The 230,686-nt window shown below is 63.6% G+C and carries 209 protein-coding genes, 1 tRNA gene, 4 pseudogenes and 1 riboswitch (1 of these 215 cut by a window edge); of the genes and pseudogenes, 104 read left to right on the forward strand and 110 right to left on the reverse strand.

Annotated features, from left to right (window positions below; all coding sequences use genetic code 11):
* The 6 genes in view from G5S35_RS24300 to G5S35_RS24325 are tightly spaced (at most 50 nt apart) and all read right to left on the reverse strand, a layout consistent with a single transcriptional unit that may run on beyond the window.
* A protein-coding gene (locus G5S35_RS24300; protein ID WP_183039797.1) for a pyridoxal phosphate-dependent aminotransferase crosses the window boundary here: on the reverse strand, positions 1–267 show its start. 963 nt of this gene lie to the left of the window's left edge; only the first 267 of its 1,230 coding nucleotides appear in the window; the start codon lies at positions 265–267; its stop codon lies beyond the left edge, outside the window.
* Between the two features lie 50 nt (positions 268–317).
* Positions 318–1,493 (reverse strand): M24 family metallopeptidase, encoded by a 1,176-nt coding sequence (locus G5S35_RS24305; protein WP_065059671.1) that lies wholly within the window; start codon positions 1,491–1,493, stop codon positions 318–320.
* Positions 1,494–1,513: 20 nt separating this feature from the next.
* Positions 1,514–2,644, reverse strand: a complete 1,131-nt coding sequence (locus tag G5S35_RS24310) for a mandelate racemase/muconate lactonizing enzyme family protein (RefSeq protein ID WP_202035022.1) — start codon at positions 2,642–2,644, stop codon at positions 1,514–1,516.
* On the reverse strand, positions 2,641–3,864 hold the full coding sequence (locus G5S35_RS24315; protein ID WP_197520326.1) for a M20 family metallopeptidase: 1,224 nt from the start codon (positions 3,862–3,864) through the stop codon (positions 2,641–2,643). Before G5S35_RS24315 ends, G5S35_RS24310 begins: the two co-directional genes overlap by 4 nt.
* Positions 3,865–3,878: 14 nt before the next feature.
* On the reverse strand, positions 3,879–4,628 hold the full coding sequence (locus tag G5S35_RS24320) for an amino acid ABC transporter ATP-binding protein (RefSeq protein WP_065059673.1): 750 nt from the start codon (positions 4,626–4,628) through the stop codon (positions 3,879–3,881).
* Between the two features lie 10 nt (positions 4,629–4,638).
* The gene (locus G5S35_RS24325; protein WP_065059674.1) at positions 4,639–5,361 is read right to left on the reverse strand and encodes an amino acid ABC transporter permease; all 723 of its coding nucleotides are present in this window, start codon (positions 5,359–5,361) and stop codon (positions 4,639–4,641) included.
* Between the two features lie 195 nt (positions 5,362–5,556).
* Here G5S35_RS24325 and G5S35_RS24330 point away from each other — a divergent pair, with 195 nt between their 5' ends.
* The 3 genes from G5S35_RS24330 (at position 5,557) to G5S35_RS24340 (ending at position 9,291) form a co-directional block, all read left to right on the forward strand.
* Positions 5,557–6,498 carry a GntR family transcriptional regulator gene (locus tag G5S35_RS24330; protein ID WP_065059675.1) on the forward strand — a complete coding sequence of 314 codons (942 nt, stop codon included), beginning with the start codon at positions 5,557–5,559 and terminating at the stop codon, positions 6,496–6,498.
* 266 nt (positions 6,499–6,764) lie between these two features.
* Positions 6,765–7,859, forward strand: a complete 1,095-nt coding sequence (gene serC / locus G5S35_RS24335; RefSeq protein ID WP_074985248.1) for a 3-phosphoserine/phosphohydroxythreonine transaminase — start codon at positions 6,765–6,767, stop codon at positions 7,857–7,859.
* A complete protein-coding gene (locus G5S35_RS24340; RefSeq protein WP_183039798.1) occupies positions 7,852–9,291 on the forward strand; it encodes a tetratricopeptide repeat protein in 1,440 nt (479 codons plus the stop codon). The genes serC and G5S35_RS24340 overlap by 8 nt, the downstream gene beginning before the upstream one ends.
* Positions 9,292–9,316: 25 nt before the next feature.
* Here the strand turns inward: G5S35_RS24340 and G5S35_RS24345 are convergent, their stop codons facing one another.
* The 11 genes from G5S35_RS24345 to G5S35_RS24395 all read right to left on the reverse strand — a co-directional run bounded on the left by G5S35_RS24345 (position 9,317) and on the right by G5S35_RS24395 (position 19,362).
* Positions 9,317–9,628, reverse strand: a complete 312-nt coding sequence (locus G5S35_RS24345) for a hypothetical protein (RefSeq protein ID WP_065059678.1) — start codon at positions 9,626–9,628, stop codon at positions 9,317–9,319.
* Between the two features lie 61 nt (positions 9,629–9,689).
* Positions 9,690–11,183 carry an alginate export family protein gene (locus G5S35_RS24350; protein ID WP_183039799.1) on the reverse strand — a complete coding sequence of 498 codons (1,494 nt, stop codon included), beginning with the start codon at positions 11,181–11,183 and terminating at the stop codon, positions 9,690–9,692.
* Positions 11,184–11,188: 5 nt separating this feature from the next.
* Positions 11,189–12,142 carry a VOC family protein gene (locus G5S35_RS24355; RefSeq protein ID WP_074985251.1) on the reverse strand — a complete coding sequence of 318 codons (954 nt, stop codon included), beginning with the start codon at positions 12,140–12,142 and terminating at the stop codon, positions 11,189–11,191.
* A gap of 43 nt (positions 12,143–12,185) precedes the next feature.
* On the reverse strand, positions 12,186–12,917 hold the full coding sequence (locus G5S35_RS24360; protein WP_074985252.1) for a YoaK family protein: 732 nt from the start codon (positions 12,915–12,917) through the stop codon (positions 12,186–12,188).
* Positions 12,899–13,156 carry a DUF1427 family protein gene (locus G5S35_RS24365; protein ID WP_065059682.1) on the reverse strand — a complete coding sequence of 86 codons (258 nt, stop codon included), beginning with the start codon at positions 13,154–13,156 and terminating at the stop codon, positions 12,899–12,901. The genes G5S35_RS24360 and G5S35_RS24365 overlap by 19 nt, the downstream gene beginning before the upstream one ends.
* A gap of 38 nt (positions 13,157–13,194) precedes the next feature.
* On the reverse strand, positions 13,195–13,911 hold the full coding sequence (locus tag G5S35_RS24370; RefSeq protein WP_074985254.1) for an HD domain-containing protein: 717 nt from the start codon (positions 13,909–13,911) through the stop codon (positions 13,195–13,197).
* A 53-nt stretch (positions 13,912–13,964) separates the two neighbouring features.
* The gene (locus tag G5S35_RS24375) at positions 13,965–14,369 is read right to left on the reverse strand and encodes a DoxX family protein (RefSeq protein WP_065059684.1); all 405 of its coding nucleotides are present in this window, start codon (positions 14,367–14,369) and stop codon (positions 13,965–13,967) included.
* 17 nt (positions 14,370–14,386) lie between these two features.
* Positions 14,387–16,288: an amidohydrolase gene (locus G5S35_RS24380; protein ID WP_110327678.1), complete on the reverse strand. Its 1,902-nt coding sequence runs from the start codon at positions 16,286–16,288 to the stop codon at positions 14,387–14,389.
* 129 nt (positions 16,289–16,417) lie between these two features.
* Positions 16,418–17,053, reverse strand: coding sequence for a hydrolase (locus G5S35_RS24385; RefSeq protein ID WP_065059686.1), 636 nt, complete (start codon positions 17,051–17,053; stop codon positions 16,418–16,420).
* A gap of 105 nt (positions 17,054–17,158) precedes the next feature.
* Positions 17,159–18,151 carry an alpha/beta fold hydrolase gene (locus tag G5S35_RS24390; RefSeq protein WP_074985257.1) on the reverse strand — a complete coding sequence of 331 codons (993 nt, stop codon included), beginning with the start codon at positions 18,149–18,151 and terminating at the stop codon, positions 17,159–17,161.
* 299 nt (positions 18,152–18,450) lie between these two features.
* Positions 18,451–19,362: a LysR family transcriptional regulator gene (locus G5S35_RS24395; protein WP_065059688.1), complete on the reverse strand. Its 912-nt coding sequence runs from the start codon at positions 19,360–19,362 to the stop codon at positions 18,451–18,453.
* 153 nt (positions 19,363–19,515) lie between these two features.
* Between G5S35_RS24395 and G5S35_RS24400 the strand changes: the two genes are divergently transcribed.
* A complete protein-coding gene (locus G5S35_RS24400) occupies positions 19,516–20,730 on the forward strand; it encodes an MFS transporter (RefSeq protein ID WP_183039800.1) in 1,215 nt (404 codons plus the stop codon).
* A 36-nt stretch (positions 20,731–20,766) separates the two neighbouring features.
* Here G5S35_RS24400 and G5S35_RS24405 read toward each other — a convergent pair whose 3' ends face one another.
* Positions 20,767–23,703 (reverse strand): winged helix-turn-helix domain-containing protein, encoded by a 2,937-nt coding sequence (locus tag G5S35_RS24405; protein WP_065059839.1) that lies wholly within the window; start codon positions 23,701–23,703, stop codon positions 20,767–20,769.
* A 181-nt stretch (positions 23,704–23,884) separates the two neighbouring features.
* On the opposite strand from G5S35_RS24405, the gene G5S35_RS24410 reads away from it, so the two are divergent.
* Together G5S35_RS24410 and G5S35_RS24415 are read left to right on the forward strand one after the other, a co-directional pair.
* Positions 23,885–24,307: a hypothetical protein gene (locus G5S35_RS24410; RefSeq protein ID WP_183039801.1), complete on the forward strand. Its 423-nt coding sequence runs from the start codon at positions 23,885–23,887 to the stop codon at positions 24,305–24,307.
* Positions 24,237–25,169 (forward strand): AraC family transcriptional regulator, encoded by a 933-nt coding sequence (locus tag G5S35_RS24415; protein WP_183039802.1) that lies wholly within the window; start codon positions 24,237–24,239, stop codon positions 25,167–25,169. Before G5S35_RS24410 ends, G5S35_RS24415 begins: the two co-directional genes overlap by 71 nt.
* Here G5S35_RS24415 and G5S35_RS24420 read toward each other — a convergent pair.
* From G5S35_RS24420 to G5S35_RS24430, 3 genes are read right to left on the reverse strand one after another with little or no spacing between them, the layout of a single operon-like run.
* The gene (locus G5S35_RS24420; RefSeq protein ID WP_074985262.1) at positions 25,166–26,701 is read right to left on the reverse strand and encodes an efflux transporter outer membrane subunit; all 1,536 of its coding nucleotides are present in this window, start codon (positions 26,699–26,701) and stop codon (positions 25,166–25,168) included. The two genes, G5S35_RS24415 and G5S35_RS24420, sit on opposite strands and share 4 nt — an antisense overlap.
* Positions 26,694–29,861, reverse strand: coding sequence for an efflux RND transporter permease subunit (locus tag G5S35_RS24425; protein WP_183039803.1), 3,168 nt, complete (start codon positions 29,859–29,861; stop codon positions 26,694–26,696). Before G5S35_RS24425 ends, G5S35_RS24420 begins: the two co-directional genes overlap by 8 nt.
* A gap of 13 nt (positions 29,862–29,874) precedes the next feature.
* Positions 29,875–31,086, reverse strand: a complete 1,212-nt coding sequence (locus G5S35_RS24430; protein ID WP_420874543.1) for an efflux RND transporter periplasmic adaptor subunit — start codon at positions 31,084–31,086, stop codon at positions 29,875–29,877.
* A gap of 394 nt (positions 31,087–31,480) precedes the next feature.
* Between G5S35_RS24430 and G5S35_RS24435 the strand changes: the two genes are divergently transcribed.
* Positions 31,481–32,197 (forward strand): TetR family transcriptional regulator, encoded by a 717-nt coding sequence (locus G5S35_RS24435; RefSeq protein WP_183039805.1) that lies wholly within the window; start codon positions 31,481–31,483, stop codon positions 32,195–32,197.
* On the opposite strand, the gene G5S35_RS24440 is transcribed toward G5S35_RS24435, so the two are convergent.
* From G5S35_RS24440 to G5S35_RS24450, 3 genes are all read right to left on the reverse strand, one after another.
* A complete protein-coding gene (locus G5S35_RS24440; RefSeq protein ID WP_183039806.1) occupies positions 32,176–33,492 on the reverse strand; it encodes an ATP-binding protein in 1,317 nt (438 codons plus the stop codon). The two genes, G5S35_RS24435 and G5S35_RS24440, sit on opposite strands and share 22 nt — an antisense overlap.
* Positions 33,467–34,207, reverse strand: coding sequence for a response regulator (locus G5S35_RS24445; RefSeq protein ID WP_074985268.1), 741 nt, complete (start codon positions 34,205–34,207; stop codon positions 33,467–33,469). The genes G5S35_RS24440 and G5S35_RS24445 overlap by 26 nt, the downstream gene beginning before the upstream one ends.
* 433 nt (positions 34,208–34,640) lie before the next feature.
* Positions 34,641–35,699 carry an alkene reductase gene (locus G5S35_RS24450; protein WP_183039807.1) on the reverse strand — a complete coding sequence of 353 codons (1,059 nt, stop codon included), beginning with the start codon at positions 35,697–35,699 and terminating at the stop codon, positions 34,641–34,643.
* A gap of 126 nt (positions 35,700–35,825) precedes the next feature.
* Between G5S35_RS24450 and G5S35_RS24455 the strand changes: the two genes are divergently transcribed.
* On the forward strand, positions 35,826–36,722 hold the full coding sequence (locus G5S35_RS24455; protein ID WP_065059842.1) for a LysR family transcriptional regulator: 897 nt from the start codon (positions 35,826–35,828) through the stop codon (positions 36,720–36,722).
* A 115-nt stretch (positions 36,723–36,837) separates the two neighbouring features.
* Here G5S35_RS24455 and G5S35_RS24460 read toward each other — a convergent pair whose 3' ends face one another.
* Positions 36,838–37,731 carry a LysR family transcriptional regulator gene (locus G5S35_RS24460; protein WP_065059695.1) on the reverse strand — a complete coding sequence of 298 codons (894 nt, stop codon included), beginning with the start codon at positions 37,729–37,731 and terminating at the stop codon, positions 36,838–36,840.
* Between the two features lie 127 nt (positions 37,732–37,858).
* On the opposite strand from G5S35_RS24460, the gene G5S35_RS24465 reads away from it, so the two are divergent.
* Both G5S35_RS24465 and G5S35_RS24470 read left to right on the forward strand, forming a co-directional pair.
* Positions 37,859–38,842 (forward strand): aldo/keto reductase, encoded by a 984-nt coding sequence (locus tag G5S35_RS24465; protein WP_183039808.1) that lies wholly within the window; start codon positions 37,859–37,861, stop codon positions 38,840–38,842.
* Between the two features lie 57 nt (positions 38,843–38,899).
* Positions 38,900–39,640, forward strand: a complete 741-nt coding sequence (locus tag G5S35_RS24470) for an SDR family oxidoreductase (RefSeq protein ID WP_183039809.1) — start codon at positions 38,900–38,902, stop codon at positions 39,638–39,640.
* A 23-nt stretch (positions 39,641–39,663) separates the two neighbouring features.
* Here the strand turns inward: G5S35_RS24470 and G5S35_RS24475 are convergent, their stop codons facing one another.
* From G5S35_RS24475 to G5S35_RS24485, 3 genes are all read right to left on the reverse strand, one after another.
* Positions 39,664–40,149 carry a hypothetical protein gene (locus G5S35_RS24475; protein ID WP_183039810.1) on the reverse strand — a complete coding sequence of 162 codons (486 nt, stop codon included), beginning with the start codon at positions 40,147–40,149 and terminating at the stop codon, positions 39,664–39,666.
* Positions 40,150–40,286: 137 nt separating this feature from the next.
* The gene (locus G5S35_RS24480) at positions 40,287–41,513 is read right to left on the reverse strand and encodes an MFS transporter (RefSeq protein WP_065059699.1); all 1,227 of its coding nucleotides are present in this window, start codon (positions 41,511–41,513) and stop codon (positions 40,287–40,289) included.
* Positions 41,514–41,786: 273 nt separating this feature from the next.
* Complete coding sequence (locus G5S35_RS24485) at positions 41,787–42,770, reverse strand: LysR family transcriptional regulator (protein ID WP_074985278.1); 984 nt, start codon at positions 42,768–42,770, stop codon at positions 41,787–41,789.
* A gap of 136 nt (positions 42,771–42,906) precedes the next feature.
* On the opposite strand from G5S35_RS24485, the gene G5S35_RS24490 reads away from it, so the two are divergent.
* A complete protein-coding gene (locus G5S35_RS24490; RefSeq protein ID WP_183039811.1) occupies positions 42,907–44,073 on the forward strand; it encodes a mandelate racemase/muconate lactonizing enzyme family protein in 1,167 nt (388 codons plus the stop codon).
* Between the two features lie 67 nt (positions 44,074–44,140).
* Here G5S35_RS24490 and tehA read toward each other — a convergent pair whose 3' ends face one another.
* From tehA to G5S35_RS24505, 3 genes are all read right to left on the reverse strand, one after another.
* Positions 44,141–45,148 carry a dicarboxylate transporter/tellurite-resistance protein TehA gene (tehA, locus tag G5S35_RS24495; protein WP_074985281.1) on the reverse strand — a complete coding sequence of 336 codons (1,008 nt, stop codon included), beginning with the start codon at positions 45,146–45,148 and terminating at the stop codon, positions 44,141–44,143.
* 151 nt (positions 45,149–45,299) lie between these two features.
* Positions 45,300–46,445, reverse strand: a complete 1,146-nt coding sequence (locus G5S35_RS24500; RefSeq protein ID WP_183039812.1) for an Ig-like domain-containing protein — start codon at positions 46,443–46,445, stop codon at positions 45,300–45,302.
* 236 nt (positions 46,446–46,681) lie between these two features.
* On the reverse strand, positions 46,682–47,584 hold the full coding sequence (locus tag G5S35_RS24505) for a LysR family transcriptional regulator (RefSeq protein ID WP_065059704.1): 903 nt from the start codon (positions 47,582–47,584) through the stop codon (positions 46,682–46,684).
* Positions 47,585–47,689: 105 nt separating this feature from the next.
* Between G5S35_RS24505 and G5S35_RS24510 the strand changes: the two genes are divergently transcribed.
* From G5S35_RS24510 to G5S35_RS24525, 4 genes are all read left to right on the forward strand, one after another.
* On the forward strand, positions 47,690–48,895 hold the full coding sequence (locus G5S35_RS24510) for an MFS transporter (RefSeq protein WP_110327689.1): 1,206 nt from the start codon (positions 47,690–47,692) through the stop codon (positions 48,893–48,895).
* A gap of 42 nt (positions 48,896–48,937) precedes the next feature.
* Complete coding sequence (dkgB, locus tag G5S35_RS24515; RefSeq protein ID WP_183039813.1) at positions 48,938–49,744, forward strand: 2,5-didehydrogluconate reductase DkgB; 807 nt, start codon at positions 48,938–48,940, stop codon at positions 49,742–49,744.
* An 80-nt stretch (positions 49,745–49,824) separates the two neighbouring features.
* Entirely contained in the window at positions 49,825–50,241 is a 417-nt protein-coding gene (locus tag G5S35_RS24520) for an SRPBCC family protein (RefSeq protein ID WP_074985289.1), read from the forward strand.
* A gap of 127 nt (positions 50,242–50,368) precedes the next feature.
* Complete coding sequence (locus tag G5S35_RS24525; RefSeq protein ID WP_065059707.1) at positions 50,369–50,587, forward strand: hypothetical protein; 219 nt, start codon at positions 50,369–50,371, stop codon at positions 50,585–50,587.
* A gap of 39 nt (positions 50,588–50,626) precedes the next feature.
* On the opposite strand, the gene G5S35_RS24530 is transcribed toward G5S35_RS24525, so the two are convergent.
* A complete protein-coding gene (locus G5S35_RS24530) occupies positions 50,627–51,970 on the reverse strand; it encodes a cation:proton antiporter domain-containing protein (RefSeq protein ID WP_074985291.1) in 1,344 nt (447 codons plus the stop codon).
* Between the two features lie 61 nt (positions 51,971–52,031).
* Positions 52,032–52,493, reverse strand: a complete 462-nt coding sequence (locus G5S35_RS24535) for a hypothetical protein (RefSeq protein WP_237181653.1) — start codon at positions 52,491–52,493, stop codon at positions 52,032–52,034.
* Between the two features lie 221 nt (positions 52,494–52,714).
* Between G5S35_RS24535 and G5S35_RS24540 the strand changes: the two genes are divergently transcribed.
* Positions 52,715–52,975 (forward strand): DUF1488 family protein, encoded by a 261-nt coding sequence (locus G5S35_RS24540; protein ID WP_065059709.1) that lies wholly within the window; start codon positions 52,715–52,717, stop codon positions 52,973–52,975.
* 72 nt (positions 52,976–53,047) lie between these two features.
* Here the strand turns inward: G5S35_RS24540 and G5S35_RS24545 are convergent, their stop codons facing one another.
* Positions 53,048–53,314 (reverse strand): DUF1488 family protein, encoded by a 267-nt coding sequence (locus G5S35_RS24545; RefSeq protein ID WP_065059710.1) that lies wholly within the window; start codon positions 53,312–53,314, stop codon positions 53,048–53,050.
* Between the two features lie 77 nt (positions 53,315–53,391).
* Positions 53,392–54,297 (reverse strand): LysR family transcriptional regulator, encoded by a 906-nt coding sequence (locus G5S35_RS24550; protein WP_183039814.1) that lies wholly within the window; start codon positions 54,295–54,297, stop codon positions 53,392–53,394.
* 266 nt (positions 54,298–54,563) lie between these two features.
* On the opposite strand from G5S35_RS24550, the pseudogene G5S35_RS24555 reads away from it, so the two are divergent.
* Positions 54,564–55,993: pseudogene (locus G5S35_RS24555) on the forward strand (MFS transporter).
* 123 nt (positions 55,994–56,116) lie between these two features.
* Entirely contained in the window at positions 56,117–57,802 is a 1,686-nt protein-coding gene (locus G5S35_RS24560) for a tannase/feruloyl esterase family alpha/beta hydrolase (protein ID WP_183039815.1), read from the forward strand.
* 50 nt (positions 57,803–57,852) lie between these two features.
* Here G5S35_RS24560 and G5S35_RS24565 read toward each other — a convergent pair whose 3' ends face one another.
* The 3 genes from G5S35_RS24565 to G5S35_RS24575 all read right to left on the reverse strand — a co-directional run bounded on the left by G5S35_RS24565 (position 57,853) and on the right by G5S35_RS24575 (position 61,305).
* Positions 57,853–58,242 carry a 2-oxoglutarate dehydrogenase gene (locus G5S35_RS24565; RefSeq protein WP_176081075.1) on the reverse strand — a complete coding sequence of 130 codons (390 nt, stop codon included), beginning with the start codon at positions 58,240–58,242 and terminating at the stop codon, positions 57,853–57,855.
* A 67-nt stretch (positions 58,243–58,309) separates the two neighbouring features.
* Complete coding sequence (locus G5S35_RS24570) at positions 58,310–60,139, reverse strand: S10 family serine carboxypeptidase-like protein (RefSeq protein ID WP_183039816.1); 1,830 nt, start codon at positions 60,137–60,139, stop codon at positions 58,310–58,312.
* Between the two features lie 377 nt (positions 60,140–60,516).
* Positions 60,517–61,305 carry a COG4705 family protein gene (locus tag G5S35_RS24575; RefSeq protein WP_065059715.1) on the reverse strand — a complete coding sequence of 263 codons (789 nt, stop codon included), beginning with the start codon at positions 61,303–61,305 and terminating at the stop codon, positions 60,517–60,519.
* 166 nt (positions 61,306–61,471) lie between these two features.
* Here G5S35_RS24575 and G5S35_RS24580 point away from each other — a divergent pair, with 166 nt between their 5' ends.
* The gene (locus G5S35_RS24580; protein ID WP_176081074.1) at positions 61,472–61,732 is read left to right on the forward strand and encodes a hypothetical protein; all 261 of its coding nucleotides are present in this window, start codon (positions 61,472–61,474) and stop codon (positions 61,730–61,732) included.
* Positions 61,733–61,825: 93 nt separating this feature from the next.
* Here the strand turns inward: G5S35_RS24580 and G5S35_RS24585 are convergent, their stop codons facing one another.
* Entirely contained in the window at positions 61,826–62,200 is a 375-nt protein-coding gene (locus tag G5S35_RS24585) for a TraR/DksA family transcriptional regulator (RefSeq protein ID WP_176081073.1), read from the reverse strand.
* 442 nt (positions 62,201–62,642) lie between these two features.
* Between G5S35_RS24585 and G5S35_RS24590 the strand changes: the two genes are divergently transcribed.
* From G5S35_RS24590 to G5S35_RS24600, 3 genes are all read left to right on the forward strand, one after another.
* Positions 62,643–63,560: a LysR family transcriptional regulator gene (locus G5S35_RS24590; protein WP_183040009.1), complete on the forward strand. Its 918-nt coding sequence runs from the start codon at positions 62,643–62,645 to the stop codon at positions 63,558–63,560.
* A 55-nt stretch (positions 63,561–63,615) separates the two neighbouring features.
* Positions 63,616–63,885, forward strand: coding sequence for a hypothetical protein (locus G5S35_RS24595; RefSeq protein WP_183039817.1), 270 nt, complete (start codon positions 63,616–63,618; stop codon positions 63,883–63,885).
* A 136-nt stretch (positions 63,886–64,021) separates the two neighbouring features.
* On the forward strand, positions 64,022–65,050 hold the full coding sequence (locus G5S35_RS24600) for a sensor domain-containing diguanylate cyclase (protein ID WP_231957531.1): 1,029 nt from the start codon (positions 64,022–64,024) through the stop codon (positions 65,048–65,050).
* Positions 65,051–65,064: 14 nt separating this feature from the next.
* On the opposite strand, the gene G5S35_RS24605 is transcribed toward G5S35_RS24600, so the two are convergent.
* A complete protein-coding gene (locus tag G5S35_RS24605; protein ID WP_065059719.1) occupies positions 65,065–66,489 on the reverse strand; it encodes an aminotransferase-like domain-containing protein in 1,425 nt (474 codons plus the stop codon).
* 202 nt (positions 66,490–66,691) lie between these two features.
* Between G5S35_RS24605 and G5S35_RS24610 the strand changes: the two genes are divergently transcribed.
* The 8 genes and pseudogenes from G5S35_RS24610 to moaD all read left to right on the forward strand — a co-directional run.
* Positions 66,692–69,019, forward strand: coding sequence for an FdhF/YdeP family oxidoreductase (locus tag G5S35_RS24610; RefSeq protein WP_074985306.1), 2,328 nt, complete (start codon positions 66,692–66,694; stop codon positions 69,017–69,019).
* 400 nt (positions 69,020–69,419) lie between these two features.
* Positions 69,420–71,699, forward strand: a complete 2,280-nt coding sequence (locus tag G5S35_RS24615) for an FdhF/YdeP family oxidoreductase (RefSeq protein ID WP_065059721.1) — start codon at positions 69,420–69,422, stop codon at positions 71,697–71,699.
* 88 nt (positions 71,700–71,787) lie between these two features.
* Entirely contained in the window at positions 71,788–73,176 is a 1,389-nt protein-coding gene (locus G5S35_RS24620; RefSeq protein ID WP_065059722.1) for a cytochrome ubiquinol oxidase subunit I, read from the forward strand.
* A 4-nt stretch (positions 73,177–73,180) separates the two neighbouring features.
* Complete coding sequence (cydB, locus tag G5S35_RS24625; protein ID WP_065059723.1) at positions 73,181–74,188, forward strand: cytochrome d ubiquinol oxidase subunit II; 1,008 nt, start codon at positions 73,181–73,183, stop codon at positions 74,186–74,188.
* Between the two features lie 93 nt (positions 74,189–74,281).
* Positions 74,282–75,193 carry a bestrophin family protein gene (locus G5S35_RS24630; protein ID WP_074985311.1) on the forward strand — a complete coding sequence of 304 codons (912 nt, stop codon included), beginning with the start codon at positions 74,282–74,284 and terminating at the stop codon, positions 75,191–75,193.
* Between the two features lie 171 nt (positions 75,194–75,364).
* Positions 75,365–76,468 carry a GTP 3',8-cyclase MoaA gene (gene moaA, locus G5S35_RS24635; protein ID WP_074985313.1) on the forward strand — a complete coding sequence of 368 codons (1,104 nt, stop codon included), beginning with the start codon at positions 75,365–75,367 and terminating at the stop codon, positions 76,466–76,468.
* A gap of 73 nt (positions 76,469–76,541) precedes the next feature.
* Positions 76,542–77,084, forward strand: a complete 543-nt coding sequence (locus tag G5S35_RS24640; RefSeq protein ID WP_080180754.1) for a molybdenum cofactor biosynthesis protein MoaE — start codon at positions 76,542–76,544, stop codon at positions 77,082–77,084.
* A 62-nt stretch (positions 77,085–77,146) separates the two neighbouring features.
* Positions 77,147–77,398 (forward strand): annotated as a pseudogene (moaD, locus tag G5S35_RS24645) (molybdopterin converting factor subunit 1); the annotation flags it as partial.
* A 75-nt stretch (positions 77,399–77,473) separates the two neighbouring features.
* Here the strand turns inward: moaD and G5S35_RS24650 are convergent.
* Positions 77,474–77,806: pseudogene (locus tag G5S35_RS24650) on the reverse strand (DUF3331 domain-containing protein); the annotation flags it as partial.
* Between the two features lie 513 nt (positions 77,807–78,319).
* Here G5S35_RS24650 and G5S35_RS24655 point away from each other — a divergent pair.
* From G5S35_RS24655 to G5S35_RS24700, 10 genes are all read left to right on the forward strand, one after another.
* Entirely contained in the window at positions 78,320–79,174 is an 855-nt protein-coding gene (locus G5S35_RS24655) for a transporter substrate-binding domain-containing protein (RefSeq protein WP_065059727.1), read from the forward strand.
* Positions 79,175–79,225: 51 nt separating this feature from the next.
* On the forward strand, positions 79,226–79,888 hold the full coding sequence (locus G5S35_RS24660; protein ID WP_065059728.1) for an amino acid ABC transporter permease: 663 nt from the start codon (positions 79,226–79,228) through the stop codon (positions 79,886–79,888).
* A 31-nt stretch (positions 79,889–79,919) separates the two neighbouring features.
* Positions 79,920–80,573 carry an amino acid ABC transporter permease gene (locus tag G5S35_RS24665; RefSeq protein WP_065059729.1) on the forward strand — a complete coding sequence of 218 codons (654 nt, stop codon included), beginning with the start codon at positions 79,920–79,922 and terminating at the stop codon, positions 80,571–80,573.
* Positions 80,570–81,397: an amino acid ABC transporter ATP-binding protein gene (locus G5S35_RS24670; protein ID WP_065059730.1), complete on the forward strand. Its 828-nt coding sequence runs from the start codon at positions 80,570–80,572 to the stop codon at positions 81,395–81,397. Before G5S35_RS24665 ends, G5S35_RS24670 begins: the two co-directional genes overlap by 4 nt.
* The gene (locus G5S35_RS24675) at positions 81,394–82,644 is read left to right on the forward strand and encodes a M20 family metallo-hydrolase (protein ID WP_183039818.1); all 1,251 of its coding nucleotides are present in this window, start codon (positions 81,394–81,396) and stop codon (positions 82,642–82,644) included. Before G5S35_RS24670 ends, G5S35_RS24675 begins: the two co-directional genes overlap by 4 nt.
* 40 nt (positions 82,645–82,684) lie before the next feature.
* A complete protein-coding gene (locus G5S35_RS24680) occupies positions 82,685–83,383 on the forward strand; it encodes a DUF1989 domain-containing protein (protein ID WP_110327700.1) in 699 nt (232 codons plus the stop codon).
* A 304-nt stretch (positions 83,384–83,687) separates the two neighbouring features.
* A complete protein-coding gene (locus G5S35_RS24685; RefSeq protein ID WP_065059849.1) occupies positions 83,688–84,215 on the forward strand; it encodes a helix-turn-helix domain-containing protein in 528 nt (175 codons plus the stop codon).
* Between the two features lie 12 nt (positions 84,216–84,227).
* Positions 84,228–85,199, forward strand: a complete 972-nt coding sequence (speB, locus tag G5S35_RS24690; RefSeq protein WP_074985321.1) for an agmatinase — start codon at positions 84,228–84,230, stop codon at positions 85,197–85,199.
* 429 nt (positions 85,200–85,628) lie between these two features.
* A complete protein-coding gene (locus G5S35_RS24695; RefSeq protein WP_065059734.1) occupies positions 85,629–86,780 on the forward strand; it encodes a porin in 1,152 nt (383 codons plus the stop codon).
* 150 nt (positions 86,781–86,930) lie between these two features.
* Entirely contained in the window at positions 86,931–88,334 is a 1,404-nt protein-coding gene (locus G5S35_RS24700; protein ID WP_183039819.1) for a DHA2 family efflux MFS transporter permease subunit, read from the forward strand.
* A 55-nt stretch (positions 88,335–88,389) separates the two neighbouring features.
* Here G5S35_RS24700 and G5S35_RS24705 read toward each other — a convergent pair whose 3' ends face one another.
* The 6 genes from G5S35_RS24705 to G5S35_RS24730 all read right to left on the reverse strand — a co-directional run bounded on the left by G5S35_RS24705 (position 88,390) and on the right by G5S35_RS24730 (position 95,204).
* Complete coding sequence (locus tag G5S35_RS24705; RefSeq protein WP_183039820.1) at positions 88,390–89,634, reverse strand: acyl-CoA dehydrogenase family protein; 1,245 nt, start codon at positions 89,632–89,634, stop codon at positions 88,390–88,392.
* 37 nt (positions 89,635–89,671) lie between these two features.
* Entirely contained in the window at positions 89,672–90,436 is a 765-nt protein-coding gene (locus G5S35_RS24710) for an SDR family oxidoreductase (RefSeq protein ID WP_065059737.1), read from the reverse strand.
* A 55-nt stretch (positions 90,437–90,491) separates the two neighbouring features.
* A complete protein-coding gene (locus G5S35_RS24715; protein ID WP_074985327.1) occupies positions 90,492–91,166 on the reverse strand; it encodes a histidine phosphatase family protein in 675 nt (224 codons plus the stop codon).
* Positions 91,167–91,287: 121 nt separating this feature from the next.
* Entirely contained in the window at positions 91,288–92,187 is a 900-nt protein-coding gene (locus G5S35_RS24720; protein ID WP_183039821.1) for a LysR family transcriptional regulator, read from the reverse strand.
* Positions 92,188–92,289: 102 nt separating this feature from the next.
* Positions 92,290–94,122, reverse strand: coding sequence for an SLC13 family permease (locus tag G5S35_RS24725; RefSeq protein ID WP_074985330.1), 1,833 nt, complete (start codon positions 94,120–94,122; stop codon positions 92,290–92,292).
* A 149-nt stretch (positions 94,123–94,271) separates the two neighbouring features.
* On the reverse strand, positions 94,272–95,204 hold the full coding sequence (locus G5S35_RS24730) for a LysR family transcriptional regulator (RefSeq protein ID WP_074985331.1): 933 nt from the start codon (positions 95,202–95,204) through the stop codon (positions 94,272–94,274).
* 145 nt (positions 95,205–95,349) lie between these two features.
* Here G5S35_RS24730 and G5S35_RS24735 point away from each other — a divergent pair, with 145 nt between their 5' ends.
* The 7 genes from G5S35_RS24735 (at position 95,350) to G5S35_RS24765 (ending at position 101,711) form a co-directional block, all read left to right on the forward strand.
* On the forward strand, positions 95,350–96,219 hold the full coding sequence (locus G5S35_RS24735; protein WP_183039822.1) for an NmrA family NAD(P)-binding protein: 870 nt from the start codon (positions 95,350–95,352) through the stop codon (positions 96,217–96,219).
* 256 nt (positions 96,220–96,475) lie between these two features.
* A complete protein-coding gene (gene pqqA / locus G5S35_RS24740; RefSeq protein WP_110327818.1) occupies positions 96,476–96,547 on the forward strand; it encodes a pyrroloquinoline quinone precursor peptide PqqA in 72 nt (23 codons plus the stop codon).
* Positions 96,548–96,640: 93 nt separating this feature from the next.
* Positions 96,641–97,552: a pyrroloquinoline quinone biosynthesis protein PqqB gene (gene pqqB, locus G5S35_RS24745; RefSeq protein WP_183039823.1), complete on the forward strand. Its 912-nt coding sequence runs from the start codon at positions 96,641–96,643 to the stop codon at positions 97,550–97,552.
* Between the two features lie 109 nt (positions 97,553–97,661).
* Positions 97,662–98,408, forward strand: a complete 747-nt coding sequence (gene pqqC / locus G5S35_RS24750; RefSeq protein WP_065059745.1) for a pyrroloquinoline-quinone synthase PqqC — start codon at positions 97,662–97,664, stop codon at positions 98,406–98,408.
* 13 nt (positions 98,409–98,421) lie between these two features.
* Positions 98,422–98,697, forward strand: a complete 276-nt coding sequence (gene pqqD, locus G5S35_RS24755; RefSeq protein ID WP_074985335.1) for a pyrroloquinoline quinone biosynthesis peptide chaperone PqqD — start codon at positions 98,422–98,424, stop codon at positions 98,695–98,697.
* Complete coding sequence (gene pqqE / locus G5S35_RS24760; protein ID WP_074985337.1) at positions 98,690–99,865, forward strand: pyrroloquinoline quinone biosynthesis protein PqqE; 1,176 nt, start codon at positions 98,690–98,692, stop codon at positions 99,863–99,865. The genes pqqD and pqqE overlap by 8 nt, the downstream gene beginning before the upstream one ends.
* A gap of 4 nt (positions 99,866–99,869) precedes the next feature.
* Entirely contained in the window at positions 99,870–101,711 is a 1,842-nt protein-coding gene (locus G5S35_RS24765; protein ID WP_237181657.1) for a S9 family peptidase, read from the forward strand.
* Between the two features lie 23 nt (positions 101,712–101,734).
* Here G5S35_RS24765 and G5S35_RS24770 read toward each other — a convergent pair whose 3' ends face one another.
* Together G5S35_RS24770 and G5S35_RS24775 are read right to left on the reverse strand one after the other, a co-directional pair.
* Positions 101,735–102,043, reverse strand: a complete 309-nt coding sequence (locus G5S35_RS24770; RefSeq protein ID WP_065059749.1) for a non-heme iron oxygenase ferredoxin subunit — start codon at positions 102,041–102,043, stop codon at positions 101,735–101,737.
* A gap of 41 nt (positions 102,044–102,084) precedes the next feature.
* A complete protein-coding gene (locus G5S35_RS24775; RefSeq protein WP_080180751.1) occupies positions 102,085–103,149 on the reverse strand; it encodes a fatty acid desaturase family protein in 1,065 nt (354 codons plus the stop codon).
* A 218-nt stretch (positions 103,150–103,367) separates the two neighbouring features.
* On the opposite strand from G5S35_RS24775, the gene G5S35_RS24780 reads away from it, so the two are divergent.
* From G5S35_RS24780 to G5S35_RS24815, 9 genes are all read left to right on the forward strand, one after another.
* Positions 103,368–104,444 carry a LacI family DNA-binding transcriptional regulator gene (locus G5S35_RS24780; RefSeq protein WP_183039825.1) on the forward strand — a complete coding sequence of 359 codons (1,077 nt, stop codon included), beginning with the start codon at positions 103,368–103,370 and terminating at the stop codon, positions 104,442–104,444.
* A 585-nt stretch (positions 104,445–105,029) separates the two neighbouring features.
* Positions 105,030–105,428, forward strand: a complete 399-nt coding sequence (locus G5S35_RS24785; protein ID WP_183039826.1) for a hypothetical protein — start codon at positions 105,030–105,032, stop codon at positions 105,426–105,428.
* 230 nt (positions 105,429–105,658) lie between these two features.
* Positions 105,659–106,846, forward strand: a complete 1,188-nt coding sequence (gene hpnI / locus G5S35_RS24790; RefSeq protein ID WP_420874551.1) for a bacteriohopanetetrol glucosamine biosynthesis glycosyltransferase HpnI — start codon at positions 105,659–105,661, stop codon at positions 106,844–106,846.
* A 58-nt stretch (positions 106,847–106,904) separates the two neighbouring features.
* On the forward strand, positions 106,905–107,960 hold the full coding sequence (locus tag G5S35_RS24795) for a lysylphosphatidylglycerol synthase domain-containing protein (protein WP_183040011.1): 1,056 nt from the start codon (positions 106,905–106,907) through the stop codon (positions 107,958–107,960).
* A 40-nt stretch (positions 107,961–108,000) separates the two neighbouring features.
* Positions 108,001–108,789: a metallophosphoesterase gene (locus G5S35_RS24800; RefSeq protein ID WP_183039827.1), complete on the forward strand. Its 789-nt coding sequence runs from the start codon at positions 108,001–108,003 to the stop codon at positions 108,787–108,789.
* 139 nt (positions 108,790–108,928) lie between these two features.
* Entirely contained in the window at positions 108,929–110,848 is a 1,920-nt protein-coding gene (locus G5S35_RS40325; RefSeq protein WP_420874544.1) for an efflux RND transporter permease subunit, read from the forward strand.
* Positions 110,779–112,206, forward strand: a complete 1,428-nt coding sequence (locus G5S35_RS40330; protein ID WP_420874545.1) for an efflux RND transporter permease subunit — start codon at positions 110,779–110,781, stop codon at positions 112,204–112,206. The genes G5S35_RS40325 and G5S35_RS40330 overlap by 70 nt, the downstream gene beginning before the upstream one ends.
* A 55-nt stretch (positions 112,207–112,261) precedes the next feature.
* Entirely contained in the window at positions 112,262–113,467 is a 1,206-nt protein-coding gene (locus tag G5S35_RS24810; protein WP_183039828.1) for an efflux RND transporter periplasmic adaptor subunit, read from the forward strand.
* Complete coding sequence (locus G5S35_RS24815; protein WP_074985350.1) at positions 113,464–114,903, forward strand: efflux transporter outer membrane subunit; 1,440 nt, start codon at positions 113,464–113,466, stop codon at positions 114,901–114,903. Before G5S35_RS24810 ends, G5S35_RS24815 begins: the two co-directional genes overlap by 4 nt.
* A gap of 16 nt (positions 114,904–114,919) precedes the next feature.
* Here the strand turns inward: G5S35_RS24815 and G5S35_RS24820 are convergent.
* The 3 genes and pseudogenes from G5S35_RS24820 to G5S35_RS24830 all read right to left on the reverse strand — a co-directional run bounded on the left by G5S35_RS24820 (position 114,920) and on the right by G5S35_RS24830 (position 117,591).
* Positions 114,920–116,394 (reverse strand): annotated as a pseudogene (locus tag G5S35_RS24820) (heavy metal sensor histidine kinase).
* Positions 116,394–117,071, reverse strand: coding sequence for a heavy metal response regulator transcription factor (locus G5S35_RS24825; RefSeq protein ID WP_110327715.1), 678 nt, complete (start codon positions 117,069–117,071; stop codon positions 116,394–116,396). Before G5S35_RS24825 ends, G5S35_RS24820 begins: the two are co-directional and overlap by 1 nt.
* Positions 117,072–117,234: 163 nt before the next feature.
* Positions 117,235–117,591 carry a DUF4148 domain-containing protein gene (locus tag G5S35_RS24830; protein ID WP_080180750.1) on the reverse strand — a complete coding sequence of 119 codons (357 nt, stop codon included), beginning with the start codon at positions 117,589–117,591 and terminating at the stop codon, positions 117,235–117,237.
* Between the two features lie 316 nt (positions 117,592–117,907).
* On the opposite strand from G5S35_RS24830, the gene G5S35_RS24835 reads away from it, so the two are divergent.
* From G5S35_RS24835 to G5S35_RS24860, 6 genes are all read left to right on the forward strand, one after another.
* Positions 117,908–118,234, forward strand: coding sequence for a hypothetical protein (locus G5S35_RS24835; RefSeq protein WP_065059851.1), 327 nt, complete (start codon positions 117,908–117,910; stop codon positions 118,232–118,234).
* 18 nt (positions 118,235–118,252) lie between these two features.
* Positions 118,253–118,672, forward strand: coding sequence for a MarR family winged helix-turn-helix transcriptional regulator (locus tag G5S35_RS24840; protein ID WP_065059760.1), 420 nt, complete (start codon positions 118,253–118,255; stop codon positions 118,670–118,672).
* 299 nt (positions 118,673–118,971) lie between these two features.
* Positions 118,972–120,282: a chloride channel protein gene (locus G5S35_RS24845; RefSeq protein WP_183039829.1), complete on the forward strand. Its 1,311-nt coding sequence runs from the start codon at positions 118,972–118,974 to the stop codon at positions 120,280–120,282.
* Positions 120,283–120,325: 43 nt separating this feature from the next.
* Positions 120,326–120,997 (forward strand): hypothetical protein, encoded by a 672-nt coding sequence (locus G5S35_RS24850; RefSeq protein WP_183039830.1) that lies wholly within the window; start codon positions 120,326–120,328, stop codon positions 120,995–120,997.
* 124 nt (positions 120,998–121,121) lie between these two features.
* Positions 121,122–121,571, forward strand: a complete 450-nt coding sequence (locus G5S35_RS24855) for a hypothetical protein (protein ID WP_183039831.1) — start codon at positions 121,122–121,124, stop codon at positions 121,569–121,571.
* 37 nt (positions 121,572–121,608) lie between these two features.
* Positions 121,609–122,619 carry a D-cysteine desulfhydrase family protein gene (locus tag G5S35_RS24860; protein ID WP_183039832.1) on the forward strand — a complete coding sequence of 337 codons (1,011 nt, stop codon included), beginning with the start codon at positions 121,609–121,611 and terminating at the stop codon, positions 122,617–122,619.
* Positions 122,620–122,645: 26 nt separating this feature from the next.
* On the opposite strand, the gene G5S35_RS24865 is transcribed toward G5S35_RS24860, so the two are convergent.
* From G5S35_RS24865 to G5S35_RS24895, 7 genes are all read right to left on the reverse strand, one after another.
* Positions 122,646–124,151, reverse strand: a complete 1,506-nt coding sequence (locus tag G5S35_RS24865; protein ID WP_183039833.1) for an MFS transporter — start codon at positions 124,149–124,151, stop codon at positions 122,646–122,648.
* 82 nt (positions 124,152–124,233) lie between these two features.
* The gene (locus G5S35_RS24870; protein WP_074985363.1) at positions 124,234–125,466 is read right to left on the reverse strand and encodes a type II toxin-antitoxin system HipA family toxin; all 1,233 of its coding nucleotides are present in this window, start codon (positions 125,464–125,466) and stop codon (positions 124,234–124,236) included.
* Positions 125,463–125,795 (reverse strand): helix-turn-helix transcriptional regulator, encoded by a 333-nt coding sequence (locus tag G5S35_RS24875; RefSeq protein WP_065059853.1) that lies wholly within the window; start codon positions 125,793–125,795, stop codon positions 125,463–125,465. Before G5S35_RS24875 ends, G5S35_RS24870 begins: the two co-directional genes overlap by 4 nt.
* A gap of 192 nt (positions 125,796–125,987) precedes the next feature.
* A complete protein-coding gene (locus G5S35_RS24880; protein WP_065059766.1) occupies positions 125,988–126,647 on the reverse strand; it encodes a glutathione S-transferase family protein in 660 nt (219 codons plus the stop codon).
* A 239-nt stretch (positions 126,648–126,886) separates the two neighbouring features.
* Positions 126,887–128,137, reverse strand: a complete 1,251-nt coding sequence (locus G5S35_RS24885; RefSeq protein ID WP_183039834.1) for an MFS transporter — start codon at positions 128,135–128,137, stop codon at positions 126,887–126,889.
* Between the two features lie 432 nt (positions 128,138–128,569).
* Positions 128,570–130,624, reverse strand: coding sequence for a TonB-dependent copper receptor (locus G5S35_RS24890; RefSeq protein ID WP_237181659.1), 2,055 nt, complete (start codon positions 130,622–130,624; stop codon positions 128,570–128,572).
* Positions 130,625–130,768: 144 nt separating this feature from the next.
* On the reverse strand, positions 130,769–131,137 hold the full coding sequence (locus G5S35_RS24895; RefSeq protein ID WP_183039836.1) for a DUF2946 domain-containing protein: 369 nt from the start codon (positions 131,135–131,137) through the stop codon (positions 130,769–130,771).
* Positions 131,138–131,144: 7 nt separating this feature from the next.
* Here G5S35_RS24895 and G5S35_RS24900 point away from each other — a divergent pair, with 7 nt between their 5' ends.
* Positions 131,145–131,537 carry a hypothetical protein gene (locus G5S35_RS24900; protein ID WP_183039837.1) on the forward strand — a complete coding sequence of 131 codons (393 nt, stop codon included), beginning with the start codon at positions 131,145–131,147 and terminating at the stop codon, positions 131,535–131,537.
* Between the two features lie 24 nt (positions 131,538–131,561).
* Here G5S35_RS24900 and G5S35_RS24905 read toward each other — a convergent pair.
* Positions 131,562–131,646: transfer RNA gene (locus tag G5S35_RS24905), tRNA-Leu, on the reverse strand.
* Positions 131,647–131,765: 119 nt separating this feature from the next.
* A complete protein-coding gene (locus tag G5S35_RS24910) occupies positions 131,766–132,401 on the reverse strand; it encodes a DUF4232 domain-containing protein (protein ID WP_183039838.1) in 636 nt (211 codons plus the stop codon).
* 117 nt (positions 132,402–132,518) lie between these two features.
* Here G5S35_RS24910 and G5S35_RS24915 point away from each other — a divergent pair, with 117 nt between their 5' ends.
* Together G5S35_RS24915 and G5S35_RS24920 are read left to right on the forward strand one after the other, a co-directional pair.
* The gene (locus G5S35_RS24915; protein ID WP_183039839.1) at positions 132,519–133,907 is read left to right on the forward strand and encodes a uracil-xanthine permease family protein; all 1,389 of its coding nucleotides are present in this window, start codon (positions 132,519–132,521) and stop codon (positions 133,905–133,907) included.
* Between the two features lie 163 nt (positions 133,908–134,070).
* Positions 134,071–134,388 carry a DUF4148 domain-containing protein gene (locus tag G5S35_RS24920; RefSeq protein ID WP_183039840.1) on the forward strand — a complete coding sequence of 106 codons (318 nt, stop codon included), beginning with the start codon at positions 134,071–134,073 and terminating at the stop codon, positions 134,386–134,388.
* Between the two features lie 31 nt (positions 134,389–134,419).
* On the opposite strand, the gene G5S35_RS24925 is transcribed toward G5S35_RS24920, so the two are convergent.
* Both G5S35_RS24925 and G5S35_RS24930 read right to left on the reverse strand, forming a co-directional pair.
* Positions 134,420–135,229 (reverse strand): transporter substrate-binding domain-containing protein, encoded by an 810-nt coding sequence (locus tag G5S35_RS24925; RefSeq protein ID WP_065059773.1) that lies wholly within the window; start codon positions 135,227–135,229, stop codon positions 134,420–134,422.
* 206 nt (positions 135,230–135,435) lie between these two features.
* On the reverse strand, positions 135,436–135,735 hold the full coding sequence (locus tag G5S35_RS24930; protein WP_183039841.1) for a hypothetical protein: 300 nt from the start codon (positions 135,733–135,735) through the stop codon (positions 135,436–135,438).
* Between the two features lie 389 nt (positions 135,736–136,124).
* On the opposite strand from G5S35_RS24930, the gene G5S35_RS24935 reads away from it, so the two are divergent.
* From G5S35_RS24935 to G5S35_RS24950, 4 genes are read left to right on the forward strand one after another with little or no spacing between them, the layout of a single operon-like run.
* Complete coding sequence (locus tag G5S35_RS24935; protein ID WP_183039842.1) at positions 136,125–138,281, forward strand: TonB-dependent receptor; 2,157 nt, start codon at positions 136,125–136,127, stop codon at positions 138,279–138,281.
* Positions 138,282–138,304: 23 nt separating this feature from the next.
* Complete coding sequence (locus G5S35_RS24940; RefSeq protein ID WP_183039843.1) at positions 138,305–138,967, forward strand: MotA/TolQ/ExbB proton channel family protein; 663 nt, start codon at positions 138,305–138,307, stop codon at positions 138,965–138,967.
* Complete coding sequence (locus tag G5S35_RS24945) at positions 138,964–139,368, forward strand: ExbD/TolR family protein (protein WP_065059777.1); 405 nt, start codon at positions 138,964–138,966, stop codon at positions 139,366–139,368. Before G5S35_RS24940 ends, G5S35_RS24945 begins: the two co-directional genes overlap by 4 nt.
* Positions 139,369–139,372: 4 nt before the next feature.
* Complete coding sequence (locus G5S35_RS24950) at positions 139,373–140,068, forward strand: TonB family protein (RefSeq protein WP_237181662.1); 696 nt, start codon at positions 139,373–139,375, stop codon at positions 140,066–140,068.
* A gap of 165 nt (positions 140,069–140,233) precedes the next feature.
* Here G5S35_RS24950 and G5S35_RS24955 read toward each other — a convergent pair whose 3' ends face one another.
* The 3 genes from G5S35_RS24955 to G5S35_RS24965 all read right to left on the reverse strand — a co-directional run bounded on the left by G5S35_RS24955 (position 140,234) and on the right by G5S35_RS24965 (position 141,782).
* Positions 140,234–140,509: a hypothetical protein gene (locus G5S35_RS24955; RefSeq protein WP_231957536.1), complete on the reverse strand. Its 276-nt coding sequence runs from the start codon at positions 140,507–140,509 to the stop codon at positions 140,234–140,236.
* 446 nt (positions 140,510–140,955) lie between these two features.
* Positions 140,956–141,192 (reverse strand): hypothetical protein, encoded by a 237-nt coding sequence (locus G5S35_RS39560; RefSeq protein WP_237181664.1) that lies wholly within the window; start codon positions 141,190–141,192, stop codon positions 140,956–140,958.
* A gap of 104 nt (positions 141,193–141,296) precedes the next feature.
* Positions 141,297–141,782 carry a hypothetical protein gene (locus tag G5S35_RS24965; RefSeq protein ID WP_074985469.1) on the reverse strand — a complete coding sequence of 162 codons (486 nt, stop codon included), beginning with the start codon at positions 141,780–141,782 and terminating at the stop codon, positions 141,297–141,299.
* A gap of 280 nt (positions 141,783–142,062) precedes the next feature.
* Positions 142,063–142,211, forward strand: a riboswitch (FMN riboswitch).
* Positions 142,212–142,286: 75 nt separating this feature from the next.
* Here G5S35_RS24965 and G5S35_RS24970 point away from each other — a divergent pair.
* Entirely contained in the window at positions 142,287–142,784 is a 498-nt protein-coding gene (locus tag G5S35_RS24970; RefSeq protein WP_065059782.1) for a 6,7-dimethyl-8-ribityllumazine synthase, read from the forward strand.
* Positions 142,785–142,845: 61 nt separating this feature from the next.
* Here G5S35_RS24970 and G5S35_RS24975 read toward each other — a convergent pair whose 3' ends face one another.
* The 9 genes from G5S35_RS24975 to G5S35_RS25015 all read right to left on the reverse strand — a co-directional run bounded on the left by G5S35_RS24975 (position 142,846) and on the right by G5S35_RS25015 (position 152,228).
* Complete coding sequence (locus G5S35_RS24975; RefSeq protein ID WP_065059783.1) at positions 142,846–143,640, reverse strand: glucose 1-dehydrogenase; 795 nt, start codon at positions 143,638–143,640, stop codon at positions 142,846–142,848.
* A gap of 25 nt (positions 143,641–143,665) precedes the next feature.
* The gene (locus G5S35_RS24980) at positions 143,666–145,135 is read right to left on the reverse strand and encodes an FGGY family carbohydrate kinase (RefSeq protein WP_074985471.1); all 1,470 of its coding nucleotides are present in this window, start codon (positions 145,133–145,135) and stop codon (positions 143,666–143,668) included.
* A 19-nt stretch (positions 145,136–145,154) separates the two neighbouring features.
* A complete protein-coding gene (locus G5S35_RS24985) occupies positions 145,155–146,237 on the reverse strand; it encodes an ABC transporter permease (protein WP_080180741.1) in 1,083 nt (360 codons plus the stop codon).
* Between the two features lie 19 nt (positions 146,238–146,256).
* Complete coding sequence (locus G5S35_RS24990) at positions 146,257–147,813, reverse strand: sugar ABC transporter ATP-binding protein (protein ID WP_080180740.1); 1,557 nt, start codon at positions 147,811–147,813, stop codon at positions 146,257–146,259.
* Positions 147,810–148,481 (reverse strand): DUF2291 family protein, encoded by a 672-nt coding sequence (locus G5S35_RS24995; RefSeq protein ID WP_065059786.1) that lies wholly within the window; start codon positions 148,479–148,481, stop codon positions 147,810–147,812. The genes G5S35_RS24990 and G5S35_RS24995 overlap by 4 nt, the downstream gene beginning before the upstream one ends.
* A 66-nt stretch (positions 148,482–148,547) precedes the next feature.
* Positions 148,548–149,495, reverse strand: a complete 948-nt coding sequence (locus tag G5S35_RS25000) for a D-ribose ABC transporter substrate-binding protein (protein WP_080180739.1) — start codon at positions 149,493–149,495, stop codon at positions 148,548–148,550.
* A gap of 76 nt (positions 149,496–149,571) precedes the next feature.
* Entirely contained in the window at positions 149,572–150,369 is a 798-nt protein-coding gene (locus tag G5S35_RS25005) for a GolD/DthD family dehydrogenase (protein WP_183039845.1), read from the reverse strand.
* Between the two features lie 70 nt (positions 150,370–150,439).
* Positions 150,440–151,381 (reverse strand): transketolase family protein, encoded by a 942-nt coding sequence (locus G5S35_RS25010; RefSeq protein ID WP_065059788.1) that lies wholly within the window; start codon positions 151,379–151,381, stop codon positions 150,440–150,442.
* Positions 151,374–152,228: a transketolase gene (locus G5S35_RS25015; RefSeq protein ID WP_074985479.1), complete on the reverse strand. Its 855-nt coding sequence runs from the start codon at positions 152,226–152,228 to the stop codon at positions 151,374–151,376. The genes G5S35_RS25010 and G5S35_RS25015 overlap by 8 nt, the downstream gene beginning before the upstream one ends.
* A 182-nt stretch (positions 152,229–152,410) precedes the next feature.
* On the opposite strand from G5S35_RS25015, the gene G5S35_RS25020 reads away from it, so the two are divergent.
* Positions 152,411–153,178, forward strand: coding sequence for a DeoR/GlpR family DNA-binding transcription regulator (locus G5S35_RS25020; RefSeq protein WP_074985481.1), 768 nt, complete (start codon positions 152,411–152,413; stop codon positions 153,176–153,178).
* Between the two features lie 108 nt (positions 153,179–153,286).
* A complete protein-coding gene (locus G5S35_RS25025; protein ID WP_237181666.1) occupies positions 153,287–154,159 on the forward strand; it encodes a CmcJ/NvfI family oxidoreductase in 873 nt (290 codons plus the stop codon).
* A 66-nt stretch (positions 154,160–154,225) separates the two neighbouring features.
* On the opposite strand, the gene G5S35_RS25030 is transcribed toward G5S35_RS25025, so the two are convergent.
* Together G5S35_RS25030 and G5S35_RS25035 are read right to left on the reverse strand one after the other, a co-directional pair.
* Positions 154,226–154,429 (reverse strand): hypothetical protein, encoded by a 204-nt coding sequence (locus tag G5S35_RS25030; protein WP_183039846.1) that lies wholly within the window; start codon positions 154,427–154,429, stop codon positions 154,226–154,228.
* Positions 154,430–154,554: 125 nt separating this feature from the next.
* Positions 154,555–155,898: an LLM class flavin-dependent oxidoreductase gene (locus tag G5S35_RS25035; protein WP_183039847.1), complete on the reverse strand. Its 1,344-nt coding sequence runs from the start codon at positions 155,896–155,898 to the stop codon at positions 154,555–154,557.
* A 269-nt stretch (positions 155,899–156,167) separates the two neighbouring features.
* Between G5S35_RS25035 and G5S35_RS25040 the strand changes: the two genes are divergently transcribed.
* The 5 genes from G5S35_RS25040 (at position 156,168) to G5S35_RS25060 (ending at position 161,346) form a co-directional block, all read left to right on the forward strand.
* A complete protein-coding gene (locus G5S35_RS25040) occupies positions 156,168–157,007 on the forward strand; it encodes a MetQ/NlpA family ABC transporter substrate-binding protein (protein ID WP_074985487.1) in 840 nt (279 codons plus the stop codon).
* 392 nt (positions 157,008–157,399) lie between these two features.
* The gene (locus tag G5S35_RS25045; protein WP_065059856.1) at positions 157,400–158,239 is read left to right on the forward strand and encodes an ABC transporter permease subunit; all 840 of its coding nucleotides are present in this window, start codon (positions 157,400–157,402) and stop codon (positions 158,237–158,239) included.
* Entirely contained in the window at positions 158,236–158,991 is a 756-nt protein-coding gene (locus G5S35_RS25050) for an ABC transporter ATP-binding protein (RefSeq protein ID WP_074985491.1), read from the forward strand. The genes G5S35_RS25045 and G5S35_RS25050 overlap by 4 nt, the downstream gene beginning before the upstream one ends.
* Positions 158,992–159,037: 46 nt before the next feature.
* The gene (locus tag G5S35_RS25055) at positions 159,038–160,060 is read left to right on the forward strand and encodes an NrtA/SsuA/CpmA family ABC transporter substrate-binding protein (protein ID WP_183039848.1); all 1,023 of its coding nucleotides are present in this window, start codon (positions 159,038–159,040) and stop codon (positions 160,058–160,060) included.
* Positions 160,061–160,104: 44 nt separating this feature from the next.
* A complete protein-coding gene (locus G5S35_RS25060) occupies positions 160,105–161,346 on the forward strand; it encodes an acyl-CoA dehydrogenase family protein (RefSeq protein ID WP_183039849.1) in 1,242 nt (413 codons plus the stop codon).
* A 40-nt stretch (positions 161,347–161,386) separates the two neighbouring features.
* Here the strand turns inward: G5S35_RS25060 and G5S35_RS25065 are convergent, their stop codons facing one another.
* The 4 genes from G5S35_RS25065 to G5S35_RS25080 all read right to left on the reverse strand — a co-directional run bounded on the left by G5S35_RS25065 (position 161,387) and on the right by G5S35_RS25080 (position 165,936).
* Entirely contained in the window at positions 161,387–162,724 is a 1,338-nt protein-coding gene (locus G5S35_RS25065) for an LLM class flavin-dependent oxidoreductase (protein ID WP_183039850.1), read from the reverse strand.
* A gap of 169 nt (positions 162,725–162,893) precedes the next feature.
* Positions 162,894–164,168 (reverse strand): Zn-dependent hydrolase, encoded by a 1,275-nt coding sequence (locus tag G5S35_RS25070; protein WP_183039851.1) that lies wholly within the window; start codon positions 164,166–164,168, stop codon positions 162,894–162,896.
* Positions 164,161–164,709 carry an L-2-amino-thiazoline-4-carboxylic acid hydrolase gene (locus G5S35_RS25075; protein ID WP_080180738.1) on the reverse strand — a complete coding sequence of 183 codons (549 nt, stop codon included), beginning with the start codon at positions 164,707–164,709 and terminating at the stop codon, positions 164,161–164,163. Before G5S35_RS25075 ends, G5S35_RS25070 begins: the two co-directional genes overlap by 8 nt.
* Positions 164,710–164,730: 21 nt before the next feature.
* Entirely contained in the window at positions 164,731–165,936 is a 1,206-nt protein-coding gene (locus G5S35_RS25080) for a branched-chain amino acid ABC transporter substrate-binding protein (protein ID WP_110327784.1), read from the reverse strand.
* 215 nt (positions 165,937–166,151) lie between these two features.
* Between G5S35_RS25080 and G5S35_RS25085 the strand changes: the two genes are divergently transcribed.
* Entirely contained in the window at positions 166,152–167,051 is a 900-nt protein-coding gene (locus G5S35_RS25085; RefSeq protein ID WP_065059801.1) for a LysR substrate-binding domain-containing protein, read from the forward strand.
* Here G5S35_RS25085 and G5S35_RS25090 read toward each other — a convergent pair.
* The 4 genes from G5S35_RS25090 to G5S35_RS25105 all read right to left on the reverse strand — a co-directional run bounded on the left by G5S35_RS25090 (position 167,048) and on the right by G5S35_RS25105 (position 171,494).
* Entirely contained in the window at positions 167,048–169,084 is a 2,037-nt protein-coding gene (locus G5S35_RS25090) for a polysaccharide lyase family protein (protein WP_183039852.1), read from the reverse strand. The genes G5S35_RS25085 and G5S35_RS25090 overlap by 4 nt on opposite strands.
* 32 nt (positions 169,085–169,116) lie before the next feature.
* The gene (locus G5S35_RS25095; protein ID WP_176081033.1) at positions 169,117–169,863 is read right to left on the reverse strand and encodes a DUF6250 domain-containing protein; all 747 of its coding nucleotides are present in this window, start codon (positions 169,861–169,863) and stop codon (positions 169,117–169,119) included.
* 108 nt (positions 169,864–169,971) lie between these two features.
* Positions 169,972–170,928 (reverse strand): FecR family protein, encoded by a 957-nt coding sequence (locus G5S35_RS25100; RefSeq protein WP_183039853.1) that lies wholly within the window; start codon positions 170,926–170,928, stop codon positions 169,972–169,974.
* 14 nt (positions 170,929–170,942) lie between these two features.
* Positions 170,943–171,494 (reverse strand): sigma-70 family RNA polymerase sigma factor, encoded by a 552-nt coding sequence (locus G5S35_RS25105; protein ID WP_080180735.1) that lies wholly within the window; start codon positions 171,492–171,494, stop codon positions 170,943–170,945.
* Between the two features lie 299 nt (positions 171,495–171,793).
* Between G5S35_RS25105 and G5S35_RS25110 the strand changes: the two genes are divergently transcribed.
* From G5S35_RS25110 to G5S35_RS25140, 7 genes are all read left to right on the forward strand, one after another.
* Entirely contained in the window at positions 171,794–174,415 is a 2,622-nt protein-coding gene (locus G5S35_RS25110; protein ID WP_183039854.1) for a TonB-dependent receptor, read from the forward strand.
* 7 nt (positions 174,416–174,422) lie between these two features.
* Complete coding sequence (locus tag G5S35_RS25115; protein ID WP_183039855.1) at positions 174,423–177,242, forward strand: exo-rhamnogalacturonan lyase family protein; 2,820 nt, start codon at positions 174,423–174,425, stop codon at positions 177,240–177,242.
* 214 nt (positions 177,243–177,456) lie between these two features.
* Positions 177,457–178,236 carry an amino acid ABC transporter substrate-binding protein gene (locus G5S35_RS25120; RefSeq protein ID WP_176081030.1) on the forward strand — a complete coding sequence of 260 codons (780 nt, stop codon included), beginning with the start codon at positions 177,457–177,459 and terminating at the stop codon, positions 178,234–178,236.
* A gap of 13 nt (positions 178,237–178,249) precedes the next feature.
* Positions 178,250–178,927 (forward strand): amino acid ABC transporter permease, encoded by a 678-nt coding sequence (locus tag G5S35_RS25125; RefSeq protein WP_065059807.1) that lies wholly within the window; start codon positions 178,250–178,252, stop codon positions 178,925–178,927.
* Entirely contained in the window at positions 178,927–179,685 is a 759-nt protein-coding gene (locus G5S35_RS25130; protein ID WP_074985508.1) for an amino acid ABC transporter ATP-binding protein, read from the forward strand. Before G5S35_RS25125 ends, G5S35_RS25130 begins: the two co-directional genes overlap by 1 nt.
* Before the next feature lie 207 nt (positions 179,686–179,892).
* Entirely contained in the window at positions 179,893–180,111 is a 219-nt protein-coding gene (locus tag G5S35_RS25135) for a porin family protein (protein ID WP_176081029.1), read from the forward strand.
* A gap of 129 nt (positions 180,112–180,240) precedes the next feature.
* The gene (locus G5S35_RS25140; protein WP_231957541.1) at positions 180,241–180,456 is read left to right on the forward strand and encodes a hypothetical protein; all 216 of its coding nucleotides are present in this window, start codon (positions 180,241–180,243) and stop codon (positions 180,454–180,456) included.
* Between the two features lie 107 nt (positions 180,457–180,563).
* On the opposite strand, the gene G5S35_RS25145 is transcribed toward G5S35_RS25140, so the two are convergent.
* The 3 genes from G5S35_RS25145 to G5S35_RS25155 form a co-directional block, all read right to left on the reverse strand.
* The gene (locus tag G5S35_RS25145) at positions 180,564–181,976 is read right to left on the reverse strand and encodes an MFS transporter (protein ID WP_074985519.1); all 1,413 of its coding nucleotides are present in this window, start codon (positions 181,974–181,976) and stop codon (positions 180,564–180,566) included.
* A gap of 94 nt (positions 181,977–182,070) precedes the next feature.
* The gene (locus G5S35_RS25150; RefSeq protein ID WP_408583301.1) at positions 182,071–183,075 is read right to left on the reverse strand and encodes a PDR/VanB family oxidoreductase; all 1,005 of its coding nucleotides are present in this window, start codon (positions 183,073–183,075) and stop codon (positions 182,071–182,073) included.
* 34 nt (positions 183,076–183,109) lie between these two features.
* Complete coding sequence (locus G5S35_RS25155) at positions 183,110–184,435, reverse strand: aromatic ring-hydroxylating oxygenase subunit alpha (protein WP_074985520.1); 1,326 nt, start codon at positions 184,433–184,435, stop codon at positions 183,110–183,112.
* 293 nt (positions 184,436–184,728) lie between these two features.
* Here G5S35_RS25155 and G5S35_RS25160 point away from each other — a divergent pair, with 293 nt between their 5' ends.
* From G5S35_RS25160 to G5S35_RS25170, 3 genes are all read left to right on the forward strand, one after another.
* On the forward strand, positions 184,729–185,850 hold the full coding sequence (locus G5S35_RS25160; protein ID WP_183039856.1) for an FAD-dependent monooxygenase: 1,122 nt from the start codon (positions 184,729–184,731) through the stop codon (positions 185,848–185,850).
* Between the two features lie 24 nt (positions 185,851–185,874).
* Positions 185,875–186,651, forward strand: coding sequence for an IclR family transcriptional regulator (locus tag G5S35_RS25165; RefSeq protein WP_065059813.1), 777 nt, complete (start codon positions 185,875–185,877; stop codon positions 186,649–186,651).
* Between the two features lie 350 nt (positions 186,652–187,001).
* Entirely contained in the window at positions 187,002–187,316 is a 315-nt protein-coding gene (locus G5S35_RS25170) for a helicase (RefSeq protein ID WP_065059814.1), read from the forward strand.
* A 47-nt stretch (positions 187,317–187,363) separates the two neighbouring features.
* Here the strand turns inward: G5S35_RS25170 and G5S35_RS25175 are convergent, their stop codons facing one another.
* From G5S35_RS25175 to G5S35_RS25185, 3 genes are all read right to left on the reverse strand, one after another.
* Positions 187,364–188,008 carry a hypothetical protein gene (locus G5S35_RS25175; RefSeq protein ID WP_074985524.1) on the reverse strand — a complete coding sequence of 215 codons (645 nt, stop codon included), beginning with the start codon at positions 188,006–188,008 and terminating at the stop codon, positions 187,364–187,366.
* 308 nt (positions 188,009–188,316) lie between these two features.
* Positions 188,317–188,688 (reverse strand): translation initiation factor Sui1, encoded by a 372-nt coding sequence (locus G5S35_RS25180; protein WP_074985577.1) that lies wholly within the window; start codon positions 188,686–188,688, stop codon positions 188,317–188,319.
* Positions 188,689–188,834: 146 nt separating this feature from the next.
* On the reverse strand, positions 188,835–190,043 hold the full coding sequence (locus G5S35_RS25185; protein WP_065059817.1) for an alpha/beta hydrolase family protein: 1,209 nt from the start codon (positions 190,041–190,043) through the stop codon (positions 188,835–188,837).
* Positions 190,044–190,549: 506 nt separating this feature from the next.
* Here G5S35_RS25185 and G5S35_RS25190 point away from each other — a divergent pair.
* The 5 genes from G5S35_RS25190 to G5S35_RS25210 all read left to right on the forward strand — a co-directional run bounded on the left by G5S35_RS25190 (position 190,550) and on the right by G5S35_RS25210 (position 195,621).
* Positions 190,550–191,977: an ABC transporter substrate-binding protein gene (locus G5S35_RS25190; RefSeq protein WP_183039857.1), complete on the forward strand. Its 1,428-nt coding sequence runs from the start codon at positions 190,550–190,552 to the stop codon at positions 191,975–191,977.
* Between the two features lie 50 nt (positions 191,978–192,027).
* Positions 192,028–192,891: an ABC transporter permease gene (locus tag G5S35_RS25195; protein ID WP_183039858.1), complete on the forward strand. Its 864-nt coding sequence runs from the start codon at positions 192,028–192,030 to the stop codon at positions 192,889–192,891.
* A gap of 44 nt (positions 192,892–192,935) precedes the next feature.
* Complete coding sequence (locus G5S35_RS25200; protein WP_183039859.1) at positions 192,936–193,709, forward strand: ABC transporter ATP-binding protein; 774 nt, start codon at positions 192,936–192,938, stop codon at positions 193,707–193,709.
* Positions 193,710–193,812: 103 nt separating this feature from the next.
* The gene (locus G5S35_RS25205) at positions 193,813–194,361 is read left to right on the forward strand and encodes an NADPH-dependent FMN reductase (RefSeq protein ID WP_183039860.1); all 549 of its coding nucleotides are present in this window, start codon (positions 193,813–193,815) and stop codon (positions 194,359–194,361) included.
* Between the two features lie 258 nt (positions 194,362–194,619).
* On the forward strand, positions 194,620–195,621 hold the full coding sequence (locus G5S35_RS25210) for a proline dehydrogenase family protein (protein WP_338048732.1): 1,002 nt from the start codon (positions 194,620–194,622) through the stop codon (positions 195,619–195,621).
* 140 nt (positions 195,622–195,761) lie between these two features.
* Here the strand turns inward: G5S35_RS25210 and G5S35_RS25215 are convergent, their stop codons facing one another.
* From G5S35_RS25215 to G5S35_RS25255, 9 genes are all read right to left on the reverse strand, one after another.
* Positions 195,762–198,164: a TonB-dependent siderophore receptor gene (locus G5S35_RS25215; RefSeq protein WP_161495591.1), complete on the reverse strand. Its 2,403-nt coding sequence runs from the start codon at positions 198,162–198,164 to the stop codon at positions 195,762–195,764.
* A 259-nt stretch (positions 198,165–198,423) separates the two neighbouring features.
* Positions 198,424–199,968, reverse strand: a complete 1,545-nt coding sequence (locus G5S35_RS25220; protein ID WP_161495590.1) for a methyl-accepting chemotaxis protein — start codon at positions 199,966–199,968, stop codon at positions 198,424–198,426.
* Between the two features lie 372 nt (positions 199,969–200,340).
* Positions 200,341–201,369 carry an aldo/keto reductase gene (locus G5S35_RS25225; RefSeq protein WP_074985535.1) on the reverse strand — a complete coding sequence of 343 codons (1,029 nt, stop codon included), beginning with the start codon at positions 201,367–201,369 and terminating at the stop codon, positions 200,341–200,343.
* 41 nt (positions 201,370–201,410) lie between these two features.
* Positions 201,411–202,406 carry an ABC transporter permease gene (locus G5S35_RS25230; protein ID WP_074985536.1) on the reverse strand — a complete coding sequence of 332 codons (996 nt, stop codon included), beginning with the start codon at positions 202,404–202,406 and terminating at the stop codon, positions 201,411–201,413.
* A 27-nt stretch (positions 202,407–202,433) separates the two neighbouring features.
* Positions 202,434–203,972, reverse strand: a complete 1,539-nt coding sequence (locus G5S35_RS25235; RefSeq protein ID WP_183039861.1) for a sugar ABC transporter ATP-binding protein — start codon at positions 203,970–203,972, stop codon at positions 202,434–202,436.
* A 9-nt stretch (positions 203,973–203,981) separates the two neighbouring features.
* Complete coding sequence (locus G5S35_RS25240; RefSeq protein WP_183039862.1) at positions 203,982–205,013, reverse strand: ABC transporter permease; 1,032 nt, start codon at positions 205,011–205,013, stop codon at positions 203,982–203,984.
* Between the two features lie 90 nt (positions 205,014–205,103).
* Entirely contained in the window at positions 205,104–206,156 is a 1,053-nt protein-coding gene (locus G5S35_RS25245) for a sugar ABC transporter substrate-binding protein (RefSeq protein ID WP_176081019.1), read from the reverse strand.
* Between the two features lie 232 nt (positions 206,157–206,388).
* Entirely contained in the window at positions 206,389–207,192 is an 804-nt protein-coding gene (locus tag G5S35_RS25250) for an aldo/keto reductase (protein WP_183039863.1), read from the reverse strand.
* Positions 207,193–207,247: 55 nt separating this feature from the next.
* Entirely contained in the window at positions 207,248–208,210 is a 963-nt protein-coding gene (locus G5S35_RS25255) for a sugar ABC transporter substrate-binding protein (RefSeq protein WP_065059828.1), read from the reverse strand.
* Between the two features lie 310 nt (positions 208,211–208,520).
* On the opposite strand from G5S35_RS25255, the gene G5S35_RS25260 reads away from it, so the two are divergent.
* Positions 208,521–209,312, forward strand: a complete 792-nt coding sequence (locus tag G5S35_RS25260) for an SDR family NAD(P)-dependent oxidoreductase (RefSeq protein ID WP_074985542.1) — start codon at positions 208,521–208,523, stop codon at positions 209,310–209,312.
* A 64-nt stretch (positions 209,313–209,376) separates the two neighbouring features.
* Here G5S35_RS25260 and G5S35_RS25265 read toward each other — a convergent pair whose 3' ends face one another.
* The 7 genes from G5S35_RS25265 to G5S35_RS25295 form a co-directional block, all read right to left on the reverse strand.
* A complete protein-coding gene (locus G5S35_RS25265; protein WP_183039864.1) occupies positions 209,377–210,309 on the reverse strand; it encodes an electron transfer flavoprotein subunit alpha/FixB family protein in 933 nt (310 codons plus the stop codon).
* Positions 210,310–210,323: 14 nt separating this feature from the next.
* Entirely contained in the window at positions 210,324–211,073 is a 750-nt protein-coding gene (locus G5S35_RS25270; protein WP_183040015.1) for an electron transfer flavoprotein subunit beta/FixA family protein, read from the reverse strand.
* Positions 211,074–211,143: 70 nt separating this feature from the next.
* Positions 211,144–212,001 (reverse strand): SIS domain-containing protein, encoded by an 858-nt coding sequence (locus tag G5S35_RS25275; protein WP_080180813.1) that lies wholly within the window; start codon positions 211,999–212,001, stop codon positions 211,144–211,146.
* A gap of 99 nt (positions 212,002–212,100) precedes the next feature.
* Complete coding sequence (locus G5S35_RS25280; protein ID WP_074982152.1) at positions 212,101–213,105, reverse strand: ABC transporter permease; 1,005 nt, start codon at positions 213,103–213,105, stop codon at positions 212,101–212,103.
* Positions 213,106–213,176: 71 nt separating this feature from the next.
* Positions 213,177–214,754 carry a sugar ABC transporter ATP-binding protein gene (locus tag G5S35_RS25285; protein WP_065060726.1) on the reverse strand — a complete coding sequence of 526 codons (1,578 nt, stop codon included), beginning with the start codon at positions 214,752–214,754 and terminating at the stop codon, positions 213,177–213,179.
* A gap of 80 nt (positions 214,755–214,834) precedes the next feature.
* Complete coding sequence (locus tag G5S35_RS25290; protein ID WP_231957583.1) at positions 214,835–215,812, reverse strand: sugar ABC transporter substrate-binding protein; 978 nt, start codon at positions 215,810–215,812, stop codon at positions 214,835–214,837.
* 54 nt (positions 215,813–215,866) lie between these two features.
* Positions 215,867–217,306 carry an FAD-binding oxidoreductase gene (locus G5S35_RS25295; protein WP_176081315.1) on the reverse strand — a complete coding sequence of 480 codons (1,440 nt, stop codon included), beginning with the start codon at positions 217,304–217,306 and terminating at the stop codon, positions 215,867–215,869.
* A 168-nt stretch (positions 217,307–217,474) separates the two neighbouring features.
* Here G5S35_RS25295 and G5S35_RS25300 point away from each other — a divergent pair, with 168 nt between their 5' ends.
* The 8 genes from G5S35_RS25300 to G5S35_RS25335 are packed head-to-tail and all read left to right on the forward strand — an operon-like array spanning position 217,475 to position 224,991.
* Positions 217,475–218,119, forward strand: a complete 645-nt coding sequence (locus G5S35_RS25300) for a glucose-6-phosphate isomerase (protein WP_065060728.1) — start codon at positions 217,475–217,477, stop codon at positions 218,117–218,119.
* Positions 218,116–219,087, forward strand: coding sequence for a shikimate dehydrogenase family protein (locus tag G5S35_RS25305; protein ID WP_183039865.1), 972 nt, complete (start codon positions 218,116–218,118; stop codon positions 219,085–219,087). The genes G5S35_RS25300 and G5S35_RS25305 overlap by 4 nt, the downstream gene beginning before the upstream one ends.
* Positions 219,088–219,130: 43 nt before the next feature.
* Positions 219,131–219,904 carry an SDR family NAD(P)-dependent oxidoreductase gene (locus tag G5S35_RS25310; protein WP_065060730.1) on the forward strand — a complete coding sequence of 258 codons (774 nt, stop codon included), beginning with the start codon at positions 219,131–219,133 and terminating at the stop codon, positions 219,902–219,904.
* Positions 219,905–219,918: 14 nt separating this feature from the next.
* Positions 219,919–220,845: an MBL fold metallo-hydrolase gene (locus G5S35_RS25315; RefSeq protein WP_202035025.1), complete on the forward strand. Its 927-nt coding sequence runs from the start codon at positions 219,919–219,921 to the stop codon at positions 220,843–220,845.
* 57 nt (positions 220,846–220,902) lie between these two features.
* Positions 220,903–222,435 carry a xylulokinase gene (locus G5S35_RS25320; protein WP_231957584.1) on the forward strand — a complete coding sequence of 511 codons (1,533 nt, stop codon included), beginning with the start codon at positions 220,903–220,905 and terminating at the stop codon, positions 222,433–222,435.
* Positions 222,432–223,124, forward strand: coding sequence for an HAD family hydrolase (locus G5S35_RS25325; protein ID WP_183039866.1), 693 nt, complete (start codon positions 222,432–222,434; stop codon positions 223,122–223,124). Before G5S35_RS25320 ends, G5S35_RS25325 begins: the two co-directional genes overlap by 4 nt.
* Positions 223,118–224,227 (forward strand): glycerol dehydrogenase, encoded by a 1,110-nt coding sequence (locus G5S35_RS25330; RefSeq protein ID WP_074982145.1) that lies wholly within the window; start codon positions 223,118–223,120, stop codon positions 224,225–224,227. The genes G5S35_RS25325 and G5S35_RS25330 overlap by 7 nt, the downstream gene beginning before the upstream one ends.
* Positions 224,224–224,991, forward strand: coding sequence for an SDR family NAD(P)-dependent oxidoreductase (locus G5S35_RS25335; protein WP_065060734.1), 768 nt, complete (start codon positions 224,224–224,226; stop codon positions 224,989–224,991). The genes G5S35_RS25330 and G5S35_RS25335 overlap by 4 nt, the downstream gene beginning before the upstream one ends.
* 22 nt (positions 224,992–225,013) lie before the next feature.
* On the opposite strand, the gene G5S35_RS25340 is transcribed toward G5S35_RS25335, so the two are convergent.
* Positions 225,014–226,594, reverse strand: a complete 1,581-nt coding sequence (locus G5S35_RS25340) for a methyl-accepting chemotaxis protein (RefSeq protein ID WP_183039867.1) — start codon at positions 226,592–226,594, stop codon at positions 225,014–225,016.
* A gap of 278 nt (positions 226,595–226,872) precedes the next feature.
* On the opposite strand from G5S35_RS25340, the gene G5S35_RS25345 reads away from it, so the two are divergent.
* A complete protein-coding gene (locus G5S35_RS25345; protein WP_156773767.1) occupies positions 226,873–227,373 on the forward strand; it encodes a hypothetical protein in 501 nt (166 codons plus the stop codon).
* Here the strand turns inward: G5S35_RS25345 and G5S35_RS25350 are convergent.
* Both G5S35_RS25350 and G5S35_RS25355 read right to left on the reverse strand, forming a co-directional pair.
* Positions 227,365–228,525, reverse strand: a complete 1,161-nt coding sequence (locus G5S35_RS25350; protein ID WP_183039868.1) for an SMP-30/gluconolactonase/LRE family protein — start codon at positions 228,523–228,525, stop codon at positions 227,365–227,367. The two genes, G5S35_RS25345 and G5S35_RS25350, sit on opposite strands and share 9 nt — an antisense overlap.
* Positions 228,522–229,061, reverse strand: coding sequence for a GlcG/HbpS family heme-binding protein (locus tag G5S35_RS25355; protein ID WP_197520337.1), 540 nt, complete (start codon positions 229,059–229,061; stop codon positions 228,522–228,524). Before G5S35_RS25355 ends, G5S35_RS25350 begins: the two co-directional genes overlap by 4 nt.
* Before the next feature lie 137 nt (positions 229,062–229,198).
* Between G5S35_RS25355 and G5S35_RS25360 the strand changes: the two genes are divergently transcribed.
* On the forward strand, positions 229,199–230,098 hold the full coding sequence (locus tag G5S35_RS25360; protein WP_074982142.1) for a LysR family transcriptional regulator: 900 nt from the start codon (positions 229,199–229,201) through the stop codon (positions 230,096–230,098).
* Positions 230,099–230,686 lie beyond the last annotated feature (588 nt).

A 230,686-nucleotide genomic window follows, 5' to 3' on the forward strand; every position in this document is an offset into this window, starting at 1 on the left:
CACGCCATTCTCGCGCTCGAACTTCTCGACGATCGCCGCGAGCAGTTCGCTCGTGCCCGCCACGGCGGTGTACTTCGTGTCGCCGCGCTCGATCGCTTCGATGCCCGCCCGCTTGATGTGCGCGGGCGTGTCGAAGTGCAATTCGCCTTCACCGAGATTGATGACGGACTTGCCGGCGGCGAGCAACTCGCGCACCTTGTCGGAAATCGCGGCCGTGGGCGAGGGGCGCACGCGGCTCATGCGCGGCGCCAGTTGGGAAAAAGACATAGACACCTCTTGATTCTTTGGACTGCGCGTTCGCACGCGTTCGGGCACGCTCAGGCGGCCACGCGCAGCAGCGGACGCGCGATATTGCCAAGTGCGCGATAGCCAGTTTCGGTCACGACCACGGTTTCGCTGACACCGACGGTGAACTCGCCGTAGATGCGCAGCGCGGGCGGAATATGGAACGTCATGCCCGGACGCAGCGGCGTCGTCACGCCCGTGTAGAGGCTCAGGATCGAGCCTTCGCCCCAATCCGGCGCGAACGAAATACCGACCGAATAGCCGGTGCGCTTCTTGAAGTTGTCGGTGTAACCCGCGCGGTCGATCACGGCCTGGCAAGCAAGGTGCGGCGCTTCGCACGGCGCACCCGGCACGATGGCGTCGAGCGCCGCCTGCAGCGCTTCCTGGCAGACCTTTTCCATATCGAGCGCTTCGGGACGCACGTCGCCGATCCACGCCGAACGCATCAGCGCCGCGTGATAGCGGTCGTGGCACGCGGCCATTTCGAGGAACGCGGGCGCGTTCGCTTCGAGCGCGCGACGACGCCACGTGCCGTGCGGCACGCCCGTGCGCGGACCGGCCGAGACGAGCGGCTCCATGCCGACGTATTCCGAACCGGCCGCGATCGCCGCGCCCATCATCGCCGCGACCAGCGTGTTTTCCGTGTTGCCCACATGCACCGCGTCGAGCCCCGCGCGCATGCCCGCATCGACATAGCTCGCGGCTTTTTCGAGCTTGGCGATTTCGGCGGGCGACTTCACCGCGCGCAATTGCTCGACTACGCCCGCCGCGTCGGCGATGGTGCCGAGCTTCGCGCCCAGCGCCTCGTAGACCGCGATCGGCAGGAACCAGCCGCGCTTGTCGATCGCCACGCGCTTGCCCGCCAGACCTTTCTGCTGGATCACGCGCACGAGCACGTCGACGGGATTGTCGCCGTCGCCATACACCTGCGCATCGGAAATAAAGGTATTGGCGATGAAGTTGAAATATTCGAGCTGACGGATCACGAACACCGGATCGCCCTCGACCGGCAGCACCAGCGCCTGGAAGGTGTAGTAGCCCGGCGTCTGCTGGCCCGTCAGATAGAAGATGTTTTCCGGGCCGGTGACGACCATCGCGTCGATCTGGTTGCGCGCGAGCAGCTCGCGGGCGCGCGCGACGCGATGCGCGTATTCGGCGGCCGTGAAGGCCGATTCGCTGCCCTGTGCGGGGCCGTGATTCGCTTGCATGCTGTCAGTCCTTGTGTCGTTCAAAGTGTCGTGGTGAGGGCGGCGTCGAAGCTCACGCCCAGTCCGTGCGGATCGGTGACGTTCACGCCGCCGTCGCGGTAGACGATGCCGCGCGCGGGGTCGTCGACGAGACCGTCCGCGCCGTAGAGTTCCGCCCAGCGCGGGCCGCACGCGCAGCACGCCTGGAGCGCGGCCGCCGTGGCGAGCGCGCCTTCGTTCATCTGGCCGATCATCAGCGCCACGCCCGCCGCCTGGAGCTTGCGCGCCGCGGCCACCGTCGCCGCGATGCCGCCGAGCTTGAGCAGCTTCAGATGCGCGGCGACCGGCAGGCCCGCGAGTGCGCAGAGCGCGTCGATATCGGCGGCCGATTGCAGGCTCTCGTCGAGCATCAGCGTGATCGGGCTGGCGCGCGCGACGTCGCGCAGCGCGTCCCAGTCGCCGGCTGCGATGGGCTGCTCGACGTAGTCCACGCCGCGCGCGGCGAGCGCCGCGAAACGCGTCGCGCAGTCTTCGGGACGCCACTGGCCGTTCGCGTCGACGGAGAGCGTGAGGCGCGCGCCGAAGCGCGAATGCAGCAGATCGATGCGGCGCAGGTCGTCGTCGAAATGGGCGACGCCCACGCGCAGCTTCAGGTCGCGAAAGCCGCGGTCGAGATACTGCGCGGCGCGCGCGAGCATGGCGTCGTCGCTGGACCAGAACAGCGTCTGGTTGGTGCGCCACGACGGCGCCTGCGCGCGCTGCGCCGCGCCGTACAACGCGGCCACGCTGATGCCGAGTTGACGCGCGCGCAGATCGTGCAAGGCGCTGTCGATCAACGTGCGCACCGGCGCACCGTAAGGCGCGATCAGCGCGCCGAGCGAGTCGAACAAGGCATGCGCGCCTTGGGACCAGTCGATTTGCTCGATCGCCTTGAGCGCTTCGTCGACGATCTGTTCCGCCGCGTAACCGTTGAGATACGCGCAATTGATGCGCACCTCGCCGGTGCCGCACTGCCCCGCTTCTTCGAGCCGCAGATAGAGCGCCTCGAGGCTCGCCACGCTGCCCGACGACGCGGTATGCAGCACGAGGCCGCCGCCGTAATGCAGCGCCGCGCGATGCAGGCTCGCGCGAATGCCCGCGGCGCGCGAAAGCGTCAGCGCCGCGTCGTTCATTGCTCCGCCTTGAGCATCTCGATCGCGACGTCGCGATAGATCAGGCTCGACGCGAGGAATTCGTCGATCGGCACGAACTCGTCGGGCTTGTGCGCGACTTCGAGCGTGCCCGGGCCGATCACCACGCCCGCCGCGCCCACGCTGCGGAAATGCACCAGATCGCAGCCGCCCTGGAAGCCGAACGGACCCGGCTCGCTGTTGCCGTGCGCGCGGCACGCGGCGAGGCTCGCCTGCACGATCTTCGAGTCGGCGGCGGTTTCGGTCGCGCCGCCCGTGGTCGGCTTGTATTCGAGCACTTCCGCGCGCACGCCGAACTGCTCGCGCGCCGTTTCCAGCAGTTGCTCGATTTCGCGCTTGACGTCCTCTTCGAGTTCGCCGGGCACCATGCGGCGGTCGAGCAGCAGATCGCACGCGCCGGGCACGACGTTGTCGGCGTGACCGCCGAGCGCGCGTGTGACCGTGAGACTCGCCGAACCGACGAGCGGATGGCAGCGGCAACGCACTTCGTTTTCGTGATGGCCTTCGACGAGCTTGAGCAGTTGCGCCGCGCGATAGATCGCGTTGTCGCCGAGATGCGGCGTGCCCGAATGCGCCGTCACGCCGTGCACGCGCACGAGCGGACGCAGGCTGCCCTTGTGCGCCGAGAAGGTTGCGTTCGAGGTCGGTTCGCCGACCACCACGAAGTCGACGTGCGGACGGCTCGCCGCGTAGAACTTCGCGCCTTCGCTGGCGATTTCCTCGTCGGCGGTGAACACGCCGAGCAGCGTGCCCGACCAGCGCGAGCGGTCGGCCGCGAGCATGCGCATGGCTTCGAGCATGGCGGCGAGCGGGCCCTTGGCGTCGCACGAACCACGTCCGTAGAGGCGGCCGTCGGCTTCGCGCAGCACGAACGGATCGGACTGCCAGCCGGTGCCGGCGGGCACCACGTCGAGGTGCGTGTTGAACGCGAAGGTCGGGCCCGGCCCGTTTTCGAGGCGCGCCATCACGTTGGCGCGGCCCGGCTTGTATTCGCTCAGCGACAGATCGAAGCCCGCTTCTTCGAGCAGACGATGCACGAGTTGCGCGGCCTCGATCTCGCGTCCCGGCGGGTTCTCGGTATTGATGCCGACGAGGGCGGCGAGATCGCGCTTCATGCGCGCGAGATCGGGTTGCATGGCGGGTTGCGTGGCGGATTGTGTAGCGGATGCGGCGGAAGACGGCGTGGAAAGAATCGCGGACATGCAGGGGGCTCCGGTCAATGCAGGATCTGGTCGAGAAAGCGGCGCGCGCGCTCGTGCGTCGTGCCGCTGAAAAACTGTTCGCTGGACTCGGTGAGAATCACCTCGCCCGCTTCCATGAAAACGATGCGGTCCGCCGCGCGGCGCGCGAAACCCATCTCGTGCGTGACGACGAGACTCGTCATGCCTTCGGCGCTCAGCTCGGCCATCACCTCGGTGACTTCGTTCACCATTTCGGGGTCGAGCGCCGAGGTCGGCTCGTCGTAGAGCATGACTTTCGGCTTCATCGCCAGCGCGCGCGCAATCGCCACGCGCTGCTGCTGGCCGCCGGAAAGCTGGTCGGGATAGTGATCGGCGCGTTCGCGCAGATGCACCTTGTTGAGCAGCGCGAGCGCGAGATCGTGCGCGTCGAGCCGCGAGACGCCCGCCACCGACATCGGCGCGAGCATGATGTTTTCGATCGCCGAAAGATGCGAGAACAGCTCGAAGTTCTGGAACACCATGCCGATCTGCTGGCGCACCTGATGCACGCGCTTGAGTTCGCGCGTGAGGTCGCGGCCTTCGAACAGGATGTTGCCGGCGTCGACGGATTCGAGCAGATTCACGCAGCGCAGCAGCGTCGATTTGCCCGAGCCCGACGGCCCGACGATCACGATGGTTTCCTTCGGCGCGACTTCGAGCGAGCAACTTTTGAGCACCTGGGTGCCGCCATAGCTCTTGTCGATGCGATGAATCTTGAGAAGCGGCGAAGCGGGTACGGTCGACATGAACAAGCCTTTAGCGGACGACGGGTTGCGAAACACCGAGCAGACGTTCGGCGAAGGACGTGCGGCGCACGGCGCTCTTGCGGCGACGGTTCAGCGCGCGCTCCATCCAGCCTTGCAGCAGCATGAACAGCGTCGTGAACGCGAGGTAATAGATGCCGGCGGCGCTCAGCGCCTCCAGATAGCGGAAGTTCGCGCTGGCCGCCTGATTGGCCACGAGCAGCAGTTCCTGCACGGCGATCACCGACACCAGCGCGCTGAGCTTGAGCATGCCGATCATCTGGTTGCCGATGGGCGGCAGCACCACACGCAGCGCCTGCGGCAGCACGATGTGGCGGAACACCTTCGCGCCGTTCATGCCGAGCGCGAAGCCCGCCGTGCGCTGGCCCTGCTTCACCGCATGCAGGCCCGAACGGAAGATCTCGGACATGAACGCGCCTTCGTTGAGCGAAAGCGCGAGCACGGCGCACACGAAGGCGCTGAAGCGGATGCCGAACGACGGCAGCACGTTGTAGATGAAGATGATCTGGAACAGCACCGGCGTGCCGCGGAACAGCCACAGATAGAGGAACGTGAAGGTGCGCGCGACACGGTTACGGCTGCCTTGCAGCAGCGCCAGCACGAGGCCGATCAGCATGCCGCACAGCAGGGAGACGACGGTAATCGCCAGCGTCATGGCCGCGCCGCGCACGAAATCGGCCGAGATGAGGTAGTCGAACAACAGGGATAGAGACATTCGCAAACTCCGTTCTTTACATCACGTTTGTTTCAATTGTCTCAATTTATACAAACGACAAAAACACGGGTCAAGCAATAAAAAAGCCCTCTTGCATGGTTTTTTTTGGCGAGCGAGGATGTTTGCGCCCTCTTTGTGGCACCCAGAATTTGTATTTTTTGTTATTCTTCCGCCATCGACTGGAGGAATGCGGAAATGATCAAGCGCCCGGGCAAAGCCGCCCATGTGCTGGCCAAACAGATCATCGACTTGATTCAGGAAGCGCACTTCGAGGTCGGGCATCATCTGCGCGAGCAGCAGCTCGCGGATCTGCTCGGCGTCTCGCGTACGCCCGTGCGCGCCGCGATGGCGCTGCTCGAATCGTTCGGCGTGATCGAGTCGCGCGAGAATCGCGGTTTCTTCCTCGCGAAGCCCGCCGACGGGCTGCATCGCATCGAACTCGAACTGCCCACTTCGGGCGACGAAGACCTCTACAACCGTCTCGTCACCGACCGGCTCGCGGGCACGCTGCCCGCCTCGCTCACGCAGACCGACATCTGCCAGCGTTACGGCGTCGACCGCATGACGATGACGCGCGCGCTCTCGCGGCTCTCGGAAGACGGGCTCATCGTGCGCAACAAGGGCCATGGCTGGAGCTTCCAGCCGTCGCTCGATTCGGCGCTCACGCTCAAGAGCAGCTACGACTTCCGTCTCACGATGGAACCGGCGGGCCTGATGCTCGCCACCTTCTCCGCCGACCGCTCGGCGCTGGAGCGCTGCAAGCGCGAGCATCTGTTTCTGCTTTCGCAACTGGGCGGCGAGAGCGTCACGCCGCGCCAGGTGTTCGACACCGACGCGAACTTTCACGAACTGCTCGCCGAGTACAGCGGCAACGTGTTCATGCATCAATCGATGCAGCAGCAGAATCGTTTGCGGCGTCTGCTGGAATTTCAGGGCTATGTGAACCGCAAGCGCATTCGCGAGTGGTGCAACGAGCACATCGAGATCATCGACGCGATTCTTGCGGGCGACATGGAAGTGGCCGCGTCGCGCATGCACGAGCATCTGCGCCACGCGTATCACACGACCGGCGCCGCCGATGCGAGCGTGAAACCCGCGACCAAAGCCGTGCGCGCGAAGAAGCCGGTGACGGCCTGAGCGGCGTCGTGTGTTGCGGATTTCGGGCGTGCCAGGACGTGCATGACGGTGCCTGAAATCCGCCGCTTACATTCCTTAATATTGCTGAAAGCATACGGAAATCTGCATCCGCGAAATTGGCGCGCGTTTGCCCCTTTGCTCCGCTCCTCATCGCACCTTCGGGCTTGTTAGTCTTGAGCGTCACTGAAACTGGCGTCTGACGCGCGTATTCGCGACTCCGCGGATCCACGCTTCGGCGCGCCGCCGCACAGACGCTCACACGCCCGATGAAGTCCAACGCTCTCAATTTTTCCGGCGGTCCCGGCGCGTTGCCGGCCGCCGTACTCGACGCCACGCAAACCGCCATCGCCGCGCTGCCGGAAACGGGGCTGTCCGTGCTCGGCATGAGTCATCGCTCGGACTGGTTCGAGCAGATCGTCGACGAAGCCGAGCGCAATCTGCGCGCCCTGCTCGGTTTGCCCGAGCGTTTCGCGGTGTCGTTTCTGCAAGGCGGCAGCAGCCTGTTGTTCGCGACGATTCCGCTGAACTTCGCCACGCGCGCCTTCGCTGCGCCCGATTACGTCAACTCCGGTTACTGGAGCAGCCGCGCGAGCGCCGAAGCCCAACGCGTGGGCCCGTGCCGCGTAGTGTGGGACGGCGCGCCGTCCGGCTTTCGCGAGTTGCCGTCGCTCGATCGGCTCGCCGTCGCGCCGAGCGCCGCGTATCTGCATTACGTGTCGAACGAAACCGTCGAGGGGCTGCAATTCGCCGCGCCCGACACGACGCCGCGTGTGCCGCTGATCGCCGATATGTCGTCGGACTTTCTGTCGCGTCCGTTCGACACGGGACGCTACGGCATGATCTACGCGCACGCGCAAAAGAATCTCGGCCCGGCGGGCGTAACCGTCGCCATGATCGACCGCGCATTGCTCGAGCGCATTCCCGAGGGCCTGCCGCAGATTCTCGACCTGCGCACGCAGATCGCGCATCGCTCGAACTACAACACGCCGCCCGTCTTCGCGATCTACGTGCTCACGCTGGTCACGCGCTGGCTTCGCGACACGATCGGCGGACTCGACGCGATGCAGCGCATCAACGCAACGAAATCGACGCGTCTTTACGACACGCTCGACGCGATGCGCGATGCCGTCGATGTGCATGCGCTCAAGCCGTGGCGCTCGCAGATGAACGCGGCCTTCACGTTCCGCGACGCGCGTCTCGACCGCGCGTTCCTCGACTTCGCGGACGAGCGCGGCATGGTGGGACTCGAAGGACATCGCTCGATCGGCGGGCTGCGCGCGTCGCTCTATAACGCGGTCACGCTCGAAGCCGTCGAGACGCTGTGCGACGCGCTGCGCGAATTCGGAGCACGTCATGGCTGACACACTCGTGGCAACGGAAGTGGATTCGATCGAAGCGGATTCGATTGAAACAATGTCGCGAGCGCTCGACGCCGCGCCGCTCGATCTCGGCTTGCATACGCGCATGCTCGCGGCCCTGCGCGCGGCTCACGACGTGGCGGGCAGCGCCGCGCACGAACTGGCGCTCGCCGCGTTCGGCATGCTCGGCGCGACGCACGGCGATCATTCCACGCATCAGCCCACCCTGCAGCCCACCCCGCAGCACGCGCTCGTGCTCTACAACATCGCGACCGTCTACGCGATGAACGGACGGCGCAAGGAAGCGATCCGCTGGTATCGGCTCGCGCTGGAGATCGATCCGGCGCTCGCCATCGCGCATCAGAATCTGGCCGCGACGCTCGACCGCGAAGGGCTCGCCGATGAAGCGCGCGTGCATCGCGAACGCGCGTACCGTCTGCAACGCGTCTTCGTCGATCGGGCGCTCGGCACGGAAACGCTGCGCGTGCTGATACTCGGCGTGGGTCACGGCACCGGCAACGTGCCGATCGACGCGCTGCTCGATGCGCAAACGACCACGCGCATCCGCTACGCGATCGATTGCGCCGGCGACGCCGAAGACGCGCAGTTGCCGCCGCATGACGTGGTGTTCAATGGTATCGGCGACGCCGATGTGGCCGCGCCGCTCGCCGCTCGCCTCGCGCGTTTCGCGGATTTCGCGGCGCGTCGCGAACGGCCGCTGCTCAATGCGCCGGACGCGATTGCGCGCACGCATCGTCATCGGCTGGGGGAATTACTCGACGGCGTGCCCGATGTGATCGTGCCGCGCTGCGTGCGTCTGGACGCACGTCCGTCAAACGAAGCCGCGCTCGCGGCGCAGCTCGCGCAGTCGCAACTGACGCTGCCGCTCCTGCTGCGCCCGCTCGCCGCGCACGGCGGCGAAGGCGTGACGCTGCACGCCTCGCTCGAATCGTTGTGGCGCGCGCTCGCCGATCTCGATGCGCCGTGCTATCTCACGGCCTTTCACGATTTCCGCGCCGCCGATGGGCATTACCGCAAATACCGCACGCTGTTTGTCGCGGGCGAGCCGCATCCGTACCATCTCGCGATTTCGCGTCACTGGATGGTCCACTACTTTTCCGCCGATATGGCGGGGAGCCCGTGGAAGCTCAACGAGGAACAGCACTTTCTGGCCGATCCGCGCGCGGCGCTCGGCACGCGCGCGCACGAAGCGATTCGCGCCATCGGCGCGCGGCTCGGGCTTGCTTACGGTGGCGTCGACTTCACGCTCACGGCCGATGGCCGCGTGCTCGTATTCGAAGCGAACGCGACCATGCTCGCGCACCGCGAAACGCCGCATGGCCCGTTCGCGCACAAGAACCGCTACGTGGAGCGGATCATCGACGCGTTCGGGCGCATGCTACGCGACGCGGGCGACGCGGGCGCCGCGCGTTGACGCCTGGCACGTCAACGAAACCGCGTCACCAGAACTGCGGCAACACGATCGCGTCCGTCTTCGGCGCGCTCTTGCGGCGGCGGTGCAGTTTCACCTGCGTCTGCGCGATGCCGCTCCACGCCTGCTCCGCGCGGCGCACGGCGCAATCGAACGATTCGTCCTCGACCGTGCAGCGGTTGTCGACCGTGATCTGCCAGCCGTGACGCGTGCGCGTGCAGCGCACGCGGTCGTCTTCCATCAGATCGGCGTACCAGCGCCAGACGCGCGCGTCGTCGGCGTTGGCGCGCGCGGCGGCGGACAGCCGCGCGACTTCGAGACTATGCGTCTGCGTGACCATATCGTTCCCCTGTCTTCATGACGCTCAGCGTCCTCATCGTCGAATCTTTGCCCGGCGGACTTCACCAGCCGAGCTTCGCTTCGACGCCCACATAATCGGCATTGCGCGCGCCCAACGCGCGGATCGAGCTGCCCACGTTGAAGTGCACGGCTTCGAGCGCGAGCGCCACGTTGTCGTTGACGATCCAGTCGGCGCGCACCTGCGCATACATGCCCGTGTAGCGATTGCCCTTGCCCGCCGTGCCCGGCACCGTCGCCATGCCCTGGCCGTAAACGGCGTCGGCAGTCGTTTCGCGCCACTGAAAACCGAGCGCGGTCAGCAGCGTGAGCTTCGGCGTGATCTTGAACGTCAGCGAAGGCTTTACGTGGATCAGGTTGCTATAGCCGGTGTAGCCCGCGAGCGTGAAGTAATAGCCGTTCGGAAACAGCGGATTGAAGGTGCCCACGCGGCCGTCGCCGGGATGGTGATCGCCGGATGCGCCGTCGATCTGCAAGCCCGCGCGCGGCGTGCCCGGCAGCGAAGCGAGCGTGTAGCCGCCGAGCGCGCCGAACGCCCACGCGCTCACGGTGTCCGCGCCCACGTGGCCGGTCTGGAACATCGTTTCCACGTCCCAGTCGAAGGGCGCGGATTTGCCCGCGTAGCGCGCGTCGAACACATCGCGCCGCTCGTTGCCGCTCGCGTCGATGAAACGCGCGTTATCGCGCTCGTAGCGCGACCAGTACGCCGAGAGATCGCCGGGACCGACGCTCGCACGCTCGACGCGCACGCCGTCGAAGGTCAGATGGCCGTTGGAGACATCGTCGAAATCCGAGTTGTCGCGATACTGCACCGGCTGCGTGAGATAGCCAATGAAGCGCCACTTGCCGATCTCGTAGTCGGCCCAGAGCGCGTCGAAGGCCTGGCGCACGTTCGGGCCGTCGCGCACGGACACGAAACGCTGCAAGTCGAACGCCATTTCCTGACGCCCCACGCGCGCCTTGAAGGTGCCGCCGCCCACGCCGTAGACGAACGCGACAAACGCCTGCTCGATATCGAGCGGATTTTTGTCGACGGGCGTGACCGAGTCCTTGCCGTACGGACGCGCGTCCTCGAGTTGAAAGAACGCCTGGACGTGCTCGCCGAAATGCGCATCGGCGTGTACTTCGACGCGCTGGATCAGCCAGCTGTCGGGCTTGTTCGCGCCGAGGCCGAACAGCGGCGTGTTGTTCAGTTCGAAGCGCTCACGCAGATTCGCGCCGAGCGAGAGATACCACGACGGGTCGCTCGACAGCGGCAGGTACTTGAGCGCATCGAGCGGCTTGCGCGGCACGCACGGATTCGCGAGCGCGCTCCAGTCTTCCTGCCAGCGGTTGAACGACGGAACCGGACGCTGCGCGTTGCAGGCCGCCGATGCCGACGTTGAAGCCGCCGCCGCAGCGGGCGCAGTCGAAGCCGCATCCGCTTGCGCATCCGCCGCATTCGCCGCGCCCGCCTGCAACCCGGCGAACGCGGCGCCCGCGAGCGCCGCGCGCCGCCATCCCTGCGCCTGGCGGCGCGATCGCTTGCTCGTGAGCATGCTGCTTACTTCGCGCGCTGATGCAGTTCGGCCACGTAGCCGCCGGGGAACTCGACCATCGCCGTGCGCCCTTCCACGTTCTGCGCGACGGGCACCAGCACCTTCACGCCGGCCGCCTGCGCCTTGGCGAGCGTGGCATCCAGATCGGGCACGTCGTAGCCGGTCGTTTCGCGGCCGTACGGGAACGGCAGCTTGCCGTCGGTCACGAACACGAGCATGTTGCCGAAGCCCGATTGCAGGCGCACGCGACGGATCGTTTCGCCCGGCTTGCCGATCTCGGCGCCGTCCGCGTGGTGGTTGTCGGAGACGATCTTGCCGTGCGAGAAGCGCAGGAAACGCTTGATGAAATTCTGCGCCTCGTACTTCGAAACATAGACGCGGTTGTCCGGCACGTACGCGAGCGGCGCGTACGACGGCGCCTTCGTGTGCCAATAGAGTTGCATCGTCAGGCCGCCCGGCCATTGAATGATGGCGTCCTTGCCGATCGGATCGTCGAACGATTCGACCAGCACGTCGGCGCCCGCTGCACGCGCGGCGCGCACGGCCGTGTCGATATCGGTGACCAGATAGCCGGTGCGTTCGTTGCCGAACGGGTACGGCACAGGCGTCTGGAACGCGAACACCGAGAGCATGCCCACCGGCGTCTGCACGTATTGCGAGGCGGTCTTGCTCGGCGTCGGCGTGACCGTGAAGACGGCGCGCGGCGAAGCCTTGCCGCCGAAGGTCGCGAGGAAGCTGTTCACGAACGCGTCGATGTCGTCGTTGGCGACGTAGACGTGCGTCGTGTCGTATTGCGGACCGACCGAAACCACCGGCAATTGCGCCGATTGCTTCGCTTGCGCGGATTGCGGATATTGCGCGTCGTCGGCGAAGGCGCTCGACGCGGGCAGCATGACGCCAAGCGCCGCAAGCGCGACGACGAGCGCGCGCACGGGTCGTTGAAAGGCGGAAAGATTCACGTAATGCTCCTGATGAAAAATCGAAACGATGAAACGTTGAAAATCAAGCGGCGGATCCGGCCGGTTCCTCGCGCCACGCCGACGCGGCCAGCATCGCCAACAACGCGAGCGGCACGACCAGCGCCCAGAACGAAGCCGTCAGCCAGCCCAGCGCGCCGCCGCCCGCGCCCAGCGCGAACGCGAGCACCGGCGGCAGCGTGCGGGCGAGCCGCTCGCGCGTGTCGGCGGGGTCCACGTGCGTGCGGCCCGGAAACAGCAGATCGAACACGTCGATCACGGCTTGCGTGACGTTGCCGGTCATGACCGTATTGGCGACCACGCTGCGCGACGCGAGCCGCGCATGCGCGTTCTGCACGCCCATCCCCGCCGCGCCGAGCAGGCCGCAGGCGATCGTGAGCGGCGCATCGGCATTCGTGATCGGCGCGGCCAGCACGCCCGCGATCATGAACGCGGCGAGCAATGCGATCTGCAAGGCGTACAGGCCGCCGGCGCGGGTGCCGTGCGCGGAATCGCGCAGCGCGTTGTCGAGCACGCGCGCCGCCACGATGCCCGCGATAAAGGCCGGAAACGCGAGCCACTTGATCAGCAGCCCGCTGCCCGCGCCCGCGAGGCCCGAGCCGATCAGAATGAAATTGCCCGTGACGTGCGCCGTAAACAGTCCGAACAGCGCGACGAAGCCGAGCGTATCGACATAGCCCGCGACGAACGCGAGCGCCACGTTTTCGCCGCGCAACGGCGCGAGCATGGCGGCGGGACTCAAGGCTCGTTGCTGCATGACGGTTGCGCCGCGGCGACGGTGGTGGTCGGGTTGACTTCCTGCGGCGCGGTCTGCGTCTGTGACTGCGCCACGGGCGGCTTCAACTGCGCCTGCACGAACGGAATCGCATGCTCGCCGATCACGATGCCCAGCAGGCCCACGAGCGCGATCAGCGGCGGCGCGGGCGACTGCACCCGCGAGAAGTAATAGAGGAAGCCGACCACGAGGCCCGCTCCCAGCGAAATCAGGTATGACATGTCTGCTTCTCCTTGCTGTGCTGCTGTAGCGGACCGCGTCAGGCGCGAGGCGCCGCGCGGGAATGCGGAGGCGTCCTGCCATCGGCTGCCTGCGCGCCCTGCCAGCGCGAGCCCAGAATCTGTCCGCAAAAATTCACGCGGCAATAGTCCGGATCGACGCGGTCGAGCACGTCCGCGCTCGCGGTGCCGAAGGTCGTGTGCGGCCGGTGCGCGACGCCGCGTCCAATCGCGCCGATGATCTCCTCCTCGAAGCCCTTGCCGCGCGGATACGCGGCCAGCACGCCCGAGCGCTCGCCGCCCGTGTAATCGTCGAACTGCGCAGCGACGAGGTCCGTGCGCACCGCGGCCGCGAGCATGTCCGCGAGCGGCGACACGCGCGCGGACACGCCCGGCGTGGTGTGCAGCGCGATCGCGAGCCATGCCTCGTCCTGATCGCGCGCGCTCGCGCCATAGTGATGCAACAGGCGGCGCGCCGCGTCGGCGCTGTCGAGTTCGTAGCGCGCCGTCGAATGCGCGTAGGCGGCGCTCAAACCCATGTTCGCGTACATCGAACTCACGTAGAGCGTGCCCTCGTCGCAAGCCACGCCGCCGCGCCGCGCGTTGAGCGCCGCGAACACGAACACGCGGCTCGCATGGCCGAGCAGCACCGGCGGCAGCGCCGCGTGCGCGCTCTCCGCCGCGGCGATCGCGACCGGCGTGCACGGAATGCGTACGCCCGCCACCTCTCCGCCTGCCCTCCATGACGCTGTTCCCATGCCCCGTTTTCCTGTGCGTTGTTGTGAGTGACGTCGATGACGCGCGCCGCCGGTCAAGCGCGATGCGTCTGCGCGGCGAGCGGTGCGCCAAGCCGGTAACGGCCCGGTCCGCCGATCGCCACGGTGCCGAACAGGATCAGCAGCATCCATGCGAACTGGCCTTGTTCGAGCGTCCAGTCCGGATGCACGAGGCCGAGCGCGACCACCGTGACGACGAGAATCGGCAGCGCGGCGAGCCGCGTGTAGATGCCGAGGATCATCAGCACCGGACAGACGACTTCGGCGAAGATTGCGAATCCAAGCGTAAAACCACTGCCCAGATGCAGCGGATCTTCGATCGCGCCCAGTTGTGCGTGCACGTGCAGCGCCTTCGGCAGACCGTGCACGAACAGCACGAGCAGACTCGCGGCCACGCGCAGGAACAGCAGCGCGGCGTCGGTAGTGTCGATGCGTTTCATGATGGCGCGCTCCCCGATCAGAACGCGAAGCAGCTACAGCCGAGCGCGCCCCAGAAACCGTTCTGGTCCGAAACCGGCGCGTTGCTGCGCCACGCGCGGCCGTGTGCGTGCTGGTGCACGCCGCACAGGTTCACGCAGGCGTCGCTGCACGATTGCGCAAGCGATGCCGCATTCGCCGCCGAATTCGACACCACCGGCCGATAGCGCGCATAACCGCCGAACTCCGCAACCGGCGACCACGACGGGCTGACCGGCAACGCGGGCGGCGCGAGCGTGTCGAACTCCGCATCGGCATACACCACGCGGCCATTCACCACGGTCAGCACCGAGGTCAGATGCTTGATCGCTTCTTCCTCGACCGTGAAGAAGTCGTCGCTGAGCACGGCGAAGTCGGCGTACTGGCCCGGTACGAGCGCGCCCTTCTTCGTCTCGTCGTTCGAGAACCACGCGCTGCCCACCGTGTAGCGACGCAGTGCTTCCATGCGGTCGAGACGGTCGCGCTGCGCGTACATCGGCGTGCCGCCCACGGTGCGACCGGAGGCCAGCCAGTAGAGCGACACGAACGGGTTGTAGCTCGCGACGCGCGTGGCGTCGGTGCCCGCGCCCACGGGCAGGCCCGCTTCGAGCATCTTGCGCACCGGCGGCGTTTGCGCGGCGGCTTCGGCGCCGTAACGCGCGATGAAATATTCGCCCTGAAACGCCATCCGATGCTGCACGGCAATGCCGCCGCCCAGCGCCGCGATACGCTCGATATTGCGCTCGGAAATCGTTTCGCAGTGGTCGAAGAACCAGCGCAGACCGTTGAACGGCGTGTCGGCGTTGACGCGCTCGAACACGTTCAGGAAGCGGTCGATCGATTCGTCGTAGGTCGCGTGCAGACGCCACGGCCAGCGGTTTTGCACCAGCAGGCGCACGACGTCTTCGAGTTCTTTCTCCATGCCTTCGGGCAGGTCCGGGCGCGGTTCGAGGAAGTCTTCGAAGTCGGCGGCCGAAAACACCAGCATTTCGCCCGCGCCGTTGACCTTGAGGAAGTCGTCGCCGTCGCCGGGACGCGTGGCCTTGACCCACTTCGCGAAGTCTTCCACCTCGCGCTTCGCGTTCTGCGTGAACAGGTTGTACGCGATGCGGATGCTCAGCTGATCGCGCCTGGCCAGCTCCATGATGACGGCGTAATCGTCGGGATAGGCCTGATAACCGCCGCCCGCGTCGATGGCGCTCGTCACGCCGAGCCGGTTCAGTTCGCGCATGAACTGGCGCGAGGAATTCATCTGGTCGTCGAGCGCGAGCTTCGGGCCCTTCGCCAGCGTGGCGTAGAGCAGGCCCGCGTTCGGACGCGCGATCAGCATGCCCGTCGGGTTGCCGCGCCGGTCGCGCTGAATCTCGCCGCCCGGCGGATTGGGCGTGTCGCGGTCGTAACCCACGGCGCGCAGCGCCGCCGCGTTGAGCAGCGCGCTGTCGTACAGGTGCAGGATGAAGACCGGCGTGTCGGGCGCGATCGCGTTGATCTCTTCGAGCGTCGGGCCGCGCTTCTCGGCGAACTGGAATTCGTTCCAGCCGCCCACCACGCGCACCCATTGCGGCGCGGGCGTGCGCGCGACCTGCTCGCGCAGCATGGCGAGCGCGTCGGCCAGCGACGGCACGCCGTCCCAGCGCAATTCCATATTGAAGTTCAGACCGCCGCGAATCACGTGCAGGTGCGAGTCGTTGAGACCCGGAATCACGGTGCGGCCGTTCAGGTCGATGCGGCGGGCGTCGTCGCGCGCCCATTGCATGACGTCGCGCTCGTTGCCGGACGCCACGACCTTGCCGTTCGACACGGCCAGTGCGGTGACGAACGAGCGGCGCTCGTCCTGGGTGGCAATCTTGCCGTTGTAGATCACCAGGTCGGCGACGCGGGCAGGTTGATCGGGTGCGCTCATCGACGCCCTCCTGTGTTCTCGATGCGGTTGATGTATTTGCTGCTGCGCGCGAAACCGGCCTTCAGGTTTTTTCAGGCGGCTTCGCGCGCGTCGTTCTGCGAGGCTCGCGACAACGCGAGCCCTTCAGCTTCAGCCCGCCTCGCTCGCGTGCTCGCCGAGGATCTGCTTGGCGTAACGCACGCCGATGCCGTACGCGCTGTGCGCCTTGAAGATGTCCATGCAGCCTTCGTAGGTCTCGCCGCGCGCCCAGTCGCGTTGCAGTTCGCACATGAACTGCAGCGAGTTCATCGGCACCGCGCCTGCCTGGACGATGCGCTGCACGGCGCGCTCGTGCGCTTCTTCCGTGATGTCGCCGCATGCGTCGGTCGGCACGTAGATCTCGAAGCCTTCGTTGAGCATCTGGATCGTCGGGAAGGTCACGCAGACTTCGGTCCACAGGCCGGCGATCACGATCTTCTTGCGGCCCGTGGCCTTGATCGCTTCACGGAAGCCCGCGTCTTCCCACGAATTCATCGACGTGCGGTCGATGGGCTTTTGCTGCGGAAACACCGCCTGCACTTCCGGCAGCAGATGGCCACTGAACGAGTCGGCGGCGATGGTCGTGAGGACCGTCGGCACCTTGAAGAGCTTCGCGGCCTTCGCGAGAATCTGCACGTTGTGCAGCACCGTGGTGCGCTCGTGCGAGTGCGTGCCGAAGAACATCTGCGGCTGGTGGTCGATCAGCGCGAGTGCGCAGGTGTCGGGGGTCAACAGTTCTTTTGCCATGAGAGGCTCCGTTTAAAGGTTGGGTCGGCGACGTTGAGATTAGGGCTCGCGCGTCGCCGCGTCCTTGTCGTTGCGCTGAAATATCCTGAATTCGATCAGGATCGCTTACGATTTCAGGAAGGCGAGCAGATCCGCGTTGACCTTGTCGACGTGCGTGCTGCACATGCCGTGCGGTGCGCCTTCGTAGATCTTCAGCGTGGCGTTCTTGACGATCCTGGCCGACAGCTTCGCCGAATCGTCGATCGGCACGATCTGGTCGTCGTCGCCGTGCAGGATCAGCGTCGGCACGCTGATCTTCTTCAGGTCGTCGGTGTAATCGACTTCCGAGAACTGCTTGATGCACTCGTACTGGCCTTTGATCGAACCAGCCATGCCCTGACGCCAGAATTCCTGAACGAGACCTTGCGAGACCTTCGCGTTCGGACGGTTGAAGCCGTAGAACGGCTGCGCCAGATCCAGATAGAACTGCGAGCGGTTCGCGGCCACGCCCGCGCGGATGTTGTCGAACACCTGCATCGGCAGGCCGTTCGGGTTGGTCGGCGACTTGACCATTTGCGGCGGCACCGCGCCGATCAGCACCGCCTTCGCCACGCGCTTTTCGCCGTGACGGCCGATGTAATGCGCGACTTCGCCGCCGCCCGTCGAATGACCCACGAGCATCGCGCCCTTCACGTCGAGTGCGTCGAGCACGGCGGCGAGGTCGTCGGCGTAGGTGTCCATGTCGTTGCCCTCGGACGGCTGACCCGAGCGGCCATGACCACGGCGGTCGTGCGCGATCACGCGATAGCCCTGGTTCACGAGGAACAGCATCTGCGCGTCCCACGCGTCGGCGCACAGCGGCCAGCCGTGCGAGAACACCACCGGCGTGCCCGTGCCCCAGTCCTTGAAGTAGATCTGCGTGCCGTCCTTCGCGCTCACGTAGCTGCCGCCGTGATGGTGGCCGGTGCCGTGCGCGTGGGGCGCGGCGCCTGCCGTCGTCGCCGCGTTCGCGGACAGGCTCGACATGGCGGCCATGGCGCCGGCCATGCCCGCGCTGGCCGAAAGCATCCGGCGACGCGAGGCCGAGGGAATGGTCGTGTCGATTTGCTGCGTGTTCATGCTGGATCTCCGTCGTTGCATCGCTGCGTGTGCAGCGGCGATGAGGTTGCGCGTGTGAATCAGGCGCAATGCGGCGGGCGAGAAGTCATGAAGTTGACGCCGCATGCGTGAGCGCAGATTACGGAGACGGTCCTGCAAAGTCCTTGGCGCGATCTGAAAAGTCCTGAATTCAGATGCGGATTGACTCGATCGCGGGCAACGGGCGAGCGGCATCGGCGGCCGGGGCGAGGCCGCGATGCATCGTCGAAGGGAAGAAGGAAATGAACGCCTGAACGATCGTGCGCGCGAGCGCGAGCGGATCAGCGCGGGTTCAGACGCGCTTCGAGAAAACGCAGCAGCGCGCGTACTTTGGTCGAATGACGCCGATTCGGCAGATATGCGGCGTGCACGACCACATCGCCGCCTTGCGGACTCACGTGCCAGCCTTCGAACGCGCGCACGAGCTGACCGGACGCGAGCGCGTCGTGCACGAGCCATGCGGGCAACAGCGCGAAACCGTGCCCCGCGTGCACGGCGGCGAGCAGCATGTCGATGCTGTCCGAGACGAGGCGGCCGCGCACGTTCACCGCCTCCTGCGTCTCGCCTTGCGTGAAGGTCCAGACCTGGCGCGCGCGATAGCCGCCGCCATAATTCACGCGCAGACAGTCGCGCCCGGCGAGATCGGCGGGCGCGTCCGGCATGCCTTCGCGCTTGATATAGGCGGCGCTCGCCACCACGATCCGCGCGTTATCGGCGAGCGTCTTCACGACGAGTTGCGGATTCGCTTCGGGCACGCCGATGCGCACCGCCAGATCGATGCGCTCCAGCGCGAGATCGACATAGCGGTCGGCGGCCACCACGTCGAGCGCCATGCGCGGATGTTCGCTGAGAAACGCGGCCAGATGCGGCGCGAGCACCACGCGGTTATAGGTGGACGGCACCGCGATGCGCAGCATGCCCGCCGGTTCCGCGCCGCTGTCGAGCACGCTTTCGTCGGCTTCCGCGAGATCGTCGAGCACTTTGGCGACCTGCTCGACATAGGCCGCGCCCGCATCGGTCAGGCTGACACGGCGCGGCGTGCGCGTGAGCAGCACCGCGCCGACGTCCTGTTCGAGCGCATCCATCAAACGCGTGACCGACGAGGTCGCCACGCCGAGACGTTGCGCCGCCTTGGCGAAACCGGCGGCGTCGGCCACTTCGAGCAGGGTCTTCAAGGCGAGTAGCTTGTCCATGGCGGGCATTATGCCAGCGCTGAAACGACCATGAGCGCTGACGACGCGAAGCCGTTGCGCGCCACGCAACGCGGGATTGCGCCGCCGCCCCATTCCGCCGCCGCGACGGCGCGCCTATGCTCGTCGCACCGATTCATCGTTCAAGGAACGCCCATGTCCACGCCTTCGCGCATGCACGGCGGCACGCCGCACGCCGTGCACCTCACTCAGGGACTCATCGCGCTGTTCGCATTCAGTTGCGGCGCGATCGTCGCGAATCTCTATTACGCGCAGCCGATCATCGAACTGATCGCGCCGTCGCTGCACATGACGGGCGGCGCCGCGAGCCTGATCGTCTCGCTCACGCAGATCGGCTATGCGCTCGGCCTGTTCTTCATCGTGCCGCTCGGCGATCTGCTCGAAAACCGCCGCCTGATGATCGTGACCGCGCTGGTGTCGATCGCGAGTCTCATCGCGGCCTCGCTCGCGCAGTCGGCGAGCGTGTTTCTGGCGATCTCGCTGCTGATCGGATTCAGTTCGGTGGCCGTGCAGATCCTGATTCCGCTCGCCGCGCATCTCGCGCCCGATCATGCGCGCGGACGCGTCGTCGGCACGATCATGGGCGGCTTGCTGCTCGGCATCCTGCTGTCACGGCCGCTGTCGAGCGTGCTCGCCGATCACTTCGGCTGGCGCACCGTGTTCGCAGGCGCGGCCATGCTGATGACGCTCGTGACCGCCGTGCTCGCGCTGACGATTCCGCGCCGTCAACCCGAGCATCGCGCGACGTACTTCGCCCTGCTCGGCTCGCTGATCACGCTCGTGCGCACGCTGCCGGTGCTGCGTCATCGTGCGCTCTATCAGGCGCTGATGTTCGCCTCGTTCAGTCTGTTCTGGACCGCCGTGCCGATCGAACTCACACGCCACTACGGCCTCTCGCAGACCGCCATCGCGCTGTTCGCGCTCGTCGGTGCGATTGGTGCGACCTCGGCGCCCGTCTCGGGACGACTCGCCGACGCCGGGCATTCCGTGCGCGCGACCGTGGTGGCGCTGATCGTCGGCACGCTGTCGTTCCTGCCCGCGCTCGTGCATCCGGCGTTCGGCGTGTTCGGGCTCGTGGTGACGGGCGTCGCGCTCGACTTTGCCGCGCAGATGAACATGGTGCTCGGCCAGCGCGAGATCTATGCGCTGCACGCGGCGAGCCGCAATCGCCTCAATGCGCTCTATATGACGAGCATTTTCGTGGGCGGCGCGTTCGGTTCCGCGCTTGCGGGCCCCTTGTACGAACGCGGTGGCTGGACGCTGGTCGCGTGCGTGGCATTGGTGTTTCCGCTCATCGCATGCGTGCATTTCCTGCTGATCGGCAAGCCGCACGCGGCGGCCCAGCGCTAGTTGCCTTGCAGAACCCCCGCGCCGCGCGCGCGGCGTTCACTGCGGCGCAAGCCGCTCTGTGCGCTGCGTGCGTGCCGATTGCAGCGTCTTCCTGAGCGCGGCAAGGCGCTGAAAATCAGGCGCATTCGACGTGCGATCCCACGCCGAATCCTCCAGACCGTCGATCAACGCTGTCGCGCGCGCCGTCTCGCCCTTGTCGAATTCGTACGTCGCGAGATCGAGCGTGGCGCGCAAGGCCCACAGCGGCGCGCCGTCGGCACGCGCCATCGAGATCGCCTCGTCGAGCAGACGCCGCCCCGCTTCCTCGCGCCGCGCCACGTCGTCCGGCGGCGTGCCGCGCTGCGCCGCGCGCCGCAATTCCAGCCAGCCGCGCGCGCGCTGCAACTCGGGCGCGAAGTAACGCTCGCCATTCGCCCGCGCACTCGCAAGCGCTTCGTCGAGCCGCGTGCGCGCTTCCTCGAAACGACCCGCGTGCGCGAGCGTCTGCGCGTGTAGCACGACGAACGGCGTGACCACGCGCCGGAAACCACGCGACGCAAGCCGCGGCAACGCGTTTTCCAGCCGTTCGAGCGCGACGTCCGCATGACCCGCGAGCATGTCGCGCTTCGCCGCCAGACACTCGGTGTAGTCGAGCCAGATCTCCAGCCGATGGCTGGCCGACTGCGAGCGCAGCAGCGCCAGATAGTTGGCGGCCAACTGCCGCTCGCCGCAATCGAGCGCGATCGGCACGGCCACGCAGGCCAGCACGTGACTCAGCGAGGGCTCCAGTGCATCGCCGTGAATCAGATCGAGCGTGCTTTCCACGAGCTGCATCGCTTTCGCGGGCTGGCATTGCAGCAGCGCGATGCGCGCGAGTGTGCCGCGCGCGTAGATCAGCGGATACACCGTGAGCCAGCCGCGCGACGGCGCCGTGGCGCCGAGCGTCGTGAAGGCTTCGACCGTGCGTTCGAGCCGTTCGCGCGCCTGGTCGTGTTCGCCGCAACAGTGCAGCGAAATAGCGAGTGTCTGTTCGGCCAGCCAGCGGCGCCACGGCGAATCGCAAGCGGCGCTCGCGTGCTGAAAACGCGTGGCGTAACGCAGCGACGTGTGAATGTCGCCGCTCGATTGCATGGTGTTCCAGAGACCCCAGAGCGCGTCGGCGGCAAATTCGGCGTCGTCGGCGGCGCGCGCAAGACGCAGCACGCGTTCCCACAGCGCGACGGCGCGGCCCATGTCATCGCCCACGTGCAGCAGCGAGGTCGCGTAGGCGGCGCACAGCTTCATTTCGCAGACGACATCGACGGAGCCCGCGGGTAGCGTGTCGAGCACCGCGAGCGCGCGTTGTGCGCGCTGGCAGCATTCCTGCACGCGCGAGGCGCTGAGCAAGGTGCCGACGAGCGCCCCCGCGAGCGCGACGCCGAGCACCTTGTCGCCGTCGTCGGAGAAGGCCCAGTCGTAGGCGCTGCGCGCGTCGTCGAGCGAGAGACGCGTGCTCACATCGGCGCCCTCGTGCTCCGTCTGCGCGACGAACGGCCCGCTCTCCTCGATGCGCTTGCGCATATAGCGCACGTGGCGCGTGGCGATGATCTGCGATTCGCCTTCGTCGCGCAGCTTTTCGAGCGCATAGGCGCGCGTGCTTTCGGTCAGCCGGTAGACCGCGATCGCGCCGCGAAACTCCACATTCAGCAGCGATTTGGTCGCGAGTTCGGAAAGACTCGACACGATCACCGCGATCGACATGCCGGGCTCGGCCGTCACCGCGCAGACCGCCTCGAAGGTGAACGCGCCCGCGAAGCAGCCTGAGCGGCGAAACAGAATGCGCGACGCGGCGTCGAGCAGCATGTAGCTCCACTCGAAGGTCGCGCGCAAGGTCTGATGGCGCGGCAAGGTCGAACGCAATCCGCCCGTCAGCAGATTGAGCCGGTCGTCGAGGCGCGACGCCACGCCTTCCACGCCGAGCGTGGCCACGCGCGCGGCGGCCAGTTCGATGGCGAGCGGCAGGCCTTCGAGGCGACGGCAGATTTCGGCGACGAGCGCGATGCTCGCCTCGTCGCGCGCGCAGTCGGGCGCGAGCGCGCGGGCGCGGCATAGAAACAGCGCGACCGCGGAATGCGCGAGGATCGCCTCGGTGGATGCGCCGTTGGCCGGCACCGCGAGCGGTTCGAGGCGCAGCACGGATTCGGCCCAGATGTGCAGCGGCTCGCGGCTCGTCACCAGCAGGCGCGCACCATGATGGCGCGCAACGAGGGTATCGACAAAACCGGCCACGACATCGATCACATGCTCGGCGTTATCGAGCACGAGCAGACAATTCGACGCTGCAACAGCCTCGCAGATCGCGTCCTCGCACGACACGCCCGGCTCGCCTTGCAGATCGAGCGCCTCCGCGAGCGCGGCGAACACGGTCTCGCGCGAACTGGCCTTGTTCAGTTCGACGAAGCACACGGCGCGGCCCTGGCGGCGCTGCATTTCGCGCGCGGCGTGACGCGCGAGACAGGTCTTGCCGATACCGCCCGCGCCGACGATCGTGGTCACCGGCACGTGCTCGAACTGCTCGACGATGCGTGCGATTTCGGTTTCGCGGCCGATCAGCGGCACGACGCGCAGCGACGCGAGCGAAGGCAGCGGCGCGGCCTCGCGCACTGCACCGCCTGCGTCCGCACCGGCCGTGCTCGACGCATTCGGCATGTTCGACGCCGTCGACTGGTTCGGCACGACCAGCACATAGCCGCGCCCCGCCACGGTCTTGATGAGGTCGCGTTCCGCGCCGAGCAGCTTGCGCAGCGCGGCCACGTGCACCTGCAGGCGGTTTTCCTCGACGATCGCGCCGGGCCACACGGCGTCCATGATCGCGTCCTTCGAGAGCATCGTATTGTTCGCGCGATACAGCACTTCGAGCACGTCGAACGCGCGCGCGCCAATGCGCATCACGAGTCCGTCGCGACGGATCTCGCGCTGCTCGAAACTGACCCGCAATGTGCCAATTTGGATCATGGTCATCTCCAGGACATATTTGCGTGCTCGCACGTGACCCGACACGCACCTGGTTGAACACCGTCATTCGAAACGCCATTGCCGCCCGGTTTCGAACCCAATATCGCGCCTCCTCTCATTGAACGTCGACTGCCCCCTCTATTTTCTGGGGCGAAGTGTAATGATTAGAAATAAAGCCGTCTTGAAGAATAATTCGCGGCATGCGAGGCGCAACGCGCCGCCGGAGCCGCTTGAAGCCGCCCGGGCGTCGAATTCCGGGCCCAGTGCGCCGGACGATTTTCAGCAGTTGCTGACTCCGGCGATTGTGCAAATCATTTCCGGATCGGGTCCAATCCGCAGCCAGACGGGCATTCAGCGATTCCGGAAGCGCCATTCACGCCGCATTGCAGTCGATAAGCACAAGGCATGGCACGCGTTGCCGCTATTTCTGACCGATGGTATAAATGTCACCTCGATTCTGTCGAACCGGTTACAGCGGTGTTTGATCCGCGCCGTTCAATTCATCCGGAGAATCCGGCACGAGGTCACCGTCCATGATTTCGCGAGCAATATCAGCGCCGGTCAAGGCCGCGCCCAAAGACAATCTGGGCTGTGTTGCCAGTAAATTGCGAGTCGATGTCCATGTCGACAACGGGGATATCGCGTTCTACCGCAAATGCATGGCGGAGCCGGACCTCGAACGCATTGCCATGCCGGCTAGCGAACGCGGATTTTTGACGGGTATTTCATTAGGCAATGCCCATCGCCGGAAGATATTCCGGGGGGCACGCGCTTTAGACCGGCATTTCGATACCGATTCGATCTATATCCGCGATTTTTCTGAAGATTATCAGGCGGATATGTATGGCAATTTCGATTTCGTGCTTGTCGAATTGTCACGCCCTTTTCTCGACCGGCTGGCCGACGAGCAGAATTTGCCCGCCATCAGCGGCCTGACCTGCGGCGCGCACCAGAAGGACGCGGTGCTCGGCCATCTGGCCCGCGCGCTCGCCGCGAATCTGGAACTCGCGGGCGACATCAACACGGTGTTCATCGAGCAGGTCGGTCTGGCGATCGGCTCGCACGTCGCGCGCCAGTATGGCGGCTTCAACGCCACGAACGAACGCGCCAAGGGCGCGCTCTCGGCGCTCAACGAAGCTCGTGCGAAAGAACTGCTGCTGGAGCGCACGCGCGACGGCGTGTCGATTGCCGACATCGCGCGCGAGTGCAATCTGTCGCGCGGCTACTTCATCCGCGCGTTTTCGAAATCGACGGGACGCACGCCGCATCAGTGGCTGCTCGAACAGCGCACCGAGCAGGCGCGCCGGCTCGTCGAACGCACGGCCATGACGCTCTCGGAGATCGCCGCGCAATGCGGTTTCGCCGATCAGAGTCACCTGAGCCGCGTGTTCCTCAAGCAGGTGGGCGTGTCGCCAGGCGCCTGGCGGCGGCACGCCCTGCGTGCCCCGGATGCTTCTGAGGGTTAACGTACCGCAGTCGCCGCGGATGCCGCCGACGCTGAAGACGCCGCGTTCGACGTTTCCATCGCCGTGCGATCCGAGTCGGCATTGCGCGGCGCGTCGCCGGTCTGCGCAATCCAGCCACCGCCCAGATACTGATACAGATCCACGAGATTCGTGAGTCGGCTCAGATTCGCGCTGATCAGCGATTGCTGCGCGGAATACAGATCGGTCTGCGCGCTCAGCACCGAGAGGTAGCTGTCCACGCCGTTGCGATAACGCAGATCGGACAGCGTGTAACGGCGCTGCTCGCTTTCGGTGTACGCGCGCAGATCGCTGATCTGCGTATCGTACGTGCCGCGCGCGGCGAGCCCGTCCGCCACTTCGCGGAACGCCGTCTGAATCGCCTTCTCGTACGCCGCCACGTCCTCGTCTTTTTCGAGCTTCGCCACGTCGAGGCTGGCCTTGTTCGCGCCGCCTTCGAAAATGGGCATCGTGATGGTCGGCCCGAAATCCCACGCAAGCTGGCCCGGCTTGAACAGCGAGCCGAGGCTCGCGCTCGCGTAACCGAACTGCCCCGTCAAACTGATGCTTGGAAAGAACGCCGCACGCGCCGCGCCGATGTTGGCGTTGGCGGCCTTGAGCGTTTCCTCGGCTTCGAGAATGTCGGGGCGACGCGTGAGCAGATCGCTGGGCAGGCCCGCCGGAATGTCGGCGAGCAGCGCCTGCGAATCGAGCGGCAGACCCTCGGGCAGATCGGCAGGCAACGGCGCGCCCACCAGCAACACGAGCGCGTTTTCCGCCTGCGCGCGCAGACGCACTTCGCTCTCGTAGTTCGCATGCGCCTGCTGCACCACGCCCGCCGCTTCACGCAGATCGAGTTCCGAACCGGTGCCGGTGTCGAATTCCGTCTTCGTCAGCTCGTACGATTTCTGCGCGGCGTCGAGCGTCTGCTTCGTGACCTTCATCGTGTCGTCGTAGGCGAGCATCGTCAGATACTGATCGGCGACTTCGGAGACCAACGTGATCTCCGCCGCCTTGCGCGCCTGCGCCGTCGACAGATAGGTGTGCAGCGCCTCGTTCGAGAGGCTGCGCACCTTGCCGAAGAAGTCGAGCTCCCACGACGCGCCCGCAGCCGCGTCGTAATCGCTCGCGACCGTCGCGCGGCCCACGTACGAGAGGTCGGCCGGCGTGCGGGTGCGCGTGCCGGTGCCGGTCACGGAGACCGTCGGCATCAGGTTGGCGCGCTCGATGCGGTACTGCGCGCGCGCCTGCGCAACCTTCAGCACGGAGACACGCAGATCGCGGTTGTTCTGCAGCGCCAGCTCGATGAGCCTCTGCAGGCGCGGGTCCTTGAAGAAGTCGCGCCAGCCGATGTCGGCGGCCGAATGACCCTGCGCGCTGCGCGCGTCGGCGCCCGGCTGGCTGTCGTAGGCCGGACCCGTGGGATAGGCCGCCGACACCGGCGCGGCGGGTTGCGTGTAGTGCGGCTCCAGCGTGCAGGCGGCGCTCAGGAACGCCGCCGCCACGCCGAGCGCGGTCAGCGAGAGCTTATTCATCGTGGCTCTCCTGCGTGCCGTGGGCCGCATCGGTGCCGCTCTGCGGGTTGTCTTCGGAGCGGCTGAATTTCGATCGAATGACCACATAGAACATCGGAATCATGAAAATGGCGAGGAACGTGGCCGTGAACATGCCGCCGATCACGCCGGTGCCGATCGCGTGCTGGCTCGCCGAGCCCGCGCCGTTGCTGATCGACAGCGGCAGCACGCCGAGCACGAAGGCCATCGACGTCATCAGGATCGGGCGCAGACGCAGACGCGCGGCTTCGATCGCCGCCGCCACCGCGGTCATGCCCTGCTGCTCCTGCAGTTCGCGCGCGAACTCGACGATCAGAATGGCGTTCTTCGCGGACAGACCCACGGTGGTCAACAGCCCCACCTGGAAGAACACGTCGTTTTCGAGGCCGCGTAGCGTCACCGCGAGCAGTGCGCCGATCACGCCAAGCGGCACCACCAGAATCACCGCGAACGGAATCGACCAGCTTTCATACAGCGCCGCGAGACACAGAAACACCACGATGATCGAAATCGCGTAGAGCAGCGGCGCCTGCGAGCCCGATTGCAGTTCCTGGAACGACAGACCCGTCCACGAATAGCCGATGCCCGCCGGCAGTTTCGCCGCCAGTTGCTCCATCGCGCTCATCGCCTGGCCGGTCGACTTGCCTGCCGCCGCCTGGCCCTGGATTTCGAGCGACGAAATGCCGTTGTAGCGTTCGAGCTTCGGCGAACCGAACGTCCACTTGCCCGTGGCGAACGAGGTGAACGGCACCATCGTGCCGCTCGTGCCGCGCACGTACCACTTGCCCAGATCGTCCGGGTTCATGCGGAACGGGCCGTCGGCCTGCACGTAGACGCGCTTGATCCGGCCGTCGGTGTCGAGGAAGTTGTTGATGTACTTCGAGCCCCACGCGATCGAGAACGTATCGTCGATGTCGGCGGCGGCGACACCCATCGCCTGAGCCTTCTCGCGATCGATATCGACCTTGTACTGCGGCGTATCGTTCAGGCCGTTCGGACGCACGAGCGCCAGCGACGGATCCTTCGCCGCCATGCCGAGCAGCTGATTGCGCGCGGCCATCAGCTTCTCGTGACCGAGCGATGCGTTGTCGGTCAGTTCGAAGTCGAAGCCCGACGCGGTGCCGAGTTCGGGAATCGACGGCGGATTGATCGGGATGATCATCGCGTCCTTGTCGCCCGCGAAGTGCGCGAACACGCGGCCCACCAGCGCCTGCACCTTCTCGTTCGACGCGCGGCGCTTGTCGAAGTCCTTCATCTGCACGAACACCATGCCGGAGTTCTGGCCGCGGCCCGCGAAGTTGAAGCCGTTCACCGTGAACACCGACTCGACGATATTCTTCTCGTCGGTCAGCAGATAGTCGGTGACCGCCTTGAGCGAGCGCGCCGTGATTTCCTGGGTCGAGCCCGCCGGCGTCTGCACCTGCACGTACATCGTGCCCTGATCTTCATCGGGCAGGAACGACTTCGGCAGACGCACGAACAGGAAGCCCACCGCGACGATCACGCCCAGATAGATCACGAACCAGCGCGACGAACGGCGGATCACATGCTGCACGCCGCTGTGATACTTGTCGCGGCTCTTGTCGAAGTTGCGGTTGAACCAGCCGAAGAAACCCGTCTTCGCTTCGTGATGGCCCTGCGGAATCGGCTTGAGGATGGTCGCGCACAAGGCGGGCGTGAGAATCAGCGCGCAGAGCACCGAGAGCACCATCGCGGCCACGATCGTCAGCGAGAACTGACGATAGATCGCGCCGACCGAGCCGCCCGAGAACGCCACCGGCACGAACACGGCCGAGAGCACGAGCGCCACGCCGACGAGTGCGCCGGTGATCTGGCCCATCGCCTTGCGCGTGGCTTCCTTCGGCGGCAAACCTTCTTCCGCCATCACGCGCTCGACGTTTTCGACCACCACGATCGCGTCGTCCACCAGCAGACCGATGGCGAGCACGAGCCCGAACATCGAGAGCGTGTTGATCGAGAAGCCCGCCGCCGACATCACCGCGAACGTGCCCAGCAGCACCACCGGCACGGCGATCGTCGGGATCAGCGTGGCGCGCAGATTCTGCAGGAACAGATACATCACGAGGAACACCAGCACGATGCCTTCGAGCAGCGTCTTGACCACTTCCTCGATCGACAGACGCACGAACGGCGTGGTGTCGTACGGATACTTCACGATGAGGCCGTGCGGGAAGTTCTTCGACAGTTCCGCGAGCTTCGCGCGCACCAGCTGCTCGGTTTGCAGCGCGTTCGCACCGGTCGCGAGCTGAATGCCGAAGCCCGCTGCGGGCGCGCCGTTGTACTTGGTGTCGAAGTTGTAGTTCTCGCCGCCCAGCTCGATGCGCGCCACGTCTTTCAGGCGCACCTGCGAACCATCCTGGTTCACCTTGAGCAGCACGTTGCCGAACTCCTCGGGCGTGCGAAGGAAGGACGCTTCCGTGATGGTCGCCTGCATCGCCTGGCCCTTCACGGACGGCGTGCCGCCGATCGAACCGGCCGCCACCTGCACGTTCTGGTTCGTGATGGCCGTTTCCACGTCCACCGGCGTCAGCGCGTACTGGTTGAGCTTGTCGGCGTTGAGCCACACGCGCATCGAGAACTGCGTGCCGAACAGCGTGACCGTGCCGACGCCGTCGACGCGGCTCAGCGGATCCTCGATGTGCGACGCCACGTAGTTCGAGAGGTCGTAGCGGTCCATGCTGCCGTCTTGCGAGACGAACGCCATCACCATCAGGAAGCTGTTGCTGGACTTCGTGACCTTGATGCCCGCTTCCTGCACGACGGTCGGCAGCACCGGCGTGGCGAGTTGCAGCTTGTTCTGCACCTGCACCTGCGCGATGTCGGGATTGGTGCCCGCCGCGAAGGTCAGCGTGATGGTGGCCGCGCCCGAATCGTCGGACGTCGACGACATGTACAGCAGATGGTCGAGACCGCTCATCTGCTGCTCGATCACCTGCGTCACGGTGTCTTCGACGGTCTTGGCCGATGCGCCCGCGTAGCTCGCGCTAATCTGGATGGAAGGCGGCGCGATGGTCGGATACTGCGCCACCGGCAAGGAAAAGATGGAGGCCACCCCCGCCATCATCAGGATGATCGCGATCACCCAGGCGAAGATGGGCCTGTCTATGAAAAATCGAGCCATTTAACGCGTCACCTCACACTGCGCCAGCGGACGCCGCTGCGGGCGAGGATGCCGAAGCCGAAGCCGCTGCCGCTGCCGAATCCGAAGCCGCGGCGTCGGCGGCGGCGGCCGTCGCCGAAACCGGCGTCGCGCCCTGATCGACGGCATGCACGGTCTGGCCCGGCTGCACCTTCATGCCGCCCGACACGACCACGCGATCGCCCACGTTGAGCCCCTTCTCGATGATCCAGTTGTTATCCGTCACGCCGCCCGTGGTGAGCTGGCGCAGTTCGATCTGGTCCTTCGCGTTGACGACGAGCGCCGTCGGGTTGCCCTTCTGGTCGTGCTGCACAGCGGCTTCGGGCAGCAGCACGGCCTGCTCGTTGAAGCCTTCGTCGATGCGCGCGCGCACGTACATGCCCGGCAGCAGCACGTCGTGCGGATTGTCGAAAGTCGCACGCACGGTGACCGAGCCGGTCGTCTGATCGACGGTCACGTCGGAGAATTCGAGGTGGCCCGTGCCCTTATAGGGCTGGCCGTCTTCGAGCACCAGTTGCACCTTCGCGGCGTGCGGGCCGGTCAGCGTGATCTTGCCGTCGGCGGCGGCGCGGCGCAGCTTCAGACCGTCGACGCTCGATTGCGTCAGGTCCACGTACACCGGATCCATCTGCTGCACGGTCGCGAGTTCGGTCGCGCCGCTCGACTGCACGTACGCGCCCGGCGTCACCGACGACTTGCCGATGCGGCCCGTGATCGGCGAATAGACGGTCGTGTAGCTCAGGTTGATCTTCGCGGTTTCCACGCTCGCGGCGTCGGCTTCGACGTCGGCTTGCGCTTCGTCCGTGGCGGCCACGGCGTTGTCGTAATCCTGCTTGCTGACCGCGTTGGCCGCGACCAGCACCTTGTAGCGATCGGATTGCGCCTTCGCGGCGACCAGCGTCGCGCGCGCCTTCGCGAGCGCGGCCTTGGCGTTGTCGAGCGTCGCCACATAGGGCGCCGGATCGATCTGATAGAGCAGCTGGCCGGCCTTCACCTCGCTGCCTTCGACGAAGGTGCGCTTGAGCAGGATGCCGGTGGCGCGCGCCTGCACTTCGGCGACGAGATGCGCGCTCACGCGGCCCGGCAGATCGACCGTCACGGGCACGGCAGTCGTCTGCACGCGCATCACGTTGACTTCCGGCGTGGCGGAGGCCGCTTGTTGCGGTTTATCGGAGCAGCCTGCGAGGCCGAGGGCGGCGCAGATCACCGCGCACTGCGCGGCGAGCGTACGGAGTGACGGCGTTCCCGGTGTGATGGCGTAGTTTCCTGAGTGTCTTGTCATATTCGCTAGAGGCGCGCCGGGCCCATGCCCGGCTGGCTTACCAATCCCTTAACCATTGCTTCACGCGGAATTTACGCAAACTGCAAGCGCGCCGGGTTACGCGAAAAACGCTCCGTAAGATTCACTAAGCAAACGCGGCGCGGGCGTTGATAAGATCGGCGCGAATTGATGTCCTACCCGGATGTCCTACCCGGATGTCCTACCCGGATGTCCTGCGCGGATGTCCTGCCCGCGCTCGCGCCGTTTCGTCGCGCCATCGGGTGTGAGGGCCGGATGCCATGACGGTGCGGGACGCACGGAATTTGAAGGGCCGATTGATATGAGAAGGACGAGGGAGCAATCGCTCGCGCAGCGCCAGACGCTGCTCGATTGCGCGGAGCAGATCTTCTACAGGAAGGGATTCGCGGCCGCCACGCTCGAGGAAATCGCCGGCAAGGCGGGCGTGACGCGCGGCGCGATCTACGTGCATTTCCGCAGCAAGGCCGCGATATTCGAGGCGCTGTTCGAGCGCCCCGACCTGTCGCTCGCGCCCTTCGATCTGCCCGCGCGGCCGGCGACGGCGCGGCCGATGGACTGGCTCGCGCAGGAGTTGCGCGCGCGCCTCAAGCGCATGCTCGGCAATCGCTCGGCGCGCCGTCTTTACGGCATCGCGCTCGCGGACGCCGAATCGGTCCGCCGCAACGCGCCGCTCGCCGCGCGCATGCAAAGCGCAGCCACGCACGCCGAAACCACCATCGCCGCCGTGCTCGACGACGCCGCGCATCTCGGCGAGATCGAGGGGCCGCTCGACGCGCTCGGGTCCGCGCGCTTCATCTATTCGGCGCTCACGGGTTTCTTCTGCCGCCAGCTATCGAGCGGCCAGCCCGCCGCCGACGATCTGCTCGTCGCGCGCGTGGTGGAAACGGTGTTGTGCTGCGTGCAGTTGAGCGTGTCCGATCACGTGCATCAACCGGCGGCGATGCGCGAGACACCGGCGCGCGTCAGTGGCGCGCCGACGTCGGCAGTCAGCGCCGATCAACCCGCCTTGCGCGGATAAGGAAAGCTCATCGTCACGACGAAGCCGCCGCGCGGATCGTTGGCGACATCCATCGCGCCGTCGTGATGACGCACGAGGCGGCGCACGATCGCGAGACCGAGGCCGCAATGCGCATCGCCGCCGCGCGCCGCGTCGAGCCGCACGAACGGACGCTGCACGCGATGCAGATCCGCTTCGGGCACGCCCGCACCGTGATCGCGCACGCGCAGCACGTAACGGCCATCGGCGAGCTTCGTCGACACTTCGACCGGCGGCTCGCCATACGTGAGCGCGTTTTCGATCAGGTTCGAGAGCATGCGGTCGAGATCGACGGCGGGCAGCATGAAGCCGTCGCCTGCGTGGAGCGCGAGCTTGACGAGTGCGCCGTCGTCAGCGTCTTCCGCTGCTGCCGTTGCGCCCGATTCGGCTGAATCGCCCGCGTGCGCGCCGTAATCGCGGCGGCAATGCGCGTCGACGCTCACGAACGCCGAATCGCTGACGTTCTCGCGCGCGAAGTCGAGAAACTGCGTGACGATGCGCGACATCGATTCCGTTTCGCGCAGGAACGCCGCGCGATCTTTCGGCGTGGCGAGCAGATCGGCGCGCAACTGCATGCGCGTGATGGGCGTGCGCAGATCGTGCGCGATGCCCGCGAGCATGACCGAGCGCTCGCGCTCGCTTTCGGCGAGTTCACTCACCATGTCGTTGAAATCGCTGACCAGTTCGCGCACTTCGTGCGGCCCCGCCTGCGCCACGCGATGCACGCCGCGCCCGATGCGATACTCGCGCGCCGCGCGCGCCAGTTCGCGCACGGGACGCTGCACCTGCCACGCGAAAATCACCGCCGTGACGATCGCGAACACGAGCGTGAGCGCCGAAAAACCCATGAAGCGGCTGAGCGGCGGCATGAAGCCCGGCATCACGATCCAGTATTTCGCGTCGCGCTGACGCACCCACACGCTGCTGGTGTCCGGCTCGACCACGACGTGACTGCCCTCGCCCAGACGCGGACGCAGACTCTCTTCGAGCGGACCATTCGTATCCGTGCACGGCGCGGGACAGCCCGCCTCGATCGCATGCGCCACACCGACGTAATGAATGCCGAGCGTGTCCGCGACGTGTTCGGCGAGCACCGGGTCGCGCTCGCGCACCTGCGCCGCTATCACGAGATTGTTGAGCGAGCGCTGCGCGTCGATCTTCGCGCGCTCCTTGTCGATCAGCAGTAGCGCCATCACATGCACCAGCACCACGAGGCCGACGATCATCAGCGAAAGGCGGCCGAACAGCGTGTCAAGCGGACGGAAGGGAAGCTTCATCGGCGTCATCGTCGGGAACGAACATATAGCCCACGCCGCGCATGGTTTGCAGGCGGCGCGGGTTGGACGGATCGACTTCGATCAGACGGCGCAGACGCCACACCGGCACGTCGATGCCGCGCTCGGTCACGGCCGCGCCCGGCCCGTGCAAGAGATCGAGCAGCTTCGCGCGCGAGAGTGTTTCCATCGGATGCTGCGCGAAGATTTCGAGCATCGCGTACTCGCTGCCCGTGAGCTTGACCGGCTCGCCGTCGCGCAGCAGCGTGCGCGTGGCGAAGTTCAATTCGAACGGACCGAAACGGCATGGCGCGCGGCGTTCGGGCGCACCGCGATCGGGCTCGCCCTGGCGGCGCAGCACGGCGCGAATGCGCGCGAGCAGTTCCTGCGGCATGAAGGGCTTGCCGAGATAGTCGTCGGCGCCGAGTTCGAGGCCGATCACGCGGTCGGCGCCATCGGCACGCGCGGTGAGCATGATGACCGGAATACGGTCGCCGCTCGCGCGCAACTGCTTGAGCGCCGTGAGGCCGTCGACGCCCGGCATCATCACGTCGAGCACGATGACCGAGGGACGCTCGCGTTCGAGGCGGCGTTCGAGCTGGGTGGCGTCGTGCAGCACCGAGAACGCGATGTTGCGCTGCTGGAAAAATTCGCGCAGGAGGTCGCGCAGCGATTCGTCATCGTCGACGAGCAGGACCTGGAACTCAGGATCGGACATCGTGGACGCCTCCGGGTGAAGCACAACAGTGGGCGGCGGAAGGATGGCGCTGGGTCACGGCGGGTCTTTGCAAATCAGGGTGTGGCGGTTCGAATGGCGAAATGGCGCGGTGCGGTGTCGAAGCGAATCGACACGCGGCGCATGGGGGTATTGTGCCTGCGTTGGCGGGGATGTGGCGGCGAGGGATGTTGCGGGGGATGAATGCGCGGCGGACCGTGTGATCCGCAACGGCCGGTTCGCAACGGCCTTTGCCTGAAGAATATCAGTCAGGCAAAAGGCCGCGCGAATTTCGCCTGCATCATGCAGCCGTCGCCTTCACAGGAAGTCACCAGCGGCTGGTCCGGCACGACCTTCATCGGCGTCGAATTCGCGGCGGCAGAACCGTTCCGCTTCCCGGCCTCACGGTTCTGCTCATTAACCTTGGCGCCTGCGCTCAGCCAAGCGTCGGATAGTCGGTATAGAACTGCGCCGTCCCGCCAAAGAAACCTTCGCGGCGCGGCTCGTTCATCGGCGCGTCGGTCTTGATGCGCTCGACGAAATCCGGATTCGCCAGCACCATCGCGCCGTACGATTCGAGATCGGCCACACCCGACGCCACGTCGGCGCCCACCTGCTCCCGCGCACGCCCCGCGCGGTTCACCATCAGCGTGCCGGTCCAGCGCGCGCGAATATCAGCGAGCAACGCCTCATCGCCCTGATGCGCGATGTGAAGATACGCGAGGCCCAGTTTGTCGAGCGCCGTCACCAGATAGCGGTACAACGCGGGACCTTGCTCGCCCTCGTCGATGCCCCACAGCGCCATGCCCGGCGACAGACGGATCGCCGTGCGGTCCGCGCCAATCTCCTTCGCGATGGCCGTCGCGACCTCGATCGCAAAGCGCGCGCGATTCTCGATCGAACCGCCGTATTCATCGGTCCGCACGTTCGCGCTCGGCGCGAGAAACTGCTGCACGAGATAGGCATTCGCGCCGTGAATCTCCACGCCGTCCGCGCCCGCTTCGATCGCACGGCGCGCCGCATGCGCGAAGTCGGCGACCGTGGCGCGGACTTCCTCGGTCGAAAGCGCGCGCGGCACCGGAATGTCCTGCATGCCCTTCGCCGTGAATATGCCGGAGCCCGGCGCGATGGCGGACGGCGCGACACCGGCGCGATGATGCGGCGTGTTATCCGGATGCGACATGCGCCCCGCGTGCATCAGCTGAATGAACAGGCGGCCGCCTTTCGCGTGCACCGCGTCCACGACCCGCTTCCAGCCGGCCACGTGCGCATCGGTGTAGATGCCCGGCGTGGTCAGATAGCCCTGGCCGTCGGCGCACGGCTGCGTGCCTTCGGTGACGATCAGGCCGACGCTCGCGCGCTGCGCATAGTAAGTCGCGGCGAGATCGCCCGGCGTGCCGTCGAACTGGGCGCGCGAACGCGTCATCGGCGCCATGACCAGGCGGTTGCGCAGCGCATGACGGCCGACGCGGACGGAATCGAACAATTGCTTCATGACCAGCTCCTCGAATGGGTTGAACGCAGACGGTTCGGACCTGCGATGGCGCCATCATCGGCTGCTTCATGAGGAAGATAAAGACGGCTAATCGGATATCATTGATCCACTCATGGAGCAATGAAGATGGACGATTACCTCAATGACATGGCCCTCTTCGTCGAGGTCGTAAAGGCCAAGGGCTTTCGCCACGCCGCCGACGCACTGGGCATCCCGAACTCCACGCTCTCGCGGCGCATCAGCGCGCTGGAGAAGCACATCGGGCTGCGGCTGCTGCATCGCACGACGCGCAAGATCGAGCTGACCGAAGCCGGGCAGATCTATTTTGAGCGCTGCAAGCGCATCGTCGACGAGGCGCGGCTCGCGCACGCCCAGCTCGGCACGCTGCTCGCACAGCCCAGCGGCACGCTGCGCGTCTCGCTGCCGGTGGATTTCGGCGTGACCTATCTCGCGCCGCTTGTCGTGGAGTTCGGCGAGCGATATCCGGGCATCGGTTTCGATCTCGATCTCACGCCGCGCCGCGTCGATCTCGTGAGCGAGCCGTTCGACGTGGCGATCCGTATCGGCGAATCGGAAAACTCGCAGTTGATCGCGCGTTTGCTGGCAACGCTCACGCCCTCGCTGTTTGCGTCGCCCGCGTATCTGAAACGTTCAGGCGTGCCGGAGAAACCCGCCGATCTCGAACGGCACGAATGTCTGACGATCCTGAAGGCTGCTTCATGGACGCTGCACGACGGTCAGCGCAAACGCGCGGTCACGGTGCCGGTCGGCGGACGCTATGCGCTCAACAGCGTGGGGATGATTCGCCGCCTCGCCACGCTCGATCGGGGCATCGTGCTGGTGCCGCGCGAAGTGGTCGCCGACGATCTCGCGATTGGCGCGCTGGTGCCCGTCATGCCGCAGTGGCACGGCACACCCACGCCGATCTACGCGATGACGGAAACACGCTTGCTGCCCGCGAAAACGCAGCGGTTTATCGAGTTCCTGCAAGCGCGACTGGCCGAGCAAACGCAGCGCGCCTGAACGCCGCATTCACGCTTGCTTGCAAGACGCGAAGATCACTTTGCACACTTCGGCGAGGTGTTGCGCGCGTGCATCCTCGGTCGTGATCACCGCCGCTGCGCGCCAGCCCATTCACCTACACCCCGCCCCGCAACGCATCGGCGACAACCGTAAACGCCGGTGTCGGCTGCCGTCGGCTCGGGTAATACAGATAGAAACCAGGAAACGGCGCGCACCAGTCGCTCAGCACGCGCAGCAGTTCGCCGCGCTCGATATGCGCCAGCACGCGCGCCTCGGGCACGCACGCGAGTCCCGCGCCCGCAAGCGCGGCGCGCACCGCCAGCGTCGCCGTATTGAAGATCAGCCGGCCTTCCACACGCACCTTGAGCGCGCGCCCGGCCTTTTCGAACTCCCACGCGTAGAGGCTCCCGGCGGTCGGCATGCGGATGTTCACGCAGTTATGCGCGGTCAGATCCTGCGGCGTTTTCGGCTTCGGATGGCGCGCGAAATACGCCGGCGTACCGACCACGGCCATCCGGATGTCCGGCCCGATGCGCACGGCGACCATATCGCGCGCGACCTGCTCGCCGAGCCGCACGCCCGCATCGAGCCGCTGCTCGACGATATCGGTCAGCCCGTTGTCGATCACAAGTTCGATCGTGATGTCCGGATACGCAGGCAGCAGCTTTTCGATGGCGGGCCACAGCAGCGATTCCGCCGCGTGCTCGCCCGCCGCGATGCGCACGATGCCCGCCGGTTTCTCGCGCAGCGCCGTCAACGCGGCCAGTTCGGCCTCGACTTCGTCCAGCCGCGGACCGACCGACTGGATCAGCCGTTCGCCCGCTTCGGTCGGCGAGACGTTGCGCGTCGTGCGCGCAAGCAGCCGCAAGCCCAGACGCGCCTCCAGATTGCGCACGGTCTGGCTCAGCGCCGACTGCGAGACGCCCAGTTGCGCGGCCGCTTTCGTGAAGCTGCCCTCGCGCGCCACGGCGAGAAATGCGGTGATATCGGCAAGATCGGAACGCGCCATGATTAATAAGCCCAGCTTCTAACTTCATCCCGATTCTAGCGCTTAATCGCAAGACGCCGCGCTGCTACATTGATCGTCGTGCCGCTGTCGGAGTCGCGACGGCAACTCAACGCATAAGGAGTCGACGATGAAAAAACGTATTCTCGGGAAGAGCGGGCTCGAAGTGTCCGCGATCGGTCTGGGCTGCATGGGCCTGAGCTACGGCTACGGCCCCGCCACCGACAAGGCCGACGCCATCAAGCTGATCCGCGCCGCGTTCGAGCGCGGCGTAACCTTCTTCGACACCGCCGAAGCCTACGCGCAAGGCGCGAACGAGGCATTGCTCGGCGAGGCGCTCGCGCCGGTTCGCGACGAGGTGGTGATCGCGACCAAATTCGGCTTCGAAGGCGGCGACGTGCAGAAAGGCGTCAACAGCAAGCCCGACAACATCCGCGCCGTGACCGACGCCGCGCTCAAGCGGCTGCGCACCGATCGCATCGATCTGCTGTATCAGCATCGCGTCGATCCGGACGTGCCGCTGGAAGACGTCGCGGGCGCGGTGAAGGAGCTGATCGCGCAAGGCAAGGTCAAGCATTTCGGCATGTCGGAAGCGGGCGCGCAGTCGATTCGCCGTGCCCATGCCGTGCAGCCGGTCGCGGCGCTGCAAAGCGAATATTCGCTGTGGTGGCGCGCGCCCGAGCAGGAGATTCTGCCGCTGCTCGACGAACTCGGCATTGGTTTCGTGCCGTTCAGTCCGCTCGGCAAAGGCTTTCTGACCGGCGCGATCGACGCGACGACGAGCTTCGACAAAACGGATTTCCGTAACGTCGTGCCGCGTTTTTCGGAGGAAAACCGCCGCGCCAATCAAGCGCTCGTCGATGTGCTCAAGCAGATCGCCACGGACCTGAACGCGACGCCCGCGCAAATCGCGCTCGCCTGGCTGCTCGCGCAAAAGCCGTGGGTCGCGCCGATTCCGGGCACGACCAAGATGCATCGAATGGAAGAAAACGTCGGCGCGGCGGCCATCGAATTGACCGCTGAAAATCTGCGCGACATTGAAACGGCGTTCGCGAACATCGCCGTGCAGGGCGACCGCTATCCGGCGCATTTGCAGGCGCGCGTCGGCAAGTAAGCGGCCGGGCGCGCGGCTGAGGATCGCCCGCGCCCGCCACCCGTTTAAAGGATCACTATGTCGGACAATATCGCAGGAAAAGTCATCGTCATCACAGGCGCGAGCAGCGGGCTCGGCGAAGCCGCCGTGCGCCGTCTCGCCGCCGCCGGCGCGAAGCTCGTGCTCGGCGCGCGGCGCGTCGATCGCCTCGTGGCGCTGGCCGCCGAAATCGGGTTGCCGGAGAACGCCGCCGTCGAAACCGATGTCACCGATGCGAGCCAGGTTCAGGCGCTCGTCGATCACGCAGTTGCCACGCATGGCCGTATCGACGTGTTGATCAACAACGCCGGTCTGATGCCGCATTCGCCGCTCGAACGCGGCAAAATCGCGGACTGGGATCGCATGATCGACGTGAACATCAAGGGCGTGCTGTACGGCATCGCCGCCGCGCTGCCGCCTATGACGCGGCAAAAGAGCGGTCATATCATCAACGTGTCGTCGGTCGCGGGGCACAAGGTCGGCAAGAACAACGCCGTGTATTGCGCGACGAAAACGGCGGTGCGCGTGCTCTCCGAAGGGCTGCGCCAGGAAGTGAAACCGCACAACATCCGCACGACGATCATCTCGCCGGGCGCGGTGCAATCGGAGTTGCCGCAGAGCGTGACGGAGGCCGATGTGGCGGCCGGGATCGCCGACTTCTACGAGAAGTTCGCGATTCCCGCCGACAGCTTCGCGCGCATGGTCGCCTTCGCGATCGAGCAGCCCGACGACGTCGACGTCAACGAGATCCTGTTCCGGCCGACGGCGCAGGAGGTCTGAAGCGTGGTGTAGCGCGGCGTGCCTCAGTGCACGACCATGCCGTTGTACTGCGCGTTGCCCGCGCCCGCCGCGATATTGATGCCGATATTGCCGCTGACGTTGGCGAGCGCGCCCGCGCCGAGTGCGGCCGTGCCGCTGCCCGTCATGTGCGCGGTGCCCTGCACGGTCTGCTGCGAGACGATTTCCGCGCGCGACGTGCCGACGAGCGCGATCTGATTGGCCTGCACATTGAACGCCCCGGCGACGAGGTTCACGCCCGCGTTGCCGGTCGCGCCGCGCAGCACGTCCGCGCCCACGGAGGCCGATTGCGCAGCGAGATCCGCGTTGCCTGCCGTGTTCTGCACCGCGGTGAGTTTCACCGGCGCGAAGACGGCGGCGCTGTCGTCGTCGCTCGATACGGAGACTGCGGAGATCGCGGACAGTGGCGTCGCGCTATCCGCGAACGCCGACGTCGCGCCCGCGCACGTGGCCGCACACAGCGTCGCGGCAATCAACAAACGTAGCTTCATCGGCGGCTCCCCGGCGTGGTCGAATGAGTGGGATAGCTGCGATATCGACCTTTACGGGCGCGCTTGAAGTGCGGGTTTTCCCTGAGCATCGAGGGCAAGCCTTCGGGCGGGATGACGCCCTGTTTTATTGCGCCAACTCACGCTGATTCAGCCCTTTTCACCGGCGCTTCAACCGTCCCTTTCACCGGCAGCAGCACGATCACCAGCACGGCCAGCGCCGCCACCGCCGCGCCCGTGACGTAGTTCGCGCCCAGACCGCGCGCATCGACGATATAGCCCGCCAGCACCGTGCCGCAGCCGATGCCGACCTGAGTCGTGAGCGTGAACATCGCGGACACCGTCTCGTCCTCGATATCGCGAATCTGCCGATGCCACATGTTCAGCGCGAGCGGCAGCGCGCCCCACGCCACGCCCCACAGCGCGACCAGCGCGAGCACCGCGCCGCGCAGGCCCGTCGCCGCGGGCAGCGCCAGCAGCGTGACGGCCATCAGCACAGTCGCGCCGAGCAGCGTGTGACGCAGGCTGCGCGCCACGTAGCGGCTCGCGAGCGCATTCGAGAGGAAACCGAACGCGCCGTACGCGAGCAGCACCCACGTCGCGTCCTTACCCGCGAATCCGGCTTCGTTGAGCAGCGGCACGAGAAACGTGTAGGTGCCGAAGTGCGCGGCGAACAGCAGCGTGATCGTGGCCATGCTGCGCTGGGCCATGCGGTTGCGCGCGAAGGCCAGCAGGCGCGCCGCGCCGGGCGTCGCCGAGGACGTGGCCGCAAGCGCGGGCAGCGCAACGATCTGCACGATCAGGGCGATGGCCGAGAGCGCGGCCGCCGCGAGAAACGCGCCGCGCCACGAGGTCAGATCCGCGACGAAGGTACCGAACGGCACGCCCACGATCATCGCCGTCGTCGCGCCGCCGAACACTGCCGCCGCCGCGTAATGCACGTGATCCGCGCGCACCAGCCGCCCGGCGACCGCCAGCGCCATCGACCAGAACGCGCCGAGACTGGCGCCGACCATTGCGCGTCCGAGCAGCATCCAGCCGAATTGCGTCGACACCGCCGACGTGAGCGCCGACGCCAGCAGCAGCACCGAAAGCGCCAGCAACAGCGTGCGCCGGTCGATCCGCTTGCCGACGAGCAGCACGCCCGGCGCGGCCAGCGCGGCGAACAGGCCCGGCAGCGTCATCATCAGACCGCCGTGTCCGGCGCTCACGCCGAACGATTTCACCACATCCGGCAAGACGCCGACCGGCAGAAACTCGGTGGTCACCGAAGCGAACGAACCGAGCGCGAGCGAGGCCACGGCGGGCCATGCATCGCGCGAGGTATCGGGGGCGGATTGACGAAGCGGAGAATCGATTTCAGACATAAAGCGCCAGCCGGCCGAACGAACCGCATTCAGCCGACGATGGATGAGGGGAGCGGGAGGCGGACGCCTCGCAATGAACGGCGCCGATGAATCCAGCACGAACGCCGGCACAGTCCAACGACAGGGACACATCGCGTGCAGCGAAGCGGCCGTCGCGGTTCACGAACGCACAAACGCAAAAACGCACAAACCAACGCAAACGCGAATGTTAGCGCGAGTCAGCCAACACTGGAAGCCGCGCGTAAGCTGCACGCCCGACTTCCCCGCGTGCATTCAGCGCTTCGCCCTGCCCGCGTTTTTACGCGCCGGTTTGCGCACCGTCTTGCCTTCCGGCGCGGCCTGGCTCACGTCCACGGGCACGAACGGCGCTTCGAAATGCTTGACGAGAAAGTCGATGAAGGCCCGCGCGCGCGGCGACTCGTTGCGCTGGCCCGGATAGTAGACGTACAGATCGGCGGACGGCAGCACCACCTCGGGCAGCACGAGTTTGAGCCGTCCGCTCTGGATGTATTTCGCGAGATCCCATTCCGAGCGGATCAGAATGCCGTGGCCGTCGAGCGCCCATCGCAGCACGATATCGCCATCGTTGCTGGACAGCGCGCCGCTCACCTTCAAGGCTTCCAGATGATCCGCCTGCATGAAGCGCCAGACGCCCGACGCGTCGTCGTTCTGCGTGTGAATGATGCAGCGGTGATCGACCAGATCTTCCTTGCGCCGCGGCACGCCATGCCGTTCCAGATATTTCGGCGATGCGCACAGAAAGCGCCGGTTGCTCATCAAGCGTCGCGCGCGCAGACGCTGGTCCGGCAACTCGCCGAAACGGATCGCCATATCGAACGCGCCTTCGACCAGATCGACGGGCCGGTCCGTCACCTCGAACTGGATATCGACACGCGGATAGCGCCGCGCGAACTCCGACACCAGCGGCGCAATCGTGGTGCGCCCGAAACCCAGCGTCGCGTTGATGCGCAGGCGTCCGTGCGGATCGGCGGGCGAACCGGCCATCGCGTCCTCCATCTCGCGCACCTGGTCGAGAATCTGCGCGGCGTAACGCGCGAAGGTCTCGCCTTCCGGTGTCAGGCTCACGCTGCGCGTGGTGCGGTTGACGAGCCGCGTGCCGAAGCGTTCTTCGAGGATCCCGAGCCGCTTGGTCGCCGCCGGCGGCGTGATGCCGATCGAGCGCGCCGCGCCCGAGAGACTCTTGAGCCGCGCCAGCTGCACGAAGAACGCGAAGTCGGAAGTCGAATCAGTTCTCACTTTGGGTAAAGAATGAAATGAATTGAGGTGAAGTATAGGCGGCCCGGCGACGGCTATGCTACTTCCCATTGCACCACGCTACTTGACCCGCTCAACCCACATTGCGCGCCCACGCATCCATCCAGGAGACCGCCTCATGAGAATCGTCGAGATTCGCGAGCAAACGCTGCCGATCAGTTCGCCGATCCGCAACGCCTATATCGACTTCAGCAAGATGACGCTGAGCCTCGTCGCCGTCATCACCGACGTGATCCGCGACGGCAAGCCGGTCGTCGGCTACGGTTTCAATTCGAATGGCCGTTACGGTCAGGGCAAGCTCATGCGCGAGCGCTTCATTCCGCGCCTGCTCGAAGCCGATCCCGCCTCGCTCGTCAACGACGCGGGCGACAATCTCGACCCGCACAAAATCTGGGCGACGATGTTCACCAACGAGAAGCCCGGCGGCCACGGCGAGCGCTCGGTGGCGATCGGCACGATCGACATGGCCGTGTGGGACGCGGTGGCGAAGATCGCGGGCAAGCCGCTCTTTCAACTGCTCGCCGACCGCTACGGCAACGGCGAGCCGAACCGCAAGGTGTTCGTCTATGCGGCGGGCGGCTATTACTATCCCGGCCAGAATCACGACAAGCTCAAGGACGAGATGCGCAGCTATCTCGATCGCGGCTACACGGTGGTGAAGAAGAAGATTGGCGGCGCGTCGCTCGACGAGGACCTGCGCCGCATCGACTCGATTCTGAGCGTGCTCGGCGACGGCCAGAAACTCGCGGTCGATGCGAACGGCCGCTTCGATCTCGACACCGCGATCCAGTACGCGAAGGCGCTCTCGCAATACGACCTGTTCTGGTACGAGGAAGCGGGCGATCCGCTCGACTTCGAATTGCAGGCCGCGCTGCGCAACTACTACGACAAGCCGATGGCGACCGGCGAGAATCTGTTCTCGATGCAGGACGCGCGCAATCTGATCCGCTACGGCGGCATGCGCGCGGACCGCGACTGGCTGCAATTCGATTGCGCGCTGAGCTATGGTCTCGTCGAATATCTGCGCACGCTCGACATGCTGCATCAGCATGGCTGGTCGCGCAGCCGCTGTATTCCGCACGGCGGCCATCAGATGTCGCTGAATATCGCGGCGGGTCTCGGGCTGGGCGGCAACGAGTCGTATCCGGATCTGTTCCAGCCGTTCGGTGGCTTCCCCGACGGCGTGAAGGTCGAGAACGGTTTCATCACGATGCCGGATCTGCCAGGCATCGGCTTCGAGGGCAAGGCCGATCTCTACGCGCAAATGCAGAAGCTGCCCGCCTGAACAAGCGCGCGTTTAACGAAAAAAAGCCTCACGAATGTGAGGCTTTTTTGCATGACGTGTCGCTCGATCAGGACACCGCGCGCGCCGGCAGCAGCTTGCCGTCCCACAGCAGTGCGGCCGTCTTGAAGAACAACAGGCCGATCACCAGGTTCGAGGCCGCGAACAGCACGAACGCCAGTTCGTGTTCCCAGTGCGGTGCGCCGCCTTGCGCGATCAGCATCGCCAGCGTGGGCAGCGCGGCCGTGCCGAAGCTGAAGGCCCAGTACGACGGCGCGAAGGCTTGCGCACGGATCCACGGCAGCAGACGCAGCAGCAGAAGCGCCTGATACAGACCGTAGCCGAGCAGCGCGTAAGCGATCAAACCCGTCGTGCCGGTCAGCCCCGTCGTCAAACCCGTATGTGCCGCCGTGCCGGTAATCGCCATCCACGCCACGCCGCCGACCACCGGCGGCGCGAGTTGCACGCCGAAGCCAGGGCGCAGCGCGGGCGCCGTCGGGGCGGCATGCGCGGCGCGGTTGAGCAGCATCGATTCGATCGCGAGCCACGAGAGCGCACCCGCACCGAAGAACAGCATCGCGAGTTCGGGCAGACCGAAAGCGGCGGCCGTGGTCGCGGCCACGAAGCCCGGCGCGACGGTCGGCAGATAGATCGCCGGCGTGACGAGTTCCGCATTGCGCGCGCCCTGCCAGAGCCGTCCGTGCAGCATCACACCGACGCCGAGTTGTGCGACCGCGCCCACCGCGAACAAGGCCAGCGCGAGGTCGGGCGACCAGAGCTTGATCGCCTGCGCCGCCAGCATCGCCGAAACCGGGCCGAGCGCGACGAACGACGACTGCACTTCGTGCGCCCACTCCTTGCGCGCGGCCTCGCGGTGCGCGATCCACTTGATTGCATACATTGCCGTGATCGCGCCCCACACCACGAGCGCGGCGACGGTCAGCACCTGCGCCGCCACCGTCGGCACTTCCCAAAGCTTCGCCGCGACGCGCCACGCGCCCGCCAGCGCCAGCGCGCCCACTGCGATGCCGAAAAAGCCCGCCGGCATCGGTTCATGCTTGGTGATCCATGCGTTCATGACCCACTCCAGACTTGAGACGGCGGATGCCGTCGTTCGATGGAGTGACTTTAGGCGCGCGGGCGTCTGGTGCGAATGCCGGGGGCGCTCAGGAATATGCCCGATCGTCTCAAGCGTCGAAATCCGCGCCGAAAGCGCGCGCCATGCCGCGTCACGACGCCGTCTGCGCGAAGTCCAGCACGGCCTTGAACCAGCCCGACGTCGTATCGATGACGAGCAGCGCGCCCGTCGACGGATCGACCTGACTGCTCGAAATCCACAGGATGCAGCCGTCCGCGCCCGCCGCGCGCAACGCGTCGAGACGGAAGGTCATCTGGTCGTAGGTGAGCAGATGTTCCGCGCCCGCGCTGTCGGTCCAGACCGGCGTGATGTACGGCAGCACTTTTTTCGACGTGCCGTTGAGCGTGTCGAACGCGCGCGACTGGGACACGGCGAAGCTCGCGGCCGAACTCCAGTTGGCGTCGCCGGTCGCGGTGCCGTCGTAGTTGTAGTTGTACAGCGACGGGCTGTAGTAATCGACCAGCGCGGCCACGCTCGCATATTGCGGATTGAGCGCGCTGTACGTCGCCTCGGTCGAACTGCTCCAGCCGAAGGTGTTCTGCGGGACTTCGCCGTAAAGCCCGACCACGGCGCCCGGATTGTCGGCCTTGAACAATTGCAACGCCTCGCTCAGATTCTCGACGATGGTCTGGCCGTTGCCCGTCGCCACGCTCGGGTAGAAGCGCTTCGTGTCCCACACTTCGAGGTCGAGCGAAACGGGCGTCTTGCCGGTGCTGTCGGCGGCCTCGGCGGCGGTCGCGATCTTGGTGCTGTCGACGTCGTATTCGTCCGTGCAACTGGACAGCGGACACGTCACGAGCTTGCTCGAATAGATCAGGTTGAGCGGCGCGATGCGCTCGCTCTCGAACCACGCATCGGTGATCGAGTGCGTGCCGCTCGCGTCCTGATACTGTTTGAGCTTCAGGAACTCGTAGATCGAAAAGGGCTTCGCGCAGGTCACGGCGATCGTGGCCGTGTGACCGTCGGTCGTGCTCACGCTGATCGTGGCCGCGCCCGCTGCCACGCAACTCACCGCGCCCGCCGACGAAACCGTGGCAATCGACGTGTCGCCGCTCGACCACGCGATCGTGCTGCTCGCGGGCAGCACGGTCGCCTGCGCCGCCGCCGATTTGCCGACCACCAGCGCGAGCGTGGTGGGCGTGACGCTCAGGCTCGTGGTGACGGCGGTGCTGGCAGTGGCGCTGGTCGTGGCGGTGTCGCCCGGCGTGCCGCCGCCGCACGCGTTGAGGGACACCATCGCGGCGCCGAGCAGCGCCGCCCTCACAACCCGGCTTGAAACCTGGCGTAAATCCCGGCGAAAAAACCGTAGCGGGATTCGGCTCGAAAACGTCATGTACAACCTTTTATGAAATGCAGGGGATCGCAGCGGCGCGCGCGTGCTGGCGGCGCCTTTCTCCTTGTCGGCCAAATGGGGCGCGACTTGAGGGTGCGAGTTGAGCGCGCAACGATGACGAAGCCGCCCAGGCACCGCACTCACCGCGCGAATTCGCTGTCGCGCACGGCCTCGATCAGATAGTCGACGAAAGACGCAATGCGCGCTGAAATCGCCGTATTGCGGTAGTAGACCGCGTTGATCGGCTGCAGCACCTCCAGCGTCTGCGCTGTAAAAAGCTGCACGAGCGCGCCTTCGCCACGGTCGCGCGCCGTCATGAAATCGGACAGACAGACGATGCCTTCGCCCGCCAGCGCGAGTTGCCGCAGCGTCTCGCCGCTGGACGAACGGATGCCCGGCGCGATGCGATACGGCGCGTTATCCGGCCCCGCGAGCGGCCAGACGTTGAGCGCCTCGGGCTCGGTGAAACCCAGCAGCGTGTGCTTCGCGAGGTCCGCGACGCGGCGCGGCTGGCCGTGCGTCTTCAGATACGCGGGACTCGCGAGCACGCGCACGCGGCTACGCCCGACCGGCTTGCTGTGCAGCGTGGAGTCCTTCAACTGGCCGATGCGGATCGCGACGTCCGTGCGCCGCTCCAGCAGATCGATGATCCCTTCGTTACTGTTCAGCTCCAGCTCGATCTGCGGATAGCGCGCACGATAGCCCTGCACGAGCGGCACGATCACATGCAGCATGAACGGTGTCGCCGCGTCCACGCGCAGGCGGCCCGAAGGCCGTTCGCGGCGCGCGGCCATCTGCTCCTCCGCGCCCTCCACCGACGCGATGATCGCCCGCGCGTCGCGCAGAAACGCGCTGCCCTCCTCGGTCAGTTCGAGACGCCGCGTCGTGCGCCGCAGCAACGTGGTCCTGAGCTTGTCTTCCAGACGCCCCAGCGTGCGGCTGGTGGCCGAAATCGTCAGCCCGAGCTGATGCGCGGCAGCCGTGATCGAACCCGTATCGACCACGCTCACGAAGGCTTGCAGTTCATCCAGTGTGACTTTCATTCTTGATTTGAAATCAAAACTCTTTCGTTTATAGACGACTTTTTCTGCAAAAGTAAAGCGGGCACACTGCGTCCTGTTCAAAAAACCGCTGGAGCCCCTTTCGCCATGACCCCGCCCCTCACTTCCGCGCCCGCACGCGAAGGCCACGCCTGGCTGTCACTGCTGGCGCTCGCCATCGGCGCATTCAGCATCGGCACCACCGAGTTCTCGCCGATGGGCCTGCTGCCCGTGATCGCCGAGGGCGTACACGTGTCGATTCCCCGCGCTGGCATGCTGATCACCACTTACGCGATCGGCGTGATGGTCGGCGCGCCGCTGATGACGCTCGCGCTCTCGCGCTGGTCGCGCCGCAGCGCGCTGATCCTGCTGATGAGCCTGTTTACGATCGGCAACCTGCTCTCGGCGTTCGCCTCGGACTACACGACACTGCTGCTCGCGCGCCTCGTCACGAGCCTCAATCACGGCGCGTTCTTCGGCCTCGGTTCGCTGGTCGCCGCGAGCGTGGTGCCGCGCCACAAGCAGGCGAGCGCCGTCGCCACCATGTTCATGGGCCTGACGATCGCCAATATCGGCGGCGTGCCCGCGGCCACCTGGCTCGGCCAGACCATCGGCTGGCGCATGGCGTTCGCGGCGACCGCGGGGCTCGGCGTACTGACGATGCTGATCCTGCGCGTCGCGCTGCCCCAGGGCGCAGCGGGCCAGGCACCCAACCTGCGCGGCGAATTGCAGGTGCTCACGCGCCCGGCCGTGCTCACGGCGATGGCGACCACCGTGCTGGGAGCGGGTGCGATGTTCACGCTCTACACCTATATCGCGCCGACGCTCGAACAGATCACGGGCGCCTCGCCGACCTTCGTCACGGCCATGCTCGTGCTCGTCGGCGTGGGTTTTTCGATCGGCAACGCGGCGGGCGGCAAGCTCGCGGACCGCTCGCTCAACGGCAGCCTCGTCGTGTTCCTGACGCTGCTGGTCGCGATCATGCTGGCGTTCCCGCTGCTCGCAAAAACGCATCTGGGCGCGGCGTTCGCCGTGGTCGTGTGGGGCCTCGCCACCTTCGCCGTGGTGCCGCCGCTGCAGATGCGCGTGATGCGCGCCGCCGCCGAAGCGCCGGGCCTCGCCTCCTCGGTCAACGTGGGCGCCTTCAATCTCGGCAACGCCGTGGGCGCGGCGGCCGGCGGCGCGGCGATCTCGGCGGGCTTCAGCTACGCCGCCGTGCCGGTGGTCGGTGCGCTGATCGCGGTCTCGGGCCTCGCGCTGGTGCTCGTGCAGATCGCCCAGAATCGCCAGCCCGCGCCAAGCGCCGCGCGCTGATTTCACGCTGCTTTTTCAATCGATTACTTCACGGAGTCCAACATGAGCAACATTCCCGCATTCGGTCTCGGCACGTTCCGCCTGCAAGGCCAGGTCGTCATCGACTCGGTGCGCAACGGTCTCGAACTCGGCTATCGCGCCATCGACACCGCGCAGATCTACGGCAACGAAGCCGAAGTCGGCGAAGCCATCGCGGCCTCGGGCGTCGCGCGCGACGACCTCTTTCTGACCACCAAGATCTGGGTCGACCACTATTCACGCGAGAAGCTGATCCCAAGCCTCAAGGACAGCCTCAACAAACTGCGCACCGACGCCGTGGATCTCACGCTGATCCACTGGCCCGCGCCGAACAACGGCGTCTCGCTCGACGAATTCATGAGCGCCCTCGCCGAAGCAAAGCAGCAAGGTCTGACGAAGCAGATCGGCGTGTCGAATTTCAATATCGAACTGACGAAGCAGGCCATTGCCGTGGTCGGCAAGGACAACATCGCGACGAATCAGATCGAATTGAGCCCATACCTGCAAAACCGCAAGCTCGTCGACTTCTTGCAGCAGGCAGGCATTCACGTGACCTCGTACATGACGCTCGCGTATGGCAAGGTGCTCGGCGACCCGGTGATCCGCGCCATCGCCGAACGCCGTCACGCGACGCCCGCCCAGGTCGCGCTCGCCTGGGCGCTGCGGCTCGGCTACTCGGTGATTCCTTCGTCGACGAAACGCGAAAATCTCGCGAGCAACCTGCTGGCGCAGACGCTCGAACTCAGCGACGACGACATGGCGCAGATCGCGGCGCTCGAACGCAATGGCCGCGAAGTGAGCCCCGAAGGTCTCGCCGCACAGTGGGACTGAGGCGCTGAATCGAGCGCTTTTCGAAGCTTCGCGGCGTGCGCGCCGCGAAGCTCGCAACACGTATTCTCAAAGGAAAAATGATGGCAAGCGTGAGCGTATCCGTCGATATCGACGCGCCCGTGGAATCGGTCTGGGCCTTGCTGGGCAACTTCGACGGCCTGCCCGGCTGGCTTGAATTCGTGCGCTCGTCGCGGCTTTCGGACGACGGGCGTCTGCGCCACCTCGAAGCGATCGACGGCGCGATCATCGTCGAAGCGCTACTCGAGCACAGCGACACGGAGCGCTTCTATCGCTATGCGATTGTCGAAGGCCCCGATCCGGTGACGGGCTATGAGGCCGAGGTGTCGGCGCGGCGTATCGACGCAAACCGTACGACCGTGACGTGGGCCAGCCGCTTCGAGCCGATCGATGCGCACCACGCGGATTCACTTGTTGGGCATTACTCAGTGCTCTACCGCGCGGGGTTGAACCGGCTGAAGTCGCTGAGCGAAAAATAACGCTGCAATAATCCCGCGCTGCGACTTTAGCCACAAAATCGCAGCGCAGCATCGCCGCCCGCCTGCGGACCCGCTATTTCCCTTAAAATGGTGGTTTATCCACCCCACCCCGCAAGGCGACGCGCTGATGGAACAAGAGCGATACAAGGGCTATGTCCTGTGGGGACATGCCATCGCGCAGCAGGAAGAACTGCTCGCACCCGAGCGCTATGCGGGAAGCGGCACCATCACGCTCGACCTCAAGCTGGTCGAAGCGTCCGGCATACTCGGCACCTTCGACACCGAGCAGGAAGCGCAGGACGCCGGGCTCTCCTGGGCGCGCGCGTGGGTGGATTCGCACGGATAAGCGCACGGATAAGACCAGGCATCAAAACAAGCGGCGCGCTCAGGCCGCCGCTTTTCCACGCGCCCGCTCGCGTGCACGCCGTGCATCCTCATGCCGATAGTAGCGGCCCAGCACATAGCCCGCCGTCGATCCATGCAGCAACACGGAGATGACGATGGCGTCGAGCGCCGCGGGCAGCACGGGGCGCAGCACATCGCCCGCTTCGGCCAGTCCCCAGACCGCGTAATAGAACGCGCCCACGCCGCGAATCCCCATCCAGGCCATCAGGCAGCGCTGCCGCGAGTCGGCACGCGCGCCGATCATCGACACCAGCACGGCAAGCGGACGCACCACGAACACCAGCACGAGCGCGAACGAGACCGCGCGCCAATCGAGCATCTCGCGCCAGTGCGCCGACACCACACAGCCAATAATCAGCAGTACGGATAATTCGGCGAAGCGCTCGATTTCGAGCGTGAAACCCGTCATGCTCTCCGCGAGCAACACGTGCGCACGCTGCGGATCTTTCGCGGCCTCCACGCGCTCGCCAAGCTGAATGGTCTCCAGCGTCTCGGCGGGCCGTCGCTCGCCGGTCGCGCGCAATTCCTCGTGGCGCAGCGCCACGCCCGCCGCGAACACCGCCACGAACGCATACGCGTGCAGCAGCAACGCGGTGCCATACGCGACCGACATGAGCCCGATGGCGATGAAGCCATCGAGACCCACCGCTTCGCCATAACGCGTACGCAGATGAAAAACGAGGCGCACGCACAGCGTGGCCAGCACCGCGCCGACCAGCAGCGCCCCCGCAACGCCCCAGACGAGCGAGAGCGCGAAGGTCGCCGCGTTCGCCATGCCCGTGACGTGCACGCCGCACAACGCGAGGCCGAGCAAGGCGAACGGCAAGGCCGCGCCGTCGTTGAGTCCGCCTTCGCCGGACAGCGCGAAGCGCACGGGTTCCGCGTCGCCCGCTTCCTGCACGCGCAATTCGTTGGCAAGCACCGGATCGGTCGGCGCCAAAGCGGCGGCGAGAAATAGCGCAACGCCAGGCGCGGCGCCCATCGCAAGGCCGAAGCCGAACATCAACGCGACGCTGATCGCCATCGCGACCACGCCGAGCCGCAGCGGCAAGATCCAGAGCGGATCGAGCAGACGCACGCGCAAATGCATGCCCACCGAAAACAGCGAGATCACGAGCCCGGCTTCGGCCAGCACCGCAAGCGTGGACGCGTTGTCGGCAAGATCGGCGTGAACGAGACCCAGCACGCCTGGTCCGACCACGACGCCCACCGCGAGATAAATCATCGCACCCGTGAGCGGCAGGCGCGCGATCGGCCCGCGCGCGAGCGCCACGAACATCAGCAGCACGCCGACCAGTAAAAACCACAATGCTTCGTCCGACATCGCTCGTGCGTTTTCCTTTTCCTTGTGTCGATGAGAACTGCCTGCGCGTCATCCGTCGAGGCTAAATGTCTTCCGGACCTTCGATGCGATTGGGCAATACATCATCATCAGGACGCAGGGTTTCGTCGCCGTCGGCGGACGCGCGTTCGCCCGTGCCGCTTCGGTCGGTGTCGCTGCGTTCTTCATCCGCGCCTAATTCGAGCGCGTGATTGTCGAGCTCCGTATCGCGGTCGAATTCGTGGCGCTTCGCGCCGATCGTATCGCTGCCGCTATCCGAGGAGTCGCCGGGTCCGAGCGATTCGATATCGTGTCCGGGCGCGACGGGCGGCGTCTCTTCGCCTGCGTTGTCGTTGTCGGGGTCGAGTGTGCTGGTCATGATGTCCTCCGTCACGGTTGTCGTGCATGGCACACACTCACCTATGCAAACGCCGAACCCGGCTCGAACCATAATGAGCGCCGCTATGTTTGCCGGTATGTTTTTACCGACAAAGTCGAAATTACCTTCATCGATAAAAACTGACATATGCCGCGCGAACGCCTACGATTCGTAGAGCTGAAAGACACGCAGTGCGCGAATTTTTTTCTCGCGCATAATGAAGTACACCGAGGACGTAACAGCGTTTCGCGTGGCAAGTCATGCAAGGACCGGCAGGACTGCACCTTGCTGCGCCAGACAGGCCCGGCCAATCCGCAGAGGATTGGCGCCGGGCATTTTCACTACGCCAAACTTCACGGAGGATCGAGATGAGAATCGAGTTTACGAATCGACGTCATAGCGTGGCGGCTGCGCGCATTGCGTTCGAAGCGCATGTCGACGACAGGCCGGTCTGGTGCAGCGTGTCGATGGACGCGCTCAATACACGCTTCGGCAATGAAGGCACGTCGTCGAGTTCGCTATTGAGTGCGTTCGACGCCAATCGGCCCACCATTGAGCGCGCGGCACGTCATGCGCTCTCGAAGAATGGCGGTCAGTCGCTCGAGCTCGAACCCGGCGATTTCTCCTGAATCGACGCGCCGCGCGCCGGGATGCGCGCGGCGCGCTCGCTCCCTTCCCCACATTCGCGTGATTCGGGTCATTCAATAAAAGTCGCGAGAAAACAGCGGACACCGTCCCGCCGCGAGACGCTGCGGAATGACGCGTTGCGCCACCGCTTCGATGCGGCTGCGATGACGGTCGAACGCGGCGATCATGCTGTCGCGACGCGAACGGCTCGCACCGAAATGCTCTTCTATGGCTTCGAGCGACAACTCGCAGATCACCTCGACGCCATCGACGAATGCCGCGAACGCAATAGTCCGGTTCGTCGTCCAGAATGCGGGTCCGGATGGAAAATTTATTAGCAACGTAGTTCTCCGACGAAAGCGCACCGTATGCGCGCTGGGCAAAAGCGCATTTTTCGCGCCCGCGCTGCCCGATCGAATCAGGTGCCAATCATCTCCGGAATGCGCGCCTTCAAGGCGTCGATGGCCACGCGCGTCTTCGCGCGCAGGTTCCGCACCTGCGGCCACACCGCATAGATTTCCTGCGAACGCACGCGATAGCTGTCGAGGACCGGCACGAGCGCGCCGCTCGCCAGATGACGCGCGACCAGCCAGCAAGGCAGCCACGCCAACCCATGACCGTCGATGGCGGCGCTCGCGATCGCCTGCACATCGTCCATGCTGATCTGCGTGCGGATACGCACGGGCTGCGTCTGCGCGTTCGGGCCGCGCGCGTCCCACGGTGCGATCACGCCCGCGCGCGAATAGGCGATGCCGGTGTGATCCGCGAGATCGGCGAGACTGGCGGGCGTGCCGTGTTGCGCCAGATACGCGGGCGCCGCGGCGATCACGATGTGCTGCGTGCCCAGATGGCGCGCCGCCAGCGTGGTGCTGTCGCGCAACTCGCCGATGCGCACGGCAAGATCCACCCCCTCTTCGATCAGATCGGTATAGCGGTCCGTGAAAGACAGATCGATCTGCAATTGCGGATACTGCCGCGCGAGATCGAGCAGCACCGGCGCGACGCACCAATGCCCGAACGCCTCGGGCACGCTCACGCGCAGCCGCCCGCCCGGCTCCACGCGGCTGATGTCGAATGAGGCTTCGGCGTCGTCGAGTTCCGCGAGCGCGCGCACGCAGCGCTCGTAATAGCACTGCCCTTCGGTCGTCAGCGTCTGGCTACGCGTGCTGCGATGAAGCAGGCGCACGCCCAGCCGCGTTTCCAGCCGCGTAATGGCCTTGCCGACCGCCGAGCGCGTGAGATTCAGCCGCTCGGCCGCCAGCGCGAAGCTGCCCGCCTCCACGACCTGCACGAAGGTCGCAACACCATCCAGTTTGTCGTTCATTGGTTCCTCACAGGAATCATGACAGGGACACAAACGCGTCAATACGGGAATTCCATTCCCATAAACTGAGTGTAGCCGATTCGACGACATGCGAATCTCCCCCGCTCACCTGGAGTCCCCACATGCAGCTATCCGAACTCGGGCAAGACCTCGCCCGCGAAACCCATGACCCGCTGCGCCCCACGCAGATGCGCCGGAACGCCCTCGCGCTGATCGCCGTCTGCCTCGCGGCCATGATGTTTTCGCTCGAAATTTCGAGCGTGCCGATGATTCTGCCGACGCTCGAAGTCGTGCTGCACGGCGACTTCAAGCAGATGCAATGGATCATGAACGCCTACACGCTCGCGTGCACGACCGTGCTGATGGCGACCGGCACGCTCGCCGACCGCTTCGGCCGCAAGCGCGTGTTCGTCGTCACCATCGTGCTGTTCGGCGCGGCGTCCTGGCTGTGCGGACTGGCGTCGAGCACGACGGCGCTGATCGCGAGCCGCTTCGTGCAAGGCGCGAGCGGCGGCGCGATGCTCATCTGCCTCGTGGCCGTGCTCTCGCATCAGTTTCCGCAAGGCGCGGCGCGCGCACGGGCATTCAGCGCGTGGGGATCGTGCTCGGCATCGGCCTCGGATTCGGCCCGCTGGTGGGCGGCGCGATCGTGGCGCTGTCGAGCTGGAAATGGGTGTTCTGGGTGCATGTGGCGATCGCCGTGGCGACGCTCGGCCTCGCGCTCGCCGGCGTGCGCGAATCGCGCGACCCGCAGGCGCGCAAGCTCGACATCGCGGGCATGGTCACGCTGTCGGCGGCGGTGTTCGGCTTCGTCTGGACCATCACGCAAGGCGCGGATATCGGCTTTTTCAGCGTGCCGGCGCTGAGCGTGCTGGCCGCGAGCGCCGCCAGTTTCGCGGCGTTCGTCGCGATCGAATTGCGCGCCGCGCATCCGATGTTCGACTTCTCGGTTTTCAGAATCCGCAGCTTTTCGGGCGCGCTGCTCGGCTCGGTCGGCATGAACTTCAGCTTCTGGCCATTCATCATTTATTTGCCGATCTATTTCCAGAGCGTATTGCACGAAAGCCCGCTCGCTTCCGGACTGTCGCTGCTCGCCTACACGCTGCCGACGCTCGTGTTCCCGCCCATCGGCGAGCGCCTCGCGCTGCGCTTGCAGCCCGCGCGCGCGATTCCGGCGGGCCTCTTCACGATCGGCTTGGGCTTCCTGCTGATGCGCGCGGGCAGCGCCTTCGGCCACGGCCACGCGCTGGCCGTGCTGCCCGGCTGCCTCGTGGCGGGCGCGGGGCTAGGCATCACCAACACGCCGGTCACGAACACGACGACCGGTTCGGTCTCGGCGGACCGCGCGGGCATGGCCTCGGGCATCGACATGAGCGCGCGCATGGTGACGCTCGCCATCAACATCGCGCTGATGGGATCGCTGCTTGTCGCGAGCGTCGCGCGCCATCTGCAGGACGCGCTCGGCGGCGCGGCGCAGACGGTGTCGTGGCAGGCGCTGGCCGCGCGCGTGGCGGCGGGCAATCTCACGCCGGGCGATGGTTTGATCGACCCCGCGCATTTTGAACCGCACTTTGAAACGACAGCCCGCGCCGCGCTCGAAGCCGGTTTCAACACGCTGATGCTGTACGGCGGCCTCGCGGTCTGCACGCTTGCGGTGCTCAGCTATCTGATTTTCTCGCGCAGCCCAACGCGTTGAAGATGGCGTCTTCCTGCAAACGCGCCGCCGATCTATGTCATATTGGCGGTCTTGCGCGCGGCGACCGTCAGGCGAGCCGCGCGCCGCCGCACTTCCCGACACGACCCACTACCTCATGGAGCGATGAAACCGTCCCGGGCGATCGCGCGTAGCGTTCCTTTCCACGCGGCCGCCTGCGCGGCGCTCACGTTCCTCGCGAGCGGCATCGCGCACGCCCAGCACGCGCCCGACCTGCCGCTGCACTGCGCCGATCTCGCGGGCGCGCTGCTGCCGCCCGCCGCCATCGGCCTGCCGACCAACGGCGCGCTCGTGCAAACCGCCACGATGATTCCCGCCACGGCCAACGGCAACCTCAACGGGGACTTCTGCCGCCTGACCGGCGTGATCCGCGCACAGACGGCGGGCACGCCGGACATCCGCTTCGAAGTGAATCTGCCGAGCCGCTGGAATGGCCGCGCGCTGCAATTTGGCGGCGGCGGTTATAGCGGCGTAGTCGTCACCGGCACCGGACCGATGCCGTTCTCGCCGGACCGCGCGCCGCTCGCGCGCGGCTACGCCACGTTCGGCGACGACTCCGGCCACAACGGCGACGCCTCGGTCGCGACCTTCGGCCTGCTCGACGAAGCCGTGGTCAACTTCGGCTATGCACATCTGAAGAAAACCCACGACGTGGCGCTCGCGCTGATCGAACGCGGCTACGGACGCGCGCCGGAGCACATGTATTTCGCCGGCGGATCGACCGGCGGACGCGAAGGCTACACGGTCATCCAGCGCTATCCCGACGATTACGACGGCGTGATCGCCAATTCGCCTGCACTGAATTTTTCGGGCGTGAGATTGATCGGCGTGGAACTCGGGCGGCTCGAATATCGCGTGCCCGGCGGCTTCGTGCCGCCCGCTTTGCTCGAACGCGTCTACGAGCGCACGATGCAGGCGTGCGACACGCTCGACGGCGCCAGCGACGGCATTATCAGCAACGTCGAAGCCTGCCGCGCGCTGGAGCCGAAAATCATCGACTCGCTGCGCTGTCCCGCCGATGCTCTTGCATCGGCCGCGCCGTCCGTTTCTGCCGACGATTGCCTCACGCCGCCGCAACTCGCGACGCTGCTAAAACTGCGCGACGGCCTGCATCTGCCGTACGCGCTCGCCTGGAATGTCGACCGTTATCGCGGCTACAACGTGTTTCAGGGCACGCGCTTCACGAGCCTGCTCGGACTTGCGCATTCGCCCGAGCGCTCGCCGCAACTCACGTTTCGCGCGAACGGCTATCTCTACGCGCAAGGCGACGCCTACCTCAAATACTTCGTGACGCACGACCCGACCTTCGATTCGTCGAACTTCGACGTGATGCATCCGGGCCGTTATCAGCAGCGGCTCGCCACGCTTTCGGCGACCATCGGCGCGATGAATCCGGACATCGCGCATTACATCGCGCGCGGCGGCAAACTCATCACGCTGCACGGACTCGCAGACGAAGTCATCAGCCCGAATCAGACCATCGCCTCGTATGAAGGTCTCGTCGCGCGTTACGGCCAGGTGCGCGTGGACAGTTTCATGCGGCTTTACATGGTGCCGGGTTATCAGCACGGCAACGGCGTGTTCATTCCGTCCGTCGATCTGATCGGCGCGCTCGACGACTGGGTTTCGCGAGGCAACGCGCCGGATACGCTCGTGACCACCGATATCGCGCAAGACACGAACGGACGCACGCGGCCTTTGTGCCGCTATCCCGCGTATCCGCGTTATCTCGGCAAGGGCAATCTGAATCTCGCGAGCAATTACGCGTGCGCAACGCCTTCTTCACCCTGAATTACGCACGCGCGTCGTGCCCGCGTTAAACCCAGTCCGAACTGCAATGCTTACTGACGCTGCTGCTTTTGCAGATACGTCCGTACATCGCTCATCGACACGCGGCCCGTATGCGCCGTGTCGATCTGATCGAAATGCTGCGCGATATAACCGAGTCCGCTGTCTTGCGCCTGGGTTTTCGTAATCGACGCGCCGTTACTGAGCGAGGCATTCGCGCCGAGCCGCGCTTCGATACGCGATTGCGCCGCGTCCTGCAATTGCGTACCCGTGCTGGGTGTAACGGGCGCGGGACGGTTCGACGGGAAAAACGGCCCATCGACGCCATGTGCGCCTTGCGGAAGCTGCACGGGCGCCACGGATTGCGTGGCCGCCTGAGCGTTGACGGCGGCCGCGCACACGACGAGCGGCACGATGCAGCAGAGCTTGTCGAATAAAGACATGATCACTCGCTTTCAATAGATGAAGAACCGGTCCTCGCGCGCGTGCGCCGACGACCGGTGCTGAGCGTTACTGCAACGTAGCGGTTTGCGCCGTTTCGGTAGCCGTCGTTGTGGCCGTGGTAGTCGGGGTACTGCCTGAACTTTCATCCGACCACGGCGCGGGCAACGTCCAGAGCGAGAGCGCCAAAGGAATCGGCTGCCCCGCGTAGTAATTGACCAGATCGGCTTTCATTTTCGGCCGCGCAACGTCGTCGAGATAAATCATGTGGCCGCCGGGGAAAAAATTCACCTGCAAATTCGGGCTCAAACCCGCCACCGTCTGCAATCGCGCGAGCTGCTTTTCCGTATTGAAGAACGGCGTCGCGAGATCGTGATAGCCGTTCTCCGAGAGCACCTTCAAGTTCGGATTCAGTTTGATCGCGCCGACCAGATCGGGCAAGGTGTCCGGCAAGGTCTCGCCGTCGTGCGAAAAATCCCAGACCTGAATGATCGCGTCGTTCAGCGGCATATAGGTCGCGTTCGGCGCGGTGTAGCCGAGATAATCGGGCATCTGCGTCGCGAGCGCGGTGGTGAACGGCTGCGAAATCAGAATATCCGACGGGTCGCTATCGGCCTGCAGACGCGGATCGGAATTCGGCAGCGAAACACGTCCGTCGTAACGGCCGATCGTGGTGCCGGGAATCATCGCGTTGTTAAAGGGGTTCGTATTGAAGTAACCCTGCAAGCCCTGCAACGTCAGACTCGACGGCCACTGCCACGACTCCAGTGTGCGCGTGGGCGGCAAGACCGGTGTGCCCAGTGCATCGGGAATGCCCAACTGACTCAACACCCAGGTTTGCGCGTACTTCTTGAAATGGTTGTACTGGCCGGTTGCGAAAATTTCCGATTGCTGCGCGAACAGTCCCTGATCGATCAGACGTGGTGAAGCCAGATTGAAATACGCCGCCACTTCCGCGTAGCCGGGGTAATAGCCCGCGAGCGTATCGGTGTCGAGCGCCAAACCCGCGGTGGAATTCTCGATCGCCGTGGCTTCGATGGCATCGGCGTAATAGTTGAGAATTGCCGATTGCAGCACGATGCCCGTCAATTTCACGCCCGACGCCTCCAGCGCAAGCGCGAGCATGTCCGTCCGCGGCGTACCGTACGATTCGCCATAAAGATAAATGGGCGACGCGCTGCGATTGTTCACCGCCAGATAGCGCTGAATGAAATCGCGCATGACGTTCACGTCCGGATCGCAGCCCCAGAACTTCTGGTTCGTATTCGGCAGAATCGCTTCCGACAAACCCGTTCCCGGCGGATCGATAAAGACCATGTCCGTGGTGTCGATCAGGCTTTCCGTATTATCGACGAGCGGATAATTCGGCCAGTTCGTCATGAGCGGATCGGGCGTGGCCACGCGCGTGGGCGCGAACGAACCGAGCCGCAGCCAGATCGACGACGAACCCGGGCCGCCGTTATACACGAAGGTCACGGGGCGCGGCGAACCGTTGGTGCTCGGCGCGGTGTACGCCACGTAAGACATGCTCGCTTCAGCATTGCCTTTTGCATCTCGCGCCGTTAAGTGGCCGGTTGTCGTGGTGTAGTTGATCGTGGTGCTGCCCGAGGTCCACTGGTAATGCATGACCGCGGACCGTTCCGCGACTTGCGTCGGCGCGAGGCCGTCGCCCGCGTTGAGCGAATACGCAACGGGATCGGAATAAGGCCGGTTGGCCGCGGAAGATTGGCTTGCATCCTGCGCATTCGCCGACACCTGTTTAAAGGCCGTTGCGGATGCACCCGAACCACTATCGCCGCCGCATCCCGCGAGCATCAGCGCGGCGATACATAACGCGCTCGCACTGCGCATGGCAAAAATACGGGAGTGAAGCAAGCCGGAGCTGCCGTCTGATTTCATTATTGCCCCTTCGAATATCAATGCGCTACGCGAAAGCCGCTTGCGCCCGGCAGGCGTGTGAGAGGCGCCTCATATTCGCATGGAAGCGAGCGGTGCGCGGCGGCTGACATTCGTCTTTCCATCCCTGACGCTATTCATTCAATTAATTGAATTGAATATCATCAGGAATACTATGCATCTGCAATGCATAGCACGGGCAAGGTCATTGCCTGTGGAAATCTTCCCCGGATGAAATATTTTGTAATGAGGATGGCAAGGGAAAAATAGAAGGCACCAGGGGGCTTTGTCAAGGCGTAGATTCGCGCCATGCGCCGTGAATGCGCATGGCGGTAACGATGGGATCGAACAGCGAAAAGCGGACCGCGAGGAGGAAAGAATTACGCAGAGGGAGAACGGTTTGCGGCACGCTGCGGAATGAAGGCCACGCAAAGCACGATAAAGACCAGCAAAATGACGGAAGCGTACAGCCGGCTAAAATGCAGGCCGCCTTGCGCCACCGGTTTGTCGAGCAGATCACCGAGCGTCGCGCCAAGCGGGCGCGTCAGCACGAATGCGGCCCAGAACAACGCGGTGCGCGACACGCCACGCCACAGCCACAACAATCCCACGACGACCAGCGCCGCGCCGAAGATGGCCGCGCCGACTTCGAAGCCGAGACCGAGGCCACCGCGATCGTCGCCCGCAACCCAGTCGCCGAGCGCGGTGCCGAGCGTTTGCGAAAAGAGAATCGTGGTCCAGTAAAACCATTCGACGCGGGGCGTATTCACGCTCTCGATCGACACGGTGCCTTCGCTGCGATACCAGATCGCGAGACTCAAGACGAGCAGCGCCACGATAATCGCCACGCCGCCCGGATAGCCGATGCCGAGCGAGCGATCGCAGAAGTCGGCGAGCGTCGTGCCCAGCGTCGTGGTCGCCACAATCGTGGCCCAGTAAAGCGCAGCGCTGAATTGATACGCGCGTACCTGTGCGGAAACGAGCACGACGAATGCCGCGAGAAAAATCAGCGTGCCCACGAGATAACCGAGATTCAACGACATGGTGACCCAGTCGCCGCCCGTCTCGCCCAGCGTGGTTGCAGCGATCTTGATGATCCAGAAGCCCAGCGTGAGAGCCGGAACCTTGCTTGCCGCTTCCAGCAGCGGTTTCTCGGTGGTGGTAGTCAAGAGGAGCCTCCAGGCGGACGCAACGTCCATGGAAACGCTCTAAGCTATAGGGGCCCGACTTAAGAGAACCTTACGGCAAGGCAGAGTCATCATTGCAGTCGTCGGTGCGAGACGATTATCTTGACACGAAGAAAGGTCGCTGTTTCGAATAGGCCGAAACACCGGCATGCTCAAGTTTTCGATTTATTTGCCGATACGTGCAGGGATGAATACAACAATCGCCCACGCACAAGCTGGCAGCATCATCCGCACCGCAACGAAACTGTTCGACCTTGTGGTGGAGTCACGACAGATCGATGCACGTTCCCCCGAAGGCATCGAGCTATACAGCGAGATCGTCTATGGCGCACTCTGGCGAGCGGCGCCGCGAGCAACCATGCAAGAGTTGCTCGAACTGTTTGACGAGCCGGTCAGCGCGGTCGCCTGACACGCTGACCTGAGCGGTTCGAGACCACGCGGTCTTGCGCGACGTCTCGATCCCGCCAGCCCCAACATCCGTGCGAACGGTTTCCGACGGCACTTACTGCCGGGCGTCGCGCACACTTTGCTCCTGCACCGTCACTACCGCTTCGGGCAGCGCTTTCAGCCGCTCGATGGGAATGGGATCGCCGCTCTCATCGGAAAAGCCATACGTGCCGTCGGCAATTTTTTCCAGCGCGCGTTGAATATCGGCAATACGCTGCTGATTCACATTGCGCAGCGCCTGATTCGCGATATCCTGCTCCATCTTCTGGGCGTCGTCTTCGTATTCCTCGGCCTCCGCACCAGTCGCTTCTTCCCTGTCGCGTTCCGCGCCAATGGTGTTTTCCTCGCTGCCCAGCACCTCGCGTTGCATCTCCAGCAAGCGCTTGCGTTGCTCTTCGATGAACGCTGCGCTCAGTGTCTGTCCGGTCATGTCGATTCTCCGAAGAAAAGACCAAGGCGGTGGTTTAGTGCGTCACGCGATTGAACGGCGCGCTCACTACGCGGCCATCCATTCGACTGATCCATAGCCGAAATTCATCCTACAAATTGCTTTCAATCGATGAACACGCACTGCACATACGCCGCTTGATTCGCTGATCGAGCATAGCACCCGGCATATAAAGCGCTGAGCCTCGACGCAAAGCTGCAAAAGCCGCCGTTCAAACTGTACTCTCATCAACCGCCCGGATTTGTGCATTCCGCGACTCACTGTGTCCTTTTAACCTGTGACACATGATGGCGTCGCATCCAGTCGCGCGACGCCCCGAATCAGGAGCGCAACGAATGAAAGGATCGATCTGTCGATGGTGTCAATGGTGCCGATGGCCGGCGCGCACGCGCGCCTTGTCGCCGCAAACGGCAAGGAGCGGCGCGTGAACCTGCTGGAAGCCATGCGGATCTACGTGAGAGTGGTCGAACGCGGCAGCATGTCGGGCGCCGCGCGCGATCTGGACATCGGCCAGCCTGCCGTGAGCGAACGGATCGAACGGCTGGAGAAGTATCTCGGCTGCCAATTGCTGCTGCGCAATGCGCGTACGTTTCAATGTACGCCGGAAGGCATCCTCTTTCTCGAACGCAGCAAATTCGTGCTCGGCGCCGTGGAGCAGGTATTAGCGGAAGTGGCCAACGACGAGCACATTGTCAAGGGCACGATCCGCATTGCTGCGCCGCACTGCCTCGGTGAAACGATCTTGCCGGAAGGATTGAAACGCGTGCGCGATCTGTATCCGCGCCTCGATATCGAACTGGTGCTGAACGACAAGATCGCCGATCTCGTGACCGAAGGCGTGGATATTTCGTTTCGCGTCGGGCCACTTGCGGACGGCGCGTATATTGCGTGGCCGCTCGGTCAGATCCGCCGTCTGCTGGTGGCCTCGCCCGACTATCTTGAGCGGCACACGTCCATCGAATCGCCGGCCCAACTCGCGGAGCACAATTTCATTCGCGTGAAAGGCACGTTCGACGCCAACCAGTTGCCGCTCGCGCTCGACAGCGACATCGTCGACAGCGTGCCGATCCGCACGACGATCAAGACCACGCATTGGCGGCCGATGTACGAAATGGTGCTTGCGGGCGCGGGCTTGTGCGTGCTGGAGGAACCGGCGGCCACCGCCGCCATCGAAGCAGGTCGTCTCGCGCATGTGCTGCCCGCCTGGGAAGTGCCGGCGCTCGCGCTCAATCTGCTGATTCGTCCACAACGGCCCGTACCGGCGCGCGTGCGCAAAATCGTCGATACGTTGAAGGATTTCATGGCCGAGACATTCGAGCGCCGCGAGAAAGCGGAAGTCTGATAAATCATGCGGCCCGGAAAGCGGCAACCTGATCAATTAATCAGGAATGCAAATAGTGATTGCATTGAAGGTTGCCGTCTTCCGCTCCGTTTCGCTCGTGTGCATCGCCCTGAACCGCGTATTGATCGTCGGCGCAGGGCAATGCCATAATGCCCCTGCAGACCTTCAAAGGGAGTCGGCCATGAAACGTGAGTCGCGGAATCGCCGCCAGCGCTTTCTGCACGATCTGAAGTGGATTGCCATTCTCTGGGGCGTCGGTTTTGGCGCCACCGTCCTGCTGACCCTGCCGTTTCACTTCCTGGTCATGGCGATGATCCACAAATAGCATCGCGCGCAGCATTTCATCATATGAATCAACGTGGTTCGGCACGTATTTTTTACACGTCCGCCGCACTCGGGCACTCAAGTTTGCGTGGAAAATGCCGTTGACCCGTGCTTGACGGCACACCACGGAACCCGCATTGGCCTTTTCCCCTGACGAACGCCTCGCCGCCGCCCTCACCGGCGCGGAATTTACTGGCGCTAGCGAGTCCGGCGACTCGCCGATTATCGAGTGGCTCCTGCACGACGATCAGGTCATGCGCGAGTGTTTCCGTCACGCCGCTGCCATTCTCAAGACCGTCACGGGCGCGTCGATCACCGCGGTACTGCTGCTCGACGCCGAGCATCAGCACTATCGCGCCGAAGCCGGCGTGGTGCTGCATCCCGTGCCGCGCAAGCAGTCGTTGAGTAACTACGTGATCGAATCCGACCAGTTGTTCGTGGTGGAAGACACGCGCGGCGACCCGCGCTTCACGCAATGCCTGCTGGTCAGCAACGCGCCGTTCGTGCGCTTCTATGCGGCCATTCCGCTGCATGCGCCCGGTGGCGAGCGCGTGGGCGCGCTCTGTGCGATGGACCCCGAACCGCGCCTGCTGACCGACGCGCATCGCGACGTATTCGAGCATTTGCGCGCGATGATCGAGAACGATCTGAAGCTACGCTGCGCGACCGCCACCGACCCCGTGACACGCCTGTTCAACCGGCGCTTCATGCTGGAGAGCATTCGCCAGAAATGGCACGACGCCCAGCCCGGCGACTGGCTCACCGCCGTCATGGTCGATATCGACTGGTTCAAGCAATTCAACGACACCTACGGTCATCCGGCGGGCGACGTCTGTCTGCAGAAAGTCGCCGCGGTTCTGCAAGACGTGGCGGACGAATATCAGGTCATCGCGGGTCGTATGGGCGGCGAGGAATTCGGCATGCTGCTCAGCGGGCAGCCGCGCGGCGAGGTGCCTGCCATCCTCGAAAAATTGCGGCGTGGCGTCATGCAACTGGATATTGCGCACCGGCACTCCACGGCGGGCGTGGTGACCGTGAGCGTCGGCGCGGCGCTCACGCAGCGCTCGGCGCTGGAAGGCGCAAACAGCCAGGCTGCGTTCGCCGCCGCCGACCTCGCGCTTTACCGCGCGAAGCACGCGGGCCGCAATGCGGTCGTCATCCATTAAGCCGGTCGGCGCGCTCACTTTGCGCAAAACGCCGCGAGCTTGCCGACCGTGATGATCGCCTGTTCGATTTCCGGCGACCACGGGCTGCTGTAGTTGAGGCGAATGAAGTTGCGATAATGGTTCGAAACCGAAAACATATAGCCCGGCCCGATCGTAATGCCCTGCGCCAGTGCAAGCTGATAAAGCTTCATTGAATCGACTTTCGCGGGCAGCTCAATCCACAGCACATAACCGCCCGCCGGACTCGACATGCGCGTGCCGGCCGGAAAGAAACGCGTGACCATCGCCTTCATCAGATTGGCCTGCTGCGCGTAATTCTTGCGAACGCGCCGCAAATGATGCTCATAGCCGTCGCGTTCGAGATATTCGGCGATTGCGAGTTGCGGAACGACCGAGGTCGTCAGCGTATTCAGGAATTTCAGTTTCTCGACCTGATCGCGATAACGTCCCGGCAACGCCCAGCCAATCCGATACGCGGCGGTGAGGCTTTTCGAAAACGATCCGCAATGCAGCACCATGCCTTGTTTATCATACGATTTCAGCGTAGTGGGATGCGAGTCGCCAAAATACAGCTCGTTGTAAACGCCGTTTTCGATCACCGGAATCTCCGCTTTGGCGAGCAGTTCGACGAGTTCGCGCTTGCGTTCGTCAGGCATCAGAAAGCCGAGCGGATTCTGGAAATTCGGCATCACCATGCAGGCGGCCACTTTTTCCGTTTCGAGAATCTTCGCGAGCGCGTCTACGTCCATGCCGTACTCGGGATGCGTCGCGACCTCGATCGCCTTCATGCCCGATCGCTCGATGGCGTGCAGCATCGCGTAGAACGTGGGCGATTCCACGGCAATCACGTCGCCCGGTTTCGCCACGGCCTGCAAACATAAATTCATGGCTTCGGTCGCGCCCACGGTCACGATGATCTCGTTGGGGTCCACCGCCATGCCATTCTCGAGATAGCGCCGGGCAATTTGCCGAAGCAACTCCGGGCTTCCCGGCGGCAAGGCGTTGTTCACACCCCACAACGCCTTCCTGCGCCCAACGGCCGACGCATAGCGATTGATCTTTTCATACGGAAACAAGAACGGATCGGGATACGGCGAGCCAAGCGGCACGGCATCGTCGGCGCCGATCGAGCGTAGCGTCGAGAGCACGAGGCGGCTCACGTCCACCGTGGCCGACACGGCAATCGGCTGGCTCGGACGCAATTCATCGGATTGCACACTGCCTTCGCTCACGCGCACGCTCACGAAATAGCCCGATTGCGGACGGCTTTCGAGCACGCCACGGCTCTCCAGCAGCAGATACGCGCGAATCACGGTAGTAATGCTGATGCGGTGCTGCTGGCTCGCCTGGCGCACCGACGGCACGCGATCACCCGGCCGGTACACGCCCTTGCGGATCAACGTTTCAATGTCGTCCGCGAGCTTTTCATAGAGTTTCACTGCCTTCTCCCCGGTAGACGCTCACAACGCGCCTCGCGCAGTGTAATGCGGCGGCGCGGCGCAACTGTACTCTAAGTGCTGAATGGATTTTGTGCGTCATGCACATCGCCCTGACCTTTTACGCTTTCGGCTATGCAGTTAGCGCGCTTGACGCCTCGCGGATCGACCCCGGGGCCGCGCAACGTCAACGGAGCGAAGGGCAATGGACAAGGCGAAATCAAAGGGAAAAATCGAGGCGTATCACCACCCCGCCGCGGGTTGGGGCGCACTCAAATATGTCGCCATCAATCTGATCAAGGAGCGTGTATCGGGCGGCAATTACCGCACGCTGTTCAAACAGAATCAACCGGATGGCTTCGACTGTCCCGGCTGCGCATGGCCCGACCGCGAGCACGCCTCGACATTCGAGTTCTGTGAAAACGGCGTGAAAGCCGTGGCCGCCGAAGCCACGAGCAAACGCGTCACGCCGGACTTCTTTGCGAAGCACACTGTCGAGTCGCTGATGAAGCAGACCGATTACGAACTTGAACAGCACGGCCGCCTCACCGAACCGATGGTCTACGACGCGATCACTGACCGCTACCAGCCCATCGCATGGCACGACGCCTTCGCGCTGATCGCCGAACAATTGAACGCGCTCGATTCGCCCGACGAAGCCGCGTTCTACACCTCGGGCCGCGCGAGCAACGAAGCCGCGTTCGTCTATCAGCTGTTCGTGCGGATGTTCGGCACCAACAATTTTCCTGATTGCTCGAATATGTGTCACGAAGCGACCAGCCGCGGCCTGCCGACGACGGTGGGCATCGGCAAAGGCACGGTCACGCTCGACGATTTCGAAGCCGCCGACACCATCATGATCTTCGGCCAGAATCCGGCGACGAATCACCCGCGCATGCTCGGCGAATTGCGCGAGGCTTCGCGGCGCGGCGCGACGATCGTGTCGGTGAATCCGCTGCGCGAGCGTGGTCTCGAACGCTTCACGAGCCCGCAGCATCCGTTGGAAATGATCACGTTCGGCAGCACGAAAATTGCGTCGATGTTCATTCAACCGAAACTCGGCGGCGACTTCGCGCTGATTAAAGGCGTGGCCAAGCGGCTGATCGAACTCGACGACGAAGCGCTCGAAAACGGCACGGAACGCGTGCTCGATATCGACTTTATCCGCGAGCACACGCTGGGCTTCGCGGCCTTCGCCGAAGAGCTGCGCAACGAAAGCTGGCCGCTGCTCGAAGCGGAATCGGGCGTGGCGCGCGAAGATATCGAAGGCCTTGCTCGCGTCTATGCGAACGGCAAACGTGTGATTGCTACGTGGGGCATGGGCATCACGCAGCACAAGCACTCGGTGCAAACCGTGCATCTGCTCTCGAATCTGCTGATGATGCGCGGCAATATCGGCCGCGAGGGCGCGGGCTTGTGCCCCGTGCGCGGCCATTCGAACGTGCAGGGCAACCGCACCGTCGGCATCGAGGAAAAGCCTTCGCAAGCGTTTCTCGATCGTCTCGGCAAAGTTTTTGATTTCGCGCCGCCGCGCGAGCATGGACTCGACGTCGTGGAAACGGTCGAGCACATGATCGAAGGCCGCCTCAAGGTGTTCATCGGCCTTGGCGGCAACTTCGCGATGGCGACGCCGGACACGCTGCGCACCTTCGACGGCCTGCGCTCGTGCAGACTCACCGTTCACATCACCACCAAGCTCAATCGCAGCCACCTCGTGCATGGCGAGCGCGCCCTCATTCTGCCGACGCTCGGGCGCACCGAAATCGACATGCAGAACGGCGTCGCGCAAGGCGTGACGGTCGAGGATTCGATGAGCATGGTGCATATCTCTTACGGCATGAACAAGCCGGCCTCGCCGAACCTGATGTCGGAAACGGCGATCGTGGCGAATATCGCCCACGCCACGCTCGGCGACGGCAAAGTGGATTGGCTCGGCTATGCGAACGACTACGCCAAAGTGCGCGACGCGATCGAGCAGACTATCGAAGGTTTCGACCGGTACAACGAACGCATCCAGCACCCCGGCGGCTTTCATCTGCGCGTTGCCTCGCGCGAGCGCGACTGGAAAACCGACACCGGCAAAGCGAATTTCATCGTGCACGCGGTGCAGCAGGACACGCCGATCGCGCGCGCGAAGGCGCAGCACGGCGACCGCCTGATGACGCTGATGACGACGCGTTCGCACGACCAGTACAACACCACGGTCTACGCGCTGGACGACCGTTATCGCGGCGTATTTGGCCAGCGCCGCGTGGTGTTCATCAACCCCGCCGATATCGCGATGCTGGGCTTCAAGAATGGCGACTGGGTCGATATGAGCACCGTCTGGGAGGACGGCATCGCGCGCCGCGCCGATCATTTCCGCCTCGTGGAATACGATATTCCGCGTGGCTGTATTGGTGCGTATTACCCCGAAACCAATCCGCTCGTGCCACTCGCGAGCGTGGGCGACGTCTGCAACACGCCGACTTCCAAGTCGATTCCCGTGCTGTTGCACGCTTCCTCCGAGCCCGCGGAACTGCCCGCTTTCTAAAGCGCATGTGTGTTCATCGCTTTTCCAGTTTTCATGATGCACGAACGCGCCCAATGCGTGCGCCGATAGCTAATATCGGCCAGTACACGTTCACGCCCTGAATGCTCATCTCTAGAATAGAATGGCACGCTTCAATTCCCTCTGCTTGCAAGCCGCTTCGGTCGAATTCACCATTTTGAAGCGCACATTCGTCATTGGAAATCGATATATTCAATTAAACACAACGCAACGGAATCGGCGAGTCAAGCAAGGCGAATCGGAGTATTTCATTCTTGTCTCCATATCGGGATTTCCTAAACTGAATCCTGATAACGGGGATGAGCTTTCATCGCGATGCGGTTGCGGCGCCGTCATGCTCGGCGACTTCGGCGCGTAAGCGAAACACCGAATGGAGTTTCCTATGACGAAACTACGCGATGTGCCAGGCGTCCATCCCTACACCGGACCGGCGGGCGGCTGGGGCGCGCTCAAGGCCACGGCGCAGGCGATTCACGACCAGATGGAAAGCATCGAGGCGCCCATCACGCTGATGCGGACCAACCAGCCCGACGGCTTCGACTGCCCCGGCTGTGCGTGGCCCGACAAGGAGCACCGATCGACGTTTCAGTTCTGCGAAAACGGCGCGAAAGCGGTCACCTGGGAGGCCACCAGCAAACGCGTCACGCCTGAATTCTTCGCGGCCAATACCGTCAGCTCGCTGCTGCAAAAGACCGATTACGAACTCGAAGACATGGGGCGGCTCACCCATCCGCTCGTCTACGATCGCGCGACGGATACATTCCGCCCCGTCGACTGGGAAGACGCCTTCGCGCGCATCGGCGAAATTCTGCGTTCGCTTTCGCCGGATCAGGTGGAGTTTTATACGTCGGGACGCGCATCGAACGAAGCCGCATTTCTTTATCAATTGTTCGCGCGTGAATTCGGTACCAACAATTTTCCCGATTGCTCGAATATGTGTCACGAGCCGACCAGCGTTGGCCTGCCGCAATCAATTGGGATCGGCAAAGGCACGGTATCGCTCGACGATTTCGATTCGACCGAACTGATTATTTCCATTGGTCATAATCCCGGCACGAATCATCCACGCATGATGGGTACGCTGCACGAGGCCGCGCGCCGCAACGTGCCCATCATCGTGTTCAATCCGCTGCGCGAACGCGCGCTCGAACGTTTCGCCGATCCGCAAAGCATGATCGAAATGGCGACCTTCGGCTCGACGCGCATCGCCTCGACGTACTTCCAGGTCGATGCGGGCGGCGACGCCGCCGCGCTCAAAGGCGTAATGAAAGCGCTGCTGCAAATGGAAGCGGAGCAAGGCGGCGTGCTCGATAATGCGTTCATCGCGCAACATACCGACAATTTCGATGCTTTCGCGGCAGACCTCGAGGCGACCACGTGGGACGACATCGAGAAAGCCAGCGGCCTCGCGCGGGCCGATCTCGAACACGTGGCGATTGCCTACGCAAAATCGAATGCCACCATCGTCACGTATGGCATGGGGGTCACGCAGCACAACAAGGGCACGGCCAACGTGCGCCTGATCGCCGACCTGCTGCTGATGCGCGGCAATTTCGGCAAGCCCGGCGCGGGTATATGTCCGCTGCGCGGCCATTCGAATGTGCAAGGCAATCGCACGGTGGGCATTACCGAAAAGCCGTCGCCAGCCTTTCTCAAACTGATCGAAGACGCCTGTGGCTTCACGCCGCCGGCCGGCCACGGTCACGACGCGGTGCAAGCCATGCAGGCGATGATCGACGGCAAGGCCAAGGCGCTGCTGTGCCTCGGCGGCAATTTCGCGGTGGCGTTGCCCGACGCCGAGCAATCGTTTCCTGCGATGGCCTCGCTCGACCTCGGCGTGCATATCGGCACGAAACTCAATCGCACGCATTTGCTGGTGTCGAAGGAAACCTATCTGTTTCCGTGCCTCGGCCGCACGGAGCTCGACATGCAAAGCAGCGGGCGCCAATCGATCACGGTGGAAGATTCGATGTCGATGGTGCATGCGTCGGCGGGCAAGCTCACGCCCGCGTCCGACCAGCTGCGCTCCGAGCCCGCCATCGTGGCCGGCATGGCGCGCGCCACGCTGCCCCATACCAAAGTGCCGTGGATGGAACTGATCGCCGATTATGACAAGATTCGCGATCTCATCGAGCGCACCGTGCCGGGCTTCGAGGACTTCAATCGGCGCATCCGCGCGCCGGGCGGTTTCCGTCTGCCGCTGCCGCCCACCGAACGGCAATGGCACACGCCCTCGGGCAAAGCCGTGTTCTCGGTGTATGGCGGCGTGAAGGAAGACGCCGACGTGCTGGGCGCTCAAAACGTGTTGCGGCTCATCACGATACGCAGCCACGACCAGTACAACACGACGATCTACGCAATGGACGACCGCTATCGCGGCGTGTTTGGCCGCCGCGACGTGCTCTTCATGAACGCCGACGATATGGCGGCTTACGGCATCGAGCACGGCGATCAGGTCGATATCGAAACCGTCACGTCATCGGGACGCACGCTTCGTCTGAAGAACATCACGGCGATTGTGTACAGCATCGCGCGTGGTTCTGTCGCTGCGTACTATCCTGAAGCCAATGTGCTCGTTCCGCTCGACTACATCGACAAGGAAAGTGGCACGCCCTCGTATAAATCCGTGCCAGTACACGTCGTGCGCGCGGCGGGAAATTAGTTGTGTGCAATGCCGCCGGGCGCCGCGCAGCCGCGTCCGGCCGCTCTGGGCATGCGCATGCAGTCGCCAATGGGAGTTTACAAAAATCATGGATATTTTCGACGCCTTTCATCTCGCCAGGCTGCAATTCGCGTTCACCGTCTCCTTTCATATTGTCTTTCCGGCAATCAGCATCGGCATGGCGAGTTTCCTGGCCGTACTCGAATGGCGTCTGCTGCTCACCGGCGACCCCGCCTATAAAGACATGTACCGCTTCTGGGTGAAGATCTTCGCCGTGGGGTTCGGCATGGGCGTGGTGTCGGGCGTCGTGATGGCTTACGAATTCGGCACGAACTGGAGCGGCTTCTCCACCATAGCGGGCAATATTACCGGACCGCTGCTGACCTATGAAGTCTTGACCGCCTTCTTTCTCGAAGCCGGTTTTCTCGGCGTCATGTTGTTCGGCTGGAATCGCGTGAGTCCGAAAGCGCATTTCTTTTCCACGCTCATGGTGGCGGTCGGCACGCTCATTTCCACTTTCTGGATTCTTGCGTCGAATAGTTTCATGCAAACGCCGCAAGGCTATGCCATCCAGAATGGCCGCATCGTGCCGGTCGACTGGTGGAAAGTGATCTTCAATCCGTCCTTCCCGTTCCGGCTCGCGCATATGACGATTGCGGCGTTTATCGTCGCCGCGTTTATCGTGGCCGCGTGCGGCGCATGGCATTTGCTGCGCGGCCGCCGCGACGTGCCGGTCAAGCGCAGCTTTTCGATGGCGCTCTGGATGCTGCTCGTGCTCGCGCCCGTGCAGATTTTCGTCGGCGACGCGCACGGGCTCAATACGCGCGAATATCAGCCCGCGAAAATCGCGGCCATCGAAGGGCTTTGGGAAACCGAGCACGGCGGCACGGCGCTCAATCTCGTCGGTCTGCCCGATATGGACGCCGAAGTCACGCGCTACGCAATCCAGGTGCCGCATTTAGGCAGCCTGATTCTCACGCATAGCTGGAATGGCGAAATTCGCGGTCTCAAGGAATTTCCGCCCCAAGACCGGCCGTATTCGCCGATCATTTTCTGGACGTTCCGTATCATGGCCGGGCTAGGCATGTTGATGCTGCTGACTGCAGTGCTGGGCCTGCTGCTGCGACCGCGCGGCCGGCTGTACGAATCGCGCGCGTTTCAGCGGCTGGTGTTCTGCATGGGCCCCTCAGGCATTCTCGCGCTGCTCGCAGGCTGGATCACCACCGAAGTCGGCCGCCAGCCGTGGACCGTTTATGGCGTGGTCCGCACCATCGATTCGGTTTCGCCTATTGGCGCACAACAGGCGGGCGTGTCGCTGCTGATCTTCGTGATCGTCTATTTCCTCGTGTTTGGCACGGGCGTGTATTACATGCTCAAGATGATGAAAAAAGGACCGGCGACCGGCGTGGAAACGAACGAGTCGCTGAAATATCCGGGCTTGCATAATCGCGCGCTAGACGCCGTGGTGGGAGAGTAAGGCCATGCAAATCGACCTTCCTGTAATCTGGGCCGCCATTATCGGGCTCGGCGTGTTTATCTACGTGATGCTCGACGGTTTCGATCTCGGCATCGGCCTGCTCTTTCCGTTTTTCGAAGGCAAGGGCGAACGCGAGGTGATGCTCAATACCGTCGCGCCGGTCTGGGACGGCAACGAAACGTTTCTCGTGCTCGGCGGCGCCGGTTTATACGGCGCGTTTCCCGTGGTGTATTCCACTTTGCTGCCCGCCAATTACATGCCGCTGATCCTGATGGTGGTAGGCCTGATATTCCGTGGCGCGGCTTTCGAATTGCGCGCAAAAGCCACGCGCACGCAACACGCATGGGACCTCGCGTTCATTGGCGGTTCGGCGCTCGCGGCCATGTGCCAGGGCGTGACGCTCGGTTCGCTGCTGCAAGGCATCAAGATCGTCGACGATAAATTCGCGGGCGATCCTTTCGACTGGTTCTCGCCGTTCAGCGTGTTCTGCGGCTTCGGCGTGTTGCTCACCTACGCCACGCTCGGCTGCGGCTGGCTCATCATGAAAACGGACGGCGACCTTCAGCGCAAGATGCGTGAAGTCATGCGCCCGCTCGTGGCGGTGCTGCTGCTGGCGATTGCCATCGTCAGCCTGTGGACCGTGCTGGGTTTGCCTTCGGTGAGACATCGCTGGTTTCTCAGCGGCAATCTCGGCTGGTTTCTGCCGGTGCCGATTCTCGTGGTCGCCAGCGTGTGGGGCATTTTCCATGCGCTGCGTGCGCGCCACGAAACCACGCCTTTCGTGCTGTCGCTGGCAATCTGCTTTCTGGGCTACACGGGGCTCATTATCAGCATCTGGCCGTATATCATCCCGCCTTCGCTCACGATCTGGGAGGCCTCGTCGACACGTTCGAGCCAGCTATTCGCGCTCGTCGGCACGGTGATCGTCTTGCCGGTCATTCTCGTCTACAACGCGATGCAATACCGCGTGTTCCGGGGCAAGGTGCGCGAAGGCGACCCAGGTTATCACTGACCGGCATGACGCCGCGCCGCGCCCGCGAGAACTGCGAGTAAAACTGCGCGGGCGCGCGCGGCATCCGCATCGTGTCCATAATAAACAAGCATCATGATTGTCCGACCGCGCGAAAACTGGTTCCGGTTGCTGTTCATCTGGAACGGCTCGGTACTCTCGTCGATCATTCCGCAGCTGATTTTCATGGCCGTGGTCAGCACCCTCGCCGTCTTCACGCACGGGCGCGTGTTCGGCGAAAAGATTCCGCTCAATACGGCGCCGTTTACCTTATTCGGCGTAGCGCTCGCGATCTTTCTCGCGTTTCGCAATAACGCGAGTTACGAACGCTTTAACGAAGCGCGCCATCTCTGGGGCAATCTGCTGATCGCTTCCCGCACGCTCACGTCGCAAATGCTCTGCTACGTGCCGGAGCGCGCCGACGCCCAACGCATCGCGCAGCAATTGATTGCCTTCATTTACGCGCTCAAACACGAATTACGCGGTTCCGATCCCTCGCAGGATCTTTTGCGCCTGCTTGGACGCGAACGGGCCGATGCGCTGAGCGGCCAGTGCTATAAACCCATGTCGATACTCAACGACATGCGGCATGAACTGGCGATCGGCCAACATCGCCTTCACGCCTCCGATACGCGTCTGTGGATGTTCGACGCGCAACTCGCCGAACTCGGCAAGTCGCTGGGCGGTTGCGAGCGCATTGCCTCCACGCCCATTCCGTTTGCGTACAACGTGCTGCTGCATCGCACGGTCTACGCGTATTGCGTGCTGCTGCCGTTCGGGCTGGTCGACTCCACGGAATTCTTCACGCCGCTGCTGTGCGTATTCATTTCCTACACGCTGATTGCGCTCGAAGCCATTGCCAGCGAAGTTGCCGATCCATTCAGCCTGACGCCCAATGCGCTCGCCCTCGACGCCATGTCGCGCAATATCGAGCGCTCCGTGCTGGAACTCTGCGGATGCGCCCTGCCCGAGCCGGTTGCGCCAGTCCGTCCCTATCAATTGACCTGAGGGTTCGCCCTCGCGGCCCAACTGTACTGCTGCGTTCCATCACCGACTGTGCACCAGCGTCGTGCGCCCGCGGCACTATGCTGCACACACGCTCGCGATATCGCTCCAATTGACCGCTGATGGAGCCTATCGACGTATTCCAATCGCCTTTTCGCCCTACCCCAACCGATCGTGAACGCCGTCGCCGAAGCTATTACCGCCCAATCCGCCGTGACTGCCCGCCCCGTCGATGCGTCCGCCGCTGCGGCACGAGACCGTCACGACCGGCCGCTGCGCGATTTGCGCCTCTCCGTGATCGACCAGTGCAATTTCCGTTGCACCTACTGCATGCCGCGCGAGGTCTTCGACGAGCACTATCGTTTTCTGCGCGCTTCCGAGCGGCTCTCGTTCGATCAGATGATGAAAATCGCGCAGGCATTCGTTGCGCTCGGCGTCGAGAAAATCCGCATCACGGGCGGCGAACCGCTGTTGCGACGCGGACTCGAAACGTTCATCGAACGTCTCGCCCGACTCACCACGCTCAACGGCAAGCCGCTCGATATCGCGCTGACGACGAATGGTTCGCTGCTCGCCGCGCGTGCGCGCGGTTTGCGCGACGCGGGCCTCTCGCGCGTGACGGTCAGCCTCGACGCGCTCGACGACACCGTATTCCGCCGCATGAGCGACGTGGATCTGCCCGTCGCGCGCATTCTCGACGGCATCGAACAGGCGCAGGCTGTGGGCCTCGCGCCGGTGAAAGTCAACACGGTGATCGAGCGCGGCGTGAATGACAATCAGATTCTGCCGCTCGTGCAGCATTTCAAAAGTAGCGATATTGCGCTGCGCTTTATCGAATTCATGGATGTGGGCGGCGCGGCGGGCTGGTCGAATTCCACGGTCCTGAAAGCGCACGAGATGCGCGCGATCGTCGAAACGGCATTTCCGCTCGTCGCTGCCGATCGTGCCGATGCCGCCGCCACGTCGGTCGATTATCGCCACGTGGACGGCCAAGGCACGGTGGGGTTCATCGCCAGCGTCTCCGAGCCGTTTTGCGGGCAATGCTCGCGCGCCCGCGTGTCCGCGGACGGCCAGCTCTATACCTGCCTGTTCGCGACGCAAGGCGCGGATCTCAAACCGTGGCTCGGCGAAGCGGTGCCCGGCGAGCACTTGCAGGACGCCATTCACGCGCGCTGGAACGCCCGCGACGACCGCTATTCGGAATTGAACGCCGACCGCCGCCGCGCCGGTACGGGCAAGAGCTGGCCCACCGTGCGCATGTCGCTGGTTGGCGGCTGAACCGCGCGCGCCGCTTTGCGCCTCACGAATCCCCCATCGCGGACGTATCGAGGACCCCAGAGGAAATAACGCAATGACACAGCCTTCGGATCGAGACGAGCGGCACGCCGATGAAAAACCGCCGGCTGAAGATCTGCGCTTGTTCGCAAGCGGCATTGCAGCTGGCTTTGAAGTGCGCGTGCAGCACGCACCCATCGACGTGGCGGCGGAAGTCACACCGATCATGCGTAACCCCAACGTGGGCGCCGTGGTGGATTTCGTCGGCATCGTGCGCAATAGCGGCGATGGCGACGACATTGTCGCGCTAGAACTCGAGCACTATCCGGGTATGACCGAGCATTCGCTCTGGAGCATCGTCGAGGAAGCGGCGGCGCGCTGGTCATTGGATGCGGTGAAGATCGTGCACCGGATAGGACGTATTGCGCTCGGTCTTCCGGTGGTGATCGTCGTGGTGGCTTCGCCGCATCGCGCAGCCGCATTCGAAGCCTGCGAATTCATCATGGATTTTCTGAAAACGCACGCGCCGTTCTGGAAAAAAGAAATCTGCCGCGATGGCGAATCGCATTGGGTCGAAGCGAAAAGCCAGGACGAGCAGGCCATGCTTCGCTGGGGATGAAATCCGTTTATCGCAACACGGTTGAACATTCCCTCGCACGATTGCGCATCAGGACACTATTCATGCAACTCACCATTAAATATTTCGCGAGCATTCGCGAATCACTCGGCGTGTCCGAAGAAACACTGCAAGTCGACGACACACCGATCACCATCGACGCGCTGCGCAAACAACTCAGGCAACGCGGCGCAGGCGCGGCCGAAGCACTCGACAGCGCCCGGCCGGTACGCGTGGCGGTGAATCACGAAATGGTCAGCAACGACTTCGTGGTCAGGCAGGACAGCGAGATTGCGTTTTTCCCTCCCGTGACGGGGGATAAGCGACGGGTCGAGCGCGGAAGCCAGCACAGCCCAGTCCGCGTTGATCGGCGCCACACCGCGCGTAAAAGGCCGATAGATCTTGTCGCCGCGCTGAATCGGCGCGCCCGTGAGCGCGCACAGCCCACGCTTTCTCGCGATGCACAGCCGCCACGGCTGTTCCGCATAACGCCCGCTGGTGGGATCGCTCCACGATACCGAAATCAGGTTGTCCGACCACGCTTCGACAAACGCAAAATGCGCGCGCAAGGCGGGCACGGGCCGCGCGATGGAAGGATCGATCCGCGCGGCTCGACTGGCGCACGCGCGACGCGAAGCGCGCACCGCATGACCGTGAGGAACCGGGCCGCCGCTAAGCAGATTGAGCGTGTATTGCCACGCATTGCCGCCGCTGAGTTCTCGCATCGTGTGCCTCTCCTGAAAGACGGGGGTTTATCTGTTTAATTCATACCGTATTACGATTCTTTTATTGAGCACGGAACGATCCCCGATTCATTTCCATGCTAGCACTCGATGCATGGAAATGAGCCATTTCAAACCGATACGATGAATCGGTCAATATCCATCGGGCAGAAGCCGGCCTGAGCAACGCGCCCGGCCCCGGCTCTCTTATCGAAATCCTCACACACCGGCGTCGTTAGCAGCGCACCGTTTCGCGCGTTTCACGCGCTTGCCGCCGCCAAGCACGTTTCCGCACCGCCCGCATCCCCATCACGGTGCATCGTGCCTTTTATGCGGTGCACATCACGGCATCGCTCACGCTCGCGGTGCACGCGGCGTCCGCACCTTCTCGCCCCCCGCCTTGTGCAGCGGCGTTTCCAGCCGCTGGCACGCATCATGCTAATTGAACATCATTCAAGTTACTTGAATACGATTCCTGTCACTTTCACCACTCGCCACGGTCTTCCAGGGAACATCATGCATAAGTCAGTCCGCCGTTTCGTCCTCGCCCTGAGCGGCGTCTTCACGCTCGCCGCCGCCGCGCCCGTGCTCGCACAGGACGATCTGCTCGCGCGCATCAAATCGAACAAGGAAATCACGGTCGCGACCGAAGCACGTTACGCACCGTTCGAATATGTCGATAACGGCAAGATCGTCGGTTATGACGCCGACCTCATGGCCTATGTGCTCAAGTCGCTTCCCGACGTTAAGGTGAAGCAGCTCGATCTGCCGTTTCAGGGCCTGCTGCCGGGCCTCGACGCGAAGCGTTTCGACATCGTTGTGACCGCCGTCACCGTCAACAAGGATCGCGCCGATCACTTCGCCTTCACGCTGCCGGTGGCGGACGCCACGACGGGCGTGCTGCTGCGTGCGAACGAAAGCGCCATCAAATCGCCGAACGATCTGAACGGCAAGGTGGTCGGCTCGCAAACGGGTTCCGCGCAATTGCAGGCGCTCGTCGCGCTCGACAAGAAGCTCAAGGAAGCAGGCGGCCCCGGCATCAAGCAGATCAAGCAATACGTGTCGTTCGACGAAGCGTATGCGGACCTCGCGGTGGGCCGTCTCGACGCTGTTGCGCAATCGGTCGCGAATCTCGGGCCGCTGATGAAGTCGCGTCCGGGTGTGTTCACGCTGCTGCCGCAAACCATCGGCCCGAAGAGCTACTTCGCGTGGGTTGCACGCAAAGACGCAGACAGCGCCGCGCTGCTCAAGCTCTTTAGCGACGGCATCGCCCGCGCAAACAAGGACGGCACGATGAAGAAGCTGCAGGAGAAGTGGTTCGGCTCGACCATGGACGTGCCCGCTGACGCGCTGCCCGCTCCGACGCTTTAAGTCACGTTTCATCCCGCGTTTTCACCCACGATTTACCGGACCTCGCGCAACATGAACGCACCCGATCTGCTCACGCGCTGCGCCGGCTATCTGCCGCAGCTTCTCGACGGCGCGCTGACGACGCTCTGGCTGTCGGCTGTCGCCGTGGGCTGCGGCTTCTTCGTCGGTGTGTTCGTCTACACCATGTCGGTGAGCCACAGCCGCCTGTTGCGCGGCGTCGCACGCGTCTATGTGAGCGTGCTGCGCGGCACGCCGGTCCTTGCGCAATTGCTGGTGTTTTACTACGTGCCCTCGGCGCTCGGCATCGAACTGCCGGGCGTCGTGGCCGCCGCGATCGGGCTCTCGCTCAACACGGGCGCCTATCAATCGCAGATTCTCGGCGCGGGTTTTCGCGCCATCGCGCCCGGCCAGATCGAGGCCGCGCTCACCTTCAACCTCACGCGTCGCCAGGTGCTCTGGCATATCGAGGTGCCGCAGGTCGTGCGCGCCACGCTGCCCGCACTTGTTTCCGAAATGATCGACATCGTCAAGGCATCGGCGGTCGTCTCGGTGATCTCGGTGACGGACCTGATGCGCGTGGGTCAGCAACTCTCGTCGTCGAGTTATCGGCCGCTGGAAGTCTATTCGCTCGCGGCCGTCTTTTATCTGGCGATCACCTCGCTGCTCGCCTGCGCAGGCCATGTCTTCGCTCGCCGCACGGCGCGGCGCGCTTAAGTCTGCACCGATCGTCTGCACGGATGCCCCCATGGACTCGCTGATTGCCCTCGTTCCCCGCTTCGCCGCCGCCACGGCCGTCACGCTCGAAGTCAGCGTGCTCGCCGCGCTCATCGGCATGGTGGCCGGTTTCGCGCTCAATGCGCTGCGCCTCGCGTTCGGACGCGCCTTCGCGCTGCCGTATGGCGCATTCATCTGGCTGATTCGCGGCACGCCGTATCTCTCGCAACTCGTCATCGTCTATTTCGGATTGCCAATGATTGGCGTGACAATGAGCGCCGTGGAAGCCACCGTCGTTTCGCTCGCGCTCTACGCCAGCGCCTATTTTGCGGAGATTTTTCGCACGGCGTGGGCCAGCGTGCCGCGCGGCCAGCTCGAAGCGGCCGCCGCGTTCGGCGTGAGCCGGCGCGCCACGTTCCGCGCGATCGAACTGCCGCAGGCGCTCGCCTTCGCGCTGCCGCTCATCGCCAATCAAACGATTCTCGTGATCAAGGAAAGCGCGGTGGCGTCGATCATCACCGTGCCCGAACTGACGATGACGGCGAGCGACGTGGTCGCCTCGACCTATACGTATATCGGCCCGTACGCGCTGCTGATCGCGTGCTACTGGCTGCTGACCCAGGCCGTCTCGCTGCTCGCACAGCGCGCGACGGCACGCATTCCCTTTCTGCGAAAGACCTCATGAGCGCTCTTCCGATTCTCCAGCTGCGCGCCGTCGGCAAGTCATACGGCGCAAATCGCGTGCTCAAGGGCATCGACCTCGACATCATGCGCGGCGAAATCGTCACGCTGATCGGGCCGTCCGGCTCGGGCAAGACGACCGCCCTGCGCTGCATGAATTTTCTGGAAGCCTATGACGAAGGCGAAGTGTGGATCAAGGGCCAGCTGCTCGGCTATCGCTCCTCGGGCCGCACGCCGCGCGATCGTGACAGCGAAGCGAGCATCGCCGAGGTGCGCCGCCCCGTGGCCATGGTGTTTCAGCAATTCAATTTGTGGCCGCATATGAGCGTGCTCGACAACGTCGCCGCCCCGCTCGTGCTCGCGAAGAAAATGCCGAAGCGCGACGCCCGCGAGAAAGCGCGCAAGGCGCTCGAACGCGTGGGCATGGGCCACAAGGCCGACGCCTGGCCCGCGAGCCTCTCGGGCGGCCAGCAGCAGCGCGTGGGCATCGCGCGCGCGCTCGCCATCGAGCCGGAAGTGATGCTGCTCGACGAACCCACCTCGGCGCTCGATCCCGAACTCGTCGAAGAAGTGCTCAACGTGATCCGCTCGCTCGCGCAGGACGGCATGACGATGGTGATGGTCACGCACGAAATGAGTTTCGCCGCGAAGATCTCCGACAAGGTCGTGTTCATGGAAGCGGGCGCGATCGTCGAAGCGGGACCGCCCGCGCAACTGTTCGGCAACACGCGCACCCCGCGCCTGCAGCAGTTTCTCAAACCGTGGCTCGAACGCAGCCTGACGTTCGCCGCCGAACCCGCGCTCGCCGCGCAAGGAGCCGCATCGTGAACGCGCCGCATGAACTCGCGACCCGTGTCGCGCAGCACGTCGATGCCGAGCGTTTGCTCGCCGCCGTTGAAACGCTCGCGTCGTTCGGCGCGCGCGACGACGGCGGCGTGAACCGCCCCGCCCTGAGCGCCGACGATCTCGACGCGCGCCGTTATCTGATCGAGCGCGCGCATGCGCTCGGCTGCACGGTGTCCGTCGATGCGTGCGCGAATCTGTTCGTCCGGCGCGCGGGCACCGAAGCGCTCGCGCCCGTCGTCACCGGCAGCCATATCGACACGCAGCCTTCGGGCGGCAAGCTCGACGGCTGCTATGGCGTGCTCGCGGGTTTCGAAGTGCTCGAAGCGCTCAACGATGCGAACGCGCAAACGCGCCGTCCGCTCGAAGTCGCGATCTGGACCAACGAGGAAGGCACGCGATTCGCGCCGGGCGCGATGGGTTCAAGCGCGTTCGTCGAACCGGCGCGCATGGCGCGCTATCTCGACGCGCGCGATGCGCAAGGCGTGACGCTGCGCGAAGCGCTCGACGCCCATCAGCAGGCATTTCCCGAACTCGCCGCGCACGCAGCGCGCGAAGCCGCACACGCCTTCGTCGAATTGCATATCGAACAAGGCCCGCAACTCGAGAATGCGGACCTGCCGCTCGCGGTCGTCAGCGGCATTCAGGGCGTGCGCTGGTACGCGTTTCATTGCACCGGCGTGGCGGCCCACGCGGGCACCACGCCCATGCCGCTGCGCCGCGATGCGATGACGCTCGCGCTCGCGCTGCACGCCGAACTCGACGGCATCGCGCGCCGCCTGGGCGCGGAGCACACGCGCGTCACCTTCGGCCGCTGGAACGTCGAGCCGAATTCGATCAACACGATTCCTTCGAACGTGAGTTTCACGGTGGATTTCCGCCACCCCGACTCCACCGTGCTCGACGCCTTCGACGACGCCGTGCACGCGCTCGCGAAGCGCCACGAAGCACGCCTCGAAGCGCTGTTCTCGCACGCGCCCGTTGCTTTCGACGCGGCCGTGCTCGCGACGCTCGACGCCGCCTGCCAGGCGCTCGATGCGCCCGCCACGCGGCTCACGTCGGGCGCGTTTCACGACGCCATGTATCTCGCCGGCCATTGTCCGAGCGCGATGCTGTTCGTGCCGAGCATCGGCGGCATCAGCCATAACCCGGTCGAAGCCACGCATCCGCATCACCTCGTGCTGGGCGCCCGCGCGCTCGCCCACAGTTTGACCACGCTCTGCAATGCCTGAGCGATTGACCCACTTCACCCGCACCACACCAGGAGTCCCTATGAATTTCCCCGCATCCACCGCCACGCACGCCGACGACAACGGCACCGAGAACGGCATCAACGCCACGCTGCACGAGCCGATTTCGGCGGATGGCACGCCCGAGCTCGGCAAGACCTACACCGTCCCCGCGCGCTGCGGCCGCGCCGTGCGCGTGAAGGCGGGCCAAACCATTCGCATCGCGAATCCGCACGGCACGCAGGTCTGCGATACGTGGATCTTCAACGCGCAGCATCTGAACGAATTCCTCTCGTTCGAACACACGCGCGCGTATCTCGACAAGATCATTCCGCAGCCGGGCGATCCGCTCGTGACCAACCAGCGCCGCCCGATCGCCGAACTCGTGACCGACACCTCGCCCGGCGTGCACGACACGCTGATCGCCGCGTGCGATCTGTATCGCTATCGCAATCTCGGCGTGGAGGGGTATCACGACAATTGCGCCGACAATCTGCGTCTCGCGCTCAAGGCCATCGGTCTGCGCACGCGTGAAGTGCCGCAGCCGTTCAACCTGTGGATGAACATTCCCGTGAAGCCCGATTATTCGATCGACTGGCTGCCGCCCGTTTCGAAGGCCGGCGATTACGTGGAAATCAAGGCGGTGATGGATTGCGTGGTGGCGATGTCGGCGTGCCCGCAGGATATCATTCCGATCAACGCGCTCAACCCGCTCGAAGTCGAGTTCACGGTGTTCGCGTAACACACGCTATGCCGGTGATAGTGGCGACGTTGCCGTCGCCCTGATCTCTCCGATCGACGGAAACACACACGTGGCCAACGACAAACGTTCTTCCTCGACGGGCACCGCCCGTCCTTCCCGCGCGGGCACGAGTACGCGCGCCGCCGCCGGCGCCGTCGCCACTGCTGAGCCGGCGCAGAAAGCCGCTGTGAAAGCGGCCGCGAAAACCGCCCGCAAAACAGCGGTCAAAACGGCCACGGCCGCCGCGTCCACGGGCACCGACGGGCTCGGCACGCGACTGCGCCACGCGCGCCTCGTGCAGCAGATGACGCTCAAGGCGCTCGCGGAACAGGCGGGCTGCTCGGAGAGTCTGCTGTCGAAAGTCGAAGGCGGCCACGCCACGCCGTCGCTCGCCACGCTGCACCGGCTCGCGCTGGCGCTCGACACCAACGTCGCGGCGCTGGTCTCGGGTCCGGTTGCATCGGCCTCGCCGGTGCAGCGCGCGAGCGAGCGGCCCGCCGTGCGCTTTCCCGCTGCGCAGGGCGCGCGCGGGCGCTCGGCGCAACAGACGATCGTGCTCGAACGCCTCGTCGTGCCAGGACCGGGACGTCTGCTGCAAGGCGACATTCACGTGCTCGAACCGCAAGCGCGCAGCGACGAGCAGATCAGCCACGCAGGCGAGGAACTCGGCTACGTGCTCGATGGCGAACTCGAACTCACGCTCGGCGACGAGACCTGGCGTCTGCAGGCCGGCGACTCGTTCTACTTCCCGAGCACCGAGCCGCACAGCTATCGCAATCCCGGCGACACCGTCACGCGCGTCTTGTGGATCAACACGCCGCCGACCTTCTGAGCGCTTGCGCCGATGACCCAGACCGACCTCTCGCAGATGCAGATGCCGCGTTTCGCCGGCATTCCCACCTTCATGCGCGTGCCGTTCGCGCGCGACCCGCAGGACTACGACATCGCGCTCGCCGGCGTGCCCTACGACGGCGGCGTGACGGCACGGCCCGGCGCGCGCTTCGGCCCGCGCGAGATCCGCAATATGTCGACGATGATGCGCGCGATCCATCACGTCACGCGTTTCAATCCGTTCGAGGCGTGCCGCGTGGCCGATATCGGCGACGTGCCGTTCGAGCATCTTTACGACATCGAGCGCGCACATGCCGATATCCGCGCATTCTTCGAGCCCGTGTTTCGCGCCGGAAAACGCGCGCTGATTGCGGGCGGCGACCATTCGATTACCTTTCCGATCTTCCAGGCAATCGGTGCGGCACAGGCCGCAAAGACGCCGCTCGCGCTCGTGCATATCGATGCGCACACCGACACCTGGGACGCGTACAAAGGCTCCAAATTCACGCACGGCGCGCCCTTCCGGCGCGCGGTGGAAGCGGGCCTGCTCGATCCCACGCGCACGATCCAGATCGGCATACGCGGCGCGCAGAACACCGACGAAGGCTGGCGCTATTCGCTCGACCACGGCATGCGCGTGGTATTCATCGAGGAATTCGAGGCGCTCGGGCCTGCCGCGATCGCCGCCGAGGCCAGACGCATCGTGGGCGACATGCCGGTCTATCTTTCCCTCGACGTCGACGGACTGGACCCGGTCTTCACGCCTGGCACCGGCACGCCCGAAATCGGCGGCCTGACAACGCGCGAAACGCTGGCGCTGCTGCGCGGACTCGATGGCTTGAACTGGGTGGGCGGCGACGTGGTGGAAGTCTCGCCGCCTTACGATCCGTCAGGCAATACGGCGCTGGTTGCGGCCACACTGATGTACGAAATGCTATGTCTATTCGCGCGCGGCCACGCCACCGAAAGCGCCGACCACACTTGATTCACATCGGCCAGTTCAATTTATGAATGAATCTATTGCTGAATCCGCACTAATTACGATTTTTTGATGCCATACAATGGCGTCAACTGTTTTGAGTTTCAAACAGTTATCCACGCTTTGTAGCCCCGCCTGACCGGTGGGGCTTTTTTTCTGGCGCGAAGGTTCTCTTCTGCGTCTAAAACCCCTTGAAATGCGGCGTTAAATCACTTGCAGTGAGTGCCGCCTACGCTTTTTTCTTACCATTTATTTCATCGATTTCAATACGTTGGCTTAATCCGCGCCGCGGCGTCGCATACGTATTCGGATGAATTTTCTCTCCGTGTTGTCACAAATTTGCTACGGCTTTTTTAATTGCTTGCGCATCAATGAGAGCACGCGATAGCCTTCGCTTCTCGTTTCAAAAGCCGTACAACAACAACGGAGTTACAGATGAAATCACGCGCCCTTACTCTTGCAGCACTGGCCTCGTTCGGCATCGCCGGCGCCGCCCACGCTCAATCGAGCGTCTCGCTCTACGGTGTGATCGACACGTCGATCACCTACGTCAGCCACGCAGACGGCAGCAACAATCTGTGGGCCCTCGGCAACAGCAGCGCCGGCAACCTGTCGGGTTCGCGCTGGGGCGTGAAGGGTTCGGAAGATCTGGGCTCGGGCCTCAAGGCGATCTTCCAGCTCGAAAACGGTTTTAACCCGTCGACGGGTGGTCTGGGCCAAGGCAGCCGCATGTTCGGCCGTCAGGCATTCGTTGGCCTCGCCAGCGACCGCTTCGGTACGGTTACGCTCGGCCGCCAGTACGATCCGCTGATCGACCTGGTTCAAGGCATCACCGAAGACAACTACTTCGGTTCGGTGTTCGCAACCGCAGGCGACGTCGACAACTACGACAACAGCTTCCGCGTGAACAACGCAGTCAAGTACACCTCGCCGGTCTACCGTGGCCTGCAAGTGGAAACGATGTACTCGTTCGGCGGCGTCGCCGGCTCGACGGGTTCGGAGCAGTCGTACTCGGCAGCCGTTTCGTACACGAACGGCCCGCTGGCAGTCGCAGGCGGCTACTTCTACGCAGCCAACAGCGCAGGCGACCGCTCGACGTGGACGAGCACCTCGGACGGCACGTTCGACGGCGCGATCAACAACGGTTACCAGACCGCTCACTCGCTGCAGATCGCACGTATCGCCGCACAATACACGGTCGGTTCGTTCAACCTGGGCCTTGGCTACAGCAACGCGCAATACGCGGCTGATGCTGACTCGGCGTTCAACACCACGCAGAAGTACAACACGGCGCAAGGCTTCGTGAACTACCAGCTGAACCCGGCACTGCTGCTGGGCGTGGGCTACAGCTACACGCACGCAAGCGGCGACACGTCGGCGAACTACCACCAGATCTCGCTGGGCGGCGACTACAACCTGTCGAAGCGCACGGACATCTACCTGACGGCGGCTTACCAGCACGCGAGCGGCAACACGCGTGACGAAGACGGCAATGTCGTCGCAGCACAGGCTTCGATCGGCTCGTACGGTTACAGCGGCACGGGGTCGCAGACGATGGTCAACCTCGGCCTGCGTCACCGCTTCTAAGCGCATAGCCGACGATTGCGCCGGTTTGACCGGCCACTCGCGTCGTACCCGAACCGCCCGAAACGCCCCGCGTTTCGGGCGGTTTTGCATGATGGGCCCGATCGATGCGGGCTATACTCGACCGCTCGATGCCGTCGACCTTCGCCCGTTATGAGACTCGCCCTCGACCGCCGCACCGCGACCGCTCTGCTCGTCGCCGCCGTGTTCTTCATGGAAAACCTCGACGCCACCGTGATCGGCACCGCGCTGCCCATGATGGCGCGCGACTTCGGCACCGCTGCCGCACATCTGTCGATCGGCGTCTCCGCGTACCTCGTCGCGCTCACGGTGTTCATTCCGATCAGCGGCTGGATGGCCGACCGCTTTGGCGCGCGCAACGTGTTCTGCGCCGCCATCGTCATCTTCACGCTCGCCTCGCTGCTCTGCGCCGCGAGCGGCGATCTGGTTGCGTTCACCGCGGCGCGCACGCTGCAAGGCGTGGGCGGCGCGATGATGGTGCCGGTCGGCCGCCTCGTCGTGCTGCGCCATACGCCCAAGGAAGAGATCGTGCGCGCGATCGCGATCCTCACGTGGCCCGCGCTCGTCGCGCCCGTGCTCGGTCCGCCCGTCGGTGGCTGGATCAGCACGCACTGGAGCTGGCACTGGATCTTTCTGCTGAATCTGCCGCTCGGCATCGCGGCGCTGATCGCGGCCCTCGCGCTCGTCGACAACGAGAACGCGCGCCGCGCGCCGTTCGACGTGACCGGTTTCGTGCTCACGGGCGCGGGCTTCGGCCTCTTCATGTCGGGCCTCGAAGCGGCGAGCCGCGCGGATGTGTCGCGCTGGCTCGCGCTCGCCATGCTCGCGGCTGGCCTCGCACTGCTGGCGATTTCCGCGTTCCATCTCAAGCGCGCCGCGAATCCGCTCTTCGGTCTCGCACCGCTTTCCATCGCCACGTTTCGCGTAACGGCGCTCGGCGGCTCGCTGTTTCGCATCGCCATCGGCACGGCGCCGTTTCTGCTGCCGTTGATGTTTCAGCTCGCGTTCGGTTATAGCGCGGTTGAAGCGGGCACGTTATTGCTCTGGCTGTTCGCCGGCAATCTGGCGATGAAACCCGCGACCACGCGCATCATGAATACGTTCGGTTTTCGTCAGGTGCTGATCGGCAATGGCGTGCTGGTGGCGCTGGGCTTCGCCGCCTTCACGTTGCTGAATGCGGATACGCCGCGCTGGATCGTATGCGCGCTGCTATTCGTGAGCGGCATGACGCGCTCGATGCAGTTCACGGCGATGAACACCATCGGTTTCGCCGACGTGCCGCAAACGCAAATGAGCCATGCAACGACGCTCTTTTCGGTCCTGCAGCAGATGAATGCGGGGATGGGGATTGCGATTGGCGCGCTCGCGCTATCGGTCGCGCAATTGCTGCACGGCACGCCGCAGGCCACGCCGGGCGCCGCCGACTTTCATCTTGCGTTCGGCATGATCGCGGCCATGGCGGCGCTGGCGATCGTCGATAGCGTGATGCTCGCGCACGATGCGGGCGAACGTGTGCTCGCGCGCGAACGGTCCTAGCAGAAAGCTTGCGATCGAGGCATGAGGGAGCGCCTCATGCCTGAACGCGCACGCCCTATACAGAAGGCTTCAAATACGGATTGCCGCCTTCGTTTTCTCGACGCTGCGCCTTCACTTCCATACGCGCAATGCTTTGCAGATGCACTTCGTCCGGACCGTCGGCGAAACGCAGTGCGCGGCCCCACGTCCAGCTATCGGCGAGCGGCGTATCGGGCGTCAACCCCATCGCACCGAACAACTGCATCGCGCGATCGCACACGGCGGTATGCACGCCAGGCACCAGCGCCTTGATCATGGAGATTTCCTTGCGCGCGTCTTTTGCGCCCACATTGTCGATCATCCACGCGGTCTTCAACACGAACAGGCGCGCCTGATCGATTTCTATGCGCGACTTCGCAATCCATTCCGCGACCGTGCCGTGCTCGAGCAGCGTCTTGCCGAACGCGGTGCGCGACTGCGCGCGTTCGATCATCAATTCGAGCGCGAGTTCGGCTGCGCCAATCGAGCGCATGCAGTGGTGAATGCGGCCCGGCCCCAGACGCGCCTGCGCAAGCGCGAAACCACTGCCTTCCTCGCCGAGCAGATTCTCGCGCGGCACGCGCACGCCATTGAATTCGATCTCGCAGTGGCCTTCGGGCGCGACGTGATTCAGCACCGGAATATTACGGACAATCGTCACGCCCGGCGTGTCGCGCGGCACGAGAATCATGCTTTGCTGACGATGCGTAGGCGCGTCGACATCGGTCTTGCCCATCAGGATAAACAGCTGGCAATTCGGATGCGCCGCATTCGTGATAAACCATTTTCGACCGTCGATCACATAATCGTTGCCCTCGCGCCGGATCGACGTCGTGATATTCGTGGCATCCGACGACGCCACCGCCGGCTCCGTCATCGCAAACGCCGAGCGGATCTTGCCGTCGAGCAGCGGCTCGAGCCACTGCTTGCGCTGCGCGGGCGTGGCGAACATATGGAGCAATTCCATATTGCCCGTGTCCGGCGCATTGCAGTTAAAGACTTCCGACGCCCACGACACGCGCCCCATGATTTCCGCGAGCGGCGCGTATTCCAGATTCGTGAGCCGCGTGCCCGGTTCGTCGTCGCGCAGATGCGGCAAGAACAGATTCCAGAGGCCTTCCGAGCGCGCCTTATCTTTGAGCGCCTCCATGAATGAAACCGGATATTTTCCGGCATTCACTTCCTCGTGCCATTGATGAATGCGCGGCACGATATGCGCGTCCATGAATGCGCGCAATTGCGTGCGCAGCGCGTCGACTTTCGGGCTAAAGGCAAAATCCATTTCATTCTCCTTGCGGGGCTGACATGCCGCAACCGGCTCAGATCGTCTGTCCGCCATCGACAACGATGCATTCGCCGGTCGTAAAGCTCGCGGCGTCCGACACCAGATAGAGCACGGTTCCGGCCATTTCGCGCGGCTCGGCATGACGGCGCAGCGGAATCGTTTTCAAGAAGCCTTCATAGAGCGCCTGATTGTCGAACAGCGCGCCGGCGAAACGCGTTTTCGTCAGCCCTGGCAGCAAAGCATTCACGCGAATGCCGAGTGGCCCGCATTCCTTGGCGAACGCGCGCGTCATGTTGACGATGGCAGCCTTCGTGATCGAATAGACCGCTTGCTTGTCGCCGGGCTGCAGCGCATTCACCGACGCCGTATTGACGATCGCGCCACCGCCGTTTTCGCGCATCATCTTGCCGGCCTCGACCGACATAAAGAAATAGCCGCGTAGATTGACTTCGACGGTTTTCTCGAATGAAGCCAGATCGGTATCGAGAATATGGCCGTAATACGGATTGGTCGCGGCGTTGTTCACGAGAATATCGAGCCGGCCATGTTTTGCGCGAATATGCTCGAAGATTGCGTGAATATCGTCCATTCGGCCCACATGGCACGGATACGCCTCGGCGCTGCCGCCCGCCTCGCGAATCGCACGGGCCACCGTTTCGCAGTCGTCGCGCTTGCGGCTCGACACGATCACATGCGCGCCCTGTTCCGCGAACAGGCGCGCGATTTCTTCGCCGATACCGCGGCTCGCGCCGGTCACCAGCGCGATCTTTCCCGTCAAGTCGAAGAGATTCGTCGTCACACTTCACCTCGATGATTGTTAATGGATACGTTCCGTGGCGCAACGCCGACGCGAATCAGCCGTAAGTCACGAACTCGCGCCGGTCGGTCTGCTCCAGATGCGGCAAGACGTTGAAGCTCACGAGCGACATGGCCTGTTCGTTGAACACATACTGGCTCACGCTGCTATTGCGGATCTGCATATTGAGCGCAATGGAGGCGGCGGCAGGCGCCTGCAGGATTTGCTGCGTGAATACGGAAATGGGTCCGCCCGAACTCACGACCAGCACGCGTTTGCGGCCCATGCGCTGAATCGCCTGACGCGCGCGTTCGACACGCGCCTGAAACTGCGCCCAGCTTTCGGGCAGCTTGCCGGGCAAGCGGTCTTCCGACCAGAGATGCAGCGTCTGTTTGAGGGCTTTGTAGAAGTCTTTGGGCGAACTTTCTGGCGCGGCATCAGACGTAGACGCGCTTTGTTCGCGCGCCGCAAACAATGCGCGAAAATCGTATTCGTTGAGGTCGGCGTCGCGCACGACGTCGGTGCGCAGTCCGCGCATGGCCCAGAGAATCGCGTCGGCGGTCTGCTCGTGGCGACGCATCGTACCGATCACCACGCGGTCGAATTCCAGCGCCTGCTGTGCGAAATACTCGCCGAGCCAGCGCGATTGCGTGCGCCCGGAAGGAGAAAGCTCGTCGTAGTTTTCAGCGCCGAACGACGCCTGTCCGTGCCGCACCAGATAGAGTTCCGCCATGCCATCCTCGTCTGAACATGGCAGTCACGATACCGGCCCGCGAGGCATTCAGGAAATTTATTCTATTTATACCGGCTCATAACCATTGGTGACACCATGGCGCATCACCGTGCGTCGAAAATCAGGGTTTTCGCGAGCGCATGAGTCGGCCGATCTGCTCACGCAGCCAGCGATGCGCGGGATCACCGGACACGCTGCGATGCCAGTATCCATGCGACTCGAGTTCCGGCAATTCAAACGGCAAGGCGAGAATACGCGCGTCGTAGCGGCGCAAAAGTGCGAGCGGCGCGGTCAATACGAGGTCGGTGCGCATGGCGATCAGCGGGGCGACCAGATAATGCTGCACGCGGGTTTGAATCGTGCGCCGCAAACCGAGTTTGTTCAATTCCGTATCGACGAGACCCGGCCCCTGCCTGCGGCTGGACACGTGAATATGGCCGAGCTGCAGATAATCGTCGAGCGTGAGTTTTTTCTTCGTGAACGGATGCTCCTTGCGCAGCAGACACGCATAACGGTCTTGGCCCAGCGCCTGCTGTTCGAGTTGCGGATCGTCGATCAGCGGCGCATCGATCGCGAGATTCACCGCACCGCTCGCCAGCGCCTCAGGCACTTCGCGGCGCGTGGTGAAATAACTTTCGATGCGGATGCCCGGCGCCTGACGTTGCAGCACTTCTTCGAGCGCAGGCAACAGCAAGGCCTCGGTGAGATCGTTCATGCTCAGGCGGAACGTGCGCTGCGACGTGGCCGGATCGAATTGCTCGCCCGCATGCGTGCTCGAATCGAGCAATTGCAGCGCCTCGCGCACGCGTCCGATGATGTTTTCGGAGACTGGCGTCGGCATCATGCCCGCGGACGTGCTCACGAAGAGCTGATCGCCGAAGGTTTTGCGCATGCGCGCGAGCGCATTGCTCACGGCAGGCTGCGTGATGAAAAGCAGTTCCGCCGCGCGCGTGAGATTGCGCGTGCGATAGACGGCTTCGAAAACAATGAAGAGATTGAGGTCGATCTTCGTCAGACTCATGGGTGCAAACTCAGGGGCTCAGCCTCGTAGACGGTTTTATTCGGGCTCGCACGAGACTAACCGGCACGGCGCGCTGCCGTCAATCGCACCGCACTATTCCACTCACTGCAGATACGCGGGCCACAACAACGGCACAAGCAGCACGTTGATCACGAGCGCCGCGAGCGAAGCGGGCAAACCAACGCGAAAGAACTCGCCGAAACGATAGCCGCCCGCCGTGCTCACCAGCGAATTCACAGGCGTGGAAACCGGCGACATATACGCCGCCGAAGCGGCCACGGCCACCGTCATCGCAAACGGATACGGCGACGCGTGCAAATGCGCGGCCATCGCAATCACCACGGGCGCCATCAGCACGGCGGTCGCCGTACTCGAAATGACGATGCCCACCACCAGCGTCAGCACGAAAATCGCTGCAAGCAAGCCATGCACGCCCCAGCCGCCCGCAATGCGCAGCACCGCATCGGCGGCCATGTCGATACCGCCGGTGCTTTGCAGCGCGATCGAAAACGGCAACATGCCGACGATCAGCACGAGGCTGCGCCAATGAATCGCGCGATAGGCGCTGTCGAGACTCACGCAGCCCAAGGCGCCCATCAGCAGGCAGCCGATCAGGCCCGCAAGCACATTCGGCACCCACGGCGTGAGCAGCAACGCGATCACCAGCGCCATACAGGCAATCGCGTGTGGCGCCTTGTGCGGCACGGGCACGAAAGCCTCGCTTTCCACCGGCATCGCGAGACAGACGATGTCGCGCTCGACCGAATCCATCGTGAAGAGACTGAGCCACGGCCCGACCACCAGCAGCGTGTCGCCGACCTTGATCTTGCTGGTTTGCAGGCTGCGCGCGAGCGGCGCGTCGCCGCGCCGCAAACCCACCACGGTCACGCCGTGACGACGCAGCGCCACCGAACTGCGCGGCACGCTGCCGACGAGATTCGAATCGGGCGGCACGATCACTTCCGCCATGCCCACGTCATGCGTCTGATCCGTGAAATACGCACCCGACATGCGCATCGGCACCAATGCGAAACGCGTGCAGAACGCCTGCACGTCGAAGTCCTCTTTCTCCACGTCAAGCAACAAGACGTCGTTGGGCGCCACATTGCTGTCCGAAGTCGCGAGCAGCACCGTCGTGCCCATACGCGCGCGGCGCTCGATGGCGACCACGTGCGCGTCGGGATTATCGTCGAGCCCGCATTCGCCGAGCGTCTGCCCCACCAGCACGGAATGCGCGCGCACGCGCAAACGAAACGCGCGCCCTTCGAGCGAATAGCGCTGCACCCAGTCGTTGATCGTCGGGCGCACGAGCGTCGTGCCGCGTTCCGCACCGCGCAAATGGCGCTTCGCGAACAGCATCCACGCAATGCAGGCGAGCAGGATCGGCACGCCAACAGGCGTGATTTCGAAGAAGCCAAAACCGTGATGGCCGCGATGCACGAGCGCGCTGTTCACGACCAGATTCGACGTGGTCGCAACGAGCGTGAGCATGCCGCTCGTCAGCGCCGCCATGCTCATCGGCATGAGCAGACGCGCGCGCGACACGCCCGATTGACGCGCGATGCGCAATACGATGGGAATGAAGATCGCGACGATGGCCGTCGAACTCATCACCGAGCCCATCAAGCCGACCACCGCCATGATCAGCACCACGAGCCGCTTTTCGTTCGAGCCGCCGCGCGCAATCAGATAGTCGCCCACGCGCTGCGCGACGCCGGTACGCACTAGTCCGTCGCCGAGCACGAACAGCGCCGCGATCAGCACGATATTGGCGTCGGAGAACCCCGCCAGCGCCTCGGGCACGGTGATCACGCCCGCCAGCGGCAGCACGACGATCATGATGAGCGCCACGGCATCCGCGCGCGGACGGCCGATCAGGAACATCGCGATGGCGCTCGCGAGACTGCCAACGGTAATCAGGAGTTCGGTGGACACGTTAAGCGCGAGGCGAGTCGAGTTTGGCCGGTCTGTCGCTGCTTCGCGGAGTGTGCCGGATTATCGCGGCGCGTGAATCGAATGGTAGTAAGTAATTGTTTTAGCGGGAGATTTCAGGCGATTAAAAAGTCTGGAGAAAAGCTGGCCGTTCAATACCACGGCACGTCTTTCAAGGTCGCGCCCGTGATGCCGACGATGAAGTCGAGAAACGCCCGCACTTTCGCGGACGGCAAACGCCGCGACGGATAAAGCGCGTAAAGCGGAAAGCGCTCGTCGGGCCAGTCGGGAAACAGATCGACGAGTTTGCCGCTGTCGAACAGCGGCTGCGTGCCGAGCGCCATGATCTGCGCAATGCCGTGGCCCGCCAGACACGCGCCGTGCATGGTCGAGACATCGTTCACCATCAGCCGTCCGCGCGCCGCAATCACGAGTTTCTTGCGCGGCCGGTGAAACTCCCACACGAACGGCCGCCCCGTTTCCGGGTCGCGATAGTGAATGCACTGATGCGGTTCGCGTTCGAGATCTGCGGGTTTGAGCGGGCGTCCGCGCTTCTTCAGATAAGCCGGCGACGCCGCCGTGACGATGCGCGTGTCCAGCAGCTTGCGCGCAATGAGCGTCGACGGACGCGGCACGCCGAAGCGCACCGCGAGATCGAAACCGTCGGCCACCATATCGCCGAGCGCGTCGCGCGTGAAGAGATCGACGTCGAGTTCGGGATAACGCTCGATGAACTGGCCGATGCACGGACTCAGCACGATCTTCGAAAAGAACGGATCGACATTCACGCGCAGCCGCCCGCGCACTGCGCTCGCCCCACCTGCCGCCGCCGACGCCGCGTCTTCGAGTCCGTCGAGCAGCGGCACCACTTGCGCGTAGAACCGGCGCCCTTCGTCGGTCAGCGTGACGGTGCGCGTGGTGCGATCGAACAGGCGGATGCCGAGCCGCGCTTCGAGCCGCGCGACCGAGCGGCTCACGCCCGATTGCGACATGTCGAGGCGCTCGGCCGCGCCCGCGAAACTGCCGCTGTCGACGATGGCCGTCATCACGCCCATGCCGTTGAGTATGCGTTCGTCGAAAGACATCGTGAATCTCCTGCCACGCTCGTCGTGGATTGATGCCATTGTGTCATGAGTCCCATGCCTTCCATGTCATGGTGTAACGCACACGCCGCGCCCACAATTCGAAGCGTCGAACACTTTCCTCGCACCACTGAACGGGAGCATGCAGATGTACGCCATTACGGGAATCACAGGTCAGGTTGGCGGCGCACTCGCGCGCACGCTGATCGCCCAGCAACAAGCGGTGCGCGCGGTCGTGCGCAGCGCCGAAAAAGGCGCGTCGTGGGCGGCGCAAGGCTGCGAAATCGCGCTCGCCGATATGAACGACGCCAACGCACTGCGCCACGCATTCGAAGGCGCGCGCGGCGTATTCGTGTTGCTGCCGCCGGTTTTCGATCCTTCGCCCGATTTCGCAGAATCGAAGCGCACGATCGAGGCGCTGCGCGTGGCGTTGAGCGCGGCGCGACCGGAACGCGTGGTCGTACTGTCGACCATCGGCGCCCAGGCGCGCGAATCGAATCTGCTCACGCAGCTCGGCCTGATGGAGACCACGTTGCACACGCTGCCCTCGCCGGTCGCCTTTCTACGCGCGGCGTGGTTCTACGAGAATGCCGCGTGGGATGTCCAGCCCGCACGCGAATCGGGCACGATCGCGAGCTTCCTGCAACCGCTCGACAAACCTGTGCCGATGGTCGCGACCGAGGATATCGGGCGTGTCGCGGCGCAGTTGCTGCAGGAAACGTGGGACGGCGCGCGCGTGGTCGAACTCGAAGGTCCACGCCGCGTGACGCCGAACGAGATCGCCGCCGCCTTCGCGCAAGTGCTGGGTCAACCGGTGCGCGCGCACGGCGTACCGCGTGAAAGTTGGGAAGCGCAATTTCGCGCCCAGGGCATGCTCAATCCACTGCCGCGCATGCGCATGCTCGACGGCTTTAACGAGGGCTGGATCAAATTCGAAGCCCCGATTCAAGCGTGGAGAGGCCGTGTGACATTGCAATCCGTCATTCAACGCCTTTGCGAGCGCGATCAATTAGCGTGACTTCGATCTTCTTACATTTCACAACGCGCGCCCCATCTCGTCGAATTGCGCAATGATGCAATTCATTCCCTTATTTTTGCTCAGATAGCAATAATCAGAGGAATTCGCGGCATTTCATGTAGCGGAAAACACCAATTGCAAACCTCAATGCGTTATCGTGCCCAAATTTGATACGATGCGCGTGAGGCGGATGGCGCTCGTGTTCGCTCACCCGGCGTCCGCCTGTTCAACCCGTTTCAACGAAAGGAGTTCCGCCATGTGGACCAAGCCCGCTTATACCGACCTGCGTCTCGGTTTTGAAATCACGATGTACATCTCGAACCGTTAATTCGCAGCATCGACGGTCACGATAGCCCCGGCCCGCCGGGGCTTTTTCTCTTGACGCGCTTGACACGCACAGCGGCGTCGCCTTTCATCAAGCATGCATATTCAAATTCTCGGCTCCGCAGCCGGCGGCGGCTTTCCGCAATGGAACTGCAATTGCGCCAATTGCGCGGGCTTTCGTAGCGGCCGCATTCGCGCCCAGGCGCGCACGCAATCGTCGATTGCCGTTTCCGACGACGGCGTTTCGTGGGTGCTCTGCAACGCCTCACCGGACATCCGCGCGCAATTGCAGGGCTTCGCGCCGATGCAGCCGAACCGCGCGCTGCGCGACACCGGCATCGCGGCCATCGTGCTGATGGACAGCCAGATCGATCACACGACCGGTCTGCTGAGCCTGCGCGAAGGCTGCCCGCACGACGTCTGGTGCACCGACATGGTCCACGAGGATCTGAGCACGGGCTTTCCGCTTTTCACCATGCTGCAGCACTGGAACGGCGGATTGCGCTGGAACCCGATCGTCTCGGGCGAGGCGTTCCAGATTCCCGCGTGTCCCAATCTGCGTTTCTCGCCGTTCGCGCTGCGTAGCGCCGCGCCGCCGTATTCGCCGCATCGTCACGATCCGCATGAAGGCGATAACATCGGCCTCGTGATCGAAGATCTGCGCACGGGCGGCAAGCTGTTTTACGCGCCTGGCCTCGGCGAAGTGGACGCCGCGCTGCTCGAACGCATGCATGCGGCCGACTGCCTGCTCGTGGACGGCACGCTCTGGACCGACGACGAAATGCAGCAACGCGGCGTGGGCACGCGCACGGGCCGACAGATGGGCCATCTCGCGCAAAGCGGCGCGGGCGGCATGCTGGAAGTGCTCGAACAATTTCCGCACGCGCGCAAGATTCTCACGCACATCAATAATACGAATCCGATTCTCGATGAAGATTCGCCCGAGCGTGCCGAACTCGCGCGCCGCCAGGTGGAAGTCGCGTTCGACGGCATGAGCATCGAGATCTGATGATTGCGATGCGGCTGTCACGCATCCCCTACTACGCCGATTACAGCGCGCGCTGAGCGCGCTTTCCTGAGCCGCGCGCGATTTCGCCGCGACGCCATTGGACCGAACCATGAGCCAACCCGCCCTCACTCCCGAACAATTCGAACAGGCCCTGCGCGCCAAAGGCGCGTTCTATCACATTCACCATCCGTATCACGTGGCGATGTACGAGGGCCGTGCGACCCGCGAGCAGATCCAGGGCTGGGTGGCCAACCGCTTCTACTACCAGGTCAACATTCCGATGAAGGACGCGGCGATTCTCGCCAATTGTCCCGATCGCGAAGTGCGTCGCCTCTGGATTCAGCGTCTGCTCGACCACGACGGCGCGCCGGGTGAAGACGGCGGAATCGAAGCGTGGCTGCGTCTGGGCGAAGCGGTCGGGCTCGATCCCGAGCAATTGCGTTCGCAGGAACTGGTGCTGCCGGGCGTGCGTTTCGCGGTCGACGCTTACGTGAATTTCGCGCGCCGCGCGAGCTGGCAGGAAGCCGCGAGCAGCTCGCTCACCGAGCTGTTCGCGCCGCAGATTCACCAGTCGCGCCTCGATACGTGGCCGACGCATTATCCGTGGATCGACCCGCGCGGCTACGAATATTTCCGCTCGCGTCTAAGCCAGGCGCGCCGCGACGTCGAACACGGTTTGCAGATCACGTTGCAGCATTACACGACGTTTGAAAGCCAGCAGCGTATGCTGGAGATCCTGCAATTCAAACTCGACATTCTGTGGACCATGCTCGACGCGATGTCGATGGCGTACGAACTCGGCCGCCCGCCCTATCATTCGGTCACGAACGAGCGCGTCTGGCATAAGGGCGTTTAAAAGGAACCACACTGTGAATTTCGACCGCAATCTGAAACCGGTCTGGCGCCGGGGGTATCGCTTTCAATACGAGCCCGCGCAGAACGCGCACGTGCTGCTCTATCCCGAGGGCATGGTGAAGCTCAATGAAAGCGCCTCGGCGATCGGCTCGCTGATCGACGGCGAGCGCAGCGTCGCGGCCATCATCGACCAGTTGAATACGCAATTCCCCGGCGCGCCGGAACTGGCCGAAGACGTCGAGCAATTCATGCTCGTCGCGCGTGAAAAGCACTGGATCGATCTTGTCTGAACTCACGCTTTCGCCCGCCGCGTCGACGGGCTCCGCCACCACGGCGGCGCCGAACGTCGGCCTGCCGCTGTGGCTGCTCGCCGAAGTCACGTACCGTTGCCCGCTGCAATGCCCTTATTGCTCGAATCCCGTGGATTTCGCGCGCCAGGGCAACGAACTGAGCACGCAGGACTGGATTCGTGTGATGACCGAAGCGCGCGCGATGGGCGCGGCGCAAATCGGTTTTTCCGGCGGCGAGCCGCTGGTGCGCCAGGACCTCGCCGAATTGATCGGCGAAGCGCGCAAACTCGGCTATTACACCAATCTGATTACGTCGGGCATTGGCCTTACTGAACAGAAGATCGCCGATTTTCAGCGGGCGGGACTCGATCACATTCAGATCAGTTTTCAGTCGAGCGACGAGCAGGTCAACAACATGCTCGCCGGTTCGAGCAAGGCGTTCGCGCAGAAGCTCGCGATGGCGCGCGCCGTGAAGGCGCACGGTTACCCGATGGTGCTGAACTTCGTCACGCACCGCTATAACATCGACGACATCGACCGCATCATCGAGTTGTGCATTGCGCTCGAAGCCGATTTCGTCGAACTCGCGACCTGCCAGTTTTACGGCTGGGCCAAACTCAATCGCGCGCAATTGCTGCCGACGCGCGAACAGCTCGAACGCGCGGAACGCATCACCAACGAATACCGCGCGAAACTTGAAGCCAGCGGCAATCCGTGCAAGCTGATTTTCGTGACGCCCGATTATTACGAGGAGCGTCCGAAGGCCTGCATGGGCGGCTGGGGCGCGATTTTTCTCACTGTCACGCCCGACGGCACCGCGCTGCCGTGCCATGGCGCGCGCCAGTTGCCGATCCAGTTTCCCAACGTGCGCGATCACGATCTGCGCCACATCTGGTACGACTCGTTCGGCTTCAACCGCTTTCGCGGCGACGCGTGGATGCCCGAGCCGTGCCGCTCGTGCGACGAAAAAGAGAAAGACTTCGGCGGCTGCCGCTGCCAGGCTTTCATGCTGACCGGCGACGCGGCGAACGCGGACCCCGTGTGCGGAAAATCGCCTGAGCACCGCATCATCGTGCAGGCGCGCAGCGAGGCGGCACAGCCGGTGCCCACGACTCAACCGCTCATCTTCCGCAATGACCGAAACTCCCGCACGCTCGGCAATCCCTGAGCGCATGACCGCCGAGCAGGCCGTGGCGGCCGGCAAGGATTTCATCGAACTGGCCGCGAGCGAGCGCGGCGCATTCTGGTCGGCGTACGATCCTGCCGATGCCGTGTGCCGGATCTGGCACGCTGTGCCGCGCGAAGCGGGCAACACGCCGCGCTGTTTGACGCCCGATGGTTTCAGCGTGCGTGGACGCGTCTACGAATACGGCGGCGGTTCATTTTGCATTGCCGCTGACGCGATCGTCTTCGTCAACGAGAAAGATCAGCAGCTTTATCGTCAGCCGATCGACGGTCATAGCGCGCCCGTTACACTCACGCAAGGCACGCGACGCTATGGCGATCTGCGCTTCAGCCACGGCGCGATTCTCGCAGTGGAAGAAGACGGCGGCACGCATCGCCTCGTGTCGATTGCACTCGATGACGGCGCGCGCTCGGTACTCGCGGAAGGCGGCGATTTTTACGCCGCGCCCTGCCTGAGCCCCGACGGTTCGCGACTGGCGTGGATCGAATGGCAACGCCCGCATCAGCCGTGGACGTCGACGCAATTGCGTCTTGGCGAACGCAGTGCGCAAGGCTGGAGCGCGCCGCGCACACTCGCCGGCGACGCACGCGAAGAAGCGTTGCAACAGCCGCATTTCGACGCGCACGGCCATCTGTTCTGCCTGAGCGATCGCGCCGGTTTCTGGCAGCCCTGGCGCGAATCCGGCGGCACGCTCGAAGCCCTGCCGAGCACGCCCGCCGACCACGCTGCCGCGCCGTGGCAACTCGGCGGACGCAGCTGGATCGCGCTCGACGACGGCACGAATCTGGGCGCATGGATGGAGCACGGCTGGGGCAAACTCGGCCATCGCGACGCCGATGGCGCATGCCACGAACTCGCCGCCGAATACAGCCGCTTTCGCAATCTCGCCGCCGACGCGGAGCATCTTTATTGCATCGCCGCTTCACCGAGTTGCCCCGCCGCCGTGCTCGCGATAGGACGTCGCGATCATCGCGTGCGTGCGCTCGCCGAAGTGTCGCCGATGATGCCCGACGCGCGTATTCCGCAGCCGGAGATTCTGCAATTCCCCAGCGGCTACGACGACGAGCAGCACGCGCATGGCGAATCGCACAGCAACGCGCATGGCTATTTCTACGCGCCCGAAGGCGACGTGAAAGCGCCGCCCGTCGTGCTGTTCATTCACGGCGGTCCGACTTCGGCCTGCTATCCCGTGTTCGATCCGCGCATTCCGTACTGGACGCAGCGCGGCTTCGCCGTCGTCAATCTGAATTATCGCGGCAGCACCGGCTATGGCCGCGCGTTTCGCGAAGCGCTGCGCGAGAACTGGGGCGTGGCCGACGTGGACGACGCCTGCCATGTCGTCGCCTGGCTGGCCGGACAACAGCGTATCGATCCCGCGCGCGCCTTCATTCGCGGCGGCAGCGCCGGCGGCTACACGGCGCTCTGCGCGCTGGCGTTCCGCAACGTATTTCGCGGCGGCGGCAGCCTGTATGGCGTGAGCGATCCGCTCACGCTCGCCGAGCACACGCACAAGTTCGAAGCCGATTATCTCGACTGGCTGATTGGCGACCCGGTTGCCGATCTCCAACGCTATCGCGCTCGCACACCGCTACTGCACGCGAGCGATATTCGCGTGCCGGTGATTTTCTTCCAGGGCGAACTCGACGCCGTCGTGACGCCCGATCAAACGCGCAGCATGGCCGCCGCGCTGGAAGAAAACGGCGTGCGCGTGGAAGCGCATTACTACGCCGACGAGCGGCACGGTTTTCGCAAGGCGGTGAATCAGGCGCACGCGCTCAAGGCCGAATACGCGTTTTACTGCGGCATTCTCGGTTTGCCCGTGAAATAAGCGGCGCGCCCTGCATCGATTCATCAGATTTCGAGCAGAATGCGGCCGCCCTCCACTTTCGCGGGCCACGTCTGGAGTTTTTCGCACACGGGCGCACACAATGGGCGCCCGTCTCGCACGTCGAAACGGCCATTGTGTTTCGGACATTCGATCACATGGCCCATCACGAGTCCCTCGCTCAAATGCACCTGCTCGTGCGTGCAGAGTCCGTCGCTCGCATACACATCCGCCCCAATGCGGTAGATCGCGTAGGTATGGCCCGCGTGATCGAAACGCATCACGTCTTCGTCTTCGATATCGTCGAGCGCCGCGGCGTCGATCCATTGCGTCATGTTCGTCTCCTGATTGTCGTGTCGATGATTGTTGTCGTGCTTTATGCCTGTGCGGCGCCCGCTTCCGGAATGGGCCGCGCGACCGCATAGGACGGATCACGCGTCTGGCGCACCAGCGCCGGAATGATCTCGGCGTATGCCGCGAGCGTGCTGGTATACGGCGTGGGCATATCGGCTTTCACCACGTCGTGCAGTTTCGGCAGCGCATGAAACGGCACCATCGGAAACATATGATGTTCGACGTGATAATTCATGTTCCAGTAAAGAAACCGAAAGAGCGGATTCATCTTCACCGTACGGCAATTGCGCCGATGATCGAGCACGTTCTCGGGCAGGCCCGCGTGTTGTGTTAGCCCGAAATACAGATAGAGCCACGCGCCATACAGGCTCGGCAGACCGATGTAAAGCAACGGCAAGATCGAGCGAAAGCCAATGCACGCAGCCAGCACGAGCGCGTAAATACCCAGTGAAATGCGCGCCTCGCGCGTCGCCTTTTTCCATTCCGATGCGGGAATAAAGGTCTCTTCTTCCGCGCCGATCCGCCCGAACGCTGCGCTGATCATGCGCGGCAATTCGTGCGCCACGTGTTTGATCGCGAAGATATTGAGCGCGAGCGCGAACCAATCGGTGGGACGTTGCGCGCCGATTTCCGGATCGCGCCCGACCACAAGCGTATCCGTATGGTGGCGCGCGTGGCTCCAGCGCCAGACCGTGGCGCGGCGGAAAACCTGAAACGAAGCGACCTGATACAGCGCGTCGTTCATCCAGCGCGTTTTGAATGCCGTGCCGTGTCCCGCTTCATGCCAGCGCGAATCCGCGGGACTGCAATAGAGCGTGCCGTAAAGCAGAAAAGCCGGAATCGCCCAGAGCGAATGCAGATACCACGCGTAGCCCGCCACGGCAGCACTCGCGATGATCGATAGATACCAGAGCACGGTGTCGCGAATCGCACGGCCGTCGCTGCGCTGCATCAATTGCTTCATCGTGGCGCGCGGCACGGGGCATTTGTACCAGTCCGCGTTGACGAGACCGGCGGCCTGCGCGCGCTCGCCCGCACCGCCAATCAAGCGATACGCCTCGCGCGCCGGATGCGCGGCCGTCTCCATGGTTTTTTCCGCAGTTTGCCTGTGCGCCACCTGTGCCACCTTGTCCGGTATGGCGCCGTGTCGTATGCGCGGCGCTCATGTGACGAACATAGGTGAGTGCGCGATGCGACTCAATGCGAAGATTGACGAAATTTCGTCTTTCTTCTAGCGTAGCCGGAGCGATCGCGCAATCAGCGTGCACCGCAGCATGACAAAAGACGACAACGAGGAGACGCAACGTGCCGAAGGCAACGCCATCGCCGCCACCAACGCCATCGCACTGGCGTAAGCGCACCGCGCGCTTCGTCGATATCGCGGAGCTTGCGGGCGTCAGCACGACGACCGTCGACCGCGTGCTCAACGAACGTGGCAGCGTCTCGGCGCAGGCGCGCGAGCGCGTCGTGGCCGCCGCGAAACAGCTTGGCGTGCCGCGCCTGATGCCCGACGCGCATCACGGCCTCGTGCATATCGACGTGCTGCTGCCGGACAGCGATCTCCCCTTCTTCCATCGCTTGCGCCAGGCCTTGCAGCGCGCAATGCAGATGCTCGACCGTCGCGTGGTCGTGCATCGCACGCTGTTGAGCGCCGCCAACGAAGCGCGTCTGACTGAATCGATCGGCCACGCCCGTCACCGCCGCGCCGCGCTCATCGTTACCGCGCGAGACACGCCCGACGTGCGCGCCGCACTGGCCGCCGCGATCGCGCGCGGCGAAACCGTCGTAACGATGGTCACCGACATCGGCGGTATCGAGCGACAGCATTTCGCGGGCATCGACAATCGGCGCGCAGGCCGCACGGCAGGCTATTTTCTCGGCCGCCTCGCGAAACCGGGTCGCGTGCTGTTGTTGCCGGCCCGACTCGACTATCGCGCACACGCCGACCGCATCGAAGGCTGCCGCGAGCAGATCGCGGAACGTTATCCGCAGTTCGTCTGCGAAGTCTCGCCCAACGAATCGCAAGACGCCGACGACCGCTGCTATCGCGCCGTGAACGCCGCGCTGCGGCACGGTCCACTCGCGGGCATCTACAACACCGGTTATGGATCGGCGGGTATCGAAGCCGCACTGCGCAAAGCGGGACTCGCGGGCGACGTGGTGTGGATCGGCCACGAAATGCTCGACATTCATCGGCAATACATCGACGCCGGCATCATGGATATCGCCATTGATCAGGACCCGGACGGTCAGGTGATCGCCGCGCTCCAGCATGCGCTGCACGCGAGCGGCATCGTTGCCGACTCACCTGGCACGGAGCCGGTCGAGTTTCGCGTATTTTGCCCGGCAAACGTGAGGCGCAGTCCGTACCTCGTTGCGTAGGCATGGATCGACGCTTGCCGATTCATCCGCTGATTCGTTTGCATTCGTCTGTCGAACCAGGCACCGAACCTGCTGAGATGATCCCGCGTCTTGCATTGTTGGACGCATGCAAGTCGGCGGGCATCGCCCGAGCCGGCGTGTGTCTTGAAGGCCGCCGTTGACCGGCGGCCGTTTTTTGCCAGGCGCAAATGAAAGTATTGGAAAGTTATCGTAATGAATCATGTGAATCTTTCACGATGAAAAGTAGACGACATAAAGCCGACATACACCCGACTCAATTGGTTTGTTATCCTGATCAATTGCGAAGATATTCACAGTCATTGCGACGGCAAATCGTAATGAAAATCGATATCAAAAAACGTACTCGCGCACGTGCTGTAACGATTCGTCAAATATAAGTGACGAGAATCTCCGTCGCACGACGTTGCCTTAAGCATGCCTTCAGCTAGTAGCTCGTACGATCGCGGGATCTCGAATGCGGCGCGTTGAATGGCGCATGTTTTACCGCAATCGAAATGAATGGTTCCGCATGGAATTTGAAACCCACACATGTCCGTCGTGGCATGGACCGCTGGAGTCGCACACGTGAGATTCTGGACGATTCGCCAGTGGCAAGCACATATTCTGGTTGCTGCGCTCGCTGCACTCGCAATTCAAGGCATGGTCTTTATTGGCGTACTGATTCTGGGCGCGCCGATCGAACGCTTCGACAATCCCACCTTTCATCTGGCTGCCGCGGTATCGATCGTTTTGATCGCACTGCTCGTGCGCACAATGGCGCACGCGGCGTTTCGTCACGCGGCGAGCCGCGGCTTTCTGCGTGATGCCAGCCACGCGCCGGGAATGGAGTGGATGTCACACGATTGCCCTCATCGTGTGCTGGTCAGCCTGCATTGCCTGCTTTGCGAGCCGAAACTCGACGATGCACACGGCGCATTCGCCGGCCGTCACGATGCGCCCCATTATTCAGACCCGAAGTTCTGACTTCGCTGCGTCACCATCTTCACCGACACTATGTCCGGGCATAGACCCGTGCAGGGCGACACTCAACCTATGAAAACGCTGTTCTGGCTGGCTCCGTCGAATAAGAGATTCGACGGCGGCGCGCGCTCGCTCACCTCGGTGCGCGCAGCATGATGCGTACGCCTCGTACACACGACGACCATTCGCTCAAGGCGCTGACCATTGCGTGCGTCGGTCTTTCTCTGCTGGCGATGATCGCCATCGACAAAGCCACCACGCATACTGTCGCGCATTTCCTGGCGTGCCTCGCGACACTGTCCTTTTCCATGCTCGCGGCGATCGGCATCGCTTATACCTTGTTCGCCGCGTGGAACGTGGACCGTTTTTTCCAGCGCAACGCGGCAGTGCCGGCACATTTTCCCGGCGTCACACTGATCAAGCCGCTGCACGGTACGGAGTGGCAACTCGAGGATCACCTTGCGAGCTTTTTCGATCAGGATTATCCGGGGCCGGTGCAGCACGTATTCGGCGTACACGACGCCAACGACGAAGCCCTGAACGTGGTGAATGCGCTGCGCGCGCGCTTTCCCGATGCGGATATTGCGGTAGTCGTCGATTCGCGTCTTTATGGCCCCAATCGCAAGGTCGCGAATCTCGTCAACATGCTCGATCATGTGCGCCACGACGTGCTGTGTTTCGCCGATAGCGACGTGAGCGTCGATCGCGGTTATCTGCGCGCAATCGCTGGCGAACTCGAGCAGCCGGGCGTGGGCATCGTCACCTGCGCCTATCGCGGCATTCCTGCGCCCGGTTTCTGGACGCGCGGTTCGGTCGCCGCCACCAATTACCATTTCCTGCCCGGCGTGGTGACGGGACTGGCTATTGGCCGCGCACGCCCGTGCTTCGGCCAGACGATCGCCATGACGCGCGCCACGCTCGACGCCATCGGCGGACTCGCGCAGTTCTCGCATCATCTCGCCGAAGACCACGCGCTTGGCGAAGCCGCGCGCCGCATCGGCACGACCGTCGCGGTGCCCTCGCATCTTGTTCGTCACGCCTGCACCGAGGCCACGTTTTCCGCGCTGTTCACACATGAATTGCGCTGGAGCCGCACCATCCGCGCCGCTGATCGACTCGGCCATCTCGGCGCGTGCCTGATGCATCCAATGCCCTACGCGTTGCTGGCGCTGCTCGCGTCGAGCGGCACACTGGCTTCGTCGGGCGTGCTGCTGCTCGCCCTCGCGGCACGCCAACTGCTGCGCTGGCGCATCGACCGCGCGACGGCGCAATCCTCCAAAGGCTGGTGGCTGCTGCCGATGTGGGATATCGTGCAATTCACGGTGTATCTCAGCAGTTTTCTTTCCTCGCATGTCATGTGGCGGGGACGCCGCTTTCGCGTGAACAGCGCGGGCATGCTGACGCTTTCCTCCGATGAATGAGCCATTGGCCGCATCGAAAACGCGTGAACTTCCTTATACAAGCTGGACCAGAATGAATATGAAGCACGTCGGTCGCGTCGCCGCGCTATGCGGTTTGCTCTTCGCGATCTGGCTCGTTTGGCGAGACAATCCCGCAACCATCGTCGAATTGATGCGCAAGGCCGGCTTCGGTCTCGTGCTCGCGGCGCTCGTTCACGTGCTGCCCATGCTCGCGAATGCGTGGGACTGGCGTCTGCTGATCCGGCGCGCGCAGCGCCCTACGCTCGCGTTCATGCTCAGGCTCGTCTGGATACGCGAATCGGTGAACGGACTGCTGCCGGTTGCCCGCATCGGCGGCGAACTGGTGTCGTTCCGCCTGCTCGGCCGCCAGGGCGTGCGCCCTGCCGCCATCGTCGCGAGTCTCGTCACCGATATACAGCTCACGCTCATCAGCCAGGTGATTTTCGCGCTGCTGGCCATCGCGTATCTACTGGCGCAAACGAGCAGCATGGGCGCACGCGTGGCCGCGCATTTCGCGCTGGGCATTGCGCTCTTCATGCCGATCCTGTTGCTGTTCGCGCTCGTGCAACACGCGCGTCCGTTCGAGCGTGCGGCGAATCTCGTCAATCGCGTAACGGGTGGTAAGGTCTATGGACTGATGGGTAATTCGCGGCGTATCGACGATTCGATTAAATCGGTCTGGCGCCAGACGTCCGTGGTGATGCAATACCTCGTGATCTGGCAAACGCTGCAATGCCTCGGCCTCGCGCTCGAAATCTGGATTGCGTTGCACGCATTGGGTGTGAATGCAACGTTCGCACAGGCCTTCGTATTCGAAGCGCTCATTCAGCTTGCCAGCAGCATTGCGTTTCTCGTGCCCGGCAGTCTGGGCGTACAGGAAGGCAGTTTCGTGCTGATCGGCTCGGTGCTCGGCATCGACGCACCCACCTGCCTCGCACTAGCGGGCGCGCGCCGCCTGCGCGATCTGCTGTTTTATCTGCCCGGACTTGTTGCCTGGCAGATCGAGGAGAACGCACCCAAGGCAGCCGCTCTCGCGAATACAACCACTACGATGGATCGCGCCGAGACGGAGAATGTAAGCCAGACTGCACCCGACCGGCTGGATTCGCGATAATACGCAGCGTTCGATTCTCCGCTTCGTTGGCAGGACCCTTATGCGTATTCAGATCGCCTCCGATCTGCACCTCGACGCGCTCGACGCGCGCTTTGCCGAGGCGCCCCCTTTTCCGCCCGCTCCCGGCGCCGACGTGCTGGTGCTCGCGGGCGATATTCATCGGGGCACCCAAGCCCTCGACGCCTTCGCCAACTGGCCCGTGCCGGTCGTCTACGTCTGCGGCAATCATGAAGCCTATGGCGGCGCATGGCCCGACGTGACCGCGGCGCTGCACGCGCGAGCCGAAGGCACGCACGTGCATTTTCTGGAACGCAGCGCGACCGTGATCGGCAACGTGCGTTTTCTGGGCTGTTGCCTGTGGACCGATTACGCGCTGTATGGCAATCGCGCGCGCGACATGCAATATGCGCTCGACACCAATTCGGATCACAGCGCGATCACGCTCGACGGCCGCGTGCCGTTCAGCCCCGAAGACGCCTTGCTCGAACATCAGCGCTCGGTTTCGTGGCTCGTACGCGAACTCGCTGCACCGTTCAAGGGCAAAACGATCGTGGTCACGCATCACGGTATTTCGCCTGATTCGATTCACGACCGCTTTGCCACGCATCCCGACAATCCCGCCTTTCTCAGCGACCTGCGTTATTTGCTGCCCTACGCGAATCTCTGGATTCATGGCCATGTGCACGATTCGTTCGACTATCGCGCAAATGGCGCGCGCGTCATGACGAATCCGCGCGGTTACCCGCTCAATGCCGGCGAGGCGCAACGCGCCGACGAACTGGCCTGGGAAAACCGCGCCTTCGATCCGCTGCGCACCATCGAGGTCTGATCCGCCTCGCCACATGACGATTTTGTAATCCGACGGTCACCCTGCGGCAAAGCCCCCGACGTCAGACTGCGGACTTCTGCCCGCTTTGCGCGCGCGTTGCTCTGCACACCGCGCGCGCTCACCGTCAAACAGGTTCGTCATGTGGATTGTCCGGCTCGCCCTGCGCCGCCCTTATACGTTCGCCGTTCTCGCGATTCTCATCTTGATCGCGGGACCGCTCGCGATTCTTCGCACCCCCACCGATATCTTTCCGAACATCGATATTCCGGTGGTCAGCATCGTCTGGTCGTATAACGGCTTTTCGGCGCAGGACATGGCGCAGCGCATTACGTCGAATTACGAACGCGCGCTGACGTCCGACGTCGACGATATCGAACACATCGAATCGCAATCGCTGAATGGCGTGTCGGTCATCAAGGTGTTCTTTCATCCGGGCGCGGATATCAATCGCGCCATCGCGCAGGCGGCGAGCAATTCCGCGTCGATATTGCGCGTGCTGCCGCCCGGCACACTGCCGCCGAATATCATCACCTACAACGCCTCGACGGTGCCGATCCTGCAATTGGGCCTGTCGAGCGCGACCCTCGCGGAACAACAGCTTTACGACCTCGGCAACAGCTTTATTCGCACGCAGCTCGCGACCGTGCAAGGCGCGTCGGTGCCGCTGCCGTTCGGCGGCAAGGTGCGCCAGATCATGGTCGATCTCGATCCGCACGCCTTGCAGGCCAAAGGTCTCGCGCCGCTCGACGTGGTGAATGCGATCAACGCGCAGAACCTGATCCTGCCGGGCGGCACCGCGAAAATCGGCGCGCGCGAATACAACGTGCAGATGAACGGCAGCACCGACACGATCGCCGCGCTCAACAACCTGCCGGTGAAGACGGTGAACGGCAGTGTGATTTACGTGCGCGACGTCGCTCACGTGCGCGACGGTTACGCGCCGCAAACCAATATCGTGCGCAGCGACGGCAAGCGCGCGGCGCTGCTCACGATCGAAAAGACCGGCAATACGTCGACGCTGACGATCATCGACCAGGTGCGCGCGCTGCTGCCGCATATCGCGGCGGGCCTGCCGAAAGCGTTGAAGATCACGCCGCTCGGCGACCAGTCGGTCTTCGTGAAGGCCGCAATTGGCGGCGTGGTACGCGAAGCGCTGATCGCCGCCGCGCTCACCGCGCTCATGATCCTGCTGTTTCTCGGCAGCTGGCGTGCGACGCTGATCATTGCCGTCTCGATTCCGCTTGCGGTGCTCACGTCGATACTCGCACTCTCCGCGCTCGGCCAGACCATCAACATCATGACGCTCGGCGGCCTCGCGCTCGCCGTGGGCATACTCGTGGACGACGCCACCGTCGCCATCGAAAACATCACACATCACCTCGAAAACGGCGAACCGCTTTACGACGCCATTCTTAATGGCTCGGGCGAAATTGCGGTGCCGACCTTCGTTTCCACGCTGTCGATCTGCATCGTCTTCGCGCCGATGTTTCTGCTCACCGGCGTCGCGCATTATCTGTTCGTGCCGATGGCGGAAGCGGTGATCTTCGCGATGTGCGCATCGTATTTCTTTTCGCGCACGGTTGTGCCGACGCTTGCGCTTTATTTGCTGAAAGAACGCACGACTGGGAATAAAACCAGCAAAACGCGTGCAAACGCTTTCGTTGCGAAAGTTACGCGCTTTCAGGCCGCATTCGAAGCGCGCTTCGAAGCGTTGCGTCTGCGTTATCGCGCGACGCTCGCCGGCGCCATCGCGCAACGACGCCGCTTCGTGCCGATTTTTCTCGGCTGCTGTTTTGCTTCGCTCGCACTGCTCGCCTTCACGGGCCGCGACTTTTTCCCGAGCGTGGATACCGGCGAGATCCGTTTGCATCTGCGCGCGCCCACAGGCACGCGTATCGAGCAAACCGCGCGTCTCACCGACGAAGTGGAAGCACGCATTCGCAGCGTGATTCCCCCGCGGAACAAGGCGCGATACTCGACAATATCGGCGTGCCGGTCAGCGGCATCAATCTCACGTATGACTCGTCGGACCCAATCGGCACCGAAGACGCCGATGTGATGGTGTCGCTCAAACCGGACCACCGGCCGACCGCGCAGTATGTTGCACAACTGCGTAACGAACTCGCGAAAGCATTTCCCGGCGTGAGCTTCGCATTCCTGCCCGCCGATATCGTCAGCCAGATTCTCAACTTCGGCTTGCCCGCGCCGATCGATATTCAAATCGTCGGCAACAAGCTCGCGGCCAATCGCGTCGTCGCAAACGATCTGCTCGCGAAACTGCGTGGCGTGCGCGGCCTCGTCGATGCGCGGCTGCAACAACCGGGCGACGAACCCGCGATCAATATCGACGTGGATCGCACCAAGGCGATGCAATCGGGGCTGCTGCAACGCGACGTCGCGCAGAACCTGCTGATCGCGCTCTCGGGCAGTTCGCAAACCACACCGAATTTCTGGCTCGACCCGAAGAACGGCGTGAGTTATCCGCTGATGGTGATGATGCCGCAGTACGACGTGAATTCGCTGCAGGCGCTCGCGAATCTGCCGCTGACCGGTTCGGCAACGAGTGACACCGCTGGCCCGCAAAATGCCGCGAATGGCGCGCCGCACGTGCAGAATCTGCTCGGCTCGCTCGGCACGTTTACGCGCGGCACGCAACAAGCCGTCGTATCGCATTACAACGTACAGCCTGTGCTCGATATCTTTGGATCAGTGCAAGGCCGCGACCTGGGTAGCGTGGCGAACGACGTCGCCGCCATCGTGAAGAGCGAGGAAGCGAAACTGCCGCCGGGTTCGTCCATCGTGCTTCGCGGCCAGGTGCAGGCCATGCACGAGGCGTTCTCCGGACTGCTGAGCGGTCTCGTGTTCGCGGTTGCGCTCGTCTATCTGCTGATGGTCGTGAACTTCCAGTCGTGGCTCGATCCGCTCATTATCCTGAGCGGCCTGCCCGCCTCGCTCGCGGGCATTGCGTGGATGCTGTTCGCCACCGACACCACGATCAGCGTGCCCGCGCTCACCGGCACGATTCTCTGCATCGGCATCGCCACCGCGAACAGCATTCTCGTGATCACCGCCGCGCGCGAGCGGCTCGCCGAAGGCCTGGCGCCTGCGGAAGCCGCCGAACAGGCCGGGTTCACGCGCTTTCGTCCCGTCATGATGACGGCGCTCGCGATGCTGATCGGCATGTTGCCGATGGCGCTCGGACTCGGCGACGGGGGCGAACAGAATGCACCGCTCGGCCGCGCCGTGATCGGCGGTCTCGCGTGCGGCACGCTCTCCACGCTGATGTTCGTGCCGGTGGTGTTCAGCATCGTCCACGGCTGGCTCGCACGGCACAAAGCACACGCTCAGGCGCGCGAGGCGAAAGCGGCCCAGGAAGCCGCCGCGCTCGATGCGCAATCCGCCGAAGCCGACCAATAACGCCGCGCCTGGCCGCTTCAATCGACACTCCTTATTTCTCGCTCGATTCACGATCATGAACGACCTCGACAACTCACAAGAACGCGGCGGCAGCACCAAGCGCCGCTCGCGCTCCTTTGCATTGCCCTTGCTCGCCGCGCTCGCGCTCGCGTTGCTCGCAGCGGGCGTCGTGCCGCGCCTGCGTGCGAACCAGGCGCTCGCCGCGCAAACGTCCGCGCAAAACACGCTCACCGTTTCGGTCGTGCAACCGCAGCACGCGCCGGCAAGCGAAGACCTCGTGCTGCCAGGCGCTGCCACGCCTTATTCGGATGCTTCGATTTACGCACGCACGAGCGGCTATATCGCGCACTGGTACACCGACATCGGCACGCACGTGAAGGCGGGCCAGGTGCTCGCCGATATCGCCGCGCCCGATCTCGACGCGCAATTGCGTGCGGCCCGCGCCGACGAAACCTCGGCGCAGGCCGCGTATGGCTATGCGAAAACCACCGCCGCGCGCTGGCAAACGATGCTGCAAAGCCAGTCGGTCGCGCAGCAGGACGCCGACGCCAAAACCAGCGACATGCAGACGAAACAGGCCGCGCTTGCCGCCGCGCAAGCAAACGTCGCGCGCCTGACGCAACTCGTTTCGTATGAAAAAGTCACCGCGCCGTTCGACGGCGTGATTACGTCGCGCGACGTGGACGTGGGCGCGCTCGTCACCGCGGGCGGCACGCCGGGCACGCCCAACGCCGCCAACGAGTTGTTCCATCTGTCGCAAACGCAGACGCTGCGTGTTTTCGTGGACGTGCCGCAGGACGACGCGGCGAGCATCACGCCCGCGACGCAGGCGTGGCTCACGACGCAGCAATATCCGGGGCGTCGTTTCAATGCGCGCGTGGCGCGCACGACAGGCGCGCTCGATCCCACCAGCCGCACCTTGCGCGTGGAAATCGACGTCGATAATGCCGACGGCGCGCTGTTGCCGGGCGGCTATGTGCAGGCGCATCTCGCGCTCACGACGGCCACGCCCGCGCTGGAGATTCCCGTGAGCGCACTGTTGTTCCGCCCCGATGGCGTGTCCGTCGCCATCGTCGATGCGAGCGGCAAGGTGCAGATCAAGCTCGTGCATCTGGGCCGCGATTTCGGCACGCATGTGGAGATCACGTCGGGTCTCGCGGATAGCGATCGCGTGATCGACAATCCCGGCGACAGCATCACGAATGGGCAAGCGGTCAGCATCGCCACGACCACGCATGACGCGGGAGCGAAGCAATCATGAGCATTTGCACGCTGCCCAAACGCGCGCTCGCTGCGACGGTGATCGCCACGCTTGCCGCGTGCTCGACAGTCGCGCCGTATCAGGCGCCCAAGGTCGAAATTCCCACGCATTTCGCGGGCGCGTCCGACGCTTCGGCGCAGCAGTCCGCGTGGCAAGTCGCCACGCCCGCCGATGCCACGCCGCGCGGCGCGTGGTGGACCGTCTTCAACGATTCGGAATTGAATACGCTTGAAGCGCGCATCGACGTGTCGAATCAAAGTGTGCGCAAGGCGCTCGCCAATCTGAATCAGGCACGCGCGCTAACCGATTATCAACGCGCGGGGTTTCTGCCGACCATTACCGCGGGCGTCGCGCAGGACCGCTATCGCACGTCGGCGAATAAAGAAGGTTCATCGCTTGCGGGCAAGACGATTCCCGATTACGCCGTGGGCGTTTCCGCGACGTGGGAGCCCGACGTATTCGGCCGCATTCGCGACGAGGTCACTAACGCCAGCGCGAATGCACAGGCGAGCGCCGCCGATCTTGAATCCGTACGGCTGGCGATGAGCGCGCAACTCGCCGTCGACTATTTCGATTTGCGTACGCTCGACGCGCAAAAGCAATTGCTCGATGCGAGCGTACAGGCTTATGCCGACGCGCTGCGTATCGTGCAGAACCAGCAGCGCAATGGTGCGATCGACGCTTCGGCAGTAGCGCAGGCGCAAACGCAGCTCGACAGCACGCGCACGCAGGCCCGCGATATCGACGTCAATCGGACGCAACTCGAACACGCGATCGCCACGTTGATTGGCGAGCCGGCGTCGATATTTTCGCTGCCTGCCGCACACACGTCATTCACGTTGCCGACAATTCCGCCGGGGCTGCCTGCGCAATTGATCGAGCGACGTCCCGATATCGCTGCCGCCGAACGTCGCGTTGCAGCCGCCAATGCGCAGATCGGCGCGGCGCACGCGGCGTTCTTTCCGAACCTCGTGCTGAGCGCGACGGCGGGACTCGAAAGCTCGTTCTTCGCGCCCTGGCTCAGCGCGCCGAGCCTGTTCTGGTCGATCGGCCCGCAACTCGTCGGCACGTTGTTCGACGGCGGCAAGCGTACGGCCACCTTGCACGGCGCGACCGCGCAATACGACGGCACGGTGGCCGATTATCGGCAAACGGTGCTCGTGGCGTTCGAACAGGTGGAGAACAATCTTTCCGCACTGCAGACACTCGCCGACGAATCGGTTACGCAGCAGCGCGCCGCCCAAGCCGCGCAGCAGGCGCTGCAACTCACGACGAATCGCTTCAATGCGGGCGCGGTCAGTTATCTCGACGTGGTCACTTCGCAGACCATTGCGCTCACGAACGAGCGCGATGCCGTAGTGATCGAAGGACGAAGAATGGATGCCAGCGTGCGATTGATTCAGGCGCTAGGCGGCACGTGGAGCGACATGCATTGAAACGCGCGGACGCATTTCACGCCGCATCGTCCACAAAGCGGAGAATGAAACGGGTGCTGCGTGCGTCGCTTTCCGCGCGCACGCTGCCGCCGTGCAGTTCCATCACGGTGCGCACAATCGCGAGCCCGAGACCCGCCGATGCGCCCGAGCCCATCGCATCGGGCGCGCTGGTGCGCGACGGATCGGCGCGATAGAAACGCTCGAAAATACGTTCGAGATGTTCGGGGGAATTGGCGTGCCGGGATTGTCGACAACGACATCGAGCGCATGCGCAGACGGCGTCGCTGTCAACACGATCGTGCCGCCCGCCGGCGTATAGCGCAGCGCATTCGCAATCAGATTGCTCAGCGCACGACGAAACAATTCTACGTCGACATTCACGGTGCCGCCGCCATCGACGCGAATCGCCAGCCCCGCCTCTTCCGCGAGCCCTTCGAAATAGCCTGCGATGCGTTCGAGTTCGTCGTGCACGTTCACGGCGCGACGACGCGTTTCAAAGCGAGGATGCTCCGCGCGCGCCAGAAAAATGACGTTCTCGATCATGCGCGACAGTCGCTCGCATTCCTCGAGATTCGACGCGAGCACCGTTTGATACTCCTCTTCGGGACGCGGACGCGCGAGCGCGATTTCCGTCGCGCCGCGAATATTGCTCAACGGCGTACGCATGTCGTGCGCGAGATCGGCGGTGAATTGCGAAAGCCGCTGAAAACCCGCGTGCAAACGTTCGAGCATCGCGTTCAGCGAGGCCACCAGCGTCGCCAGTTCGCCCGGCACGTGCTTCACGCGAATAGGTTGATCGAGCCGATACGCGGTGACTTCGCGCGCCTGCTCGGCAATCTGGCGCAAGGGCCGCAGCGCGAGACGAATCCACGCGTAACTGCCGAGCAGCACGACGAGCGTGCCCACGCTGCCCGCGAACGCGAGCGTGTCGCGATACGAATCGAGCAGGCTCAGCGGCCCGCGCATGTCGCGCGCGATGGCCACGCGCACGGTCGCGCCATCGCGCAGCGCCACGTCGAAGGCGATGCTGCGCACGGGTACGCCATGCGCGCTGCGCCATTCGCGAATCGCGCTATCGGTAATGCGCGCGTCGGGCGCGAGCACGAGCGCGCCCGCATGTGCGGGCGAGAGATCGACGTCGGCCGACGCGATGGCGTTGGAGAGCGGCGTGGGCGGTTCGTCGAACGTTTCGCCCTCGTCGTGCGCGGCGAGTTGGCGGCCCTGCGCATCGACAATCTGCAGAGCGAGCGCGGGATTGCCGAGCACGGCGCTCGAAAGGCGCTGCGCGTGCGCGAGCGCATCCTGCGGGGAGCCGAGTTCGGTGGCGAGACGGCGCACATGGCGCGCGGCGAGCACGACGTCCTGATCGTCGTGCTTGCGCACCTGCTGCGCGAGCGCGAGATACAGATACCAGCCCACGCAGACGAACACCGCGAGCGTCGTGGCGCTGAACGCCACTGCGAGCGTGACCGCGAGCGAGCGGCGCGGCATCAGTCGGCGTCCTTTTCTTCCATCACGTAGCCCACGCCGCGCACCGTGTGGATCAGCTTGACCAGGTAGCCTTCGTCGACCTTCGCGCGCAGACGGCGAATGGCGACTTCGACCACATTGGTGTCGCTGTCGAAATTCATGTCCCAGACAAACGAGGCAATCTGCGTGCGGCTCAGCACTTCGCCCTGGCGGCGTGCGAGCAATTGCAGCAGGGAAAATTCGCGCGGCGTGAGATCAATACGTGTGGTGCCGCGCTTCACGCGGCGGCGAATCACGTCGATTTCCAGATCGGCGATGCGCATGCTTTCCGCTTCGCGCGGCGGACCGCGCCGCGCCAGTGTACGCACGCGCGCGAGCAGTTCGACGAAGGCGAACGGCTTGACGAGGTAGTCGTCGCCGCCGAGTTCGAGCCCTTGCACGCGATCGGCCACGTCGTCGCGCGCGGTCAGGAACAGCACCGGGGTGGGCTTGCTGGCGCGCAGGCGCTTGAGCACGGCCCAGCCGTCGAGCACCGGCAGCATCACGTCGAGCACGATCACGTCGTACTCCTCTTCCTGCGCGAGCAGCAGCCCCTGAGCGCCGTCGGTCGCGAGGTCCACGCTGCAGCCCGATTCCTCCAGGCCTTTTTTCACGTAGGCGCCCGTTTTGGGCTCGTCTTCGATAACGAGGACTCGCATGTGTTTTCTCCGGCTGTATCCCGCCTCCCTGATGGCGCGATTCTACCGGGTTCGCGCACGCGTAGCGGTCAAGCGGATAACCGCCCCATTACATTTTCGACATCTTCGCCACGGCCCGTGGCGAAAACGTCGAATGGCGGTGAATAGCAATGAATGGCGCGCTTCAATGGTGTTCGTAAATCGCTTTGACGGATTGCGGCGCGACGGCGCCGCCAGACTGCGAATAGCTCGCGGGCGTCATGCCGTACGCGCTGTCGTTCTGCGTATGCGTCCGGGCGTGGATTGCGGGGTCGGGGAAACGCGTATTGGACGGATGCAAGGTGCCGTCGTGTTCGGCCTGAACGATTTGCGCCTTGACCTCGGCACGCGAGACCGGATCGTGCGACGGGAATGACGATTGCGCAAAAACCACACTCGGCAACATGGCGGCGGCAACGATCATCGAAACAAACAATTTGGCTTTCATGGATTCATCCTCGAATAAGTAAATCGGATTGACTACGGGTGAAGGCGAATCCATTTTGTGTCTCGCTGGCTTAAGCGAACATGAAACGGAATGCAGATAACGAATTGGTAATCCGGGGGTTATGTGCGTGCAATGTCACGCCAATGTCGCTCATTCGATCGCGAGCGCGTAAACCCAACGCCCGATCGGGCTCGCGAAAAAACGCTGCAATCGCGGCCGGATCGCGCGAAATGTCACGATGTGAAATACCTTCAGATCGTAAGAAACGTATAATGCAGGTTGAGAGCCCGCCGATGCGGGCGTTCGGCGTGGCATGCACGAGCTTGCGCGCACCGTGTCGAACGCAGTCTTGATTCAGCAGAGGAAACCCATGAAGCGACTTTTCCTTGCCGCGTTGGCCGGCGTCTGGACGGCGAGCGCGTTCGCGCATACCTGCACCGAGGGTCCGCAAGTGCGGATCGAGGGCGACGCGCCGGGCGCGATCAGTTACGACATCTATAGCCATCTCTACCCGCTCAGCGCGCAGAAGCTCGCGCGGCTCGCGAACGCGCAGCAGGTCACGATGATTCCGGACGGCACCATTGCGTGCACCATCGCGGACGACGGCGTCGACGATCCGCGCGCGGTGCTCATCAACGGCCCGCACGGTCAGATGAGCTACTGGCTTTCGGAAGATTACGTCAAGCCGCTGAGCTGACCGGTACGGCAACGCTTCATGACATCGCCACGCCGCAAGGCCACGGCGCCGATATCGCGCGCCGATCTGGAGGAGCTTTCCGAGTTCCGCTATCGTCTGCGCCGCTTTCTGCGCTATTCCGAAGAGATCGTGCACGCCGAAGGCGTGACGCCGCTGCAATACATGCTGATGCTGCACACCCGCGCCTTTCCAGACCGCGACTGGGCCACCGTGGGCGAACTCGCCGAACGGCTGCAGGCGTCCTCGCATGGCACCGTGGCGCTGGTCACGCGCTGCGAGGCGGCCGGTCTGGTCGAACGCGTGCCGAGCGCGCACGACCGGCGGCAGGTTCAGGTACATCTCACGGCGGAAGGCGAGCGCTGTCTGATGAAGCTGGCCGCCCTGCACAAGTCGGAAGTCCAGGCATTCGGCTGGGCGTTCCGCGACGAGCAGGCCTGATGTCCGCCGCGCCGTTTAAGCGTTCTTTTAAGTTTCCTTTAAGTATCCCGGCTTAAATTGATCGATATGTCACATCGTGATCGTTCATCGCAGCGCACCGGTAATGGGTGCGCCGCCGGGTCGCGTGACATGGTGGTGTCCTCAGCTTGCCGGACTGTACGTCCAGTTGCCACCGGCGCCAACTGGTGGTGGCTTCCCCTGACCCAGCGTGATCGCTGGGTTTTTTTTCGATCATCGGAAACGACGCGCGCGACGGCGCTATCCACACAACAGCAATCAACAACAGGAGAGACGGCACCGTGCGCATTTTCGGGCTGATCGACCGGCGCGCGATGCAGCGCGCCAACCGGCTGTGGCTGCACTACGGCGTGTTCTGGCTGGGCGCGGTGGCCGTGGGCCTCGTCGCCGTGCTGTACGCCAAGCTCATCGACTTCGGCTACGCGCTCTTTCTGCGCTACGCCGCCGAGCACTTCTGGTTGCCGCTGCTGATTGCGCCCGCGATGGGCGCGTTGACGGTCTGGATCACGCGGCGCTTTTTCGACGGCGCGGAAGGCAGCGGCATCCCGCAGGTGATCGCCATGCTGCATGGCCCCGACGCGCTCGGGCCCCGGCTGCTCACGTTGCGCATTCTCGTCGGCAAAATTTTAGTGTCGTTTCTCGCCATTCTCGGCGGCTTCACCATTGGCCGCGAAGGCCCGACCATTCACGTGGGCGCGGCGCTCATGTTCAGCCTGCGGCGTTTCTATCCGCAGCGTTTTCGCGCGATCAGCCACGGCGCGCTCGAACGCCGGCTCGCACTCGCGGGCGCCGCGGCGGGCTTGTCGGCGGCGTTCAATGCGCCGCTCGCGGGCGTGGTGTTCGCCATCGAGGAACTGATGCGCAGTTTCTCGGAACGCACCAGCGGCGTGCTGATCACGGCGATTATCTTCGCGGGTATCGTTTCGCTCGGCCTTCAAGGCAATTACGTGTATTTCGGCACCATCGACATCGGTTCGGGTTTGCCGAAGTGGCTCACGCTGGCCGTCATGCTGATCGGCATAATCGCGGGCGTTCTCGGCGGCTGCTTCTGCTGGCTGCTGCTCAACACGCGGCGCTGGATGCCCGCCCGGCTGCTCGACATGCGCGCGAAACAGCCGGTGCGCTTCGGCGCGCTGTGCGGGCTGATCATCGCGATTGTCGGCGTGATCTCGCACGGTCACGCGTTCGGCAGCGGCTATGCCGAAGCGCGCAGCATGCTGGAAGGCAACGCGCACGTAAGCGCGGCGTATCCGCTGTTCAAGATCGTATCGATGGTGGGATCATATCTGCCCGGCGCGCCGGGCGGCCTGTTCGCGCCGTCGCTCGCGATTGGCGCGGGCATCGGCAATACGCTGCATATGGTGTTTTCGCAGATGCAACTGTCGATGCTGATTGCGCTCGGCATGGTCGGTTATCTCGCGGCGGTCACGCAAAGTCCGATCACGGCGTTCGTGATCGTCATCGAAATGATTAACGGGCATGCGCTCGTGCTGTCGCTCATGGCGACAGCACTGATCGCGAGCCGCGTCTCGCGTTTTTTCGCGCCGCCGCTTTACGAAGCGCTTTCGGAACGTTATTTGCGCGAGCCCTGACACAGGCGCTCGCGCACAATCGCACGCTATTTACGGGGTTGAAATGAGGCTCGCGGACAATCTGGAACGGCGCCTGCTGGGTACGGCGCGCGTGTTGTGCATCGTGGCGCTCGTCGGCGCGGTGCTGGCGATGATGGCGGTGATCGCCGCCCTATCCGCCTCCGGCAACGCGAACATGAGCGCCGATCCGCCCGTGAGCGCGAGCGCCGTGCTCGCCTCGATTCCAGGCTCGGAGGCGGCCAACGACGCCATTTCGAACAACAACGTCAACAGCGCGAACGACGACGAGGCCACGCTCGAGCTTCCCGCCGCCGCCGGGCTGGCGTTGCCCGCGCCGTTGCGCGCCGTGCTCGATCAGCACAATGCAAGTCAGCCGATGCTCGACGCGTGGCTCGACAACGTGCCGCTCGCCGACCGCCAGCAATTCGTCGATGAACTCGGCCAGGTCATCGCGCACGCGACACACCATGCGTCGGCCTGGGAATGGGACGATCGCGACCGCTACGTGGCGACGGCGATGAATCAATACGCGCGCTTCAAGATCGAGCGCATCGCCTCGGCGCAATCGCTGATCGAGGCGGCCCAGGCACGCAGCGCGCAATTCCGCTCGTCGCTGGGCACGCTGCTCGCGTTGGCGGGCTTCCTCACCGTGCTCCTGCTGCTGCTCGCCATCGAGCGCAATACGCGCGCGTTGCGCACGCGGCAAAACGGCTGAACGCGGCGTCTTCGGCGGGTCACGCGAGATCGGCACGAAGCGTGTATCCTGCACGCTGCGCCGCTGCAAGGCCACGGCGCAAGTCATGCGTGTCCGTACTCCAACCTCGATCTGGAGCATGCCGATGCATCGCGTATACAACTGGACGGCGGCCGTTGCGCTCGCCGCCGCGCTGAGCGCTTTCGCGCCCTTCACCGCCGCTCAATCCACGAACACGGCGGAAAACACCAACGCCGTACCGCCGGGCATGCCCGTCACGCCCGCCGGCGACGGCACGTTCCTGCTGACCATCGTCCTCAAACACGACGAATCCAAACCGCTGCCGAAGATCAATCAGCAACTCGCCGAACAAGGCTTTTACAAGGCCTTTCCGCCGCCGAGCATCGAAGTGGTGTCGTGGTACGTGATGATGGGGCTGGGCCAGGTCGTCACGTTGCGCGTGCCTGCCGCGCGGCTGCGCGAAGTGAATCGCGCCATCGAAGAAACCGTCTGGGGCGGCTATCGCACCGAGTTCTATCCGACCTACGATTACAAGGCGCTCGCCGAACAGGCCCGCGCGCGCAACGGCCATTAACGTTGGCTCATCGACACGCAACGTCCCTCGCCCTTCCATGAATCCGACCTCACTCGATCTTTCGATGTTCCCCCGTTACGCGCTGCTCGAAGGCCCGACGCCCATTCAACATTTATCGCGGCTCAGCACGCAGCTTGGCGGCGCGAATATCTATGCGAAGCGCGACGATCTGAACGGGCTCGGCGGCGGCGGAAACAAGCTGCGCAAACTCGAATTCCTGATGGGCGAAGCGCTCGCGCGTGGCGCGGATACGATCATCACCGTCGGCGCGCGGCAGTCGAATCATGCGCGCTTGACGGCGGCCGCCGCCGCGCGTGCGGGACTGCAATGCGAACTGGTGCTCACGCGCGCGGTGCCACGATTCGACGCGGAGTACCTTGAAAACGGCAATATTCTGCTCGACGATCTGCTCGCGGCGCACGTGCACGATCTGCCTGCGGGCACCGACGCGCTGCCATTCGCCGAGGCGCGCGCCGATACGCTGCGCTCGCAGGGCCGCAACGTCTATGTGTGCCCGCTCGGAGGATCGAGCCCGGTCGGTTGCCTCGGCTATGCGGAGGGTGCAGCGGAAATCGCCGCGCAATCGCGCGCGAGCGGGATCGCGTTCGATCACATCGTCATGCCCAACGGCAGCGGCGGCATGCACGCGGGCTTCGTGGCGGGCATGAAGGCACTCGGACTGAATCCGCCCAGCGTGACGGCGTTCGCGGTTTACGCCGGCGCGGAGAAAGCGCACGCCACGACGCTCGACAAGGCGAATCACACCGCGTGCCTCATCGACGCCAGTTTGCGTGTCGACGCCGGTGATATCGTGATCGACGAATCACAGCTCGGTGACGGCTACGGTTTGCCCACCGATGCCATGCGCGCCGCCGTGCGCCTGCTCGCTTCGACGGAGGGTCTGCTGATCGATCCCGTGTATGGCGGCAAGGCGTTTGCGGGTCTGCTGGAGAACGTGCGGAGCGGCCGCTATGGTGCGCACGAGAACGTACTGTTCGTGATGACGGGCGGCCTGCCCGGTTTGTATGCGTATCGCAGTGCGTTTTAGTTTCAGGTGCCGCTTTAAACGCAACCTCACGCATCGTCGATAGCGGAAAGCGGCGTGGCCACATGTTCGAGCGATTTTCGTTCGGCGTCCACGCCCCAGATCGCGGCGATCAGCGCCCCGCCCAACATCAGCGCGGAGCCGACGAGATAACCCGTGAACACTTCGCTACGCTGATGCGTATCGATCAGTCGTCCGAAGAATGCTGGTCCGATCATCCCGCCGAGTCCCGTGCCGAAGGCATAGAAAACGGCGATCGCCAGCGCGCGGATTTCGAGCGGAAACGATTCGCTCACGGTCAGATACGCCGAACTCGCCGCCGCCGAAGCGAAGAAAAAAATCACCATCCACGCCACCGTTTGCTGCACGACGGTGAGCCAACCGTGCGCGAACAGATAGCCGCTCGCGCTCAACAGCACACCCGATAGCGCGTAAGTAGCCGCGATCATCTTGCGGCGGCCCAGCACGTCGAACAGTCTGCCGAGCACGAGCGGCCCGAGAAAATTGCCGAGCGCGAACGGCAGCAGATACAGGCCCACGTCGCCGCCAGGCACGCGATAGAACTCGGTGAGCACGAGCGCGTAGGTGAAGAAGATCGCGTTGTAGAAGAAGGCCTGCGCCGTCATCAACGATAAACCCACGAAGGCGCGACGGCGATGACGCACGAAGATCGCGTGCATCACTTCGCTCAACGGCGTGTGACGGCGCGCGCGCAGACGCAGTGACGACGTCGCGTTGTCATTGAGCGTGTGACCGGCTTCGCGAAAGCGCGTTTCGATGCGTTCGACGATCGAGCGTGCTTCGTCGTGCTCGCCATGCGTAAGCAGCCAGCGCGGGCTTTCGGGAATCCAGCGGCGCATCGGCAAAATGATCAGCGCAAGTACCGCGCCGATGAGGAAGCACGCGCGCCAGCCCCAATCCGGCGCTAGCCAACGCGGATCGAGCAGCGCGTAAGAGCCCAGCGCGCCGATGCCCGCGCCCACCCAGAAGGTGCCGTTGATGCTCAGATCGGTCCAGCCGCGCACGCGTGCGGGCGTGAATTCCTGAATCGTCGAATTGATGGCCGCATATTCGCCGCCGATGCCCGCGCCGGTCAGCGCGCGAAACACCATGAAGCTCGCGAAGCTCCACGAGCACGCCGTGGCGGCCGTCGCGAGCAGATAGACCGCGAGCGTGATGCAGAACAGCTTGCGTCGTCCGAGCCGGTCGGTGAGCCAGCCGAAGCCGAGCGCGCCCAGCACTGCGCCCGCGATATACGCACTGCCCGCAAGCCCGACTTGCGCGTTGTCGACGTGCAGCACCGGACTCGTCTTCAGCGCGCTCGCTACCGCGCCCGCGAGCGTCACTTCGAGTCCGTCGAGCAACCACGTCACGCCGAGCGCGACCACGATCAGCACGTGAAAACGGCCCCACGGCAGGCGGTCGAGACGCGCCGGAAGATCGGTTTCCACGATCGCGGCTCGCTCGTTTATGTCGGCGCCGATCGTGGATTCGGAAGACTGAGTGGACTGGCGGGTTTCTGTCTCGCTGGGCATGGCCGCGGCTCGCATCGCACGAAAGCGTGCGCAATCGTGACATCGGCAGCAGGTTGCGTACCCGGCCGCGCTGTGTGCGCGTCTAGTTCGCGGCGAGCAGGCGCGAGCGGTTCGCCTCCACGGCATCGACGATTTCCGCAGTCGTGGCCGCCGAAACCGGATAATCGGCAGCCCGCGCCGCCAGTTCGCCCGCCACATGCGCCGTGCGATCGATGATGCGCGCCGCGCTCGCCTCCTTCACGCCGCTCTCTTTCGCGAGTTTCAGCAAATGGGCGCGCGCGGGCGCTCTCGCCTCGCCGCCGATATCCATCTGATGCTGCCCCGCCGGGCCGCGATTGAACGTGATGTCGTACGCGGGCGCGATGCGCCAGTGATCGTTGCGATCGAGCCGGAACGAGAAGTTCTTCGCGTGATCGTCGCGATTATTAAAGAGCACGTTGAATACGCAGCGCGCGTACAACGCCTCGACTTCGCGCACATCGCGCGTCACGAAGCCCGCGAGGCGCAGCAGATTCGTATAGTCGAGCGACGGCAGCCGAAAGTCCACATGCGCCACGCCCGCCGCCGTATGCACGGGCACGCGCTGCCCCTCCTCGCGATCGAAGCGCGCGATGCCGAACGCAGCGCCCTGTGCGCCGAGATCGAAATACGCAGTGGGCGGCATCTCGATTCCGCACGCGCGCACGAGATCCGAATAAAGCATTTCGATCGCGCACACTTCGGGCGCTTCGTTTTGCGCGGGAAACTTCACGAGCCACGGCGTGCCGGGCGCGTCCTCCGAATTCCACATGCGATTGGCCGCGTGGTCCACGTTGACCAGCACTTTCGGACGCGCGCCATGCGGCGAGCCGCCCATCAACACCAGTTCGCGCAGCACGGATTCGCTCGCGCCGGCCATCGCCTGCTGCACTTCGTCGGCGATGGTGTGGAGATTCACGTCGGCGACTACGATGGGCGCTTCGCTCTCGGGCGCGTAGCTCAGCGCGCCCATGCCGCGATGCCCCACCACGGCGAGGCGATCGAGTGGCGAAACCGAATACGGGTCGATGCCGCGCACGCGAAACAGACGGTCCATCAGCAGCATGCCCCAGCCGTCGGGCAGGCTGTCGGCGACAAGGCCGGGCAAGCGTTGCTGATGCTGCGGGAAGTCGCCGAACGCCGCGGTTTGCAGCGGGAGTTTGAAGCGCGAGAGTTCGAGGCCGCGCTCGCGCGCCGCCTGCGTGTATTCGAAGAGGAGATGCTGGCCGTCGTCCGCGAGCACGCCCAGGTCGAACTGCTCGCCCCAGCCTTCGTAGATCACGCGCAGGCGTTTCATTGGCCGGTTCTCCCGGACGACGTTTTGGCGGACGCGCGGCGCGGTGCACGCTGCCGGTTCGCGCTCGCCTGCTCCATCGCGCGAATCGAGCGCAGCTTGAGCTCGAACAGCGCCTCCAGATCGGATGCCCGCCCGAGCGCCTGCGTCACGCGCAGGAAGGTCTCCAGCGTCGCCTGCCCGCTACGCTCGAAATTACGCAGCGCGCGCTCGGACACGCCCGCACGCGCCGCCAGCTCGGCTTGCGTGAGGGACTGCTGAAGCCTCAGGGCGCGCAGCTTCTGAGCCAGTGCGCCCGCGATTTCCTCGACTGTCGCGAGATCGAACAGCATCGCCTGCTCCACGGTCTGTAACAGGCATAATTATACCGCTTATTATGTAGATAGACCAATAAACGGCGGAAAATTACCGGTTATATAGATACATGTCCGCATCTACGTTAACCGGCATAAATATGCCTTTTATAAGAAATTTCTGCCATTAAAAGGTACATTTACGCTGATTAAATCAAAGCGGCGAAATGCTCAATCGCGATCAGGCGCGCCCAGCGGAAGCAGGTGCCGATACGGTCGCGCTTCCTCCACCGCGCGCGCAAACGAAGGGCGTGCGAGCAACCGCGCGCGATACGCCCGCAGCGCGCCGAAGCGCTCCGGAATACGATGCGTCCAGTCGGCGTAAAAGAGCGAAGGCGCGGCCGCGCAGTCCGCGAGCGTGAAGTCCTCACCCGCTGCCCAGGTTCGGTCCGCGAGCCGATCGTCGAGCCACGCGTAGGCCAGATCGAGCTTGCCCGCCGCGTACGCGTGCGCCGCTTCGCGCCGCGCCGCGTCGCCCGTCAACGCGCCTTCCACCGCGCACTGCACCGGCGTCATCACGTGCAGGTCGAAGAAGCGGTCGAGAAAGCGCACGTCCAGCGCGGCCATCGGCTCGGACGGCAAGAACCGCTGCGCCCCGCCATGCGCGAGCTGCAGATATTCGATGATGATGCTGGTCTCCGCCACGCTGCGCTCGCCGTCCACCAGCACGGGAAACTTGCGCAGCGGCCAGAGCGTCAGCCACGCCTGTGTGTGCTGCGGCGTTTCGGGCCCGATCGTGCGAAACGCGAACGGCGTGTCGTTCTCGTAGAGCGCAACGAGCACCTTCTGCGTATAGGAAGAAAATGGATGACCATAAAGCGCGAGCGACATCGTGAGACCTCCCGGTTCGAAGCAAACCGCGCAATGACACAATCACAATGCGTTGAACGAAGGATGCACGATGCGCCAGACGCGCGCGCATGGCAAGCGCGCGCGACGGCGGAGTAGCGATGGGGAGCGCAGCCAGGACACGAGCGCGGCGAGGAGCGCGCGGTCGAGTCTTTTTATCTTTTGTAGTTGGCTGGCGCTGACGTTCGGGCAAGAACCCGGCCCGCCAGCACACAGGAAAATCAGTCGAGCGACGCGCCGCAATTACAGTCGAGCGACGAGGCAGGCGCCGGACGCGGACGCTCCATCGCCGCGAGGCGCTGCAACGTGATGAGCCCCAGCACGGCCAGCCCGCAGCCGAGCACGAAGTCGGCGCGCACGCCCGCATGATCGACGATCGTGCCGCCCACCGACGAACCGAGCGCGATCGCGACCTGAATCACGCTGACGAACATCGCCGAACCGGCTTCGGGCCGATCGGCCGTGCCGCGCTGAATCCACACGCTGAAGCACAGCGGCAGCGCGCCGAACGCGACGCCCCACATCAGCATCGCCGCGATTTCGCCGATGCGCACGTGATCGAGCAAGAGCATCGACGAAAGCGCGCACAGCAGCAGCGCCGTCATGGCCGCAACCGATGTTTTCAAACGATTCGCCACCACCATCGACAGTAGCGCATTCGAAAAAAAGCCAATCACGCCGAATGCGAGCAACAGCAGCGTAATCGCGCCCAGCGAAAAATCCTGCTGCAGCAACGGCGCAATAAACGTATACGTCGAAAAATGCGCGCCGAAAACCAGTGCGACCATCAGCATGCTCAGACGCGTGTGCGGACGGCGCATCAATTCGACGAAATTCGCGATACGCAGCGCGGTGGCGGACGGCAGTGACGGCACAAGCAGCGCCTGCGCAATCAATGCGACCGCGACAAGCCCGCCCGTCGTGAGGAACGACGCGCGCCACGACGCCAGGCCTGCGATAAAGGTGCCAAGCGGCACACCGATCACCGTGGCACAGGTCACACCCGTGAGAATGATGGCGGTGGCGCGCGCGGCGTCGCTGACTTGCACGAGACGTCCGGCCGCGGCCGTCGCGAGCGTCCAGAAACCGCCGAGCGCTGCGCCGAGCATCGCGCGGCCGATCAGCATGACGGCAAAATTCGTCGACATGGCCGATACGATATTGGACGCGAGCAGCATGGCGGTGAGCAGCAGAAACACGCGTCGCCGATCCATACGGCCCGCGAGAATCAGCATGCCGGGCGCGAAAATCGCGGCCAGTACGCCGGGCGTCGTCACCATCAGACCCGCCGTGCCCGGCGTCACGCCGAGATCGCGCGCAATCTGGGGCAGGAGCCCAACCGGAAGAAATTCGGACGTGACGAAAGCGAATGCGCTAATGGCGACGGCAAAAACCGCGAGCCATTGACGCAATGTCGTTTCGGCGCCGGGGCGTAGCGACGCCGCATCGACGGGTTGTTCGTTGATGTGCATGGAACTGTTTTAGAAAGGCGAATAATAAAAGCGATTGTTCGGTCAATCCGCGCTAAATAGCGGAGAAAATACGGATAACCGCATTCGCTGCGGGGTTCTTTCTAACTTAACATCGCAGAAAGAAAATTGTTTGAGTGTTTTAAAAAACCGAATACGTCAGTAGGGTCTTGAAACGAATTCCAAACGCATGCAGCGCCCGAAATCTGCGTCAAATGGACGCAAACATCAGGCGCGAATCGCAGTCATCGGTAAAAAAGAAACGGCGAAAAAATAGTGACGCTGGCGTAGCGGATCAGAAGGGATGCTTCAGCCGGATGCGGCGTGTGCGTATTTTACCAACGGTCGCCCACGCCCGCAGAAAAAAGTCTCGACGTTGTGGGTTTCACGTTTTAGCGCGCATGCGCACACGACATCATTCGCGCCTTCTGCGCTTCACATTCTGAAGCGCAATCGGCCCCAGATCGTGCGTCCCGGCTCCATGATGGCGACGCCGCCGGAATAGCCGAATCCCGCGTTGCCCGCGAGATTCAGATGCTCGCTATAGGCCTTGTTAAACAGGTTGTCGACACCGATCGAGAATTGCGTGCGCTTATCCAGATCGTATTGCGCATGCAGCGACACCACGCCGAAACCCGCGCTCGGCCCGAAGTCCTGCCCGACTACATTGCCTTCGTGCAGCGTATAACGCCGTTGCGGCGCAACGATACGCCAGAGCGCGCCGACCGACCACGCGCGCCACGTATAGTCGGCATTCAGACGCACGTCGAGCGGCGGAATTTGCGGCAGCGGTTCGCCGCTGTTGGCGTTGCGTCCCCACGCATAGGCCGCCGACATGCCCAGTTTCCATCCCGCGCCCGCGCGCCATGTCCCGCCCAATTCGCCGCCCATGATTTGCGCATTCACGTTGCTGGCCTGCGAGACATTCGATTGCGTCCCCGTGCCGTAGTTGAACAGAATGAAATCTTCGACATAGCCCGCATAAGCCGAAATCCATGCATCGATCGCGTCGTTACGATAATGCGCGCCGACATCGAATTGCGTCGTTTTTTCCGGCTCGATACCCGCGAATGCGTTGGCGGAATTCGCGGGGCCGCGTGTGGGCGAAAACAATTCCCAGTAATCGGGAAAGCGTTCGGTATGACCGATGCCGGCGTACCACGTCAGCGGCATCGTGCGTGCGGTTTGTTCGTAGCGAATAAATCCGCCGGGCAACGTGCGCGTGCGGGTGGCATTCGCGGTGGGATTGCGCTGCGCCATCGACATCATGGAAGCGCTAACGGTCGCGCGCTCGTCGGTGGCGGCCGCGCGATCGAGACGAAGGCCCGCCACTACGCGCTGCGTTTCGCTCGCGTCCCACGTGACCTCGGAAAACAGTCCGTAATTCGTCATTTGCGCAGAAGGCGTCCACGACAAAGCCGACGGACTTTGCAGCCCCATCGCAGAACGCGAATCCAGCCAGTTCGTCTGCGCGTCGAAACCCACGATCCATTGCAGATTGTCGCCAGTATCGAGCGTCGCCGCTACGCGGCCGCCCGCCGTTCGACGACGCACATCCGAGGCCATCGCCATGCTGCCGGACGGCGTCGCGCGCAACGTATAGTTATCCATACGATGTTCGAAAGCGTTGTAGTAAACCTGCGCTTCGATCTTCCGGATCACGCTACCGAGATGCTGTTTCTCGAATCGCAACGCAACGCTGTCACGCTTGAAACGCACGCCATCCATGCCGCGGCCGGCGTAACGCGCGTGACCGTTTCCCGTCCCCGCATCGAGTTCGATGCGTGTATCCGCATCGGGCGTCACGCCGAGCGCAATATCAGTGTTCCATTTATCCCAGGCGGAAGGCACCGATTGACCGTTGCCGTCACGATAATCCTGCGCGTGCGATTTGTTCGCGTTCACGCGTGCGTAGACATCGGGATTGCCTGCCGTGAGCTCGAGATTCTCGTCGTTGCGGCCGTTCGTGCCGCCCATTACGCTTGCATCCACGTGCGCGCCGGCTGTGTCGAAACGCGGCGCTTCGCGCTCGAACAACACCGTGCCCGCCGATGCGCCAGGACCGTACAACACCGTTTGCGGCCCTTTGATGACCGTGACCTTGTCGTAGCTCTCCGGCGCGACGTACGACGATGGCGAGTCCATGCGCGCCGGGCACGCGCCTTGTGTCGGCGCGCCGTTCGCAAGCAGATTCAGACGCGAGCCGAACATGCCGCGCAAAACGGGATCGCCGTTAGTACCGCCACTGCGAATAGCCGTGAAACCCGGCACGGTTTTCAGATAGTCGGCGCCGTCACTCGCGGGCAACGGCTGACGCGGCGTCTTTGGATCGGTCTCGGAGATAAAGGAATTCTTGAGCGGACGCGCGACGACTTCGACGCGGGGAAGCACGAATTCCGCCTCAGGGACGCCGCCGCTCGATACATCGTCCTGAGAAGCAGCTTGTGCATCAAACGACCGGCACCACACCGATCCGAAAATAAACGCCATACGTGCCGCGATGTGAATCGCGGAAGAAGCTTTTGAAATGAACATTCGACCCACCCATTCGACAAACCAATAGGGCCACCCGCGCGATGCAGAGCAATCGCACGGTGAGGCAATGACTGGCAGCAGGAAAGCGATGAAACGCGATCAGGCGTCGAATGGCGGCGCGCGCAGTGGGCGGCGCAGATAGCGCACACGTGGGAGATCGACATGAACCATCGCGGACACGGATAAACGCGCGCCGGGAATGAAGCGAATGATCTCGTGAGAAGCGGTGTTTAATGCAGGCGAGTGCGCGAGCAGACTGCAATAGCCGCACGCGTCGAGATGCGCGGCTAAAGATTTTCCGGTTTGCGTGCTCGCGCCGTTCGCGCCATCGTGAGCGGCGGCGCTGCAAAGCACATCGGCAGGCACCTGCCCGCGTTCGATCAGTTGCGTGACGAGCGGCGCGAATACGGCCAGCAGGATCGCAAGGATCCCAAGCCAGGCGGTAAGGCGGTTCGATCGGCGGAACATCGGGCGAATGCAGGCTTCGTGGTGCGGGCGGATTCAGGTCGGAGCCTTAAGCGCGATCAATCAACGAAATGCGTGCGGAGTTTCGCGCGACGGGCGCGGCCATTTTGTTGTCATAGAGCGCGAAAGGAAACCGAAGGCTCTGCTGGAATTGATATGCGTCACGGTGGCGCGCAATGTGATGGTCGGCGCTGCGACGTGTTGTCCGCATTGGTACTGGCCTTCACGCGCGAAAAGCAGCAAGCGCGGAAAACGCAATAAGGCCTGTGCGGATTTTGAAACCAACAGAGCGGAAATGGAAAAGCCGAAGCATTGTTTGCGCCGAAAACAACGGCGTAAATGCTGGCTGATCGAACAAGAAGTGCAAAAGACCCGTGGGTCTTTTACCTTCTTCGATCATTAGTATCCTCGAGAAAAGGATACTCTCTGGTGCTCAGGGCGGGACTCGAACCCGCATGCCTCGCGGCGCTACCCCCTCAAGATAGTGCGTCTACCAATTTCGCCACCTGAGCAAGAGGGTCGCCATTGTATCGACAAACTTTCGATTTGCGAAGTCTTTTTTCATCAATTTTTCACGACCCGATTGAGGACTTCGCAAACGCTCTGTTTCAGGCGCGTACAACGAGCTCGATCATTCCGGCCAGGACTTGAACGGCACGACCTGATAACGCGGACCGTCGTCCGCCGTCCCGCACAGATGGCCTCTAAAACGCGCCGTCAATGCGCCTTGCCCCACACGCAGCCGCACATAAGCGGGATCGATACACTGGGTGTTGTCGAACACTTCGCCGGACACCCAGCGCAAACTCCCTCTCACCTCGCCCTTCGCCGCCACCGTGACGGGGCGCACCACGGGCCCGGGATGCATGCCGGGCATCGGTTGCACCGATGCGCGCAGCACGCGCCTGTGTGCATCGAGAAACGAAACCGGAACGCGTCCGGGCAACACGCACGCTACGTTGCCGCGATTGCGCAGCACGATATACGTGCCGCTGTGCGACATGCCATTGAAATCACCGCCACCGTCGTCCAGACGCAAGGCGAGCTGATCTGCCCGGCAAAGCACAGCGGCTCGATTGCCGGTTGACTGCGTTGTCTGAACGGTTTGCGCTGCATCGGCTGCATCGGCAACGCCGCTCGCGAGCAGCAATGCGAAGCCGCATGCCGTGGCCGCGCGTAATTGAATGCGGATTGTCATCGTTTTACTGTGCGCCTCTGTGGAATTGACCCCAGTAAATAAGGGGGCCAACCGCCCGAAAAGTTCCAACGTGGTTCCAGCTTCCTGAGTGCGCGAAAGCCGGCAAACCGCCGACGTCGGCCATGATCCCCACCAACCCGGTAAAATCCCGCCTTTTCCTTTCCACCCGCCTTCACCGCCTCGCCGATGCAACCCGCTTCCCCCGCCCCACGCGCCACCCAGAGCAGCGACGACGCCGACCCGACGCACGACCTCGTCTACGGCCCCGACGACCGCCCCGCCCCGACCATTGCTTTCATCGCCGCGCTACAGCATCTGCTGGCCATTCTCGTGCCGATCGTCACGCCCGGTCTACTGATCTGCCAGGCGCTCAACGTTTCGAGCCGAGACACCACGCTGATCGTTTCGATGTCGCTCGTAATCTCGGGCATCGCCACCTTCCTGCAGTGCAAGCGTTTCGGCCCGCTGGGCGCGGGCCTGCTCATCGTTCAGGGAACCAGCTTCAATTTCGTCGGTCCGCTGATCGCGGGCGGCAGTCTGATGGTCAAGCAAGGCACGCCGGTCGAAACGGTGATGTCGGCTATTTTCGGCGTCGTCATTGCAGGCTCGTTCGTGGAAATGAGCGTCTCGCGCATCCTGCCCTTCGTCAAGCGCCTGATCACGCCGCTCGTTACGGGCATCGTGGTGCTGCTCATCGGTCTCACGCTGATCAAGGTCGGTCTCATCAGCATGGGCGGCGGCTATAGCGCCATTGCGAAGGGCAATTTCGCAAGTCCGCAGAATCTCGCGCTTTCATGCACCGTGCTGGGCACGATCATTCTGCTCAATCGCGTGCCCGTGGTGTGGGTTCGCAGCACGGCGCTTGTGATCGCACTCGCCATTGGCTATCTCGTGGCAGGCGCGCTCGGTCGCCTCGACTTTACCGGCGCGCGGGAAGCCGCCGTGTTTCAGATTCCGACCCCGCTGCATTTCGGCATCGGTTTCTCGTGGTCGCTATTTGTGCCGATGCTGATCATTTACCTCGTTACTTCGCTCGAAGCGATCGGCGACGTCACGGCGACCAGCAAGATTTCGAAGCAGCCTGTCGAAGGTCCGCTGTGGATGCAGCGCATTAAAGGCGGCGTGCTTGTCAATGGTTTCAATTCGCTGCTGGCCGGCGTGTTCAATACGTTCCCGAGTTCGGTGTTCGCGCAGAACAACGGCGTGATTCAACTCACGGGCATTGCGAGCCGCCACGTCGGCCTCTGGATCGCAGGCATGCTCGTGCTGCTCGGTTTGTTCCCGCCGGTCGCGGGCGTGCTGCAAGCCGTGCCGGAGCCGGTGCTTGGCGGCGCGGCGATGGTGATGTTCGGCGCGGTGGCCGCGTCCGGTATCAACATTCTCTCGGGCATTACGCTCGATCGCCGCGCGCTGCTGATCATCGCCGTTTCGCTGGCGCTGGGCCTTGGCGTTTCGCAGGTGCCGGAGATTCTCACTAGCCTGCCGCATGCGCTCAAGAACGTGCTGGAATCGGGCGTCGCGACGGGTGGTATTTGCGCGCTCGTGATGAACTGGTTCCTGCCTGAACGAAAATAAACGTTGCGAATGGCGGCGCACCCGCTTGCGTCGCCATCCTGCGCATCGTTACAAATGCACGGGAATAGCGTGCGTCCCATGACGGTATAACCGGTGCAGTCTCTTTCGCACCGGCCGGACATTCTCTTCCCGCCGAATTCTTCCCCGTCCTGAGGAGTTCGAAATGAAATTCCCCCGCACACTCGTCCTTTCGCTGTCCGTATGTGCCGCTATGGGCGCATCGATCGCCGCCTCAGCCCAAGGTCTCACGCGCGAACAGGTTCGCGAACAACTGATTGAAGCGCAGGCCAACGGCTCACGCTTCGTCACCGATGCATCGTATCCCGACGTCAGCCCCGTCTTCGCTCAACAGGTCGAGCACAGCCAGCCCGCGCACGCCAGCGGCATGGGCGCGCCGATGCAAGGCACGAGCGAAACCGGCTCGCCGCAGACCGTCTGCGTCGGGCCGGTGAGTTTCTGCAATCTCTATACGGGCGGTTAGTCCACGGTCAGGGCGGCGCGCGCTTGGGCTTTTACTGCGACTGCGCGATCGGCACGGTCACGTCGCTGCCGAACCAGTGCATCGAGATTTTCTTGAGCGTGCCGTCCTGCTTCAATTGCGTCAGCGCGTCATTGATCGCCTTCTCGAACTTGGGATTGTTCTTACGGAACGGAATGCCCATTTCCTGGTTTGCGCCCTGGAGGACCGCACCGGGGCGTAGCGGCAAATGCGAAGTCTTGATCATGTAGGGCAGCATAAGCCGGTCGTCGATGGTGGCATCGATTCGTTTAGCCGCAAGATCGCGCAATTTCTCCGGCGCGCCCGGATAAGTCTGCACGTTGATACCGGGCACCGCACGCGCCATCTGATCGTAATTCGTGCCGAGCGTCACGCCGAGTTTCTTGTCGCCCTTGAATTCGTCGAGCGCTTTGAATTCGCGTTTATCGTCGGCGCGCTGAATCAATTGCGCCGCCGAATACGTATAAGGCTGACTAAAATCCACGGCCTGCTGACGTTGCGGCGTGATGGTCACCTGATTGACGATCACGTCGAATTTACCCGCCTGCAGCGCGGCGATAATGCCGCTCCATTCCGTGGGAACGAACTCGGGTTTGACGCCGAGCTTCGCCGCCACGGCTTTCGCCACGTCAACGTCGAAACCTTCGAGCTGTCCCGCGCTGTTGCGCGAATCGAACGGGGGATATGTGCCCTCCAGACCGACCTTGAGCACGCCAGACTGCTTCACGCTGTCGAGCAGATCTTCCGCATGCGCGGCAAACGGAATTGCACCCCATGCCGAGGCGGCAAGCACCCCAGTGAACAGCAGCTTCGCAAGATTCATTCGACGTCTCCTCCTGAGCGGATGATTCGCTAATTGAAAAACGCACGGCGCAATGATTCACAACGGCCACGCGATTACGTCGACGCACGCAGGGACGATGCGGCACCGTTTCGCGCAAGCATACTATGAACAAGAATGCACGCTGGCGATATCAGGCGAAGCGCTAATCGTCAGGTAAGCGCGTGTAAATCACGCGTCCTTCGCCGTCATTCGCCGTATGCGGCCATCACGATCCACATGGCGCGGTCGTCATTACAGACTTCGGCGGCCAGCGCATAGGCGTCTTCTGGGCGGCACGCGCGCTGGAGCGCCTTGCGGGCTTTTTCCGTGTCGTCGTAGCACTGGCCGGACAAGGGACGAACCTCGCTGCGCCCTTCGAACATTTTCTGATTCAGGCGATAAACAAGCGGTTCGCTTTTCCAGGTGGCAAAGCATTCGCAGACGTGACGAAAATCGCCGCGGCAAATGTTCACCTGGTAATGCGGGCGTGTGGATTGGGCGTTCATGATTCACTTCCTCCTTGCATCGGCTGCGCCTGCATGCCGGTCGCTTCGACGCCTCCATGCGCAGCTGATGTTTGAAAGCGTGCATACACCATGCCCGCCCGCGCACCAGCCGAACCACCATCAACTGCACGTCGCCCGGGAGCCCATCAACTGCATGAATTACATCTGAAAGAAAAAAGGCGCCAGAAATCGAGCCGTTATCTTTCAAAACATCCAACTCAAATATTACAAATTAAATTCGTTTGCTGACGTTTTTATTTCCGTAGAATTTTCTGGAATTTCTTGAATGTTACGTTATATCATTCCACAAAATTTTCTTGATCTCCGACGCGAGTTCCATGTCGTCGCACAACGCTGCCAGCCAAAAATAACCTACGCCCAACGGCACCATGAACCACCACCGCACACTCCTTGCTCGCGCGGCACTCGTCGCGTTCGCCATCGTCGCGGCCAATCCGGCCCGTAGCGCAGAGACCGACACCGCGACCGACGGCACAACGAACAACGCCGCCACAGCCAGCCCGGCGAACTCAAACACGCTCGACGTGGAAGTCAATGCAAAACGCCTCGACGAAGCGCGCAACGGTCTGCTTCCGGAAACGGGCAGCAGCATTTATCGCATTACCCAAAGCGATATTCAGTCGATGCCGCAAGGTGCTAATACACCGCTGAATCAGGTGCTTTTGCAAGCGCCCGGCGTCGCGAACGACTCCTATGGGCAATTGCACGTGCGCGGCGATCACGCCGATCTGCAATACCGTATCAACGGCATCATGATTCCGGAGCCCATTAGCGGTTTTGGCCAGTCGCTCGATACGCGCATCATCGATCAGGTCAATCTGCTCACGGGCGCGCTGCCCGCCGAATACGGCTATCGCACCGCTGGCATTGTCGATATCCGCACGAAGTCGGGCGATTTCGGCAATGGCGGGTCGGTCGACGTCTACGGCGGCAGTCACCAGACCTTGCAGACGAGCGCCGACGTATACGGCAGCAAGGGCGATTTCAGTTATTTCTTTAGCGGTTCGCTGGGAGAAAACAATCTGGGCATCGAAGCGCCCACTGCGTCGCCGAATCCGATTCACGACCATACGCGCCAAGGTAACGCGTTCGGCTATATGTCGTACATCATCAATCCGCTCACGCGCGTGAGTGTGATGTTCGGCACCGCGGCCAATCAGTTTGAAATTCCGAATACGCCGGGTCTCACGCCGAATTTCATTCTGGCCGGTACGCCGACATTCAATTCCGCGAATCTGAATGAAACGCAGTCGGAATTGAATAACTTTGCGGTGGTGGCGCTGCAAGGCACCAATGGCGGCGCGCTCGACTATCAGGTCGCACTGTTCACGCGCTACACGCGCACGCAGTTCAACCCGGATCCGGTTGGCGATCTGATCTTCAACGGCGTAGCCTCACAGGACTTTCACAGCGATACCGCCAACGGTCTGCAAGCGGATACCACCTACCGGATCAACGAACATCACACGTTGCGCGCGGGCGTGTTGTTCCAGCAGGAGCATGCGAACTTCTGGGACAACGTCTCGGTGTTTCCGGCCGACGCCGACGGCAATCAAACTTCGGACGTGCCCTACACGCTCTCCGACTCCAGCAGCAAGACTGGCTATCTATATAGCGCCTATGTGCAGGACGAATGGAAGATCACCGATCGCCTGACGCTCAACTATGGATTGCGTTACGACGGCATGGACGAATACGTGCAGGCAAGCCAGTTGAGTCCGCGTATCGGCGCGATTTTCAAGCTCACGCCCACGACTTCGTTTCACGCCGGTTACGCGCGCTATTTCACGCCACCGTCATTCGAACTGGTGTCGAATTCAACCATCAGCCGCTATAGCGGCACGACAAATCAGAGCGAGGTCATGCAAAACGACCCCGTGCAGCCCGAGCGCGACGATTATTTCGATCTTGGCGTCACGCAACAACTGGGCTCGGATCTTACGCTCGGGCTCGATGCTTACTACAAGAAAGCGCACAACCTGCTCGATCTCGGCCAGTTCGGCACCGCGCTCATTTATACGCCGTTCAATTACCAATACGGGCGCGTATATGGCGTGGAATTCACGGCCAATTACAAGCACGACAACGTTTCTGCCTATCTGAATCTGGCGTTCAGCCGTGCGCAAGGCAAAAACGTGGATTCCGCGCAATTCAATTTCGGCGCGGATGAACTCGCGTTCATCAGTAATCACTGGGTCTTTCTCGATCACGACCAGCGCATAACCGCCTCGTTCGGCGGTGCATACAACTGGCACCGCACTACGTTCACGATGGATGGCACCGTGGGCAGCGGCCTGCGCAACGGCTTCGCCAATACCGGCAAGCTGCCGCTCTATGCACAGTTCAATCTGGCCGTGATTCAGCACTTCAATTTGCCGATGATCGGCAAGGTGGATGGACGCTTCGTGGTGGAAAACGCATTCGGTCGAACCTATGAATTGCGCGACGGTTCCGGCATCGGCGTATTCGCGCCGCAATACGGCCCGTATCGCGCGTTCTACGCCGGTCTCACGAAATACTTCTGACGCATATCTTCGCGTACACACTCATGCAAAACTGGCAAGGCATCATGGAAGCGGTGCGTGTGGGCGGCTGGGTGGTTTATCCGCTCACGCTGCTAGCCGCGATCGCGCTCGTCATTATTCTCGATCGCGCCTGGGTATTCTGGCGCTTCGCGTCCATGCCCGGACGCGCCGTCATGCAAGACGAGACCTCCCCCACCGCGTTGCGCGACGAGACGTTGCGTCATCTGCCCGCGCGTCACGCGCTGCGCAGACTGCTAGAACCGTTACTGCGCAACGCCACGAAACCCGCTTGGTGGATCGAAGCTCGCGCCGAAGGCCTCGCACTCGAAGTCCAGCGCGACATGTCACGCGGACTCTGGCTGCTCGAAACGATCGTCACGGCCGCGCCGCTGCTAGGCCTGCTCGGCACGCTCGTCGGCATGATGCAGGCGTTCAGGCTGATCGGGCATACGGGCCTCGTCAACCCGGGCGGCGTGACCGGCGACGTTGCGCAGGCGCTGGTGGCCACCGCCATCGGCATCGTCATCGCGCTCGTCTCGCTGTTCGCGTTCAACTATTTTTCGCGGCGCATCGACCGGCTCGTGGATGAGCTCGAAATGCAGGCGAATGCGTGGCTCAGCGACATGCGTCTTGCCAACGAGGTCGCCAATAAAGTCGCGAATGAAAGCGAGGCGAATACGCTATGAAATTGCGCCGCTCCCGCGCATCGAAACGCGGCCGCATCGAAATCATCCCCATGATCGATGTGATGTTTTTTCTGCTTGCCACCTTCATGCTGGCGTCGCTGACGATGCAACGGCTCGATGCGGTGAAACTCGAATTGCCTCAGGGTAATGCACAGCCACTTGCCTCGCAGCAACCGCTCACGCTGAGTATCGACCGTAACGGACTGATCGCGCTGAATCGCCGAACCGTGCAGTTGCAGAACATTTCTGCGTCAGTCAAACGTCTGCTCGGCGCCGATGGCAACGTGGTAATCGCTGCGGATGCCGGCGCGCCGAATGGACTCGTGGTGCAGGCCATGTTGCGGGCACGCGAAGGCGGCGCCGCTCACTTTCTCATTGCGGTTCGACGTGAGCACGAATAACTCTGTGCGCCTCGTCACGCTGCTCGATGCACAAGGCCCGCGAACGCTGGTGTGCTGCGTGCTCGCCGCCGTGTTGTGTGCGCTGTCGATCGATTGCCTGATGGACAATTTCAAACCAGGCGCACAAGGCGCTGCGCCGCCGCCAACGCTCGATGCGCGCCTCGTGGAAATCGCGCCACCGCCGCCTGCGCCCTCACCTTCCACGCCCGTGACGCACGCGATACGCCCTGTCGCGCCGAACCCTCCCGCGCACGTAGCGAGGCACCCCGTTACGCCGCGTACGCCGCCCGCACGCTGGGAGCCTGTTGCGCCGCGGGTCGCCGCTGCGCCAACCCAGCCAGACGGTGCAACTACGCCGTCGGCCTCTCCCGCAACGGACGAAACGACACCATCAACTCATGCCACATCCGCCATCGCCTCCAGCCCTTCTGGCGATGTCGCCGCGCATCCGCTCGTGCAACCGCTGCCCGAGATTCCCGACGATCTGCGCGCCTACGCCTATCGCGCTATCGCGCTGGCACGCTTCACGATTCACGTCGATGGCTCGGTCGACGTCGCGCTGATTAAGCCAACGGCTCATCCGCGATTGAATCAATTGCTAATGGAAACCTTGAAAAGCTGGCGATTCTCGCCCGCATTGAAAGACGGCCGCGCGATCGAATCCGAGCAGGACATACGCGTGCATTTCAATATCGGCTAACGTTTGCGCAATGGGCGAAACGTCAGTCGATCTCAATACCATGCAGAATCAAAAGGCCACCTCGCGCGCGCCGCGCGGCCAACCCGCAATCGATAGCTATGCCGTGGCAGCGCCTCGAAGAATCGCCAGGTTCAGTGCACGAAGCAAGCGCTAAATTGCACGCACTCAAGCGGCCGCATAAAGCGCTGTGAACTGCGAATCGCTCAATGCCCGCGCATTGCCGGTTTCGTCCGTGAGAATCCAGTCGCCGGGTTCGACTGGCCACCAGCCATCGGGCGTAGCGATCGCCCAGCCATCCTCACGCGCCTCGACGCGCGTATGCCCGCCTGGACCGAACCAGCGCTCGGCATCGACTGCCAAGCCTTTCCTCAAAAAACGCATCAAAGCTTTCCTAAGTTTTTTTACTTCGATATCGCGAGATCGTATGTATCTGACTTCCACACCGTATCGAGACCGTATGCAGAACGCAGGAAGCGGCTTGAACGGTTCCAGTGAATATGTGGCGATCTCCGGGATGCAACTCGCTTTCCGGAAGACACACATCCATGGCGCAAGATGTGCAATGCCTCCGCACGCGTAAACGTTTCCATCCCATCGGTTCGCTCACGCCGCACGGCGACGCGAAAGTCGATACGGAAACGCATGGTGAGCAAGCGCAGCAATCTCGTCAAGCGAATCGTGTTATCGACCGGCCGTATGTCGGTTATTACGACGCCGATCGTCTTTGTCGGTTTCGATTTGCCGAGGCGGATTTAAGCCTGCGTTTAAGATCGCGATGCCGACGGGTGTCGGTCATTTCCCCGGTTTCTGCGCGAGGTGAACAAGGAATCGCGCGTTGCATGACGATTAGTTCGCCGGTGAATTTCGCATTGCTCGCGCGCCGAATCTCAGCGAAACCTGACGTCCGCGCAGCCGATCATGTTTCGCCAGGCGTAGAAACCGAATACCGCTTTATCGGCGAATTCTTTGCTCACTGGCTTGCCGAAGAAGAAGTCGTCGACATCGTCTTCCGAAGGCGGACGGCCTTCAACGAGCGCCGTGTAAGAAGCGGCTTCGACAAACACGCGCAACACGCTTTCGCGGTTGCTAGCCGATTCGTTGCTGAGAGGCAGTGCGGTGAGCATCGAGTGTTCGCGACAAGTTAGCCCCTTATTCCAAGCGCGTTGACGAGACCGCATTGCTGCGCGCGCAAACGTTTCCCAGCCGCTTCACGCTGAGATCAAACGCGTCACACCGCGTGCGAAGCATGCCGGATCACCGGAGAAACCGTTCGCGGCGTTTCGAGCAGTTTGTTCAAACGCTGAATGGCGCCGCAATAGTCACGCGCCGTCACTGAAGCCAATTGTTGGTCGTACACCTTGAGCAAAGCCTCAATCGCAGCGACCTCGCAAGAACCGATCATCCACTCTCCGCTGAGCTGCGCACGCTCGACGGCGGCATTCAATGCATCTTCCGCGCCGGCATAAGTATCATCGTTTGCGTGTCCCAGGCCGGTCTGCCACAGAAAATACGAGAGATACGTGAGGCGCGTGAGTTCGTTGAGCATCGCTTGATTGCCGCGTTGCTTGTCACGTTGATTGTCGCGTCCCTCGCGGCACGCTTCCAGCGCGAGATGCGCATTCAACGACAGGCTGCGGACCGACTCGTGCGGCATCGGCAGCAGCCACTGCTTCGACCCGCGCGGCGGTACCCGGCGGCGATTCAAGGCGGTCATGACGACGCCTCGGCGGCCGTGCGAGTCTTTTCCATCGTCCACTTCGCCGTCGCCAACCCCTTCATTTTCCAGTTGCCCGATACCCGCTTGCGCTTCATGACATGCGCTCCTTATTCGATCCTTATTCGATTCCGATACGTTCGAGCGCCACAAACGCCAACATGACGACGCAACGAATTGAGTGCCAGATTTAGAGTAGAAACTCAGGCTGATTGCGGCTGTGCACAAAACCGTGTTTCGTGCTACCGTACAACCCGTTCGTTAATCAACACGCTAACGAACACGTTCTCGGGGCGGGGTGCAATTCCCCACCGGCGGTAATCGGCGTTAAACACGACGTAGCCCGCGAGCGCTCTGCGATTGCAGAGGTCAGCAGACCCGGTTGGATTCCGGGGCCGACGGTCATAGTCCGGATGAAAGAGAACAGAATGGCCTCCGTCTTTTCGCGTTTCGTGAAAGGCGCAGCCGTTCTACGCCCTGTTCACACAAAACAGGCTGAAGTCCATGAACACCACTAGCACCATCGAATCCCAGGCTGTCGCTGCATCCGCCGACCAACGTCCGCGTCTCGCTTTCATTCAGGCTTGCTGGCATCGCGACATCGTCGATCAGGCCAAGCATTCCTTCGTGCAATCGATCCAGAAGTACGGCTACAGCGCCGACGACGTCGATCTGTACGAAGTGCCGGGCGCCTTCGAAATTCCGCTGCACGCCAAACGCCTCGCGCAAACGGGCCGCTATGCCGGCATCGTGGCGGCGGGCCTCGTGGTCGATGGCGGCATCTATCGCCACGATTTCGTCGCGACGGCCGTCATCGACGGCCTGATGCAAGTCCAGTTGGAAACCGGCACGCCGGTGTTTTCGGTCGTGCTCACGCCGCATCATTTCCACGGCGAAGAACACGTGAAGTATTTCCGCGAGCATTTCGTCGTCAAGGGCGCGGAAGCCGCGCACGCTTGCGCCGATACGGTCAGCAAGCTCGCCGCCCTGCCGGTGCGCTAACACGCGCCGTGGCGACGCCCGTGCCTCGCACGGCGTCGCCTGTTCACGCCCGCGCTGTGCTTTACGACATGAACATGCCGCCGTCCACGTTGATCGTCTGGCCGGTGATATAGGACGCGTCGTCCGAAGCGAGAAACGCCACGAGACCGGCCACATCCTTGCCGCTGCCCGCGCGTTTCATCGGAATGTTGTCGACCCACTCCTTCATGAGCTCGCCCGGCTTGTAATCGCCGAGCAGTTTGCCCCACGCCTCGTCGTTGTACGCCCACATATCCGTGGTGATAATGCCCGGACAAAACGCGTTGACCGTGATGCCCGTGGGCGCGAGTTCTTTCGCGAGACTCTGCGTAATGCCGAGCACGCCGAATTTGCTCGCCGCGTAATGCGGCGTATAGACGAAACCCTGACGCGCCTGGCCCGATGCCGTATTGATCAGTCGGCCGCCCTTGCCCGCACGCAGCATGCGCGTGGCCGCTTCCTGGCAGCACAGAAACACGCCTTTGGTGTTCACGGCCATCACCTTGTCCCACTCGGCTTCGCTCAGATCGGGTAGCTTCGCGATCGTAATCACGCCCGCGTTCTGCACCGAAATATCGACTTCACCGAGTTTCGCGGCCACTTCGTCGTAGAGCGCCACGACTTGCGCCTTGCTCGTCACGTCGACCTCGACGGCTATCGCTTCGTAGCCGGCGTCGCGCAAACCGGCCGCTGCATCATGCACACTCTTCTCGTTCGCCGACACGCACACCTTCGCGCCTTCCTGCGCGAAGCGTTCCGCGATGCCCAATCCAATACCGCGGCTTCCGCCCGTCACGACCACCACCTTGCCTGCGAACCGCTTTGCTTCGTTACTCACGGTGTATTCTCCGGAAACCCTGCGTTTAAAGACGGCCGATCCACTTCAGCCATTGTTCGTGATTGCGCGCGGCGGCCTCCACGCCCGCGCCCGGTTCCACGCGGCGCGCGATCACGCGGTTCGCGCGATGCGCGTCGAGCGACGGAATCAGCCCTGTTTCAAGCAGCGCCAACGCGGCTGCGCCGGCCGCCGATATTTCGCTGAGCGCCAGCGTGCTGACCGGCCGGTTCAAGGTGTCGGCCAGGTATTGCAGCAGGAAGGGCCGCTGCACGAGGCCGCCATCGAGATGCAGTTCGCTCAGGCGCACGTTGGCCGACTGCTCCATCACCGTAATGACGTCCTTGATCTGATAGACAATCGATTCGTACGCCGCGCGCGCAACGTGCTGCCAGGCCGTTGAAAACTGCAACCCGACGATCTGCGCGCCGCCCGGGTATTTCCAGTGCGGGCAGCCAATGCCGGAAAACGCCGGAATCAGAAACACGCCGCCGTTGTCGTATTCCGTGAATGCGCGCTCGGCCTCGGCAAAATCGCCGAATAGATTGAGCTTCTCCTTGAGAAAAGCCGGCGTCGAACCCGCGCTGATGATGATGCCTTCCATCGCATAGTCCACGCGCGAACCCGTGGCGAAGCACAAGGTCGAGACGAGGCCGTGCGCGGGCGCTTGCGGTTCGCGCCCCACGTTCATCATGATCGACGAGCCCGTGCCCATCGTGGCCTTCGCGACGCCCGGCATCAAACAGCCCTCGCCCACGGCCGCCGCGTGCGAATCGCCGATCATCGACACGATCGGCACCGCGTGCGCCAGCAAGCCGTTGAAATCCGTTTCGCCAAAATGCGAGGCCGACGGTTTCAGTTCCGGCAAACGCAACCCGCGCAAGCCGAATTCCTCGACCAGTTCCCGATCCCATTCGAGCGACGCGAGATTGAACAGCATCGTGCGCGACGCATTCGTATAGTCGGCACAATACGCGGCGCCCTTCGTCAACCGATACAGCAGCCAGCTATCCACCGTGCCGAAATACGCGCTGCCGCGCTGAATATGTGCCCGCGCGTGCGCATCGTTTTCATTGAGCCAGATGAGTTTGGTGCCTGAAAAATACGGGTCGATCAGCAAACCGGTTTTCGCGGCGATGCGTGGCGCGAGGCCGTCGCGCTTGAGGCGCTCGCAGATTGGCAGCGAGCGCTGGCATTGCCACGACACGGCAGGCACGATCGGTCTGCCCTGCTCGTCCCACAACACCACTGTTTCGCGCTGATTCGAAATCCCCACGCCGACGATATCGAGCTGCTCGCCCTTGAATGCGGCGAGACACGACGCAACCGCCTGCAGGACGGAATCGTAAAGTGCGTCGGCGTCCTGCTCGACGAAACCCGCCTGCGGATGCATGCACGAAACCGCGACGAAGCCGCGCGCATGAACTTGCCCCTCGGCATCGAAAACGAGCGCCTTCGTGCCACTGGTGCCTTGATCGATGGCCAGTACGTATTGCATGTTTTTATCCCGGTATCGATCAGGCGGTCATCGCAACCATGCGCGACTGGAGACGCTGCTGCAACTGGTCCACCACGACGGCGAAGATAATCACGAGTCCCTTGATCACCATCTGCCAGAAGTCGCTGATGCCGCACATCACCATGCCGTCGCCGAGAATGCTGATCACGCACGCGCCCACCACCGAGCCGAACACCGTTCCGCGTCCGCCCATCAACGCCGTGCCGCCCAGCACCACGGCGGCGATCGCGTTCAGTTCGTAGGTTTCGCCCGTGAGCGGGTGCGCGGTCTGCAACTGCGCCGTAATCACCAGCCCCACGATTGCCCCGCAAAAACCGGAGAACGTGTAGACGAACAGCTTCACGCGATTGGTGCGAATGCCCGAGAAACGCGCCGCCTGTTCATTGCCGCCGATGGCATAAATGCGCCGACCCAGCGGGGTTTTACGCGCGATGAAGATGGTGACGGCCGCCAGCAACAGCATGATCCACACGGGCACGGAAAGACCCATGATCGTGCCATTACCGATGAATTCAAAGCCGGTATTACCGAGCGCCGGATTGCCTTCGAGGTCGGCATACGTGCTGCCGTTGTTCACCAGCAGCGCGGCGCCGCGCACCACATACAACATGCCCAGCGTCGCGATGAACGGCGCGACGTTGAGCGCGGTAATCAAATAACCATTCACGGCGCCAATCAACGCCCCGAGCACGCACGCGAGCAACGCCACGCCAAGCGGATTGAAAAACACCACGTAATGACCGATGTGTACGCCCTGAAGCAGCAGATAACCCGCCGCCATGCCGCTGATGCCGACAATCGAGCCGACCGAAAGATCGATACCGCCGGTCAGGATCACGAGCGTCATGCCGATCGACAGAATCGCCACGACGGTCACGTGCTTGGCCATGATCAGCATGTTGCTGGCCGAGAGGAAGTTATCCGCCGTGAGCGAGAAGACAATGAAAATCACGAACAGCGCGATGAAAATGCGCAGCTTCAGCAGATTGACCGTGAAGCGCGCCACCATATAGGCGCTCTGCCGGTTGTGCTTCGTATGCACCGGATGCAGCGAAGGATTGCTGCTATTGGGAGTATTCATGGTGTCTACCTCGGTTGCCTCAGACCACTGCCGTGGCCGGTGTCGATGCGCGCACGATGCGTTCGCTGTCAAACTGTGACCGCTCCATGATGGCCGTGAGCTTGCCGCTCGCCATCACGAAGACCCGATTGGAAACCGCTACGGCCTCGTCGAGTTCGGAGGTCGCGTAAATGACCGCGATGCCGGACTTCGCGAGCAGGCTAATCGTCTTGTAGACGTCTTCCTTGGCGCCCACGTCGATACCGCGCGTCGGTTCGTCCATCAGCAGCACTTTCGGCGACGTCAGCAGCGCCTTGCCGATCACCACTTTCTGCATGTTGCCGCCGGAGAGCGATGTGATCGGCGCGTCCACCGAGGCGGCCTTGATGGCGAGCCGCTTGACGATGTCCTTGGCCGCTTCAACCTGCTTCTCGCGCTTGAGCGCGCCGAATTTCAGCCGGTTGACGAACTTGCCGAGACTCGACAAGGTCATGTTCTCGAGAATCGACATCAGTTGAATCATGCCCTGCTTCTGGCGATCCTCGGGCACGAGTGCGATGCCCGCTTCGATACGCTTCGGAATCGGCAGATCTTCGATCGCCTTGCCCGCCAGTTCGATTTCGCCCAGCGCGTGTGGCTGCGCGCCCAGCAGCGTTTCGAGGAGTTCGGTGCGGCCCGCGCCCATCAGTCCGTAAATGCCGATAACCTCACCGGCACGCACCGAGAACGACACATGATCGACGGCGTAAATGCCATTCGAGCGCTTTAAAGCCAGATCGTTGACCTTCAGGATTTCTTCGCCGATCGCGTGCTGTTCGAACGCGAAGCGCTTCTTCGACGAACCGACCATCGCTTCGATGATCCACGGAATATCGATGTTCGCGATCTCGTCTTCGGCCACAAGCCGCCCATTGCGCAGCACCGTGATGCAGTCGCCGATCGCCATGATTTCTTCGAGGCGATGCGAGATATAAATCACCGTCACGCCCTCTTCCTTGAGCTGACCGATGATCTTGAAGAGAATCTCCACTTCGTGGCGCGAGAGCGCGGAAGTCGGCTCGTCCATGATCAGCACCTTGATGTGCTTGGAGAGCGCTTTGGCGATTTCCACGAGCTGCTGCTGACCGACGTAAAGATCGCCCAGACGCGTACGCGGATTAATCGGAATCTGCAAACGGTCCAGCAGAATCTTCGCCTGATGCACTTCGTCTTTCGAGCGGATCACGCCGCCGCTCGTCAACTCGTTGCCGGTAAATATATTCTCGGCAACGCTCAGGTCGGGAAAGAGATTCAGCTCCTGAAAGATAATGCCCACGCCGTGCGCTTCGGCGCTGCGCACATCGGTAATCGCAGCGACTTTTCCGTCGATGCGAATCTCGCCCGACGTGGCCGTTTCCGCGCCCGCGAGCAGTTTCATCAGCGTCGACTTGCCCGCGCCGTTCTCGCCGATCAACACGTTCACCTTGCCGCGGCGAACCTTGTAATCGACCTCTACGAGCGCAGCCGTGCCGGGATAGATTTTCGACAGGCCGCGCGTTTCGATGACATTCACGGCGTTTGCGAGCCGTGCCTCATTCGCTTCGATCGCTTCGCTCATTTCCATGCCACCGGTATCGCCCGAATTTCGCCTGCCGGTTCGCTCCAGCTGCTATAAACCGCGGCCACATCCACGGTCTGACCGACCTTGAGCTTGAGCGATTCCTGCGCATGCGCGACGACGAGCTTGTTGATTTCCTGGCCGAACACCGCGAACTTCGATTGATCGTCGAAGTCGCCATATTTCACGCCGGGAAAACCGTCGCGTACGCCGGTGCCGATCACAACCGGACCGGTCTCCAGCGCCACATGAACCGCTTCGCCGCCGCCCGGGGGCGTCACGTCCACGTAAGCGCGGCCCACGCGCGAAGTCGTGTCGATACGCGTGACCTTGCCCGCCACGCGAATCCAGAAATTGCAGGGAAACGCCGAGCTTTGGCGGAACCCGTACTGCTTGCACGCATCGTCGAAATTCTGGCTGAGCGCGCCGATCACCTGCGCCGCGGGCTTAGCGTTCTTGTCGGCATACGGAATCATCTGGTCGTTGAACATCTTGACCGGATCGGGACCGTGATGCTGGCCTTGCGCGCGAATCGCCGCCAGCTCCTGATCGGTCACGACATGACAGCCGCCCACGGCGGCAACGACGCCCACGCCCAGCACAACCCGCAAGCTTTTCGCAGCGCCGCCGAATGTGCGTCGAACCACTGCGCCAATCGAATCCACCATGACGACCTCACTTGAAGACTTCCACGGGCACGGCGCACGCCATGCCCGTTTGACACCGGCAATCCGTTACTTGGTGTAGTAGAAATCGTTCACTTTCGAGGCGTTGTCCTTTGTGATCAGGATGCCGCGCGTGAGTTGACGTTCGGGTTCGCCCGTCGAGCCGGTGCGAATGTATTTGTCGAGCAGATCGACGCCGTGCTGCGCAATACCTTGCGCCTGTAGCATGACAGTGGCTTTCAGCTTGCCCGCGCGGATCGAATCGCGTTCGTCGTTGCTGCCGTCGATACCCATGACGATCACGTCCTTGCGGTTCGCCGAATCGAGCGAAGCAATTGCGCCGAGCGCCGCCGGACCGTTACCCGCAATCACGCCCTTGATGTTCTGATGTTCCTGAAGAATCGAGTCCATCGCCTGCTTGGCCGGCAGCAGCGCGCCCTTCACGTCCTGACGCGCGACCATCTTCAAATCCGGATACTGGTCGAGCACCTGATGAAACGCCTGCGAGCGCGTCACGCAGTTTTTATCCGCGAGATTGCAGGTCAGCTCCACATAGTCGCCCTTTTCGCCGATCGCTTCGACAAAGCGTTGCGCGACTTCCGAGCCGGCTTCCAGATTGTTATGGCTGAGCTGCGCGATGGCGATACCGTCTTTCGGAATCTCGCGATTGATCAGCACCACCGGCACATGTTTTTCTTTCGCCGTGCGCACCGTCGCCACGCTCGCATTCGAATCGGCATTATCGAGAATGATGCCCTTCACGCCCTTGCCGATGACGAGATTCACCAGTTCGTTTTGCTTGTTGACGTCCTCGCCATGCGAAAGCACGATCGTGTCGTAACCGAGTTTCTTCGCTTCCTTTTCCGCGCCTTTTGCTTCGGCCGCGTAATACGGATTGTCGAGCGCGTTCACGAGAATCGCGATCGTGCCTTTACTCGCCGCGAGCGCGTCGACCGGTTGCAGTGCCGCTACGCAAGTGGCAGCGACCGCGGCCGTGAGTGCAAGCTTCTTCCACATGTTTTGTCTCCGGATTGAACTTCTTTTTCTTCAAGAAGCGGCTCGCGTTGCGCGATGCCGCACCCGCACTGCCATGTCAGCAAATGGTGTAGCCGCCGTCGATCATGATGTCCGCGCCGGTGATCATGTCCGCGCCGTTTGAGAGCAGAAACAGAATGGCGGCGGCAATTTCGTCGGTATAGGCGAAACGGCCCACCGGAATCAGCTTCTTCATGTTCTCGCCTTTTTCACCGTCCCAGGCCGCCGCGCCCATCGGCGTCAGCACCACGGTCGGCGACACCGTATTCACGGTAATGCCGCGCGCGGCCCACTCCTTCGCGAGCACCTTGGTCATGCCGATCAAGCCCGCCTTCGCCGACGTATAGGCGCAGTGCTGGTCGATGGCGACGGTGGCCGCCTGCGAAGCGATATTGACGATCTTGCCGCGAAGCCCGCGCGCCAATACGTGACGCGCGAAGTGCTTTGAACAGAGGAAAGGACCGGTGAGATTCACGGCGATCTGCTTCTGCCATTCGTCGAATCCGATATCTTCAGCGGGCGTGAGCGTGATGCAGCCCGCGGCGTTCACGAGCAGATGAATGTCGCCGAAATGCTGGACCGCGGCTTTCATGGCGCGCTCGACGTCGGCTTCGTTGGCGACGTCGCAGGCGAAAGCTTGCGCGTTGGCTGCGCCGAGTTCTTCGACGGCGGCCTGCACGCGCGGCTCCTCGAACGCCGGATAAAGGATCGCAACGCGCGCGCCTTTCGCGATCAGCGCCGCGTTGGTCGCCATGGCGATGCCGCCGAGGCCGCCGGTCACGACCGCGACTTTGCCGTCCAGACGAAAGTCGAAATCGACGCCGTGGCGCAGCGACACGTCATATTGAATGCTCACTTTTCTGTCTCCTTCTTGTGCCTCTGGGGGCGGCGATTAGATGCTCGACGATGTGTCGCGACACTCAGCGTCAGCGCGCGGATTGTGCCTGTATGGCTTCGGCAATGCCATCGGCGTCGATACCGTAATGGCGGCGAATGCCTTTGCGCGTGCCGTATTGCGCGAATTCGCCTTCGGTCACGCCGAGCGTGGTCAGGCGGCGCGGAATCTGGCGGCGCGCCATCAGCATCGCGACCATCGCGCCGATTCCGCCATGCAGCGAATGTTCTTCGACCGTGACGATCGCGTCGTGGCGTTCGATGATCGTCGCAAGCGCGTCCTGATCGAGCGGACGCAGCGAGGAGAGATTCACGAGCGTCGGATGCACGCCTTGCTGCTGCAGACGCTCGCACGCTTCGAGCGCTTCGCCGACCACGGAACCCAGCGCGATCACGGCCACACCGCGGCCTTCGATCAGCACGTCGGGACGGCCCGGCTGGAAGCGGTACGACGCGTCGTGAACGACGGGAAATTTCGCGTTGTCGAGACGGATGTAGACCGGGCCGTCGACGGCGGCCGCATAGTCGATCATCTGCACGACTTCGGCTTCGTCGCACGGCGCGAAAATCTGCACGTTGCCGAAGCCGCTCATGATCGAGATGTCGTCGATCGCATGGTGCGTGGACGCCAGCGGACCGTAGGCCACGCCCGCGTTCAGGCCCAGCATCTTCACGTTGGTGGCGCTGTAGCAGATGTCGTTCTTGACCTGCTCGTTCGCGCGGCCCACGAGGAACGGCGCGGCATTGGCCGTGAACACAATATGTCCGCCCAGCGCGAGGCCCGCCGCCATGCCGACCATGTTCTGCTCGGCAATGCCCACGTTAATCACGCGCTCGGGATAGGTTTCGAGAAACGGGCCGATCTTCGAGGTCGAGGTGGAGTCGGCCACCATCACGATGATGTCCTCGCCCGCAGCCGTCAGGCGGCTCAGCGCGCTGACCGCACCGTCGCGCAAATCGGCGGAATTACGCATGGTCCAGCTCCTCCAGTGCCTGCTTGAGTTGTTGCTCGTCAGGGAATTTGTGATGCCAGGCCGGCACGTTCTCCATGAACGACACGCCACGGCCCTTGATGGTGTGCGCGATCAACACTTTCGGCTTTCTATTTCCGGTGTCGAGACTTTCGATTAGTTTCCAAATTGCGTCCGAATCATTTCCATTGACGTCGTGCACCTCGAATCCGAACGCGCGGAATTTCTCGTCCAGCGGGTCGAGATCCATGATGTTGTGGGTGAAGTCGGCGAGTTGCAGGCGGTTGCGGTCGACGATCACGACGAGGTTCGACAGCTCGAAATGCGCCGCCGCCATCGCGGCTTCCCAGTTCGATCCTTCCTCGAGTTCGCCGTCGCCGGTCAGCACGAACACGCGCCCGACCGGACCCTCCGACGCTTGAGCATGGCGCTGTTTGGCCATCGCGAGACCCGCCGCGATCGGCATGCCGTGACCCAGGCCGCCGGTGTTGACCGTCACGAGCGTCGGCAGCTTTTGCCGCACCGGGTGGCCCGGCAGCCGTGAATGGTCCTGCAGATAGGTAGGCAGTTCGCTGCCTTCGAGCCAGCCGAGTTCCGCGAAACAGGAATAGAGACCGCCCACGCCGTGGCCCTTGCTGAGAATGAATTCGTCCTGCCACTTCACGGTGCGATCGCCCTGCACCTCGTAGCGGAGCACATGGAAATACAGCGCCGCGAGGATGTCCGCTTCCGACATGTCGCCGCCCGTATGGCCGCTCTTCGCCGCCGAATTCATCACGCAGATCTTCTTGCGGATCTCCTGCGCCCGCCTGTGCAGCGGCTCGCCAGACTGCTTGTAGGGGTTTTCCATTCCCTGCTCCCGAACTTCCTGTTTGCGTGGAATGCAGTTTCTGTTACTTTCTTTCGAAAGTCAAAGAGAAATCAAAGCAAAGAGGGAAAACACCAGGTCGGTCGCGATACGGCCGCGAATCGGGCAAAATACAGGCCATAACGTCCGGGTTTGCGGGCGCGGGCGGCTTGCAGGGAAAAAACATGGACCAAAGGACCAGAACAGAGAAGATTTTCGAAAAGGTGCAGGCGGCCAAGCTGGTCAAGCTCTCGGAGCTTTCCAGCGAATTCGGCGTTTCGATGCCCACCATTCGAAAAGACATTGACGAGTTGCAGCGCCTCGGACACGTCGAGCGCGTTCATGGCAACGTGCGCCTCAAGACCGCGCAAGCCGAGCCCGCCCCCAAAGTGCCGAGCGCCAGCATTCTGCCGACGAGCGAGGAAAAGGCGCAGATCGGCCGCAAGGCGGCGACGCTCATCGCGAACGGGGACGCCGTCATTCTCGACTGCGGTGCGACCACGACCGAACTCGCGAAGAATCTGCTGGACCGCCAGAATCTGCGCATCGTCACCAATGCGCTAAACATTGCCATCCTGCTCGGCGCGGAGCCGACCAACCGCGTGATGCTCACAGGCGGCATCTTCAAGGCGGAAACGATCGCCGTGTCGGGCGAAAAGGCGTCGACTTTTTTCGAGGGCATGTTCGTCGACAAACTCTTTCTCGCGGCGGGCGGCGTCGCCATGGAATCGGGTATTTCCTATCCCGACTTCATCGACCTGCACGTGAAGCGCGCGATGATCGACGCGGCGAAAACGGTGTATCTGCTCGCCGATTCGAAGAAGTTCGGCAAGCGCGAGTTCGCGACTTTCGGCGCGATGGACCAGATCGACTATTTGATTACCGATGAAGGGCTCGATGCCGAATTCGCGGACTGGATCACCGGTCTCGGCATCAAGATTCTGTACGCGTAGTGGCAAACGCCGCCTCATAAACATATGAGGTTTCGTTCGTTCTAAAAACCTCGGCCGGCGACTAGCTTTGAATGATCTTGAACGTATGTTCTGATCATCGGAGCACTCATGAGCACCGTGTTAGCCGCCCCGCCAGCCCACCCGGACGCGCAGGCGCTGCCGTTCGCCGCCCCGTCCGTCGAAGCGGAACTCAACTATCTCGCGCCGGGCACGGTCCGGCCCGTCAATTACACATTCGAACCGCCTGCGGGCATACCGTGGAGTTCGGGCACGCTCGATCCGCGCCGCGTAACGATTCATAATGCGCGCCCACTCGCGCAAAACGGCGGCATTTCGCTCGACAAGCAAGGATTCCAGCGCGTCGCGCACGCAAGCGCGCTGCACGATTTCAGCGACGAGGCGCAAATCCGCGACGTCTATCTGCCCGAAGCCGAAGCGCTGCTGCGCACGATTACGGGCGCCGCGAAAGTCGAGATCTTCGATCACACGCTGCGCGACAGCGCACGCGGTTCACGCGCCAACGCCGCGCTGCGCGAACCAGTACGCCGCGTGCATAACGATCAGACTTTCGTTTCGGGGCCGAGGCGCGTTCGCGATCATCTGGACGCGGACGAAGCCGCGCAGCGTCTTCAGCGGCGCTTCGCGATCATCAATCTGTGGCGACCTCTGAACGAAGTCGAGCAATTGCCGCTCGCACTCTGCGACGCACGCTCCATTGCGCCCGACGATCTCGTACCCACCGATCTCGTCTACCGTGACAAAACCGGGGAAACGTATTCGTTTCTCGCGAACGCGCGACATCGCTGGTTTTATTTTCCCCGACTGCGCGCCGACGAAGTGCTGTTGCTCAAGATCTACGATTCACGCGAGGAAGGGACGGCGCGATTCACCGCGCACACGGCTTTCGACGATCCGCACACGCCGGATGACGCCGCGCCGCGTCGCAGTATTGAATTGCGCGCACTCGTTTTCTGGGACTGAAAAGACGTGACGCTTGCCGACGCACGAGATTAAACGCGCAGGCAAGCGTAGGGTGGATGATCGCGCTTATTCGAGCGGGATTTCCGGAACGAAGGGATAAAGCAGCGGCGTATAGCTCAGGTGAAAGTATCCGTGCCGCGCATAGAGCGCGGCGCGCTCCACGCGTTCGTGCGTCTCCTCGCGCGCATTTTTCGTTTCAACGATGTCGCGTGAACGCACAGGCTCGCTGCGGAATACCCTGAAAAACAGGGCTGAAATCGGAATCGACATAACGACGCCTCCGTGGCATTGCATAAGGTCCAATCTATTCCCCGATATTTCATCGGACAACCAAGCATTTCAGGAATACTTATGCAACACGCAGCCGGATCACAGGCATTGACGTCGTCACGTCGTTACACCGTTACGTCGACCCGCGTCGGCCGTTCGAGACCGAGATGCGAGCGCAAGGTGCGACCCGCGTATTCGGTTCGAAAGAGTCCGCGCCGCTGCAGAATCGGCACCACGCCGTCGACGAATGCAGCGAGACCGTCCGGCAACGCGTCCGGCATCAGATTGAAACCGTCGACGGCTTCGCCCTTGAACCAGTGCTCGATATCGTCGGCGATCTGCTCGGGTGTCCCGACGATCACGCGATGACCGCCGCCGCCCGCAAGCGCGCGAATCAGCTCGCGCACCGTATAACCGCCGCGCCGAGCCTGAGCCAGCGTCGCGTGAAAGAACGTGTGATTGCCGTTGCCGCCGTTCGGCAGCGCGAGATTCTCGGGCAGGCGCGCGTCGAGATCGAGTTGGTCCGGCGTGATGCCCAGCGTGCCGGCCAGCCGCGCGAGACTGTAGCGCCACGGAATCAGATCGACGAGTTCATCGCGGCGCTTTAACGCTTCCGCTTCGGTCGCGCCGATGATGGTCGTAAGCCCCGCCAGCACCTGTACGCCATGCGCACGCCCGTACCCCGCGGCGCGAGCGTGAAGATCGCGCCGGTACGCAACCGACTCCTCGAACGATTGCGACGCCGAGAACACCGCCTCCGCATGGCGCGCGGCGAGATCGCGGCCATCGCCTGACGCACCGGCCTGCACCAGCACCGGATGCCCTTGTGGCGAGCGCGGCAGATTCAGCGGCCCCTGCACCTTGAAAAAGCGCCCTTCGTGCGCCACGGGCCGCACCTTCGTCACGTCGATAAAACGGCCGCCCTGTTTGTCGCCAACGAAAGCGTCATCGTCCCAGCTATCCCAGAGCGCCTTGACCACCTCGGTGAACTCGGCCGCACGCGCATAGCGCTGCGCGTGGTCCGGCACCGTATCGTGGCCGAAATTGCGCGCCGAGGGCAGATCGGCCGTCGTCACAACGTTCCAGCCGGCGCGCCCGCCGCTCACATGATCGAGCGTGGCAAAGCGGCGCGCGATGTTATACGGCTCGTTATAACTCGTCGACGCCGTGCCGATCACGCCAATATGCGTGGTCGCCGCCGCGATGCTCGCGAGCAGAATCGTCGGTTCGAGCGCGGTGATCGGACGAAAGTCGATCTGGTCGACGATAGCCGCATTGTCAGCGAGAAAGACCGCGTCGAACTTCGCTCGTTCGGCGAGTTGCGCGACGCGCACATAATGCGCGACATCGACGAACGCGCGCGGATCGGCATCGTCGAGACGCCATGCCGACGGCACGAAACCCGAATGCAGAATATTGACGTTCAGATGCAACTGGCGCGGTGTATTGGCCGCCGAAGTTCTACTCATCTCGCTCGCACTCCCGAAACGCGAAATTCACCAGGAGAAAAAGTATAGGGAGACAGCGGCATGCATCTAACCACCGAATTGGCATGTGGTTATGCCTGCGCCTGCGTTGGACTCGCACGTCATGGCGCGCGCTGCGTAACCGCTGCGTAACCATGGCGTCGAAGCAAACCACGCGCGCACGAACGCATTGCACTTTTCGTTGTTTGACCGCGCGCCCGGCGCTTACGAATAATCGATGACTTCATTCAGCCCACGTGGAAGGAGCCATCATGCGGCATCGATTATTCACACGAACGTTACTTGCCACGATTGCCCTGTTCGCGCTGCAATCGCCTGTCACGCACGCAGCCGACACCGCGCCGCGCGTATTGCGCGTGGGCTTCGTTCCCGGTCCGTATGCCGATGAATTCCGCGAAGGCGTGGAGCCGCAACTCAAACGCAAGGGCTACACTGTGCAGTACGTGAATTTCAGCACTGGGCTCGAAGCAAATCAGGCCGTGTGGCACGACGAAATCGCCGCCGACGTGATGCAGCACAGCGTCTATCTGAAAGCCTATAACGATCGCAATGGCACGGATCTCGTGGGCGTGGTGCAGGTGCCGACGCCGCCAATGGGCCTCTATTCGACGCGCCATCACGCGCTATCGGATGTGAAGCGCGGCGCCACGGTGGCGGTGCCGAACGACCCCGTCAATCTCGAACGCGCGCTGAAGATATTGCAGGCGGTGGGATGGGTCCGCATCCGCGAGAATCCCAATCCCGTGGATGTGTCCGAACATGATGTGATCGCCAATCCCGCCGGGATTCGCATCGTACCGCTCGATACGGCGCAGGCGCCGCGTGCGCTCGAAGACGTGGATTTCGCGGCGATTCAGGGCAACTTCGCCATTTCCAGCGGCCACAAGCTGACTGAAGCGCTGGCGCTCGAAAACATGCAGTCGCCGTATGTGAACCAGGTGGTCGTGAAAGCATCGAACCGAAATTCACAGGCAACCGCCGATATTGTGGCCGCCTATCGCGCCGACGCCTTTCGCACCGCCATCCTTCACAACGCCACTTATCAGGGCTATCGCCTGCCCGATTACTTTCCGCCGCAGACCGCCAGATAGCGGCGAAGGCTGTCGAGCCAGGGCGTTCGACAGCACCTGACCAGCACCCGGCCACCATTCTGCATGCACATGTTTTTCACATTTAATCATGCAACATGCGCATGAGGCAAGTGTGAATTCCAGCGCAGCATTTCCGAAAAGCAAAGCATAAAAAACCGTTTGTCAGCGCCATGCCTATGCGCTTTTAATAGCCAGCTTCATGGCGCACAAACGCGGATTTTTGCAATACAGCGTGCGGACAACCGCCGCACCCCCGAATGTCGGGCGAACCCTGCCTCGCGAAGTCGTGCAAGCCATCCTGCCATGCGTCGCGCCAGGTAGGCCACGCAGCCAACCGCATGGAAGGCTTTTTACCCACGGTTATCTCCGTCCATCTCCATCACGGAACCGACATGGCTGACGTCACCTCTTCCTCGCACCGCGACTTCTCACCGTCGCGGGCCGCCTCGCTGTTCAGCGGCGATCGCTTCTATAACCGGCTCTCGTGGGCCATCCCCATTCTGATTCTCGCGATCTGGGAGTTCGCCGCGCGCGTGGGCTGGATCGAACCGCAAGTGCTCCCGTCGCCCAGCAGCGTCGCCGAGACCGCCTGGAATCTGGCCCGCAGCGGCGACCTGTTCGTGCACCTCGGTGTTTCGCTGCTGCGCGCGCTGACCGGCTTTCTGATTGGCGGCACGATCGGTCTGGCGCTGGGCGTGCTCGTCGGCTTTTCGCGGCTCGCGCAGGCGCTTTTCGACCGCTCGATCCAGATGGTGCGCGCCATTCCGTTTCTCGCGATGCTGCCGCTGGTCATCGTGTGGTTCGGCGTGGGCGAAGGCGCGAAGATTTTTCTCGTCGCGCTCGCCGTGCTCTTTCCCGTCTATATCAACACGATGCTCGGCATTCGCCAGATCGATCCGAAGCTGATGGAACTGGCCAAGGTGATCGGCATGAAGTGGCCCGCCGTCGTGCGACGCATCATTCTGCCGGGCGCGATGCCCGCCATCCTCACCGGCGTGCGTTATGCGCTCGCCCACGCATGGCTCGCGCTCGTGATCGCCGAAACGCTCGCGACCACCAAAGGCATCGGCTTTCTCGCGATGGACGCGCGCGAATTCCTGCAAACCAACGTCATTGTGCTGACCATGATTATTTACGCGATCATCGGCGTGGTCGCCGACGCGCTGGTTCGCGCGCTCGAAACGCGCTTCCTGTCGTGGCACGCGAATTACACGAAGGGAGAAAAAGCATGAGCGCCTCCGCCACCTTGTCGCCGCGCGCGAACGCTGCTATTCAGCGCAACAACGACATCGAAACCGCATCCGCCGACTCGACGCTGGCCGTATCCGTGCGCGGACTTCAGCGACGGTATGGCTCGCGCGTCGTGATCGACGCACTCGACCTCGAGATTCGCAAGGGCGAATTCGTCGCGTTGCTGGGCGAAAGCGGTTGCGGCAAGACCACGCTGCTGCGCGCGCTCGCGGGTCTCGACACACCGGATGCGGGACAGATTCGCGCGCCCGCGCGTCCTTCCGTGGTGTTTCAGGAGCATCGTCTGCTGCCGTGGGCGACGTTGTGGGAGAACGTCGCGCTCGGCCACGAATCTTCCATCGGACGCAGCGGCGCATCGCGCGCGCTGGCCGAAGTCGGCCTCGCAGGTCGCGAACTCGACTGGCCGCGCCATCTCTCCGGCGGTCAGGCGCAACGTGTCGCGCTCGCGCGCGCTCTCGTGCGCGATCCCGCGCTGTTGCTCCTCGACGAGCCGTTCGCCGCGCTCGACGCGCTCACGCGCCGCAAGATGCACGGGCTCGTCAAGGAACTGGTGGCGCGCCATGCGCCGGGCGTGCTCATCGTGACGCACGACGTGGACGAAGCGCTCGTGCTCGCGGACCGCATTCTCGTCATGCGCGCGGGCCGGATTGCGGCCGCGTTTCAACCTGAAGATCACACGCCGCAAGCGTTGCGGCAGACGCTCCTCGCGGAACTCGGCGTGCAGGAGCATTGAGGCTTTGACGCACCGAAACACGCTACACAATTAACAAGGATACCGAATGAATGATGCTTCACTGACTCGCCGCCGCCTGTTGCGCGCGGCGGGTGGACTGCTGGCCGGCGCGGCCGCCGCGCGCCTGCTTCCTGCGGCTCAAGCCGCGCAAGCCGCACAAGCCGCGCCAGCCAAACTCACCCGCAACACCGACACCGTGCGCATCGGCTGGGGCTATGGCGCGCTGCCCGATATCGCGAAACAACGTGGCGTGTTCGAGAAAACGCTGGCCGCGAAGAACATCAAGGTCGAATGGGTCGGCCCCTTCCCGAACCACGCGCCCTCGATCCAGGCCGTGGTGGGCGGCAGCGCCGACTTCGGCTTCTGGGGATCGACTACGCCCGCGCTCGCCGCGATGCTGGCCGGTTCGCCCATCGTCTTCACCGGCTTCGACGTGTACTCGCCGCGCTCCACCGCGATCATCGTGAAGAAGAGCAGCAAGATCAATTCGGTCGCCGATCTCGTGGGCCGCAAGGTGGCGGTGAACCGTTCCGGACTCGGCGAGTTTCTGCTGATCGCCGCGCTCGAAAAGAACCATGTCGATCGCAGCAAGGTCGAGTTCGTCTATCTGAATCCGCCCGATGCGGCGCCCGCTTTCGCGCAAGGCCGCGTCGACGCCTGGTCGATGTGGTCGCCCGCCGTCGATATCGCGCGTTATGCGAACGACGCGAAAGACATCTTCAACGAAGGTCGCGATCTCGACTTCCTGATCGACTACAGCTCGCTGGTGTCGCGCCGCAAGTTCACGGAAGAAAACTCCGAACTGGTGCGCGCCGTGCTCGATGCGTATTACGTCGAAGGCGCGTGGCAATCGCAGCATCCCGAGGAAGCGGAGCGGCTCGTGCAACGCGAAGCGAAATATCCGGATCAGGTCCGCGACTATCTCGCGAGTCTCAAACGCGTGAATCAGTTTCACGAACCCGACGACGCAGCCTTCATGGCCCAGTTCCAGCGCGCGGCCGACTGGCTCGCGCAACGCAAGATCATCAGCGCGCCGATCAAGGTCGCCGATTACAGCGTCAAAGTCTGAGGCACGACCCGGCGCAGCCCGCTGCGCCATGAACAGGAAAATGTATGGCTGAAACTTCCACGCAGGCCGCGAACCCGAACGCGCGGGTCTCCGCGTTGTCCGCCTCGCTCGGACTCGCGGCGACGATCGACGAGATCGCCGCGACGGCGGCACAACGCGAACGCGAGCAACGTCTGCCGCATGAAGCCATCGCCGCGCTGAAAGCGCTCGACTTCGGCGCGCTGCGTCTGCCCGTCGAAGACGGCGGCCACGGCGTGTCGCTGAGCGGACTGTTCACGGTCGCGCGCGATCTCGCCGCTGCCGACTCGAACATCGCCCACGCGTTTCGCAATCATCTTTGGCAAGTCGAAGCGGCGTTGCAGCGCCGCGAGCATCCGTTCCATGCGCACGTGCTCGATCTCGCGCGACAGCGCAAGACCGTCGGGCTCAGTTTCGTCGAGAGCGACGCGACGGCCGCGGGCGCACGCTCAAGCCGCGTGCTCAGCCGGCTCGAATGGGATGCGGGCAAGCAGGTCTATCTGGGGTCGGGCGACAAGGTCTATGCCACGGGCAACCTCTACAACGACGCCTTTGTCGGCCAGGCGATCGAAAGCCGCGCGAACGCGACCGTGCAATACGTGCTCGAACGCGGCCCGGGCGTCGCCACCGAAGACGACTGGCGAGGCTTCGGCCAGCGCCTCACCGGCTCGGGCACGGCACGGTTTCGCGATGTCGTGGTGCGGCCCGAGCACGTTTATCCGCCCGACCCGCCCAAAGCGCCCGACGCCGCGCCCTGGGGCTTCACGTTCCACCAGGTGTATCTGACCAACTGCATCGCGGGGATCGTGCGGCGCGTGGTGCAGGATGCCGTCGACGTGCTGCGCACGCGGCAGCGCAACTTCTACCACGGCGAGGCCGCGCAGCCCGCCGACGAGCCCGCGTTGCAGGCCTTGCTCGGCCGCATCCGCGCCTACGCTGCGAGTATCGAAGCCACGGCGGACCGCGCGGTGCAGACGTTGCAGGACGCCCTCACGCACCACGGCACGCCCGACGAGTATGCGAGCACGCTGGCCGCGACGCTCACCGCGTCCGAAGCGAAGGTCGTGATCGACGATCTCGCGCCGCAAGTGGCGAGTTGGCTCATCGATCTCGGTTCAGGCTCGGCCGTGTCGAGCGTCGCCGCGCTCGACCGGCACTGGCGCAATATCAAGGTGATCGCTTCGCACAATCCGCGTCTCTACAAGGAGCGGCTGCTCGGCCAGAATCTGCTGAACGGTCAACTACCGCCAACGGGCGCGTTTTTCTGACGAAGTTCTGACGAAACCGCGCGCCCCGCTCCGCAGTCATTCAACGCGAGAAAAAACGGTTTGCGGGGCGCGGCAGACCGAGGTGATCGCGCAACGTTTTCCCCGTGTATTCGCGCCGGAAAATACCGCGACGCTGCAATTCGGGAACGACCTTCAACGCGAAATCGTCCACGCCCGCAGGCAGGAACGGAAACATCACGTTGAAGCCGTCACTGCCTTCCTGCACGAGCCATTGCTCCATCTCGTCGGCGATCGACTCGGGCGTGCCGACCATCTCCAGTCCCGAATAGCCGCCCACGCGCTGCGCCAGCTGGCGCACGGTCAGGTTCTCCTCCCGCGCCCAGTCCACCACGCGCTGACGCGCCGAGCGGCTCGCATTGCTTTCGGGAATGTCCGGCAGCGGCCCGTCCAGATCGAAGCGCGAGACATCGTGACCCAGCGCGATCGACAAGGACGCAATCCCGCTTTCCGCATGCACGAACGTATCGAGCAGCGCGCGCTTCTCGCGCGCCTCGTCGAGCGTTTCGCCGACCACCACGAACGCGCCCGGCAGGATCTTCAGATGATCGCGCTCGCGGCCGTAGCGCGCGAGACGCCCTTTCACGTCCGCATAAAACCGCTTGCCCGTCTCCAGATCCGGCTGCGCCGTGAACACGGCCTCGGCGGTTTGCGCCGCGAGTTCGCGACCGGCTTCGGACGATCCCGCCTGCACGATCACGGGCCAACCTTGCGGCGGCCGCGCGATATTGAGCGGCCCGCGCACCGAGTAGTGCTCGCCTTTGTGATCGAGCACGTGCATTTTCTCGGGATCGAAATACTCGCCGCTCGCAACGTCGCGTATGAAAGCGTCGTCGTCCCAGCTATCCCAAAGGCCGGTCACGATGTCGAAGAACTCGCGCGCGCGACGATAGCGCTCGTCGTGCTCCACATGTTCGTCGAGGCCGAAATTCAAGGCGGCATCGGGATTCGAAGTGGTGACGAGATTCCAGCCCGCGCGTCCGCCGCTCAGATGATCGAGCGAGGCGAAACGGCGCGCGACGTGGTAAGGCGCGTCGAAGGTCGTCGATGCGGTGGCGACGAGGCCGATCTTCGACGTTACGGCCGCCAGCGCGGAAAGCAGCGTGAACGGCTCAAACGAGGTGGCGGTGTGGCCGCGCTTGAGCGCGCTCACCGGCATGTTCAGCACGGCGAGATGATCGGCCATGAAAAACGCGTCGAAGCGCGCGGTTTCGAGCGTTTGCGCAAGACGTTTCAGATGTGCGAAATTGAAATTCGCATCGGGCCATGCGCCCGGAAAACGCCACGCGCCGGTATGCATGCTGACCGGGCGCATGAAGGCGCCCAGGTGCAATTGACGCAATTGAAGACTGTGGGCCATGACGTTCTCGCGGAAACGAAAAGGCACACCTTAGCGCGAATCGGCGCAACGCGCTGAGCGCCGATTCGCCTGGAAACCCCTTAAATTACGCAGTGGAATAAGCAAACCATCCGGCGTAAATTGCCCCGCGTGTTTTCGTCTGCAAAAGCAGATCGAATGACGAAGAAGATTAACCCGCGCTCGCGAGTATCGAATGCAGCAACACATTCGCGCCTGCTTCAGCCCATTCGGGCGTGATCGCTTCGGCTTCGTTGTGGCTCAGGCCGTCGATACAGGGCACGAAAATCATGCCCGTGGGCGCGACGCGCGCGAGATAGCATGCATCGTGGCCCGCGCCGGACACGATATCCGCATGCGAAAGATCGAGCGCTTGTACCGCACGACGCACCGTCTCCACGCATTCCGGCGCGAACGGCACGGGCGCGTAATCGAAGATCTGCTCGATGCGATGCCCAAGCTGCTCCTCGTGCGCGACGCGCGCAAGTTCCTCGCGCAACTTCGCGTCCATTTCAGCGAGCGTCGCCGATTCGGGATGACGAAATTCCACCGTGAAAAAGCAGCGTCCCGGCACCGTGTTGCGCGAGTTCGGCTTCGCCTCGATCATGCCGACCGTGGCGCGTCCGAACGGCGCATAGCTGCGTCCGAGCGCCGACACGAAGGTGATGATGCGCGCCGCGCCCACGAGCGCATCGCGGCGCAGATCCATCGGCGTGGTGCCTGCATGCGCATCCACGCCGTCGAGTTCGATCTCGTACCAGCGCTGTCCTTGCCCCGCCGTGACGACGCCGATGGTCTTGCCGCTGCGTTCGAGAATCGCGCCCTGCTCGATGTGCAGTTCGTACGCCGCGTGCACCGGCGTGCCGCCCACGGGCGCGTCGCCCGCATAACCGATATGCGCAAGCGCCTCGCCGATCGTCGTGCCCGACGCATCGCTGCGCGAAAGCCCGTAATCGAGCGGATATACGCCCGCGTAGACGCCCGACGCGATCATCGCGGGCGCGAAGCGCGAACCTTCCTCGTTGGTCCACACGACCACTTCGATGGGCCGTTCCGTTTGCACGTTCGCGTCGTTGAGCGCGCGCAGCACTTCGAGCCCGCCGAGCACGCCGTAGATGCCGTCGTAACGGCCACCGGTCGGCTGGGTATCGGCGTGCGAACCGGTCAGCACGGGCGAGGCGTTCGCATCGCGGCCCGCGCGCCGCGCGAAGATATTGCCGATGCGGTCGATGCGAATTTCGCACCCCGCTTCGCGCGCCCACTGCACGAACAGATCGCGGCTTTCGCGGTCGAGTTCGGTCAGCGCGAGACGGCAGACGCCGCCTTTAGGCGTTGCGCCGATACGCGCCATGCGTTCGAGCGAGTCCCACAAACGCGGGCCGTTCACGCGCAACGCGGCGCGCGTTTCAAGCGTATCGAGCTTGTTGAGCGTGCCGATCTCAGCCATGCGTACCACCTTGCGCATCGCGCACGCGATAACGGAAATCGCAGCGCTTGCCGCCCTGCATGATGGTGCTCGTGCGCGTGAGTTCGACGCCCGGCTCGTAGCCCGCGATGAACTCGCTGTCGCGCGCGCAACTGAGCAGATGGCCGATTTCGCCGAGCCCCATCGCGTGATACATCTCCGCGTAGCTGCAACGCTTCACGTCGTAGTCGTAGGCTTCGTCGTCGGCGCGCAGCGTTTCGACATCGAGCGCATCGTCCTTTTCCCAGAGCACCTGCAAGGCCACGAACGACGCGATGCTCGCACCATTCGGCTCGCGCGCCGCGAATTCGCGACCTGCGTTCACCGCCGCGCCGCGCACCGCTTCGCCGATCACGGCCTGCGCACGCTCCACGCCGAACTCGCGCTTCATGATCTCGTAGATTGGCTTGATGATTTCCGCTTCGATACGGCGGCGCTCGAGAATGCCGAGCGTCACGCCGTTGACGTTGACTTCCTGCGAGCTAACTTCTTCCGCGCGGCCTTCGTGATGAGTTTGCGTCATGCTGTGTTTTCCTCGCTCCGCTCAGCGCGCCGCGGTCTTTGCGGCGGTCTTCGCAACTGCGGGCTTCGCAGCCTGCGCCGACGACCCGCCGCCCAGCACATCGACCACGACCCACTTACCGTCGCGCACCTGATAGATCGTGTACGCCGGATCCTTGAGATTGCCTTGCGCGTCGAAGGCGATCGTGCCGGTCACGCCTTCGCGGCGAATCGAATGCAGCGCGGCGACGATCTGCTTCGGATCGGCGGAATTCACCTGCTGCGTGGCTGCGATCAACGTCGCGGCCGCGTCATAGGCGAACGGCGCGTGCAGTTCGATCGGCGCATGCCAGCGCGCGCGGTACTGCGCGTCGAAGGCGGGACCGCCCGGCATGCGGTCGAGCGGACGGCCCGGCTCCAGCGCCGTCACGCCCTCGCCCGCCGGACCGGCGAGCTTCAGGAAGGTCTGGCTGACGAACCCGCCCGCGCCCAGCAGCGGCGCCTGAATATGCAGCTGACGCATGCGGCGCACGAGCGGCGCGGCTTCCACGTCGATGCCGCCGAGGAACACCAGATCCGCGCGCTTGCCCTTGATTTCCGTGAGCACGCCGCTGAAGTCGATGGTCTTGTCGGTCACATATTGATGATCGACCACGGTGCCGCCGTTGGCCTGCACGCCCTTGATGAACTGATTCGCGAGGCCAGCGCCGAACGCGGTCTGATCGTCGATCACGGCGATGCGCTGCGCCTTGAGCGTCTTCACGGCGTAAGCGCCGGTGTAGGCGCCGCTGTCGTCGTCGTGACCCATGATGCGAAACGAGGTGTCGAAGCCCTGCAGCGTGTACTGATGGCCCGTGGAAGCCGGCGCGATCTGCGCGATGCCGGCGTCGTGATAGACGCGCGCGGCCGGCACGCTGCAACCGGTGTTCCAGTGGCCGACCACGCCCACCACATGACGCTCGACGAGTTGCTGCGCGACCGTCACGGCCGTACGCGGATCGGACTGATCATCGGCGCTCACGAGCTTGTAGACCACGGGCTTGCCGCCGAGCGTGGGATGCTTCGCGTTGGCATCGTCGATGGCGAGCTGTGCGCCGTTTTCCAGATCCTTGCCGATCCGCGCCGATGCGCCGGTGAGCGGCGCAGCCAGGCCGATCAGCACGACCTGTTCGTCCTGGGCGTGCGCGCCGGGCGCGAAAGCGGAGACCGCGAGCGCGGCGAGCGGCAACAACAAAGCGTTCTTTTTCATGAGCGTGTGGGCGTGTCTTATACGTTGAGTCAGGAAGCCGGCGTCTGTTACGCGAGCTCCGAAAGTTGAAAAAGATTAAGGTTTGGCCCACACACGCTTAAATGACCTTTCGTTCTATCGTTATGTCAGCCTGCTCAGTTAGCACTTAAACCACTGATTTATCGATACAAAATAAGGAATGCCCGACGCATCGTGCGTTCGATATAATTCGATACATGAAAAAAATTCAGCAACTCTCCGATGATCCGCCGCTGCGCGCGGTGCGCGCCTTCGAGGCCTTCGCGCGCCACGGCTCGGTGAGCACGGCGGCCCAGGAGCTCGACATCACGCCCTCGGCCGTGAGCCATCAGCTTCAGTTGCTCGAATCGTTCGTGCAAACGCCGCTCACCGTGCGCAACGGCCGCTCGCTCGTGCTCACCGACGAAGGCCGCGATTATTACCGCTCGATCAGCGCGGCGTTTTCGGTGCTGCGCAGCGCGACGGGGTTCGTGCGCGAACGGTCGTCGCGGCGGCAGATCACGATCAGTCTGATTCCGCTGTTCGGCATGGGCTGGTTCATTCCGCGCCTGCACGACTTCCTGTCGGCGAATGAAGACGTGGACGTGACGGTGCTCTACGCGAATCACCGCAATTACCGCAGCGACGCGGCCGATCTTTCGATTCGCTTCGGCACGGGCGACTGGGTCGGTTATACGAGCACGCCGCTCATGTCGGGCGCGGTGGTGCCGGTCTGCACGCCGCGCTTCCTGCAGCGTTACGGGCCGCTGCGCAAGCCCGCCGATCTCGCCGGCGTGCCGCTCGTGCACGACGAAGACCGCAGCACCTGGGTCAACTGGCTGCAAAGCGTGGGCGCGCGCCACATGACACGCGTCGAAGGCCCGCTGTTCGAAGACGGCCAACTCACCTTGAGCGCCGCGCTCGCCGACCTCGGCGCGGCCTTGCTGCGCGCGCCGCTGATCTCGCGCGAACTGGCATCGGGCGCGCTGCGCAAGCTGTTCGACCACGAACTCGACGACGGCCGCCATTACTATCTCTGCTGGCGCGCCGACGCCGAATTGCCCGACGGCGCGCAACGGCTCGCGAACTGGCTGCTGGCGTCGCGGCAGAGCGCTTAGGGGTTGGATGCGGCGGCGTTTTTGTCCGCGTTCTTGTCCGCATACGTGTCCACGTCGAGCCGCAGCGCGTCGTACATCACCTGGCCCGGCGTGGTGTTCGCCGGCACGCGCTGATCGCTGCCCGCGAGCGTGAAGCGCGCGTAGGGCACGCCATCGGCGTGATAGAGGCTCACCGTGTTCTCGCCCGCCTTCAGCAACGCCGCGTCGAACACGATCGCGCGCACGTTGTACGGCGAATCCTGCGCGCTGCCGCGATAACCCGCCGTGCCCGTCTTGGGCAGACGGATCTGCGCGACCTCGGTGCCGTTCACGGCCACGCGCAGATCGGTCAGCGTCTTGCCCTGCTCGGGCTGCGCGGATGCAAAGCCGATCGTCAACGTGGCCTTGCCCGATTGCGCGCGGCTGAGATCGAAATGAATGCGCCAGTCCGGACGTTCCGCGTAGACGGTCCACTGCGCGTAATTCCAGTCGCGCGCGGGATCGCTCTTGCCGATCACGAAATCGACATCGTGCGGAAACTGCTTCGGATAGCGGCGGAACATCTGATAGTTGCGCGCGTCGTCGCCATTGCGGAACTCCGCGGCCGAGCGATCGAAGCGGCCGATCTGCCAGAGGCGCACGCCCGGCTCCTCCACGGGCCACGTTATCGCACCGAGATCGAGATGCTGGTCCGCGCCCACGCGCACGTTGTGCACGACGAGGTCTTCGGGTTGATCCGCGCCGCTCACATGCAGGTCGTAGACGCCGGGAATCACGTTGTGCAGATCGAAATGACCCGCGTCGTCGAGTGCGCTCCAGAACGCGTAGCCTTTGTTCTGCGCGCTCCAGGGCACGCCGGGGTCGGACAGGATCGCCCACGCGTGCGTCACGGGCTTTGATGCGGGCCTGGATGCGAGCTTCGATGCGTCATTCGCCAGACTCACGCTACCACTCACTTCGCCGCGCGTCTGCCGATACGCCGGCGTATCGACCCACGTGTACGGCCACGCGGCGACTTCGCGCGCGTGTTGGCGTTCGGCGTCGGCCCAGAGTGCGGCCGGACCGTCGGCGCGATTGGCATAGACGAGGAACGGACCGTAGACCTTGCGCCAGTCCTCGCCGTCCTTGAGCACGACCGCCGACGCGCCGAAGTGCACCGACTGCAGCACCCGCAGCAGCACGTTGTCGTGCAGTGTCTGGCCCTGCTTGACCGGGCCGCCGTTGTGGTACTCGGGGCTCGCCTCGATCATCCAGAGGCCGCGCTGCGCGCCCACGTAACCGTACACCGGCACCTGCGACCAGAACACCGAGTTCATGTACTTGGTCTTGATCGTGCCGTCGTCGAGCTGGAAGGTCGCGTCGCTCAGTTCGCGGCTGATCGCGCCTTGCGGAATCGGCACGAATTTGCTGTCGCCCACGGCCCAGTGATCGAAAGTGCCGTCCATCACCGTCTTCACGACGAAGCGGTTTTGATAGAAGGTCGCCGCCGGTTGATCCGCGCCGTGATGCACCTCGGCCTGCGCGTAGAAGCCGCTATGGCCGCGCAACAGCGTGTAACGCACGTCGATATCGAACGGAAACACGGCCGTCGGGCGCGAACGCACGCTGACTTCGGCGCGCTCGGGCGTGTTCGCCACCACGCTCACCTGCGCCTCGCCGGGCCGCATGCGGAAATAGCCTTTCTTGTCTTCCTTGTAGCCCGGCGGCACGACCGCAACGTCGGCGTTCGCATCCCAGTACATGGCTTTTTCCGGGTCGTTTTCGAAGTCGTCGCCATGCGCTTCGTAGGCCGCGCGCTGCGCGGTCACGCCGAGGTCGTGCCAGCCCGTGGCGTCGTGTTGACGGATCGCGGCGAGATAGCCGTCGTCGCGCTCGACGCGGATCTCCACGATGCCGTTGTCGAGCGTGATCGTGCCGGCGTCTTCGCTAACCGTTACGGGGGCGTCGTCGGCATGCGCCGTTGCGGCGAACAGCGCGAGCGCGGCGAACAGCAAAGAGGAAAGGCCCGCACGGCGCGGGCGGAGGGAATGCGGGAAGGTCATCATCGGCGTCATACAGTGAAATGCAGTGGCAACGCGCGACGCCTTCAAGGCAGCGCGCGAATGGAGAAGTCGCGGATGGTCTGGCGCGAGGCCGTCGAGCGAAAACCGAACCAGCCCGCGTCGGGCAGCGGCGGCGAGGCCGCGAAATACGGCTTGCCGTCGAGATAGAAACGCGTGCCGCGCCTGTCGACGACGATGCGCACGCGGTACGGATGATTCGCGCGCAGCAGCCAGGGCGGCGTCGTGTATTGCGCGAGCAGCGGACGCGCGCTTGTGCCGTCGTAGCGGCGAAAGCGCGTCGTGGTATTGCCGTTGCCGCCGATGCCCGCGTAGAACAGATCGAGCGCGTCGTAATCCTCGAAGCGACCCGAACCGCCGAACGGCGCGACGCGACCGTTCGAGCCGCGCGCGCTGGCCAGCCAGAACTGGTTCAGATCGGAGACGCGGTCATGCGGCCCGCCCGCATCGAGCACGGTGCGCGTATAGGTGATTTCATAGTGGCCCGTGAGCCGCCGGTCGAGCCAGACGGTCAGGCCGCGCGCGCTGTCGAGCACCAGCGCGTGGTGATCGGTGTAAACCGGCGACGATTTGCGTGACGAATGCGAGTCAATACTCGCTTTCGTCGATGGCACAGTCTTGGAATCAGGCTCGGCCTCCACAATCCAGCGACGCGCGTCGAACGACGCAAAGTCTTCGCGCAGGATCGCGCGCGGCGCGGCGTGCAACGGAAACGCGGCGAGCAGCGCCAGCAAGGCTGGCAGCACGCGCACGGCGAAAGAAGGTCTGCGCACGGCGGGGACTCCGTCACGTTGCATCGGTTAGGGGAACAGCCGCGCGAGCGGCTTCTGCCCACCTTGTGCAACGAGACGCGCAAAGCGTCAGCGCGTACGCGAAAAAATCTAGCTGAACACGCTCAGATACGGACCGACGCGCGTGAGCTGGACCGGCGCGCTTTCCGCGACCTGCGTAAGCGCGCGCGGAATGTCGCCGAGCAGGAACACGCCGCTCACGCGCGCCTCGCCGGCTTCGCCCGTCACGCGGATCACGCCCGGCTCGTAGCGGTTGAAGACGTCCACGAGTGCGTCGAGCGAGACGTTGTCGGCGACGAAGATGCCGCGCGTCCACGCGCTCACCAGATCGAACGACTGCGCGAGACGTCGCGCGCCATCGGACGAGAACGCGACGCTCTCACCCGCCGCCACGCGCAGCGCCGGGCGTCCCGGCTGCAGGACCACGGCCTCGCCCTTGCCCACCGCGACCACGCTATGCCGATAGATGCGCCCCACGTTGATCGTGCCGCCTTCGGTCTGCACGACGCCATGTTCGGTTTCGATGCTGCGCAGAAGTCCCGCATGCGACGCCCGCATATGCACGAGCACCTGCCCCGCCGAGACGCGCAGCACGCGGTCGCCAGACGCCGCGCTGCGATCGCTACGATCGACGCGATAAACCCGGCTGCCCGCGTCGATCGTCATTTGCGAGCCGTCGGCGAGACTCACGGTGCGCCGTTCGCCGATCGCGCTCTGCCAGTCCGCGTCGAGACCGAGCCGATGCACGCCCTCGCGCAGCGCCACGCCCGCAAGCGCCAGCGCCACGCCGCCAAATCCCGCGCGCAGCAGCTTGCGGCGCTGCGCCGACGGCACCCGCAACGCCTCGGCCGCCGCCGCGCGTTCAGCCGCGCCGCCAGGCCGCATGCGCGCGAGCCGCGTCTGCAGCGCGGCCCACGCGCGGCCGTTCGCTTCGTCGCGCTGCCACGCTTCGAATGCGGCGAGTTCACGCGCATCGAGTTCGCCTTCACGCAGGCGCACTTCCCATTCGACAGCGCCCCGCGCGCTGCCCGCCTCGGTGCCCCTCATGACGCGCGCCGTGCTCATGCCGCCTCGCAACACAGCACGAGCGCCTGCGCGACGTATTTGCGCACCATGCTCACGGACACGCCGAGCCGCACCGCGATATCGGCGTATTTCATGTCTTCGAACTGACTCAGGATGAACGCCTCTCGCGCGCGTGCGGAAAGCTGCTGCAAGGCCGCGTCGATCAGCAGGATCTCCTGCACGGCTTCGAGCGCGACCTCGGGCGCGGGCGCAACCGGTTCGGGTGCGAGCGCGAGCCGCGCGAGATAGGCGCGTTCGATATCGCGTCGACGCCAATGCTCGAACGTCAGCCGGCGCGCGATTGTCGTGAGCAAGGCGCGCGGCTGCCGGATCGCGCTGACGTCCGGATGCGCGGCCAGCTCGGTGAACGCGCTCGCGGCGAGATCCTCGGCGTCGCTGCTCGATCCGACGAGACGGTGCATACAGCCCGTGAGCCAGCCGTAGCTGCGGCGGAATTCGTCGGACAGGAAACGCTCGCGCGCCGGATTGGTGAGCGCCTCGGCGTCGGCGGCGCGGCCGGCGGACAGGCTTTGGGATCGGATCGCCATGACGGTCGGACTGAACGCATTGCGCGCAACGCGTGAGCAGGCAAGTTGGGCTGAGGCTGGAGCGGCGATTCTAAAGTTGCGGGCGCAGCCGTCCAAAGCACGGATTCTCGAATCGATATGACGCGCACGGTGCTGCGCATTGCATAAATGATTCGGAGCGCCACACAAAAAAATCCTGCCCGACTGCACTGTTTCGCTGACGCTTTTCGATGCTCGTTGCACATGGCCATCGTTCACCCGCGCATCGGCATGCCGCGCATCCCGAACGCTTCGATCATCGACATAACGACAGGCTTAACGTGAAACGACCCCGTACCCCGGCATCGCGCCGCAGCGCGCGCCGTCCGGCCAGCGCCCGCAACACGCTCTCAATCGCGCTTTCGGCCGCGCTCTTTCTTGCAGCCGGCGCCGCGCTCGCACAGGACGCCTCGACGCACACTTTCCATCTCGCGGCGCAACCGCTCAACCGCACGCTGCTGTCCATCGCGGCGCAAAGCGGCGTGCCGCTCAGCTACGACCCGCATCTCGTCGAACACGTGCAGGCCGCGCCCGTGAGCGGCGCGCTCACAGCGCAAGGCGCGATCGCCCAGGCGCTCAAGGGCACCGGTCTCGAAGTCGTGACCACGGACAGCCACGCGCTCGCCGTGCGCCGCGCCGCGCCGGCCGCCACCGCGACGGAGGACGCGCGCCCAAAAGCTGACCGGCCGCAGCGGCCGGTTCCCCCGCCCGCCACCGCCGACACGACCACCACCACGCAACTGGGCACCGTGACCGTGAGCGCCACGCGCGCGCGACGCGACGACCCGCAGCGCACGCCGACGTCGAGCTACCGCGTGACCGGCCGCGAACTGCAACAGCAGCACATCACCTCGCTCGCGGATCTTCAGCAGCTCGTGCCCGGCCTGAACGTGCAGACCACCGATCCGTCCGACACGCAGATCACGATCCGCGGCGTGGGCGACGGCGGCGGCCAGACGAGCGGCGAGCAGAACATCGGCATGCCGAGCAGCGTGGCCGTGTATCTCGACAACGTGTACCTGCCGCGTCCCGGCATGCTCGCGGGCGCACTCGCCGACGTCGATTACGTCGACGTGCTAAGCGGCGCGCAAGGCACGCTGTTCGGCGCGAACTCGACGGGCGGCGTGATCGACATCCACACGCCGCTGCCGAGTTCCACGCTGACCGGCTCCGAAAGCCTCTCGTTCGCCTCGCGCGGCACGGTGCTCAATCACACCATGCTCTCAGGGCCAATCGCTGACATGCTCTCGGGCCGCATCGACTTCGTGCACAACAGCACCAACGGCGACGTCAACAACATCACGAATGGCCACACGCTCAACGGCAATTCGAGCAACAGCGTGCGCGGCCAGCTGCTTTTCAAGCCCAACAACCAGTTCAGCCTGCGTCTGAGCGCCGATTACAGCAACGAGAACGACTCGCCCACGCCGGTGACGTATTCGTCGAATTCGGTGAATGGCGTGAACAGCTTTCTCACGCATTCGTCGTTGATCGGCAATCGCGTGGTGTATGGGGGCGACGATCACAACGTCGCGCTCGACGACGAAAACAGCATGCATCTCGTGCAGGGCGGCGGTTCGGCCGAGGCGAACTATCGCTTCGACAACGGCTACAACCTGCGGTCCGTGAGTTCGTATCGCTACTTCAATTACGTGCCTTCGGTGGCCGACAGCCTGAGTGTTCCCGTCTACGCGAACAGCGGCACGCAGTTTCTCGACCGTTCGTGGTCGCAGGATTTCCGCCTCGATTCGCCGCACGGTCAATATTTCGACTGGGCCGTGGGCGCGACCTACATGGGCGAGAACGAAGCGACGCAAGCCTTCACGCGTTACGCCGACAGCAAGCTGCCGGGCCTCTATTACGGCAGCACGGCTTACGACGGGCTCGACATCATTCGCTACGGCACGCTGCACGACGAAGTGTGGTCGGGCTTCGGTCAGGGCACCTTCCACGTGACGCCGCGCTTCGACATCACGGCGGGCGTGCGCCTCACCTACGACAAGAAAGGCGGCCAGTTCATCCGCTATAACAAGGCGCCGTTCAACTCCGGTTACCTTGTTCAATACAACACGCTGCCCTCGGCCACGCTCGCGTTCAAGTATCTGCTCACACGCGATCTGAGCAGCTATCTCGCGCTCTCGTACGGCGAGAAAGCGGGCGGCCTGAACGTCTCGGCGGGCGCGGCATCGAAGGCCGGCGACAGCTCACTTGTGATCGCACCCGAACGCACCAAGAGCGCGGAACTGGGCATCAAGGGCACGTTGCTCGACGGCTCGCTGAGCGCGAAAGCCGACGTGTTCCTGACCTACGTGAACGCGTTCCAGACGCAGAGCTACGACCCCAGCACGCAATCGACCTACCTCGTGAACGCGGGGACGTTCCGCTCGCGCGGCGCGGAATTCTCACTGCAATACACGCCCGACGATCATCTGCTGCTGCAGACATCCGCGGTCTATAACGACGCGCGCTACCTCAACTATCACCACGCGATCTGCCCGCCCGAAGTCACGCTCGGACCGTCCGGTTCCACCGCGATCTGCGACCTCACGGGCAATCAGGTCTTCAACGCGCCGAAGCTCACGTTCAATGCGACGGCGCGCTACACGTGGCACACACTCAACGGCCTCACTTCGTTCGTGAGCGCGCGCTATTCGTATCGCACGTGGATGTACGGCACCGTCGACGACTCGGCGTTCACGCGCATTCCGGGCTATGGCCTCGTCTCGCTTTCGGCGGGCACGGGCGGCAAATTCAGTCGCGGCAGCTGGACCGCCTCGCTCTGGGTCAACAATCTGTTCAACAAAACCTACTATCAGCGGCTCGTGGAAAGCGATTACGGGTCGGTGCTCGGCTGGATCGGCGAACCGCGCACGATCGGCGGCACGCTGACCTATCAGTTCTGAGGCCGCGATGAGCAACGGATTCGATCGCCGCACCTTCTTCAAACTCGCTTCGCTGGCCGTAGGCGGAACGCTCGCCGATGCGTCCACGGCGGCGCGCGCGCATTCTGCTTCCTACGCCGACAGCATCGACGATGCCAACGCGAACGAAGCGCGCGTGCATTGGCTCGACGGCTCGCTGCGCGCCACGCCCGAATCGTTCACCGGCGCGACGTGGGGCGTGCCGTGGCCGCGCGGCGCGGTCGATGCGCACAGCGCGTTCGATTTGCGCATCGAGCACGCGGCAGCGACGCCAACGTCTGCGTCCGGGCGCGTCGCGCTGCAATCGTGGCCGCTGGCTTACTGGCCCGATGGCTCGCTGAAATGGTCGGCGCATACGCTCGCACCACAAGCGCTCGCAGCGCTGCAAAATGGCGACGAAACGCCTCGAGACTTCATCGTCGAACCTCGTGCGGCGCGCGCCGACGAAACGAACAATGCGCCCGCCATCGCGCATCTCGACGGCGACCTCATCCGCATCGATACGGGCGTATTGCAGGCCACGCTGCCACTCAATGGCGCGCGCGTGTTCGACACGTTGAGCCGCAACGGCCAGGCGACGCTGCGCGACGGCCGCCTCCTTGTGCTCACCGACGAAGCGCCTACCGCACAGCACGACGACGAAGCTCAAGCGACCGCACGCGAACGCTACACGGGCCGCATCGAGCATGCCACGCTCGAACAAAACGGCCCGGCGCGCGCCGTCGTCAAGCTCACCGGCACGCACGCGCAGGAAGGCAGCAACGCCACGTTGCTGCCCTTCGTGCTGCGGCTTTACTTCTATCGCGGCTCGGACGCCGTGCGCATCGTGCACAGCCTCGTCTACGACGCCGATCCACAGCGAAGCTTCATTCGCGGCGTGGGCCTGCGTTTCGATATGCCGCTCGACGGCGAGCCACACGAACGCTTTGTGCGCTTCACGGGCGACAACGGCGGCGTCTTCGCCGAGGCCGTGCGCACGCTCACCGGCCTGCGCCGCAGCCCCGGCGCGAGCGTGGAAGCCGCACAATTCGCGGGCGAGGTCACGCCGCCCGCTTCCGCGCTCGGCCCTGTATTCGCGAAGGATTTGCGCTTCGTGCCCGCCTGGGGCGACTACACGCTGCTCCAGCCGAACGCCGACGGCTTCACGATTGACAAACGCACACAAAGCGGCTGCGGCTGGATTCGCGCAGCGAGCGGCACGCGCGCGGCGGGCACGGCTTGCCTCGGCGCGCTTTCAGGCAGCGTGGCGTTCGGCATCCGCCACTTCTGGCAGAGCTATCCGGCGCAACTCGACATTCGCGGCGCGCACAGCGAACGCGCCACCGTCACGCTCTGGCTCTGGGCGCCCGACGCGCCCGGCATGGATCTGCGCCCGTATCACGACGGCATGGGCGAAACGAGTTACGCGCTGCAACGCGACGCTCTCGACATCACCTACGAGGATTACGAGCCGGGTTTCATGACGCCGTATGGCGTGGCGCGCACGAGCGAAATCGAACTGCAGTTGCTGCCGCGCACGCCGACCAATGCCGAACTGATCGACATCGCGCGGCGCATCGAAACGCCGCCGCGTCTGCTACCTTCGCGTGCGTGGATGCATCGCGCCGAAGCGTTCGATCCGTACTGGCGTCCACGCGCGTCGCGCGTCGCCGCTGCGCCCGTGATCGCGCGCACGCAACGCGCGCTCGACTGGAACTACGACTTCTATCGCGGCCAGATCGAGCAGCGCAAGTGGTACGGCTTCTGGGATTTCGGCGACGTGATGCACACCTACGACGCCACGCGTCACGTCTGGCGCTACGACGTCGGCGGCTTCGCGTGGGACAACGGCGAGCTGAGCAGCGGCATCTGGCTCTGGCACTACTGGCTGCACTCGGGCCGCGCCGACGCCTTCCGCACCGCCGAAGCCATGACGCGCCACGGCAGCGAAGTCGACGTTCATCACATCGGGCCGTTCAGTCCGCTCGGCTCGCGTCACGACGTCCAGCATTGGGGCGACAGCGCGAAGCAACTGCGCGTGTCCACGGTTGCGAATCACCGCTTTTACTATTACGTGAGCGCGGACGAGCGCATCGGCGACCTCATGCGCGCGCAGATCAACGCGGTCGAGCGGCTGCGCGACGTGCTGCCGGGCCGCAAGATCGGCGAGCCGTTTCCGCCCGACGATCGCGCGCATCACGCCACCGTTTCGTTCGGCACGGATTGGGGCGCGGTGGCGGCAGCCTGGCTCACCGAATGGGAACGCACGGGTGATCCTGCCTGGCGCGACAAACTCGTCGCCAGCATGACGACCATCGCCGCGCAGCCGCATGGATTCTTCACGGGCTACGGCGTGATGGATCTGCGCACGGGCGCGTTCGCGCGCGACGCGAGCGGCGCGTTGTCGGTCTCGCATCTGAGCGCCGTGTTCGGTCTGCCCGAAATCTGCGGCGAGCTGTTGCGCGTGCTCGATGTGCCAGCGTTCCGCACGGCCTGGCTGCAATACTGCACGCTGTATTCCGCGAGCGCCGACGCTCAGCGCGCGGCGCTCGGGCAACCGCTCGGCAAGCTGAATCTGAATCAGGGCCACGCGCGACTGCTCGCCTACGCGGCGAGCGAAACCGGCGACCGCGCACTGGCGCATCGCGCGTGGACACAGTTCCTCGCCGGTCACGCGGGCAGCACGTTCGAGGACTTCGTGATCGAGCGCGTGCGCGTGCCGACCGTGCTCTACGACGTGGACGAAGCGCCGCGCGTTTCGACCAACTCCACCGCGCAATGGGGACTCGGTGCGATCGGCCTGCTCGCGCTCGTCCCCGACGACGTGTAAGCCCATCGAAGGCGCGCGCATCGCAATCGAATAAGGAATTCGTTTTTCCTTCTAACGATTGCGAACGCGCGCGCAAACGCCTCGTAGCGTGATATTCCGCCCGGGCATATGAATAGCGCATCATCGCTTTTGTGGTCGAACGCGCGGTCAGTAGAATCGTGCGGCTCACGCATCGAGCCCACCATTCAGCACCATCCACACGCGAGTTACCACCATGAAAGCTATGCGCTCCGTCTTGCTCGCCACACTCCTTTCGGCGGTCGCCGCCGCGCCCGCGTTCGCCGCCGACGAACTGGCCCAGGTGAAGTCGTCCGGCGTGTTCCGCGTCGGCACCGAAGGCACTTACGCGCCGTTCACGTATCACGACGAAACGGGCAAGCTCACGGGTTTCGATGTCGACATCGCCAGCGCCATCGCGCAACGTCTGGGCGTCAAACCGGAATTCGTCGAAGGCAAGTGGGACGGACTGATCGCCGGTCTCGACGTGAATCGGTACGACGCCGTCATCAACGAGGTGTCGATCACCGACGCGCGCAAGGTGAAGTACGACTTTTCGACGCCGTATATCGCCACGCATGCGGTGCTGATCGTGCGCGACGACAACACCACGATTCATTCCTTCGACGATCTGAAAGGCAAGAAGTCGGCGAATACGCTCACCAGCAATTTCGGCAAGCTCGCCGCGTCGCACGGCGCCGATGTCGTGCCGGTGCAAGGCTTCAACGAGTCGATCGATCTGCTGACCTCGGGCCGCGTGGACGCCACGGTCAACGACTCGCTGTCGTACCTCGATTTCCGCAAGCACAAGCCCGACGCCAAGCTGAAGATCGTGGCCACCGACACGTCGAGCGCCGGCGATCAGTCGGCCGTGCTGCTGCGCAAGGGTAATCCGGCGCTGGTCGCGGCCATCGACAAGGCGCTCGCCGACATCAAGGCCGACGGCACCTACGCGAAGATTTCGCAGAAGTATTTCGGCAAAGACGTCTCGCAATAAGGCGGGCTGAACGATGCCGGCATGGCTGCATTTAATGGCGCAATCGCTCTGGCCGCTGCTTTACGCGGGGCTCGTGTTCACTGTGCCGCTCACGCTCGCATCGTTCGCGATCGGCGTCGCGCTCGCGTTCTGGGTAGCGCTCGTGCGGCTGTTCGGTCCGCGCTGGGCCAGCGCCGCCGCGCGCTTTTATATCTGGCTGTTTCGCGGCTCGCCGCTGCTCGTGCAGCTATTCGTGATCTTTTACGGCCTGCCCAACGTGGGCATCGTGCTCGATCCGTTGACGGCGGCGATCATCGGCTTTTCGCTGAACGTGGGCGCGTATAACGCCGAAGTGATTCGCGGCGTGATCGAATCGATTCCGCGTGGACAATGGGAAGCCGCGTATTCGCTGAACATGACGCGCGCGCAGGCGCTGCGTCGCGTGATTCTGCCGCAAGCGATTCGCGTGGCGTTGCCCGCGTTGTCGAACGCTTTTATCGCGCTCGTGAAAGACACATCGCTGGCCGCCGTGCTCACGGTGCCCGAGATTTTTCAGGCCGCGCAGCGCATTGCGGCCGTGACCTACGAACCGCTCATTCTGTATAGCGAGGCCGCGTTGATTTATCTGGCGTTCAGTTCCGTGCTGTCGCGCGCGCAGTTCCGGCTCGAAGCGCGCTTCGGTCGCCACGCGCTCTTTTCGCCGGGCCGCTGATGATCGAATTCGACAGCATCGGCAAATCGTTCGGCGAGCATCGCGTGCTGATCGATATTGCACTGACACTCAAGGCGGGCAGCGTGACTGCGCTGATCGGCCCGTCCGGCAGCGGCAAAAGCACCCTGCTACGCTGCGTGAATCTGCTCGAAGTGCCGGACAGCGGCACGCTGCGTGTTGGCGATGCGCAGATCACGTTCTCGCCAGGACGGCGCATTGCGCAGGCGGAGATTGCGAAAGTGCGCCGCCATACCGGCATGGTGTTCCAGAACTTCCAGTTGTTCCCGCATCTGAGCGTAATCGAGAACGTGATGGCGGGGCTCGTGATTCTGCCGCAATGGGATCGCGTACGTGCGCGCGAACGGGCCGCCGCGCTGCTCGACAAAGTGGGCCTCGCCGCCAAAGCCGAAGCATGGCCCAGCACGCTCTCGGGCGGCCAGCAACAGCGCGTGGCGATTGCACGCGCGCTCGCGCCGTCGCCGCAAGTGCTGCTCTGCGATGAACCGACTTCCGCGCTCGATCCCGAACTGTCCGCCGAAGTCGTGGACGTGCTCCGCCAGCTCGCGAACGAAGGCACGACCATGTTGATGGCAACACACGATTTGCGGCTCGCCGCGTCGGTCGCGCACGATGCGATCTTTCTCAAGGACGGCACAGTGGTGGAAGCCGGTCCATCGAGCGAACTGTTCTCGCGCCCGCGCGACGCGCGCACCGCGCGATTCATTTCTACGCTTACGCAAGCTGCGCCTATCGTTTGAGTGCCTTTTTTAGGCACTAAATCGCGCTTTCTACGCGACCGCGACCGCAACCTCGCCGACGATTTCGGGCTTACGCGGCAGCATGCAATACGGCTTTGGCGCGTGGCGGGCAGCCTGAAAAGCGGCTGCCCGGCATGAATTATCCGAATGTCCTTGATCGACCAGGCGGACATTCGCTTTTCACCGATACCGCCGTGTTCAATACCTATGGCGCTGGCGAGTTATCGCATCAGCGCGCCATTCGAAATTTCGGGCGGCTATCGCGATACGCGCGCGTCGTCGGCCAATGGCATTCAGGATGCGGCCCGCTATCAACAGGTCTCGTTGCGCGAGATGTATCACCTGTCCAGGCGCACGACGCTCCATACGTTGCAGGCGTATCAGCACGCTTCGGAACAGACGCCCGGCGCACCTTCCAGTCTCTAACACGCGCGGCACGGCATTTGCTGGCTCTCCGTTGACATTCAACACCAAACGGAGAAACCTATGCCGACGATCCGCAAACCCGCACGCGGCCTCGCTGCCGCCCTACTCGCTCTTTCGGCGGCCGGCGCCATGACGATCGCCACCGGCGCAGCCGCGCAGACGAACAACGATCCGAACGCCGCGCCGCCCACGCACGCCGACAAGAAGGCCGAGAAGGAGCAGGCGAAGGCCGACAAGAAGGCCGCTGTCGCCCAGGCCAAGGCCGACAAGAAAAAGACCGACGCGCAAGCCGACGCCGACAAGGAAAAAGCCGATGCGCGCGTGAAGGACGCGAAGGATCAGTAATCTGCTTGCGGCGGTTTATCGCCGTCGTCACGGTCATTCAAACTGACCTTGGCGATAAAGGCGCGCTGAAAGCAAATGCATCACACGCGCATTCAGCGCGCCTCATTTCACGCTGCGATCTCGTCGAGCTTGCGCCCGCGCGTCTCAATCGCGAATGCGCCGATCACGATCGCGCCAAGCAGCGAAACGAGCGCGAAATAGCCGAACACCGCTTCGACACGCAGATACGTCAGCAACGTGCCGATCACGAGCGGACCAATCACCGACGCAATCCGCGTAATCGCCGAAGCCGCGCCCGCGCCGGTCGCGCGAATACGCGTGGGATACACCTCGGGCGCATAGACGTAGATGCCGCATTGCACGATCGCGATCATCGCCACGCTCATCGAGGCCAGCACGAGCACCTGGCCGGCGGGCACCCGCGTGCCGCTCAGCGCGAGCCAGCACATCGGCAACGCCGCGCCGAGAAACGCAATCGCGAACGTCTTTCTGCGGCCGAGCCAGTCGATCGCAAAGGTGCCGATGAACGTGCCCAACAGCGTCGCGATCATGCTCACCATCCCGTAGCGCAGCGCCACTTCCAGCGGCAGGTGATAGACGGTGCGATAGAGCGACGGCAGCCAGACCAGAATCCCATAAGTCGTCAGGCTGCCGCAACCCGCCATCAGCCAGACCACCAGCGTGCGCCGCGCGAAGCCGCGCGCGAACAACGCACGGAACGATTCCTTCTGTTCCTGCGTGCCGTGCGCGACGACTTCGGGCGTGCTTGCGTCGGCGAGCCGCGCGGCGGGCGCCGTGCGCTCCATCTCGTCGACGATGCGGCGCGCGGCGTCGGCGCGTCCGTTGATCGCGAGCCAGCGCGGCGACTCGGGCGCGACGCGCGGCAGAATCGCCGCCAGCACGATCGGCAAGCCGCCGACGAGAAACATGATCTGCCAGCCGTAAGCCGGAATCAGCCAGAGCGCCGCGATGGCCGCCACCAGATTGCCGAGTGCGAAGGTGGATTGCAGCACGAAGATCACGCGGCCGCGAATGCGCGCGGGGCACACTTCGTTCATATACGTGGCCGACACCGGCGATTCGCCGCCGAGCCCGATGCCCTGAAACAGACGCAGCGCGATAAACACCGCGTAACCCGGCGCATAAGCCGACGCCACGCTGCCGAGCGCCAGCAGCACGAGCAGCCAGCGCAACACGCGCAGACGCCCGAAACGCTCGGCGGCGGCGCTGAACAGCAGCGCACCGATCGTCTGCCCGACATAGCCGCTCGACACCAGCAAACCCGCCTCGGTCGGCGTGAGATGCCAGAGGCCCATCAGCACCGGCATCACGAACGCGATGGTCAGCGCGTCGAAGGCATCGGTCATATGCACGAGCCCGATCATGCCGAGCACGCGCGTATGCCAGCGCGTGAACGGCAGACGCTCGATGCGCGCGGAGATCAGCGCGGCTTCATGCCGACCGGCGACGCGCGCGTCGTCGATCGTCTCGTACTCGTTCGCAAGACGTGTCAGTTCCATCGTGTCCTCGAAGGAAACGTTTGTGGGGAAAGCATCGGAAAACAGCGGGAAAATCGCGCGGGTCAGCGCGCGATAGATGAACAGTCAGACGACGTCAGGCAAGATCGAGCACCAGCGTGCCGCTTTGCGCACCGGACACGCAGATCATCATGGCGTCGTTCGCGGCGCGTTCGGATTGCGTCAGCACGCTGTCACGATGATCGACGCAGCCGCCGAGCACGCGCGTCTGACACGCGCCGCACAGCCCTTCGCGGCAGCTGTATTCGACATCGACGGCGGCGTCGAGCAGAACGTCGAGCAAGGGCTTGCCCGCGGGCACGAACAGCGTCCGGCCGCTGCGCGCGAGTTCCACCGTGTAGCCGGTGCGCTGCGTGCTCTCGACCGGCGCGCTCGCCGCGAAGCGTTCGATATGCACGTTCGCGATGCCCGCGTCGGCACACGCTGCCTGGAACGCATCGAGCATCACACCCGGGCCGCAGCAGTACGCATGCACGTCCTTCGGCTGACGCGCGAGACACGCGGCCAGATCGAACGGCAGGCCGTCGTGTTCGTCGTCGAAATGCAGCAGCACGTCGCCGCCCAGCGCGGCCAGTTCGTCGAGAAACGCGGCCTGGCCGCGGCTGCGCGCGCAATAGACGAACTGCACCGTCTGCCCGCGCTCGCGCAGCTTGCGATACATGCACAGCATCGGTGTCACGCCGATGCCGCCCGCGACCAGCAGCGTCGACGACGCCGCTTCGTCGAGCGCGAAGTTGTTGCGCGGCGCGCCGATCGACAACGTCGCGCCGCAGCGCAGCTCCTCGTGCAGCCAGCGCGAACCGCCGCGGCTCTTTGCGTCGTGCAGCACGCCGATCACATAGCGGCCGCGTTCTTCAGGCGCGTTGACGAGCGAATAGCTGCGCGTGAGGCCGTTGGGCAGATGCACATCGAGATGCGCGCCGGGCGTGAAAGGCGGAAACACGTCGCCTTCCACGGGCACCAGTTCGATGCTCGCAATGCGCTGCGCCTCGTGGCGCAGCGTGCGCACGCGTGCCTGCAAGCGGGCTTGCAAACGGGCCTGCGAGCCGACATTCGCGCCGTGAGTGGAGTCGTTCATCATGTGACGAGGCTTCCGGAAAATCCTTCGGTTGGCGTCAAGCGGCGGCTTCGTCGTTCTCGTTCGCTTCAGCACGCACGCCATGCACGGAGAAAAATTGCGCGCGCTCGACCTTCTGCCCGATCGCGGCTTCATACGCCTCGCGCACGGCTTCCGGCTGACCATACTGGCCGATGAAATCGCGCAGATACGCACCCAGCAGCGGATGCGCCGCCAGCGCCTCGCGCGACAGCCCGTTCATCATCTCGTCGCGGCACGCCGAAGGCAGGAACACGTTGTGGTTCGCCTGCGGATCGGTGATGAGCCCCTTCGGCGCGTTGCCCGCCGCCACCGCTTCGAGTTCCTCGAAGAAGCGCCGGCGCAGCATCACGATGCCGCGATCGCTCGCCCCGAGCGTTTCCTTCGTGCGGTCGGTAATCGCGCCCTGCCCGACCCACGCGGCGAAGTCCTGATTCGCGACGTGCGAGGTGATCCACTCGCCCTGCTCGTCGCGCAGCGGCCCGTACCACGCGGGAATGTGCTCCTGCACGTAGGGCTCGCGCTCCTTCGGCACCTTGTTGAGCACCCAGAGAATGCTGAGCGTGTTCTGGTCGTCGATCGGCACGCGCCATTCGAAGTGATGCCCGAGATAGAAACCGTTCGGCCAGAGCGTCACGCGGCCCGTGGTCCACATCGGGTTCGCTTCGTTTTCATGCGCGCGCAGACGCTTGTAGATGAAGCCATGCTCGAACTCCTCGTACTGCGTGCGCAGATGCGTGGGCACGTGTTCGGCGTGACTGTCCTGCTGACGCGAGGTCCAGTTGTTGTGCGTCCACTCGAAATGGATCGGATCGATCGAGTTTTCCTGGCACTGAAACCAGTTGCACGGAATCTCGGCCATCACGACCTGGGCGAAACCGTTCGCGTAGTTGAACGGCTCCCAGTCGGGCAGTTCGGGCGCGGGCGCGGCGCCCATGTACGCCCAGATCATGCCCGCCTTCGCGCGCACTTCGTACGCCGTGATTTTCGTCTTCTGGCGCAGGCGCGCATCGACGTCGACGATCTCCTCGAACGGCTGATGCGTGCATTGCCCACTCGCATCGAACTCCCAGCCGTGATACGCGCAGCGCAGCCCGCACTGCTCGACGAAACCGAACGCGAGGTCGGCGTTGCGATGCGGACAGCGACGCTGCACCAGCCCGAACGTGCCGCTCAGATCCTTGAACAGCACGAGGTCCTCGCCGAACAGGCGAATGGGACGCACCGCCTTGTCGTCGAATTCCGCGACGCCCGCCACCGGATGCCAGTAACGGCGCAGATAGTCTCCCATCGGGGTGCCCGGGCCCACCTCGGTCAGCAACCGGTTTTTTTCAGCGCTCAACATGTCTTGTGTCCTCACTCGTTGGAAACGCGGCGTCATGCGCCTGCGGTGCATGGCCGTCGATGAGTGCATTTTTGGCGACGGCATGCGCGCTTACAACTTCCTCAAAATCCAAAAAAGTCGCCGATCGTCTCAAACGTGATCGCGTGCCCTGACCCCATCCCATCGCGTCGATCGCTGCATTTTTTGCTTGATGTCAAAAATCTTCCGCCGCAGAATGTCGGTTCATTTATGTTCTATGTGTTCATTTTTGAACATGTGAAGACCTATCGAGCAACCGGACGGACGAGACAGACATGCTGAAAATTGGAGTGGTGGGCGGCGGAATTGGCGGACTGGCCGCGGCGATCGCGCTGCACCGCGCGGGACATCGCGTGACGGTGTTCGAGCAGGCGGAGCGCTTCGGGCGCGTGGGTGCGGACATCAATCTCACGCCGAACGCGGTCCGCGCGCTCGACGGACTCGGCGTCGGCGAACAACTGCGCGAGACGGCCGCGCGGCCCAACGCCCGCATCAGCCGCATGTGGGACACCGGCGAGGAAACCTCGCGCCTCGCCATGTCGGACGAAGCGGAACGCCAGTACGGCGCGCCGCAGCTGACGATGCATCGCGCCGACGTGATGAGCGCGCTCGAAGCCGCGCTCGCGCCGGGCGTGCTGCACCTCGGCCAGCGCACGGTCTCGTTCGCACAGGAGGCCGACGCGGCCACGATCACGCTCGCGGACGGCACGACGCACGCGTTCGACCTCGTGATCGGCGCGGACGGCATTCACTCGGGCGTGCGCCGCCATCTGTTCGGCGCGGAGCATCCGCAGTTCACGGGCATCGTCTCGTACCGCGCGGTCGTGCCCGTCGAGCGCCTGAGCGGCATCGACACGGGCGCGTTCGTGAAATGGTGGGGACCGAGCGACGACCTGCAGATCGTCACGTTCCCGCTCAACCGTGGCCGCGATGTGTTCATTTTCGCGACCACGTCGCAAAGCGACTGGACCAACGAATCGTGGACGCTGCCCGGCGACCCCGACGCGCTGCGCCGCGCCTATGCCGCTTTTCACCCGGAAGCGCGCGCGCTGCTCGACGCTTGCGACACGGTGCTCGCGTCGGCGTTGTATATTCGCGATCCGTTGCCGCAATGGAGCGGCGCGCGCATGACGCTGCTCGGCGACGCCTGCCATCCGATGATGCCGTTCATGGCGCAAGGCGCGGGCATGGCGATCGAGGATGCCGTGGTGCTCGCGCGCGCGCTGACCGACGTCGCGCCCGCCGGACTCGACGACGCGCTCGCACGCTATGCGCGCGCGCGCCAGGAACGCACGGCGCGCGTGCAGATTGGCTCGCGCGGCAACAACTGGCTCAAGAGCGGCGGCAACGCCGACTGGGTCTATGGCTACGATGCGTGGACGGTGCCGCTGCAATAACGGCACGCTTTTCAACAGGATCAGATGCGTACGGATACGTCTTCCCCCTCATCCGCCGAGGCGGCCAGTTCTCCCGTCGAGCGGGCGTTTCGCCTGCTGCGCTACATCGCGGAAGGCGGCTCGACGGCCAACCTCAGCGACGTCGCGCGGCAGATCGGCGTGAACCGGGTCACGGTGATGCGGCTCATCGAGTCGCTCAAGGCGGCGGAGCTGATTCAGGAGCGGCCGGCGGGCGGCTCGCATCGGCTCGGCCTGCCGTTTCTGACGCTCGCCGCGAGCGCGCTCGGCGCATCCGATCTCACGGCGCGCGCGCGCCAGATTCTGCCGGGGCTCGTCGAACAGACCGGGCTTTCGGCGTTTCTCGCCGTGCTTGAAGGCGCTGAGATCGTTTATCTGATTTGCGAAACGCCTGATACGCCGCTTGTGACGCGCATTCGCGTGGGCAGCCGTCTGCCCGCGCATCGCGCGACGCCGGGGTTGGCCATGCTTGCATCAGCCGACGGTGAAGCGCTGCGCGCGCGTTACGCGAATCAGCCGGGGATCGACGCGCCGCCCGATTGGAACGCGCTCGAGCGCACGCTCGATACCGTGCGCGAGAAAGGCTATGCGTGGAGTTTTTCCGGGCTGGAGGCGGGTATCGATTCCTGCGCGGTCGCCGTGCGCGACACGCGCGGCGACGTGCTCGCGGCGCTGAGCGTTGCCGGGCCGAATACGGCGTTTTTGGCCGATACGGGCTTGCGGGCGAAGGTTGAGAACAGCGTGAAGGCGGCGGCGAATGCGCTTGCGGGGTCGGTGTTTTGAGGGTGAAAGCGATCGGTGAGATTGGTGATTTCGGGGGACGTGCGAGCTAGTAACGGCGCTGAATGGCTGAGATCGTTTCCCGATCGCCGTAGAAATGAATGTTTGCTGCGAAACCCGAGGCCTGGACGGAAAATTGAAATGTCGGCATGCCGTCGTGATCTCGTCATAACGGCTCAAGAATAAGCGCGCCAGCTACGACCGCGTGTCCATGGCCGTACTCCGCCGACGACGCCGTTACTCGCAGTTGGCCGTTTTCATTGCCATCACTTGCTGCGAGTGATCGATGCAGCAGCGTCGAGTCGCCTGGCACGCCCGCTGTTAAAATAACTGCCTTTTTCTGGGAGAGAAAAGTGTCCTGGTTTATCTATGAAGTGCCCGAATACAATGAAGACGGGGCGCGCATCGAACCCTTCATCGACCTGCGTAGCCGCGTTATGAAACTCAGTGGGCAATCGATGGCCGACGAACTGGAAAGCGTCCGCGAAAACGCCGCAACAACGGCGGACACGCCCACGCGCCCGCTACGCGCCGCAGAAAATCCTCACGTATTTCCGATTCCCTATGCCGACTCCATGATCCTGGTCGGGTTCATTTTTGAGCTGGAGCGTGAGTCCCGGCAATTGGTGGTGTCACCTGTGGAAATGCCCTGGCTGAAAGACGCATAGAAAACGACACGAGCGAATCTGGCCGTGACGCAATCCGCAAAAATCGGCTAATTTTTGATGTTTGCCTCGCAATCGCTCCAGTAGCGCAGCGGATCGCCATGTTGCGGGTAACGTGAACCGAGCCACAGTGACAGCTTGCCCCAATCCGGATGATGGGTGCCCGTTTTAGCGGACCAGATTGACGATCTCTCGAGAATCTGGCCGTTTTCTCTATCTCTGACAAGCAGGCTGCCCAGTCCACTCGAACTGTTCGTCTGCGACTCGACCTGATACCTCGGCAGAATCCGGAGTTCGGCGTCTTCGGCCCATCCAAAAAGGGCGCGGACTACGCCGGCCGAGTCGCGCAACTCAATGGGGCCAGTCTGCGGACGAACGGCAGTCCAACCCTCGGGAAATTCGGCGACCACGAGCTTTCCCTCCTCCCGCACCCACCTCACGCGCCATGCGCGTACCATCGCCTCGCGCAAGGCGGATACCGAGGCATATCCCGCAGGCAATGTGATCGCCAGTGGGAACGTGATGAGGTTGTCTTTCCAGAGTCTGGCTTCGTCGTCGACGCGTTTGCTCTTGGTGAACACCGCTGTATCGAATGGGTTCTCGGGCCGGCTCGACACGCGTGCGCTCGAGGCGGGAAGTCCCTCGAAAAGTCGTTCAGCATCAAGACGCGTGAGTTTCGTCTTTCCTTTCTTCATTTGCCTCTCTCCAGCATGATTGATGTCTCGCGAATGGCCGCCCCTGACGACCGAAATCGCACCTGTTTGAGCGGTCGGGTGTCGTGTCTGGGGCGATTCGCTGGTGCGCTAGTTCGCTAGTTCGAAGTGTCTGGCGCGGCTTGGGTCGTCATCGATGCACCCAAAGCGTGGTGTGATCGATCCATGGTGGATCGGATGAAAGTGACGGGTAGCGCTCGATTACGCGATGACGTTCGTGAATCGACGCGGTTGGCGAGTTAGCGCCGAGCTTGGTCGATTACGCTTTTCGCCTGCGTCAATCGACGGAATTAGCCACCGGCGCGCTTCACCCGATGACCGGACTTTTTGAGCTCTTCGATAATACGGTCACAGTGATCGCCCTGTACTTCAATCACGCCATCTTTGACCGTTCCACCCGAACCGCAGACGGTGCGCAATTGTTTGCCCAGCGAGGCAAGGGCAACGGGGTCGAGCGCCAATCCTCTCACGACCGTCACGCTCTTCCCGCCCCGGCCTTTGGTCTCGCGAACGACCCGCGCGACGCCGTCCCCTGGTGGTTGTGTCCGGGCAATCGCCTTGCATATACACTCCGTGACCGCGTGGCGGCACTCGGGACACATGCGTCCGCCGTCTGTTGAGTAAACGAGGCCACCCTTCGAACTGCTCTTGACGATAGACATGCACAAAGACATAAAGGCCAGCAATCAGCTAGTTTAGCAGGTTGCGGTTGTTGCTCCTGGGTGCGTTCTGATTCGTTTGATGTCGGAGTTCGACACAAAGGAGACATTGCAGTGACGCGAAAGCGGTCACCCGCGACACCATCGCGCTAAGCCAGCACTTCGTCTATCCAATCCAGTACACGCCGATTGACGAGGGAGCGATTACGCATCTCGCAATGCTCGCCAGCTCCCTGATTGCTGCTAAATCGAATCAGGGTTTTGGGGCAGCGTAGTGCATCGAAAAAATTTTGCGTTCCAGCGGCGAGGGTATCGTGTTCGGCCATGGTGAACAGAGTCGGACAGTGAATGTCTCCGATACGCCCATCCATCGTGTAGTGTTCAACCGATGCGAGATAGTCGCGCAGTGCCCCGGCGCCATTCACCCAGTAACCGCGCTTCGCGATACTCCAGGTCAATTTCCTGTCGTTTGCCACGATGTGGGTGAGGCGTTCCATGAGCGCCTCCGGCAAATCGCCGAGGTTTGCTGCCTCGTCAGGTGTCGCGCCCAACTTCATCACATACGTGCGGAATCCATCCGCCACGGAAGCTAGCGCGGGGTCCGCGACACAGGCTGCAAGACGACGCTCGCCAGACGCCGCACGCGGCGCAAGGTAGCCGCCCAGACTCCAACCGCACAACACGATCTTGAGCGGATCGACATTCGACAGCGTTAATGCGAAGTCCATCACCGAACTGATCACGTTCTCCCAATCCGGCCTGAGCGTGATGCCGTGATCGATCAAGGTCGTACCTTGCCCGGGACCATCGAAGATCAATGAATGGTAGCCGCGCCGGGATGCGGCGACCGCAGATGCAAAGAAAAGGTCGGTAATCGTGCCGTCGTATCCGTTGTTGAAGATCAGGAGCGGTCGAACTTCGTTGGCGCATCCCTGCGCGGGGATGACATAAGCGAGCAGCGAGGTCCCTTCAAAGGGAATATGCTGGCGCACAATGGCCGGCTCGCTTAATGCGAGCGCGCGCTCGAATGCCGCGATTTGCTTTTGAGAACCCAACCTCACACGGGGATCGACTGGTTGTCCGAACAAGGGATGAAAAGATTTGCCATAAAAGCACGCGGCCCTTAGAAAACACTCTCTCGCACTAGCCCGATGGCCTTGGGTTTCAGCTTGTCGACCGTCGACCATCATGCGATCAGCGGCTGCGCTCCAGGCGTCATAAAAGAGGGCGTCGTCTCCGTCTCCAATCGTCCGGGCGATTGCCTCGACCTCGCCATAGTCAGCGCCGCCGTAAGGAATGTAGGCGAGCGGCCAGGTTCCGAGTTGTTCGTGAAGTTCGTCTTTGAAGATCGCAGACATGTTTCACTCCCGTGGGTTGGCATCGCCGATGGGCTGATTGTCAACGGTTTGGCACGAGGTGTCGACTGACAGCGTTTGGTCGACTCCCCCTCCCGCACAGCACTCTCCGCCGACACGAATCGCCACCAAAAAACCAAGGTTAGCAAACCCTTCAACGACGCCACGCACGTCCAACGCCTCAGCCTCTCCCGCACACACCAATCTGCACTGCCCGCGCCAGCCTTTCCGCATTGCCGCCTCACTGCCGCCACAACATCGCATTTCACAACACAACATCATTCACCGATATCGCGCGAAATAGATATCTGAATTAGTTGGTTTGTCGCGGATAAAAGTCAAAGTAGTCTGCCTCACATCTTGTTATGACAAGCGATGCATGTTGCCGACGAATCGGATGCCGCGCGCCAGCCGACCGGTGATCGTCTCACGGACGCCCACCTGCGCTCCCGACGAGGAGCCAGGAATATTTCCACACGCCACCACCCACACTACTTGCCCGATCAGCCATGAAAACACGCCAACGGCTCATTCGTCTTCTCGCCGCGCCGCTGCTGCTCTCCACTGCCGTGACAGCCCACGCCGAGACCATTCGCGTTGCAATCGGCACGCAGGACACCACCATTAATTGCGCGACCGGCGGTCTGCTGATCCGTGAATTGCATCTGCTCGACAAATATCTGCCGCACACCGGCAAATACGCGAACGTGAAATACGACGTGGAATGGAAAGACTTCACCTCCGGCGCGCCGCTCACAAATGAAATGGTGGCAGGCAAGCTCGACTTCGGCGCGATGGCGGATTTTCCGGGCTCGCTCAACGGCGCGGCGTTCGAAAAGGCAGGCCGTAAAAGCATTTTCATCACCGTGCTCGAAGGCAGCACGGATGGCAGCGGCAACGGCATCGTCGTGCCCGTCAATTCTCCGGTGCACTCGCTCGCCGACCTGAAAGGCAAGACAATCTCCGTGCCGTTTGCATCGACCGCGCACGGCATGCTCCTTCGCGCAATCAAGGCGCAAGGCTGGAATCCCGATACTGACGTGAACATCATCACGCAAGCGCCGGAAGTGGCCGGCAGCGCGCTGAAGGCCGGCAAGATCGACGCCCATGCCGACTTCGTGCCGTTCGCCGACCTGTTCCCGTATCGCGGCATCGCGCGCAAAATCTACGATGGCGCACAAAGCCATACGCCGACTTTTCACGGCGCGCTCGTCGACGCCGCCTACGCGCAGAAATACCCCGAGGTCGTGGTCGCGTATTTGCGCGCCACCATTGAGGCAAATCGCCTGATCGGAGAAGACCCCGAGAAATACAGCGTCTTGATCGAAAAAACGACGGGCATCGATGCGCCGGTCGATTATCTCTATCACGGTCCGCGCGGCCTGCAGACTCGCGATCTGACATGGAAGCCCGAATATCGCCAGGCCGTGGCCACGGCGATCGACACGCTGAGGCTGCTCAAGAAAACGGACGTCAATCTCGACGCCAACACGTTTATCGACGACCGCTACATTCGCCAGGCGTTCAAGGATTCGGGACTCGACTATGACGCCGCGTTGAAGAACTACGCGCGTCAGCCGCTGGTTGCAAACGACGCGATTACCGGCAAACCCATTCGCGACTTCCACGCAGTCGCGCAAATCTGGCTCGGCAATGAAGCGCACGTGCGCAATTACGCCAGCGCCGCGGAAGCGTTCGCCGCGCTTGCCAAGCTCGAACAATCCGGCAGCAAGCCCCGCGCGGTCTACGTACAGGATCACGACAGCGGACAAAAGCTCTTTGCGTCCGATGCGTGGTATGTGCGCGATGCGCGCGGCGGCGTTACCGCCTTTCTGCAGAAGTCGGGCGCCGATACCTACGCGCAGCAAACGTCGGGCGCGGTTGTCGATTACACCGCGGCCGTCTCCGGCGCGCAGCAAGCCATTGCTTCCCGCTGATCGCTTCGGTTTCCGTCCCCGTCGAACATTTTCATTTACGAGGAATCCGCATGTCCGCCATGCTCGACCTCACGGGCCGACAACGCCCGGTTGCCACCGACTCCGCGCAGAAGGACTCCGCTACGGTACGCGGCGCGCCGACGCGCCGCTATACGCGACGCGTGGCCGCGATCCTGCTATTCGTCGCGCTCTGGCAAGCGGCCGTGCACATCCATCTTTCGCTGGGCTTCGTCACCTTCGCGAATGTGCCCTCACCCGCCGACGCCATTCCCGCGCTGTGGACCTTGCTCCACTCGCCGAAATTGCCCATGCATCTGGCCGCGAGCATCACGCGCGTGCTGGCCGGTTTCTGCGCGGCGGCCGTGGTGGGTGTCGGACTCGGACTCGCGATTGGCCGGGATGCGCTGCTTGAAGATCTTCTGATGCCGCCGCTCGAAATGCTGCGTCCCATTCCTGCCGTCGCCTGGATTCCACTCGCCATTCTGATGTTTCCGTCTTCGGAAATCAGCATGATGTTCGTGACGTTCATCGGCGCGCTGTTTCCGATTCTGCTGAACACCATTCATGGCGTGGAAGCCGTGGATCAGCGGCTTATCGCTACGGCACGCGGTTTGGGTACGAACTCGCTGTCGCTCTATACCGAAGTCATATTGCCGGGCGCTGCGCCTTCGATTTTCACCGGTCTTTCTATTGGTATGGGCACCGCCTGGTTCTGCCTCGTGACTGCGGAGATGATCGCGGGTCAATATGGAATCGGTTACTACACCTGGGAATCCTATACATTGCAGAATTACGCCGATATCGTCGTCGGCATGGCGCTGATCGGCGTGCTCGGGATGGGCAGCAGCATGCTCATCAAGCGCATGGGCGCGGCGTTGACACCGTGGTATCGACGCAATGGAGCACGCCGGTGAGCACCGTATCCGCCATTCAACCTGAAACTCTCGTCAGGACGCCAGTGGCACACGCAGCCGGGCGTATCGAGGTGCGCTCATTGACCGTCGAAGTCGGGGCGCCGCATGCGCGTATTGCCGCGCTCGATTCACTCGATGTCGACATCGCACCCGGCGAATTCGTTTGCATACTCGGCCCCTCCGGTTGCGGAAAATCCACGCTGCTCGGTGCGATTGCGGGGCACATTGCGGCCACGCGCGGCGAAGTCGCGGTCGATCATCTCGCGGTCGACCGTCCACATCCGGATCGCGGCCTTGTGTTCCAGCAGCACACGCTGTTTCCGTGGAAACGCGTGATCGACAATGTGGCTTTTGGGCTGAAAATGAAGGGCGTCGGCGCGCGCGAGCGGCGACGCGAAGCCGCCGAACTGCTCGCCCTGGTCGGCCTTTCCGGCTTTGAGTCGCACTATCCCGCGCAGTTGTCGGGCGGCATGCAGCAGCGCGTGGAGATTGCGCGCGTGTTGATCAACCGCCCACGCATTCTGCTGATGGACGAGCCGTTCGGCGCGCTCGATGCGCAAACGCGCCGCATGATGCAAACGTTGCTGCTCGACATCTGGGCGAAGATTCGCACGACCGTCGTGTTCGTCACGCACGATATCGACGAAGCGCTATTTCTCGGCGACCGCATCCTGATGCTGTCTCAACGCCCCGCGCGCCTCGTCGCCGATATCGCCGTGCCGCTCGCGAGGCCGCGTAACGACGAAAGCACAACGGAAGCGGGTTTCGTCGATACCAAACGCCGTTTGCTCGCCTTGCTGCGCGAAGCAACGAACTAGGCTGCGCGCGCGTTCGGGTGGCGGCCTGCATCCGCATCCAGACCGTCGACTTTCCGTTAAGATTTCCGCAATGGGACAATATGTGTCCAGACAGGAAATCGACATGAAATTGTTGGCCATCTCGGGGAGCGCGCGCCGCGAGTCCACGAATACCGCGCTCCTTGTAGCGATGCAGGACCATTTGCCGGCAGGCGTAACGTTATCGGTCTTCGCATCGCTCGACACGCTACCCGTTTTTTCTCCCGACTCGGAGCGCGCGGAATTGCCCGCGCCAGTAGCCCGATTCGTTGACCTCGCAGCGGACGCCGACGCAATCATTATTTCAAGCCCCGAATACGTCAGGGCGATTCCCGGCGGACTCAAGAACGCAATCGACTGGATGGTGTCCCGATTCGAAGTGATCGGGAAGCCGATCGCGCTTGCTCATGCGTCGCACCGCGGCAATGACATGCTGGCGTCGCTACGGCTCGTTCTCTCTACGGTCAGCGATGGTTTTATCGACTCGGCTTTTCTGCGCGTTCCGCTGGTTGGCAAGTCGCCGTCGGAAATGTTGACCGTGCTGCGCTTGCCCGAAAATGAAACGGCAATCGCTGCATTTCTCGCCGATGTCGTTGCGTTTGTTCGTTCGAGGCAGGCTGCGGAGGCGGTGTGAAACGCGATTGCCATTCATAGAACAAGCGGCAGAGATTCACACATCGGCCCATAGAAATTACCCGTTCGTGCTACGATTCGCGCTGCTACAAAGACGTAACCAGACGGGCGTTAAACCCACGCCCAGCAAACCGGAAACACCTACACTCCACGCGAAACGCGAAAATGTACGCAGCTGCCTGGCCTCCCGCGAAAGCGCACTGAAAGCCCCTATCGATGCAGTCACTGCATCGGCTTGGGCATTCGCCCCGGACCTGTCGTGAAAGACAGTCCGGCGATATCGCATGAACCGATCTTCCGGATCGCGATTCATGCGGTTGCGTTTTCACGAGACCACAACATGCGTATTCTCAATACGATGGCGGCGCACGCCATCCCGCTCGTTCCGCGTTCGCTCATCCGCAGGATTTCCCGCCGCTATATTGCCGGCGAAACGCTCGACGAAGCTCACACGCGTATTCACGCGCTCCACACGGCAGGCTTTCTCACCACCATCGACGTGCTGGGCGAAACGGCCTCCACGGCCGATGAAGCAGAGTCGATGGCCCGCAGCTATCTCCAGCTCATCGAGGCGCTCGGCACCGGTAATGAAACCACCGAGCTATCCATCAAGCTCACCGCACTCGGATTGTTGCTCGACGACGCCGCGTGCATGTCGCGCGTTTCCCGCATATTGCGCGCAGCAGCGTCGAAAGGCATTCGTGCGTGCATCGATATGGAGGACATCCATTGCACGCAGAGAACGCTCGACGCTTTCGCGACGCTCGAAGCGAGCGGCTTTCCAGTCGGAATCGCGTTGCAGGCGTATTTAAAACGCACGAACGACGACATCATTGCGCTTCAGGCGCGCAAAAGCCGCATGCGTATTTGCAAGGGCATTTATGCAGAGGCGGCCGCGCATCTCGTTGATGGCGCATCGAGCGACCGCGCCGCGATCAATCCGCATTTTGTTCGGCACGTCTCGAATTCCATTCAGGCCGGATCGTTCGTGGGCATTGCAACACACGATGCGCATTTGATCGATGCGCTAACCGGCTGGTTGCAACGCGAACAGATCGCCCGCTCGCGATTCGAGTTTCAGATGTTGCTGGGCGTATGTGAATCGCAGCGCGACGCGTTGCTCGCGCAAGGATTCAACGTGCGGGTCTATGTACCCTACGGCCGCGACTGGTACGGCTATAGCACAAGGCGAATCAAGGAGAATCCGCGTATCGCAGGTTATATTCTCGCCGCGATGATATCGGGCGAGCGGGCTCGCTAAGGGTGACGGAAGCCGTTATCGACAAGGACCGACTCAATAGTCGGTCCCGATTCGATTGACGGCTTTCGCGCAACTGGCGCGTATTACCAAAACAGCGGCGCACGTCAACCAACGTACGCCGCCCGCCAGCCATTCAGCACTCAATAGCGCCAGGTAAGATTGACGCTGCCATTAAGCGGCGCAGCGTAGGTGCTATAGCTGTATTCCATCGTCGACCAGTATTTCTTGTCGAGCGCGTTATTCAGCGTGCCGGTAATCGTGAAGTGCTTGTTCACGTCGTAACGGGCCATGAAATCCAGCACCGTGTAAGCGCCCTGACGCGCCATGCCCACACCTTCGTCGACATAGCTCGTGGCGCTCTGCCAACGCACGCTCGTGCCTACTGTCAGCTTGTGATCGAAGTACGGCAGACGATAAGTCGTCGACAAATGCGCGGATTTGCGCGGCACGAACAGTTGTGTCGCCTGGCCGTTGTCGTCGGTGACACGCAGGATTGTTGCACCCGCGCTGACGTTCCAGTCGTTCGTGATTTGCCCGGAAACTTCCGCTTCGATACCTTCGGACGTTGCGTCGCCGCCCGAGTAATAGTATTGCCCCGTGTCCGCGTTGAATCCCGCTTCCGTGGCGATATTCGACTGATGAATGCGATACACCGTCAACGAGGTATTCAGACGGTTGTCGAAGAATGCGCCTTTGATCCCGGCTTCCGCGCTGCGGCCGCGCGCCGGCCCGAGCAATTGATTATTCGCGTTGAGCTGATACTGCGGATTGAAAATCTTGGTGAAGCTGGCATACGCGGTAATGTCGCGCGTCAGATCGTAAGTCAGGCCGATATACGGCGCCGATCCGGACGACTGCTGGTTATAGCTGGTGCCGGCGGAATCGCCGCTGCTGGCCGCCTGCGTATAGTTGATGCCGAGCAGCAGATGCGCGCGATCGGTCAGGCTCCATCGCGACGATGCATAAAGCGAGCGGCGCACGTCGAGATAATGCACGCGCGTCGCGTTTTCGCCCCACGATGTCGGTTCCGGATACGATCCCGCGAGCAGATCGGCATAGCTGACCGGCACGCCATCGCCCTCGCCTTCGGAAGACGGATTCGTAAATTCCGAGCGCGAGAAGTTGGCGCCGAAGGTCAGTTCATGCGTGCGTCCGAACAGATCGAATTTGCCGCTCAGGCTCGAATCGAGCACGATCTGCCGATTCGACGACTCGTAATTCGACGTATACGAATTGACGCCCGATCCATCCGATTCGAGCGAACCGTAGGGATAAAAAAATCGCGCGTTGTTATAAATGTCGCTCCAGTTGGCCGATGTTTTCCACGTCCATCGCGAGCCGATCTGTTGCTTCAACTCCGCAAAAGCGCGCTGCTCCTGCGTATTGAAGAACGCCCATTTCGGCGCCATGCTCGCGTGCACGTCGTAATTGAGCGCGTTTCCCGATGCATCGAGCAGCGGCAAGCCGCCCCAGCTTGCGCCGCCCAGGCGGTTGTACTCATAGCTGAAGCCCGCGGTTGCGAGCGTGCTCGGCGTCAGGTTCGCTTCGACCACGCCGTAAATGCCATCCTTGCTCGGCTTAAGACGGTCGGTGTACGAATTGCCGTCCTCGTGAAACGCGACCAGTCGGCCCGCCACCGTGCCCGCCTTGTTCAGCGGCCCGGAAATATCGACGTCAACGCGCTTCTTGTCCCACGATCCATATGAAATACCCGCCGATGCCTGGAAATCATAAGTCGGGCGCTTGCGGATGAAATTCACCGTCGCGGAAGGGTTGCCGGTTTCAGCGTTCAGGCCGTCGGCGCCGCGCAGCACTTCGACGCGGTCGTAAAACGCCATGTCGATATCGCCATATTGCGACGTATAGACGAGCGGAATGCCAATGCCGTCGAATTGCAGATTGGTGATCTGAAAACCGCGCGACGTGAAATCGGTCGCGTACGAATCGTACGGCTCGACGGTCACACCCGTGATGTGGCGCAGCGCGTCGTTCACGCTATTGATCTGGAAATCGTTCATTTCCTGGCGCGTGAGCACGGACACCGACTGCGGCGTTTCTTTAGGCGATAACGCGATCTTGCTGCCCGCCGTCGTCGTCTTGATCGTGTACGAGTGGGTCTGCTCGGTCGGCCGCTGCTCGTCGGGGCCCGCCGAGACCACCACCGCCGGCAGCGTGTTGTCCGTTTCGCTGACCGGCGCGGCCGGCGCGGGGGCAACGGTCGCCGTGCCGTCGCGAACGTCGGCGGACAGACCGCTGCCCTTGAGCACGCTCCCGAGCGCCTGGTTCGCCGTCATGCGCCCCTTCACGGCGGGCGAGGTTTTGCCCGCCACCAGCGAGGATTTGACCAGCAACTGCACGTTGGCCTGACGTGCCACTTCCTTGAGCGCGTCGCCCAGCGGCTGAGCCGGAATCGAGAAGTCGGCAAGCGCCTCGGGCGCCGCGGCGGTGGGGGTTTGGGCGCGCGCGGCAGGTGCCTCGAGCACGGCGACGGCCAGGATGACGGCGGCCGCCAGCGTGGCGAGCGGAAAACGGGGGCACATCATGAAAGACATCTCCAACGGGTAACGAAATAAGAACCATTACCGAAGAAGACGCACGACTTCACCAAACCCTGACATCGATTCTGAAAATTTTTTAACGTCCGGCGAGGTTGCCCGATGCCAGGCTCGGTAGCGCACGACGCCCGCCCGGCGGGCCAGACGGGCAATCGATGGAGCGCCGATGGCGCGTGCTCAATGAACCGGCGGCGTGCGCTTTCGATTCGGCCGCCGCACGTTCGCCGTCATCAAGGCAAGCTGCGCCTTACACCGCAAACACCGCCACCGCGCCTTGCAAACGCACGGCCTGCTCATCGAGCGCATGCGCGGCGGCCGCCGCCTCTTCCACCAGCGCGGCGTTCTGCTGCGTGACCTGGTCCATCTGCGCGATGGCCTGATTGACCTGTTCGAGCCCACGGCTCTGCTCGTTCGAAGCCTGCGCGATCGTCTCGAACACGTCCTTCGCGGTGGCGATATCGGCGCGCAAACGCGTCATCGTTGCGCCGACGTCGTGCGCGCGCGTCACGCTGCCCGAGATCGACATCGTCGATTGTTCGATCAATTCCTTGATCTCTCTCGCCGCCGTCGACGAACGCTGCGCGAGCGAGCGCACTTCCGAGGCGACCACCGCGAAGCCGCGCCCTTCCGTGCCCGCGCGCGCCGCTTCAACCGCCGCGTTGAGCGCGAGAATGTTGGTCTGGAACGCGATGCCTTCGATGATCGCCGTAATCGTCGCGATCTTTTCCGCGCTGCCCGACGCCTCGTTCATCGTCTCGATCAGATCGCTCGACAGCGTATTGCCCGCATTCACCGCGTTCATCGCACGCACGATGACATCGCACGCGTGACGCGCATTGTCGGCGTTCTGACGCACGGCTTCGGTCAGTTCATGCGTGGTCGCCGACGTTTGTTCGAGCGCCGCCGCCTGCTGCTCGGTGCGCGACGACAGGTCCGTGTTGCCCGCCGCGATCTGCGCGGCGCCGACCTTCACGGCTTCCACGCCCTGCGTGACCGACCCGACGATGGTCTGCAACGACGTCTGCATCGCATCCATCGCCGCAAGCAGGCGGCCGGTCTCGTCGGTGCGATTGCGTTCGATGCGGCTGTCGAGACGTCCGGCGGCAATCGCCTGCGCGGTATCGACGGCGCGCGACAGCGGATCGCGGATCGCCGTCACGAGCCAGCGCCCGGCCAGCCCCGCGCACACCACCGCGAACGCGGCGGCCAGCGCCACGCTCAGATAGATCGTGTGGCGCAGCGACGCGAGTTCCGCGGTGCGCGCCTCGATGCGCTGGCTCTCGGCCTTGTCGAGCGCATCGACGGCGGCAATCATGTCGCCCGTGCCCAGATAGCTGCCGAAGCTCTCCGTCAGCGCGCTCAGTTGCGCGAGCGTGGCGCTGCCCTCGTTCACCTGCGTGCGCATCGCGAGCATCGGATCGACGACCTTCGCTTCCCACGCGTCGTACTGCGCGACGGCGGTATCGATGAGCTGATTGCGCGCCGTATCGGCGGGATCGAGCGCCTTGATCGCGGCCATGCGCGTACGGAAATCGCCGATGTGATCGACCTTCCACTTCATGTGGCCAGGCTGACCGTCGAGGTTATAGGCGAGCAGCGCCCAGATGATGTTCAGGTAATCGGCGCTCGCGTCTTTCACGAGCCGCTGCGCCTGCACGGAGACGGCGTTTTGCTGCTGCTTCTGGTCGATGGCGTCGAGGCCGTACCAGCACACGGCCGAGCTGACGAGGAAAAACGCAATGACGACGCAGAACGCCGAGGTCAACTTCTTGCCGATCGAAAGGTTCTGCATCTTCATGTTCAGGTGGGGAATCGAAACCCGGCCGCGAGCGTCGGCTCATCGGCACGGTCAAAAATCGTAATACGGTATACCAACCATAATTCGCCGACAAGCGGTTTTAAAAAGCTGTTGCGGCGGTGTTAAAGAGGCGGCAGCGGCGGTTTAGACGGCGTTGCGGGGAAATGGGGGATGGAAGGAAACGCGGGAGAAACGATCGTTCGCCCGATTGAACACTTTCGCGTGCGTCACTTTCAGAGCATGCGAACCGACGATTACGCCGATCGACGCATTCAGGTTTACAACAGCGCCGTGCCCATTGCGGTGCAAAACGGCGCTGACGACAGAATCATTCAATGTGCAATGAAGACGTGCGTCACGCCACGGCTACGTACTCGCGGGCACCGGCGCTTTCGCCTCCATCAGCCCTGCTTCCTTGAGATCGGCCCACAACGCGACGGGAATCGGATGCTGCATGAACGCCACGTTTTCTTCGAGTTCGGCCACGCTGCGCGCGCCGGGAATCACGCTCGACACGAGCGGATGGCCGAGCGGGAATTGCAGCGCCGCCGCGGCCAGCGGCACGCCATGACGCTGACACACCTGCTGGAGCCGGCGCACGCGATCGATCACGAACGGCGGCGCGGGCCGCGTATTGAACGTGGCGCTCTGCACCGGCCCCGATGCGAGAATGCCTGAGTTATACGGTCCGCCAATGATGAGCTTCGTATTGCGCTGCTCGCACAGCGGCAGCAGCGTGCGCAACGGCTCCTGCTCGAGCAGCGTATAGCGCCCGGCGAGCAGAAAATAATCGAAGTGCCCCGCCACCACGAAATCCGAAAGCATCTGCCATTGATTGATGCCGACGCCCACCGCGCCAATCACACCTTGCGAGCGCAATTCGTCGAGCACGACATACGCGCCGTCCATGGCCTCGCGAAAATGACTGCGCGCATAAGGATCTTCACCGGGACCGAATACGATCGATTCGTCGGGATCGTGAATCGCGATCATATCGATGCGATCCACACCCAGCCGCTGCAAACTCTGCTCGATCGAGCGCAGCACCGCGTCGCGCGAATAATCGAATTCCGGCCTGAGTGCCGGTGCGTCCGCCCATAAAGCGGGCGACTTCTCGCGCTCGGAAATCGGCACGAGGCTATAACCGACTTTCGACGAAATCACGATCTCGTTGCGCGGCAGCGTTTTAATCGCTTCGCCTAGACGCGTTTCGGCGAGACCGTAACCGTAGACCGGCGCGGTGTCGAAATAACGCATGCCGCGTGCGAAAGCGGCATGAACGGTCGCGGTCGCCACTTCGGGATCGGTCGCGCGATACATATTGCCCAGCCCGGTGCCGCCGAGGCCCAGGGTGGTCACGGCCAGCCCATTGGCCGACACGGTTCTCGTTGCCATTGCATTCATAGGGGTGTGTCTCGCTGAAGGAAAGGCAAACGTCATTTGATGATCGGCGTTTTCTTGCGGTCGAACGTGACCGCCACGCCGAAAATAATCATGGCGCCGTAAATCGCCTGCTGAAAATACTGGTCGACGCCAATCACGTTCATGCCGTTGTCGAGCATGCTGAGAAACAGCGTGCCGAACAGCACGTTGAGCACGCCGCCCGCGCCGCCCGTGAGCGCCGTGCCGCCCACCACCACGGCCGCGATCGAGTTGAGTACGTACGAGGTGCCCACGACCGGATCGCCACCGAATCGCACCGAGGAAATAATGATGCCGACGAGCGCCGCGCACACGCCGGAAATCATGAACGGCACGTTACGCGACTGTGCGATATCGGTGCCGGACATCCACGCCATGCGGATATTGCTGCCGACGAAATAGATATTGCGGCCCGTGCGCGTGAAGCGCAGAAACACAGCAACGGCGCAAAAAACCAGCGCGCCGATGATGAACACGTTGCTGATCGAAAACACGTTGCCGTTGACAATATCGAGCATCGAATAATCACCGGGCGCGGCGCTAACAGGCCGTGGCGACACCAGATAAGCGAGACTCGTGATGATGCCGCCCGTGCCGAGCGTGGCGATGAACGACGGAATTTTCACGCGCGTGAGAATCACGCCGTTGATATACCCGAGCGCCAGACCGAGCGCGAGACAGCACGGATACGCCCAATAACCGATGCGATGCACGAGCGTAATAAACACCACCGAAACCAGCGAAATCGTCCCGCCCACCGAGAGATCGATTCCGCCAATCAGAATCACGAACATTTGCCCGAGCGCGGCAATCAGCAGAATGGCGCCAAAATCCAGAATCGTATTGATGTTGTACAGCGAGAGAAACTGGTCGTTGCCGATTGCCATGAATGCGCCCACGACCACGATCAACGCGAGCGTCAGATGGATCGGCTTCAACCGGCTCGTCAAATGCTTGATGCCGGTACGCGAAGCGGCGCGCCGGGCGCCGTCAAAAGAAGGTGCGTCCAATTTGCGGTTCCTTGTCGAGAGCTTCGTTCAGACGATCAGTTTGATCAGATCCTGCGGCGTCGGCTTGGCATGCGCCGACGCCTCCAGCTCGCCGATCAAACGCCGCTCGCGCATGATCAGCAGACGGTTGGCCAGCCCGATATCCTCCTCCAGCGTGTCGCACATGATGATCATGGCAATGCCCGCATTCGCGAACTTGCGAATGAGCCGATAAACCTCGTCTTTGGCTTTGATGTCGATACCACGCGTCGGGTGATCGAGAATCAGCAGACGCACATCCGAACTCAGCCATTTCGACAGAATGATTTTCTGCTGATTGCCGCAGCTCAATCCCGCACAGGCTGCATGAATCGAAGGCGTCTTGACGAGGCATTCCGCGACCCATTGCTTCGCGTGCTCGTGCTCTCTGCGCGTGCTGATCATGCCGCCGACCTTGAGCTTGTCGAGCACGAGATAGTTGATGTTGTCGGCCACGCTCATATTCAGCGCGAGCCCTTCCTCTCGCCGTTCGATGGGCACGTGTCCCACGCCATGCAGCACGGCCGAGCGCGACGAACCGTTCACAGGCGTCTTGCCTTCGATCGCGAGCGTGCCCGCGTCGTAGCGCTCCAATCCGGCAATACAGCGGCACAGCGCCTCTTTCCCCGAACCGACCAGACCGACGAGACTGACGATCTCGCCTTCGCGCACCTCGAAACTCAGCGGCGCGAACGCCCCCTGTTTCGCGAGTTGATCGACGCGGAACGTCACCTTCTCGCCCGGCGCGCGCTGCTCGCTTTCGCGAAAGCGGTCGCCGGCGAAATCGTGACCCACGAGCAGCTTTTCGACATCGGCGATATCGAGGCCGGACGTGGGCATCTCGGTCACGTTGCGGCCGTCCTTGAGCACGACAATGCGATCGCAGTTTTCCAGCACTTCCTGAAGCCGGTGCGAGATGAGTATCATCGACGCGCGGCTTTTCAGGCGATTGAGAATTTCGAATAGCGTGTCGCGCTCGCCGTCGTTGAGCACGGTGGTCGGTTCGTCGAGAATCACAATCGGATTCGAGGCGCCATATTGCTCGCAGAGCCAGACCATGCGCGCGATTTCCACCATCTGCCGCGCGGCGGGCGAGATCGATGCAACCGGCAGATCCACGTCGACATCGAGGTTCATCGGTTCCAGCACGCGCCGCGCCTCGGCGGCCATCTCGCGCCGCGACAGCACACCAAAGCGGCGAAAGCGCGCTTCGTGGCACAGAAACAGATTCTCCGTGACCGAGAGATTCGGAATCAGCGAGCCCTCCTGAAACACCACGCCAATGCCTTTTCGAATCGCATCCGCGGTGCCCTTCATGACGACCTTTTTGCCGTCCAGCATCAAGCGGCCTTCGTCAGGCTGATAAATGCCGGTCATGATCTTCGTGAGCACCGACTTGCCCGCGCCGTTTTCGCCGACCAGGCCCAGAATCTCGTTCTTGCGCACGGTCAGCGCAACATCGTCGAGCGCAATCACGCCGGGAAATCGGCGCGTGATACCTTCGAGCGAGAGCACCACGCCGGTATCCTGTTCGATAAGCGTTTCCATAGTGCGGCCTTATTTAATGAAGCCGAGCTTGCGGCGGTCGAGCGTGAGCGCCACGGCAACGATCAACACGATGCCGTTGACGGCCGTTTGCGCATACGGATTCACGGCCATCAGCACCATGCCGTTGTTGAGCACGGCGAGCACGAGCGTGCCGAGCAGCGCATTCTTCGCACCGCCGAGGCCGCCCGTGAGCGACACGCCGCCCACCGCCACCGCCGTGATCACCGGAAACAGCAGATTGAGACCCGTGCGCGCGGTCGCGCTGCCCATCCGGCTCACGAGCAGCAGCGCGCCCAGGCCGTAGAGACACCCGGCGATCGCGAACGCGACCACTTTCATACGCGGCACGTTCACGCCCGCCTGACGCGCGAGCGCTTCGTCGCCGCCGATGGCGTAGAGATAGCGCCCGGTGCGCGTGCGATCCTCGAAAAACTGCACGGCGATCACAATTGCCAGCGCCACCAGCACGATATTCGCAACGCCGAGCGGCTTGTCGTTGATAAAGTTTTGAATGCGGTTATCGAGCAGCGTAATCAGCATCGCCTTGTTCACGTAGACGGCTACGCCATAGAGCACCCAGCTCACGCCCAATGTCGTAATGAACGAAGGAATTCTGAGTTTCGTATGCAGCACGCCGGTCAGCATGCCCGCCGCGCCGCCGATGGCGAGACAGATCGGCAGAATCCAGAGCCCGACATCGTGATCGTTGTAGCGATTCTTGCTGAGCACGCCGACGAAAACGGCGCACAACGCAACCGTGCCTTGCAGCGAAAGATCAATCCCGCCAATCACGATGGTCAGATGCAAACCCACGGCGAGAATCGCGGGAATCGCCGCGAGACTCAGCACGACCTGCACGTTGTCCCACGAGAGACTCGCGCCGCGCGTGCCGATGGCGAACACGGCCACGATCAGCGCGATCGAGAGCAGTTGCGCGCCGACGCCACTGCGACGCAGCCAGCGGCGCGCGCCCTGCATCCACGCAGTGTGTGCGGGCTGGCGCGAGAAATTCGCGTCGCCCATGCTTTCCACAGGTTCCATGAACTGCCGTCCCTCCTGATGGTTCCGGCCGCGAGCGCGCCGGTTTCGCACGCCCGCGCCGAAGCTTGCTTGAATACCTGCTACGCGGTGTTATTTGATCGGCGCGACCCAGCGTGCGTAGAAGTTCTTCAGGTCGTAATCCGGCATCTTGCTGACCGTGTCTCTCACGACTTTCTCCACGTTCGAGCGATCGACTTCGATACCCGGAATCAGAAACGCGCGGTATTTGGCGGGCGTGGCCTTCACGTCGAGCGCGCCCTGTTTGGCCGCAAGCGCCATCGACAAGCCGAGTTGCGCCTGATAACGCGCGTCGTCGTATTCGGTCGAGGACATCGTGCCGTCCTTGATCGCATCGAACGCGTCGGGCACGCCGTCCGTGCCGCTCACCTTGACCTTGCCTGCGAGGCCCGCCTCCTTGAGCGCGGCCACCGCGCCGAGCGCCATGTTGTCGTTGGCGGACCACACGCCCGCGGTATCGGGATGCGCCGCCAGCAATTGCTTGGTGATTTCGTAGGCCTTGTTGGTGTCCCAATCGGCGGCTTCCCACTGCACGAGCTTCACGCCAGGCGTTTCTTTGAGCGCCTTTTGCAGGCCCTGGAAGCGCCCAATGGCCGCGTTATTCGACAACATGCCCTGAATCGCGATGATCGAACCTTTGTTCGGCGTCGGCATGTTTTTGAACAGGGTCTTCGCATTGAAATAACCCTGCCCCACAGCGTCGAAACTGATATGCGCGACCCAGTGCGGATAGTCCTGCACCTTGATGTCGTCCGGTTTGTTCCACCAGCTCACCCAGTAAACGCCCGCACTTTCCAGCATCTTCGCGATCGGCACCACGTCGGGCGCCTCGTTCGGATCGACGTTGACAACCATGTTGCCGCCGGTCTTCGCAATCTCCGCCTTCAGATCGGAAAACTGCTTCTGGCTGTTGCCCTCGCTGCTCAGCACATCGACGGGCAAACCCAGCTTCTTGCCGAGCGCCTTCGCGCCCGCCGCATAGTCGGCGTGATACGGATTGTCGAGCCCGCGAATCATGACAACGAGCGTGGTCTTGTCGGAAGCCGCCCATACCGGCGACGAAATGCCAACGCCAATGGCCGACGCCACCAGCGACGCGGCAAGCAGACGAGTCGTGCTGTTCAATTGCTGTCTCCTCTCTGGATTGAGAAGCGGATGCCTCATTATTCCTGGCCCGCTTCAACTGATACGGATACCTAACATTGTGTTCTGCATGAATCTCACTCTTGATTCGACAACCGAACCGTCTCTATCCGGTTCGGCTTGCTTCACGCCATGCTTTTCGCGTATCTAAGATGCCAGTTAAAAAAAGAAAATTTTTTGGCGCGCATGGCGATGTGTGCGACTCATACGCAACTCATGCACGATTCCACGGCGCAAACGGCGGATTCGCGTTGCGCGCGCCGCAATCGAGCGCGTCGATGCTGGCGAGTTCGTCATCGCTCAAACGCACGTCCAGCGCACGCAGATTCGCACGCTGATGCTCGACGCTGCGCGACGCGGTAATCACCAGCATGCCGCGCGCGAGCAGCCACGCACAGGCGATTTGCGGCGCATCCACGCCATGACGTTCGGCAATCGCGGCGATCACAGGATCGCGCTGCACGCGGCCCTCACCCAGCGGCATATATGCCGTCACCTTGATGCCGTGCCGATGCGTCGCGTCCACGTCAGCGCGATTCGCGAAGAACGGATTCACCTCGATCTGATTCGTCACGATTGCATCGCCGCCTGGCACCCCAACGGCTTCGTCGAGCAGCGGCTCGGTGAAATTCGACACGCCGTAATGGCGGATCAAACCTGCGCCCACGGCTTCGCGCATCGCACCGATCGTCTCAGCGACCGGCACGCCGTCGACCGACGGCCAATGCACCAGCGCCACATCGATCACACCGACACCGAGCCGCTCCCGGCTCGCTTCCAGGCTGTCGAGTACCGCGCGATGGCGCAGGCTGTCGAACCACACCTTGGTCGTCACGCAAATCTCGTCGCGATTCACACCGCTCTCGCGAATGCCGGCGCCCACCGCCGCTTCATTCTCGTAGTGGACCGCCGTGTCGATATGGCGATAGCCCAGTTCGAGCGCGGTGCGCACCGATTGCGTGGTGATGTCCGGGGCGACGCGGAATGTGCCGAGACCCAGCGCGGGAATAACTGACATCAAGCTTGACTCCAGTTCGATGGAAACTGCGTTGCAGTTGAATCGAAGCACCGCTTTAAAACACGGCCTTCGGGTTATAGAACTTGTCGATATTGCCGCGATCGATCACCGCAGGCGGCGTATAAGTCATCTTCGGCAGATCACGCGCCTGGCCATTCGCGGCCTTGAATCCGAGGTCGACGGCCGTGCGCGCGATCAGCGCCGGATCGTTGAGCGCGGTCGCGCCATACTTGCCCTGCTTGATGAGCGCGAGCGCTTCCTTCTGACCATCGGCGGCCGCCACGAGCGTGATGCCCTGACGATTCGCGCTCTCGATCGCACGACGCGCGCCCAGCACCATGCTGTCGTTTTCGCCGAGCACGAGATTGATGTCCTTGTTCGCGACCAGCAGATCTTCCATCGCCTTCAGGCCGCCTTCGTCGGTCCAGTTGCCCCAGCCTTGCCCCACGATCTGCAGATTCGCCTTGCCGAGCTTTTCGAGCTGCGCTTCGACGATGCCTTCGAGTACGCCATCGCGGCGCGCCTTGCCCACCGGATTGCCCTTGTCGCCCGACACGAGCGCGATCTTCAGCGGCTTGTCGCCGAACGTATCGACAACCCAGCGGCCGACCAGCGCACCGTTTTGCCGATTCGACGATTGCACGAGCGTGAGGTAATTCGCCTTCGGATCGAGATCGGCATCCATCACGATCACTTTCACACCTGCTGCCGTCGCTGCGTTCACGGCGCTCACCAGCCCTTCGGGATCGGCCGGATCGATGATCAGCACTTTCACGCCGCGCGTCACGAGGTCTTCGACATCGGCGATCTGCTTCTGCATCGTGCCCTGCGCATCGGTAACGATCGGCTCGCCGCCGAGTTCCACCACACGCGCTTTCGCGGCTTGCATGGCCGCCGAGAAATACGGCGCGTTCAACACCTTCATGGAAATGCCGACCTTGAGTTTGTCGGCAGCAAAAGCATGACCGGCGCACACTGCGCAAACGAGCGCGGCCATCAACACATTTCGTAGTCTCATGACGCACTTTCCTGTTTATTTGTTTTGCTTGGCTGGATTGCGATTCACATCGTCACGACAACACTTACTGCCTTCCGCACGCACGCTGGCGCGAATTTTCGACGACTGTGCAAGCGCAGAATAACGATAGTATTGCTATCGTTACATAGGTGTATACGTGAAATCACACGCTACTGAACTCAAACATCATTACAAATGATAATGTTTAATAAGCGTCGCAATAGTGCGCTGTTCTGCATAGAGCGATAGCAAAATGCGGGCATGGCGAAGCACGCCAATCACACCCATTCACAGCATTCAGGAGCGAGCGATGGATTTGAAACTGCGTGGAAAGGTCGCGGTCATTACCGGCGCGAGTGTCGGCATTGGTCTTGCGGTCGCGGACCGTTTCGCGGCCGAGGGGACACATCTCGTGCTCGCCGCGCGTCAGCGCGAACGTCTGGAAACCGCGGCGCAATCGCTCGCCGAACGGCACGGCATTCAGGCCGTACCGGTTGCGTGCGATATCGCAACGGTCGAAGGCGTGACGCAACTCGTCGACGCCACGACTGACGCCTTCGGCGGTGCGGACATTCTGTTCAACAACGCGGGCACGGGCAGCAACGAAACGATCATGACCGCTCCCGACGACAAATGGCAAGCGTACTGGGAACTGCACGTGATGGCCGCCGTGCGCCTCGCGCGCGGGCTTGTGCCGCTGATGAAGCAGCGCGGCGGCGGCGCGATCCTGCACAACGCTTCGATCTGCGCCACGCAGCCTTTGGGCTACGAGCCCATTTACAACGTCACGAAAGCCGCGCTGATGATGTTTTCGAAGACGCTCGCGAATGAAGTGGTGAGCGACAATATTCGCGTCAATACCATCAATCCGGGGCTCGTGCTCACGCCGGACTGGATCAAGACGGCCAAACAACTGAGCAGCGAAACGGGCGGCGACTGGGAAGGCTATCTGCAGCAGGTCGCGAACGAGCACGCGCCCATTCAGCGCTTTGCTTCGCCCGAGGAACTGGCCGATTTCGTCGTGTTTCTGTGCTCGGAGCGCGCGAGTTACAGCGTGGGGTCCACGTATTTCGTGGACGGGGGAATGTTGCGAACCGTGTAGGTGCGCAAGCGGTGCGGCCCTGCTGTCGAGAAGCAGGGCCGCTGAAGATTACGCGTGATGGCGCTCAGGTCAACGCAACGAGTTCCGGCACCACGCTGAACAGATCGCCGACGAGACCGTAGTCGGCTACGGTGAAAATCGGCGCTTCCTCGTCCTTGTTGATCGCGACGATCACCTTCGAATCTTTCATGCCCGCGAGATGTTGAATCGCGCCTGAAATACCGATGGCGACGTAAAGCTGCGGCGCGACGATCTTGCCGGTTTGACCGACCTGATAATCGTTCGGCACGTAGCCTGCGTCCACCGCCGCGCGCGATGCGCCGAGTGCTGCGTTGAGTTTGTCCGCGAGCGGCTCAAGCACTTTGGTGTAGTTTTCGCCGCTGCCCAGACCGCGTCCGCCTGACACGATAATCTTTGCGCTGGTGAGTTCGGGGCGATCGAGTTTCGTGACTTCGCGATTGACGAATTGCGCTTTGCCGTTATCCGCTGCCGCTTCGATTTTTTCTACCGATGCGTTGCCGCCTTCCGCAGCGACCGCGTCGAACGCCGTGGTGCGAACGGTGATGACCTTGATCGCGTCTTGCGATTGCACCGTCGCAATCGCATTGCCAGCGTAAATCGGACGCTCGAACGTATCGGCACTAACGACAGCAGTGATATCGCTGATCTGCGCAACGTCGAGCTTGGCGGCAATACGCGGCGTAACGTTTTTACCGCTTGCCGTAGCAGGCGCGAGAATATGCGAGTAGTTCTTCGCTAAGGAAAGCACCGTCGCTTCAACGTTTTCCGCGAGACTGTGTTCGAGTTGCGGCGCATCGGCGAGGAGCACCTTAGAAACGCCGACGATTTTCGCCGCTGCATCCGCAGCCGCTTTCGCGTTGTGGCCAGCAATCAGCACATGCACATCGCCGCCGATTTTCTGCGCCGCTGCAATCGTGTTCAGCGTTGCGGCTTTAATCGACTGATTGTCGTGTTCTGCAATTACCAGGTTCGTCATTTTCAATTCGCTCCTCACAGCACCTTGGCTTCGGTCTTCAGCTTTTCGACCAGCGTTTTCACGTCAGGCACTTTCACGCCTGCGCTGCGCTTGGGCGGTTCCGAAACTTTCAGCGTCTTCAAACGCGGAGCGACATCCACGCCGAGATCTTCCGGCGTGATCGTTTCGAGCGGCTTCTTCTTCGCCTTCATGATGTTGGGAAGCGTGACGTAGCGCGGCTCGTTCAAACGCAAATCCGTCGTCACGACAGCGGGCAATATCAAAGCCAAGGTTTCCGCGCCGCCATCGACTTCACGCGCCACCGTCGCCTTGCCATCCGCAACCGTGATTTTCGAAGCAAACGTCGCTTGCGGCAGATCCGCCAAAGCGGCAAGCATCTGACCGGTCTGATTCGAATCGTCGTCGATGGCTTGTTTGCCGAGAATTACCAGCGAAGGCTGCTCTTTATCGACGAGCGCTTTCAAAAGCTTCGCAACAGCCAACGGTTGCAATTCCTCATTCGATTCGATCAGCACCGCGCGATCCGCGCCAATCGCCAGTGCCGTGCGCAGCGTTTCCTGCGCCTGCGAAACGCCAGCAGAAACCGCAATCACTTCCGTCGCGATGCCCGCTTCTTTCAAGCGCACCGCTTCCTCGACCGCGATTTCATCGAACGGATTCATCGACATCTTGACGTTCGCCACATCCACGCCCGTGCCGTCCGACTTCACACGAACCTTCACGTTGTAATCGACCACGCGTTTCACAGCGACAATAATCTTCATATCGTACGGATAGCTAATCAATAAGATCGGACGATCGCTCAAAAAAAGAGCCATCGCCAGCCACGGAAAATCAGATCACGCCGGAGGTCCGCATATCGGCGAGATGGCGTTTCATGTCCTGCACGTCGCGCGCGTGAGCCTCGCCCTTTTTCAGCGCGACGCTGGTGGACAGAATATCCACGATCACCAGCGCCGCCAGCCGCGACGTAGTCGGCGTGTAGACGTCGGTGTTTTCAAGCGTCTCCGCCACCACGGCCACATCGCAATAGCGCGTCAACGGCCCGTGCGAACCGGTGATCACCACCACATGCGCGCCGCGCTCTTTCGCCGTGCGCGCGACTTCGATGAGCGAGCGCGTCGCGCCCGTGTTGGAAATCGCCACCACGGCGTCGCCCGGTTTCAGCATCGAAGCGGCAATGAACTGCTGATGCGAATCCTGATGCGCCACGCACGGCACGCCGAACAGCGGAAACTTCTGCTGCGCGTCCAGCGCCACGATGCCCGATGCGCCAAAACCGAAAAATTCGATGCGAGAAGCCGCCGCCAGCAGATCGACCGCGCGCCCGATCGCCTCGAAGTCGAGCTTCTTGCGCGCCCAGTCGAGGCTCGTGATCGTGTAATCGAAAATCTTCGTGGCCACGGTTTCGGGCGTATCCGCGCCGGACAGCACCGAATGCGTGGCGGGCGCGCCGAGCGCGAGGCTCTGCACCGCGCGGATCTTGAAGTCCTTGAAGCCGTTGCAGCCGATCGTCGTGCAAAAACGCAGCACCGTCGGCTCGCTCACCTGCGCGAGGCGCGCGAGTTCGGACAGGCTCAGCTCCGCGATGGAGTGAACGTTTTCCAGAATGTAATCGGCGACCTGCCGGCTGCCGCGCCGCAAATTCGGCCGGGCGCGGTCAATCACTTCGAGGATGTTGTAATCGGGCACGCGAGATTTCCTTCCTTGACGTACGGGCGCGGAGCCAGGGTCCTGCAATCCGGCGCGCCGTGCATCGCGGTTCGGTTCGCGGCGCGCCAGAAGAGGAGTTTAGCGGAAGATCCAGCGCCGCCAGAAGCCCGCGCCCTGCTGCATCAGCACCGCCGCGACGATGATCGCGCCCATCACGACCTGCTGGTGATAGCCCGGCACGCTCGCGAGATTCATGATGTTGCCGATCACGCCCAGAATCAGCACGCCCATCAGCGTGTTGAGCACGCCGCCCTTGCCGCCCGCGAGGCTCGCCCCGCCGATCACCACGGCGGCGATCACGGTCAGCTCGTCGCCCACGCCCACGGTCGGCGCGCCCACGCTGGCGCGCGCCGTCGAGATGATGCCCGCCAGCGAGGCCAGCGCGCCCGAGCAGACGTAGGTGCCCAGAATATGGCGCGCGACCGGCACGCCGGAGAGCCGCACCGCTTCCTCGTTCGAGCCGATCGCGCGCACCACGCGGCCCGCGCGCATGCGGCCGAGCGCGACGCCGCCCGCCACGAACACGATCAGCATCACCAGCGTCGGGCCGGGAATGCCGAGATAGCTGTGGCGGCCGAAGTCGAGCAGCGCCTGGCCGGCGTCGTCGACGAGAATGGGCGAGCCGTTCGAGACGATCATGGCGATGCCGCGCGCCACGGTCATCATCGCGAGCGTCACCACGAACGGCGTGAGGCGGCAGAATGCCACCAGCACGCCCGAGACGAGCCCGCACAGGCCGCCCGTCACGAGCGCCGCCGCCAGCGCGAACCCGAGGCCATGCTCGGGAATCAGCATCGCCGACAGCACGCTGCCAAGCGCCGCCACCGAGCCGACCGACAGGTCGATGCCGCCCGTGAGCACCACGAGCAGCATGCCGACCGACATGATGCCCACGCCCGCGACCTGGCGCGTGATGTTCGACAGATTCGGCGCGGAAAAGAAGTCGTCGGAAATAAACGATGCGGCCACAACCAGTACGAGGAGAATCGCGACCGTGTTGAAGCGGCGCGCCGTTTGCCAGAGATGCTGCCAGTTGCTGGCCTGGCGCTGACGCGTGTTCGGAGTGGTGGCGCTGGGATTCATGATGGGTGTCTCCAATCTGTCCAATCTATGCAATCTGATATGACTGTCTGTTTCGACGCGCGTGGGCGGCGTCAACCGTGCATGAGCGTGGCGCCGTCGCGCGCGCCGGCCTGCTGGCTCGCGTGCGGATCACCCGGCAGTTCACCGTGCGGATCGCCATGCGTTTCGCCGGGATCGCGCCGCAGCGACAGCGCGAGAATCGCTTCCTCGCTGTAGTCGTCCGGTTGCAATTCGCCGCGAATCCGCCCCTCGCCCATCACCATGATGCGGTCGCACAGACCCATCAATTCCTGATGCTCGGACGAGATCACAAGCACCGCCTTGCCGCGCTCCGCGAGCTGGTTGATGAGCGTGTAGATTTCGACCTTCGCGCCCACGTCCACGCCGCGCGTGGGTTCGTCGAGAATGATGAGATCGCCGTCCGCATGAAACCATTTCGCGAGCACGACTTTCTGCTGATTGCCGCCCGACAGCGTCGACACGTCGGCGTCCATCGAACGCGCCTTGATGCGCAGCGCGTCCATCAGGTGCGCCACGTAGCCGCGTTCGCGGCCGAACGCGAGAAAGCCGCCTGGCGCGCTGACCGACTTGAGCGAAGCCAGCGTCGCGTTGATGCGGATCGGCATCGACAGCACCGCGCCCTGGCCCTTGCGATCCTCGGGCACGAGGCCGATACCGGCGCGCACGGCCGCCATCGGCGTGCGTACGTTCAGGCGTTTGCCTTTCAGTTCGATCGTGCCCGCGTCCGCGCGATCCGCGCCGAAAATCAGGCGCGCGACTTCGGTGCGGCCCGAGCCGATCAGCCCGCCGAGTCCGACCACTTCGCCCGCGCGCAAACTGAACGACACGTCGCGCACGGCCTCGCCGCGCGACAGGCCGTCCACCTTCAGCACGACCGCGCCGGTCTGCGCCTTGCGCTCGGGAAACAGCACCGAAAGCGGGCGCCCGACCATCTTGCGGATCAGTTCGTCGCGCGAAATATCGGCGGGCGTCACGGTATCGACGCGACGGCCGTCTTTCAGCACGGTGATGCGGTCGGCAATCGCGAACACTTCTTCGAGCCGGTGCGAGATATAGACGATGCCCACGCCGCGCGCACGCAGCGAGCGCACGATGTCGAGCAGACGGTCCGCGTCCGACGGCGCGAGCGCGGCGGTCGGTTCGTCGAGCACGAGCAGCTTGAGTTCGCCGGACAGCGCCTTGGCGATCTCGATCACCTGGCATTGCGCCGCCGAGAGCGTGCCGACCAGCGCCGCCGGATCGATCTCGAAGCCGAGGCTTTCGATCAGCGCGCGCGCCTTCGCGCGCAGCGTGCGCCAGTCGATCACGGCGGGCAAGGCGCCGAGAAACACGTTCTCGGCCACGGACAGATCGGGCGCGAGCGCCGTCTCCTGATGAATCACGGCGATGCCTTCGGCGAGCGCCGCGTGGGGATTGCGCAGCACCATCGCCCGGCCCTGCACGCTGATGCTGCCGGCGTCGGGCTGATGGCCGCCGCCGATCACGCGCATGAGCGTCGATTTGCCCGCGCCGTTTTCGCCGACGAGCGCATGGACTTCACCGCTGCGGACATCGAAATCGATGTTCTCGATTGCGTGAATGCCGCCGAACCGCTTGTCGATGCCCGTTAGTGCGATGAACGGAATCATTGAACTGTCTCCACTCAGGCGCGCGCCCGGCGTCCGGCGGGCGCGCGCATACGTCGAAAAAAGCCGGCGAACGAAACGCCTTAGAAAATCGCCTTCGGGTTGTAGTACTTGTCGACGTTGCTCTTCGAGATGGCGACCGGCGGCGTGTACGAGACCTTCGGCACATTCACGGCCTGGCCCTTCGCGGCCTTCATGCCGATATCGACCGCGGTGCGCGCGACGAGCGCCGGATCGTTGAGCGCGGTCACGCCGTACTTGCCCTGCTTGATCAGCGCGAGCGCTTCCTTCTGGCCGTCGGCGGCCGCGACCAGCGTGATGCCGTCGCGGTTCGCGCTCTGGATCGCGCGGCGCGCGCCGAGCAGCATGCTGTCGTTCTCGCTCAGGACCATGTTGATGTCCTTGTTGGCGACCAGCAGATCCTCCATCGCCTTCAGCCCGCCTTCATCGGACCAGTTGCCCCAGCCCTGGCCGACGATCTGCAGATTCGACTTGCCGGTCTTTTCGAGCTGCGCCTCGACGATGCCCGAGAGCACGCCGTCGCGGCGTTCGCGGCCAACCGGATTGCCTTTCTCACCGGAAATCAGCGCGATCTTCAGCGGCTTGTCGCCCATGTTGTCGACGACCCAGCGGCCCACCAGCGCGCCGTTCTGGCTGTTCGACGACTGCACGAGCGTCAGGTAATTGGCCTTCTCGTTGAGCGTGCTGTCGAACACGACCACCTTCACGCCCGCCGCGCTTGCGGCGTTGACGGCGCCCACCAGCGCTTCCGGATCGGCGGGATCGATCAGCAGCACTTTGACGCCGCGCGTGACGAGATCCTCGACGTCCGAAATCTGCTTGCCCATCTTGCCCTGCGCATCGGCGACGATGACGTCCGCGCCCAGTTCGGTCGCGCGCGCCTTGGCCGACTCCATCGCCGCGGCGAAATACGGCGCGTTGAGCACCTTCATCGAAATGCCGACCTTGATCTTGTCGGCGGCGAACGCCGGGGCTGCGGCCAGAATGCCCGCCGTGGCGAACGCGGCTACGCACAGCAACTTCTGCATGAGACGCGACATGTCTCCTCCTCTTTTAGGTGTGTCACGTATTGAACCGGCACGAACGCGCCGGCGCTACTTCAACTGCATCGTGGGCGTTGACTCAAGGAACAACTTGCCAGGATTCAGGATGCCGCGCGGATCGAGCGCGGCCTTCACCGCGCGCATCGCGGCGAGTTCGGCGGGCGTGCGCGAGAGCGCGAGCACCTCGAGCTTCTTGGTGCCGATGCCGTGCTCCGCCGACACCGAGCCGCCCAGCTCGCCCGTCACGCCATAGACCACGCGCTTGACCTCGGCGGCGGCGCTCGCGGGCCAGTCCGGCTCGTGCACGACGATGTGCAGATTGCCGTCGCCGAGATGGCCGTAGATGAGGATTGTCGCGTTGGGCCAGTGTTCGCGCAGACGCGCTTCGCAGCGCTGCGCCGCGAGTCCGACCTGCGCGACCGAAAAGCTCACGTCGAACGACACGCGGCCAGGAATAAAGCGGCCGTATTCGCCGGGCGCATCGCGGATCGCCCAGAACGCGGCGGCGTGCGCCTCGTTGGCGGCCAGTGCGGCGTCGCTCAGCGTGCCGGCTTCGAGCATGTCGGCGAGGAAGGCTTCGAAGACGTCGTTCTGGCTCTGCGGATCCGCGCCGCTGCTTTCGAGCAACACGTAGAACGCGTGACGGCCTTCGAGCGGCGCGCGCAGTTCCGGCAGGCGCGACAGCACGAAATCGTAATAACCCGGCCACATCACCTCGAAAGCGGATACGCCCGCGGGCAGGCGTTCCTGCGCGAGCCGCAGCAGCGTGGTCACGCTGTCGTAGTCGGGCAGACCGCACCACGCGGTCGAGACGGCGCGCGGTTTGGGCCGCAGCCGCAGAACGGCGCGCGTCATGACGCCGAGCGTGCCTTCGCTGCCGATCAGCAGATCGCGCAGGTCGTAGCCCGTGTTGTTCTTGATCATCTTGCGCAGGCCGCCGACCACGCTGCCGTCCGCGAGCACGGCTTCGACGTCGAGCGCCTGCTCGCGCATCATCCCGTAGCGGATCACGCGGTTGCCGCCCGCATTGGTGCCCAGATTGCCGCCGATCGTCGCGCTGCCGCGCGCGCCGAGGTCGAGCGGGAACATGAAACCGGCCGCGTCGGCGGCTTCCTGCACGGTCTGCAACGGCGTGCCCGCCTGCACGGTCATGGTCGCGCTGACCGGATCGATTTCCTCGATCGCGTTCATCAGTTCGAGACTCAGCGCCACTTCGCCGCCCAGCATGCACGCGCCGCCCGCGAGCCCCGTGAGGCCGCCCTGCGTGACCACCGGCTGATGGTGCGCGTGACAGATGCTCAACGCCTTCGATACCTGTTCGGTCGTGCGCGGCCGCAGCAGCGCGATGGGCTCCGCGCACGGCATGCGGCTGGAGTCGGCGTGACGGCGGCCGGCGAAGTCGGCCGGCAGGCTGACCACGGCGGCGCCGAGCGCCTCGCGCAATGCCGCGACCACTGCCTCGCGGCGCGCTTCTTCAGCCTGATCTTGCATGGGATCTGCCTCCTACCCGAGATGCATTAACGATAGTGTTGCTGCCATTATATTTGCAAAACACACGTTTAACCCTAGTGAAAACCCGAGTGTTCGTTTGTTTCACAAACTATATCATCACCAATACTAACGTTTTGGCATCGACACACTTTCAGGGAGAGAAGCACCATGCAATGGCCGGAACCCCGTTCGTTCGACGTGAATCTGGAGACGGGTCTGATGACCGGTACGGATTCGCACTATCAGAAACGGCTTGGCGATCTCGCCGGTCTGTACGCCGACGCCGCCGCGTTCGACGCGCTGGCCGCCGCGCGCGCGGACGAAGTCGTCTACGAAGTCACCGACCATCGGCCCAACGCGGAGCCGGGCGACCTCATCACGGGCGTGACGCGCATGAGCGCGGGCAAGGTGGGCAAGGAGTTCTTCATGACGCGCGGACACATCCACGCGAACATCGACCGCCCGGAGCTGTATTTCGGCCTCAAAGGCCACGGCCTGATGCTGATGGAAGCGCCCGACGGCGAAACGCGCATCGTGGAGATCCGCGCGAACACCGTCTGCTACGTGCCGCCGCGCTGGATTCACCGCTCGGTCAATCTCGGTCAGGGCGACTTCGTGATGCTGTTCTGCTATCCGGCCGATTCGGGCCAGGACTACGAAATCATCGAGCGCTCGAACGGCATGCGCCTGCGCATCGTCGAGGACAAAGAGCGCGGCTGGCGCAGCGAGCCGAATCCCGAATGGCGCGCACGCACGCTCGCGGAAATCGAGGCGCTGGTCGCGCGCCGCAACGAAACGGAGCAAGCCCGATGAGCTACACCGCCGCCACCAAACCGACCTTCTACTTCATCGGCGTGACCACCGCGCAGAGTTCGATCATGCGCGTGTTCCCGGAATGGGCGCGCCATCTCGGCCTCGGCGACGTCGAAATGAAAGGCATCGACTTTCCGCTGCACGCGAGCCGCGAGGCGTACCACGAGGCCGTCGAGTTTCTGCGCGACGATCCGCTGTCGCTCGGCGCGCTCGTGACCACGCACAAGATCGACCTGTACGCGGCCTGCGAGGATCTCTTCGACGAGATCGATCCGCACGCGCGCATCATGGGCGAGACCAGTTGTCTTTCGAAGCGCGACGGCAAGTTCGTCTGCCACGCGAAGGACCCGATCACCTCCGGCCTCGCGCTCGACGGCTTTCTGCCGCCCGAGCATTTCGCGCGCACCGGCGCGGAAGTGTTTTCGATGGGCGCGGGCGGGTCGACCATCGCCCTCACCTGGCATCTGATGCAGGCGAGCTGGGGCGCGAACCGGCCGTCGCGCGTGATCGTCTCGAACCGCTCGGCGGCGCGTCTGGAGGAAATCGAGCGGATTCACCGCGAGCTGCATCTGGGCGTGCCGTGCGAGTACGTCGTCGCGCCGCTCCCGCAGGACAACGACGCCGTGCTCGCGCGGCTCTCGCCGGGCGCGCTCGTCATCAACGCGACGGGGCTCGGCAAGGATGCGCCCGGTTCGCCGCTCACGAACGCGGGCGTGTTTCCCGAGCGCGCCATCGCCTGGGATCTGAACTATCGCGGCGAGCTGGTGTTTCTCGATCAGGCGCGCGCCCAGCAAAGCGCGCGCGCCTTGCAGGTCGAGGACGGCTGGACCTACTTCATTTATGGCTGGACGCGCGTGATCGCCGAGGTGTTTCATATCGACATTCCGACGCGCGGCCCGGACTTCGACGAAATCTGCCGCATCGCCGCCGCGGCGGGCAAGCCGGCGCCCGCCAGACCGCTCGCCTGATCAAGAACGACCACCGAACCGACACTGAACCGAAGGATCGACGATGTATCTCGACAAATTCCGCCTCGACGGCAAGCTCGCCGTCGTGACCGGCGCCGCGCGCGGCATCGGCTTCGCCATCTCCGAAGCGCTGACGCAAGCGGGCGCGCGCGTGGTGCTCACGGACATGCATCAGGGCGCGCTCGACGAAGCCGTCGCGAAGCTCACGGCCGCAGGCGCGCAGGTCGAAAGCGAACGGCTCGACGTGACCGACGCGGCCGCCGTGCAGCGCGTGCACGACGCCGTGATCGCGCGCCACGGCCGCGTGGACGTGCTCGTGAACAACGCGGGCATCGCCATTTCGAACCATCCCGCCGAAACCATGAGCGACGAAGTCTGGGACCGCGTCATCGACGTGAATCTCAACGGCGTGTTCCGCTGCTGCCGCGCGTTCGGCAAGAGCATGCTCGAACACGGCGGCGGCAGCATCGTGAACGTCGGTTCGATGTCGGGTTTCGTCGTCAACCGGCCGCAGGAACAGGCGAACTACAACGCGTCGAAGGCGGGCGTGCATCACCTCACGCGCTCGCTCGCCGCCGAATGGGGCGCGCGCGGCGTGCGCGTGAACGCGGTCGCGCCCACGTATATCGACACCGAAATGAACAAGTACGTCTACGACGACCCGGAGATGTATCGCCACTGGGTCGGCGGCACGCCGATGAACCGGCTCGGCCGCGTCGACGAAGTCGCCTCCGTGGTGCTGTTTCTCGCCAGCGAGGCCGCGAGCCTGATGACCGGTTCGATCGTGCTCGCCGACGGCGGTTACGTGTGCTGGTAACGATGAGCGCCGCCATGCTGTCGATCGACGTCGATACCTTCGAGATGCCGCTCGCCGCGCAACTCGCGGCGCGCACGCGGCCTGCCGCGAAGCCGTTCACGCCCGCGCCGCCCGCGGGCGGCGTCGCGCTGAACTGGCTCGGCCAGGCGGGCTTCGTGATCGAGGGCGCGGGCTTGCGTCTGCTGATCGATCCGTATCTCTCCGATTCGCTCGCGCGCAAGTATCAGGGCACGCGTTATCCGCACCGGCGCATGATGGCCGCGCCGGTCGCGCCCGAAGATTTCGAGCACGTGGACCTCGTGCTGTGCACGCACCGTCACACCGACCACATGGACCCGGACACGCTCCAGCCGCTCGCCCGGCGCTTTCCGAAGCTGCGTTTCGTGGTGCCCGCCGCCACGCTTGACGAAGCCGTCAAGCGCTGTGGCGTGGATGTTACGCGCCTGATTCCCGTCGATGCGGGCGAGCGCGTGGAGCCGCTGCCGGGCGTGCGGATCGCGCCGGTGCCGTCCGCGCACGAAACGCTCGATGTGGACGATCAGGGCCGCCATCCGTGGCTCGGCTATGTGATCGACGTGGCGGGCGTGCGCGTGTATCACTCGGGCGACTGCGTGCCGTACGACGGTCTGCATGAAAACGTGGCGGCCTTGCAGCCGCATCTCGCGCTGCTGCCCGTGAACGGCCGCGACGACGAACGCAGCGGCAACGGCGTGCCGGGCAACTTCACGCTCGACGAAGCCGTGGCGCTCTGCAAGCATGCGGGCGTGCGCGCGATGATCGCGCATCATCATGGCCTGTTCGACTTCAACACGCTCGATCCCGCCGTGATCGACACGCGCATCGTCGCGGAGCGCGGCGCGCTCGCGCTCTATCGCGCGCGCACGCAATGCACCTGGCGTATCCGCGCAAACGCACAGACGGACCCACGGCAAAGCGGTTAGCCTGTCGATTCGACCGACAGGCATCACGCTTCCCTCGCGACCCGAACACATAGAACGATGATGGAGACAACCCCTTACCTTGCGATCGACGTGGGCACCGGCAGCGTGCGCGCCGCGCTCGTCGACGCCAGCGGCAAGATCCGCCGCCTCGCCGCGCGCGAGCACGAACAGATCGTGCCGCGCTACGGCTGGTCCGAACAGCGCCCGCTCGACTGGTGGGCGGGCGCGGTCGAGGCGATCCGCGAAGTGCTCGCCGCCGAGCCCGGCGCCGCGCAGCAGATCGCGGCGATCTGCGCGTGCGGGCAAATGCACGGCACCGTGCTGATCGACGCCGACGGCGAACTCACGCGCGACGCCGCGCCGCTCTGGAACGACAAGCGCTCGGCCGCGCAGGTCGACGCGTTCCGCGCGCGCTACCGTAGCGCCGACCGCCTGCACGAACGCCACGACTACCTCGCGCGCACCGCGAATCCGCCCACGGCCGCGTGGCCCGCGTTCAAGCTCCAGTGGATCCGCGATCACGAACCCGACGCCTACGCGCGCGCGTCCACCGTTTTCATGCCGAAGGACTACGTGAACTTCCGCCTGACCGGCGAGCGCGCGTGCGACTGGAGCGACGCGTCGATGATGTTCCTGATGGACCCGCAAACGCGCGCCTGGTCGCCGGCGATGTTCGACGAACTCGGTCTCGACATCCGCAAGATGCCGCCGATTCGCGCGCCGCAAGCGCTGCTCGGCCACGTGACGCGCGCCGCCGCCGCCGCGACCGGTCTGCGCGAAGGCACGCCCGTGCTGGTGGGCGCGGCGGACTATCCGGCTTCGGTGCTCGGCTCGGGCGTCTACGAACCGGGCCTCGCCTCCGATATCACCGGCACCTCGTCGATCATCACGGTGATCGCCGACACGCCCATGCTGCATCCGGAAGTCTCGAACGTGGCCACCTGCGAAGGCTTGTGGGGCCGCTTCACGCTGCTCGACTCCGGTGGCGACGCGATGCGCTGGGCGCGTCGCGCGTTCCACGAAAACACGCTCTCGTACGAAGCCGTCGCGCGCAAGGCCGCCGAAGCGCCGGTCGGCGCGGAAGGTCTGTTTTTCCTGCCCTATCTGACCGGCGAACGTTTCGGCGATCATCCGAATTCGCGCGCGCAGTTCTTCGGCATCGCGGCGCGGCATGGACTCGCGCATCTGCATCGCGCGGTGCTCGAAGGCGTGGCGTTCGGCGTGCGCCGCCATATGCAGATGATCCAGCCAGAAGGCGTGCCGATCGAACGTCTGGTGGCGGCGAGCGGCGGCGCGAAGGCCGCACTGTGGCTCGACATCAAGGCGAGCATGTATCGCACGCCGATCCTCGTGCCCGCCGAAGTCGAATGCGGCGTGATCGGCTGCGCGCTGCTTGCGGCGACCGCATCGGGCCAATTCGCCACGCTCGGCGACGCCGTGCGCAAGTTCGTGCGCTTCGAGCGCGAAGTGCAGCCCGACCCGCGCGCGAGCGATCTCTACGACCGCATGATGCCGCTGTTCGAACGGCTCTACGTGAACGCGCAGCAGTTCTACGACGAACTCGACGCGCTGCAAGGAGAACGCGCATGAGCACACACACCGGCACATCGCCGCGCGCGGTCCTCTGGGACATGGACGGCACGCTCGCGCTCAGCGAACCGCTCCACATGCGCACGCTGATCGCCGCGCTCGCGCACAACGGCGTGATCGCGGGCGACGAACTGCATCCGCTGATGTTCGGGCAGACCGGCAAAGCCGTGCACCGCATCGTGCAAGAGCGCTTCGGCATCGAAACCGGTTTCGCGGACTGGTCGGCGTTTCGCGCCGCGCATTATGTGGCCGAGGCGCGGCATCTCGTGCCGCGGCCCGGTGCGCTGGAAGTCTGGCGCGCCGCGCAGGCCGCCGGGCTGCGTCAGGCGATCGTCTCGAACGCGGGACGCATGCTGCTCGAAGCGAATCTGAACGCGCTCGGGCTGCAAGCGCCCGAACTCGTTTCCGTGAGCGCCAACGACGTGCGCCGCGGCAAGCCCGATCCCGAGTCCTATCTGCGCGCCGCATATTTGCTCGACGTGGACGCACGCGACGCCGTCGCCGTGGAAGACAGCCCGACCGGCGCCCAGGCCGCGCTCGCGGCGGGCATGCGCGTGCTCGGCTGGCCCGCGGAAGAAGCCCACGTCGCGCTGTTCCCGCCGCAGGTTCAACTCGTGCGCAGCGCCAGCGAACTCGCCGCCGCGCTCGGCCTCTCCCTTCCACCTTCGACCTCGCCACGATCATGCTGAAAACCAGTATCTTTCCCTCGCGCTACGTCCAGGGCGCGGGCGCGCTCGACACGCTCGACGCCGAACTCGCGCGGCTCGGCACGCGCGCCGCCTGTCTCGTCGACCGCAATGTCGCGAGCCTGCTCGAACCGTCGCTCGCGCGCGCCGACAAAGTCGCGCTGCAAGTGCGCGCGGTGGACGCCGCCTGCACCGAGCGCGCCGTCGCGGACACCGCCGACTGGATCCGTTCGAGCGGCGCGGACATCGTGGTGTCGTTCGGCGGCGGCAAGGTGATCGACACCGGCCGCGCCGCCGCCGACGACCTGCGCCTGCCGTTCGTCTGCGTGCCGACCATCGCGGCGTCCGACGCGCCGTGCAGCGCGCTCGCCGTGATCTACGACGAGGCAGGCCGCGTGGTCCGCGACCGCTTCGTGCGCCGCAATCCCGATCTCGTGCTGCTCGACACCGCCGTGATCGTGCGCGCGCCCGCGCGCTTCTTCATCGCGGGCATCGGCGACGCGCTGGCCACCTACTACGAAGCCGACGCCTGCCGCCGCGCCTACGCGCGCAATCTGTGCGGCGGACGCGGCACCGCGCTCGCCTTCGAGGCCGCCCGTCTGTGCCGCGACATGCTGTTCGCGCACGCGCCGCAAGCCGTCGCCGACTGCCGCGCCCAGCTCGTCACGCCCGACTTCGACGCCACGCTCGAAGCCACCGTGCTGCTCTCGGGCATCGGCTTCGAATCGGGCGGCGTGGCGGCGGCGCATGCGATCCACCATGGCCTCGCCGATCTGCCCTCGTCGCACAATCTGCTGCACGGCGAAAAAGTGGCGATCGGCGTGCTCGCCTCGCTGTTCCTCTCGACGGTGCCCGACGAAGAACGTCGGCGCGTTTTCGCCTTCTGCCGCGCGGTCGGACTGCCCACGCGCCTGCATCAAATCAACGTCGATGTCGCCGATACCGCTGCGCTTGAGATTGTCGCGGCGCGTGCCTGCCGCGCGGGCGAGATCATCCATAACGAACCTTACCCGGTCGAACCGGCGATGGTCGTCGCCGCGCTCAAGGCGATGGATGCGTATGCCGCGCGATTCGATTTCCATCACCAACATCAGGATACCGAATGATCACGACGCAAAAGCAGGAACTGCACGCCTTTCGCCCCGGCCTGTTCGACGGCCGCACCGTGCTGGTATCGGGCGCGACCAGCGGCATCGGACTCGCGATCGCCGACGGCTTCGCGTCGCTCGGCGCGCGCGTGATCGCAACCGGCAGCTCGGCCGCGAAACTCGACACGCTGCGCGCGGACACGACGCTCTCTGCGATCCGCTTCGCGCAGCTCGACGTGCGCGATGCACAGGCGATTCAGGATTTCGCGGCGCAAACGGAAACGCTCGACGTGCTCGTGAATGCGGCGGGCGTGGCGCGTCCGTTCGACGAATACCGCGACGACGTATTTCGCGAAGTGCTCGACGTGAACCTCACGGCGGCGATGCGTCTGTCGATGGCGCTACGCCCGCAACTCGAACGCACGAAAGGCTGCGTGATCAACGTCGCGTCGATGCTCAGCTATCTCGCCGATGTCGAAGTGCCCGCGTATTGCGCGAGCAAGACGGGCGTGCTCGGCCTCACGCGTTCGCTCGCGCATGCGTTCGGCGCAGCGGGCGTGCGCGTGAACGCGATTGCGCCGGGCTACCATCGCACCGATATGACGCGTCCGCTCTGGGAGTCGCCGGCCGCCGCGCAGAAGATCGCCGCCCGCAGCGCGCTCAAGCGCTGGGGCGAAGCCGAGGATCTCGTGGGCGCCACGCTGTTTCTGGCTTCGCCGGGCGCGGCGTTCATCACCGGTGCGACCTTGCCAGTCGACGGCGGATATGTTTCGGGTGCCTAAGCGTTTTCATTGAAGCGCGGTTTCATCGAATTGCTGACGCGCCATCCACCTTGAAGATCGCGACCGTCGCGCGCAGCGTTTCGGCCTGATCGGCCATCGCCTGCGCGGCGGCGCTCGCCTGCTCGACGAGGGCCGCATTCTGTTGCGTGACCTCGTCCATCTGCGTCACCGCCGTGTTGACCTGCTCGATGCCCGTGGTCTGCTCGACCGAGGCCGAGGTAATTTCGCCCATGATGTCGGTCACGCGCTGCACCGAACGCACGACTTCGTGCATGGTTTGGCCCGCGTCCTGCACGAGCGCCGAACCATTGCGCACGAACGAAGCCGACGTTTCGATCAGTTCCTTGATTTCCTTCGCGGCCCCGGCGCTGCGCTGCGCGAGCGTGCGCACCTCGCCCGCCACGACCGCGAAGCCGCGCCCTTCCTCGCCCGCGCGCGCGGCCTCGACCGCCGCATTGAGCGCGAGAATATTGGTCTGAAACGCAATGCCCTCGATCACGGCGATGATCTCGCCCACCTTCGACGAACTCGACGAAATATCCTCCATCGTGCTGACGACGCGGCGCACCACATCGCCGCCCGACGCCGCCGTCTGCGACGCCGTGCCCGCGAGCGTGCTGCCCTGACGCGCGTTGTCCGTGTTCGCCTTCACCGTCGACGTCAATTGCTCCATGCTCGCGGCAGTCTGTTCGAGCGAGGCGGCCTGCTCTTCGGTGCGTTGCGAGAGATCGAGGTTGCCCTGCGCGATTTCGCCCGCCGCCGACGCAATCGATTCCGCCGACGTCTTGATGTCCATGACGATGCGGGTCAACTGCGCGCGCATCGCTTCGAGCGACGCCATCAGGCTGCGCTCGTCGCCGCGCGCGAGCGTGATCGGCACGAGCAGATTGCCCTTCGCGATCTCGGCGGCGATGCGCTGCGCCTCGCTGGGCTCGCCGCCGAGCTGGCGCAGCACGCTGCGCGTGAGCACCACGGCCGTGACGATGGCGACCAGCACTGCCAGTGCGACCAGCGAGCCGACCAGCACGCGAATGCTCGCGTACGTGGCGACCGCGGACTTCTGCGACTTCGCGTTCTCCCCGTCGGCCTGTTCCGCCAGCGCGACCGCCTTCGCGAGCCACACGCGCTGCGGCGGCCGCGCTTCGTGCATGATCGTGCGGGTCGCGCCCGCGATGTCGTTGGCGAGCGCCAGATCGATGGCCTTGTTCATCGGCGGCATGGCCTGCGCTTCGAGTTGATCGACTTCGCCCAGCAGTTTGCGCTCGCTCGCGCTCGTGCCAGGTTCCTGCCGGAACATGTCGCGCAGTTGCCGCGCGGCGTCGGCGTAAATACGATCCTGATTCCGGATACGATCGACTTCGGCCAGCAAATCCGGACGATTCTCCAGAAACGCGAGATTGCGCACGGCAATCGCGCGATCCTGAATCGACGACTTCAACAGATTGGCGAGCCGCGATTCGGTATTGTTGACGCGCGCGATCTCGTCGAGCCGGTCGTTCAGTTGCGACAATCCATAGAACGCCACGCCAGCCACGCCGAGCAGCAACACCGTCAGCAACGAAAAACCGGCAATCAGACGAGTCGACAGCTTCAATCCCTTCATACGCCTCCCACGGCAAATGCGCGTCCCGCGGACGTGCTGGATACGTCTGTGGTTACGGCAGCGCGTCGGGCTTCTGAAGGGTTTTGGAAAGCTTATTTTTATATGAATGCGCGCAAAGGTTTGCGTCCCGCTTCATTGCATGCGCGGCAATTCAGGCGGCCGATAAAATAGCGTTCGATTCAGCGACAAAGCGTCGCTGGGCGTGCGCTCGGCGCGATGCGTAATGCGTGATACGTGATTGCGCCGATCGGCAACGTTGCCAGGAGAAACCGGATTCCATGAGACCGTATCGCGAACCCGTGAACCTGATTTTCGACCGCGCCAATGCGGGCTGGCTGGGCTATGTGCTGTACACGGCGGCGAGCTGTTACCTGCTGATGCTCTCGGTCGATCCGCTCGTCACGCAGGCGCTCGCGGTGAACTTTCGCAGCGACCACGCCGCGCCGCCCATGACGCCGTTTCATTGGGCGGGCGTGGGACTGGCCGCGTGCGTCTATGGCGCGGGCGCGGTCTACGCAGGCTGCATCGCGCACGTCGGCAAACTGCGCATGACGCGCGCCGAATTGCTCGCGGCATTGAGCTGGGCAACGGTGGCGCGTGGCATCGCGCTGTTCCTGCTCCCGCTCGTCGCGGCCTTCGCCACGGGAGCGGGGTTGATCGCGGCGGGCATTCACGGCTCGGCGCTGCCGCTGGTCGCGATCGGCGTCGTGCTCGCGAACTGGCTGTGTTTCAGGGCCGTGGCATGGTGGCGGCCGCGCTCCTCGTCACGTTCACGATAACTCAGGGCTACTGACAATCGGCGTGCGGATCAGCAGATACGGCGGCTGACGCAAATCCTTGCCGCCATTGAAACCGGGCAATCGATTCCATTGCCCGAGCGTGCACCAGACATGCGTGGCATCCGCGAAGATGCCGTCGGGCCACACGATACGCGGATCGCGCACCACCACGTCCATGCTGCCGTCGGGCGAAAGCCGCATGATCGCGTCATGCTCGCCCGCCGTCAGGTAGAGACGATTGGCGGCATCGGTCGCGAGTCCGTCGGTCATCACCTTCTCGCCGTGATCGACGACACCGGCCGCGAGTTGCGCCTCGGTCGCGTCGAAGTTCGCCAGCAGATCGGTCGCGATGCTGTAGAGCCGGCGGCTCGTCAGCGGCGAATAGTAAAGCCGCGTGCTGTCCGCGCTGAGCGTGATGCTGTCCGCGCCACCGACCGGAAAAGTCGGATGCGCCGCATCGTAACGCAACGGCCGCCCTTCGAGCACGGCGCGAAAGCCCGCTTCGGGCTGGGTCGAACGATGCGCGGTGAGCACGCGGCGCTGCCGCCCCGTCGCGATGTCCACCACCACGAGCGCGCCCGTGTGTCCGAACGACGAATCGGCGACATACGCCGTGCCGCGCGCGCCGTGCGTGAGATCCACGCGCAGATCGTTCATGTGGCTGTCCTCGCGCATCGCGGGCGGCGTCAGCACGATCGTGGCGATCACGCGGTCGGTCGCCGGATCAATGCCGAGCACCTTCGCCGCGCCCGGCGCGATCGGCTGGCCCGCGAGCTTGCCGTCGTCGATGGCCCAGAGGCGTCCTTCGCTGTCGGTCGTCATGCCGTGGATCGACATGAGCCGCTGCTCGGGCGGACGTGAGGAAGGCAGGCTCATCGCGGCGTCCGGATAGGGAATCAGCGTGCCGTTGCGCAATTCGGCGAGCGTGGCCTCGCGGTGATTGTCGGCGTGTCGCGGAAAGCCGACAAAGACGCGCCCCGACGGCGTCACCGCGATACCCGACGGCCCCGCCCCGGAAAACGCGGCGACGATCTCGAACGCGCCCGCAGGCGCGCTGTCGCCCGACACGGTTCCGGCGGCGCGCGCGCTCGCAGGCAACGCGGCGGCAAGCGCCGCGCCGGCCGTCGCGGCAAACAGATCGCGGCGCTTCAATGGAAGTCTCCCTTGAACCTGTCGACGGCGGCTTGCGCGCAGGCTTCGTCCTTGTCGCCGCCGGGTGCGCCCGACACGCCGAGTCCGCCGATGGCCGTGCGATTCGCGGTGCGCAACGTCACGCCGCCCGGAATGAACAGCACTTCCGGCTCGGTCGCGAGCACTGCGCCATCGAGCGGCCCCGTCACTTTTGCGGCGATCAGCGCGCTCGTGCTGTCCTTGTCGAACGCGAGGCCATAGGCGTACGCCGTGTACGCCTTGCGATACGACACCGATAACGACTGCAACGGGACCGTATCGCCCTTGATCACGGCCTGCTGATGGCCCGAGGGATCGACCACCGTGGCCGTCACCGAATAGCCCTCGCTCGCGCAGACGCGCACGGCCTCCGCCGCCAGCGCCTGCGCGGTTTGCCAGCGCAGCTTTTGCGTGCTCACGAGATTCGAGTCCGCGGCGTGCGCGGCGGACGCCGCGCTCAACAGCAACGCCGCCGCGCACGCGATCCGCGCAGCGCGTCGTTTCGGCTTCTGCATCATGGGAATCGCCTGCATCACGGGTCTTGCCTCCCTTCGTCGAACGGAAAAATGCTGCAACGCACGAATTTTCCGATGCTGCGCCGCATCGAAAAATGGTTAAATCCCGGAAACAGCTCCCGGCTTTTTCGTGTAATCCCATGCATGCCATTACCGAACTGGAAGTGTTTGTCGAGGTCGTGCAGCAAGGCAGTTTCTCGGCGGCGGCGCGGCGTCTGGGCCTTGCGTCGTCGGTGATCGCCGATCGCGTGAGCGGGCTCGAAAAGCGTCTCGGCGTGCCGCTGCTGCTGCGCACGACGCGGCGTCAGTCGCTGACCGAAGCGGGCGAAGCCTATTTCGACGAGGCGCGGCGCATTCTCAGCGACCTGACCGCGCTCGAGCATCGCGTGACCGAAAGCGCGCGCGCGGTGCGCGGCACGCTGCGCGTGACCGCGCCGAATCCGCTCGGCCACGCGTGGATCGCGCCGTTCATCGAGCAGTTCGCCGCGCGCTATCCCGAGATCGCCCTGCATCTGACGCTCGACGATCGTTATGCGGATATCGTCGCCGAAGGGTTCGACGTCGCCATTCGCGGCGGTCCGAGCGTCGATGCCAATCTGATCGGCCGCCATCTCTTCGATACGCGGCGCGTGGTCGTGGCGAGCCCCGCGTATCTCGTGCGGCACGGCGCGCCCGCGCGACCGGAAGAGCTCGCCGCGCATCGCTGTCTCGTGTTCAATACGCAGCCGCATCTGTTCGCGGAGTGGCGTTTCGGACGCGGCGAGCAAGCGCGCAGACAGCGCATCGCGGGCGCGCTCGCGAGCACGAGTTCGACCTTGCCGGTCACGTGGGCGCTCGCGGGACTCGGGCTCGCGCAGAAATCGTGGTGGGAGGTCGCGCAGCACGTCGCGGATGGCCGGCTCGTGACCGTGCTCGACGCGTTCGAGCCGGAACCCGCGAGTTTCTACGCGATCCATCCGGTGAATCGCTCGCGCTCGCGCAAGGTGGCCTTATTCGTCGATCAATTGGTGGAGAGTCTTGCGCCGCTCAATCGCGCGTGAGGTTTGGCGAATTTTCCCGATGTTTTTGAGCATTTGCCCGCATGATGTACAATTGATCGCAATAGCGCAATGTGTTGCGCTGCACATTAATCGACGGATACTGTTCTGTTGAATGCGGCACGCGAGCTCGATCATCCTGCGAGCCGCGGCGGCGACCCGAACTGAAGTGCCAGGGGAGACACTGGCACCTTCCCCCAAAGTGCGGCTATAGATCGTGCGGCAACCCCAAAGAACACGCGCTACGCGGCGGCTCTCACCGGCTCACGCGTCATGCGGGTTCAGAACGAGGCGACTGCCATGACCCATCTCCGTCACAACGCTCCGCTGCGCTCGCGCGGACCGCGTCGTACTGCTCCCTGTGCCGCTTCCTGCGGCCGCTTTCCGTCTGCCTGCTCGCCCGCACGGCCGACCGTCTGAGTTCTCCGTTTCGCTCACGTACGCATCACGTACAAATCACGCACGAGGTCACGCGATTCACGCGGCCTGCCCGCTGAATGACGCCGCATTTTGCATTTTGCTTTTTGCTCGCTCCGTCATTCGTGTGATGTCGCGCTGATTCAACGTTGATTCGCGCCGAAATGCGTTGAT

The organism is Paraburkholderia tropica (genome assembly GCF_014171495.1).
Classification (GTDB): Bacteria; Pseudomonadota; Gammaproteobacteria; order Burkholderiales; family Burkholderiaceae; genus Paraburkholderia; species Paraburkholderia tropica.

What these genes read in the sequence shown, in the direction of transcription:
- G5S35_RS25060 (WP_183039849.1), top strand. Translation starts at nt 160,105, where the DNA reads ATGGCTGAAACTTCCACGCAGGCCGCGAACCCGAACGCGCGGGTCTCC.
- G5S35_RS25320 (WP_231957584.1), top strand. Translation starts at nt 220,903, where the DNA reads ATGATGGAGACAACCCCTTACCTTGCGATCGACGTGGGCACCGGCAGC.
- G5S35_RS24395 (WP_065059688.1), bottom strand. Translation starts at nt 19,362, where the DNA reads ATGGACAAGCTACTCGCCTTGAAGACCCTGCTCGAAGTGGCCGACGCC.
- G5S35_RS24550 (WP_183039814.1), bottom strand. Translation starts at nt 54,297, where the DNA reads ATGAACGACAAACTGGATGGTGTTGCGACCTTCGTGCAGGTCGTGGAG.
- G5S35_RS25260 (WP_074985542.1), top strand. Translation starts at nt 208,521, where the DNA reads ATGGATTTGAAACTGCGTGGAAAGGTCGCGGTCATTACCGGCGCGAGT.
- serC (WP_074985248.1), top strand. Translation starts at nt 6,765, where the DNA reads ATGAAGTCCAACGCTCTCAATTTTTCCGGCGGTCCCGGCGCGTTGCCG.
- G5S35_RS24930 (WP_183039841.1), bottom strand. Translation starts at nt 135,735, where the DNA reads ATGAACGCCCAATCCACACGCCCGCATTACCAGGTGAACATTTGCCGC.
- G5S35_RS24840 (WP_065059760.1), top strand. Translation starts at nt 118,253, where the DNA reads ATGACATCGCCACGCCGCAAGGCCACGGCGCCGATATCGCGCGCCGAT.
- G5S35_RS24370 (WP_074985254.1), bottom strand. Translation starts at nt 13,911, where the DNA reads ATGGGAACAGCGTCATGGAGGGCAGGCGGAGAGGTGGCGGGCGTACGC.
- G5S35_RS25300 (WP_065060728.1), top strand. Translation starts at nt 217,475, where the DNA reads ATGCAATGGCCGGAACCCCGTTCGTTCGACGTGAATCTGGAGACGGGT.
- G5S35_RS25285 (WP_065060726.1), bottom strand. Translation starts at nt 214,754, where the DNA reads ATGATTCCGTTCATCGCACTAACGGGCATCGACAAGCGGTTCGGCGGC.
- G5S35_RS25175 (WP_074985524.1), bottom strand. Translation starts at nt 188,008, where the DNA reads ATGAAGAAAGGAAAGACGAAACTCACGCGTCTTGATGCTGAACGACTT.
- G5S35_RS24565 (WP_176081075.1), bottom strand. Translation starts at nt 58,242, where the DNA reads ATGTCTTTATTCGACAAGCTCTGCTGCATCGTGCCGCTCGTCGTGTGC.
- G5S35_RS25065 (WP_183039850.1), bottom strand. Translation starts at nt 162,724, where the DNA reads ATGGCCCACAGTCTTCAATTGCGTCAATTGCACCTGGGCGCCTTCATG.
- G5S35_RS24350 (WP_183039799.1), bottom strand. Translation starts at nt 11,183, where the DNA reads ATGCTCACGAGCAAGCGATCGCGCCGCCAGGCGCAGGGATGGCGGCGC.
- G5S35_RS24855 (WP_183039831.1), top strand. Translation starts at nt 121,122, where the DNA reads ATGCATCGCGTATACAACTGGACGGCGGCCGTTGCGCTCGCCGCCGCG.
- G5S35_RS24360 (WP_074985252.1), bottom strand. Translation starts at nt 12,917, where the DNA reads ATGCAGCAACGAGCCTTGAGTCCCGCCGCCATGCTCGCGCCGTTGCGC.
- G5S35_RS24560 (WP_183039815.1), top strand. Translation starts at nt 56,117, where the DNA reads ATGAAACCGTCCCGGGCGATCGCGCGTAGCGTTCCTTTCCACGCGGCC.
- G5S35_RS25160 (WP_183039856.1), top strand. Translation starts at nt 184,729, where the DNA reads ATGCTGAAAATTGGAGTGGTGGGCGGCGGAATTGGCGGACTGGCCGCG.
- G5S35_RS25235 (WP_183039861.1), bottom strand. Translation starts at nt 203,972, where the DNA reads ATGGAAACGCTTATCGAACAGGATACCGGCGTGGTGCTCTCGCTCGAA.
- G5S35_RS25270 (WP_183040015.1), bottom strand. Translation starts at nt 211,073, where the DNA reads ATGAAGATTATTGTCGCTGTGAAACGCGTGGTCGATTACAACGTGAAG.
- G5S35_RS24940 (WP_183039843.1), top strand. Translation starts at nt 138,305, where the DNA reads ATGCAAAACTGGCAAGGCATCATGGAAGCGGTGCGTGTGGGCGGCTGG.
- G5S35_RS24490 (WP_183039811.1), top strand. Translation starts at nt 42,907, where the DNA reads ATGAGAATCGTCGAGATTCGCGAGCAAACGCTGCCGATCAGTTCGCCG.
- G5S35_RS25150 (WP_408583301.1), bottom strand. Translation starts at nt 183,075, where the DNA reads ATGATGAACGACTCCACTCACGGCGCGAATGTCGGCTCGCAGGCCCGT.
- G5S35_RS25135 (WP_176081029.1), top strand. Translation starts at nt 179,893, where the DNA reads ATGGCGCTGGCGAGTTATCGCATCAGCGCGCCATTCGAAATTTCGGGC.
- G5S35_RS24660 (WP_065059728.1), top strand. Translation starts at nt 79,226, where the DNA reads ATGAACGCACCCGATCTGCTCACGCGCTGCGCCGGCTATCTGCCGCAG.
- G5S35_RS24965 (WP_074985469.1), bottom strand. Translation starts at nt 141,782, where the DNA reads ATGACCGCCTTGAATCGCCGCCGGGTACCGCCGCGCGGGTCGAAGCAG.
- G5S35_RS24815 (WP_074985350.1), top strand. Translation starts at nt 113,464, where the DNA reads ATGAGCATTTGCACGCTGCCCAAACGCGCGCTCGCTGCGACGGTGATC.
- G5S35_RS25140 (WP_231957541.1), top strand. Translation starts at nt 180,241, where the DNA reads ATGACGATCGCCACCGGCGCAGCCGCGCAGACGAACAACGATCCGAAC.
- G5S35_RS25080 (WP_110327784.1), bottom strand. Translation starts at nt 165,936, where the DNA reads ATGAAAAAGAACGCTTTGTTGTTGCCGCTCGCCGCGCTCGCGGTCTCC.
- G5S35_RS24800 (WP_183039827.1), top strand. Translation starts at nt 108,001, where the DNA reads ATGCGTATTCAGATCGCCTCCGATCTGCACCTCGACGCGCTCGACGCG.
- G5S35_RS24455 (WP_065059842.1), top strand. Translation starts at nt 35,826, where the DNA reads ATGGACGATTACCTCAATGACATGGCCCTCTTCGTCGAGGTCGTAAAG.
- G5S35_RS25295 (WP_176081315.1), bottom strand. Translation starts at nt 217,306, where the DNA reads ATGCAAGATCAGGCTGAAGAAGCGCGCCGCGAGGCAGTGGTCGCGGCA.
- G5S35_RS24850 (WP_183039830.1), top strand. Translation starts at nt 120,326, where the DNA reads ATGAGGCTCGCGGACAATCTGGAACGGCGCCTGCTGGGTACGGCGCGC.
- G5S35_RS25325 (WP_183039866.1), top strand. Translation starts at nt 222,432, where the DNA reads ATGAGCACACACACCGGCACATCGCCGCGCGCGGTCCTCTGGGACATG.
- G5S35_RS25345 (WP_156773767.1), top strand. Translation starts at nt 226,873, where the DNA reads ATGAGACCGTATCGCGAACCCGTGAACCTGATTTTCGACCGCGCCAAT.
- G5S35_RS25020 (WP_074985481.1), top strand. Translation starts at nt 152,411, where the DNA reads ATGGACCAAAGGACCAGAACAGAGAAGATTTTCGAAAAGGTGCAGGCG.
- hpnI (WP_420874551.1), top strand. Translation starts at nt 105,659, where the DNA reads ATGATCGCCATCGACAAAGCCACCACGCATACTGTCGCGCATTTCCTG.
- G5S35_RS24530 (WP_074985291.1), bottom strand. Translation starts at nt 51,970, where the DNA reads ATGTCGGACGAAGCATTGTGGTTTTTACTGGTCGGCGTGCTGCTGATG.
- G5S35_RS24500 (WP_183039812.1), bottom strand. Translation starts at nt 46,445, where the DNA reads ATGGTGTCCCTCAACGCGTGCGGCGGCGGCACGCCGGGCGACACCGCC.
- G5S35_RS24445 (WP_074985268.1), bottom strand. Translation starts at nt 34,207, where the DNA reads ATGTCCGATCCTGAGTTCCAGGTCCTGCTCGTCGACGATGACGAATCG.
- G5S35_RS25025 (WP_237181666.1), top strand. Translation starts at nt 153,287, where the DNA reads ATGAGCACCGTGTTAGCCGCCCCGCCAGCCCACCCGGACGCGCAGGCG.
- G5S35_RS39560 (WP_237181664.1), bottom strand. Translation starts at nt 141,192, where the DNA reads ATGCTCACCGCACTGCCTCTCAGCAACGAATCGGCTAGCAACCGCGAA.
- G5S35_RS24730 (WP_074985331.1), bottom strand. Translation starts at nt 95,204, where the DNA reads ATGTCTTTCGACGAACGCATACTCAACGGCATGGGCGTGATGACGGCC.
- G5S35_RS24885 (WP_183039834.1), bottom strand. Translation starts at nt 128,137, where the DNA reads ATGCACATCAACGAACAACCCGTCGATGCGGCGTCGCTACGCCCCGGC.
- pqqC (WP_065059745.1), top strand. Translation starts at nt 97,662, where the DNA reads ATGAGCCAACCCGCCCTCACTCCCGAACAATTCGAACAGGCCCTGCGC.
- G5S35_RS25015 (WP_074985479.1), bottom strand. Translation starts at nt 152,228, where the DNA reads ATGGAAAACCCCTACAAGCAGTCTGGCGAGCCGCTGCACAGGCGGGCG.
- dkgB (WP_183039813.1), top strand. Translation starts at nt 48,938, where the DNA reads ATGAGCAACATTCCCGCATTCGGTCTCGGCACGTTCCGCCTGCAAGGC.
- G5S35_RS25330 (WP_074982145.1), top strand. Translation starts at nt 223,118, where the DNA reads ATGCTGAAAACCAGTATCTTTCCCTCGCGCTACGTCCAGGGCGCGGGC.
- G5S35_RS24460 (WP_065059695.1), bottom strand. Translation starts at nt 37,731, where the DNA reads ATGGCGCGTTCCGATCTTGCCGATATCACCGCATTTCTCGCCGTGGCG.
- G5S35_RS25145 (WP_074985519.1), bottom strand. Translation starts at nt 181,976, where the DNA reads ATGGAACTGACACGTCTTGCGAACGAGTACGAGACGATCGACGACGCG.
- G5S35_RS24440 (WP_183039806.1), bottom strand. Translation starts at nt 33,492, where the DNA reads ATGAAGCTTCCCTTCCGTCCGCTTGACACGCTGTTCGGCCGCCTTTCG.
- G5S35_RS24535 (WP_237181653.1), bottom strand. Translation starts at nt 52,493, where the DNA reads ATGTCAGTTTTTATCGATGAAGGTAATTTCGACTTTGTCGGTAAAAAC.
- G5S35_RS25340 (WP_183039867.1), bottom strand. Translation starts at nt 226,594, where the DNA reads ATGAAGGGATTGAAGCTGTCGACTCGTCTGATTGCCGGTTTTTCGTTG.
- G5S35_RS40325 (WP_420874544.1), top strand. Translation starts at nt 108,929, where the DNA reads ATGTGGATTGTCCGGCTCGCCCTGCGCCGCCCTTATACGTTCGCCGTT.
- G5S35_RS25125 (WP_065059807.1), top strand. Translation starts at nt 178,250, where the DNA reads ATGCCGGCATGGCTGCATTTAATGGCGCAATCGCTCTGGCCGCTGCTT.
- G5S35_RS24970 (WP_065059782.1), top strand. Translation starts at nt 142,287, where the DNA reads ATGAACACCACTAGCACCATCGAATCCCAGGCTGTCGCTGCATCCGCC.
- G5S35_RS25250 (WP_183039863.1), bottom strand. Translation starts at nt 207,192, where the DNA reads ATGTCAGTTATTCCCGCGCTGGGTCTCGGCACATTCCGCGTCGCCCCG.
- G5S35_RS25165 (WP_065059813.1), top strand. Translation starts at nt 185,875, where the DNA reads ATGCGTACGGATACGTCTTCCCCCTCATCCGCCGAGGCGGCCAGTTCT.
- G5S35_RS25360 (WP_074982142.1), top strand. Translation starts at nt 229,199, where the DNA reads ATGCATGCCATTACCGAACTGGAAGTGTTTGTCGAGGTCGTGCAGCAA.
- G5S35_RS24610 (WP_074985306.1), top strand. Translation starts at nt 66,692, where the DNA reads ATGGACAAGGCGAAATCAAAGGGAAAAATCGAGGCGTATCACCACCCC.
- G5S35_RS25010 (WP_065059788.1), bottom strand. Translation starts at nt 151,381, where the DNA reads ATGCGTAATTCCGCCGATTTGCGCGACGGTGCGGTCAGCGCGCTGAGC.
- G5S35_RS25280 (WP_074982152.1), bottom strand. Translation starts at nt 213,105, where the DNA reads ATGAATCCCAGCGCCACCACTCCGAACACGCGTCAGCGCCAGGCCAGC.
- G5S35_RS24325 (WP_065059674.1), bottom strand. Translation starts at nt 5,361, where the DNA reads ATGTCTCTATCCCTGTTGTTCGACTACCTCATCTCGGCCGATTTCGTG.
- G5S35_RS24580 (WP_176081074.1), top strand. Translation starts at nt 61,472, where the DNA reads ATGCTCAAGTTTTCGATTTATTTGCCGATACGTGCAGGGATGAATACA.
- G5S35_RS25335 (WP_065060734.1), top strand. Translation starts at nt 224,224, where the DNA reads ATGATCACGACGCAAAAGCAGGAACTGCACGCCTTTCGCCCCGGCCTG.
- G5S35_RS25045 (WP_065059856.1), top strand. Translation starts at nt 157,400, where the DNA reads ATGGCTGACGTCACCTCTTCCTCGCACCGCGACTTCTCACCGTCGCGG.
- G5S35_RS25100 (WP_183039853.1), bottom strand. Translation starts at nt 170,928, where the DNA reads ATGAGGGGCACCGAGGCGGGCAGCGCGCGGGGCGCTGTCGAATGGGAA.
- G5S35_RS24695 (WP_065059734.1), top strand. Translation starts at nt 85,629, where the DNA reads ATGAAATCACGCGCCCTTACTCTTGCAGCACTGGCCTCGTTCGGCATC.
- G5S35_RS24720 (WP_183039821.1), bottom strand. Translation starts at nt 92,187, where the DNA reads ATGAGTCTGACGAAGATCGACCTCAATCTCTTCATTGTTTTCGAAGCC.
- G5S35_RS24525 (WP_065059707.1), top strand. Translation starts at nt 50,369, where the DNA reads ATGGAACAAGAGCGATACAAGGGCTATGTCCTGTGGGGACATGCCATC.
- G5S35_RS25085 (WP_065059801.1), top strand. Translation starts at nt 166,152, where the DNA reads ATGAAAAAAATTCAGCAACTCTCCGATGATCCGCCGCTGCGCGCGGTG.
- G5S35_RS25225 (WP_074985535.1), bottom strand. Translation starts at nt 201,369, where the DNA reads ATGGCAACGAGAACCGTGTCGGCCAATGGGCTGGCCGTGACCACCCTG.
- G5S35_RS25090 (WP_183039852.1), bottom strand. Translation starts at nt 169,084, where the DNA reads ATGACGCCGATGATGACCTTCCCGCATTCCCTCCGCCCGCGCCGTGCG.
- G5S35_RS25030 (WP_183039846.1), bottom strand. Translation starts at nt 154,429, where the DNA reads ATGTCGATTCCGATTTCAGCCCTGTTTTTCAGGGTATTCCGCAGCGAG.
- G5S35_RS24920 (WP_183039840.1), top strand. Translation starts at nt 134,071, where the DNA reads ATGAAATTCCCCCGCACACTCGTCCTTTCGCTGTCCGTATGTGCCGCT.
- G5S35_RS24405 (WP_065059839.1), bottom strand. Translation starts at nt 23,703, where the DNA reads ATGATCCAAATTGGCACATTGCGGGTCAGTTTCGAGCAGCGCGAGATC.
- G5S35_RS24365 (WP_065059682.1), bottom strand. Translation starts at nt 13,156, where the DNA reads ATGTCATACCTGATTTCGCTGGGAGCGGGCCTCGTGGTCGGCTTCCTC.
- G5S35_RS25185 (WP_065059817.1), bottom strand. Translation starts at nt 190,043, where the DNA reads ATGTCTGCGATCTTCAAAGACGAACTTCACGAACAACTCGGAACCTGG.
- G5S35_RS24505 (WP_065059704.1), bottom strand. Translation starts at nt 47,584, where the DNA reads ATGAAAGTCACACTGGATGAACTGCAAGCCTTCGTGAGCGTGGTCGAT.
- G5S35_RS24890 (WP_237181659.1), bottom strand. Translation starts at nt 130,624, where the DNA reads ATGGCGTTTATTTTCGGATCGGTGTGGTGCCGGTCGTTTGATGCACAA.
- G5S35_RS24685 (WP_065059849.1), top strand. Translation starts at nt 83,688, where the DNA reads ATGACGCTCAAGGCGCTCGCGGAACAGGCGGGCTGCTCGGAGAGTCTG.
- G5S35_RS24425 (WP_183039803.1), bottom strand. Translation starts at nt 29,861, where the DNA reads ATGGCTCGATTTTTCATAGACAGGCCCATCTTCGCCTGGGTGATCGCG.
- G5S35_RS24375 (WP_065059684.1), bottom strand. Translation starts at nt 14,369, where the DNA reads ATGAAACGCATCGACACTACCGACGCCGCGCTGCTGTTCCTGCGCGTG.
- G5S35_RS24875 (WP_065059853.1), bottom strand. Translation starts at nt 125,795, where the DNA reads ATGCTGTTCGATCTCGCGACAGTCGAGGAAATCGCGGGCGCACTGGCT.
- G5S35_RS24435 (WP_183039805.1), top strand. Translation starts at nt 31,481, where the DNA reads ATGAGAAGGACGAGGGAGCAATCGCTCGCGCAGCGCCAGACGCTGCTC.
- speB (WP_074985321.1), top strand. Translation starts at nt 84,228, where the DNA reads ATGACCCAGACCGACCTCTCGCAGATGCAGATGCCGCGTTTCGCCGGC.
- G5S35_RS24655 (WP_065059727.1), top strand. Translation starts at nt 78,320, where the DNA reads ATGCATAAGTCAGTCCGCCGTTTCGTCCTCGCCCTGAGCGGCGTCTTC.
- G5S35_RS24765 (WP_237181657.1), top strand. Translation starts at nt 99,870, where the DNA reads ATGACCGCCGAGCAGGCCGTGGCGGCCGGCAAGGATTTCATCGAACTG.
- G5S35_RS24390 (WP_074985257.1), bottom strand. Translation starts at nt 18,151, where the DNA reads ATGAACACGCAGCAAATCGACACGACCATTCCCTCGGCCTCGCGTCGC.
- G5S35_RS24925 (WP_065059773.1), bottom strand. Translation starts at nt 135,229, where the DNA reads ATGAATCTTGCGAAGCTGCTGTTCACTGGGGTGCTTGCCGCCTCGGCA.
- G5S35_RS24810 (WP_183039828.1), top strand. Translation starts at nt 112,262, where the DNA reads ATGAACGACCTCGACAACTCACAAGAACGCGGCGGCAGCACCAAGCGC.
- G5S35_RS24835 (WP_065059851.1), top strand. Translation starts at nt 117,908, where the DNA reads ATGAAGCGACTTTTCCTTGCCGCGTTGGCCGGCGTCTGGACGGCGAGC.
- G5S35_RS24385 (WP_065059686.1), bottom strand. Translation starts at nt 17,053, where the DNA reads ATGGCAAAAGAACTGTTGACCCCCGACACCTGCGCACTCGCGCTGATC.
- G5S35_RS24380 (WP_110327678.1), bottom strand. Translation starts at nt 16,288, where the DNA reads ATGAGCGCACCCGATCAACCTGCCCGCGTCGCCGACCTGGTGATCTAC.
- G5S35_RS25310 (WP_065060730.1), top strand. Translation starts at nt 219,131, where the DNA reads ATGTATCTCGACAAATTCCGCCTCGACGGCAAGCTCGCCGTCGTGACC.
- G5S35_RS25290 (WP_231957583.1), bottom strand. Translation starts at nt 215,812, where the DNA reads ATGTCGCGTCTCATGCAGAAGTTGCTGTGCGTAGCCGCGTTCGCCACG.
- G5S35_RS24915 (WP_183039839.1), top strand. Translation starts at nt 132,519, where the DNA reads ATGCAACCCGCTTCCCCCGCCCCACGCGCCACCCAGAGCAGCGACGAC.
- G5S35_RS24670 (WP_065059730.1), top strand. Translation starts at nt 80,570, where the DNA reads ATGAGCGCTCTTCCGATTCTCCAGCTGCGCGCCGTCGGCAAGTCATAC.
- G5S35_RS24990 (WP_080180740.1), bottom strand. Translation starts at nt 147,813, where the DNA reads ATGAGCGAAGCGATCGAAGCGAATGAGGCACGGCTCGCAAACGCCGTG.
- G5S35_RS25050 (WP_074985491.1), top strand. Translation starts at nt 158,236, where the DNA reads ATGAGCGCCTCCGCCACCTTGTCGCCGCGCGCGAACGCTGCTATTCAG.
- G5S35_RS24420 (WP_074985262.1), bottom strand. Translation starts at nt 26,701, where the DNA reads ATGAATAAGCTCTCGCTGACCGCGCTCGGCGTGGCGGCGGCGTTCCTG.
- G5S35_RS24510 (WP_110327689.1), top strand. Translation starts at nt 47,690, where the DNA reads ATGACCCCGCCCCTCACTTCCGCGCCCGCACGCGAAGGCCACGCCTGG.
- G5S35_RS24340 (WP_183039798.1), top strand. Translation starts at nt 7,852, where the DNA reads ATGGCTGACACACTCGTGGCAACGGAAGTGGATTCGATCGAAGCGGAT.
- G5S35_RS24345 (WP_065059678.1), bottom strand. Translation starts at nt 9,628, where the DNA reads ATGGTCACGCAGACGCATAGTCTCGAAGTCGCGCGGCTGTCCGCCGCC.
- G5S35_RS24865 (WP_183039833.1), bottom strand. Translation starts at nt 124,151, where the DNA reads ATGCCCAGCGAGACAGAAACCCGCCAGTCCACTCAGTCTTCCGAATCC.
- G5S35_RS24305 (WP_065059671.1), bottom strand. Translation starts at nt 1,493, where the DNA reads ATGCAAGCGAATCACGGCCCCGCACAGGGCAGCGAATCGGCCTTCACG.
- G5S35_RS24470 (WP_183039809.1), top strand. Translation starts at nt 38,900, where the DNA reads ATGTCGGACAATATCGCAGGAAAAGTCATCGTCATCACAGGCGCGAGC.
- G5S35_RS24985 (WP_080180741.1), bottom strand. Translation starts at nt 146,237, where the DNA reads ATGAATACTCCCAATAGCAGCAATCCTTCGCTGCATCCGGTGCATACG.
- G5S35_RS24315 (WP_197520326.1), bottom strand. Translation starts at nt 3,864, where the DNA reads ATGTCCGCGATTCTTTCCACGCCGTCTTCCGCCGCATCCGCTACACAA.
- G5S35_RS25220 (WP_161495590.1), bottom strand. Translation starts at nt 199,968, where the DNA reads ATGCAGAACCTTTCGATCGGCAAGAAGTTGACCTCGGCGTTCTGCGTC.
- G5S35_RS24770 (WP_065059749.1), bottom strand. Translation starts at nt 102,043, where the DNA reads ATGACGCAATGGATCGACGCCGCGGCGCTCGACGATATCGAAGACGAA.
- G5S35_RS24795 (WP_183040011.1), top strand. Translation starts at nt 106,905, where the DNA reads ATGAAGCACGTCGGTCGCGTCGCCGCGCTATGCGGTTTGCTCTTCGCG.
- G5S35_RS25105 (WP_080180735.1), bottom strand. Translation starts at nt 171,494, where the DNA reads ATGGCGATCCGATCCCAAAGCCTGTCCGCCGGCCGCGCCGCCGACGCC.
- G5S35_RS24870 (WP_074985363.1), bottom strand. Translation starts at nt 125,466, where the DNA reads ATGAAACGCCTGCGCGTGATCTACGAAGGCTGGGGCGAGCAGTTCGAC.
- G5S35_RS24680 (WP_110327700.1), top strand. Translation starts at nt 82,685, where the DNA reads ATGAATTTCCCCGCATCCACCGCCACGCACGCCGACGACAACGGCACC.
- G5S35_RS24415 (WP_183039802.1), top strand. Translation starts at nt 24,237, where the DNA reads ATGATTTCGCGAGCAATATCAGCGCCGGTCAAGGCCGCGCCCAAAGAC.
- cydB (WP_065059723.1), top strand. Translation starts at nt 73,181, where the DNA reads ATGCAAATCGACCTTCCTGTAATCTGGGCCGCCATTATCGGGCTCGGC.
- G5S35_RS24830 (WP_080180750.1), bottom strand. Translation starts at nt 117,591, where the DNA reads ATGGATTCGCCTTCACCCGTAGTCAATCCGATTTACTTATTCGAGGAT.
- G5S35_RS25240 (WP_183039862.1), bottom strand. Translation starts at nt 205,013, where the DNA reads ATGGAACCTGTGGAAAGCATGGGCGACGCGAATTTCTCGCGCCAGCCC.
- G5S35_RS24310 (WP_202035022.1), bottom strand. Translation starts at nt 2,644, where the DNA reads ATGAACGACGCGGCGCTGACGCTTTCGCGCGCCGCGGGCATTCGCGCG.
- G5S35_RS25355 (WP_197520337.1), bottom strand. Translation starts at nt 229,061, where the DNA reads ATGATGCAGAAGCCGAAACGACGCGCTGCGCGGATCGCGTGCGCGGCG.
- G5S35_RS24465 (WP_183039808.1), top strand. Translation starts at nt 37,859, where the DNA reads ATGAAAAAACGTATTCTCGGGAAGAGCGGGCTCGAAGTGTCCGCGATC.
- G5S35_RS24620 (WP_065059722.1), top strand. Translation starts at nt 71,788, where the DNA reads ATGGATATTTTCGACGCCTTTCATCTCGCCAGGCTGCAATTCGCGTTC.
- G5S35_RS25130 (WP_074985508.1), top strand. Translation starts at nt 178,927, where the DNA reads ATGATCGAATTCGACAGCATCGGCAAATCGTTCGGCGAGCATCGCGTG.
- G5S35_RS24450 (WP_183039807.1), bottom strand. Translation starts at nt 35,699, where the DNA reads ATGAAGCAATTGTTCGATTCCGTCCGCGTCGGCCGTCATGCGCTGCGC.
- G5S35_RS24640 (WP_080180754.1), top strand. Translation starts at nt 76,542, where the DNA reads ATGACACAGCCTTCGGATCGAGACGAGCGGCACGCCGATGAAAAACCG.
- G5S35_RS24935 (WP_183039842.1), top strand. Translation starts at nt 136,125, where the DNA reads ATGAACCACCACCGCACACTCCTTGCTCGCGCGGCACTCGTCGCGTTC.
- G5S35_RS24540 (WP_065059709.1), top strand. Translation starts at nt 52,715, where the DNA reads ATGAGAATCGAGTTTACGAATCGACGTCATAGCGTGGCGGCTGCGCGC.
- G5S35_RS24775 (WP_080180751.1), bottom strand. Translation starts at nt 103,149, where the DNA reads ATGGAGACGGCCGCGCATCCGGCGCGCGAGGCGTATCGCTTGATTGGC.
- G5S35_RS24880 (WP_065059766.1), bottom strand. Translation starts at nt 126,647, where the DNA reads ATGTCGCTCGCGCTTTATGGTCATCCATTTTCTTCCTATACGCAGAAG.
- G5S35_RS25315 (WP_202035025.1), top strand. Translation starts at nt 219,919, where the DNA reads ATGCTGTCGATCGACGTCGATACCTTCGAGATGCCGCTCGCCGCGCAA.
- G5S35_RS24705 (WP_183039820.1), bottom strand. Translation starts at nt 89,634, where the DNA reads ATGGATTTTGCCTTTAGCCCGAAAGTCGACGCGCTGCGCACGCAATTG.
- G5S35_RS25155 (WP_074985520.1), bottom strand. Translation starts at nt 184,435, where the DNA reads ATGTTGAGCGCTGAAAAAAACCGGTTGCTGACCGAGGTGGGCCCGGGC.
- G5S35_RS25075 (WP_080180738.1), bottom strand. Translation starts at nt 164,709, where the DNA reads ATGACGCAAACTCATCACGAAGGCCGCGCGGAAGAAGTTAGCTCGCAG.
- G5S35_RS25195 (WP_183039858.1), top strand. Translation starts at nt 192,028, where the DNA reads ATGTCCGCCATGCTCGACCTCACGGGCCGACAACGCCCGGTTGCCACC.
- G5S35_RS24520 (WP_074985289.1), top strand. Translation starts at nt 49,825, where the DNA reads ATGGCAAGCGTGAGCGTATCCGTCGATATCGACGCGCCCGTGGAATCG.
- G5S35_RS24630 (WP_074985311.1), top strand. Translation starts at nt 74,282, where the DNA reads ATGATTGTCCGACCGCGCGAAAACTGGTTCCGGTTGCTGTTCATCTGG.
- G5S35_RS24895 (WP_183039836.1), bottom strand. Translation starts at nt 131,137, where the DNA reads ATGTTCCGCCGATCGAACCGCCTTACCGCCTGGCTTGGGATCCTTGCG.
- G5S35_RS24980 (WP_074985471.1), bottom strand. Translation starts at nt 145,135, where the DNA reads ATGCAATACGTACTGGCCATCGATCAAGGCACCAGTGGCACGAAGGCG.
- G5S35_RS25120 (WP_176081030.1), top strand. Translation starts at nt 177,457, where the DNA reads ATGAAAGCTATGCGCTCCGTCTTGCTCGCCACACTCCTTTCGGCGGTC.
- G5S35_RS24570 (WP_183039816.1), bottom strand. Translation starts at nt 60,139, where the DNA reads ATGAAATCAGACGGCAGCTCCGGCTTGCTTCACTCCCGTATTTTTGCC.
- G5S35_RS25115 (WP_183039855.1), top strand. Translation starts at nt 174,423, where the DNA reads ATGAGCAACGGATTCGATCGCCGCACCTTCTTCAAACTCGCTTCGCTG.
- G5S35_RS25180 (WP_074985577.1), bottom strand. Translation starts at nt 188,688, where the DNA reads ATGTCTATCGTCAAGAGCAGTTCGAAGGGTGGCCTCGTTTACTCAACA.
- pqqB (WP_183039823.1), top strand. Translation starts at nt 96,641, where the DNA reads ATGCATATTCAAATTCTCGGCTCCGCAGCCGGCGGCGGCTTTCCGCAA.
- tehA (WP_074985281.1), bottom strand. Translation starts at nt 45,148, where the DNA reads ATGAACGCATGGATCACCAAGCATGAACCGATGCCGGCGGGCTTTTTC.
- G5S35_RS24995 (WP_065059786.1), bottom strand. Translation starts at nt 148,481, where the DNA reads ATGGTGGATTCGATTGGCGCAGTGGTTCGACGCACATTCGGCGGCGCT.
- G5S35_RS25055 (WP_183039848.1), top strand. Translation starts at nt 159,038, where the DNA reads ATGAATGATGCTTCACTGACTCGCCGCCGCCTGTTGCGCGCGGCGGGT.
- G5S35_RS24860 (WP_183039832.1), top strand. Translation starts at nt 121,609, where the DNA reads ATGAATCCGACCTCACTCGATCTTTCGATGTTCCCCCGTTACGCGCTG.
- G5S35_RS24615 (WP_065059721.1), top strand. Translation starts at nt 69,420, where the DNA reads ATGACGAAACTACGCGATGTGCCAGGCGTCCATCCCTACACCGGACCG.
- G5S35_RS24900 (WP_183039837.1), top strand. Translation starts at nt 131,145, where the DNA reads ATGCAGGCTTCGTGGTGCGGGCGGATTCAGGTCGGAGCCTTAAGCGCG.
- G5S35_RS24480 (WP_065059699.1), bottom strand. Translation starts at nt 41,513, where the DNA reads ATGTCTGAAATCGATTCTCCGCTTCGTCAATCCGCCCCCGATACCTCG.
- G5S35_RS25215 (WP_161495591.1), bottom strand. Translation starts at nt 198,164, where the DNA reads ATGATGTGCCCCCGTTTTCCGCTCGCCACGCTGGCGGCCGCCGTCATC.
- G5S35_RS25040 (WP_074985487.1), top strand. Translation starts at nt 156,168, where the DNA reads ATGCGGCATCGATTATTCACACGAACGTTACTTGCCACGATTGCCCTG.
- G5S35_RS24320 (WP_065059673.1), bottom strand. Translation starts at nt 4,628, where the DNA reads ATGTCGACCGTACCCGCTTCGCCGCTTCTCAAGATTCATCGCATCGAC.
- G5S35_RS24825 (WP_110327715.1), bottom strand. Translation starts at nt 117,071, where the DNA reads ATGCGAGTCCTCGTTATCGAAGACGAGCCCAAAACGGGCGCCTACGTG.
- G5S35_RS25035 (WP_183039847.1), bottom strand. Translation starts at nt 155,898, where the DNA reads ATGAGTAGAACTTCGGCGGCCAATACACCGCGCCAGTTGCATCTGAAC.
- G5S35_RS25305 (WP_183039865.1), top strand. Translation starts at nt 218,116, where the DNA reads ATGAGCTACACCGCCGCCACCAAACCGACCTTCTACTTCATCGGCGTG.
- G5S35_RS24735 (WP_183039822.1), top strand. Translation starts at nt 95,350, where the DNA reads ATGTACGCCATTACGGGAATCACAGGTCAGGTTGGCGGCGCACTCGCG.
- G5S35_RS24330 (WP_065059675.1), top strand. Translation starts at nt 5,557, where the DNA reads ATGATCAAGCGCCCGGGCAAAGCCGCCCATGTGCTGGCCAAACAGATC.
- G5S35_RS25190 (WP_183039857.1), top strand. Translation starts at nt 190,550, where the DNA reads ATGAAAACACGCCAACGGCTCATTCGTCTTCTCGCCGCGCCGCTGCTG.
- G5S35_RS24945 (WP_065059777.1), top strand. Translation starts at nt 138,964, where the DNA reads ATGAAATTGCGCCGCTCCCGCGCATCGAAACGCGGCCGCATCGAAATC.
- G5S35_RS25265 (WP_183039864.1), bottom strand. Translation starts at nt 210,309, where the DNA reads ATGACGAACCTGGTAATTGCAGAACACGACAATCAGTCGATTAAAGCC.
- G5S35_RS24475 (WP_183039810.1), bottom strand. Translation starts at nt 40,149, where the DNA reads ATGAAGCTACGTTTGTTGATTGCCGCGACGCTGTGTGCGGCCACGTGC.
- G5S35_RS24400 (WP_183039800.1), top strand. Translation starts at nt 19,516, where the DNA reads ATGTCCACGCCTTCGCGCATGCACGGCGGCACGCCGCACGCCGTGCAC.
- G5S35_RS24700 (WP_183039819.1), top strand. Translation starts at nt 86,931, where the DNA reads ATGAGACTCGCCCTCGACCGCCGCACCGCGACCGCTCTGCTCGTCGCC.
- G5S35_RS24665 (WP_065059729.1), top strand. Translation starts at nt 79,920, where the DNA reads ATGGACTCGCTGATTGCCCTCGTTCCCCGCTTCGCCGCCGCCACGGCC.
- G5S35_RS25070 (WP_183039851.1), bottom strand. Translation starts at nt 164,168, where the DNA reads ATGGCTGAGATCGGCACGCTCAACAAGCTCGATACGCTTGAAACGCGC.
- G5S35_RS25255 (WP_065059828.1), bottom strand. Translation starts at nt 208,210, where the DNA reads ATGAGACTACGAAATGTGTTGATGGCCGCGCTCGTTTGCGCAGTGTGC.
- G5S35_RS25000 (WP_080180739.1), bottom strand. Translation starts at nt 149,495, where the DNA reads ATGTGGAAGAAGCTTGCACTCACGGCCGCGGTCGCTGCCACTTGCGTA.
- G5S35_RS25205 (WP_183039860.1), top strand. Translation starts at nt 193,813, where the DNA reads ATGAAATTGTTGGCCATCTCGGGGAGCGCGCGCCGCGAGTCCACGAAT.
- G5S35_RS24715 (WP_074985327.1), bottom strand. Translation starts at nt 91,166, where the DNA reads ATGGCGGAACTCTATCTGGTGCGGCACGGACAGGCGTCGTTCGGCGCT.
- G5S35_RS24585 (WP_176081073.1), bottom strand. Translation starts at nt 62,200, where the DNA reads ATGACCGGACAGACACTGAGCGCAGCGTTCATCGAAGAGCAACGCAAG.